This window comes from Achromobacter sp. HNDS-1 (assembly GCF_040084795.1).
Classification (GTDB): Bacteria; Pseudomonadota; Gammaproteobacteria; order Burkholderiales; family Burkholderiaceae_B; genus Achromobacter; species Achromobacter ruhlandii.
Genome location: NZ_CP157584.1, coordinates 5,917,699 through 6,146,070 on the forward strand (window position 1 = coordinate 5,917,699; position 228,372 = coordinate 6,146,070).

At 69.4% G+C, this 228,372-nt stretch carries 196 protein-coding genes (1 of these 196 only partly in view); 100 read left to right on the top strand and 96 right to left on the bottom strand.

All coding sequences use genetic code 11. The annotated features are described in order from the left end of the window. The 15 genes from ABFG95_RS27330 to ABFG95_RS27400 form a co-directional block, all read left to right on the top strand. Positions 1–1,003, top strand: the 3' portion of a protein-coding gene (locus ABFG95_RS27330) for a nitrate/nitrite transporter (protein WP_054416918.1). The gene continues 257 nt to the left of window position 1, outside the view; the window shows 1,003 of its 1,260 coding nt (coding positions 258–1,260); its start codon lies beyond the left edge, outside the window; the stop codon is at positions 1,001–1,003. Between the two features lie 19 nt (positions 1,004–1,022). Next, entirely contained in the window at positions 1,023–2,408 is a 1,386-nt protein-coding gene (locus tag ABFG95_RS27335) for a NarK family nitrate/nitrite MFS transporter (RefSeq protein ID WP_348995140.1), read from the top strand. A gap of 149 nt (positions 2,409–2,557) precedes the next feature. Next, a complete protein-coding gene (locus tag ABFG95_RS27340; protein ID WP_348995141.1) occupies positions 2,558–6,313 on the top strand; it encodes a nitrate reductase subunit alpha in 3,756 nt (1,251 codons plus the stop codon). Further along, positions 6,310–7,872, top strand: coding sequence for a nitrate reductase subunit beta (gene narH, locus ABFG95_RS27345; RefSeq protein ID WP_348995142.1), 1,563 nt, complete (start codon positions 6,310–6,312; stop codon positions 7,870–7,872). The genes ABFG95_RS27340 and narH overlap by 4 nt, the downstream gene beginning before the upstream one ends. A 14-nt stretch (positions 7,873–7,886) precedes the next feature. Further along, positions 7,887–8,534, top strand: a complete 648-nt coding sequence (gene narJ, locus ABFG95_RS27350) for a nitrate reductase molybdenum cofactor assembly chaperone (protein WP_068959025.1) — start codon at positions 7,887–7,889, stop codon at positions 8,532–8,534. A 17-nt stretch (positions 8,535–8,551) separates the two neighbouring features. Continuing rightward, a complete protein-coding gene (gene narI / locus ABFG95_RS27355) occupies positions 8,552–9,235 on the top strand; it encodes a respiratory nitrate reductase subunit gamma (protein WP_049074034.1) in 684 nt (227 codons plus the stop codon). 15 nt (positions 9,236–9,250) lie between these two features. Continuing rightward, the gene (locus ABFG95_RS27360) at positions 9,251–10,009 is read left to right on the top strand and encodes a peptidylprolyl isomerase (RefSeq protein ID WP_336729285.1); all 759 of its coding nucleotides are present in this window, start codon (positions 9,251–9,253) and stop codon (positions 10,007–10,009) included. Next, positions 10,006–11,052 carry a GTP 3',8-cyclase MoaA gene (gene moaA, locus ABFG95_RS27365; protein WP_278992762.1) on the top strand — a complete coding sequence of 349 codons (1,047 nt, stop codon included), beginning with the start codon at positions 10,006–10,008 and terminating at the stop codon, positions 11,050–11,052. Before ABFG95_RS27360 ends, moaA begins: the two co-directional genes overlap by 4 nt. 3 nt (positions 11,053–11,055) lie before the next feature. Beyond that, a complete protein-coding gene (locus tag ABFG95_RS27370; RefSeq protein WP_348995143.1) occupies positions 11,056–11,715 on the top strand; it encodes a carbonic anhydrase in 660 nt (219 codons plus the stop codon). Further along, positions 11,712–12,236, top strand: a complete 525-nt coding sequence (mobB, locus tag ABFG95_RS27375; protein ID WP_175146927.1) for a molybdopterin-guanine dinucleotide biosynthesis protein B — start codon at positions 11,712–11,714, stop codon at positions 12,234–12,236. Before ABFG95_RS27370 ends, mobB begins: the two co-directional genes overlap by 4 nt. 93 nt (positions 12,237–12,329) lie before the next feature. Then, positions 12,330–14,267 carry a type IV pili methyl-accepting chemotaxis transducer N-terminal domain-containing protein gene (locus tag ABFG95_RS27380; protein ID WP_348995144.1) on the top strand — a complete coding sequence of 646 codons (1,938 nt, stop codon included), beginning with the start codon at positions 12,330–12,332 and terminating at the stop codon, positions 14,265–14,267. 12 nt (positions 14,268–14,279) lie between these two features. After that, entirely contained in the window at positions 14,280–14,951 is a 672-nt protein-coding gene (locus ABFG95_RS27385; RefSeq protein WP_049074026.1) for a response regulator transcription factor, read from the top strand. An 82-nt stretch (positions 14,952–15,033) separates the two neighbouring features. Beyond that, complete coding sequence (locus ABFG95_RS27390) at positions 15,034–16,050, top strand: peptidase U32 family protein (RefSeq protein ID WP_054416928.1); 1,017 nt, start codon at positions 15,034–15,036, stop codon at positions 16,048–16,050. Continuing rightward, complete coding sequence (locus ABFG95_RS27395) at positions 16,047–16,937, top strand: U32 family peptidase (protein WP_348996065.1); 891 nt, start codon at positions 16,047–16,049, stop codon at positions 16,935–16,937. The genes ABFG95_RS27390 and ABFG95_RS27395 overlap by 4 nt, the downstream gene beginning before the upstream one ends. Then, positions 16,934–17,368 (top strand): SCP2 sterol-binding domain-containing protein, encoded by a 435-nt coding sequence (locus ABFG95_RS27400; protein ID WP_348995145.1) that lies wholly within the window; start codon positions 16,934–16,936, stop codon positions 17,366–17,368. Before ABFG95_RS27395 ends, ABFG95_RS27400 begins: the two co-directional genes overlap by 4 nt. A gap of 38 nt (positions 17,369–17,406) precedes the next feature. On the opposite strand, the gene ABFG95_RS27405 is transcribed toward ABFG95_RS27400, so the two are convergent. Next, positions 17,407–19,566, bottom strand: coding sequence for an ABC transporter permease subunit (locus ABFG95_RS27405; RefSeq protein ID WP_348995146.1), 2,160 nt, complete (start codon positions 19,564–19,566; stop codon positions 17,407–17,409). Positions 19,567–19,659: 93 nt separating this feature from the next. Beyond that, positions 19,660–20,700: an amino acid ABC transporter substrate-binding protein gene (locus ABFG95_RS27410; RefSeq protein WP_064525386.1), complete on the bottom strand. Its 1,041-nt coding sequence runs from the start codon at positions 20,698–20,700 to the stop codon at positions 19,660–19,662. Positions 20,701–20,869: 169 nt separating this feature from the next. Between ABFG95_RS27410 and ABFG95_RS27415 the strand changes: the two genes are divergently transcribed. The 3 genes from ABFG95_RS27415 to ABFG95_RS27425 are packed head-to-tail and all read left to right on the top strand — an operon-like array spanning position 20,870 to position 24,168. After that, entirely contained in the window at positions 20,870–22,009 is a 1,140-nt protein-coding gene (locus ABFG95_RS27415) for an aminotransferase class V-fold PLP-dependent enzyme (RefSeq protein WP_348995147.1), read from the top strand. A 39-nt stretch (positions 22,010–22,048) separates the two neighbouring features. Continuing rightward, entirely contained in the window at positions 22,049–23,344 is a 1,296-nt protein-coding gene (locus tag ABFG95_RS27420; RefSeq protein ID WP_054416933.1) for an aminotransferase class I/II-fold pyridoxal phosphate-dependent enzyme, read from the top strand. Positions 23,345–23,349: 5 nt separating this feature from the next. Beyond that, a complete protein-coding gene (locus tag ABFG95_RS27425; protein WP_348995148.1) occupies positions 23,350–24,168 on the top strand; it encodes an alpha/beta hydrolase in 819 nt (272 codons plus the stop codon). Between the two features lie 82 nt (positions 24,169–24,250). On the opposite strand, the gene ABFG95_RS27430 is transcribed toward ABFG95_RS27425, so the two are convergent. After that, entirely contained in the window at positions 24,251–25,174 is a 924-nt protein-coding gene (locus ABFG95_RS27430) for an AraC family transcriptional regulator (protein WP_348995149.1), read from the bottom strand. A gap of 211 nt (positions 25,175–25,385) precedes the next feature. Here ABFG95_RS27430 and ABFG95_RS27435 point away from each other — a divergent pair, with 211 nt between their 5' ends. The 5 genes from ABFG95_RS27435 to ABFG95_RS27455 are packed head-to-tail and all read left to right on the top strand — an operon-like array spanning position 25,386 to position 29,868. Beyond that, a complete protein-coding gene (locus ABFG95_RS27435) occupies positions 25,386–25,943 on the top strand; it encodes a carboxymuconolactone decarboxylase family protein (protein WP_059270307.1) in 558 nt (185 codons plus the stop codon). Beyond that, a complete protein-coding gene (locus ABFG95_RS27440; RefSeq protein ID WP_054416936.1) occupies positions 25,940–27,052 on the top strand; it encodes an acyl-CoA dehydrogenase family protein in 1,113 nt (370 codons plus the stop codon). The genes ABFG95_RS27435 and ABFG95_RS27440 overlap by 4 nt, the downstream gene beginning before the upstream one ends. Continuing rightward, entirely contained in the window at positions 27,049–27,861 is an 813-nt protein-coding gene (locus tag ABFG95_RS27445; RefSeq protein WP_348995150.1) for an ABC transporter ATP-binding protein, read from the top strand. Before ABFG95_RS27440 ends, ABFG95_RS27445 begins: the two co-directional genes overlap by 4 nt. Further along, on the top strand, positions 27,851–29,041 hold the full coding sequence (locus ABFG95_RS27450) for an ABC transporter substrate-binding protein (protein WP_348995151.1): 1,191 nt from the start codon (positions 27,851–27,853) through the stop codon (positions 29,039–29,041). The genes ABFG95_RS27445 and ABFG95_RS27450 overlap by 11 nt, the downstream gene beginning before the upstream one ends. Before the next feature lie 44 nt (positions 29,042–29,085). Then, positions 29,086–29,868, top strand: a complete 783-nt coding sequence (locus tag ABFG95_RS27455; protein WP_348996066.1) for an ABC transporter permease — start codon at positions 29,086–29,088, stop codon at positions 29,866–29,868. On the opposite strand, the gene ABFG95_RS27460 is transcribed toward ABFG95_RS27455, so the two are convergent. Next, complete coding sequence (locus ABFG95_RS27460) at positions 29,865–30,455, bottom strand: surface-adhesin E family protein (protein ID WP_348995152.1); 591 nt, start codon at positions 30,453–30,455, stop codon at positions 29,865–29,867. The genes ABFG95_RS27455 and ABFG95_RS27460 overlap by 4 nt on opposite strands. 149 nt (positions 30,456–30,604) lie before the next feature. Between ABFG95_RS27460 and ABFG95_RS27465 the strand changes: the two genes are divergently transcribed. Next, positions 30,605–31,978 carry a hypothetical protein gene (locus ABFG95_RS27465; RefSeq protein ID WP_336729307.1) on the top strand — a complete coding sequence of 458 codons (1,374 nt, stop codon included), beginning with the start codon at positions 30,605–30,607 and terminating at the stop codon, positions 31,976–31,978. A 35-nt stretch (positions 31,979–32,013) separates the two neighbouring features. Here ABFG95_RS27465 and ABFG95_RS27470 read toward each other — a convergent pair whose 3' ends face one another. Further along, complete coding sequence (locus tag ABFG95_RS27470; protein WP_054416941.1) at positions 32,014–32,703, bottom strand: GntR family transcriptional regulator; 690 nt, start codon at positions 32,701–32,703, stop codon at positions 32,014–32,016. A gap of 160 nt (positions 32,704–32,863) precedes the next feature. On the opposite strand from ABFG95_RS27470, the gene araD reads away from it, so the two are divergent. The 3 genes from araD to ABFG95_RS27485 all read left to right on the top strand — a co-directional run bounded on the left by araD (position 32,864) and on the right by ABFG95_RS27485 (position 36,406). Continuing rightward, positions 32,864–34,594, top strand: coding sequence for an L-arabinonate dehydratase (araD, locus tag ABFG95_RS27475; RefSeq protein ID WP_049073998.1), 1,731 nt, complete (start codon positions 32,864–32,866; stop codon positions 34,592–34,594). Between the two features lie 47 nt (positions 34,595–34,641). Next, a complete protein-coding gene (locus tag ABFG95_RS27480) occupies positions 34,642–35,352 on the top strand; it encodes a ribonuclease activity regulator RraA (protein WP_049073996.1) in 711 nt (236 codons plus the stop codon). A gap of 64 nt (positions 35,353–35,416) precedes the next feature. Continuing rightward, positions 35,417–36,406 carry a tripartite tricarboxylate transporter substrate binding protein gene (locus ABFG95_RS27485; RefSeq protein WP_006395211.1) on the top strand — a complete coding sequence of 330 codons (990 nt, stop codon included), beginning with the start codon at positions 35,417–35,419 and terminating at the stop codon, positions 36,404–36,406. 72 nt (positions 36,407–36,478) lie between these two features. On the opposite strand, the gene ABFG95_RS27490 is transcribed toward ABFG95_RS27485, so the two are convergent. Further along, positions 36,479–37,453 carry a tripartite tricarboxylate transporter substrate binding protein gene (locus ABFG95_RS27490; protein ID WP_348995153.1) on the bottom strand — a complete coding sequence of 325 codons (975 nt, stop codon included), beginning with the start codon at positions 37,451–37,453 and terminating at the stop codon, positions 36,479–36,481. Positions 37,454–37,466: 13 nt separating this feature from the next. Next, the gene (locus tag ABFG95_RS27495) at positions 37,467–38,369 is read right to left on the bottom strand and encodes a dihydrodipicolinate synthase family protein (RefSeq protein ID WP_348995154.1); all 903 of its coding nucleotides are present in this window, start codon (positions 38,367–38,369) and stop codon (positions 37,467–37,469) included. Between the two features lie 281 nt (positions 38,370–38,650). On the opposite strand from ABFG95_RS27495, the gene ABFG95_RS27500 reads away from it, so the two are divergent. Further along, positions 38,651–39,364 (top strand): GntR family transcriptional regulator, encoded by a 714-nt coding sequence (locus tag ABFG95_RS27500; RefSeq protein WP_348995155.1) that lies wholly within the window; start codon positions 38,651–38,653, stop codon positions 39,362–39,364. Between the two features lie 212 nt (positions 39,365–39,576). Here the strand turns inward: ABFG95_RS27500 and ABFG95_RS27505 are convergent, their stop codons facing one another. Continuing rightward, a complete protein-coding gene (locus ABFG95_RS27505) occupies positions 39,577–40,563 on the bottom strand; it encodes a tripartite tricarboxylate transporter substrate binding protein (RefSeq protein ID WP_049073987.1) in 987 nt (328 codons plus the stop codon). Positions 40,564–40,645: 82 nt separating this feature from the next. Continuing rightward, entirely contained in the window at positions 40,646–41,770 is a 1,125-nt protein-coding gene (locus ABFG95_RS27510) for a muconate/chloromuconate family cycloisomerase (protein ID WP_348995156.1), read from the bottom strand. A 107-nt stretch (positions 41,771–41,877) separates the two neighbouring features. On the opposite strand from ABFG95_RS27510, the gene ABFG95_RS27515 reads away from it, so the two are divergent. Further along, positions 41,878–42,762, top strand: coding sequence for a LysR family transcriptional regulator (locus ABFG95_RS27515; protein ID WP_049073985.1), 885 nt, complete (start codon positions 41,878–41,880; stop codon positions 42,760–42,762). An 82-nt stretch (positions 42,763–42,844) separates the two neighbouring features. Here the strand turns inward: ABFG95_RS27515 and ABFG95_RS27520 are convergent, their stop codons facing one another. From ABFG95_RS27520 to ABFG95_RS27530, 3 genes are all read right to left on the bottom strand, one after another. Continuing rightward, positions 42,845–45,982: a CheR family methyltransferase gene (locus ABFG95_RS27520; RefSeq protein WP_175147011.1), complete on the bottom strand. Its 3,138-nt coding sequence runs from the start codon at positions 45,980–45,982 to the stop codon at positions 42,845–42,847. Between the two features lie 148 nt (positions 45,983–46,130). After that, positions 46,131–46,799 (bottom strand): class I SAM-dependent methyltransferase, encoded by a 669-nt coding sequence (locus tag ABFG95_RS27525; protein WP_054475074.1) that lies wholly within the window; start codon positions 46,797–46,799, stop codon positions 46,131–46,133. A gap of 179 nt (positions 46,800–46,978) precedes the next feature. Beyond that, on the bottom strand, positions 46,979–48,136 hold the full coding sequence (locus tag ABFG95_RS27530; protein ID WP_348995157.1) for a hypothetical protein: 1,158 nt from the start codon (positions 48,134–48,136) through the stop codon (positions 46,979–46,981). A 295-nt stretch (positions 48,137–48,431) separates the two neighbouring features. Here ABFG95_RS27530 and ABFG95_RS27535 point away from each other — a divergent pair, with 295 nt between their 5' ends. Beyond that, positions 48,432–49,040, top strand: a complete 609-nt coding sequence (locus tag ABFG95_RS27535; protein ID WP_059270327.1) for a class I SAM-dependent methyltransferase — start codon at positions 48,432–48,434, stop codon at positions 49,038–49,040. A 26-nt stretch (positions 49,041–49,066) separates the two neighbouring features. Here the strand turns inward: ABFG95_RS27535 and ABFG95_RS27540 are convergent, their stop codons facing one another. Beyond that, complete coding sequence (locus ABFG95_RS27540; RefSeq protein WP_054430562.1) at positions 49,067–49,642, bottom strand: hypothetical protein; 576 nt, start codon at positions 49,640–49,642, stop codon at positions 49,067–49,069. A gap of 57 nt (positions 49,643–49,699) precedes the next feature. Then, positions 49,700–50,659 (bottom strand): LysR family transcriptional regulator, encoded by a 960-nt coding sequence (locus ABFG95_RS27545; RefSeq protein ID WP_348995158.1) that lies wholly within the window; start codon positions 50,657–50,659, stop codon positions 49,700–49,702. A gap of 139 nt (positions 50,660–50,798) precedes the next feature. On the opposite strand from ABFG95_RS27545, the gene ABFG95_RS27550 reads away from it, so the two are divergent. Further along, positions 50,799–51,197 (top strand): RidA family protein, encoded by a 399-nt coding sequence (locus tag ABFG95_RS27550; RefSeq protein WP_054416951.1) that lies wholly within the window; start codon positions 50,799–50,801, stop codon positions 51,195–51,197. A gap of 84 nt (positions 51,198–51,281) precedes the next feature. Here ABFG95_RS27550 and ABFG95_RS27555 read toward each other — a convergent pair whose 3' ends face one another. After that, a complete protein-coding gene (locus ABFG95_RS27555; RefSeq protein ID WP_175183481.1) occupies positions 51,282–52,823 on the bottom strand; it encodes a hypothetical protein in 1,542 nt (513 codons plus the stop codon). Positions 52,824–53,072: 249 nt separating this feature from the next. Next, complete coding sequence (locus tag ABFG95_RS27560) at positions 53,073–53,639, bottom strand: hypothetical protein (RefSeq protein WP_049073977.1); 567 nt, start codon at positions 53,637–53,639, stop codon at positions 53,073–53,075. Positions 53,640–53,944: 305 nt separating this feature from the next. Here ABFG95_RS27560 and ABFG95_RS27565 point away from each other — a divergent pair, with 305 nt between their 5' ends. After that, positions 53,945–54,778 carry a DUF4189 domain-containing protein gene (locus tag ABFG95_RS27565; RefSeq protein WP_064525336.1) on the top strand — a complete coding sequence of 278 codons (834 nt, stop codon included), beginning with the start codon at positions 53,945–53,947 and terminating at the stop codon, positions 54,776–54,778. Positions 54,779–54,861: 83 nt separating this feature from the next. Here ABFG95_RS27565 and ABFG95_RS27570 read toward each other — a convergent pair whose 3' ends face one another. Further along, on the bottom strand, positions 54,862–55,788 hold the full coding sequence (locus ABFG95_RS27570; RefSeq protein ID WP_054515183.1) for a LysR family transcriptional regulator: 927 nt from the start codon (positions 55,786–55,788) through the stop codon (positions 54,862–54,864). A gap of 93 nt (positions 55,789–55,881) precedes the next feature. Between ABFG95_RS27570 and pcp the strand changes: the two genes are divergently transcribed. The 18 genes from pcp (at position 55,882) to ABFG95_RS27660 (ending at position 74,364) form a co-directional block, all read left to right on the top strand. Further along, positions 55,882–56,529, top strand: a complete 648-nt coding sequence (pcp, locus tag ABFG95_RS27575) for a pyroglutamyl-peptidase I (RefSeq protein WP_024068945.1) — start codon at positions 55,882–55,884, stop codon at positions 56,527–56,529. A 13-nt stretch (positions 56,530–56,542) separates the two neighbouring features. Beyond that, positions 56,543–57,430, top strand: coding sequence for an alpha/beta fold hydrolase (locus ABFG95_RS27580; RefSeq protein ID WP_278993081.1), 888 nt, complete (start codon positions 56,543–56,545; stop codon positions 57,428–57,430). 216 nt (positions 57,431–57,646) lie between these two features. Next, entirely contained in the window at positions 57,647–58,669 is a 1,023-nt protein-coding gene (locus tag ABFG95_RS27585; protein ID WP_100504868.1) for a tripartite tricarboxylate transporter substrate binding protein, read from the top strand. Between the two features lie 105 nt (positions 58,670–58,774). Further along, on the top strand, positions 58,775–59,614 hold the full coding sequence (locus tag ABFG95_RS27590; protein ID WP_054416957.1) for a transporter substrate-binding domain-containing protein: 840 nt from the start codon (positions 58,775–58,777) through the stop codon (positions 59,612–59,614). A gap of 34 nt (positions 59,615–59,648) precedes the next feature. Next, positions 59,649–60,509, top strand: a complete 861-nt coding sequence (locus ABFG95_RS27595; protein WP_049073966.1) for a transporter substrate-binding domain-containing protein — start codon at positions 59,649–59,651, stop codon at positions 60,507–60,509. A gap of 61 nt (positions 60,510–60,570) precedes the next feature. After that, positions 60,571–61,815: an aminotransferase class I/II-fold pyridoxal phosphate-dependent enzyme gene (locus ABFG95_RS27600; protein WP_278992880.1), complete on the top strand. Its 1,245-nt coding sequence runs from the start codon at positions 60,571–60,573 to the stop codon at positions 61,813–61,815. After that, a complete protein-coding gene (locus ABFG95_RS27605; protein ID WP_054416961.1) occupies positions 61,812–62,549 on the top strand; it encodes an amino acid ABC transporter permease in 738 nt (245 codons plus the stop codon). The genes ABFG95_RS27600 and ABFG95_RS27605 overlap by 4 nt, the downstream gene beginning before the upstream one ends. After that, on the top strand, positions 62,539–63,357 hold the full coding sequence (locus tag ABFG95_RS27610) for an amino acid ABC transporter permease (protein WP_054504219.1): 819 nt from the start codon (positions 62,539–62,541) through the stop codon (positions 63,355–63,357). Before ABFG95_RS27605 ends, ABFG95_RS27610 begins: the two co-directional genes overlap by 11 nt. After that, entirely contained in the window at positions 63,344–64,195 is an 852-nt protein-coding gene (locus tag ABFG95_RS27615; protein WP_278992879.1) for an amino acid ABC transporter ATP-binding protein, read from the top strand. The genes ABFG95_RS27610 and ABFG95_RS27615 overlap by 14 nt, the downstream gene beginning before the upstream one ends. A gap of 25 nt (positions 64,196–64,220) precedes the next feature. Further along, complete coding sequence (locus ABFG95_RS27620; RefSeq protein WP_047990843.1) at positions 64,221–64,847, top strand: cysteine dioxygenase family protein; 627 nt, start codon at positions 64,221–64,223, stop codon at positions 64,845–64,847. Further along, positions 64,844–66,049, top strand: coding sequence for a cystathionine beta-lyase (gene metC, locus ABFG95_RS27625; RefSeq protein ID WP_238909294.1), 1,206 nt, complete (start codon positions 64,844–64,846; stop codon positions 66,047–66,049). The genes ABFG95_RS27620 and metC (ABFG95_RS27625) overlap by 4 nt, the downstream gene beginning before the upstream one ends. 122 nt (positions 66,050–66,171) lie before the next feature. Then, positions 66,172–66,519, top strand: coding sequence for a VOC family protein (locus ABFG95_RS27630; RefSeq protein ID WP_054417062.1), 348 nt, complete (start codon positions 66,172–66,174; stop codon positions 66,517–66,519). A gap of 40 nt (positions 66,520–66,559) precedes the next feature. Continuing rightward, positions 66,560–67,489 carry a CysB family HTH-type transcriptional regulator gene (locus ABFG95_RS27635; RefSeq protein WP_054504216.1) on the top strand — a complete coding sequence of 310 codons (930 nt, stop codon included), beginning with the start codon at positions 66,560–66,562 and terminating at the stop codon, positions 67,487–67,489. A gap of 178 nt (positions 67,490–67,667) precedes the next feature. Then, positions 67,668–69,875: a rhodanese-like domain-containing protein gene (locus tag ABFG95_RS27640; RefSeq protein ID WP_175189624.1), complete on the top strand. Its 2,208-nt coding sequence runs from the start codon at positions 67,668–67,670 to the stop codon at positions 69,873–69,875. Between the two features lie 256 nt (positions 69,876–70,131). Continuing rightward, a complete protein-coding gene (locus tag ABFG95_RS27645) occupies positions 70,132–71,007 on the top strand; it encodes a sulfurtransferase (protein WP_223308532.1) in 876 nt (291 codons plus the stop codon). Continuing rightward, positions 71,008–72,315 carry a YeeE/YedE family protein gene (locus tag ABFG95_RS27650; RefSeq protein ID WP_348995159.1) on the top strand — a complete coding sequence of 436 codons (1,308 nt, stop codon included), beginning with the start codon at positions 71,008–71,010 and terminating at the stop codon, positions 72,313–72,315. Positions 72,316–72,589: 274 nt separating this feature from the next. Then, complete coding sequence (locus tag ABFG95_RS27655; protein WP_348995160.1) at positions 72,590–73,792, top strand: hypothetical protein; 1,203 nt, start codon at positions 72,590–72,592, stop codon at positions 73,790–73,792. 137 nt (positions 73,793–73,929) lie between these two features. Beyond that, a complete protein-coding gene (locus ABFG95_RS27660; protein WP_348995161.1) occupies positions 73,930–74,364 on the top strand; it encodes a hypothetical protein in 435 nt (144 codons plus the stop codon). Here the strand turns inward: ABFG95_RS27660 and ABFG95_RS27665 are convergent. From ABFG95_RS27665 to ABFG95_RS27730, 14 genes are all read right to left on the bottom strand, one after another. Continuing rightward, a protein-coding gene (locus tag ABFG95_RS27665) for an IS3 family transposase (RefSeq protein ID WP_348995162.1) occupies positions 74,361–75,481 on the bottom strand; the annotation gives its coding sequence in 2 pieces (ribosomal slippage) (positions 74,361–75,223 and positions 75,223–75,481; 1,122 coding nt in all). The two genes, ABFG95_RS27660 and ABFG95_RS27665, sit on opposite strands and share 4 nt — an antisense overlap. 748 nt (positions 75,482–76,229) lie before the next feature. Continuing rightward, positions 76,230–76,886, bottom strand: coding sequence for a PepSY-associated TM helix domain-containing protein (locus ABFG95_RS27670; RefSeq protein WP_336729351.1), 657 nt, complete (start codon positions 76,884–76,886; stop codon positions 76,230–76,232). Beyond that, positions 76,883–78,001: a hypothetical protein gene (locus tag ABFG95_RS27675; RefSeq protein ID WP_278992875.1), complete on the bottom strand. Its 1,119-nt coding sequence runs from the start codon at positions 77,999–78,001 to the stop codon at positions 76,883–76,885. Before ABFG95_RS27675 ends, ABFG95_RS27670 begins: the two co-directional genes overlap by 4 nt. A 2-nt stretch (positions 78,002–78,003) precedes the next feature. After that, the gene (locus ABFG95_RS27680; protein WP_068979829.1) at positions 78,004–80,409 is read right to left on the bottom strand and encodes a TonB-dependent receptor; all 2,406 of its coding nucleotides are present in this window, start codon (positions 80,407–80,409) and stop codon (positions 78,004–78,006) included. A gap of 126 nt (positions 80,410–80,535) precedes the next feature. Then, positions 80,536–81,525, bottom strand: a complete 990-nt coding sequence (locus tag ABFG95_RS27685) for a FecR domain-containing protein (RefSeq protein WP_348995163.1) — start codon at positions 81,523–81,525, stop codon at positions 80,536–80,538. Beyond that, positions 81,495–82,010, bottom strand: a complete 516-nt coding sequence (locus ABFG95_RS27690; RefSeq protein WP_049073943.1) for a sigma-70 family RNA polymerase sigma factor — start codon at positions 82,008–82,010, stop codon at positions 81,495–81,497. Before ABFG95_RS27690 ends, ABFG95_RS27685 begins: the two co-directional genes overlap by 31 nt. 248 nt (positions 82,011–82,258) lie before the next feature. After that, the gene (locus ABFG95_RS27695; protein ID WP_348995164.1) at positions 82,259–83,413 is read right to left on the bottom strand and encodes a hypothetical protein; all 1,155 of its coding nucleotides are present in this window, start codon (positions 83,411–83,413) and stop codon (positions 82,259–82,261) included. Positions 83,414–83,438: 25 nt separating this feature from the next. Continuing rightward, positions 83,439–84,629, bottom strand: a complete 1,191-nt coding sequence (locus tag ABFG95_RS27700; RefSeq protein WP_348995165.1) for a hypothetical protein — start codon at positions 84,627–84,629, stop codon at positions 83,439–83,441. A 254-nt stretch (positions 84,630–84,883) separates the two neighbouring features. Beyond that, positions 84,884–85,372 (bottom strand): heme-binding protein, encoded by a 489-nt coding sequence (locus tag ABFG95_RS27705; RefSeq protein ID WP_049073940.1) that lies wholly within the window; start codon positions 85,370–85,372, stop codon positions 84,884–84,886. Positions 85,373–85,515: 143 nt separating this feature from the next. After that, positions 85,516–86,130, bottom strand: a complete 615-nt coding sequence (locus tag ABFG95_RS27710; RefSeq protein ID WP_049073939.1) for a response regulator — start codon at positions 86,128–86,130, stop codon at positions 85,516–85,518. Further along, positions 86,127–87,566 carry an ATP-binding protein gene (locus tag ABFG95_RS27715; RefSeq protein ID WP_348995166.1) on the bottom strand — a complete coding sequence of 480 codons (1,440 nt, stop codon included), beginning with the start codon at positions 87,564–87,566 and terminating at the stop codon, positions 86,127–86,129. Before ABFG95_RS27715 ends, ABFG95_RS27710 begins: the two co-directional genes overlap by 4 nt. 64 nt (positions 87,567–87,630) lie before the next feature. Further along, a complete protein-coding gene (locus tag ABFG95_RS27720; protein ID WP_348995167.1) occupies positions 87,631–88,815 on the bottom strand; it encodes an HPP family protein in 1,185 nt (394 codons plus the stop codon). An 89-nt stretch (positions 88,816–88,904) separates the two neighbouring features. Then, the gene (locus ABFG95_RS27725) at positions 88,905–89,357 is read right to left on the bottom strand and encodes a MarR family transcriptional regulator (protein ID WP_049073934.1); all 453 of its coding nucleotides are present in this window, start codon (positions 89,355–89,357) and stop codon (positions 88,905–88,907) included. Beyond that, positions 89,354–90,265: a LysR family transcriptional regulator gene (locus ABFG95_RS27730; protein ID WP_049073932.1), complete on the bottom strand. Its 912-nt coding sequence runs from the start codon at positions 90,263–90,265 to the stop codon at positions 89,354–89,356. Before ABFG95_RS27730 ends, ABFG95_RS27725 begins: the two co-directional genes overlap by 4 nt. A 135-nt stretch (positions 90,266–90,400) precedes the next feature. Here ABFG95_RS27730 and argC point away from each other — a divergent pair, with 135 nt between their 5' ends. Next, the gene (gene argC, locus ABFG95_RS27735; RefSeq protein ID WP_312486682.1) at positions 90,401–91,345 is read left to right on the top strand and encodes an N-acetyl-gamma-glutamyl-phosphate reductase; all 945 of its coding nucleotides are present in this window, start codon (positions 90,401–90,403) and stop codon (positions 91,343–91,345) included. Between the two features lie 107 nt (positions 91,346–91,452). Beyond that, positions 91,453–91,974, top strand: a complete 522-nt coding sequence (locus ABFG95_RS27740) for a DUF6622 family protein (RefSeq protein ID WP_238909306.1) — start codon at positions 91,453–91,455, stop codon at positions 91,972–91,974. Positions 91,975–92,003: 29 nt separating this feature from the next. Here the strand turns inward: ABFG95_RS27740 and ABFG95_RS27745 are convergent, their stop codons facing one another. Next, positions 92,004–92,885, bottom strand: coding sequence for an MBL fold metallo-hydrolase (locus tag ABFG95_RS27745; protein WP_348995168.1), 882 nt, complete (start codon positions 92,883–92,885; stop codon positions 92,004–92,006). Between the two features lie 96 nt (positions 92,886–92,981). After that, on the bottom strand, positions 92,982–93,914 hold the full coding sequence (locus tag ABFG95_RS27750; protein WP_348995169.1) for a LysR family transcriptional regulator: 933 nt from the start codon (positions 93,912–93,914) through the stop codon (positions 92,982–92,984). 139 nt (positions 93,915–94,053) lie between these two features. Between ABFG95_RS27750 and ABFG95_RS27755 the strand changes: the two genes are divergently transcribed. From ABFG95_RS27755 to ABFG95_RS27770, 4 genes are read left to right on the top strand one after another with little or no spacing between them, the layout of a single operon-like run. Beyond that, positions 94,054–95,637, top strand: coding sequence for an ATP-dependent acyl-CoA ligase (locus tag ABFG95_RS27755; RefSeq protein ID WP_263900877.1), 1,584 nt, complete (start codon positions 94,054–94,056; stop codon positions 95,635–95,637). A gap of 33 nt (positions 95,638–95,670) precedes the next feature. Beyond that, positions 95,671–96,984 carry an MFS transporter gene (locus tag ABFG95_RS27760; RefSeq protein WP_348995170.1) on the top strand — a complete coding sequence of 438 codons (1,314 nt, stop codon included), beginning with the start codon at positions 95,671–95,673 and terminating at the stop codon, positions 96,982–96,984. Further along, positions 96,981–98,123, top strand: a complete 1,143-nt coding sequence (locus ABFG95_RS27765; RefSeq protein WP_348995171.1) for a thiolase family protein — start codon at positions 96,981–96,983, stop codon at positions 98,121–98,123. The genes ABFG95_RS27760 and ABFG95_RS27765 overlap by 4 nt, the downstream gene beginning before the upstream one ends. A gap of 11 nt (positions 98,124–98,134) precedes the next feature. Next, positions 98,135–98,458, top strand: a complete 324-nt coding sequence (locus ABFG95_RS27770) for a hypothetical protein (RefSeq protein ID WP_238909325.1) — start codon at positions 98,135–98,137, stop codon at positions 98,456–98,458. 34 nt (positions 98,459–98,492) lie between these two features. On the opposite strand, the gene ABFG95_RS27775 is transcribed toward ABFG95_RS27770, so the two are convergent. Next, positions 98,493–99,317 carry a TlpA disulfide reductase family protein gene (locus ABFG95_RS27775; protein WP_348995172.1) on the bottom strand — a complete coding sequence of 275 codons (825 nt, stop codon included), beginning with the start codon at positions 99,315–99,317 and terminating at the stop codon, positions 98,493–98,495. 142 nt (positions 99,318–99,459) lie between these two features. Between ABFG95_RS27775 and ABFG95_RS27780 the strand changes: the two genes are divergently transcribed. The 4 genes from ABFG95_RS27780 to ABFG95_RS27795 all read left to right on the top strand — a co-directional run bounded on the left by ABFG95_RS27780 (position 99,460) and on the right by ABFG95_RS27795 (position 103,106). Continuing rightward, complete coding sequence (locus tag ABFG95_RS27780; RefSeq protein ID WP_336729376.1) at positions 99,460–100,533, top strand: nitronate monooxygenase; 1,074 nt, start codon at positions 99,460–99,462, stop codon at positions 100,531–100,533. A 233-nt stretch (positions 100,534–100,766) separates the two neighbouring features. Further along, complete coding sequence (locus ABFG95_RS27785) at positions 100,767–101,558, top strand: amino acid ABC transporter substrate-binding protein (RefSeq protein WP_049073911.1); 792 nt, start codon at positions 100,767–100,769, stop codon at positions 101,556–101,558. A 116-nt stretch (positions 101,559–101,674) separates the two neighbouring features. Then, positions 101,675–102,328, top strand: coding sequence for an amino acid ABC transporter permease (locus ABFG95_RS27790; RefSeq protein WP_006384524.1), 654 nt, complete (start codon positions 101,675–101,677; stop codon positions 102,326–102,328). A 25-nt stretch (positions 102,329–102,353) separates the two neighbouring features. Beyond that, the gene (locus ABFG95_RS27795; RefSeq protein ID WP_026383076.1) at positions 102,354–103,106 is read left to right on the top strand and encodes an amino acid ABC transporter ATP-binding protein; all 753 of its coding nucleotides are present in this window, start codon (positions 102,354–102,356) and stop codon (positions 103,104–103,106) included. Between the two features lie 57 nt (positions 103,107–103,163). Here the strand turns inward: ABFG95_RS27795 and ABFG95_RS27800 are convergent, their stop codons facing one another. The 12 genes from ABFG95_RS27800 to ABFG95_RS27855 form a co-directional block, all read right to left on the bottom strand. Continuing rightward, entirely contained in the window at positions 103,164–103,988 is an 825-nt protein-coding gene (locus tag ABFG95_RS27800; RefSeq protein WP_063583522.1) for an ABC transporter ATP-binding protein, read from the bottom strand. Further along, positions 103,967–105,025, bottom strand: a complete 1,059-nt coding sequence (locus ABFG95_RS27805; RefSeq protein WP_348995173.1) for an iron chelate uptake ABC transporter family permease subunit — start codon at positions 105,023–105,025, stop codon at positions 103,967–103,969. Before ABFG95_RS27805 ends, ABFG95_RS27800 begins: the two co-directional genes overlap by 22 nt. After that, positions 105,022–106,059 carry an iron ABC transporter permease gene (locus tag ABFG95_RS27810; protein ID WP_348995174.1) on the bottom strand — a complete coding sequence of 346 codons (1,038 nt, stop codon included), beginning with the start codon at positions 106,057–106,059 and terminating at the stop codon, positions 105,022–105,024. The genes ABFG95_RS27805 and ABFG95_RS27810 overlap by 4 nt, the downstream gene beginning before the upstream one ends. Next, complete coding sequence (locus tag ABFG95_RS27815; protein WP_348995175.1) at positions 106,059–107,174, bottom strand: ABC transporter substrate-binding protein; 1,116 nt, start codon at positions 107,172–107,174, stop codon at positions 106,059–106,061. Before ABFG95_RS27815 ends, ABFG95_RS27810 begins: the two co-directional genes overlap by 1 nt. Before the next feature lie 39 nt (positions 107,175–107,213). Next, entirely contained in the window at positions 107,214–109,430 is a 2,217-nt protein-coding gene (locus tag ABFG95_RS27820) for a TonB-dependent siderophore receptor (protein ID WP_348995176.1), read from the bottom strand. Positions 109,431–109,585: 155 nt separating this feature from the next. Further along, positions 109,586–110,815 carry a multidrug effflux MFS transporter gene (locus ABFG95_RS27825; protein ID WP_054504313.1) on the bottom strand — a complete coding sequence of 410 codons (1,230 nt, stop codon included), beginning with the start codon at positions 110,813–110,815 and terminating at the stop codon, positions 109,586–109,588. Between the two features lie 131 nt (positions 110,816–110,946). Next, positions 110,947–111,861 (bottom strand): helix-turn-helix transcriptional regulator, encoded by a 915-nt coding sequence (locus ABFG95_RS27830; RefSeq protein WP_348996067.1) that lies wholly within the window; start codon positions 111,859–111,861, stop codon positions 110,947–110,949. A gap of 207 nt (positions 111,862–112,068) precedes the next feature. Then, on the bottom strand, positions 112,069–113,235 hold the full coding sequence (locus ABFG95_RS27835) for an aromatic ring-hydroxylating dioxygenase subunit alpha (RefSeq protein ID WP_054416988.1): 1,167 nt from the start codon (positions 113,233–113,235) through the stop codon (positions 112,069–112,071). A 39-nt stretch (positions 113,236–113,274) separates the two neighbouring features. Next, a complete protein-coding gene (locus ABFG95_RS27840) occupies positions 113,275–114,066 on the bottom strand; it encodes a siderophore ferric iron reductase (RefSeq protein WP_348995177.1) in 792 nt (263 codons plus the stop codon). Further along, entirely contained in the window at positions 114,021–115,874 is a 1,854-nt protein-coding gene (locus ABFG95_RS27845; protein ID WP_175146013.1) for an IucA/IucC family siderophore biosynthesis protein, read from the bottom strand. Before ABFG95_RS27845 ends, ABFG95_RS27840 begins: the two co-directional genes overlap by 46 nt. After that, on the bottom strand, positions 115,871–116,476 hold the full coding sequence (locus ABFG95_RS27850; protein WP_348995178.1) for a GNAT family N-acetyltransferase: 606 nt from the start codon (positions 116,474–116,476) through the stop codon (positions 115,871–115,873). Before ABFG95_RS27850 ends, ABFG95_RS27845 begins: the two co-directional genes overlap by 4 nt. A gap of 17 nt (positions 116,477–116,493) precedes the next feature. Next, positions 116,494–117,891: a SidA/IucD/PvdA family monooxygenase gene (locus tag ABFG95_RS27855; protein ID WP_063588504.1), complete on the bottom strand. Its 1,398-nt coding sequence runs from the start codon at positions 117,889–117,891 to the stop codon at positions 116,494–116,496. A gap of 375 nt (positions 117,892–118,266) precedes the next feature. Here ABFG95_RS27855 and ABFG95_RS27860 point away from each other — a divergent pair, with 375 nt between their 5' ends. The 3 genes from ABFG95_RS27860 to ABFG95_RS27870 all read left to right on the top strand — a co-directional run bounded on the left by ABFG95_RS27860 (position 118,267) and on the right by ABFG95_RS27870 (position 120,459). Next, positions 118,267–118,881: an ATP-binding cassette domain-containing protein gene (locus ABFG95_RS27860; RefSeq protein ID WP_231132945.1), complete on the top strand. Its 615-nt coding sequence runs from the start codon at positions 118,267–118,269 to the stop codon at positions 118,879–118,881. Further along, the gene (gene fetB / locus ABFG95_RS27865; protein ID WP_348995179.1) at positions 118,872–119,672 is read left to right on the top strand and encodes an iron export ABC transporter permease subunit FetB; all 801 of its coding nucleotides are present in this window, start codon (positions 118,872–118,874) and stop codon (positions 119,670–119,672) included. The genes ABFG95_RS27860 and fetB overlap by 10 nt, the downstream gene beginning before the upstream one ends. A 160-nt stretch (positions 119,673–119,832) precedes the next feature. Next, positions 119,833–120,459 (top strand): VTT domain-containing protein, encoded by a 627-nt coding sequence (locus tag ABFG95_RS27870; protein WP_278992528.1) that lies wholly within the window; start codon positions 119,833–119,835, stop codon positions 120,457–120,459. Between the two features lie 134 nt (positions 120,460–120,593). Here ABFG95_RS27870 and ABFG95_RS27875 read toward each other — a convergent pair whose 3' ends face one another. Further along, positions 120,594–122,822, bottom strand: a complete 2,229-nt coding sequence (locus ABFG95_RS27875) for an NADP-dependent isocitrate dehydrogenase (protein WP_054416996.1) — start codon at positions 122,820–122,822, stop codon at positions 120,594–120,596. A gap of 442 nt (positions 122,823–123,264) precedes the next feature. On the opposite strand from ABFG95_RS27875, the gene ABFG95_RS27880 reads away from it, so the two are divergent. Further along, a complete protein-coding gene (locus ABFG95_RS27880) occupies positions 123,265–124,791 on the top strand; it encodes a helix-turn-helix domain-containing protein (RefSeq protein WP_068980817.1) in 1,527 nt (508 codons plus the stop codon). A gap of 351 nt (positions 124,792–125,142) precedes the next feature. Further along, entirely contained in the window at positions 125,143–126,657 is a 1,515-nt protein-coding gene (gene ilvA, locus ABFG95_RS27885; protein ID WP_049077846.1) for a threonine ammonia-lyase, biosynthetic, read from the top strand. On the opposite strand, the gene ABFG95_RS27890 is transcribed toward ilvA, so the two are convergent. The 4 genes from ABFG95_RS27890 to ABFG95_RS27905 are packed head-to-tail and all read right to left on the bottom strand — an operon-like array spanning position 126,654 to position 130,173. After that, positions 126,654–127,463: an ABC transporter ATP-binding protein gene (locus ABFG95_RS27890; protein ID WP_348995180.1), complete on the bottom strand. Its 810-nt coding sequence runs from the start codon at positions 127,461–127,463 to the stop codon at positions 126,654–126,656. The genes ilvA and ABFG95_RS27890 overlap by 4 nt on opposite strands. A gap of 4 nt (positions 127,464–127,467) precedes the next feature. Continuing rightward, positions 127,468–127,923 carry an azurin gene (azu, locus tag ABFG95_RS27895; protein ID WP_278993324.1) on the bottom strand — a complete coding sequence of 152 codons (456 nt, stop codon included), beginning with the start codon at positions 127,921–127,923 and terminating at the stop codon, positions 127,468–127,470. A gap of 31 nt (positions 127,924–127,954) precedes the next feature. Next, on the bottom strand, positions 127,955–129,031 hold the full coding sequence (locus ABFG95_RS27900) for an iron ABC transporter permease (protein WP_278993322.1): 1,077 nt from the start codon (positions 129,029–129,031) through the stop codon (positions 127,955–127,957). Positions 129,032–129,051: 20 nt separating this feature from the next. After that, positions 129,052–130,173, bottom strand: coding sequence for an ABC transporter substrate-binding protein (locus tag ABFG95_RS27905; RefSeq protein ID WP_278993320.1), 1,122 nt, complete (start codon positions 130,171–130,173; stop codon positions 129,052–129,054). A 213-nt stretch (positions 130,174–130,386) separates the two neighbouring features. Here ABFG95_RS27905 and ABFG95_RS27910 point away from each other — a divergent pair, with 213 nt between their 5' ends. Together ABFG95_RS27910 and ABFG95_RS27915 are read left to right on the top strand one after the other, a co-directional pair. Beyond that, complete coding sequence (locus tag ABFG95_RS27910) at positions 130,387–131,070, top strand: response regulator transcription factor (RefSeq protein WP_278993318.1); 684 nt, start codon at positions 130,387–130,389, stop codon at positions 131,068–131,070. Continuing rightward, positions 131,030–132,382: a HAMP domain-containing sensor histidine kinase gene (locus tag ABFG95_RS27915; RefSeq protein ID WP_278993316.1), complete on the top strand. Its 1,353-nt coding sequence runs from the start codon at positions 131,030–131,032 to the stop codon at positions 132,380–132,382. The genes ABFG95_RS27910 and ABFG95_RS27915 overlap by 41 nt, the downstream gene beginning before the upstream one ends. Here the strand turns inward: ABFG95_RS27915 and ABFG95_RS27920 are convergent. From ABFG95_RS27920 to kdgD (ABFG95_RS27965), 10 genes are all read right to left on the bottom strand, one after another. Further along, positions 132,360–134,693 carry a TonB-dependent siderophore receptor gene (locus ABFG95_RS27920; RefSeq protein ID WP_278993315.1) on the bottom strand — a complete coding sequence of 778 codons (2,334 nt, stop codon included), beginning with the start codon at positions 134,691–134,693 and terminating at the stop codon, positions 132,360–132,362. The two genes, ABFG95_RS27915 and ABFG95_RS27920, sit on opposite strands and share 23 nt — an antisense overlap. Before the next feature lie 223 nt (positions 134,694–134,916). Beyond that, the gene (locus tag ABFG95_RS27925; protein ID WP_049070976.1) at positions 134,917–135,657 is read right to left on the bottom strand and encodes an amino acid ABC transporter ATP-binding protein; all 741 of its coding nucleotides are present in this window, start codon (positions 135,655–135,657) and stop codon (positions 134,917–134,919) included. Positions 135,658–135,717: 60 nt separating this feature from the next. Continuing rightward, a complete protein-coding gene (locus ABFG95_RS27930; protein ID WP_059269209.1) occupies positions 135,718–136,821 on the bottom strand; it encodes an amino acid ABC transporter permease in 1,104 nt (367 codons plus the stop codon). A gap of 1 nt (position 136,822) precedes the next feature. Next, entirely contained in the window at positions 136,823–138,010 is a 1,188-nt protein-coding gene (locus ABFG95_RS27935) for an amino acid ABC transporter permease (protein WP_348995181.1), read from the bottom strand. Positions 138,011–138,013: 3 nt separating this feature from the next. Further along, positions 138,014–139,222: an aminotransferase class I/II-fold pyridoxal phosphate-dependent enzyme gene (locus ABFG95_RS27940; protein ID WP_054504563.1), complete on the bottom strand. Its 1,209-nt coding sequence runs from the start codon at positions 139,220–139,222 to the stop codon at positions 138,014–138,016. A 106-nt stretch (positions 139,223–139,328) separates the two neighbouring features. Then, positions 139,329–140,345: an amino acid ABC transporter substrate-binding protein gene (locus tag ABFG95_RS27945; RefSeq protein WP_278992045.1), complete on the bottom strand. Its 1,017-nt coding sequence runs from the start codon at positions 140,343–140,345 to the stop codon at positions 139,329–139,331. A gap of 455 nt (positions 140,346–140,800) precedes the next feature. Then, complete coding sequence (locus tag ABFG95_RS27950; protein WP_049073862.1) at positions 140,801–141,523, bottom strand: FadR/GntR family transcriptional regulator; 723 nt, start codon at positions 141,521–141,523, stop codon at positions 140,801–140,803. 230 nt (positions 141,524–141,753) lie between these two features. Further along, positions 141,754–142,668 carry a 5-dehydro-4-deoxyglucarate dehydratase gene (gene kdgD, locus ABFG95_RS27955; RefSeq protein ID WP_059270414.1) on the bottom strand — a complete coding sequence of 305 codons (915 nt, stop codon included), beginning with the start codon at positions 142,666–142,668 and terminating at the stop codon, positions 141,754–141,756. Positions 142,669–142,848: 180 nt separating this feature from the next. Further along, the gene (locus tag ABFG95_RS27960) at positions 142,849–144,429 is read right to left on the bottom strand and encodes an aldehyde dehydrogenase (NADP(+)) (protein WP_348995182.1); all 1,581 of its coding nucleotides are present in this window, start codon (positions 144,427–144,429) and stop codon (positions 142,849–142,851) included. Between the two features lie 61 nt (positions 144,430–144,490). Continuing rightward, positions 144,491–145,405, bottom strand: a complete 915-nt coding sequence (gene kdgD, locus ABFG95_RS27965; RefSeq protein WP_348995183.1) for a 5-dehydro-4-deoxyglucarate dehydratase — start codon at positions 145,403–145,405, stop codon at positions 144,491–144,493. Between the two features lie 246 nt (positions 145,406–145,651). Between kdgD (ABFG95_RS27965) and garD the strand changes: the two genes are divergently transcribed. Then, a complete protein-coding gene (gene garD / locus ABFG95_RS27970; RefSeq protein ID WP_278992047.1) occupies positions 145,652–147,226 on the top strand; it encodes a galactarate dehydratase in 1,575 nt (524 codons plus the stop codon). 130 nt (positions 147,227–147,356) lie between these two features. After that, complete coding sequence (locus tag ABFG95_RS27975) at positions 147,357–148,334, top strand: tripartite tricarboxylate transporter substrate binding protein (protein WP_175146000.1); 978 nt, start codon at positions 147,357–147,359, stop codon at positions 148,332–148,334. Between the two features lie 90 nt (positions 148,335–148,424). Here ABFG95_RS27975 and ABFG95_RS27980 read toward each other — a convergent pair whose 3' ends face one another. Continuing rightward, positions 148,425–149,090 carry a ProQ/FinO family protein gene (locus tag ABFG95_RS27980; protein WP_081330439.1) on the bottom strand — a complete coding sequence of 222 codons (666 nt, stop codon included), beginning with the start codon at positions 149,088–149,090 and terminating at the stop codon, positions 148,425–148,427. Positions 149,091–149,259: 169 nt separating this feature from the next. On the opposite strand from ABFG95_RS27980, the gene ABFG95_RS27985 reads away from it, so the two are divergent. The 3 genes from ABFG95_RS27985 to copD all read left to right on the top strand — a co-directional run bounded on the left by ABFG95_RS27985 (position 149,260) and on the right by copD (position 151,094). Next, positions 149,260–149,688 carry a hypothetical protein gene (locus tag ABFG95_RS27985; protein WP_348995184.1) on the top strand — a complete coding sequence of 143 codons (429 nt, stop codon included), beginning with the start codon at positions 149,260–149,262 and terminating at the stop codon, positions 149,686–149,688. A gap of 160 nt (positions 149,689–149,848) precedes the next feature. Next, positions 149,849–150,205, top strand: coding sequence for a copper homeostasis periplasmic binding protein CopC (gene copC / locus ABFG95_RS27990; RefSeq protein WP_049073851.1), 357 nt, complete (start codon positions 149,849–149,851; stop codon positions 150,203–150,205). A gap of 1 nt (position 150,206) precedes the next feature. Continuing rightward, a complete protein-coding gene (gene copD / locus ABFG95_RS27995; RefSeq protein WP_348995185.1) occupies positions 150,207–151,094 on the top strand; it encodes a copper homeostasis membrane protein CopD in 888 nt (295 codons plus the stop codon). Positions 151,095–151,137: 43 nt separating this feature from the next. Here copD and ABFG95_RS28000 read toward each other — a convergent pair whose 3' ends face one another. The 9 genes from ABFG95_RS28000 to ABFG95_RS28040 all read right to left on the bottom strand — a co-directional run bounded on the left by ABFG95_RS28000 (position 151,138) and on the right by ABFG95_RS28040 (position 162,582). Continuing rightward, positions 151,138–152,625, bottom strand: a complete 1,488-nt coding sequence (locus ABFG95_RS28000; RefSeq protein ID WP_336729422.1) for a hypothetical protein — start codon at positions 152,623–152,625, stop codon at positions 151,138–151,140. A 68-nt stretch (positions 152,626–152,693) separates the two neighbouring features. Continuing rightward, positions 152,694–153,407 (bottom strand): glutamine amidotransferase, encoded by a 714-nt coding sequence (locus ABFG95_RS28005; protein WP_175145998.1) that lies wholly within the window; start codon positions 153,405–153,407, stop codon positions 152,694–152,696. Between the two features lie 164 nt (positions 153,408–153,571). Then, positions 153,572–154,948 carry an LLM class flavin-dependent oxidoreductase gene (locus tag ABFG95_RS28010; protein ID WP_348995186.1) on the bottom strand — a complete coding sequence of 459 codons (1,377 nt, stop codon included), beginning with the start codon at positions 154,946–154,948 and terminating at the stop codon, positions 153,572–153,574. A gap of 104 nt (positions 154,949–155,052) precedes the next feature. Next, positions 155,053–155,919 carry an ABC transporter ATP-binding protein gene (locus tag ABFG95_RS28015; protein WP_059270433.1) on the bottom strand — a complete coding sequence of 289 codons (867 nt, stop codon included), beginning with the start codon at positions 155,917–155,919 and terminating at the stop codon, positions 155,053–155,055. Positions 155,920–155,937: 18 nt separating this feature from the next. After that, positions 155,938–156,762, bottom strand: coding sequence for an ABC transporter permease (locus ABFG95_RS28020; RefSeq protein ID WP_348995187.1), 825 nt, complete (start codon positions 156,760–156,762; stop codon positions 155,938–155,940). Continuing rightward, complete coding sequence (locus ABFG95_RS28025; RefSeq protein ID WP_231132942.1) at positions 156,759–157,592, bottom strand: ABC transporter permease; 834 nt, start codon at positions 157,590–157,592, stop codon at positions 156,759–156,761. Before ABFG95_RS28025 ends, ABFG95_RS28020 begins: the two co-directional genes overlap by 4 nt. Positions 157,593–157,604: 12 nt before the next feature. Next, positions 157,605–158,696, bottom strand: coding sequence for an ABC transporter substrate-binding protein (locus tag ABFG95_RS28030; RefSeq protein ID WP_059270435.1), 1,092 nt, complete (start codon positions 158,694–158,696; stop codon positions 157,605–157,607). An 81-nt stretch (positions 158,697–158,777) separates the two neighbouring features. Further along, positions 158,778–160,304, bottom strand: a complete 1,527-nt coding sequence (locus ABFG95_RS28035) for an amidohydrolase family protein (protein ID WP_068952034.1) — start codon at positions 160,302–160,304, stop codon at positions 158,778–158,780. A gap of 142 nt (positions 160,305–160,446) precedes the next feature. Further along, positions 160,447–162,582 carry a LamG-like jellyroll fold domain-containing protein gene (locus ABFG95_RS28040; protein ID WP_348995188.1) on the bottom strand — a complete coding sequence of 712 codons (2,136 nt, stop codon included), beginning with the start codon at positions 162,580–162,582 and terminating at the stop codon, positions 160,447–160,449. 189 nt (positions 162,583–162,771) lie between these two features. Here ABFG95_RS28040 and ABFG95_RS28045 point away from each other — a divergent pair, with 189 nt between their 5' ends. Next, positions 162,772–164,100 carry an LLM class flavin-dependent oxidoreductase gene (locus tag ABFG95_RS28045; protein ID WP_059270441.1) on the top strand — a complete coding sequence of 443 codons (1,329 nt, stop codon included), beginning with the start codon at positions 162,772–162,774 and terminating at the stop codon, positions 164,098–164,100. A 12-nt stretch (positions 164,101–164,112) separates the two neighbouring features. Here the strand turns inward: ABFG95_RS28045 and cysW are convergent, their stop codons facing one another. The 3 genes from cysW to cysP form a co-directional block, all read right to left on the bottom strand. Beyond that, complete coding sequence (cysW, locus tag ABFG95_RS28050; protein ID WP_054502459.1) at positions 164,113–164,940, bottom strand: sulfate ABC transporter permease subunit CysW; 828 nt, start codon at positions 164,938–164,940, stop codon at positions 164,113–164,115. A gap of 3 nt (positions 164,941–164,943) precedes the next feature. After that, positions 164,944–165,786: a sulfate ABC transporter permease subunit CysT gene (cysT, locus tag ABFG95_RS28055; RefSeq protein ID WP_054430478.1), complete on the bottom strand. Its 843-nt coding sequence runs from the start codon at positions 165,784–165,786 to the stop codon at positions 164,944–164,946. An 80-nt stretch (positions 165,787–165,866) separates the two neighbouring features. Then, the gene (cysP, locus tag ABFG95_RS28060) at positions 165,867–166,883 is read right to left on the bottom strand and encodes a thiosulfate ABC transporter substrate-binding protein CysP (protein WP_063583907.1); all 1,017 of its coding nucleotides are present in this window, start codon (positions 166,881–166,883) and stop codon (positions 165,867–165,869) included. A gap of 231 nt (positions 166,884–167,114) precedes the next feature. Here cysP and ABFG95_RS28065 point away from each other — a divergent pair, with 231 nt between their 5' ends. Next, positions 167,115–167,780 carry a DUF2946 family protein gene (locus tag ABFG95_RS28065; protein ID WP_348995189.1) on the top strand — a complete coding sequence of 222 codons (666 nt, stop codon included), beginning with the start codon at positions 167,115–167,117 and terminating at the stop codon, positions 167,778–167,780. 88 nt (positions 167,781–167,868) lie between these two features. After that, complete coding sequence (locus tag ABFG95_RS28070) at positions 167,869–169,986, top strand: TonB-dependent copper receptor (protein ID WP_348995190.1); 2,118 nt, start codon at positions 167,869–167,871, stop codon at positions 169,984–169,986. Here the strand turns inward: ABFG95_RS28070 and ABFG95_RS28075 are convergent. Further along, positions 169,976–170,890, bottom strand: a complete 915-nt coding sequence (locus ABFG95_RS28075; protein WP_278992069.1) for a LysR substrate-binding domain-containing protein — start codon at positions 170,888–170,890, stop codon at positions 169,976–169,978. The two genes, ABFG95_RS28070 and ABFG95_RS28075, sit on opposite strands and share 11 nt — an antisense overlap. A gap of 108 nt (positions 170,891–170,998) precedes the next feature. Between ABFG95_RS28075 and metC (ABFG95_RS28080) the strand changes: the two genes are divergently transcribed. The 9 genes from metC (ABFG95_RS28080) (at position 170,999) to ABFG95_RS28120 (ending at position 182,329) form a co-directional block, all read left to right on the top strand. Next, positions 170,999–172,147 (top strand): cystathionine beta-lyase, encoded by a 1,149-nt coding sequence (gene metC / locus ABFG95_RS28080; protein ID WP_348995191.1) that lies wholly within the window; start codon positions 170,999–171,001, stop codon positions 172,145–172,147. Between the two features lie 131 nt (positions 172,148–172,278). Further along, on the top strand, positions 172,279–173,442 hold the full coding sequence (locus ABFG95_RS28085; protein WP_175145988.1) for an amino acid ABC transporter substrate-binding protein: 1,164 nt from the start codon (positions 172,279–172,281) through the stop codon (positions 173,440–173,442). A gap of 19 nt (positions 173,443–173,461) precedes the next feature. Then, positions 173,462–174,610: an ABC transporter permease subunit gene (locus ABFG95_RS28090; RefSeq protein WP_063580863.1), complete on the top strand. Its 1,149-nt coding sequence runs from the start codon at positions 173,462–173,464 to the stop codon at positions 174,608–174,610. Beyond that, positions 174,607–175,701, top strand: a complete 1,095-nt coding sequence (locus ABFG95_RS28095; RefSeq protein WP_348995192.1) for an amino acid ABC transporter permease — start codon at positions 174,607–174,609, stop codon at positions 175,699–175,701. Before ABFG95_RS28090 ends, ABFG95_RS28095 begins: the two co-directional genes overlap by 4 nt. Next, entirely contained in the window at positions 175,698–176,453 is a 756-nt protein-coding gene (locus ABFG95_RS28100; RefSeq protein WP_348995193.1) for an amino acid ABC transporter ATP-binding protein, read from the top strand. Before ABFG95_RS28095 ends, ABFG95_RS28100 begins: the two co-directional genes overlap by 4 nt. 91 nt (positions 176,454–176,544) lie before the next feature. Continuing rightward, the gene (locus ABFG95_RS28105) at positions 176,545–177,048 is read left to right on the top strand and encodes a sigma-70 family RNA polymerase sigma factor (RefSeq protein ID WP_144657361.1); all 504 of its coding nucleotides are present in this window, start codon (positions 176,545–176,547) and stop codon (positions 177,046–177,048) included. Continuing rightward, positions 177,035–178,021 carry a FecR domain-containing protein gene (locus tag ABFG95_RS28110; RefSeq protein ID WP_348995194.1) on the top strand — a complete coding sequence of 329 codons (987 nt, stop codon included), beginning with the start codon at positions 177,035–177,037 and terminating at the stop codon, positions 178,019–178,021. The genes ABFG95_RS28105 and ABFG95_RS28110 overlap by 14 nt, the downstream gene beginning before the upstream one ends. A gap of 162 nt (positions 178,022–178,183) precedes the next feature. Then, positions 178,184–180,565, top strand: a complete 2,382-nt coding sequence (locus ABFG95_RS28115) for a TonB-dependent receptor (RefSeq protein ID WP_348996068.1) — start codon at positions 178,184–178,186, stop codon at positions 180,563–180,565. 90 nt (positions 180,566–180,655) lie between these two features. Then, positions 180,656–182,329: an NAD(P)/FAD-dependent oxidoreductase gene (locus ABFG95_RS28120; protein ID WP_348995195.1), complete on the top strand. Its 1,674-nt coding sequence runs from the start codon at positions 180,656–180,658 to the stop codon at positions 182,327–182,329. 61 nt (positions 182,330–182,390) lie between these two features. On the opposite strand, the gene treY is transcribed toward ABFG95_RS28120, so the two are convergent. The 12 genes from treY to ABFG95_RS28180 all read right to left on the bottom strand — a co-directional run bounded on the left by treY (position 182,391) and on the right by ABFG95_RS28180 (position 205,619). Next, the gene (treY, locus tag ABFG95_RS28125) at positions 182,391–185,099 is read right to left on the bottom strand and encodes a malto-oligosyltrehalose synthase (RefSeq protein WP_348995196.1); all 2,709 of its coding nucleotides are present in this window, start codon (positions 185,097–185,099) and stop codon (positions 182,391–182,393) included. Next, positions 185,096–187,213: a 4-alpha-glucanotransferase gene (gene malQ, locus ABFG95_RS28130; protein ID WP_348995197.1), complete on the bottom strand. Its 2,118-nt coding sequence runs from the start codon at positions 187,211–187,213 to the stop codon at positions 185,096–185,098. The genes treY and malQ overlap by 4 nt, the downstream gene beginning before the upstream one ends. Then, on the bottom strand, positions 187,210–188,997 hold the full coding sequence (treZ, locus tag ABFG95_RS28135) for a malto-oligosyltrehalose trehalohydrolase (RefSeq protein WP_348995198.1): 1,788 nt from the start codon (positions 188,995–188,997) through the stop codon (positions 187,210–187,212). Before treZ ends, malQ begins: the two co-directional genes overlap by 4 nt. Continuing rightward, positions 188,994–191,105: a glycogen debranching protein GlgX gene (glgX, locus tag ABFG95_RS28140; protein ID WP_059270456.1), complete on the bottom strand. Its 2,112-nt coding sequence runs from the start codon at positions 191,103–191,105 to the stop codon at positions 188,994–188,996. The genes treZ and glgX overlap by 4 nt, the downstream gene beginning before the upstream one ends. 2 nt (positions 191,106–191,107) lie before the next feature. Further along, positions 191,108–193,285, bottom strand: a complete 2,178-nt coding sequence (gene glgB / locus ABFG95_RS28145; protein ID WP_348995199.1) for a 1,4-alpha-glucan branching protein GlgB — start codon at positions 193,283–193,285, stop codon at positions 191,108–191,110. Continuing rightward, positions 193,282–196,623 (bottom strand): maltose alpha-D-glucosyltransferase, encoded by a 3,342-nt coding sequence (treS, locus tag ABFG95_RS28150; RefSeq protein ID WP_348995200.1) that lies wholly within the window; start codon positions 196,621–196,623, stop codon positions 193,282–193,284. The genes glgB and treS overlap by 4 nt, the downstream gene beginning before the upstream one ends. 22 nt (positions 196,624–196,645) lie before the next feature. Then, complete coding sequence (locus ABFG95_RS28155; RefSeq protein WP_348995201.1) at positions 196,646–199,810, bottom strand: alpha-1,4-glucan--maltose-1-phosphate maltosyltransferase; 3,165 nt, start codon at positions 199,808–199,810, stop codon at positions 196,646–196,648. A 9-nt stretch (positions 199,811–199,819) separates the two neighbouring features. Next, entirely contained in the window at positions 199,820–201,382 is a 1,563-nt protein-coding gene (glgA, locus tag ABFG95_RS28160) for a glycogen synthase GlgA (protein ID WP_059270463.1), read from the bottom strand. Between the two features lie 155 nt (positions 201,383–201,537). Further along, positions 201,538–202,518, bottom strand: coding sequence for a lysylphosphatidylglycerol synthase domain-containing protein (locus tag ABFG95_RS28165; RefSeq protein WP_348995202.1), 981 nt, complete (start codon positions 202,516–202,518; stop codon positions 201,538–201,540). After that, complete coding sequence (clsB, locus tag ABFG95_RS28170) at positions 202,515–203,720, bottom strand: cardiolipin synthase ClsB (RefSeq protein ID WP_238908961.1); 1,206 nt, start codon at positions 203,718–203,720, stop codon at positions 202,515–202,517. Before clsB ends, ABFG95_RS28165 begins: the two co-directional genes overlap by 4 nt. After that, on the bottom strand, positions 203,717–204,472 hold the full coding sequence (locus tag ABFG95_RS28175) for an endonuclease/exonuclease/phosphatase family protein (RefSeq protein ID WP_049073797.1): 756 nt from the start codon (positions 204,470–204,472) through the stop codon (positions 203,717–203,719). Before ABFG95_RS28175 ends, clsB begins: the two co-directional genes overlap by 4 nt. 61 nt (positions 204,473–204,533) lie before the next feature. Then, positions 204,534–205,619, bottom strand: a complete 1,086-nt coding sequence (locus tag ABFG95_RS28180; RefSeq protein WP_238908962.1) for a calcium:proton antiporter — start codon at positions 205,617–205,619, stop codon at positions 204,534–204,536. 116 nt (positions 205,620–205,735) lie between these two features. Here ABFG95_RS28180 and ABFG95_RS28185 point away from each other — a divergent pair, with 116 nt between their 5' ends. The 6 genes from ABFG95_RS28185 (at position 205,736) to ABFG95_RS28210 (ending at position 209,622) form a co-directional block, all read left to right on the top strand. Next, positions 205,736–206,206 (top strand): low affinity iron permease family protein, encoded by a 471-nt coding sequence (locus ABFG95_RS28185; protein WP_238908963.1) that lies wholly within the window; start codon positions 205,736–205,738, stop codon positions 206,204–206,206. Then, positions 206,203–206,358, top strand: a complete 156-nt coding sequence (locus tag ABFG95_RS28190) for a hypothetical protein (RefSeq protein WP_348995203.1) — start codon at positions 206,203–206,205, stop codon at positions 206,356–206,358. Before ABFG95_RS28185 ends, ABFG95_RS28190 begins: the two co-directional genes overlap by 4 nt. Before the next feature lie 127 nt (positions 206,359–206,485). Next, positions 206,486–206,992: a ferritin-like domain-containing protein gene (locus ABFG95_RS28195; RefSeq protein ID WP_054418177.1), complete on the top strand. Its 507-nt coding sequence runs from the start codon at positions 206,486–206,488 to the stop codon at positions 206,990–206,992. 27 nt (positions 206,993–207,019) lie between these two features. Next, the gene (locus ABFG95_RS28200; RefSeq protein WP_278990814.1) at positions 207,020–207,274 is read left to right on the top strand and encodes a hypothetical protein; all 255 of its coding nucleotides are present in this window, start codon (positions 207,020–207,022) and stop codon (positions 207,272–207,274) included. A gap of 117 nt (positions 207,275–207,391) precedes the next feature. After that, entirely contained in the window at positions 207,392–209,095 is a 1,704-nt protein-coding gene (locus ABFG95_RS28205) for a hypothetical protein (protein WP_348995204.1), read from the top strand. Between the two features lie 119 nt (positions 209,096–209,214). Beyond that, the gene (locus tag ABFG95_RS28210) at positions 209,215–209,622 is read left to right on the top strand and encodes a hypothetical protein (RefSeq protein WP_348995205.1); all 408 of its coding nucleotides are present in this window, start codon (positions 209,215–209,217) and stop codon (positions 209,620–209,622) included. A 26-nt stretch (positions 209,623–209,648) separates the two neighbouring features. Here the strand turns inward: ABFG95_RS28210 and ABFG95_RS28215 are convergent, their stop codons facing one another. The 5 genes from ABFG95_RS28215 to galU all read right to left on the bottom strand — a co-directional run bounded on the left by ABFG95_RS28215 (position 209,649) and on the right by galU (position 213,137). Then, the gene (locus ABFG95_RS28215; protein ID WP_348995206.1) at positions 209,649–210,728 is read right to left on the bottom strand and encodes a mechanosensitive ion channel family protein; all 1,080 of its coding nucleotides are present in this window, start codon (positions 210,726–210,728) and stop codon (positions 209,649–209,651) included. 279 nt (positions 210,729–211,007) lie between these two features. Beyond that, on the bottom strand, positions 211,008–211,277 hold the full coding sequence (locus ABFG95_RS28220) for a hypothetical protein (protein ID WP_100504669.1): 270 nt from the start codon (positions 211,275–211,277) through the stop codon (positions 211,008–211,010). Positions 211,278–211,303: 26 nt separating this feature from the next. Next, positions 211,304–211,537 carry a DNA-3-methyladenine glycosylase gene (locus tag ABFG95_RS28225; protein ID WP_232734920.1) on the bottom strand — a complete coding sequence of 78 codons (234 nt, stop codon included), beginning with the start codon at positions 211,535–211,537 and terminating at the stop codon, positions 211,304–211,306. Positions 211,538–211,601: 64 nt separating this feature from the next. Then, positions 211,602–212,138: a DUF4142 domain-containing protein gene (locus ABFG95_RS28230; RefSeq protein ID WP_175145968.1), complete on the bottom strand. Its 537-nt coding sequence runs from the start codon at positions 212,136–212,138 to the stop codon at positions 211,602–211,604. A gap of 153 nt (positions 212,139–212,291) precedes the next feature. Beyond that, entirely contained in the window at positions 212,292–213,137 is an 846-nt protein-coding gene (gene galU / locus ABFG95_RS28235; RefSeq protein WP_336729491.1) for a UTP--glucose-1-phosphate uridylyltransferase GalU, read from the bottom strand. A gap of 163 nt (positions 213,138–213,300) precedes the next feature. Here galU and ABFG95_RS28240 point away from each other — a divergent pair, with 163 nt between their 5' ends. Then, a complete protein-coding gene (locus tag ABFG95_RS28240; RefSeq protein WP_348995207.1) occupies positions 213,301–215,682 on the top strand; it encodes a catalase in 2,382 nt (793 codons plus the stop codon). Positions 215,683–215,833: 151 nt separating this feature from the next. On the opposite strand, the gene ABFG95_RS28245 is transcribed toward ABFG95_RS28240, so the two are convergent. Continuing rightward, a complete protein-coding gene (locus tag ABFG95_RS28245) occupies positions 215,834–216,292 on the bottom strand; it encodes a universal stress protein (RefSeq protein ID WP_068952729.1) in 459 nt (152 codons plus the stop codon). A 27-nt stretch (positions 216,293–216,319) separates the two neighbouring features. Beyond that, complete coding sequence (locus tag ABFG95_RS28250; protein WP_059270481.1) at positions 216,320–217,153, bottom strand: universal stress protein; 834 nt, start codon at positions 217,151–217,153, stop codon at positions 216,320–216,322. A 259-nt stretch (positions 217,154–217,412) separates the two neighbouring features. Here ABFG95_RS28250 and ABFG95_RS28255 point away from each other — a divergent pair, with 259 nt between their 5' ends. The 3 genes from ABFG95_RS28255 to ABFG95_RS28265 all read left to right on the top strand — a co-directional run bounded on the left by ABFG95_RS28255 (position 217,413) and on the right by ABFG95_RS28265 (position 221,120). Continuing rightward, the gene (locus ABFG95_RS28255) at positions 217,413–217,838 is read left to right on the top strand and encodes a universal stress protein (RefSeq protein ID WP_348995208.1); all 426 of its coding nucleotides are present in this window, start codon (positions 217,413–217,415) and stop codon (positions 217,836–217,838) included. Positions 217,839–217,941: 103 nt separating this feature from the next. Further along, a complete protein-coding gene (locus ABFG95_RS28260) occupies positions 217,942–218,742 on the top strand; it encodes a L,D-transpeptidase (RefSeq protein ID WP_278990826.1) in 801 nt (266 codons plus the stop codon). After that, positions 218,739–221,120: a phosphoketolase family protein gene (locus ABFG95_RS28265; protein WP_348995209.1), complete on the top strand. Its 2,382-nt coding sequence runs from the start codon at positions 218,739–218,741 to the stop codon at positions 221,118–221,120. Before ABFG95_RS28260 ends, ABFG95_RS28265 begins: the two co-directional genes overlap by 4 nt. Positions 221,121–221,126: 6 nt before the next feature. On the opposite strand, the gene ABFG95_RS28270 is transcribed toward ABFG95_RS28265, so the two are convergent. After that, positions 221,127–222,485: an MBL fold metallo-hydrolase gene (locus ABFG95_RS28270; RefSeq protein ID WP_348996069.1), complete on the bottom strand. Its 1,359-nt coding sequence runs from the start codon at positions 222,483–222,485 to the stop codon at positions 221,127–221,129. Between the two features lie 182 nt (positions 222,486–222,667). Here ABFG95_RS28270 and ABFG95_RS28275 point away from each other — a divergent pair, with 182 nt between their 5' ends. The 6 genes from ABFG95_RS28275 (at position 222,668) to ABFG95_RS28300 (ending at position 227,018) form a co-directional block, all read left to right on the top strand. Then, complete coding sequence (locus ABFG95_RS28275) at positions 222,668–223,153, top strand: CBS domain-containing protein (RefSeq protein WP_049073744.1); 486 nt, start codon at positions 222,668–222,670, stop codon at positions 223,151–223,153. Next, positions 223,150–223,671: a flavodoxin family protein gene (locus tag ABFG95_RS28280; RefSeq protein WP_068952719.1), complete on the top strand. Its 522-nt coding sequence runs from the start codon at positions 223,150–223,152 to the stop codon at positions 223,669–223,671. Before ABFG95_RS28275 ends, ABFG95_RS28280 begins: the two co-directional genes overlap by 4 nt. 142 nt (positions 223,672–223,813) lie before the next feature. Next, a complete protein-coding gene (locus ABFG95_RS28285) occupies positions 223,814–224,902 on the top strand; it encodes a PAS domain-containing sensor histidine kinase (RefSeq protein ID WP_238922602.1) in 1,089 nt (362 codons plus the stop codon). Then, entirely contained in the window at positions 224,899–225,552 is a 654-nt protein-coding gene (locus tag ABFG95_RS28290) for a response regulator transcription factor (RefSeq protein WP_049073740.1), read from the top strand. Before ABFG95_RS28285 ends, ABFG95_RS28290 begins: the two co-directional genes overlap by 4 nt. Positions 225,553–225,732: 180 nt before the next feature. Beyond that, positions 225,733–226,461: a helix-turn-helix domain-containing protein gene (locus ABFG95_RS28295; RefSeq protein WP_175145960.1), complete on the top strand. Its 729-nt coding sequence runs from the start codon at positions 225,733–225,735 to the stop codon at positions 226,459–226,461. A 110-nt stretch (positions 226,462–226,571) separates the two neighbouring features. Beyond that, positions 226,572–227,018, top strand: coding sequence for a hypothetical protein (locus ABFG95_RS28300; RefSeq protein WP_348995210.1), 447 nt, complete (start codon positions 226,572–226,574; stop codon positions 227,016–227,018). Here the strand turns inward: ABFG95_RS28300 and ABFG95_RS28305 are convergent. Continuing rightward, positions 227,003–228,235 carry an MgtC/SapB family protein gene (locus ABFG95_RS28305; protein ID WP_278990834.1) on the bottom strand — a complete coding sequence of 411 codons (1,233 nt, stop codon included), beginning with the start codon at positions 228,233–228,235 and terminating at the stop codon, positions 227,003–227,005. The two genes, ABFG95_RS28300 and ABFG95_RS28305, sit on opposite strands and share 16 nt — an antisense overlap. Positions 228,236–228,372 lie beyond the last annotated feature (137 nt).

Consider the following 228,372-nt stretch of genomic DNA (forward strand, 5'->3'; position numbering starts at 1 on the left):
GCTGGCGGTGGTGCCGATCTGGCTGCTGTCCTACGCCACCGAGTACTGGCAATTCCTGGTGCTGGCGCTGTTCGTGGGCCTGACCGGCGGCTCGTTCTCGGTCGGCACGCCCTACGTGGCGCGCTGGTTTCCGCGCAACAAGCAGGGCCTGGCCATGGGCGTGTTCGGCGCCGGCAATTCGGGCTCGGCCATCACCAAGTTCGTGGCGCCGGCGCTGATCGCCGCCGCCGGCGGCGCCTGGGTGATCGTGCCGCAGGTGTACGCGGTGGCCCTGCTGGTGACGGCGATCCTGTTCTGGCTGTTCTCGGCCTCGGATCCGTCGCACCGGGTGGCCGGCGGCGCCAGCCTGAAGGCGCAATTCGCGATGCTGAAGGACCCGCGCGTGTGGCGCTATTGCCAGTACTACTCGGTGGTGTTCGGCGGCTACGTGGCGCTGGCGCTCTGGATGACCAAGTACTACATCGGCGAATACGGTTTCGACATGAAGCTGGCGGCGCTGCTGGCCGCGTGCTTCTCGCTGCCGGGCGGCGTGCTGCGCGCCGTGGGCGGCTGGATCTCGGACCGCTACGGCGCCTACAAGACCACCTGGTGGGTGATGTGGGTTTGCTGGGTGGCGTTCTTCATCCTGAGCTATCCGCAGACGCACTTTACCGTGCTGACCACCGGCGGCCCGCGCCAGTTCGACATCGCCCTGGGGCCGACCAGCTTCACCATCCTGCTGTTCATCGTCGGCATCGCCATGGCGATTGGCAAGGCCTCGGTCTTCAAGTTCATCTCGGATGAGTTCGGCCAGAACATCGGCGCGGTCTCGGGCATCGTCGGCCTGGCCGGCGGCCTGGGCGGCTTCATCCTGCCGATCCTGTTCGGCGTGCTGCTGGACCTGACCGGCGTGCGCTCCAGCGCCTTCATGCTGCTGTACGGCACGGTCTGCGTCTCGCTCATCTTCATGCATTTCAGCTTCCGGCCCGAAAGCGCCGCCACCGCGCGGCGCCAAGCCGCCTGATCCTCACCGGAGAAAACCTATGTCTTCCCATGTCCTGGCGCGCTGGGAGCCGGAAAACCCCGGCTTCTGGAAACAGACCGGCGCCCGCATCGCCAACCGCAACCTGTGGATTTCCATTCCCGCGCTGATGCTGGCGTTCAGCATCTGGATGCTGTGGAGCGTGGTGGTGGTCAACCTCGACCACGCCGGCTTCATGCTGTCCAAGAACCAGCTGTTCTGGCTGACCGCGCTGCCGGCGCTGTCGGGCGCCACGCTGCGCATCTTCTATTCGTTCCTGGTGCCGGTGTTCGGCGGCCGCAAGTGGACCGCGATCTCGACCGCCTCGCTGCTGATCCCGGCGCTGGGCATGGGCTTCGCGCTGCGCGACCCGACCACCTCGTTCCCGACGCTGCTGATCCTGGCGCTGCTGTGCGGCCTGGGGGGCGGCAACTTCAGCTCCAGCATGGCCAACATCAGCTTCTTCTTTCCCAAGGACAAGAAGGGCCTGGCCACGGGCCTTAACGCCGGCATCGGCAACCTGGGCGTGTCACTGGTGCAGTTCGTGGTGCCGGTGGTGATCTCGATGGGCGTGTTCGGCGTGCTGGGCGGCGAGCCGCAGACGATTACCGCCGGCGGCGTCCAGCGCAGCCTGTGGCTGCAGAACGCCGGCTTCATCTGGGTCATTCCCATCGCGCTGGCCTCGCTGGCGGCATGGTTCGGCATGAACGACATCGCCGACGCGCGCGCCTCGTTCGCCGACCAGGCGGTGATCTTCAAGCGCAAGCACAACTGGCTGATGTGCTGGCTGTACGTGGGCACCTTCGGTTCGTTCATCGGTTTCTCGGCGGGCTTTGCCATGCTGACCAAGACGCTGTTCCCGCAGGTCGACCCGACCACCTATGCCTTCCTGGGCCCGCTGGTCGGCTCGCTGACCCGTCCCGTGGGCGGCTGGGTCTCGGACAAGCTGGGCGGGGCGCGGGTCACGCTGTTCACCTTCATCGGCATGATCGCCGCGGTGCTGGGCGTGGTGATGTTCCTGCCGCTGAACGGGCAGGGCGGCGACTTCAACGGCTTCCTGGCTATGTTCATCGTGCTGTTCGCGCTGACCGGCGTGGGCAACGGCTCGACCTTCCGCATGATCCCGGTGATCTTCCTGCGCGAACGCACCCAGGCCGCGCAAGGCAAGGGCGCGGCCGCGCAGAAGCAGGCGCTGACCGACGCGGCCCGCGAATCGGCGGCGGTGCTGGGCTTTTCCGGCGCGATCGGCGCCTATGGCGGCTTTTTCATCCCGCGCAGCTTCGGCACCTCGCTGGAGCTGACCGGCAGCGCCCAGGCGGCCCTGTATTGCTTCATCGGCTTCTACGCCACCTGCGTGCTGATCACCTGGTGGTACTACGCGCGCCGCAACGCGCCGGTGCCCTGCTGACGGCAGGGTTGGCCGGGGTGACTAGTCACTCTGCCGCGCCCGCCCTGTGCCACCGGCGAATGGTCGGCCGGGCGGGCGAACACTAAAGTGATTTTGACAGCACAGATTGCAGTACGCGCCGGCCGGGCCGGCGCTCTTGGAGAAACGCAATGAGTCATTTTCTTGACCGGTTGAAGTTCATGTCGCGGGTGAAATCCACCTACGCGGACGGTCACGGGGCAGTGGTCAATGAAGACCGCAAGTGGGAAAACGCCTATCGCGCCCGCTGGCAGCACGACAAGGTGGTGCGCTCGACCCATGGGGTCAACTGCACCGGCTCGTGCTCGTGGAAGGTCTACGTCAAGAACGGCCTGATCACCTGGGAGACCCAGCAGACCGACTACCCGCGCACGCGGCCGGACCTGCCCAACCACGAGCCGCGCGGCTGTCCGCGTGGCGCGTCCTACAGCTGGTACGTCTATTCGGCGCAGCGCGTGAAGTACCCGATGATGCGCGGCCGCCTGATGGAAATGTGGCGCGAGGCGCGCAAGACCATGGACCCGATCGCGGCCTGGGAATGGATCAGCCAGGACCCGGTGCGCGCCAGGCGCTACAAGTCGGTGCGCGGGCTGGGCGGCTTCGTGCGCACGGACTGGGACACCGCGACCGAGATGATCGCCGCCGCCAACGCCTACACCATCAAGAAGTTCGGCCCCGACCGCGTCATCGGCTTTTCGCCGATTCCCGCCATGTCGATGGTCAGCTATGCCGCCGGCGCCCGCTACCTGAGCCTGCTGGGCGGCGCCTGCCTGAGCTTCTATGACTGGTATTGCGACTTGCCGCCGGCCAGCCCGCAGATCTGGGGCGAGCAGACCGACGTGCCGGAATCGGCCGACTGGTACAACTCGACCTACCTGATGGTGTGGGGCTCGAACGTGCCGCAGACCCGCACCCCCGACGCCCACTTCTACACCGAGGTCCGCTACAAGGGCACCAAGACGGTGGCGGTGTCCAGCGACTTCGGCGAAATGGTCAAGTTCGGCGACATCTGGCTGGCGCCCAAGCAGGGCACCGACGCCGCGCTGGCGATGGCCATGGGCCACGTCATCCTCAAGGAATTCCACCTGTCGGGCGCCTCGGCCTATTTCCGCGACTACGTGCGCCGCTACACCGACATGCCGATGCTGGTGCTGCTCAAGCAGCGCGACGGCTTTTACGCGCCCGACCACTTCCTGCGCGCCTCGCAGCTGGACGGCGCGCTGGGCGAGCAGAACAACCCCGACTGGAAGACGCTGGTGTTCGACGACACCAGCGGCGACCTGGTGGCGCCCAATGGCAGCATCGGCTTTCGCTGGGGCGAGGGCGCGGTCAACGGCGGCGAGAAGGTCGGCCGCTGGAACCTGGAAGCGCGCGACGGCGGCAGCGGCCGCGCCATCGAGCCGCGCCTGAGCCTGCTGGACGGCGCCGATGCCGTGGTCGGCGTGGGCTTCCCGTACTTCGGCGCCGAGCACGACGAAGTGCTGGTGCGCAATGTGCCGGCGCGCCGCATCCGCCTGGCCGACGGCAGCGAGGCTCTGGCGGCCACGGTGTACGACCTGCAGATGGCCAACTACGGCCTGGATCGCGGCCTGGGCGGCGGCAACGTGGCCGCGTCCTATGACGACGACGTGCCCTACACCCCGGCCTGGCAGGAAAAGCACACCGGCGTGCCGCGCGCGCAGGTGATCCAGGTGGCGCGCGAGTTCGCCCAGAACGCCCACGATACCGAAGGCAAGTCGATGGTCATCGTCGGCGCCGGTCTGAACCACTGGTACCACATGGACATGATCTACCGCGGCATCATCAACATGCTGATGATGTGCGGCTGCGTCGGCAAGAGCGGCGGCGGCTGGGCCCACTACGTAGGCCAGGAAAAGCTGCGGCCGCAGTTCGGCTGGGCGCCGCTGGCGTTCGCGTCCGACTGGGTGCGCCCGCCGCGCCAGATGAACGGCACCTCGTTCTTCTACGCGCATACCAGCCAGTGGCGCCATGAAAAGCTGAACGTGCAGGAAGTGCTGGGGCCGACCGCCGACCGCGGCCGCTATGGCGACCTCAGCATGATCGACCTGAACGCCCGCGCCGAGCGCATGGGCTGGCTGCCGTCGGCGCCGCAGCTGCGCACCAATCCGCTGGACCTGACCGCGCAGGCCGAAGCCGCCGGCAAGGACCCGGTGGCGCACGCCGTCGAGCAGCTCAAGTCCGGCGAACTGCGCATGTCCTGCGAAGACCCGGACGATCCCGCCAACTTCCCGCGCAACATGTTCGTGTGGCGCTCCAACATCCTGGGCTCCAGCGGCAAGGGCCACGAGTACTTCCTGAAGTACCTGCTGGGCACGCAGAACGCGGTGTTCGGCGACGAGGCCGACGCCATCAAGCCGGTCGAGGTCACCTACCAGGAAGACGCGGCCGAGGGCAAGCTCGACCTGCTGACGGTGCTGGACTTCCGCATGAGCACCACCTGCCTGTACGGCGACATCGTGCTGCCGACGGCCACCTGGTACGAGAAGGACGACCTCAACACGTCCGACATGCACCCCTTCATCCACCCGCTGAGCGAAGCCGTGCAGCCGCTCTGGGAAAGCAAGACCGACTGGGAGATCTACAAGCTGCTGGCTAGGAAGTTCAGCGAGATCGGCGGCCCCTACCTGGGCAAGCGCCGCGACCTGGTGCTGACGCCGCTGATGCACGACACCCCGGGGGAACTGGGGCAGGCCTTCGAACCCAGGGACTGGAAGCTGGGCGAATGCGACCTGGTGCCGGGCAAGACCGCGCCCAACATGACCGTGGTCGAGCGCGACTACAACGACATCTACCGCAAGTTCACCTCGGTCGGTCCGCTGCTGGACAAGCTGGGCAACGGCGGCAAGGGCATCAACTGGAACACCGAGCACGAAGTGGGCGAACTGGCCGGCATCAACGAGCGCGTCGACGAACCCGGCGTGAGCCAGGGCCGGCCGCGCCTGGACAGCGCCATCGACGCCGCCGAAATGATCCTGACCTTCGCGCCCGAGACCAATGGCCACGTGTCGGTCAAGGCCTGGGAAGCGCTGGGCAAGATCACCGGCCGCGACCACACCCACCTGGCGCTGGGCCGCGAGCACGACAAGATCCGCTTCCGCGACATCCAGGCGCAGCCGCGCAAGATCATCTCGGCGCCGACCTGGTCGGGCCTGGAAAGCGAAGAGGTCAGCTACAACGCCGGCTACACCAACGTGCACGAGCTGATCCCGTGGCGCACCCTGACCGGCCGCCAGCAGTTCTACCAGGACCACCGCTGGATGCTGGACTTCGGCGAGGGCTCGTGCGTCTACAAGCCGGCGATCGACACCAAGACCGTGGCGCCGATGCTGGGCCGCTATCCCAACGGTGAAAAGGAACTGGTGTTGAACTGGCTGACGCCGCACCAGAAGTGGGGCATCCACAGCACCTATTCCGACAACCTGCGCATGCTGACGCTGAGCCGCGGCGGTCCCCACGTGTGGATCTCCGAGGCCGAGGCCAAGCAGGCCGGGCTGGTCGACAACGACTGGGTCGAGGTGTTCAACGTCAACGGCACGCTGACCGCGCGGGTGGTGGTGAGCCAGCGCGTGCCGGTCGGCATGTGCCTGATGTACCACGCCCAGGAAAAGATCGTGAACGTGCCGGGCGCGGAGACCAGCGGCAAGCGCGGCGGCATCCACAACTCGGTGACGCGCACCGTGCTCAAGCCGACCCACATGATCGGCGGCTACGCGCAGCAGGCCTACGGCTTCAACTATTACGGCACCGTGGGCGCCAATCGCGACGAATTCGTGGTGCTGCGCAAGATGAAGAAGGTGGACTGGCTGGAAGGCCCGCTGGTCGAGGATCCCGCCGCCCAAACGCAACAGGAAGAGAAGCAATCATGAGGATACGCGCCCAAATCGGCATGGTGCTGAATCTGGACAAGTGCATCGGCTGCCACACTTGCTCGGTCACCTGCAAGAACGTCTGGACCAGCCGCGACGGCGTCGAGTACGCCTGGTTCAACAACGTCGAGACCAAGCCCGGCATCGGCTATCCCAAGGAATGGGAGAACCAGGAGAAATGGCAGGGCGGCTGGCGCCGCACGGCGGCGGGCAAGCTGGAACCGCGCCAGGGCGGCAAGCTGCGCATCCTGGCCAACCTGTTCGCCAACCCGAACCTGCCGCAGATCGACGACTACTACGAGCCGTTCACCTTCGACTACGAGCACCTGAAGAACGCGCCGCTGTCGCAGACACCGCCGACGGCGCGCCCGGTGTCGGTGCTGACCGGCAAGAAGATGGACAAGATCGTCTGGGGGCCGAACTGGGAGGACGACCTGGGCGGTGAATTCGCCGCGCGCAGCCGCGACGCCCTGTTCGAGGGCGTGCAGAAGGAGATGTACTCGACCTTCGAGAACACCTTCATGATGTACCTGCCGCGCCTGTGCGAACACTGCCTGAACCCGGCCTGTGTCGCCAGTTGCCCGTCGGGCTCGATCTACAAGCGCGAGGACGACGGCATCGTGCTGGTCGACCAGGACAAGTGCCGCGGCTGGCGCATGTGCATCTCGGGCTGCCCGTACAAGAAGATCTACTACAACTGGCACAGCGGCAAGGCCGAGAAGTGCACCTTCTGCTATCCGCGCATCGAGGCCGGCCAGCCGACCGTGTGCTCGGAGACCTGCGTCGGCCGCATCCGCTACCTGGGCGTGATGCTGTACGACGCCGACCAGATCGAGCGCGCCGCCGCCGTCGGCAACGAGCAGGACCTGTACGAGTCGCAGCTGGACCTGTTCCTGGATCCGCACTCGCCCGAGGTGATCGCCGCCGCGCGCGAGCAGGGCATCCCGGAATCCTGGCTGGAAGCCGCGCGCCAGTCGCCGGTCTACAAGATGGCGGTGCAATGGCGCGTCGCCTTCCCGCTGCATCCGGAATACCGCACGCTGCCGATGGTCTGGTACATCCCGCCGCTGTCGCCGATCCAGACCGCGGCCGAGGCCGGCAAGATGCCGCAGCGCACGCTCGGCACCAGCGCCATGATCCCGGACGTGGCCAGCCTGCGCATTCCGGTGCGCTACCTGGCCAACCTGCTGACGGCGGGCAAGGAAGCCCCCGTGTTGCAGGCGCTCGAACGGATGCTGGCGATGCGCGCCTACAAGCGCGCCGAGACCGTGCATGGCGAGCGCGATACGGCCCTGCTGGAGCAGGTCGGCCTGTCGGAAGAAACCGTGCAGGACATGTACCGCATCATGGCGATTGCCGACTACGAGGACCGCTTCGTGGTGCCCAGCAGCCACAAGGAGATCGTCGAGGACAGCTTCAACGAGAAGGGCAGCTGCGGCTTCACCTTCGGCAACGGCTGCTCGGGCGGCGTCTCGGAAGGCACGCTGTTCGGCCGCAAGCCGCAGGGCAGCGAGATCTTCATCGACATGCCGAAGTCGCGCAAGAAGGCCGCGGCCTGAGACGGGAGAACATCATGAGCCTTTATCGACTGCTTTCCGCGCTGCTCTGCTACCCCGAACAGGAACTGCTCGACGCCCTGACCGAGGTCGAGGGCGCGTTGGCCGCCCATCCCGACGCCGAGGAAGCCCTGCAACCGCTGATCGGCCACCTCGCCAGCCAGGACCTGATCGCGCTGCAGGAGACCTACGTGGCCACCTTCGACCGCAACCGCGCCCATTCGCTGCACCTGTTCGAGCACGTGCACGGCGAAAGCCGCGACCGTGGCCAGGCCATGGTCGACCTGCTGGAGACCTACCGCCAGCACGGCTTCGAACCGGTGGTGTCGGAACTGCCGGACCACGTGCCGCTGTTCCTGGAGTTCCTGGGCGTGATCGACCCGGCCGTGGCGCAGGACCTGCTGGACGACGCCATCCATGTGCTGGCCGCCATCGGCGCGCGCCTGGCGCGCAACGAGAGCCCGTACGCCAGCGTCTTCGTCGTGCTGCGCGGCCTGTCGCGGGTCACGCCGCGCGAGCAGACCGCGCCGCCGGTGCGCGACATGGACGAAGCCATGGAGACCTTCGGCGCCGGCGCCGACGGCGTCGAACCGCTGCTGCGTCCGTTCTCGGGCGACGGCGCGCAGGCCGTGCGCTTCTATCCCCGGGCGCCGGTCACCCGCTAATTTCCAGGACACGCATCATGAATTCCCTGAACCAGTTCTTCTTCGGCATCTATCCCTACATTGCCCTGACGGTGTTCCTGCTGGGCAGCCTGGCGCGTTTCGAGCGCGAGCAGTACACCTGGAAGACCGACAGCTCGCAGCTGCTGCATCGCGGCCAGCTGCGGCTGGGCAACATCCTGTTCCACGTCGGCATCCTTGGGCTGTTCTTCGGCCACCTGGTCGGCCTGTTGACCCCGGTGGTGGTGTGGGACACGCTGGGCGTGTCGCACACGCTCAAGCAGACGGTGGCCATGGTGGCCGGCGGCGTCATGGGCGGGCTGTGCCTGATCGGCCTCTTGATCCTGATCCACCGCCGCCTGAGCGACCCGCGCATCCGCAAGGCCACCCGGCCCGGCGACAAGCTGTTGCTGGCGTGGATCCTGGCGACGCTGCTGCTGGGCCTGTCGACCATCGCGCTGTCGGCCGGCCACATGGACGGCGAGATGATGGTGCGCCTGATGCACTGGGCGCAGCACATCGTCACCTTCCGCAGTGGCGCCGCCGACTTCGTGGCCGAGGTGCCGCCGCTGTTCAAGGCGCACCTGTTCATGGGCCTGACGCTGTTCGTGATCTTCCCGTTCACGCGCCTGGTGCACGTCTGGAGCGGCTTCGCCTCGGTCGGCTACCTGGGCCGCGCCTGGCAACTGGTGCGTCCGCGCTGACCCGAGGAGGCCGACATGCCTGTGACGATCAATGGCGTCGAACTGACCGACGCCGACATGGAGCAAGAACTGCCGCTGCACGCGGACGCGCCCAACCCGATGCGCGCCGCCACCACCGCGCTGGTGCTGCGCCGGGTGCTGCGGGACGAGGCCGCGCGGCAGGGGTTGGACCTCGCCTCGGAAGACGACGCCATCGGCGTGCTGCTGGAACGCCACGCGCCGGCGCCCGAGGCCGACGAGGCGGCCTGCCGGCGCTATTACCAGGCCAATCCGCAGCGCTTCATCGTGGGCGAGCTGATCGAGGCCGATCACATCCTGTTCCAGGTCACCCCCGGGGTGAATCTGGACCTGCTGCGGGCCCACGCCGGCGCGGTGCTGGCCGACCTGCTGGCCGATCCGTCCGGTTTCGCCGAGGTCGCGCGGCGGCAGTCGAACTGCCCGTCGGCGGCGGTGGGCGGCAACCTGGGGCAACTGGGGCGCGGCGACACCGTGCCCGAATTCGAAAAGGCCGTGTTCGCCCTGCCGGCCGGCGGCCTGCTGCCGCAGGTGCTGGAGACCCGTCACGGGCTGCACATCGTGCGCGTGACGCGGCGCATCGAAGGGCGCCTGCTGCCGTTCGAGCAGGTGCGCGAATCGATCGCGTCGGCCCTGGTCGCCGCCAGCCGCGACACCGCCTGGCGCCAGTACGCCAGGCTGCTGGTGGAGCGCGCCGACGTGCGCGGCATCGACCTGGGCGCGGCCGAGGACGACCGGGTGTTCGGGAGCCCATCATGACACCCGCGCCCGCCCTGGCGGCGGCCCCGGCGGCCTCGGTCGCCACCCTGGCGCCGACCGCGCCGCGGGGGCTGATTGACGGCTTCGGCCGCCGTATCGACTACCTGCGACTCTCGGTCACCGACCGCTGCGACCTGCGCTGCGGCTATTGCATGCCCAAGGGCTTCAAGGGCTTCGAAGAGCCGTCCAACTGGCTGCGCCACGACGAGATGGCGCGACTGGCGGGCCTGTTCGCCGGCCTGGGCGTGCGCCGCGTGCGGCTGACGGGCGGCGAGCCGCTGCTGCGCCGCGGCGTGGCCGGCCTGGCCGCCGCCATCGCGGCGCTGCCGGGGGTGGACGACCTGTCGCTGTCGACCAACGGCACCCAGCTGGCGCGCCATGCCGCCGCGTTGCGCGCGGCCGGCGTGGACCGTCTCAACATCAGCCTGGACACGCTGGACGCGGCCGCATTCGGCCGCATCACCGGCCGCGATTGCCTCGACGCGGTGCTGGCCGGCCTGCGCGCCGCGCGCGACGCCGGTTTCGCGCCGATCAAGCTCAACAGCGTGGTGCACGCCGCCACGCCCGAGGCCGACGTGCGCCGGCTGCTGGACTACGCCGTGGCGCAGGGCTTCATCCTGCGCCTGATCGAACCGATGCCGGTGGGCGACTGCGGCCGCCGCTATGCCCATGCCGACCTGGGCGCGCTGGGCGCGCGGCTGGCGGCCGACGCCGGCCTGGTGCCGGCGCTGGCGGGGCAGGGCGCGGGCCCGGCGCGCTACTGGGGCACGGGCAGCGGCGCGGCGGCGCTGGGCGTCATCACCCCCATGTCGCGCCATTTCTGCGCCGCTTGCAACCGCGTGCGGCTGGGCGTGGACGGCACCCTGTACCTGTGCCTGGGCCAGGAAGACCAGGTGCCGCTGGGCCGGCTGCTGCGCGACGGCGCCAGCGACGCCGAACTGGAACAGGCGATCCGCGCCGGCATCGCCGCCAAGCCGGAACGCCACGAATTCACCACCCGGCCCGAGCGCATCGTGCGCTTCATGTCGCAGACCGGAGGCTGACCCATGCGCGATCTAGAACGGCTGGTGGACGGCTTCCAGCGCTTCCAGCACCAATACTACGAAGCGGCGCCGTCGCTGTACCGCAACCTGCGCGACGGCCAGCACCCCAGCACGCTGCTGGTGGGCTGCTGCGATTCGCGGGTCGATCCGGCCATGCTGCTGGGCTGCGACCCGGGCGACATCTTCACCGTGCGCAACGTCGCCAACCTGGTGCCGCCGCCGGACCGCGACCAGGGCCACCACGGGGTGCTGGCGGCGATCCAGTTCGCGGTCGAGCAGTTGAAGGTCAGCCGCATCATCGTGCTGGGCCATGCCCAGTGCGGCGGCATCCGCGCGCTGATGGAGCGGCCGGCGCACGGCGATGGCGAACCGGATTACCTGAACCGCTGGATGGATATCGCCGAACCGGCGCGCCAGCGGGTACTGAACCAGATGCCGGCGGCGTCCGCGGCCGAGCGTCGGCGGGCCTGCGAGCAGGCGTCGATCCTGATCTCGCTGCGCAACCTGGAGGCGCTGCCGTGCGTGCAGCGGCGCCTGCAGGCCGGTGACCTCACTTTGCACGGCTGGTATTTCGACCTGGTGGCTGGCGCTTTGCTGGCATACTCGGCGCGGGCGGATGCGTTCCTGCCCATTGTCTGTCCTTTGTTCACGGAGTCCGCATGACCCCTGTTTTCGGTATCGCTGGCCGCTCAGGCAGCGGCAAGACCACCCTGATCGAGGCTATGCTGCCGCTGCTGGGCGCGCGCGGCCTGAAGGTCAGCGTCATCAAGCACAGCCATCACGACTTCGAGATGGAGCCGCCCGGCAAGGACAGCGCGCGCTTTCGCCAGGCCGGGGCGCAGGAGGTGATGGTGGCGTCGCCGTTCCGCTACGCCATCGTGCGCGAGCTGCGCGGCGCGCCCGAGCCGTCGCTGGCCGAGCAGGTGGCCCGCCTGGCGCCGGCCGACCTGGTGCTGGTGGAGGGCTTCAAGCAGGTCGCCATTCCCCGTATCGAGGTCTACCGTCTGGCGCTGGGCAAGCCGCCGCTGCATGCCGAGGACGCCAGTTTCCTGGCGATCGTCAGCGATGCCATGCTGGACACGGACTTACCCTGCCTGCCGCTGAACAACCCGGCGGCGGTGGCGGATTTCATCGTCCACGCGGTGGTGCGGGGCTGGGCGAAGGGACTACACTCAACCCGTTAAGCCGCGCGGCGCGCGGCAATCCCGGCCCAAGCCGCGCCGCGCACGGCAATCCCCGACCCGCCCGCACGCCTGTCCTACCGCAAACCTTTGCTGATGACGCCGCCCGATCCCTGCTCCGCTGCCCAGGCGCTGCCCTCGCCACGCCACCGGCTGTCCACGCGCATCGTCGCCAGTTCGCTGGTGGCGTTGATCGTGGTGCTGGGCATGATCGGCCTGACGCTGTGGCTGTCGTGGCAACTGGAAGGGGCGGGCGCGGCCATCAACGACACCGGCAGCCTGCGCATGCGCGCCAACCGCGTGGCGGTCGAGCTGATGCGGCCCGAGGCCGGCCGCCAGGCGCGCACCGAGGAACAGGTGCGGCTGATGGACGACACCATTGCCCGCCTGGCGCGCGGCAACCCGGCGCGGCCGCTGTTCATTCCCAACGACCCGCTCATCCGCCGGCACTGGGCGGGCGTGGCCGACTACTGGCGCGACATCATGCGGCCGGCGGCGATGCGCGCCATCGCCCGCGACGACGCGGCCGAGTACCTGCGGACGCTGCCCGATTTCGTCGCCCGCGCCGACGAACTGGTGCGCATGATCGAACAGGACAACGCCGGCAAGACCACCTCGCTGCGCCTGTCGCAGGGCGTGCTGGCGGCCATCGCCAGCGCCGGCACCCTGGCCATGATCTACCTGCTGTACCTGTGGATCATCGCGCCGGTGCTGCGCCTGCGCGACGGCCTGCAGCGCATGGCCGCGCGTGAATTCAGCACCCGCCTGCCGGTCGAGAGCCAGGACGAATTCGGCGTGCTGGCGCGCGGCTTCAACCGCATGGCCGATGAGTTGCAGAGCCTGTATGCGGGGCTGGAGCAGCGCGTGGGCGAAAAGACCGCCCAGCTCGCGGCGCAGAACCGCGACATCGGCGCGCTGTACGACATGGCGGCATTCCTGAACCAGCCCAACGACATCGAGGCGATGTGCCAGGGGTTCCTGCGCCGCGTCATGCTGCAGTTCGACGCCGAGGGCGGCAGCATCCGCGCGCTCGACCCCGACAACGAAAAGCTCAACCTGGTGGTGTCGGTGGGGCTGTCGGAGGAATTGGTCGAGTCCGAACACTGCATGCAGGTCGATGACTGCTATTGCGGCGTGGCCACGCGCCAGGCCGGCGTCATTGTGATTCAGGACTTGCGCCAGGCGCCGGCGCAGGCCGACCTGAACTGCCAGCGCGACGGCTTCGCCAGCGTGGCGGTATTCCGCATCGTCACGCGCGACGAGGTGCAGGGCTCGTATTCGCTGCATTTCCGCGAGCCGCGCAAGCTGACCGCGTCCGAATCGCAGCTGCTGGAAACCCTGGGGCAGCACCTGGGCGTGGCGCTGGACAACCGCCGCCTGGGTGCCCAGGCGCGCCAGCTGGCGGTGGTGCAGGAGCGCGGCCTGGTGGCGCAGGGTCTGCACGACAGCCTGGCGCAAGGCCTGAACTTCCTCAACCTGCAATTGCAGCTGCTGGACGCCGCCGTCAAGCGCGGCGACCAGGACGAGGTCGAGGAAATCCTGCCGCTGCTGCGCACCGGCGTGGACGAAAGCTACAAGGACGTGCGCGAACTGCTGACCAATTTCCGCGACAAGCTGGGCCAGGGCGACCTGAAGACGGCCATCGAGGACACGGTCGAGCGCTTCCGCCGCCAGACCGGCGTGCGCACCGAGCTGGCCTTCAGCCAGGGCGTGGGCGCGCCGCTGGCGCCGGAGCAGCAATTGCAGGTGCTGTTCATCCTGCAGGAAGCGTTGTCCAACGTGCGCAAGCATTCCGAGGCCGACCGGGTCGACGTGGTGGTGCGCAACGACCGCGACTTTAACCTGCTGATCGCCGACAACGGCCAGGGCTACGATCCGGACGAAGTGGCGCGGCGTGGCGAGGCTCACATCGGCCTGCACATCATGCGCGAACGCGCCGCCCGGATGCATGCCTTGATTACAATGAAGTCCCGGCCCGGCGGCGGCACGCGCATCGCGTTGACCCTGCCCGACGCCGAACGCCAGGCCGCCTGACCCTTCAAGACCATGCCCATCCGTATCCTGCTCGTTGACGACCACACCCTGTTCCGCTCGGGGATGCGCCTGCTGTTGCAGCGCCAGCCCGATTTCGAGGTCGTGGCCGAGGCCGGCGACGGCGTCGAGGGCCTCAAGCGCGCCAAGGAACTCAAGCCCGACGTGGTGCTGCTGGACCTGAACATGCCGGGCCTGTCGGGGCTGGAGACGCTGCAACTGCTGACGCAGGACCTGCCGTCCTGTGCGGTGATCATCCTGACGGTCTCGGAAGAGGCCGACGAACTCGGCCAGGCGCTGCGCGACGGCGCGCGCGGCTACCTGCTCAAGAACATCGACGCCGAGGCGCTCACCACCGCCATCCGCCGCGCCGCCGGTGGCGAGCCGGTCATCGCCGAAAGCATGACGGCCAAGCTGGTCGAGCAGTTCCGAGGCCAGGCCAGCCTGGCCGCGCAGGCGCCGGCGGGGCAGGCCGAGCGCCATCGCCTGACGGCGCGCGAACGCCAGATCGTGCAATGCCTGGCGCGCGGCGCCAGCAACAAGGTCATCGCGCGCGAACTCGACGTCAGCGAAAGCACGGTCAAGATCCATGTGCAGAACGTGCTGAAGAAGCTCAACCTGACCAGCCGCGTGCAGGTCGCGGTCTACGCCGTCGAACACGGGCTGCACGGCGACGATCCGGTCTGACGCCGCCGCGCCGGCTCGCGCTGGCCGCGCGGTTTGATCTGCGACAAGGCCACGGGCCGCGCCGGCCCCTAGACTGGCCGGCATGCAAATCCGAACCACTCCCCTGGAACTGGTGGCCCCGGCCGGCAGCCTGGCCGCGCTGAAGGCGGCGGTCGAGGCCGGCGCAGACACGGTCTACCTGGGCCTGAAGAACGCCACCAACGCCCGCAACTTCGCCGGGCTCAATTTCACCGAAAGCGACATCCGCGCCGGCGTCGAGCTGGCGCACAGCCGCCAGCGCAAGGTGCTGTTCGCCATCAACACCTTCGTGCAGGCGGGCCGCGGCCAGGAATGGCGCGAGGCGGTCGACGCCGCGCATGGGCTGGGCGCGGACGCGGTCATCATGGCCGACGCCGGCCTGCTGGCCTACGCCCGCGACCGCTATCCCGACCTGCGCCTGCACCTGTCGGTGCAGGGTTCGGCCACCCACACCGACGCCATCGAACTGATGAAGGAGCAATTCGGCATCCAGCGGGTGGTGCTGCCGCGCGTGCTGACGCTGGCCGAGATCGCCCGCATCTGCGCCAACGTCAGCGTCGAGGTCGAGGTGTTCGGCTTCGGCAGCCTGTGCGTCATGGCCGAAGGGCGCTGCCTGCTGTCGTCGTACGCCACCGGCGCCTCGCCCAACAACAAGGGCGTCTGTTCGCCCGCCGGCGCGGTGCGCTGGGTCGAGCAGGACGGCCGCCTGGACGCGCGCCTGAACGGCATCCTGATCGACCGCTACGGCCCGGGCGAGGCCGCGGCCTATCCGACGCTGTGCAAGGGCCGCTTCGAGGTCGAGGGCCACGCCGACCACGCGCTGGAAGAACCCACCAGCCTGAACGCCATCGGCCTGTTGCCCAAGCTGGCCGAGATGGGCGTGGCGGCGATCAAGATAGAAGGGCGCCAGCGCAGCCCGGCCTACGTCACGCAGGTGGTGTCCACGCTGCGCGCCGCGCTCGACAGCGCCCACGGCGATCCCAACCGTTATTCCCCCCGTCCCGAATGGAACGCCATGCTGGCGCGCCATGCCGAGGGTTCCCAAGTCACGCAAGGCGCATTCGAACGTCCATGGAAATGAATCCCAAGGTTTTCCGCATCTCGGTCGGCCCGTTGCTGTACTACTGGCCGCGCCAGCGCACGCTGGCGTTCTACGCTGAACTGGCCGACAGTCCGGCCGATATCCTCTACGTCGGCGAAACCGTCTGTAGCCGGCGCCACGAATTGCGCGCCGACGACTGGCTCGACCTGGCGCGCGACCTCGCCGCGACCGGCAAGGAAGTGGTGTTGTCCGGCCGCACCCTGATCGAGACCGGCGCCGAGGCCTCGGCCCTGCGGCGCCTGTGCGAGCAGCAGGATTTTATGGTCGAGGCCGGCGAGGCCGGCGCCATGCGCCACCTGGGCGGCCGGCCGTTCGTGGCCGGTCCGCACATGAACGCCTACCATGGCGGCACGCTGGAATGGCTGGCCGCGCGCGGCGCGACCCGCTTCGTCGCGCCGCTGGAAATGCACGTCAATGCGCTGGCGCGGCTGCTGGCCGAGCGGCCGGCCGGGTTGCAGGCCGAGATCATGGTGTGGGGCCGCATGGCGCTGGCGTTCTCGGCGCGCTGTTTCACCGCGCGCCACTTCCGGCTGAAAAAGGACGAGTGCGGCTTCCGCTGCATCGAGCATCCCGATGGCCTGGACATGCGCACGCGTGAATCGCGCGAGTTCCTGGCGATCAATGGCATCCAGGTGCAGTCGGCCGCCTGTCTCGACCTGCTGGACCAGGCCGCATACCTGGCCGACATGGGCGCCGACGTGCTGCGCGTCAGCCCGCAGTCGGCCGGCACGCTCGAAGCCATCGCGGCGCTGGACGCCGCGCGCGGCGGCCGCGCGCCGCAGGCGGTGCAGCCGCCGGCCGGCATCGGCCGTTGCAATGGCTATTTCCATGGCAAGTCGGGGATTGCCTGGCAGGAGGGGCTATGAGCGACAGCCGATTCGCCGTGCCGGGCCTGGTCGCGCGCCTGGGGCGGCGGCTGCCCGCGCCGCTGGTGTCGCTGCACTTCGTCGCCGGGCTGGAGTTGGCGCGGCGCCTGAACTGGCTCAGCCCGCCGCCGGAACTGGAGGGCCGCAGCTTCGCCATCACCATCGAGGACCTGGGCCTGTGCAGCCGCTTCACCGTGCGCGGCGGCGTTTTTCGGCCGATGTGGCATCGCGAGGCCTGCGAGCTGGCGCTGGGCGCGGGCGTGGCGGAACTGCTGGCGCTGATGCGCGGCGAGACTGACGCGGACACCTTGTTCTTCCAGCGGCGGCTGCGCATTTCCGGCGACACCGAACTGGGGTTGATCGTTAAGAACTGGCTGGACGCGGCGCCGCGTCCGGCCTGGCTGCGGCGGCTGGGCGCAGGCGTCCAATAGGCGTGGCCGCGAAGGCGGCATGCGCGCGGGCGCGGGTCTCAGGACGCCGCCGGTCCTTCCATGCGCCGCGCCACCCGCGACAGCGCCAGGCTGGCGCCGAAGTACAGCAGCGCCACCGCCAGGTAGACCTCGACATGGTAGGGTCGCCAGTCGGTGCCCGCCACCACCGCCTTGGCCGCGCCCAGCACGTCGAATACGCCGATGATGCTGACCAGCGAGGTGTCCTTGACCGCGCCGACGAACACGCCCAGCGCGGCCGGCGCCGCGATGCGGCGGGCCTGCGGCCAGATCACCGTCCAGTAGGCCACTGCCGGGCGCATGCCGAGCGCGCGCGCCGCCATCATCTGGCCCGGCGGAATCGCCTGCAGCGCGCCGCGCAGCACCTCGGCCAGCAGGCAGGCGGTATGCAGCGTCAGCGCGGCCAGCGCCATGCCGAACTTGGACACGCCGCCGCCCAGCAGCAGCGGCAGCACGAAGGATGCGAACAGCAATTGCGTCACCAGCGGCACGCCGCGCACGGCCTCGATCAACGCCGCGGCGGCGAGCGACCCGACCGGGCTGCCGCCGCGCCGTAGCAGCGCCAGGCCGAAGGCCAGCGGCAACGCGGCCAGCAACGCCGCGATCGCCAGGATCAACGTCACCAGCAGGCCGCCCCAGCGCAGCGGGCCGATGGCGCTGCCGCCCCACGGCCAGCCGCCCAGCGCGGCCGCCGTGACGGCGACCATCAGCGCGATCCACGCCAGGCGCGGGCGGGCCGCGAGCCGACCCACCCCCAGCGCGACCGCCACGCCGGCGAGCAGGGCGGCGCAGGCGACCAGCGCCTGCGCGCGGTCGGCCGGCGCCATGGCGCCGAACAGCAGCAACGGCAGGTTCTCGCCCACGGCGGCCCAGCAGGCGCCCGCGGCGGCGGCGCAGGTGGCCGGGCTGCCGCTCCAGACGGCGCGCAGCAGCGCCCAATCGAGCAACGCCCAGCCGGCGGCGGCCAGCAGCAAGACTGTCAGCGCCGCGCCCAGCCAGCCGCTGATGCCGCGTCCCTCGCGCGCCAGCAGGCGCAACGCGGGCCGCTCGCCCAGGCGGGCGCCGTGGCTGTCGCCGGGGCCGTGGCGGGCGTGGCGCGCGTTCCAGGCCGACAGCGCGCCGCCCAGCGCCAGGGCCAGGCCCAGGTAGACGGCCACGGCCAGCGTGATGCCTTCCAGCGCCAGCCCGGTCTGGGTGATGGCGGTGTTGATCACGGCCATCAGCTCCTGGTAGCCGATGGCGATGGCCAGGGTGCTGTTCTTGACCAGCGCCAGGCACTGGTTGGCGTAGGGGGGCAGGGCCACGCGCGCGGCATAGGGCGCGACAACGTGGCGCAGCACGCCCCAGGGCGTCAGCGCCATGGCCTGGCCGGCTTCCACCAGGCCGACCGGCACCGCCCGCACGGCGGCGCGCACGATGTCGGCGATGTAGGCCGCATGGAACACCACCAGGCCGATCACCAGGGCGGCGAATTCGATGCTGGGCTGCCAGCCGCCTTGCAGGCCCAGGCCGCGCTTGACGGGCAGATCGATGGTGACGCCGGGCAATAACGCCCAGGCCAGCGCCGTCGCCGCCAGCGCGGCCCAGGGCGCGGCGCGGCCGAGGCGATGACGCAGGCGCCAGCCGAGCAGCACGGCGCCCGCCGCCGCCAGCGCGTACGGCAGCCAGCCATGCAGCGCCGGCAATGCCAGCCCGCGGTTCGACAGCAGCACGGACGGCAGCGGCGTCCACGCCTGGCGCGCGTCCGGCAGGCGCAGCAAGAGGCCATACCAGACGAACAATTGCAGCAGTACCGGGGTGTTTCGCAATGGCGCGATGACGAGCGCGGCAGTGCGCGATGCCAGCGGCTGCGACGACAGCCGCAGCAGGCCCAGGCCGACGCCCAGCAGGGTGGCGAGCGGAACCGCCACCAGCGCGACCGTCAGCGTGTTCGCCAGCCCGGCGGCGATCGACATCCAGTAGGGATCGTCGGGCGTCACCGGCAGCAGGCTTTCCGAAATGCGGAAGCCCGCCGGCTGGAACAGGAAGCCGAAGCCGCCGCGGATGCCGCGCGCCGCCTGCGTGGCCTCGATGTGCAGCAGCAGTAACGCCGCCAGGGCGGCAAGCCCCAGGGTCCAGGCGGCGGCTGGCCACCAGCGCCGCAGCGCGGCGTTCCAGGGCGAGGGGTGAAGGGCAATCATGTCTGTCCTGGCCTGCGCCGGAAGGCCCGGCGGCTTCTCAAAAGCGCGCAGGCGAGCCGTCGGCCCGCCTGGCGGCAGCGCGTGCGTGAAGGCTTATTGGAACGGCGGCGAATACAGCAGGCCGCCCTGGTTCCATTGCCGGTTCAGGCCGCGATCGAGCTTGAGCGGCGTGGCCGCGCCCAGGTTGCGGTCCCACACCTCGCCATAGTTGCCGACGGCCTTGATCACGTTGCGGGCCCAGCCTTCGTCCAGCCCGAAGCTCTTGCCGATGCCGGGGTCCAGACCCAATAGGCGGCGCACCTGGGCGTCGCTGCTTTGCGCCTGGCTGTCGACGTTCCGGGAGGTGATGCCCAGTTCCTCGGCGGCCACCAGCGCGTTGACGGTCCAGCGCACGATGGCGGTCCAGTTGGGATCGTCCTGGCGCACGAAGGGGCCGAGCGGCGACTTGTTGATGCGTTCGGGCAGGATGACGAAGTCGTCCGGATTGGCGGCGCGCGCGGCGCGGCTGGCGGCCAGCGTCGAGGCATCCGACAGGTAGACGTCGCAGCGGCCGGCGTAGAAGGCCTGTTCCAGCTCGACCAGGTTCTCGATCACCACCGGCCGATAGTTGAGCTTGTGCTTCTTGAAGTAATCGACCAGGTTCTGTTCGTTGACGGTGCCGGGCTGCACGCAGACCTGCGCGCCGTCCAGTTCGGTGGCGCTTTTCACGCCCAGCTTCTTCGGCACCAGGAAGCCCTGGCCGTCGTAGAACACGATGCCGGCCGAGACGATGCCCAGGCCCGCGTCGCGGCCGGAGGTGATGGTGGTGTTGCGGTTGAGCACGTCGATCTCGCCGCCTTGTAGCGCGGGGAAGCGTTGCTGCGAGCTGAGCGGCACGAAGCGCGTTTTTTCCGGGTCGCCCAGCACCGCCGCGGCCAGCGCGCGGCACAGGTCGGCGTCCAGGCCGGTCCAGCGGCCCTGCTTGTCGGCGATCGACAGGCCGGCCGAGCCCTGGCTCACGCCGCAGACCAGTTCGCCGCGTTTTTTGATGGCGTCGACCGTGGCGCCCGCCGTGGCGGCGTTGGCCGTGGACATCGTCATATGCGCCAGCGCCGCCGCCACCCCGGCGGCTTTGAGTAGAGAGATCAACCGCATGCCGTTCCCGTATTCGAAGTATGCAAGAAAGGTATGAATTCTAGGGCTGCGTATCGCCATTGTGAGCGACTGTATCGTCATATGGTTATGAGAACTTAGCCTTATCCAAATTCGCGTCATATACCTAGAATCCGTCCATACCAAGTTGCAGGATTGAAGAAGGTTGCGCATGAGCTGGCAGGACGAATTCCGGGAATGGTTTCCCATCACTCGCGACAAGGCCTACGCCAACATCGCCTACACCAGCCCGCTCGCGCCCAAGGTGGCCGAGGGCGTGGCCGCCTTCTTCGACGGCATCACCCATGCCCGCAGCGACAAGCCGCAATGGCTGCGCGATGCCGGCGCGCTGCGCGCGCGGCTGGCGCGGCTGATCGGCGGCGACGCGCGCCGGCTGGCCTTCACCAAGAACACCACCGAGGGCCTGAATACCGTGGCGCAGGGCCTGTCCTGGCGGGAGGGCGACAACCTGGTGGTCGACGACCAGGAACATCCCACCAATGCCTTGCCCTGGCTCAACCTGCGCCGTCGCGGCGTGCAGGTGCGGGTGCCGCCGTCGCGCGCGCACCGCTATACGGTCGATGACCTGTGGCAGCATGTCGACGCGCGCACGCGGCTGATCGCGGTGTCGTGGGTGCAGTACGGCACGGGCCTGCGCACCGACATCGCCGAACTGGGCCGGCGCTGCGCCGAGCGCGGCATCTGGCTGGTGGTCGATGGCATCCAGGGCGCGGGCCTGTTGCGCGCCGAGGTCGACGCCTGGGGCGTGGACGCGTTCGCCAGCGGCGCCCACAAGGGCTTCCTGGGACCGCTGGGCGTGGGCCTGCTGCACGTGTCGCCGCGGCTGCTCGACGCGCTCGATCCGCTGTATGTCGGCCCGTCGGAAGTCACCACGCTCGACAAGGCCGGCCTGCAATGGCGCGTGGGCGTGTCCGACGCGGGCGACGCCCGCCGCCTGGAGACCGGCAATCTCAACTATCCCGGCATCGCCGGCTGGGCCGCGGCGCTGGACCTGATCGAGTGGGCGCGGCCCGAGCGCATCGAGCCGTGGGTGCTGGAGCTATCCGCCGCATTGAGCGATGGTTTGCGCGCCCAGGGCCTGCAGGTGGTATCGCCGGCCGACCCGGCGCTGCGCAGCACCACCACCGCCGTGCGCGTGCCCGATCCCGCCGCGGCGCTGGCGCACCTGGCCCGCGAGGGCGTGGTGGCCAGCATTGTGGAGTATGGTTACCTGCGCCTGTCCGTGGGCGCCTATAACAATCACGGGGACATCGACCGCATCCTGCGCGCCGCGCGCGGGTTCGCCGCCTGATCCCATCACCGATAACGCATTTTCGAGGAGCACTACATCATGACCGAAGCGAAGAAGCCCGACTGGCGGCTGGAAACCATCGCCGTGCACGGCGGCTACAAGCCGGACCCGACCACGCGCGCCGTGGCCGTGCCGATCTACCAGACCGTGGCCTACGCCTTTGACGACACCCAGCATGGCGCCGACCTGTTCGACCTGAAGGTGGCGGGCAACATCTACACCCGCATCATGAACCCGACCACCGACGTGCTGGAGCAGCGCGTCGCGGCCCTGGAAGGCGGCATCGCCGCGCTGGCGCTGGCCTCGGGCCAGGCCGCCGTGACCTACGCGATCCTGACCATTGCCGAGGCGGGCGACAACATCGTCTCGTCCAGCACGCTGTACGGCGGCACCTACAACCTGTTCGCCCACACGCTGCCGCAGTACGGCATCACCACGCGCTTCGCCAACCCCAGCGACCTGGCGGCCTTCGAGGCGCAGATCGATGAGCGCACCAAGGCCATCTTCGCCGAATCGGTCGGCAACCCGCTGGGCAACATCACCGACATCGCCGCGCTGGCCGAGCTGGCCCACCGCCACGGCCTGCCGCTGATCGTCGACAACACCGTGCCGTCGCCGTACCTGCTGCGTCCGATCGAGCACGGCGCCGACATCGTGGTGCAGTCGCTGACCAAGTACCTGGGCGGCCACGGCACCAGCCTGGGCGGCGCCATCATCGACTCGGGCAAGTTCCCCTGGGCCGAGCACAAGGCCCGCTTCAAGCGCCTGAACGAACCCGATGTCAGCTACCACGGCGTGGTCTACACCGAAGCCTTCGGCCCGGCCGCCTACATCGGCCGCGCCCGCGTGGTGCCGCTGCGCAACACCGGCGCGGCGATCTCGCCGTTCAATGCGTTCCAGATCCTGCAGGGCATCGAGACGCTGGCGCTGCGCGTGGACCGCATCGTCGAGAACGCGGTCAAGGTGGCCGGCTATCTGCGCGAGCATCCCAAGGTCGAGTGGGTCAACTACGCCGGCCTGCCGGATCACCCGGATCACGCCCTGGTGCGCAAGTACCTGGGCGGCAAGGCGCCCGGCCTGTTCACCTTCGGCGTGAAGGGCGGCCGCGAAGCCGGCGCGCGCTTCCAGGACGCGCTGCAGTTGTTCACGCGCCTGGTCAACATCGGCGACGCCAAGTCGCTGGCCACGCACCCGGCGTCCACCACCCACCGCCAGCTCAATCCCGAAGAGCTGCAGAAGGCGGGCGTGCGCGAGGAAACCGTGCGCCTGTCGATCGGCATCGAGCACATCGACGATCTGCTGGCCGACCTGGACCAGGCGCTGGCAAAGGTGTGAGCGGCATGAGCATGATTTCCCGCAGGACCCTGTTGCAACTGGCCGCCGGGCTGCCCGCCCTGGCGGCGGCCCCGGCCATCGCGGCCAAGCCGGCCGCCGGCCGCGCCAAGACCTACGTGCTGGCGCACGGCTCCTGGCATGGCGGCTGGTGCTGGCGGCCGGTGGCCGACCGGTTGCGGGCCGCCGGCCATCGCGTCCACGCGCCCAGCTTCACCGGCATGGGCGACCGCGCCCACCTGCTGCACCAGGGCATCACCATCGACACCTTCGTCGAGGACCTGGTCCAGGTGATCCAGAGCGAAGAACTGAACGACGTGATCCTGGTGGGCCACAGCTTCGGCGGCATTCCGATCTCGGGCGTGGCCGACCGCATTCCGGAGCGGCTGGCGCACCTGGTGTACTTCGATTCCATCGTGCTGCAAAGCGGCCAGGATGCGTTCTCGGTGTACCCCAAGGCCGACGCCGACGCGCGCATCGCGGCCGCCTCCAAGGCCACCAACGGCCTGGCCGTGCCGATTCCCGACCCGCTGCCGGCGGCGTGGGGTTTCAAGCCGGGCAGCGCCGACGAGGCCTGGGTCAAGCGCCGCCTGACGCCGCATCCGCTGGCCAGCTACACCACGCCGCTGACGCTCAAGCATCCCATCGGCAACGGCCGGCCGCGCACCTACATCCATTGCACCCAGCCCGAGCTGCCGGTGCTGGAGCAGTCGCGCCAATTGGTGAAGTCGCAGCCGGGCTGGAACTGGGTCGACATCGCCGCCCCGCACGAGGCCCATATCACGCACCCGCAGGTGCTGGCCGACCTGCTGCTGGGCCTGTCCTGACGCGCGGGCAAGTGGGGGCCTCGGCGCGCCCGATAGCGGGTGTGCCAGGGTGCGCGGGCCGCGGACGGCACCGGCGTTCAGTTCAGGCGCCGCCGCGACGCCAGGCCGAGGGCGCCACGCCCTCGGTGCGCTGGAACACGCGGCTGAAGGCCGCCTGCGAGCGATAGCCGACCCGTTCCGCGGCGTCCGCGATGGCCACGCCCTGCGCCAGCAGGCGCCGCGCCACGCGCATGCGCAGCAGTTGCAGCAGTTGCGCCGGCGTGGTGCCGCTTTGCAGCGTGAAGCGGCGGTGGAAGGTGGCCTTGGACATGTGCACGTGGCGCGCCATGTCGTCCATGCTCCAGGGATCCGCCGGCCGCGCCAGGATCGCCTGCAGCAGACTCGCCATGGCCGGGTCGCGCGCCAGCACGAACAGGCCGTGGGCCTGGCGGTCGTGGATCGCCAGGTGGCGCAGCATGAAGAACACCAGCATGTCGGTGAGCCGTTCCAGCACCACGGTCGAGGCGCCGCCTTCACGCAGGGTTTCGCCCAGGATCAGGTCGAACACGCCACGCGCGCTGGCGTAGCGGGCATCGTCGGCGCGCAGCACCAGCAGGTCGGGCAGCGTATCGGCCAGCAGATCCGCCAGGCCCGGGCGGAATTGGAAGAAGCCGCAGGCCAGGCCGGTGCCGTCGGGCTGGCGCGGCAGCAGCGGCTGCATCTCGCGGCACGCGGGCGCCGCCGCGTCGGCCGCGTCCAGCGGCGTCAGCGTGTGCGGCAGGTCGCGCAGGAAAAACACGCCGTCGCCCGCCGCCAGGGTCAGCGGCGCCTGGCCCGTTCCCAGCTCGACGCGGCAGCGGCCGTGCAGGATCAGGTGGAAGCTGGCGCGGGCCCGGCCGCTGGTGCTGGCCGACCAATTGCCGCAGTACTGGCCCAGGTGATACAAGCTGGACTGGACCTCCAGGCTCGACAACAGCAGGGCGTCGACGGCGGCTTGATCGGCGTTCGGGGCGGGCGAGGGCGGCATGGCGAAGTCGGCAAGGCGTGGGGCGGCCGCTCTGGTATGGCGGCATGACCGGATCAGTTTGGCGCGATCATACGCGGGGCGCCTGGCTGGTTATAAGCGCATAGCTGAAAGTCGATAAGATCGAGCATCAGCTTGCGATCCGCGTGCATTGTCGCGCGGGGCGGGGCGCCCGCACAATCGAGTTTTCGTTGATCCCATTCCGGAGACCTTCATGGCCCGTTTGCCCGTCCATACCGCGCAGAGCGCGCCCGAACCCACCCGCGCCGCCCTGGCCGCCGCCGAGCAAGGCGCCGGCTACCTGTCCAACCTGCTAGGCGTGCTGGCCAATGCGCCGGTGGCGCTGGAGGCCTACCAGACGCTGTCGCAGATCAACGCCCGCGCCGGGCTGACGCTGCAGGAGCGCGAGGTGGTCCAACTGGTGGCCGGCACCCGCCATGGCTGCACCTTCTGCGTCGCCGGCCACACGGCGCTGGCGCGCAACAAGGCCAAGCTGTCGCCCGAGGTGGTCGACGCGCTGCGCGCCCAGGGCACGCTGCCGGACGAACGCCTGCAGGCGCTGGCCGCCTTCACCGAAGCCGTGATCCGCACCCGTGGCCGCGTCAGCGACGCCGAACTGCAGGCGCTGCGCGCGGCCGGCTACAGCGACGGCAACGCGCTGGAAGTGATCGTCGGCGTGGGACTGGCGACGATCTGCAATTTCGGCAACAACCTGGCGCAGACGCCGCTGAACGAACAGCTCGGCGCCTACGCCTGGAGCGGCGCGCAATGACGGCGCGGCAGCCGGATCCGCGACTGTCGCCCGGACTGACCGCCTGGCTCGACACCCACGCCGGCGCGCTGGATGATGGCAGCCACGACGCCGCCGAGGTCCTGCCGCAATTGGCCGCGGCGGGTGTATTCCGCCTGGGCGTGCCAGCCGCGCAGGGCGGCGCGCCGGGCACCGACATCGGCGACGCCATCGAGGCCGTGTCGCAGGTGGCCGAGCATTCCGTGGCCGCGGCCTTCGTGGCCTGGGGCCAGCGGGTTTTCATCGAGTACCTGCTGCGCAGCCCCAATGCCGCCTTGTCGCAGGCCTGGCTGGCGCCCTTGCTGGCGGGCGAGGTGGCCGGCGCCACCGCGCTGTCGAACGCCATGAAGTTCCTCAGCGGCATCGAGTCGCTGCAGATCGAGGCGCGCCAGGAAGGCGCGCACTGGGTGCTGGATGGCCGCATGCCGTGGGTCACCAACCTGCGCAAGCAGGGCTTCCTGGTGGCGGCGGCCGTCTCGGCCCCCGACGGCACGCCGGCCGTGGTGGCCTTGCCGCATGACATCGCGGGCCTGACGCGCAGCGCCGACCTGGATCTGTTGGCGCTGCAGTCCAGCAACACCGCGGCGCTGGAGGTGCGCGGCGTGCGCATCGATCCGCAATGGCTGATCCATCCCGATGCGCGCCAGTACCTGCCGCGGGCGCGGCCGGCCTTTGCCGGGCTGCAATGCGGCCTGTCCATCGGCCTGGCGCGGCGCGCCTTGCGCGCCGCCGGCGAGGCGGGTCAGGGCCAGGCGTCGCGCGGCATCCTCGGCGAACCCTTGCAGGCGCTGGCGCGCCAGCTCGACGAGGCGACCGCGCGCCTGGTCGACGGCGTGCGCAGCGAACGTTTCGTGGCCGAACCCTGGCTACTGTTCGAAAGCCGCATCGCGCTGGCCGAGATCGCCAGCCAGGCGGTGCAGCTGGAATTGCAGGCCAGCGGCGGCGCGGCCTACCTGAAGCCGGCCGGCGACGGCTTTGCGCGCCGCTGGCGCGAGGCGGCCTTCCTGCCCATCGTCACCCCCAGCCTGGTGCAGCTCAAGACCGAGCTGGCCAGGCGCCGCGCGCGGCTGGCCGCCGAGGGCGCCGCATGAGCGCGCCGCAGCGCCCCGTGTTGCAGGCCCGTGGCCTGGCGCTGCGCTACGCCGGCGCGCCGCAAGAGGTGTTCCGGGACGTTGACCTGGCGCTGGACCGCGGCGAGGTGGTGGCGGTGCTGGGCGCCAGCGGCGCCGGCAAGTCCAGCCTGCTGCGGGTGCTGGCGGGGTTGCAGCCGGCCAGCGCCGGCACGCTGCTGATGGAAGGCGCGCCGTTGACCGGCGTGCATCCGCGCGTGGCGGTGGCATTCCAGGATCCGAGCCTGCTGCCGTGGTTGTCGCTGGAACGCAATGTCGCGTTCGGCCTGGACTTCGCGCACCAGCCCGCGCTGGACGCGGCCGAGCGACGCCTGCGCATCGACCAGGCGATCGACGAAGTCGGCCTGTCGCACGCGCGGCACCTGCGGCCGGCGCAGCTGTCCGGCGGGATGGCGCAGCGCACCGCGCTGGCGCGTTGCCTGGCGCGGCAGCCGGCGGTGCTGCTGCTGGACGAGCCGTTCGGCGCGCTCGATGAAGTCACGCGCGGCGAGATGCAGGCGCTGCTGCGCAAGGTGGTGGCCGACTTCCATGCCGCCGCCGTCCTCATCACCCACGATATCGACGAAGCGCTGCTGCTGGCCGACCGCATCGTGCTGCTGGGCGGCGCGCCCGGCGGCATCCTGGGCGTGTGGGCGGTGGACCTGCCGCAGCCGCGCGCCGACCTGTTGCCAGAAATGGGCGCGTTGCGCCTGGAAATCCTGACCCGCCTGCGCGATGCGCTGCGGGTCGCTCGCGGCCAAGCGGCCAAGGAGTCTATCGATGTGCCTTGAACACATGTCGCGTCGCGACTGGTTGAAACTGTCGGCCCTGCTGACGGTGGGCGGCGCCGCGCCGCTGCTGTCGGCCTTCAACGCGCGGGCGCAGAGCGAGCCGGACGCGCCGGTGCGCATCGGCTATCTGCCGATCACCGACGCGGCGCCATTGCTGGTGGCGCACAACAACGGCTTGTTCGACAAGGCCGGCGTCAAGGCCGAGAAGCCGACGCTGCTGCGCAGTTGGGCCCAGGTGATCGAGGCATTCATTTCAGGACAGGTCAACGTGGTGCACCTGCTGTCGCCCATGACGGTGTGGGCGCGCTTCGGCAGCCAGGTGCCCGCCAAGGTGGTGGCCTGGAACCACGTGGGCGGCTCGGGCCTGACGGTGGCGCCGGCCATCAACGACGTCAAGGAACTGGGCGGCAAGACCGTGGCGATCCCGTTCTGGTATTCGATCCACAACGTGATGCTGCAGTACCTGCTGCGCGAAAACGGCCTGGCGCCGGTGTCGCGCAAGGACGGCGCGCCGGCCGCCAACGAGGTCAACCTGGTGGTGATGGCGCCGGCCGACATGCCGCCGGCGCTGGCGCAGAACCGCATTGCCGGCTACATCGTGGCCGAGCCTTTCAACGCCGTGGCCGAAACGCTGGGCGTGGGCAAGGTGCTGCGCTTTACCGGCGACATCTGGCGCAACCACGCCTGCTGCGTGGTGTTCATGCACGAGCGCGACCTGCAGCAGCGGCCCGAGTGGTCGCAGAAGGTGGTCGACGCCATCGTCCAGGCGCAGCTGTGGATCCGCGATAACCGCGAAGAGACCGCCAGGCTGCTGTCCAAGGAAGGCATCAACCGCTATACCCCGCACGGCCTGCCAGCCTTGAGCAAGGTGCTGGCGCCGCCGCCGTCCGACCGCGAGCAATACCTGGCCAGCGGCGCGATCCGCCATGCCGACTGGGATGAACGCCGCATCGACTTCCAGCCGTATCCGTTCCCCAGCTACACCGAGGAACTGGTGCGGCGCCTGCGCGATACGCTGATCGAGGCCGACCGCGGCTTCCTGGCCAACCTGGACCCGGCGCGCGCGGCCGCCGAACTGGTCGACGACCGCTACGTCAAGCGCGCCATCGAGGCCGCCGGCGGGTTGGGGCGCTTCGGCTTTCCCGATTCGTACAACCGGGCCGAGATGGTGCGGGCGTGACGGCGCGCGAGTCGCTTGCCGCGGGCGCCCGCCAGCCCGCCAGCGTGGCCGCGCCGTCCCCGCCACGCGCGCGGCGCGACGGCGCGGCCGCGCGCGCCGTGCTGGGCCTGGGCGGCCTGGCGGCGCTGTTGGGGCTGTGGTGGGTGGGCACCGAGGTGCTGGCGCCGGCCGGCGGCATGGCGCGGCGCTTTGCGCCTGGCGCCACGTTCGCGAGCCTGTGGCAGTTGCTGACCGGCTCCGACCTGCCGCTGCACGTGCTGGTCAGCCTGCGCCGCGTGGCCGTGGGACTGGGGCTGGCGCTGGCCATCGGCGTGCCGCTGGGCCTGGCCATCGGCAGCTACCGGCGCCTGGAGGCGGCGTTGTCGCCGGCCATGCAGTTCCTGCGCATGATCTCGCCGCTGTCATGGATGCCGATCGCGGTGATGGTGTTCGGCGTGGGCGACGACCCGGTGTATTTCCTGCTGGCGTTTGCCGCGGTCTGGCCCATCGTGCTGAACACCGCCGCCGGCGTGCAGCAACTGGACGCGCGCTGGCTGCAACTGGCGCAGAGCATGGCCGCGACCCGCTGGGAGACGCTGCGCCATGTGATCCTGCCGGGGGTGCTGGGCCATATCCTGACCGGGGTGCGGCTGGCCATCGGCATCCTGTGGATCGTGCTGGTGCCCTGTGAAATGCTGGGCGTGTCGGCGGGGATGGGCTACTTCATCCTGGATACGCGCGACCGGCTGGCCTATTCGGAGCTGATGGCCATGGTCTTGCTGATCGGCGCGCTCGGCTTCGCGCTGGACGCCGCGGCGCGGGCGCTCTACCGCTATTGGCGCGGCTAGGGGGGGGCATCCCGGCTCGCCGACGTGCCCTGGGGCCGGGCGCGGCGGCCGTCGGCCGGGCAGATCACGGTGCGCAGCGAGCGCTGCACGGGATCGCGCACCACCGGCGCGTTCGTCATGCCGGCCACGGGCAGCGATTCCACCAGGCTGCCGGTGGCATTGGGACCGGCAAAATGCTGGGTCTCGGTGACGGTGTAGGTATTGTTGCTGCAATTCATGATCACGGCCTGCGTCACCGAGCCGTAGGGCTGGCCGTTAGTCTCCGAAACCCGGGGTTGCGCATAGAACCAGGCCACCGTCGCCAGCATCACCACCGGCCGTTCGGACAATTGCGTGATCGAGGCGCCGTCGTAGAACACGCCCGGCATGCTCTGCGGCGCCAGCGGCTGCCAGTCCGAGCCGTTGGCGGACGCGGGCGCGGCGTCTTCGGCCTGGTGTGGCGGGCCGCCGACGTCGCACGGCCGCGCGTTGCCGTCGCGCTCCGTCAGCGGCGCGCAGCCGCCGGCCGCCGTGACGGCCGGCTGGGCCCAGGCCGATCCCGCCAGCATGGCCAGGATCAGGGTGTGTAGCGCGTGCCTTGCTGTCATGAGGGCGTTTCCCGAGCGGCTTCCGTGTCAGTGTGGCCCCAGTATAGAGAAAGATCCGGTCATGGCCGGCGCGCGGGTATAGTCTCGTCCGTCCGGACGCCAACGTCGCCACACGCCGCGGCAGTCCGGTTCCAGGAGAAACGAGCACGATGAATATCAGGGGGTTCGCCGGCGTGGCCGCGATTGCCGCGACCGGCCTGCTGGCCTACGGCCTGCACCAACTGGTGCCCGAAGGCCAGCCATTGACGCGCAGCGAGGTCATCGGCGAACTCGACGGCCCGCCGCTGGCCGGCTATTCCCGCACGCGCCTGTACCGCTATGGCGATCACCAGTACCTGACCGGACAGTTGATCTCGGGTGACCGCGAGCTGGCCGGGCTGGGTCGGGCGCCGGTGCTGGATGCGCTGGTGCCGGCCGCGGCCGGCGGCGACCGTCCGCCCGCGCCGGGGGCGCCGACGCCAGAGGGCGCGCCGGCCAGCGGCCGGGCGCAAGCGCTGCTGCGCAGCGGGGCGGCCGCGCGCGAGGTCCGCAACCTGATCTATGGCGGCCGCGACAACGGCCGCTACGCGCTGCTGGGTTCCATCGGCGGCGATGCTGGCGTGACGCTGATCGGCACGCCTGGCCAGGCCCTGTACCTGGTCACCGGCACCTTGCGCCGGCCGGCCGAGGGCGAGCAGCCGCCGGCCCGGGAGGTCTTGCGTTCCGACGACCAGGGCGCCAGCTGGCGCCGGGACCCCGAGGTGGCGCTGGGCGCGCCGCAGCGCCACACCATGTTCCTGAGCGACGCGCGCGCCCTGGCGCTGGCGGACGGCGCCGATGGCGAACGTTTGCTGGTGAGCGAAGACGGCGCCCGGCGCTGGTCGACGCTGCGGCTGCGCGAGCAGGTCTGGCCCGACAGCGACAGCTATGGCAAGGCCTTTTCCGAACACGCGGACAGGGCCGGCGCCGGCGAACGACTGGCCTACGGCTGGTCGCTGTATCCGGTGGCGGCCGATCGCGCGGTCGGCTGGAGCTGGCGCGACCGCGTCGCGCCCGGTGGCGGCGCGCGGCGCATCGAGACCCGGCGCTTCGAGGTGCGGTTGCAGGACGGCGCGCCGCCGGCGTTCCGCATCACCCCCGACGTGGCCCCGGTGCCGGCGCAGGACCCGCTATCGTGGCCGGTGCTGGGCCAGCCGGTGTACGCCACGCACGGCAACCGCATCTTCCGCCTGGAGCCGGACCAGGGCAACTGGCACGAACTGGCCGCCACGCCAGACGTGCGGGGCCGGCCCACGTGGATCGGCCAGGCCTGGTTCGGCCGCCAGGGCTGGGTGGTCCAGACCTACGCGGATCATCTTTTCTCATTCGGCGATTACACCCGCACGTACTTCTACACCCGCGACCAGGGTCGCAACTGGCGGCCGTTCCAGCTCTCGCCCGACCAGGAACGCGGCCTGCTCGGCCTGGACGCGGCCGGCGAGGGCGTGCTGGTGCATGCCGTTCGGGACGGCCGCACGCTGATCGTGCGCTATGCGCTGGAGTAAGGCGGCGCGGTGACTCCACGCGCCGGCCATCCGCTTCAATCGGCCAGCACGTAGTCCGGATAGCGCTTGCAGATCTCGGCCACCTGGCTGAGCGTGCCCGACAGGTGCTCGCGCAGCGCCTGCTGCGCGCGCGGCGCGTCGCCCGCGGCGATGGCGTCCAGCACGCGCTGGTGGTCGTCCATGATGCGTTCGGCCTTGCCGGCTTCCGGCAGGTGCAGGCGGCGCAGGCGGTCGACGTGGCCACTGTAGCGCTGCTCCATGTCCCACAACGCGGTAACGCCGGCGGCCATGTGCATGTCGCGGTGGAAGGCCTGGTCGGCTTCCATGAATTGCGGGTACTGGCCGGCGGCGTGGCAGGCGCGCTGGCGCTCGATGCTGGCCTGTAGCTGCTGAATCAGCAGGGGATCGGGCTTCTGCGCCAGCAGATGCACGATTTCGAGTTCGATCGACCGCCGCAGGAAGTGCGCCTGGCGCGCCGCGGCGATGTCGATGCGGCTGACCACGGTGGTGTGCTGCGGATAGATCTCGACCAAGGCTTCCTCGGCCAGTTTCATGAGGGCGTCGCGGATCGGCGTCTGGCTCAGGCCGTAGGCCTCGGCCAGCATCACGCGCGACAGCGGCGCGCCCGGCGCCAGCTCCAGGGAAATGATCTGTTCGCGCAGATGTTCGAAGACCTGCGGCGCGGCATGCCGCGAGCGGTCCAGTCTGAGCTTGTGGCTAGGCATCGGGCGAAATTCGGTAAAGGTCGATCGTGGACGGGCAGTGGTGGAACCGGAGTGTAGCGGGTTTTCACCTAGCTGACGCACTAATGTATTAGTGTTTAAATGGCCTCGTCAACGATTTTGTCTCCTTCATTTCCTCGCACCCCAGGACCCGCACCCGCCTATGAAACGCACCTACGAAAGCCTGCGCAGCGCCGCCTGGATGGCCAAGGACGACCTGCGCTCGTTCGGCCATCGTTCCCGCATGATGCAGATGGGCTACGGCCCCGACGACTGGGCCGGTCGCCCGATCATCGCCATCATCAACACCTGGTCCGACCTGAACCCCTGCCACAGCCACTTCAAGCAGCGCGTCGAGGACGTCAAGCGCGGCGTGTTCCAGGCCGGCGGCTTTCCGGTGGAGCTGCCGGCGATCTCGGTGTCGGAATCGTTCGTCAAGCCCACCACCATGCTGTACCGGAACATGCTGGCGATGGAGGCCGAGGAACTGTTGCGCAGCCACCCGGTGGACGGTGCGGTGCTGCTGGGCGGTTGCGACAAGACCACGCCGGGCCTCTTGATGGGCGCCATCAGCGCCGGGCTGCCCTGTGTCTACGTGCCCGCCGGCCCGATGCTGCGCGGCAACTGGAAGGGCAAGATCCTCGGTTCCGGCTCGGATGCCTGGAAGCTGTGGGACGAGCGCCGCGCCGGCAAGATCACGCAGGAACAATGGACCGAGGTCGAAGGCGGCATCGCCCGCAGCTACGGCACCTGCATGACCATGGGCACGGCCAGCACCATGACCGCCATCGCCGAGGCCATCGGCATGACCCTGCCGGGCGCCTCGTCGATCCCGGCGGCCGACGTCAACCACATGCGCATGTCCGCCGAATGCGGCCGCCGCGTGGTCGAGATGGTGTGGGACGACCTGACGCCGCAGCGCATCCTGACGCTGGCCTCGTTCAAGAACGCCATCAACGTGGCCATGGCCATGGGCTGCTCCACCAACGCCATCATCCACCTGGTGGCCATGTCGCGCCGCGCCGGCCATCCGGTGGGCCTGGACGACTTCGACGCCGCCAGCCGCAAGGTGCCGGTCATCGCCAACATCCGGCCCAGCGGCGACAAGTATCTGATGGAAGACTTCTTCTATGCCGGCGGCCTGCCGGCGCTGATGTCGCGCCTGGAAGGCCACCTGGACCTGTCGGCCATGACCGTCACCGGCAAGACGCTGGGCGAGAACATCGCCGGCGCCGAGGTCTACAACGACGATGTCATCCGCAAGCTCGACACCGCCATCTACGATGAGGGCGCGCTGGCGGTCCTGCGCGGCAACATCGCGCCGGACGGCTGCGTCATCAAGCCCAGCGCCTGCGCGCCGCAATACCTGCAACACACCGGCCCGGCGCTGGTGTTCGACGACTATCCCAGCATGAAGGCCGCGGTCGACGACGAGAACCTGGACGTCACCGCCGACCACATCATGATCCTGCGCAACGCCGGCCCGCAGGGCGGCCCCGGCATGCCGGAATGGGGCATGCTGCCGATCCCCACCAAGCTGGTCAAGCAGGGCGTGCGCGACATGCTGCGCCTGTCCGACGCCCGCATGAGCGGCACCAGCTATGGCGCCTGCATCCTGCACGCCGCGCCCGAGGCCTACATCGGCGGCCCGCTGGCGCTGGTCAAGACCGGCGACCTGATCACCGTCGACGTGCCGGCCCGCCGCATCCACCTGAACGTCAGCGACGAGGAACTGGCCGCGCGCCGCGCCGCCTGGACGCCGCCGCCCAAGCGCTACGAGCGCGGCTACGGCTGGATGTACTCGCAACACATCCTGCAGGCCGACGAGGGCTGCGACTTCGACTTCCTCGAAACCAGCTTCGGCGCGCCCGTGCCGGAACCGGAAATCTTCTGAACCCGCCATCCCCTGAATCGATTTCCCTGGAGTTTTCCGTGTCAGACATGAATCCCGCCACCCGCGCCAAGCTGGCCGGCATCAGCACCGCTACGCTGTGCACCGCCTTGTTCAAGCGCGGCCTGCGCAACCAGTTCATCCAGGACGTGCGGCCGCTGAACGCGACGCTGCCCAACATGGTCGGCCCGGCCTTCACGCTGCGCTACATCCCGGCGCGCGAGGACCTGAACACCATCAAGGTGTTCGAGGACCGCGCTCATCCGCAGCGCGCCGCGGTCGAGACCTGCCCGCCCGGCGCGGTGCTGGTGATGGACAGCCGCAAGGACCCGCGCGCCGCCTCGGCCGGTTCGATCCTGGTGACCCGCCTGATGAAGCGCGGCGTGGCCGGCGTGGTCACCGACGGCGGTTTTCGCGACTCGCCCGAGATCGCCGAGCTCGGCTATCCCGCGTACCACAACCGGCCGTCCGCGCCGACCAACCTGACGCTGCACCAGGCGCTGGACATCAACGCGCCCATCGGCTGCGGCGACGTGGCCGTGTTTCCCGGCGACATCGTGGTGGGCGACCGCGAGGGCGTGGTGGTGATCCCCGCGCACCTGGCCGACGAGATCGCGGACGAAGCGGTGGAGATGACCGCGTTCGAGGACTTCGTCACCAGCCAGGTGCAGGCCGGCGCGTCGATCCTGGGCCTGTATCCGCCCACCGACCCGGCCACCAAGGACAAGTTCGCCGCCTGGCGCAAAGAACAGGGCCGTTGAGCCCTGGCGCCGGCCGACCGGCCGGCGACCCATGCCTATAAAACACAGAGGGCAGGAGACAAACATGAACAAGCAACGTCGCAGCGCGCTGGCCGCGCTGCTGGCAGGACCGCTGCTGGGCGCGTGGGCGCTGCCGGCCGCAGCCGCCGAGTGGCCGGCGCAGAAGCCGATTTCCTACGTGGTGCCGTTCACCGTGGGCGGCTCCACCGATGTGGTCGGCCGCGTGCTGGCGCAGAAGCTGGGCGACCGGCTGCACCAGAACGTCATCGTCGAGAACAAGCCCGGCGCGGCCGGCGGCATCGGCGCTACCTACGTGGCCAAGGCCGCGCCCGATGGCTACACGCTGTTCGGCGGCACCATCAGCACCCATGCCATCAACGCCAGCCTCTACAAGAACCTGAAGTACGACCCGGTCAAGGACTTCGAGCCGGTCTCGCTGATCGCCTATCTGCCGAACGTGCTGCTGGTCGATCCGAACCTGGGCGTGAACTCGGTGGCCGACCTGATCGCGCTGCTCAAGAAGGATCCGTCCAAGCGCACCTTCGCCTCGTCCGGCGCCGGCACTTCCACCCACCTGGCCGGCGAATTGTTCTCCAGCATGATCGGCGTGCCGCTGACGCACGTGCCGTACAAGGGCACGCCGCCCGCCATGGTCGACGTGTCCTCGGGCGCGGTGACGTTCATGTTCGACCAGATGACCGCCGCCTTGCCGCTCTTGCAGACCGGCAAGCTCAAGCTGCTGGCCGTCACCACCAAGGACCGCATTTCGCTGGCCCCCGACGTGCCCACCATGCAGGAGGCCGGCGTGCCCGGCTTCCAGATGGCCTCGTGGCAGGCGGTGTATGCGCCCAAGGGCACGCCCAAGCCCATCCTCGACAAGCTGGCCGCCGAGATCGCCGTGATCGTGAAGGAACCCGACGTGCAGGAAAAGCTCGGCAAGACCATGGGCATGGAACTGGTCGGCAGCACGCCCGACGAACTGCGCGCCCTGATGGCCACGGAGATTCCGCGCTGGGCGGAGGTGGTGAAGAAGTCGGGGGCGACGGTGGAGTGATGGCTCGTCAAGACCTGATTCCCACCCCGGCCTGGAGCCGGGGTTTTTGTTTTCCGCGTCCGGATTCCCGCGTCAGGGTTTCAGGTTCAGCTTCGGCACCAACGTATTGAAGGCCTGTTCCTGCCGCGCCACGTCGGCCGCGAATTGCGGTTGGTCGGCGTATGACGGCGTCAGGTTCTGCTTGCGCATCAGGGCCTGGAAGTCCTGCGACTGCGCCACCTGGCGCGCGGCGGCGCGCCATTTTTCGATGGCGTCGGCCGGGGCCGACTTGGGCAGGCCGATGCCGCGCCAGACGCTGAACTGCAGGTCGGCGCCGCGTTCCTTCATGGTCGGCACATCCGGCAGGGTATCGAGCCGCTTGGGCGCCATCACGGCCAGGGTGCGCAGCTTGCCGGTGTCCACGTGCTGCTGCAGTTCGGCATAGGCCACCGTGGTGGCCTGCACGTCGCCGGACAGCAGGCCCATGATGGCCGGGGCCGAGCCCTGGTAGGGCACGTGCACGAACTTCACGCCGGTCTGCTCGCCCAGCGCCGCGGCCGCCATGTGCGGCACGGTGCCGATGCCGGCGTTGGATACCGCCACCCGTTCCGGATTCTTCCGCGCGTAGTCGAGGAATTCCTCCACCGTCTTCCACGGCGCGTCGGCGCGCACCGTGACCGACGACGGATCGTCGGTGAAGCGGGCGATCGGCTGGAAGTCATTGACGGTGGTCTTGCCGATGCCCATGAGCGGCACCACCAGCATTTCCGGCGTCATCAGCACCAGCTTGTAGCCGTCGGGCTGGGCGTTGGCCACGTACGACCAGCCGATCGAGCCGCTGGCGCCGGGCTTGTTGATCACCACGGTCGGTTGCGCCAGCAGTGGCGGCCGCACCGCCTCGGCGATGGCGCGGGCGGTGTTGTCACTGCCGCCGCCGGGCTGGTAGGCGACCACCAGCTCCATCGAGCGGCTGGGGTAGTCGGCCGCCATCGCGGCGGGGGCGGCCGCGACGCAGGCCAGGAAGGAAAGGGCGCTGAAGGCCAGCGCGGGCAGGCGGGTGCGGGTCATGGCGGCTCCGGTGTCAGTAGCCCAGGGCTGAAAGATCCGCCAGTGTCTGGCGGGTGATGGCAAGGGTGCGTTCGCGTTCGGCGCCGGCCAGGTCCAGGCGCGGCGGCTTGACGGTTTCCGCGCTGCCGGTGATCAGGTGCTCGGCCAGCTTGATGTGCTGCACCAGCTTGACCACGGTGTCCAGGTGGAACAGCGGCGTCAGCGCGGCGTACAGCTTGCGGGCGCGCTTGAAGTCGCCTTCGACCGCCAGCCGCAGCAGGTCCACCGAGGCCTTGGGCAAGGCGTTGGCCATGCCCGAGACCCAGGCGGTGACGCCCAGCGCGGCGCTTTCCAGCACCAGGTCGTCGACGCCGCAGACCACCGCCAGGCGGTCGCCGAAGCGCGTGATCAGGTCGGTCACGCGAGTGGTGTCGTAGGATTCCTCCTTGATGGCGACGATGGTCGGCTCCTGCAGCAGTTGCGCCACCAGGTCGGGCGTCAGGTCGACGCCGTAGCCGCGCGGGTTGTTGTACAGCAGGATCGGCAGGGGGCTGGCCTGTGCCACGCTGCGATAGAACGCCACCGTTTCGCGCTCGTCCGACTTGTACGTCAGGCCGGGGAATACCATCAGCCCATCGACGCCGATCTGCGCCGCCTGGCGCGCGAAGGCCGCGGCGCGCGCGGTGCCGGTCTCGGCCACGCCCGACACCACCGGCACGCGGCCGCGCACGGTCTCGACCGCGATGCGCAGCACCTCCAGCTTTTCGTCGGGCGCGAGCTGGGCGTTCTCGCCCACCATGCCCATCATCACCACGCCGCCCACGCCGTTGGCGATCAGGCGCTCCAGGCCCTGGCGGATGGCGTCCGCGTCCAGCGAGAAATCGGGCTTCAGTTTGGTGGTGACCGCGGGAAATACGCCTTGCCATTGAATGCTCATGCTGCCGCTCCTGTTGCGTGATCCGTCCGGGATCATCCCGTCTGGGTATTAATTGGATATTGGATCCAAAATAGAAAGACCTAAAAAAACGAGGCAAGAAGCCTCGAGTCGTCGCCTGGGAAGGGCGCCGATTTTTGCTGGATCATGGATCCAATATACTCACATTAAACGGGCTGTGGATACCGGCTGTCTCTCGGGGTTTTCCTGGGCGTGGCGTCGGGTCGATCGCAGGCCCGCCGCCGGCCGGCGTCCGCCGGGCGGCATTCTTCACCGGATGTGACGTGTCCCAGAATTCCTCTCCCGCCAGCGCCACCCAAACCCGGCCCGCCGCCGGCCGCCTGGTGCGCAAGACCGCCGTCGACCTGGTGGTCGACGAATTGCGCGACCGCATCCTGTCCGGCGCGATCGCGCCGGGCTCCGCCCTGCGCCAGGAACTGCTGGCCGAGGAACTGGGGGTGAGCCGGCTGCCGGTGCGCGAGGCGATCCGCCAGCTCAGCGCCGAAGGCCTGGTGGACATGATCGCGCACCGCGGCGCCTACGTCTCGATGCTGTCGCGCGCCGAAGTGCAGGAGTTTTTCGACATCCGCCTGCGGCTGGAACCCTGGCTGCTGCGGCTGGCGGTCTCGCAACACACGCCCGAGGAACTGGACGAGGCGGCGCGCATCGTGGCGCGGATGGACAGCGCCGAACCGCAGCAGTGGGGCCGCTTGAATTGGCAACTGCACGAGCTGCTGTACCGCGCGGCGCAGCGGCCGGCGGCGCTGGCCATGGTGCGCGCGCTGCATGAAAAATCCGAACGCTATTTCCGCTTCCAGATCGTCAACGCGCCGATCCGCCAGCAGGCCCACGACGAGCACAGCGCCCTGATCGCATTCTGTCGCCAGGGCCGCGCCGGCGAGGCCGAGGCGGCCCTGGAACACCACATCGCCGAAGCCGCCGAGCAGATCCTGACCATTGTCGATCATCTGCTGGATACGACGGCCGCGCCGGCCTGAGCGCCGATCGCCTGCCTCCCGTGATTGCGATGGCGGGGCGGCAATCGCGATGACAGGGGCGGGCGCCAGCAGGTCCGAAGATCGCCAGGCCATAGCGCGCCACGCGCCGGATTTCCGGCCTCGCCAAAAAAAACGCCGGCCCGGAATGACTTCCAGCCGACGTTCGTGAAGTTGCGGGTGTGCGCGACGCCCGGTTCGAGTCCGCGCGGGACTCAGTTGATCTTGATATTGCGTTCCTTCACCAGCACCTTCCACTGCGCGGTTTCCTTGGCCAGGTAGTCACGCAGTTCGTCGGGCGTGCCGCCGATCGGTTCGGCGCCGATCGAGTCCAGCGTCGCCTTGACCTTGGGTTCGTTCAGGGCCTGGCGCATGGCCGCGTTCAGCTTGGCCACGACCTCGGGCGGCGTGCCGGCCGGCGCGAAGGCGGCGAACCACGGCATCAGTTCGTAGCCGGGCAGGCCGCTTTCGGCCACGGTGGGCACGTTGGGCAGCGCGGCCGAGCGCTTGGCGGTGGTCACCGCCAATGCGCGCAGCTTGCCGGCCTCGATGTGCGGCTTGGCCGACGTCACGCTGTCGAACATGTAGTCCACCTGGCCGCCCAGCAGGTCGGCGATGGCCGGGCCGCTGCCCTTGTAGGGCACGTGCAGCATGTCGATCTTGGCCATGGACACGAACAGCTCGCCCGCCAGGTGGATCGAGGTGCCGACGCCGGCCGAGGCGTAGGTGTAGTGGTTGGGCTGCGCCTTGGCCTTGGATATCACTTCGTCCACGCTCTTCACATCGTTGCGCGCGGGGTTGGTGACCAGCACGTTCGGCACCACCGCCAGCAGCGAGATCGGCGCGAAGTCCTTGATCGGGTCGTAGTTCAGGTCGGCGTACAGCGCCGGGTTCACGGCCATGCCGTTGGCCACGATCAGGATGGTGTAGCCGTCCGGTTTGGAACGCGCCACGCTGGCCGCGCCAATGTTGCCCCCGGCGCCGGCGCGGTTCTCGACGATGAACGAGGTGTTCAGTTGCTTGCCCATCGACTCGCCCAGGGTGCGGGCGATGCTGTCCATGGCGCCGCCCGGCGGGAACGGCACGATCCACTTGACCGGCCGGTCGGGATAGCCGTCGGCCATCGCGCCGCTGGCGGCGCCGAGCAGGGCCAGGCCCATGCAGGCCCGGGCGAGGTGTTTGAAAGCGTGGCGCAAAACCATGTCGTGTCTCCGTGTGCTTGAATTATTTTTCCGCGCGCCGATGCGTGGCCGGCGCGCGGGAACAACCGTGGGGCAGGGCGCGTCAGCGGTCCCTGCGGTAGAAAGCCAGTTTGTCTTCGTCCAGTTCCAGGCCCAGGCCCGGGCCGGTGGGGATCTCCATCTCGAAATCGGCGTAGCGCGGCGGGTTGGCGACGATGTCGTCCTTGAGCAGCAGCGGGCCGAACAGCTCGGTGCCCCACGACAGCCGCGGCAGGCAGGCAAAGCCATGCGCCGAGGCAATCGAGCCGACCGAGCCTTCCAGCATGGTGCCGCCGTACAGCGACATGCCGGCGGCGTCGCCGACGGCGGCGGTGCGCAGCATTTCGTGGATGCCTCCCGACTTGGCGATCTTCAGCGCCAGCACGTCGGCCGCGCCCAGGCGCGCGATGGCCAGCGCGTCCTCGGGGCCGTTGAGGGCTTCGTCGGCCATGATGGGCACCACGAAGCGCGCCGCCAGCCGCGCCATGCCGGCCAGGTTGGCGCGCGGGATGGGTTGTTCGATCAGGTCGACGCCGGCCGTTTCCAGACGCGCGATGGCGCCGGCCGCGTCGGCCTCGTTCCAGGCCTGGTTCACGTCCACCGTGACGCGGGCGCGCTCGCCCAGCGCCTGCTTGATGCGCGACACGTGGGCCACGTCGTCGGCCACGGCGCGGCGGCCGACCTTGAGCTTGAAGGTGTTATGGCGGCGGCTGGCGAGCAGCGATTCGGCTTCCTCGATGTCGCGCGCGGTGTCGCCGCTGGCCAGGGTCCACAGCACCGGCAGGCTGGCGCGCACGGCGCCGCCCAGCAGGGTCGAGACCGACACGCCCAGGCGCTTGCCCTGGGCATCGAGCAGCGCGCTTTCCAGCGCCGACTTGGCGAAGCGGTTGCCGCGCGCCACGGTTTCCAGGCGCCGCATGGCGGCGTGGATGTTGGCCGCGTCCAGCCCGACCAGCGCCGGCGCCAGGTAGGTGTCGATGGCCAGCTTGATGCCTTCCGGGCTTTCCTCGCCATACGACAGGCCGCCGATGGTGGTGGCCTCGCCGATGCCCTCGATGCCGTCGCTGCAGCGCAGGCGCACGATCACCAGCGTCTGGCGCTGCATCACGGCCATGGCCAACTGGTGGGCGCGGATGGTCGGCAGATCCACCAGGATCGCCTCGACCGAATTTATCGTTACCGGATTCATACTTTCCAAAGCAGGTTCTTCAGGGCAAGCGCAGTATCGCTTGCGTTAAGCCGCCAAGTCCAAGACTATATGGGTCTCCATTTATACCTTCAGGGTTTGGATAAACCATGGAACTCAGGCACCTGCGGTATTTCCAGGCGGTGGCGCGCGAGGGCAGCTTCACCCGCGCCGCCGAAGCGCTGCACATGGCGCAGCCGCCGCTCAGCCGCCAGATCCGCCAGATGGAAGAGGAACTGGGCGTCGCGCTGTTCGAACGCACCACCCGCGCCCTGCGCCTGACCGAGGCTGGGCGCTTCCTGCTGGAGCAGTCGCGCCTGCTGACCGCAAGGCTGGATGAAGTGCTGGAGGGCACGCGCCGGCTGGGCCAGGCGCGGCGGCGCTGGTTCGGCATCGGCTTCGTGCCCTCGACGCTGTACGGCTTCGTGCCCGAGCTGATCCGGCAATTGCGCGGCGCCGACGCGCAGGTCGAGGTCGGCTTGATGGAGATGACCACGCTGCCGCAGCTGGAGGCGCTCAAGGCCGGCCGCATCGACCTGGGCATCGGCCGCATCCTGCTGGACGATCCGGCGATCGAGCGCCGCGTCCTGATGACCGAGCCGCTGATGGCCGCCGTGCCGCTGCGCCATCCGCTGGCCGGCTGCGACAGCGTCTCGGTCGACCGGCTGGCGCAGGAGCCGTTCGTGCTGTATCCGGCCCGGCCGCGGCCCAACTTCGCCGATCATGTGCTGGATCTGTTCCGCGCCGCGGGCCACGCGCCGCAGGTCGCGCAGGAGGCCAACGAGCTGCAGACCGCCATCGGCCTGGTGGCGGCCGGCCTGGGGGTGACGGTGGTGCCGGCCTCGGTGCAGCGCCTGCAACGGCGCGACGTGGCTCACGTGCGCATCGACGCCGAGGCCTTCGTGTCGCCGGTGATCGCCAGCTACCGCAAGGACGACGCCTCGCCGTTCCTGGCGCAGGCGCTGGCCCTGGCGGCGCAGCTGGCGAAGGGGTAACCAGCGGAGGCGGGCCGGTCGCGGCGGGTCGGCAAGGCGATCGGGCTGTCCGGGCTGAGGGATTTCGGCGGGCGCTGCCGCTTCAGGCCGGACCTGGCGGCTCGGCCGCGCCAGTGTCGTTTTCCAGGGGCACTTCGATGTGGCAGGCAATGCCGTCCTGCCGGAATGCCAGCGTGGTCTTGGCGGCCAGGGTGAACCCCAGCGCGTGCTCGATCAACTCGCGGCCATAACCGCGGCGGCTGGCGTCGGGCGCCACCGGCAGGCCGGTTTCGACCCAGTCGAGCACCAGCACTTCCCGGCTGTCCTGGCGGGCCAGGCGCCATTGGATGTCCAGGCGCCCGGTGTCGTAGTTCAGGGCGCCATACTTGACCGCGTTGGTGGCCAGTTCATGGATGGCCAGCGCCAGCGTCTGGATCCGGTCCGCGCGTAGCGGCACGGGCGGACCGGCAAGCGAAATCTGGTGGCCGTTGCCGACGGCCTCCAGTTCACGGCGCATCATGTCGTGGAATTCGATGCGCTCGCCGCCGGTTTCTCCCAGCAGGCCCTGAACGCGATCCAGGGCGGCGAGCCGGGTGTCGAAGCGCTTGAAGGGTTCACCTTCGCCCAGCGTGCGCCGGGCCACGTTCTTGACCAGCGCCAGCAGGTTGCGGGTGCGGTGCTGCAATTCGGAGATCAGGATGCGATGGCGCCGTTCGACGCGGGTGATCTGGGTGATGTCGATGAAGGTCACGACCACGCCGTCCACCCGGCTGTCGCTGCCGCGGTAGGGCACCAGCCGCAACAGATAGTGCTTGCCGTCCAGCGTTCCGGCGATGCGCCGTTCGATCGGCTGATAGCGGTCGTAGACGTGCTGGATGTCACTGGCGAACGAGGGCAGGTCGAAACGGCTGGCCAGATCGGTGATCGGCCGGCCGCAGTCGCTGGGCAGGATGTTGAACACGTCGCCGACCGCGGGGGTGAAGCTGCGGATGATCAGATCGTGGTCCAGGAACAGCGTGGCGATGGCGGTGCTTTCGAACAGGTTGTGCAGGTCGCTGTTGCTGCGGTCCAGCTCGTCGACCTTGCCATGCAATTCGCCATTGACCGTATGCAGCTCTTCATTGAGCGATACCAGTTCTTCCTTGGAGGCTTCCAGTTCCTCGTTGGTCGATTGCAGTTCCTCGTTGACGGACAGCAGTTCCTCGTTCGAGGATTTCAGCTCTTCCAGGGCGGTTTCATATTCCTCGATCATCGATTGCAGGCGCTCGCGCGTGTCGCGCAGCTCGGTTTCCATGTGCTGGGCGGCGCCTTGCCGCAACGCATGCGCATGGACCTGGGCTTCTTCGCGCGTCAGGACCGGCCCCTGGTCGGTGAACAGCACCAGGTACAGCGGTTCCGTGTCGTGGCGGGCGGCCAGCGGCTCGACGGTCAGCGACACGCGCTGCACGCGGCCCTCGTCGTCCTCCACCGCGACGTCGCGGCGCACCGCTGGCATGCCGTTCTCGACCGCGGCGTGCAGCAGGGTGCGCAGATCCAGCCGCAGGCCCTTGCGCGCCAGCGTCAGGATCTGGCGTGTGGGCGCGCCGGCGGCCGCCTCCAGGTATTTGCCGGTGCGGCCCGAGTAATAGACGATGTCGCCGTCCCGATTGACCAGCACGTGGGCGGGCGCATGCTGCGCCAGCACCTGGGCATCGACCGCCTGGCGCAGCGCGGCGGCGCCGGGTTGCGGGCGCGGAGGGCCCGCGCTGGGCTGGCCGCGGGACTGCAGGGATGCCAGCGGCAGCGCGGGCCGGGGCGGCGGGGCAATGTCGGCGCGGCGCTGGAAGATGCGGTGCCGTTTCTCGACCGGACTGAACAGTTCGCTGAACTGGCTGACGTTCTCGGACATGCCCAGGAACAGGTAGCCGCCGGGCCGCAGCGAATAATGGAAGGTGGGAATGACCTGCTTCTGGATCTCGCCGCCGAAGTAGATCAGCAGGTTGCGGCAGGAAATCAGGTCGATGCGCGAGAACGGCGGGTCGCGCAGCACGTTGTGCGGCGAGAAGATGCACAGTTCGCGCACCTGTTTGTTGACCACGTAGCCGTCGCCGTCGGCGACGAAATGGCGGTCGCGCCGCTCCTGCGGCATGCTGTCGAGCAACTGGCCGGGATAGCGCGCGGCCCGGGCCACGGCCAGCGCGCGGTCGTCGATGTCGGTGGCGAACAGCTGGATCTGCGGCGTGGCCGCCATGCTGTCCATGTGTTCACGCAGCAGGATGGCCAGGGAATAAACTTCTTCGCCGGTGGCGCAGCCCGGCACCCAGATGCGCACCGATTCGGACGTGCCACGGTTTTCCAGCAGCTTCGGGATGATCTGGCGCTGCAGCGACTCGAACGCCTGGGCATCGCGAAAGAAATTGGTCACGCTGATCAGCAGGTCCCGGAACAGCGCGCTGGCCTCCTGCGGGGAGACTTTCAGGAACTCGACATAGGCCTCGAGGCTGCCGATCTGGTTCACGTGCATGCGCCGCTGCACGCGGCGCATGAAGGTCCTGTTCTTGTAGCCGCTGAAGTCATGGCCGACCCGCGCGCGCAGCAGATTGCTTATTTCGAGTCCGGCCGCATCCAGCCGCACCGCGCCGCTGGCCTGCGTCCCGGTCGTCGCGTCCGGCAGCGTGGGCAGGCCCTGGGCGAACTCCACCAGGCGTTTTCCCATCTCTTCGGCCGGCAAGGCGAAGTCGACCAGGCCGCTGGCGATGGCGCTGTCCGGCATTTCCGGATTGCGCGGTCCATAGCCGTCGGCGGCCTGCGCCAACGTCAGGCCGCCGTGTTCCTTGATGGCCTTGATGCCCAGCGTGCCGTCGGAATTGCCGCCGGACAGGATCACGCCGGCGGCAAAATCGCCGCAATCACGCGCCAGCGCGGAAAAGAACAGGTCGATGGGCCTGCGTCCGGGCAGATCCGCGGGACGCTTGAGCACCCGCAGGCGGCGATGGCTCACGGACATGAGCGCATCGCGCGGCAGCACGTAGACGCTGTTGATCTCGATCTGCTGGTTGTCGACGGCGGTCAGCACCGGCAGCGAGGTGTAGCGCGAGACCACCTCGGACAGATGGCTTTCGCGCGAGGGGCTCAGATGCGTGACCACCACGAACGCCACGCCGGGCGCGGGCGGGATACCGCGGAAAAAGCCTTCCAGCGCCTCGACGCCGCCCGCGGACGCGCCTACCCCGACGATGGGGAATTCCGGTGTGAGGGTCATGGTTGTGCGCGCCGGCCGTACCGGGCGGATGAGAGAGGTGGCAGCATCATGCCGACAGTAACACGGGCGTGCGCCTTTTGTGCTTCCCCCAATCCGCGCCGTTGTGTTCCCGGTTTCCTGTCCATGGCCCTGGACCCAAGGGGGCGGCTCACGTTTTGCGGCAGAGCCAGCCCTGGAATGTCAGCGCGGCGTAGAACCGCTCGATATCGGTGAAGCCGGCCTCGCGCAGGATGGCTTCGTCTGCCTGCGGCGCCAGCACCGGCAACTTGTCGCGCATTGCCCGCATGCCGTTTTGGGCCTGTTCGGCGGGCACGCCCGCGGCGGTCACGAAGGCGGCATTGCGGGCCAGCCAGGCATCGCGCCGTTCGGGTGGAAAACTGTGGTGCACCGCGATGAAGGGCGCGCCGGGCTTGAGCCGGCGGCTGATTTCGCGAACGGTCCGAAGGCGTTCGGGCGCTGCCAGGAAATGCAGCGTCAGCAGGCAGGTGGCGCCGTCGAAGGGGCCTTCGGGCGCGTCGTCGATATAGCCCTGGTGCAGCGCCGCGCGCGGGGCCAGATCGCCCAATGTGGCGATGGCCTGGCGCAGCATGTCAGCCGACGGATCGACGCCGTCCAGGCGCCAGCCTGGCCGCGTCTCGGCCAGGGCCTTCAACTCCAGTCCGCCGCCGGCGCCGAGCACCAGGAGGCGGCCGTCGTCCGGCGTCAGCTCGGCCATCAGCAGGCCGATCATGCGGTGCAGGTCGCGCAGGCCGGGGACGTGGCGCGCGACCCGTTCGGCGTAGTCGTCCGAGGCGCCGGGCGTATTGGTGAAGGACATCGATGACTCCGGGCGGGACGGCGGCCAGGGCGGCGCGCCGTCATCATGAAACATATGATGTTGCATGATAGCGTCGGCGTCAAGCGGCGACGACCGCGATTGGCCTGGTGGCGGCCGGCCAGGGGGTGGCTCAGGGGCTGCCGCCCGCAGAGGAATTCAAACCGAGCGGCTTGGGGGAATCAGGCCGCGATGGAGAGCGCCCGCGCCGCGCCGGGAAAGTCCGGCAGCACGATGTCGCAATGGCCGGGGCGCACCCAGCGCACCCGCTCGCGGGTGGCGTCGATGCAGCCGCCTTCGGCGTACACGCCCTGCGGGTCGCGGATCCGCATCATGCGTTCAAGGATGACGGCGGTGGCCTCGGGGTCGGCCAGGGTTTCGTGCACGCGTTCCTTGACGATCTGCTCGTCGATATGGCGCTTGCCAGCGGCGTTGGTGCGCAGGCCGTGGCGCCAGTGGTAGATCTCGACGCACTTGGACGTCAGCGTGTATGGCGCGCCGCGTTCCCAGAAATTGTTGAACAGGCCGCCGCCCAGGTAGAACACCCAGGACCCTTCGTAGCCTTCGACGTCCGACGATTCGGCGTCGGGGTTGCGGAACCAGAGCCGGTCGCCCGGCACGTAGAAGCGCTGCGGCAAGGGCGCGTCGAGCGCGCCGTATTCGTGCAGGAAGGTGTCGTGGAAACTGCCGGACATGACCGCGCGCGTTTCCCATTGGCGCTGCAGCCGGCGGCCGAGCTCGGGGTTGGCGGTCTGCAGTTCCTGCGCGATGCCGAGCACGGTGACGTATTCGGTGGCGCGGTAGCACGAGAACGAATACAACTGGCCCGAGGCCTCGGGCTGGGTGGCCTTGCGCAGTCCGTCGATCAGCGAGCGGCCCGGCAGCACCGTGAACCCGCGCGCCTCGTCGTAAGTCCAGTAGTCCTCGGGCCGCTCGGCGTGTTCGGTGTCGAAGGCCAGCGCGGTCTTGCCGGCGGCCTGCACGATGTAGCGGCGGATGCGCACGGCCGAGGCCAATTCCGCCACGCTGGGGAAGTCGAAGGCGACCGGGCTGGCCAGCATCGCCAGCACGATCTCGCGGTCCAGGTCGGCTTCGTTGGCGTCGGTGCGCAGGCTCAGCGCCCGCGCCACGCCGGTGGTGTCGTGGTCGGGCAGGTAGCTGGCGGCGAAACCGGGCGTGAGCGCGGCGTGCACGCCGGTGGCGCTGGCTCGCGCCTGGCAATTGGCGGCGGCGCGCAGCCCAAGGTTGGACAGGAAGTGTTGCGTCATTTCCAACGCGTCGGCGGCGTGGATGACAATTCCGCCCGGATCGGGACAGGGCTGCTGCGGGGATGACGGCATGGAATACGAACCGGAAGGCAACGGACAGGATATGGATAAGCGCACACGGGGCCGAGTTCCCGTCAAGCTGCAAAGGCGCGTGAATATCTGTTTCAGGTCGTGCGCGCCCGTGGAAGCCGTCCCGTGGGGTCTGATTGATTGTAGGGGTGATGCCTTAATATCAGCTGTATGAATATGGCTCGCCAGCCGCATGATTGTCACGGCGCTGTCATGCGCGAGGGCATCCGGCGCCTGGCATGACGGGCCGGCACGGTGCCGGTCCGAGACTGGATTGACGTCGGGAGGCGACGCGCAGATGACCCATCCCTTGTCCGCCGGCGTGATGGCCTTGTATCAGACGCATGCGGCGGCGTTCGAGCGCGACCGCGGCGCCGCGTTGATCGAGCGCGCCTGGCTGGCCGACTTCCTGGCGGCGTTGCCGACGGCCACGCCGCGGGTGCTGGACATCGGCTGCGGCACCGGCGTGCCGATCGCCGGCCACCTGATCGAGCACGGCTGCCGGATTACCGGTGTCGATAGTTCGACCGCATTGCTGGCGCGCGCCGCCGCGCGCTTTCCCGAACAGGCATGGATCGCCGCCGACATGCGCCAGCTGCCTTGCGCCGGGCCGTTCGACGGCCTGATCGCGTGGCACAGTTTCTTCCATCTGTCGCCCGAGGACCAGCGGCCCATGTTCGCGCAGTTCCGGCGCCTGGCCGCGCCGGGCGCGGCGCTGATGTTCACCAGCGGCACGACCCTGGGTGAGGCCATCGGCCGGCTCGACGGCCAGCCGCTTTATCACGGCAGCCTGGACAGCGCCGAATACCGCGAGCTGCTCGCGGCCAACGGCTTCGAGGTATTGCGCCACGTCGAATGGGACGCCGCTTGCGGCAACGCGACGGTGTGGCTGGCCAGGCGGACCTGAGCCGGGCGGGGCGACGGGCCGCCAGGTCATAGATGCGGATCGCGCAGGATCGCCCGGATCCTGAGGAAGGCGTAGGCGGCGCAGCCCAGCGCGATCAGCACCACGAGCCAGGCATACGCCTTCTTGCGCTGCTTGGTGGACCAGGCTCTATCGTAGGTGGCCACCGGATCCCACAACACCTTGCCGTCCATCTGGCGCAGCCCATAAACCCTGATGGGCACGTGCACGCTGAACATCTGGCCCTCGTAGACGTTCTTCAGGTCGTCCGGCTCGCGGTCGGTCAGCAGTTCCAGGGTCCGTGGCAGGACGAGGCCGGTCACAACGGCGCCCGCCTCGAACGCCACGTCGGGATAGTCGTTCGAGAAATAGCAAAGAGGCCTGTAGCCGCTGTTCTGCCGGGAGCTGGCGGTCCGCGAGTAGGGGCATACGGCCAACTTGTCCACGCGCACGGCGATGGCGTGCAGCGTGGCGGGATCGGGCGGCAGGTACGCCTTGTTCGCGGCGTCGAAGAGATCGCGGGACAAAATCAGTAGCATCAGGCAGAGGAACAGCGCACTTAGCGGGCGCTTGAAGCGCGCCTTGATCTCGCTCCATTCGCTCATCGGTGTGGCCTCGTAGCGCGGGGGGTTGCGATAGTCATGCACATCCTTGGTTCAGGCTCAAGGCCTCTTCGATTGCCGTATTGTGGTGGGCGGGGGGAGGCGAGCGAATTCGAGCGGCGCATGCTCCGCCATCAGTTCCGCCACCCAGTCGATGAACACCCGCAGCTTGGCGCTGACGTGGCGGTTGGGCGGGAAGGCGATGTAGAGCGGCATCGGGTCCAGTTGCCAGTCCTCGAATAGCGGCATGAGCTCGCCGCGCGCGGCATGTTCGCGCGCCATGTAGTCGGGCAGCCACAGCACGCCCATGCCCGCCAGGCCCGCCGCCAGATAGGCGTTGCCGTCGTCCACCGCGACCACGTAGCGGCCGTGCGCATGGACGCGCTCGTCGCCGCGCCGCATGGCGTAGGGCAGGGGTTTGCCGCTGCGCGACCAGAGGAAGCCGACGATGCGGTGGTGGCTGTCCTCGAGATCGCGCGGATGGCCGGGCGCGCCGGCCCGTTGCAGGTAGGCGGGCGCGGCATACACGCGCAATTGCAGGTCGCCGACGCGCCGCGCCGTCAGTGACTGGTCGGTCAGTTCGCCGCCGCGCACCACGCAGTCGACGTTCTCGCCGATCACGTCGACGATGCGGTCGCTCACGCCCATGTCGAGCTGGATATCCGGATAGCGCGCGTGGAAGGCGGGCAGGGCGGGCACCAGGATCATGCGCGCCAGCGGGCTGGGCACGTCGACCCGCAGGCGCCCGCGCGGCACGGACGCGGCCACGGACAGGCTGGTTTCGGCGTCGTCCATGTCGGCCAGCAGCCGCAGCACGCGCTCGTAGTAGACCGCGCCGTCGGCGGTGACGTTGACCTTGCGGGTGGTGCGGTTGAGCAGGCGCACGCGCAGCCGCGCCTCCAGTTGTTGCACCAGTTGCGTGACGCTGGTCTTGCTCATGTGCAGCGTCTCGGCCGCTTTGGTGAAGCTGCCGGTTTCCACCACGCGGGCGAAGGCCTGCATTGCGTCGAAACGGTCCATCGCCACTCCATGGGATCAGGGGATTGTTTGCATTTTACAAACAGTGATGGACAAGCTTGCCCGTTTATCGGCGGCGGCGCCGTCCGTACAGTGCCTGCATCATCAATACGGGCTTAAGGCCCGGGACAGGAGAATGAGTATGGCAACGCGTGATGTGGTTTTTCCGGCCGGGCGCCAGGCGCTGTATGAACGCAACCGCTATTCGCCCGCGGTGCGGTCGAATGGCTTTCTGTTCGTGTCGGGCCAGGTGGGCAGCCGCGAGGACGGCTCGCCCGAACCCGACCTGCAGGCGCAGGTGCGGCAGGCGTTCGACAACCTGAACGCGATCCTGAAGGCGGCGGGCGCCAGCTTCGAGGACGTGATCGACGTGACGGTGTTCATGGTGGATCCGGCGTCCCGCTTCGAGACCATCTGGCAGGTGGTGCCGGAATACTGGGGCCCGGCGCCGCATCCGACGCTGACGGCGGTGGGCGTGACCTGGCTGTACGGCTTCGATTTCGAGATCAAGGTGATCGCGAAACTGCCGCGGGACGCCTAGCCGGCCCTGGCGGCGGGGCAAGAAAAGCGACGGGGCAGGCCGGCGGGATCGCCGGGCCTGCCCCGTTTTGCGTGCCTCGTCGTATCAGCCGCGCAGGCGGGCCACGGCTTGCGCCAGGTCTTCCTGCTTGCGGATCAGGGCGGCCTCGACCTGATCGCGCGGGGTGCGGGTGTCGTCGCGGTGGCCGGTCAGATCGGCCGCGCGCAGCAGGCCCATCAGGTCCTCGGTGCGGGTCTGGGTCGTGGGCGTGATGCGGCTCTGGTCGACCAGCTTGCCCTTGACGAACTTGCTCACCAGGGTGGACATCGTGCTGGATTCGGTGAACGAGGCCTTGGCCAGTTCGCCGTCTTCGTAGGCGATGTCGGTGCGGTTGCTGTAATCGTCGCGGATCTGGTGGAACGCGTAGTTCTGCGACTCGGGATCCGTGGTCAGGTTCAGCTTCTGATCGGGCGTGAGCGCGCGGTGGAAGCTGGCGTTCAGCGACGATTGCTGCTGTTGCGTGATCGCCAGGTCCAGTTGCGGGCGGCCGCTGGAAGTGGTGTTTTGCGAGGTCTCGTACGAGAAGGTGTCGAATTCGCGCGGCTGCAACGGATTGGACGCGACCGGCGCCTGGTTGATCGAGGCGGAGAAGTCGGCCAGGCCGGACAGCATGGTGCGATGCACTTCGGCCGGCATGCCCAGGCGCGTCGTGGTGGTGCCTTGCGGCGCCCAGTCGCCGTAGCTCTTGTGCAGGTCCGAGAAGCCGGACTTGAACAGGGCCATCAGCGTGGCGTCGCCTTCGCCGCGCTTCTGGGCGCTGTCGAACTTGCTCAGGTAGCTGTTGATCGCGGCCGTCTGCTGCTGGGCGCTGCCGAACTGGCTGGGCTTGCTGGCGTCGACGTTGATCTGGGCCGAGCCGGCCACGGTCTTGACCGTCAGCGAGCGTTGACCCGCATCGGCCTGGAAATTGAAGCTGACGCGGTCGGGGCCCTCGGCGCCGACCGTGGCTTCCAGCGACACCGACGACAGCACGCTGGTATTGAACTTGGCCAATGCGCCCAGCGCCAGCTTGGGCGGCACCGAGGCCAGGCCGTCGACGGCGTCCTGGAACGATTTGGACAGGCCGGCGATGGCGCTGCGTTCTTCTTCGGTGAGCTTCGCATCGCCCACGTCGATCTGCACGCCCAGGCCCTTTTCATTGCTTTCCAGGGTCACCGTGACCTTGGCGCCGCTGGCGGTGGTGATGCGCAGCGCGACCGAGTTGTCGGCCACGGCCGCGCCCTGGGGCGCGGCGATGCCGTCCACCGGGGCGGCGGCGCGGGACGACGGGATCGACAGCGAGAAATTACCGCCATCGTTCTGCATGCGGCCCAGCAGGGCCGCGGCCAGGCCCTTGAACTGGCCGGTCAGCGACGAGGCGCGGACGTTGTCGGACATTAACGAGGACAGGGCATCCGGGGCCTGGACCTGGCCGGCGGCGACGGATTCGGGCGAATAGGTCAGCACGTTGGCCGGCTGGCCCAGCGTCACCGAGGTGGACGCGGGAATGTCGGGGCTGCGGTTGACGGTGGTGACGCGGGACACCCCGGTCGCCGGCGCCTGCGGGGCGATGACGAGCGGCGGGGTGTAGCTGGAGATCGTGGTCATGTCAGTGGTATTCCTGGCGGGCAACAACTGCCCAATGAGGCTTGCCGGGGAGTATCACCATGACTAACGGCGGGCGCGACGGAAAATTAATCGGCTGGCGTTATTTATTTTTGCTTTTTTGGGGTTATTTATATTCAGTTAAATGACAGTTTCTGGGAATGATTTCCAAAATAATGTCGACAAAATAAATGCCGTGCGCCGCGATTATCCGCTCGTGCGGGCGGCGCATGTCTCGCGCCGCCTCGCGCCTTATTTCACGACATAGTTCTTCGCTTCATTTTCACCGGCCCATTTACGCAGCGCGGCGATGAATTCCGGGCAGACATTGCCGTCGACGGTGGAATCGATGATGACGCTGTCCTTCATGCGCATCAGCACCTTGCATTCATAAATGCGGGTGCGGCCCTGGTAGTAACCGCTGCTGCTTTGCTGGAATACCGGCGTCGCGGCGCTCGTGTTGGTGGCCGGGATCATGCCGACGACCTGCTGGCTGGTGCCGGTCGTGACCCATTCCTGGTAGGGCGCGGCCTGGTAGTCGGACCACTCCAGCTCCATGGTGTTGCCCACCGCCCGTTTCCTGGACGGCTCGCCCAGCGCCGCGATGGCGTCGTTGATCGAGCGGCCCTGCATGTTGCGGGCGACGTTGACGCTGGGAGAAAACGACAGGCCCTCGGAGAAGACCCGGCTGAGCGAGGGCAACGACGAACTGCCGCCGCTGGGCATCGGCGCGCATCCGGCCAGGCTGGCGGCGGCGATCAGGCTGGCGGCCAGGCGCAGCGTCGGACGGCGGGCGGAAAGGGGCAGGGGGAAGATCATGGCTTGTGGTCGGCGCTCCGTGTCGGTCGGGCGCGGCGGCTGCGATTGCGAGCCGGGCGCCAGGCGTTTTGTTTCTCTTCGTGACAGGCCGGGGTGGCCAGCCCTGCGACGGGAGAATGATTGCAGACTGACAGCCTGCTTACGAAATGTCCGCCATTTTTACCGATAAACGGGGCCAGCTTCCTTGCGCCAATGGTGAAATTTGTTACTCAATATGCCCGCGTCGTATTGGCAAAGGGGACGGACCGGCCGAGCCGCTTTGCTAAGATCGTGGCCGCTGAATCCACCCGATCCGGACACCGACCATGCTATTTGCCCGCTTTTCCCCGACTATCCGCGCGGCGCTCGGCGCGCTGGCGTTGATGGCCGGCCTGTTCGCGCCGCAGGCGCATGCCGACAAACTCTATGGCGGCATTGCGACGGATGGCAAACACGCCAAGATCTATTGGGCGCTGCCCGAGGATTCGGAAAAGGCGGCCGAAGCGGCGGCGTTGGCGGCCTGCCGCAAGGGCGGCGGCAAGGACTGCAAATCGCTGAGCTGGTTTTCGGACAGTTGCATGACGTATGCCCGCAATACCTCGAACGACTTGTTCCCCGGCAACAGCGTGTCGCCGGAAATGGCGGCCAAGAAGGCGATCCGACGCTGCACCGCCGGCAGCCCCAACGGCAAATGCTGGTTGACCACGATGCCGCTGTGCGTCGGGCCGGGCTACAGCGCGCAGGACATGGAAGCGGCCAGAAGGGCCACGCCCGCCGAGCTGGAAGCCCTGTCCGCCAAGCTCAACGACCGCGAATACTGGGGCGCCGTCGCCGAGAAGGACTCGGGCGACCTGACGTACTCGGACGGCTACCCCAATGAGAAGGACGCCCTCAACCAACTGCTGGAATGGGATGAATGCACCGGCTGCACCAAGGTGCTGACCTACCGCGACACCTGCGTCGGCATGGCCTGGGCCAAGGGCGTGAAGGGGCGCGGCACCAGCTACACCGCGCTCGATCCCGACCCGAAGGCGGCGCGCGATGCGGCGCGCAACACCTGCAGCGCCAAGAGCGGCCTGCCCAATTGCGTGGCGATGGTGCGCTGCTCGGGCCGTCCCTACATCAGCGGCTATGCCGGCGAGGACGAAAAAGCCAATTGAGATCGCCATGAGGCGGCAGCGCGCCGCCCGGCACGGCAAGCCGGCTCCCGTACAGGGGGCCGGCTTTTTTCATGGGCGCCCGGTCAATCCGCCAGCCGCGCGGCGGCGTCGCGCACCACCTGTTGCAGCCACGCCAGCGCCGCGTCCCCGGGCGCGCGCCGGCTGCACACCATGTCGATATCGAAAGGGCCCGGGTCGACCTCGGGCGGCAGCGGCCGCAGCGTCAGTCCGGGGCCGGCCAGCCGCAAGGCGGCGCGCCGCGCCAGCGTGGCCACCAGGTCGGTGCCTTGCACCGCGTGCGGCAGCGCGACGATGTGGGCGAAGGTGCAGGCCACCCGGCGCCGCTGGCCCAGCCGCGCCAGGCTGGCGTCCACCACCCCGCGCGCCGAGCCGTCGTCGCTGGGCGTGAACAGCGCGTGCGGCAGCGCCACGTAGCGCGCCAGGTCCAGCTTGCGGCCGCGCAGCGCCGGATGCTGCCTGTCGGCGATGCAGACGAAGTGTTCCTGGTATAGCCGTTCGCGCAGCATGCGCTTGGGCGGCGCCAGGTGGCCGCCGATGGCCAGGTCGACGCTGCCGTTGTCCAGTTGCTCGTAGAGGGCGGCGCGGTCGAGCCGCGCGATGCGCAGGTCGATGCCGGGCGCGTCGCGCCGCAGCGCCGCGACGATGTGCGGCACGATCACCACGTCGGCGTAGTCGCTGGCCGCCACGGTGAAGCGGCGGCCGGCGGCGGCCTGGGGATCGAAGCCGGCGCCTTGCGTCAGCGCCTGGCGGATCTGGTCCAGCGCCGCGCTCACGGCCGGCATCAGCGCGGCGGCCTTGGGCGTGGGCTGCATGCCGTCCGCGGTGCGCAGGAACAGCTCGTCCTGGAACAGCAGGCGCAGGCGGCCCAGCGCGCTGCTGACCGAGGGCTGGGCGCGGTTGATGCGCTGGCCGGCCAGGGTCACGTTGCGGGTGTCGTAGAGCGCCTCGAAGGCGACCAGCAGGTTCAGGTCGACGGCGGAAAGATTCATGCCATCAATAATACGAATAGCGATTATGGATTTCAACAATTCCAGGGCGCGGTCCTACCATGGCTGGCAGCAATGGAATCGAAGGACTGCGCAATGACGACCGTACTGATTACCGGCATCGAACCGTTCGATGGCGAAACCCTGAATCCCTCCTGGGAAGCCGCGCGGCGCCTGGATGGCGCGCAAGTGGCCGGCGCCACCCTGGTGGCGCGCCAGCTGCCGTGCGTGATCGGCAAGGTGGTGGGCGTGCTGCGCCAGGCCATCGAGGACACGCAACCGGACCTGGTGATCTGCCTGGGCCAGGCGGGCGGCCGCAGCGACGTGTCGATCGAACGCGTCGCGATCAACGTGGTGGACGCGCGCATCCCCGACAACGAAGGCCGCCAGCCGATCGACGAACCGGTGGTGGCGGGCGGCCCGGCGGCCTATTTCTCGACCCTGCCGATCAAGGCCATCGTGCGCGACCTGCGGCGCGCGGGCGTGCCGGCGTCGGTGTCGTCGACGGCGGGCACCTACAACTGCAACACCATCTTCTACGGCCTGTCGCACTATATCGCCACCGAGCGTCCGGCGTTGCGCGGCGGCTTTGTGCACGTGCCGTACCTGCCGGAGATGGCGGCCCATCATCCCGGCCAGCCCAGCCTGGCGCTGGAGACGCTGATCGAAGGCGTGAAGGTGATGGTGGCGACTTCGCTGGCCGTCACGGCGGACGTCAAGGAAGGCGGCGGCGCGCTGCATTGAACGGAGACGGACGATGGATACCTTCAACGACGCCGACGCCTTCGCGCTGGACGGCGTGCCGTTCCGCCACCGGCAGGTGCGGGTGGACGGCCTGGGCTATCACGTGGTGGAAGGCGGCGCCGGGCCGGCGCTGATCCTGCTGGCAGGGTTTCCTCAGAGCTGGTACGCGTGGCGCCGGGTCATGCCCCTGCTGGCGCCGCACTTCCGCCTCTATGCGGTGGACCTGCCCGGGCAGGGCGACTCGGATAAGCCGCTGGACGGCTACGACACCCGCACGGCGGGCGAGCGCCTGCGGGCGCTGTTCCACACGCTGGGGCTGACGCGCTACGCGCTGGCCGGGCACGACATCGGCGCCTGGATCGCCTATCCCTACGCGGCGCGCCACGCCGACGAGGTGGAGCGCCTGGTGCTGCTGGACGCGAACATCCCCGGCGTGACGCTGCCCGCCAGCTTCGAGCTGGGACCGGACAACTGGAAGCGCTGGCATTTCCTCTTCAACACCGTGCCGGACCTGCCCGAAGCGCTGTTGCAGGGACGCGAGCGGGTGCTGATCGAGTGGTTCTTCAGCCGCAAGACCGCCAACAAGCCGGGCGTGTTCAGCCGCGCCGACCTGGATGAGTACGAGCGCGTCTACCAGACGCTGGGGGGCTTGCGCGGCATGCTGGGCTATTACCGCGCGGCGCACCAGTCGGCCGAGCAGAACCGGGCGCTGCGCGAGACGCCGTTGACGCAGCCGGTGCTGGCGCTGGGCGGCGAACACGGCAGCGCGCCCGATCTGTACGAGGCGCTGGGGCCGCTGGCGCGCGACCTGCGCGGCGGGGTGCTGGCCGATTGCGGCCACTATCTGCCGGAAGAGCAGCCGCGCGAACTGGCGCGGCGCATGCTGGCGTTCCTGGCGTAGCCGGGCGCGACCGCCGCGGCAGACGGCCGCCCCGGAAAACGGCGGCGCGGCAAACGACGGACACGGCGAGGGGCCGCCCCGGGCGAACGGCCACCCCGGCGAAGGGCCGCCCCGGCAAGGGCCGCCCCGGCATTTCCACATTGCGCATCGGTATTTGTCCGGCGCGCGGCGCGCTCCTATCCTGGCCTGCTTGGAATTTCCGCAGGGAGCAGGATGATGGGCAATCGACGCAGATCCGTACTGAAGGCCGCGCTCGGCCTGGCCGGCGGCGTGGTGGTGGGCGCGGGCTTGTTGAGCAACATGACCGGCGCCGCGCCGGCCGCCACCGACGACGCCACGCGCTATCCGAGCCGGCCGGTCAAGCTGATCGTGCCGATCGCGGCCGGCGGCAGCGCCGACAAGCTGGCGCGCACCGTGGCGCAGAAGCTGAGCGAGAAGTGGGGGCAGAGCGTGGTGGTGGAGAACCAGCCCGGCGCCAGCAGCGCTATCGGCAATGCCGCGGTGGCGCATGCGCGCGGCGACGGCTACACGCTGCTGCTGGGCGGCGACGCCTTGTCGCTGAACGCGCTGCAACCCGGCAAGCCGCTGTACGACCCGTTGCGCGATCTGCGCGGCGTGACCAAGGCGGTGGTCAATCCGCAGTTGCTGGTCGTGCGCCCGGGCCTGGGCGTGAAGACCTTCCAGGAATTCGTGGCGCTGGTGCGCAGCCGGCCCGGCGAGATCTCGCTGGCGCTGCCTGGCGGCAATGGCAGCCTGCAGCACCTGGCGGTGGAACTGCTCAACGAGCGCATCGGCGCCAAGACCAACCAGATTCCCTATCCGGGCGGCGGGCCGGCCACGCTGGATGTGCTGGGCGGCCACGTGGACGCCATGCTGATCACGCTGGCCGCCGCCACCGAGAACGTGCGCTCGGGCAAGCTGGTGGCGCTGGCGGTGACCACGCCGTACCGCTCCAAGGCGCTGCCCGAGGTGCCGACCATGCAGGAGGCGGGGCTGGCCGACTACGCGGTCGAGAGCTGGCAGGGCTTCGTGGTGCCGGCTTCGACGCCGAGCGCGCTGGTCGAGCGCATCCATCGCGACGTGGTGGCCGTGCTGCGCGAGCCGGAGACCGCCACGCTGCTGGAGAACCTGGGTTTCGCCATCGCCGCCTCGACGCCCGAAGCGGTCGACCAGACCGTGCGCGACGACATCGCCACCTATCGCCGCGTGATTGCCACGGCCGACGTCAAGCTCCAGTAGACGCGCCGCAACAGCGGTTTCATATTCATATCTGAAAGTCTTCTTTGTGTTGTGCGGCGCCGGACCGCAGCATAGAACTTCGTTCAATGCCTACGACACAACAACATGAAGACTCGCAATATCTCCGGCCGTATCCTGCAGGCGGCCGTCGCGCTGGCCCTGGCGGCCGGCGCCACCGGCGCCCACGCCGATGCCACGCTGGACAAGATCAAGGAACGCGGCACTGTCACCATCGGCGTGCTGGCCAACGGCGGCGTGTTCGGCTCGATCGACCCGGCCACGCAGCAGCTGGTCGGCTGGAATCCCGACCTGGCGCGTGAACTGGCCAAGGGCCTGGGCGTGAAGGCCGAGCTGGTGCAGGTGCAGACCGCCACCCGCACCCAGTTCCTGATCTCGGGCAAGGTCGATCTGCTGATCGCGTCGATGGAGCTGAATCCGGAGCGCGCCGAGATCCTGGGCTACGCGCCGACGCCGTTCTTCCGCGTGGGCGGCGCGGCCGCCACCCGCAAGGACAGCGGCATCGCCAAGTGGGAAGACCTGCGCGGCAAGCCGGTCTGCGTGTCGCAGGGCAGCAGCTTCGCGCGTCCCTTGCAGGCCGACTACGGCGCGGTGGTCAAGGGCTACAAGAGTTCTTCGGACTCGCTGCTGGCGCTGCGCGGCGGCCAGTGCGTGGCGGCGGTGCACGATTCGACCCTGATCCATCCGCTGTTGCGCACCAATCCCGAATGGGCCGACTACCACGCGCCCATCGCCACGGAAGTGCTGCCGGCCAATTCGGTGGTGTGGACCCGCAAGGGCGAGGCCGACACCATCGCCGCCGTCGACAAGGTGATCCAGGGCTGGCACCGCAGCGGCTGGCTGATCGCCACCGAGAAGCGCCTGGACATCCAGCCGCCGCAGCCGCTGCTGCAGGAACTGCACGACAAGTACAAGCAGGGCAGCTGAGCCTCGCGCCGCCCGCCCGTGTTGGAAAAGACCGATGAATAGACAAGCAATCAAGTGGGCCGCCGCGCTGGCGCTGGCGGCCCTGGCGACGGCGGCGCACGCCGACGCCACTCTGGACCGCGTCAAGCAGCGCGGCAAACTGGTGGTGGGCGTGGACGGGGCCAGCCCGCCGTTCGGCCTGCTCGATCCGGCTACTGGCAAGGTGGGCGGCTTCCAGACGGAGCTGGGCGGCGATATCGCCCGGCGCCTCGGCGTCACGCTGGAGACGGTGCCGGTGACGGCCGCGACCCGGGTGCAGTTCCTGCAGGCGGGCAAGGTCGATCTGCTGATCGCCAACATCCAGTGGACCCAGGAACGCAGCGAGATCCTGAGCTATGCGCCGACCCCGTACAACCTCGTGGGCGGAGCGGCCATGGTGTCCAAGCGCAGCGGCATCAAGCGCTGGGAGGACCTGAAGGGCAAGGTGGCCTGCGTGTCGCAGGGCAGCAATTTCGCCAAGCCGCTGCAGGAGACTTACGGCGCGGTGGTCAAGGGCCTGCGCAACATCCCTGAATCGCTGCTGGCGCTCAAGGGCGGCAGTTGCGATGCGTCGGTGCACATCCAGCCGGCGCTGTACGAGACGCTGCACGGCCCCAACGGCAAGGAATGGGACGGCTTCGAACTGGCCACGCCGGACCAGTTGATCCCGTCGCCCACGGTAATCTGGACCCGCCGCAACGAGGCCGATACCCGCGCCTTCGTCGATGGCGTGATCCGCGACTGGCACAAATCCGGCCTGCTGGTGAAAGAGGCCGACAGGTTCGGCGTGCCGGCCGATTACCTCAAGCAGGCCAACGCCGACGCGCAGGCCGGCAAGTTCGACAGCGCGCCGCCCGAGGCCCAGGCCAAGCCATGACGACGGCCGCCAGGGACACGCTCGATCCCCTGAACCTGATGAATCCCGGAAAGGTCCTGTCATGACTGAATCCCTGTTTCCCGGCGTGTTCGCGCGCCGCGTCCGCGGCGTCGAACTGTCGCCCATCGCCGCGGCCGGCGCGCGCGCCGCGCGGCTGGCGGCCGAGGGCCGCTCGATCGTGGTGCTGACCTCGGGCGAGCCCGACTTCGACACGCCCCAGGCCATCAAGGACGCCGCCGCGCTGGCGCTAGCGCAAGGCCAGACCAAGTACACGCCGACCGCCGGCACCGCCGCGCTGCGGCGCGCCGTGGCCGATGGCTATCGCCAGCGCCACGGCCTGCCCACCGAGGCGGCCAACGTCATCATCTCCAACGGCGGCAAGCAGGTGATCTACCTGGCCCTGGCCGCCACGCTGGACGAGGGCGACGAGGTGATCGTGCCGACGCCGTACTGGCCCACCTTCCTCGACTCGGTGCGGGTCAACGGCGGCACGCCGGTGCTGGCGCCGACGGCCGAGGCCGATGGCTTCAAGCTCACGCCGCAGGGCCTGCGCCAGGCGCTGACGCCGCGCACCAAGTGGCTGATCCTGAATTCCCCCGGCAATCCGTCGGGCGCGGTCTACAGCGAGGCCGAGCTGGCGGCGCTGGCGGCGGTGCTGCGCGAGCACCCGTCGGTGCTGGTGCTGTGGGACGAGATGTACGAGCAGATCTGGTTCGACGAGCCGCCCGCGCACCTGCTGCGCGTCGCGCCGGACCTGGCCGGACGCACGCTGGCGGTCAACGGCGTGTCCAAGGCCTATGCCATGACCGGCTGGCGCATCGGCTGGGGCGTGGGCCCGGCGGCGCTGATCGGCGTGCTGGAGGCGGTGCAGTCGCAGGTGTCGTCGGGCCCCAGTTCGTTGGGCCAGGCCGCCGCGCTGGTGGCGCTGCAGGGCGTGGCCGACGACTTCGTCGAGAACGCGCGGCTGGCCTATGCGCGCCGGGCGCGGCTGATGGTCGACGGCCTGGGCGCGGTGCCGGGCCTGCGCGTGGCGGCGCCGCGCGGCTCGTTCTTCGCCTGGATCGGGGTGGCCGGCCTGATCGGCCAAGTCCGACCCGACGGCGGCGTCATCGCCGACGATGGCGACGTGGTCGACTGGCTGCTCGAAGCCGAAGGGGTGGCGGTGGTGCGCGGCGCGGCCTACGGCCTGTCGCCGTACCTGCGGCTGTCGTTCGCCGCGTCGGACGCCAAGCTGGCCGAAGCCGTGACGCGCATCGGCCGCGCCGTGGCGGCGCTGCGGCCGGCGGCGCTGGAGGCGGCCGCATGATCGAACAGGCATTGCAGGCCTGGGTCCATTTCTTCAAGCCCCTGGGCCTGAATTACGGCTTCGTGCTGGATCCGGGCGAGCTGTCCGCCTTCGGCCACGGCCTGCTGGTGACGCTGCAACTGTGCGCCTGGACCATCCCCGTCAGCCTGCTGTTCGGCGTGCTGATCGCGGCCGGGCTCACCAGCGGCCGGCCCTGGCTGGCGCGGCCGCTGCAGGCCTTCGTCGAGCTGACCCGCAACACGCCAACGCTGGTGCAGCTCTATTGCGCCTTCCTGGTACTGAACATGCTGATCACGCAGAAGCTGGGCGGCGGCAGCCCGATCACGCCGTTCATGTGGGTGGTGATCGTGGTGGCGCTGCACAAGGGCGTGTTCCATGCCGAGGCGCTGCGCGCCGGCATCGAGGCGGTGCCGTCGGTGACGCTGGAGGCGGCGCGCTCGCTGGCCTTCTCGCGCCGCCAGATCCTGACGCAGGTGCAGCTGCCGCTGGCGCTGCGCTTCGCGCTGCCGGCGCTGGTCAACAACCTGGTGGACCTGGTGAAGATGACCGCGATCGCCTCGGCCATCGCGGTGGGGGATGTGACCTACGAGTCCATCATGATCTGGTCGCACCGCGACAACGTGCTGGAACTGCTGCTGCTGATCCTGCTGTATTTCGGCCTGCTGACCTGGCTGGTGAGCGTGGGCGGACGCTGGCTGGAAGCGCGCTTGAGGATGCCCGGCTATGGCCAATGAACTGGTATTGAATGGCGCTGCCGCGCATCGCGCGGGCGGGGGCTGGCGGGCGCTGCTGCGTGATCCGTGGGTGGTGCTGCTGCTGGCGCTGGTCGCGCTGGGCGTCGCCTGGGCGCTGACCGACAGCGCGCCGGCCGCGGTGCGGCACCTGTGGCACTGGTCGCCGGCGCTGCTGCGCGGCCTGGGCATGAACGTGCAGATCAGCGTGCTGGCCATGGCGCTGGGCACGGCTGCCGGGCTGGTGGTGGGCGCGCTGTCGCTGTCGCCGTCGGCGCTGCTGCGGCGTCTGACGCGGATCTACGTGCTGGCATTCCGCAACGCGCCGATCCTGGTGCTGGTGTACTTCACCACCTACGTGTTCCCGTTCGAACTGAACCTGGGCGGCTGGAACCTGCCGTTCCCCGACTGGATCAAGGTGGTGATCGGGCTGGGCCTGCCGGCCAGCGCCAACGTCGCCGAGATCTTCCGCGGGGCGATCCAGTCGATCCCCGAGGCGCAATGGGAAGCGGCGCAGTCGCTGGCGTTCCGGCGCGCGCAGATCTTCCGCATGATCGTGCTGCCGCAGTGCGTGCGGCGCATGCTGCCGTCGTGGATGAATCTGTACGCCAGCATCACCATGAGCACCTCGCTGGCCTCGCTGGTCGGCGTGCACGACCTGGTCGACACCGCCACGGTGGCCAGCAACACGGTGGCGCGCAGCGACTTCACCATCCTGGTCTATTTCACGCTATTGGCGCTGTTCTTCGCCTATTGCTATCCCATCGCGCGCTGGACGCGCCATCTGGAACGACGTTATGCGCATCACTGACAGCGGCGGCCACGCCGCGACCGACACCCCGCTGGTGAGCCTGCGGGACGTGCACCTGGCATTCGGCCAGACCGAGGTGCTCAAGGGCATCGACGTCGAGGTCCGGCCTGGCAACGCGGTGTCCATCATCGGCCCGTCGGGCTCGGGCAAGTCCACCATCCTGCGCTGCATCACCGGCCTGCTGCGGCCGCAGCGCGGCGAGATCGAGGTCGGCGGCGTGCGGGTCGATGCGCTCAAGGCCGAATCCGAACTGATCGCCCTGCGCAAGCGGGTGGGCTTCGTGTTCCAGCAATACAACCTGTTCCCGCACCTGAGCGTGCTGGATAACCTGGTGATTTCGCCCATCAAGGTCAACGGCCAGCCGCGAGCCCAGGCCCAGGCGCTGGCGCGCGAGCTGCTGGCCAAGGTGCGCATGGACCACAAGGAAAACGCCTACCCGGGCGAGCTGTCGGGCGGCCAGCAGCAGCGCGTGGCCATTGCCCGCGCGCTGGCCCTGCGGCCCGAACTGATCCTGTTCGACGAAGTGACCTCGGCGCTCGATCCGGAAATGGTGGGCGAAGTGCTGACGGTAATACGCGACCTGGTGCATGACGGCCTGACCTGCGTGCTGGTGACGCACGAAATGCGCTTCGCCCAGGAGGTGAGCGACACGGTGTACTTCACCGAAGCCGGCCGCATCGTCGAGCACGGTCCGCCGGCGCGCATCTTCGGCCGGCCGGACAGCGAGCGCACCCGCGCCTTCCTGCAACGCGCCTCGGCCGAGCCGCCCGCGCGGCGCGCGCAGGCCGATCCGATCGACGCCTACCTGACCTTTGACCCGCTGCGCCTCGCAGTGTGATGCCTTTCCGCAACCCGGAGCCGACATGACCACCGAATCTTCCGTTACTCTCGAACGCCGCCAGCAGGTGCAGGACGCGCTGGCCGACATCCGCGGCCTGCTGGCCGCCGCGCCGCTGACGCGCGACCTGCTGGCGCGGATTACCACGCGCCTGGAGCAGCTGGCGCAACAGCGCGCGCTGTTTCCCGCCACCGAATTCGCGCCGCCCGCGCCGGGGCAGGGCGTGGGGGCCTCGACCCGCTACCGCCTCAATCCCGACGACGCCGCCGGCGAACCGGCGCTCTACCTGAACTCGATCAACCCGGGCAAGACCACCTTGCCGCACAACCACACCACCTGGGCGGTGATCGTGGCGCTGTCGGGCCAGGAGCTGAACCGCGTCTACCGCCGCAGCGACGACGGCTCGCAGGCTGGCCGCGCCACGCTGGAACAGGTGCGCGAAGTGGTGGTGCAGCCGGGGCAGTCGGTGTCGTTCCTGCCGGACGACATCCACAGCATCCACGTCACCGGCGATGCGCCGACCCTGCATTTCCACCTGTATGGGCAGCCGCTGGAGACGCTGTCGGGCCGCATCGGCATCGACCTGGCCACCGGCGAGATCGTCAACTACAACGCCACCCAGATGAAGCCGGGCCAGGAGCAGCGCGCATGAGCCTCGATCACGCCCACGTGCAGACCCGGCTGGTGCATGCCGGCAGTCCCGACCTGAAGCAGGGCGCCGGCCCGGTCAACGTGCCGGTGGTGCGCACCAGCACCGTGCGCTTCGCCGATACCGCCACCCATGCCGCGCTGAACGCGCAGCGTGCCGCCGGCGAACGCATCGCCACCTACGGCCGCCACGGCCTGGACACGCACCAGGCGCTGGAAGCGGCGGTCGCGTCGCTGGAAGGCGGCCATCGCAGCATCCTGGCGCCATCCGGCCTGTCGGCCATCGTGCTGGTGCTGCTGGCCACGTTGGCGCCGGGCGAGCACGCGCTGGTGTCGGACAGCGTCTATTCGCCGGTGCGGCGCGTCGACAAGGCGCTGCTGCAGCGCTACGGCATCGAGGTCGAATACTTCTCGCCCGGCCGCGACGATCTGGCCGAACGCTTCCGCCCCAACACGCGGCTGCTGTACCTGGAGTCTCCCAGTTCGCTGCTGTTCGAGGTGCTGGACCTGCCGGCGCTGGCGGCCCAGGCGCGCAGCCGCGGCGTGCTGGTGGCCACCGACAATACCTGGAGCGGCGGGCTCTACTACCAGCCGCTGGCGCTGGGCGCCAACATCTCGATCCAGGCCGCCACCAAGTACCTGGCCGGCCATTCCGACGTGATGATGGGCGTGGTCACGGTCGACAGCCCCGAGCTGGCGCGGCAGGTCGGCGCCACCTACGATGCGCTCGGCCTGGCGGTGGGCGCGGACGATGCCTACCTGACGCTGCGCGGCCTGCGCACGCTGGACGTGCGGCTGGCCCGCCACCACCAGAACGCGCTGAGCGTGGCCGAATACCTGTCGCGCCATGGCGATGTGGAACGGGTCTTTTACCCGGCGTTGCCGCAGGATCCGGGCCATGCGCTGTGGCGGCGTGATTTCAGCGGCGCCAGCGGCCTGGTGTCGTTCGCGTTCAAGGCCGGTCAGCCGGGCGCCGCGGCGCGCTTCATCGACGCGCTGCGCTATTTCTCCATTGGCGCGTCCTGGGGCGGCTACGAGAGCCTGGCGCTGGAGGCGGCGCCGGAACGGCTGGCCGAGCACAGCGTGTGGCAGGGCGGCCATGAAGTGGTGCGCCTGCACATCGGCCTGGAGCATCCGCTGGACCTGGTCGAGGACCTCGACCGGGCCTTCGGCGCGGTCCGCGACGGCCTGCGCCGCAGCGCCTGACGCATATGCAAATGACTGCGTTTCCTTAGGGATTCTGATTATGTAGAAGCAATTACAACCTCTTTGTCCGGTTGTACCCCCGGGGTCTAGAATTTGCCTTGTTCCACGGTTGGCGGCAGGGCATGTCTTCTATTTCTTCGATCGGATCGGTACAGCTTTCCTTCGCGGCGCGGCAACTGGATGCCGTGCGCGAGTTCTACCGCGGCACCCTCGGGCTGGATGAGATGCCGGTCCCGGACGGGCGCCTGCTGTTCGCCCTGGGCGACGCGACCCTGTCGCTGTCGCCAGTGGCCGAGGTCAACCGCGAGGTGCGGGCCGACTATCTGGCGATCCGCACCCACGCCTACGACGACATTCTGCTGCGCCTGCGCGACGCCGGCTTTCATCCGGTCTGTTCGCTGCCCGACGCCTCGCCGCGCGTCATGTACGTCAAAGATCCCAGCGGCAATCAACTGGCATTTCTCGGCTAGGCCTCGTGCTCGGCTCCCTCACACAGGCCTCGGCGATTCCATGAACTTCCAGCAACTGCGTTCCGTGCGCGAGACCGTGCGCCGCGATTTCAACCTGACCGACGTATCCGAAAGCCTGCACACTTCACAGCCTGGCGTCAGCCGCCAGATCCGCGAACTGGAGGAAGAGGTCGGCGTCGACATCTTCGTGCGCTCCGGCAAGCGGCTGATCGGCCTGACGCCGCCGGGCGAGCAGATCCTGCCGCTGGTCGAGCAGATCCTGCAATGCGCCGACAACATCCGCCACGCCGGCGCCGAATACGCCGACAGCCGCAAGGGCGTGCTGTCGATCGCGGCCACGCATTCGCAGGCGCGCTACGCCTTGCCGCCGGTGGTCAAGGAATTCCGCCAGCGCTATCCCGAGGTGGTGCTGCACCTGCACCAGGGATCGCCCAAGCAGGTCTCGGAGATGCTGCTGGAGGGCGAGGCCGACATCGGCGTGGCGACCGAGGCGGTGGCCGACTATCCCGGCCTGCTGAACCTGCCGTGCTACCGCTGGAGCCACAGCGTCATCGTGCCCAAGGGGCATCCGCTCGCCGCGGTGGACGGCGGCATCAGCCTGTCGCAGCTGTCGCGCTATCCCATCATCACCTACGGTCGCGGCTACACCGGCCGGGCCCATATCGACGAGGCCTTCGCCCGCGCCGGCATCACGCCGGACATCGTCATGACGGCGATGGACGCCGACGTCATCAAGACCTATGTCGAGCTCGAACTGGGCGTGGGCATCGTGGCCGCCGTCGCCTGGGACGCCGAGCGCGACACGCGGCTTTGCGCCATCGACGCCCGCCACCTGTTCGAGATCAACCTGACGCGCCTGGCGATCCGCCGCGGGGCGTGGCTGCGTGGCTATGCCTTCCACTTCATCGAGATGTTCGTGCCGACGTTGACGCGCGCGGTGGTGGACCAGGCGCTCAAGGGCGAAGCCTGAGACCGGGCGAGGGCGCGCGGCTGCGTGGCCTGCGCGCGTGGCGCGGTGCCGCGCCGTGCCGTCCGGCCGGCGGGCGCGCATCGCCGGCCGCATAACCATAGACGCATTTCTACGTTGTCCGCGCCCGGTCGCGGACGTAGGCTGATCCGGTTCTTCAACCCCAGGAATTCCGGATCCCATGAGCACCCATCCCGACGCGGCCGCCGCCGCTTTCCGCCACGATACCGAACGCGCCCGCGCCGTGCGCGACTTCATCGCGCAGGTCAAGGCGCTGGCGCCAGACCCCGCGCGCGCCACGCCCGAACAACTGGCCCCGGTGGCCCGTCTGCTCGAAGCGCTCGGACGCCGCGCGGAATTGTTTCCGGCCGAGGCCTTTGCGGTGGTGCCCGGACGGCCCACCTCGATCTACCGCCTGGCCGAAGACGCCGACGGCGGCTACGCGTTGTACCTGTCGCTGGGCGAGCCCGGCAAGGCGCAGCCGCCGCACGACCACACCACCTGGGCCATCATCGCCGGCGTCTCCGGCAACGAGCGCAACGAGGTCTATGCGCGCAGCGCCGGCAATGAGCCCGGGCGCGACGTGCTGACCCACGTGCGACGGGTGGACGTGGCGGCGGGCAATTCCATCGTGCTGGGACCGGCCGACGTGCACACCATCGAACTGGTGGGCGACGCGCCCGGCGCGCACCTGCATTTCTACGGCCTGGCGCTTGACCGCCTGCACGGCCGCGTGGTGTTCGAGAGCACCGCCGGCGGCGCCTACCGCACCTTTTCGCCGCCGGCCGCGATCTACCATGCGCGCCTGTCGCCCGCCGGGTTGCAGGAAGCGCTGCGCGGCGAGGCGGAGATCGCCGTGCTCGACGTGCGCGAAGCCGGCCGCTACGCCCGCCGCCACCTGCTGTACGCAGTGCCGGCGCCGCTGTGGCGCCTGGAAGTGCTGGCCGACCGCCTGGTGCCGCGCCGCGACACGCGCATCGTGCTGGTGGACGACGACGAGACCCTGGCGCATCAGGCCGCCGCCAAGCTGACGCGCCTGGGCTGGACCGACATCTCGGTGCTGGCCGGCGGCACCGACGGCTGGGAGCGGGAAGGGCGCGAACTGTTTTCGGGCACCAACGTGCCCAGCAAGGCCTTTGGCGAAGTCATCGAACACGAAAAGCACACGCCGTGGATCGACGTCGACGAACTGCACGAGCGGGTCGCGCGCGGCGACGACATCGTGGTGGTCGACAGTCGCACGCCGGAGGAATTCCACAACTTCACGCTGCCGTTCTCGCACAGCCTGCCGGGCGCCGAGCTGGTGTACCGCATCCGCGAGCTGGCGCCGGATCCCAAGACCTTCGTGGTGGTGAACTGCGCCGGCCGCACGCGCAGCATTGTCGGCGCGCAGACGCTGATCGACGCCGGCATCCCGAACCGCGTCGCGTCGCTGCGCAACGGCACCATGGAATGGCTGCTGTCCGGCCGCGAGCTGGCCTATGGCCGTCAGGCGGCGCTGCCCGAACCGTCGGCCGACAGCGCCGCCGCCGCGCGCGAGCAGGCGCGCGGCGTGGCGCAGCGTGCCGGCATCGGCCATATCGACGCGGCCACGTTGCGCGCCTTCGAGGCCGAGCAGGGCACGCGCACGCTGTACAAGTTCGACGTGCGCACCCGCGAGGAATACGAAACCGGTCACCTGCCGGGCTGGCGCTGGGCGCCCGGCGGCCAACTGGTGCAGGCCACCGACGAGTACCTGGCCACCCGGCGCGCGCGCGTGGTGCTGGCCGACTGGGACGGCGTGCGCGCCCAGACCACCGGCGCCTGGCTGGCGCAACTGGGCGCGGTCGAGGTCTACCTGTACCAGCCGCCGGCGCTGGCGGCGCTCGAACGCGGCGCCGAGCCGCGCCGCGTGCTGCGGCACCGGCCCGACGTGCCGGCGTTGCGGCCGCAGGCCTTGCAGGCGGCTATCGACGCCGGTTCGGCGGAGGTCTTCGACATTGAATCGCGGTTGGCCTACGAGCGCGGCCACGTGCCGGGCGCGCGCTATGCCGCGCCGGATCGCCTGCAGGAGTTCCTGCCGGCCGACACGCAGCGGACGATCGTGTTGACGTCGCCCGACGGCGTGCTGGCCGCCGTGGCGGCGGCCGAGCTGGCCTGGCGCACCGGCCGCCCGGTGCGCTACCTGCTGGGCGGCACCCGCGCCTGGCAGGCGCAGGGCCTGCCGCTGGCGCAGGGCGCCGACGGCGTGCTGACGGGCGACGACGACCAGAGTATCAGTCCGTACCTGTTCGACGATCTCTCGGCGCGCGACCAGGGTTTTCGTGACTACCTCGATTGGGAACTGGGGTTGGTGGCGCAACTGGAGCGCGACGGCAGCGCGGATATCCGGCTGATCGCGGCGGCATAGGCGCGGCGGCGCGCGAGCGATGGGCGGCCGGCATGGTGCCGCCGGCCGCCCATCGCCTGCCTGCGCGGCCGCGCCATTTGCGCCTGGCGCCGCAATCTGCGCGTCGCGGTAATCAGGTTATGACCACTTAATTGTTCCTGACTGTAAGCTGAACAAATATGCTCCGGTTTCCCAGGCCCGATCGTGCCTGCTTCCGGAGAACGTGATGTCCCTTTCCAAATTGCTGGCGGGCGCCTTCGCCGCGCTGGCCGCGCTGATGGCCTTTCCCGCCACGGCGCAACATGCCAAGTACCTGGTCACCACCGAGTGGCTGGAGAAGAACCTGAACGACCCCAAGGTGCGCGTCATCGAGGTGAGCGTCAACCCCGGCCTGTTCGAGCGCGGCCACATTCCGGGCGCCAGCAACGTCAACTGGCACACCGACCTGGTCGACACCGTCAACCGCGACATCGCGCCGCCCGCGCAGTTCCAGGCCCTGTTGCAACGCACCGGGGTCAACAGCGACAGCACCACGGTGCTGTATGGCGACAACAACAACTGGTTCGCCGCGTGGGGCGCCTGGATTTTCGACATCTATGGCATCGAGAACGTCAAGATCCTGGACGGCGGCCGCAAGAAATGGGAAGCCGAGGGCCGGCCGCTGTCCAACAGCGTGAAGATCCCCGCCGCGGGCAACGCCCGCCCGAAGGACGCCAACACCGCGTTGCGCGCCCACCTGCAGGACGTACTGGCCGTGGCGCGCAAGGACAAGGCGGGCGTGCTGGTCGACATCCGCTCGGCCGATGAATACAACGGCAAGATCTTCGCGCCCAACGGCGTGCCGGAACTGGCCGTGCGCGCCGGTCACGTGCCGGGCGCGGTCAACGTCACCTGGAGCAAGCTGGTGGCGGAAGACGGCACCTTCAAGTCGGCCGACGAACTGCGCGCCATCTACCAGGCGGCGGGCGTGGACGGCAGCAAGCCCATCATCACCTATTGCCGCATCGGCGAACGCTCCAGCCATTCGTGGTTCGCGCTGCGCAAGCTGCTGGGCTACGACGTGCGCAACTACGACGGTTCGTGGACCGAGTATGGCAACAGCGTCGGTTCGCCGATCAGCAATCCGTCCGGCACCGTGTGGGGCAAGACCTGAGTGAGCGCCCAGGCAACCCCCGCGTCGCCGGCTCCGCCGCCGACGGCGTTGACGGCGGGCGCGGTCCCGCCGGACGTCCCGGCGATCGCCAATGCGGCGGCCGTGGCGCTGCTGGCCGCCATCGGCGCGGCCGCCTGGTGGCTGGCGTCGCAGCCCGAGGGCGGCCGCGGTTTGTCCCTGTCGCTGCTGCTCGGCGCCGCCTTCGGCGTCGTGCTGCAGCGTTCGCGATTCTGCTTCTACTGCATCGCGCGTGACGCGATCGAACGGCGCGACCCGGCCGGCGCCTATGCCGTGCTGGTGGCGCTGGCGGTCGGCACGCTCGGCTACCACGCGGTGTTCGGCGCGTTCCTGCCCATCCCCGGGGCCGAGCGCCTGCCGCCCGGCGCGCACATCGGGCCGGTCAGCCTGGCCCTGGTGGCCGGAGCGTTCGTGTTCGGGGTCGGCATGCGCATTTCGGGCTCCTGCATCAGCGCGCACTTCTACCGCCTCGGAGAAGGCGCGCTGGCGTCGCCGTTCGCCTTGCTGGGCGCCGGGCTCGGCTTCGTGCTGGGCTTCGCGTCGTGGAACACCTTGTACCTGGCCATGATCCAGCAGGCGCCGGTGGTGTGGCTGCCGCACCACCTCGGCTACGGTGGCACCGTGCTGCTGCAAGTCGCGTTGCTGGCGTTGCTGGCGCTGGGCCTGAGCCGGCTCGGCCGGCGCGTGCCGGCCGCGCGCCAGGCCGATGGCGCGCCTGACGGCGCCGCCATCCGGCCAGCGAATGCCTCCCAGCACGCGGCGAACGACCCGGCCACGCCGCCGTCCTCGCCATGGCAAGCCGTGCTGCGGGACCGCTGGCCGCCCGCCGTCGGCGGCCTGCTGGTGGCCTTCATCGGCGTCATCGCCTACCTGCGCATCGCGCCGCTGGGCGTGACCGCCGAACTGGGCAGCGTGGCCCGCACCGCCGCGTCCGCGGCCGGCGCGCTGCCTCCACGCCTGGAGGGGCTGGACACCTTCGCCGGCTGCGCCACCGTGGTCAAGCAGGCGCTGTTGTCCAACAACGGCGCCTTCGTGCTGGCGTTGGTGGCAGGCGCCTGGGCCGCCGCGCTGGCCGCCGGCGCGTTCCGGCCGCGGTGGCCGACGGCGCGTGAGATCCTGCGCAGCTTCACCGGCGGGGTGCTGATGGGATGGGGCGGCATGACCGCGCTGGGCTGCACCGTCGGCACCTTGTTGTCCGGCGTGATGGCGGGCGCCGCCTCGGGCTGGATCTTTGGACTGGCTTGCGTGGCGGGGATCTGGGTGGCGCTGAAACTGCGCCCGACGCGCTGAGCATCCGTCCGCTTTCCACCGGCAACCGCTTCCGCTCGACCGTTCCCGCCGATACGTTATTGCGGAAGGATCGGCAATAACGGCTCCATGGGCGGGCCGGTCGAGGCGGCCCGCGCGCCTTAGCAGGCGCCACGGAGGTCCGGTTGTCGGGTAGCGGCGTGGAGGCGGCGGTGGCGCGGTGTCGGAAGTATGGGGCGGGGGTGTGCGGCGTTGCCGCTGAAACCCGGCTATTGCATCGGCAGATCAGGTTCGGCGCCGAGCTGAGGCGCCGGCGATGAAACGACATCACGCGTACCTGCTCGTGATCATGTCGGTACTGGCGATGCTTCTGCTGGTGCCATTATCCTGGTTGCTGCCGTTCCCGCACGGGTTCGCCAAGGCGCACGCCAAGTCGGACGAGCGGGCGCAGGCTACGCCAACGATGCAGACGCCGTTCTCCCCGCCCAACGGCGGCCGGGAGATCCGTTCGCTCAGCGTGCATCCCGATGGCAATGACTGGCTGTTCGTGGAATGCGTCCGCACCGGCGACAACCGGTGCGACGTCATGCGCTATCAATGGAAGACGGGAAAGCTGTACCGCTACGGTCTGCCCGCTGGCTACACCTATCCGTACGCCCACTATTCACCGCAGGGCAACTACATCGTGATGTCGCGGCGGCGGATCGCCGGCGATTCCGACGATGAACAGCGCCGTTCGCTCGACGCCATGCAGATCCTGCTGATGCGCAGCGATGGCGAGGGCCTCCAGATCCTTCCCTTGGCGCGGGGCAACAAGCTCTCGCCTTTCATGTCGCTGGATGAAAGCCGGATCGCATTCTGGAGGACGGGACGCATCCTGCCGCCCGGACAACGCCTGGGCCTGCTCGATTTCGATATCTGGGAGTTTGATCGGGCCGACGCGACGGAACGGCCTTTTGCCGGCATCTTCAAATTCGTTTCCGGCGGCCAGGCGCAGTATCTCTCGGATGACGAGATCCTGTTCCGAACCTTCGGGCCGACGCGACATCTCTCGAGCTACGAGTCCCTGTATGGCAGAAGCAGCGTCCATCGCATGCGGCGCGGGGATACGCGGCTGCCCGAGCCACAGGTCTTCAGCGGCATCAAGTACGCCGAGATGCCGACGATGGATCGCGCAGGGAACCTGTATCTCTGGGGGCAGACGCCGCGCTACGGCCTGACCGTGATCCGTATTGAACCGGGAGGCCAGCGCAGGGCCTGGCAGCCGGGCCTGGGATTCATTCCGCAGGAGTTGATCTGCGATCCGGCTGGCACCTATCTCGCGATGATCTATTGGGACCAGCCGATGGATGTCACGAACCGTCCGGGCGGCTTGGCCATGCTGGATATCGCGACGGATACCTGGACCGCGATTTCCCTGCCGTCGTGGCGGGATGCGGAAATCATTCCGGTGAACACAAGTGCGAGCGGCGTGGATAACGGCGCACGGGGCGGTTCGATCAATTCGAGGAGCTACTGATGGCTATGGAGCGTGACGCAATAAGATTGGCGGATCTGGATCCTTGGAGTCCAACAAGCTACATCCCCGTGTACGGGTTTTGGTGCGGGCCAAATTGGTCCGCAGGGGAGAGAGGGGGGGAGAAAACCAGGGCGCAGTTGATCGAGAGCCCGGTATTGACGCGTATCGGAATTGACGGCGTGACACCTGGAATCAGCCCCGTCGATTCGTTCTGCAAGGACCATGACATCGCCTATTTCGACGCGCAGGGGCAGCCGGATGAAGCCATGAAAAAGCTGGAAGCAGATCTCGTCTTGATGGCTAGGCTCGACCAGCTTGATTTCGACCAACTTCCGGCGGTTGAGCGCTTATATGCCCGCCTGATGTCGTTTGTATTCTTCGAGAAAATTATATGCGTTGATCTGCCCAACGCTTCGAGCGAGTGGATGGGGAGCCGCATTCTCGAACTCGCCAAGTCCTTCGAAAGACTCTTCCAGAAAATCGATGGCCTGACCTACATCGACCAGTTCGGTACCAAGATGACGGGCGTGGCCCTAGATGGCAAAGTTGGAGTGACCTGCCCCCAGACTTAGTACGGCATCGAAATAGAGTCCAGGGTTAAAAACCTTTGTTGCCGATGCGCCTGAGCAAACTGCTCCGGTGTTAAGTATCCCAGCGCGCTATGCGGGCGTTCGGTGTTGTACTCGACGCGCCAGTCTTCGATCAAGGATTTGGCGTGGCGCAGCGACATGAACCAATGCTCATTCAGGCATTCATCGCGGAATTTTCCGTTGAAGCTCTCGATGTATGCATTCTCCACGGGCTTGCCTGGTCTGATGAACGACAGCTTCACGCCAACCTGATAGGCCCAAGCGTCCAAGGTCCTGCCGGCAAACTCCGGGCCGTTGTCCACGGTGATGGATTTGGGCAGCCCACGCAGTTCCGCAAGCCGCTGCAGCACCTGTGCCACCCGCAATCCCGGCAGTGATGTATCGACCTCGATGGCAAGACACTCGCGCGTGTAGTCATCGACGATATTCAAGCACCGGAACCTGCGGCCATAGGCCAGACCGTCGGACACGAAGTCCATTGACCAGCTCTGATTCGGCGCCGTCGCAACGGGACGAACTACCCGTTCTGCGGGAGCGATGCGCTTGCGGCGACGCTTTCGAACGCTCAAGCCGGCTTGGCTGTAAAGCCGCCAGACCCGCTTGTGATTCGTCTGCCAGCCTTCACGGCGCAGCAGAATATGGATGCGCCGATAGCCGTAGCGTCGTTTGAGCGCTGCCATCTCCTTCATGCGCTCGGTCAATGCCACATCGCCCGTACGCTTACTTTCATAAGCGAATAGCGACCGGGAAATGCCTACCAGCCCGCAGGCCCGGGTGATACCCATGCCGCGCTCGGTCATCAACGTTCTGACCGCTTCGCGTTTGGCCTGCGGGCTTGCTACTTTCGGCTCAGGAGGTCCTGAAGCGCAGCCTTGTCCAGCATCGATTCAGCCAACAGCTTCTTGAGCTTGTTGTTCTCTTGCTCCAGCTCCTTCAGTCGCTGGGCGTCCGAGACAGTCATACCGCCGAACTTCGCCTTCCAGTTGTAGTAGGTGGCCTCCGAGATCCCGTGCTTGCGGCACAGTTCGGCCACCTTGGCCCCTGCCTCGGCCTCCTTCAGCACCCCGATGATCTGTTCTTCCGTAAATCGTTTCTTCATTGCCGTTCCTTTGTGAACGGACTCTACATCGATTTCGTACTAACCACGGGGAGCAGGTCACATTACCCTGATTACGCCTGGCTACCATCCTGCCCCGGAGTTGGGCGCGGCGTCAAATAACCCGTTGGCGTCGTACGAATCCGGGCAACTTTTCTCGGGGTGGGGACTCGGGACGCCACAAGCTGGTTTGGGTGGGGGAGCATACGATCCCTATTTGCCCTTCTCGACGACTGTGCCGCCGGGAGGGCAGGATGCGGATGCTCCGGTGCTTACCGAGAGCCCAGCGTTATCCACGCCAGCTGGTTCCGGGACAAGGTATTTCGCCGAGGTCGTCGATACGCCGGGCCCCGGGGATCTGATGGGCCAGCCATCTCCGCCGATTCAGGTGGTAGGCGATGCCCCCATGGATGCTTGGATGCCATCTCCTTGGGATCCGGACCCCTTGGGGTGCTTTTCATGGGAAGGCTCGCCCGAGTTTGATGATTGCTGGGGGTTGTATTCCTTAAGCTTCTTTTCGGTATCTGAGCCGGGCCCAACAACCGAGTTAGAGTTTGTCGAGGCTCAAAGCGGCGAGCCCGGAAGTATCGCGGACTCTATATATCGCCACGATCTCCACAATGAGCAAGAGGCGGACGATCTTGTCTATGCGCCGGTCTTGGGATTGTTTTCATCGCCCCACCCCCCCGACCTACCAGTTGGACAAGACATATATTGAACTTATCCGCACCGCAGCCCGTCTGAGGACCGATCAGGCCCACGATTGCGCCACGGCCGCCAGGCACGCGATCACCGAAGCGAACGCAATGGCCAGCCCGATCAGCTTGCGCTTTTCCAGCTCGGTCCAGAGCAGCACGCCGGTCAGGCACAGCGCGATCAGCGCGCCGCCGATGGTGTCCGACAGCAGCACCCAGGCCACACCGGTGCCATTGGCGCGATGGAAGTTCTGGACCACTCCCCACCAGCTGGCGCTGCTGCGGCGGGCGCTGGCGGCGCCGCTTTGCGGCCAGAATTCCACCTGCACCTGATAGCCCGGCGCGCGGAACAGCGCCTGCCAGCGCTCGGGCTGGCGCGCGGTGACATCGCCCCAGCGCACATCCTGCGCCGCTTCCTTGCGGATGCGTTCGACCGGCTTGTCCAGCTTCAGGGCCTGCTGCAACCAGCGGCCCACCGCGGCGTCGGTTCGGGGCAGATCCGCGGGCGCCTGCAATTGCAGGGTCTCGACCACGGGCCCGGGCAGGTCGATCTTGAGCACGGCCCGATGGTTCTGCAGGATGCCGCTGGCGCCGAACAGCAGGCCCAGCAGCGCGCCCCACAGGCCGAGCCAGCCGTGGGCCTTGCGCAGCGCCTTCAGGTATTGGCCGCGGCGCGCGGGCGGACGCGGGCGGGCGGAGGCGGCGGCGGTCATGGTTGGGCGTCGCGCAGGCGCAGCGCGGTGATGGTGAAGCTGTCGGCGACGAAATGGCGTTGGGCCTCGCCCCCGTGCGCCGGATACACCTCGGTGTCGTCCATGCTGAACAGGTAGGCGATGCCGTGGGCGGCGTCATAGGCCATGTTGTGGGCCCAGGGACGGGTGCCGACCGAGGCGAGGCGCCGCAGTTGCCCGGCGGGGCGGGCGTCGTGGATCCACAGTCGAGCGTCGGCGCCGCTCGGGGCCAGCAGCCAGCCGCGCGCGGCGTCATAGGCCAGGGCGTTGATGTCGCGACCGGACTTGGCGCTGGCCAGGAGCGCGCCGCTGTCCGCGTCCAGGCTCAGTACGCGCGGTTCGGCGCCGCGGCAGGCGACGAACAGACGCTTGCCGGCCGGGTCCGCCGCCAGGGCGCTGGGGCGCGGGCACTGGGCCGGCTGCCATGAACGTATCAGCGTCATGCGGCGCAGGTCGATGACGGCGATGCGGCCTTCGTCGCGCAGCGGCAGCGCCACCAGGCCCGCGCCCAGCAGGACCGGCGCATCGAGCTTGGCGGCCGGCAGGTCGAGGCTGGCGCGTATACAGTCGCAGGCCGGATCGAGCCGATAGATGCGCGAGATGTTTTCGCGGCGGCCGCTGGTCACCAGCACCTGGCCGCTGTCGGGGTCATGCAGGAGATTGTTGAGGTTGCCGATCTCGACCGGCACGTGCCGCAGCACGCGGCTGTCGGAGGCCCGCAGCACGAGCACGCTGCCGTCCATGCCGGCCACGTAGAGCCGGTCGGCGGCGGGCACGGCGACGACGGCATTGGCGCCCTCGGTGCCGGGGATCGGGGCGCGCGCCTGGCGGCGGGCGGTGTCGTAGACGGTCAGGCCGTTCTCGCGCCGTGCCAGGAGCAGTTCAAAGCCGTCTTGCGCCAGCGTGGCGAAGCCCCAGCTGTGACCGCTGCCGGGCAGCGTGGTCGCGCTGCGCTCGGCGATGATGGGATCGCCCGGCGCGGCGCGGGCGGCGCCGGCCGCGGTCATGGCGATCAGGGCGGCGGCCAGGAGGTTCGGCAGCGTCGCGGCGCGCCGGCGCGCCTGCGACGCCGCCCGCACGCAAGCGGATTGCTTCATGTTCAGAACTCCACCCGGGTCGACAGCACAAACTGGCGCGCGTCGCCCATGGAAATGAAATATTGGTTGGCGCTCGACGTGTAGTAGGTGCGGTCGAACAGGTTGTTGACGTTGAGCTGGAACTGCACATTGCGGCCGGCGATGCGGGTGTCGTAGGTGGCGAAGGCGTTGACCACGGTGTAGGCCGGCAGCTCGAAGGAATTGGCCGAATCGCCGGGACGGGTCCCGACGTAGCGCGCCGCGGTGCCCAGGCGCAGACGGCCCGCGCCCACCTGGCCGGCGTTATAGACCAGCGCCACCGAGCCGGTGTGGCGCGCCACGTTCCAGAGCCGGTTGCCCTGGTACTGCGGATCGTCGGTGGTGCGGGCGTCGAGATAGGCATAGCTGGCCATGAAGTCCCAGCGCGCCGACAGCGAGCCGCTCACGTCCAGCTCGACGCCGCGCGAGCGCGCCGCGCCACTGGTGCGCCAGTCGGTCAGCTTGGTGACATCGTTGTATTGCGACACCAGCACGTTGCGCTTGCGGATGTCGAACAGCGCCAGGGTGCCGGTGGTCTGGCCCGGCATGTCCCATTTCAGGCCCAGCTCCCACGACTTGGCCTGTTCCGGCGCCACGCCGGAGTCGATCACCGTGCCGCTGGTCAGCGGGGCGATGGTCGAGGTGGGCTTGAGCGATTCGGTGTAGCTGCCATACAGCGACACCTCGGGCGTCCATTTGTAGACCAGGCCGGCGCGCGGCAGCCACTTGCCGCCCTCGATGTCGGTGTTGGTCTTGAACGGCCGGCCGCGCCCGGCCAATTGCTCATAGTGCTGGTAGCGCAGCCCGCCCACCAGGATCCAGCGCTCGCCCAGGTGCAGCGAGTCCTGCAGGAAGAACGAGGTGGCGCGCAGCTTGTCGGTCTGGTCGCTGTCGCTGGCGACCACGGTGCTGCCGGGATCCTGCTGGTCGTAGACCGGGTTGACGTAGCTGAAGGGCTTGGACAGGTTCTGCCGGATCAGGTCGGAACGGAAGATCTTGCGGCGCTCGTAGTCGGCGCCGACCTGCAGGTCGTTGCGCAGCCCGCCGATATCGATGCGGCCATCGACGTAGCCGATCACGTAGTGATCGGTGGAGAGCGCGCCGCGGGTGCCGTCGTTGCTGCGCTTGATGGTGCCGGCCACCGGATCGATCGCGGTGGTGCGCACCTGGTTGGCATCGTAGCGTTCCTGGTTCCAGCTATAGCCCAGGTGCGCCTTCCAGTGGTCGGTGACGCGCTGGTCGACGGTGACCTGGGCCAGTTCGGTGCTGCCCCACATGTTGTTGTACGGCTCGTCCAGGCGGCGGCGCGAGGGAATGTCCAGCGGTTTGCCGGTGGTGGGGTCGAGCGCGGTGCCGCGGTCGAATGGGTAGCGGTAGTCGCGATGCTCGTACGACGCCACGATCTGCGTGTCTTCGCCGTACCAGGCGAGCGATGGCGCCACCAGCGTGTCGCGGCGGCGGCCGAAGTCGCGCCAGTAGTCCTCGTTCATGGTGTCGACCACCAGGCGGTAGGCCAGGCGCGAGTCGCCGATCGGCCCGGTGCTGTCGAGCGTGGCGCCGGCGCCATCGCGGCCGTGCGCGTAGGTGGAACCGGTCAGCGTGATGGCGTGATACGGCGTCAGCTGCGGCCGCTTGCTGACGATGTTGATGACGCCGCCCGGGTCCATGATGCCGTACAGCAGCGAGGCTGGCCCCTTCAGCACTTCGACCGTGTCGGCGGCGGCGTTCAGGCCGCGGCCCTGTACCAGCGGCATGCCGTTGTGCATGATCGAACCGTCGCGGTTGGCGCCGAAGCCGCGTTTCATCAGCGTGTCCTGCGTGCCCGCGAGGGTGTTGCCCTGGGTGATGCCGCTGACGTTGGCCAGCGCATCGTCCAGGTTGCGCGGGCGCTGGTCGCGCAGCACCTGCGCGGGCACCACGTTGATGGCTTGCGGCTGGTCCAGCACCGCCAGCGGCGAGCGCGTCACCGAGGCCACCGGTTCCGGCTGGTAGGCGCCTTCGGCGGTGGTCGCGCCCAGCACGGTCACCGGTTCCAGCTGGGCGGCATTGTCGCCACTGGCCGCCGGCCGCACCGTGTAGACGTTGTCCGGGCGCCGCTCGGCGCGCAGGCCGGTGCCGTCCAGCAGCCGGCCGAAGCCCTGGTCCACGCTGTAGGCGCCGGACAGCCCGGCGCTCTGCTTGCCGGCGACCAGGCGCCCATCCAGCGATAGCGTCACGCCGGCCTGGCTGGCGAACTGGCTCAAGGCCTGCGACAAGGGGCCGGGCGAAACCTGAAAGCCGGCTGGCGCCTGCGCCTGGACCGGGGTGGCGGCCAGCATGGCGAGCGGGGCGGCCAGCGCGGCGGCGAGGGCGCGGGCCAGGAGCGGGGAGCGGAAGGGAGGGACGTGCATGGGATTCCTTGGCGGCGGACGCGCGAAACGCGTCGTACATCCGGCATGCCAAGCGAAAAGAAAAAAGGGGAACTGGAAATCCGCCGCTGTTACAAAAAAGGCCCGTCGCGCCGGGGCGATGTCCGGTCAGGCGGCTTCCAGCCTGACCCAACCGGGCAGCACGCGGCGGGCGCGCACCGGCAGGGTGGTCTCCAGCGCGCGCAGGATGCGGTCGGTGTCGGCCAGCGGGAACACGCCCACCAACGGCAGCTGCGCGACCTCCGGCGTACAGGTGACGAAGCCGCGCCGGTAACGCGCCAGTTCGGCCGCAAAGCGCGCCAGCGGCAGGCCGTCGGCCACCAGCTCGCCCCGGGTCCAGGCGTCGCGGGCGCGGTCGAGCGTTTCGGCCGGGTCGATGGCGCGGCGGCTGAAGCCGGTGCGCGTGCCGGCCTGCGCGATGTGGACGGGGGCATCGTCGGGCCGGATCTCGACCGCGCCGGCGTAGACATCGAGCCAGGCGCGGCCGCCATCGCGCAGTACGGCAAAGCGGGTGCCCAGCGCTCGCAGTTGCGCATAACCCACATCCAACAGGAACGGCCGGGCCGGCGCGCGCGGATCGGGATGGGTGTCGATCAGGGTTTCGCCGTCAACCAGCACCACGCGGCGCGCCTGCGCGTCAAAGCGCAGATTGACCGCGCTGGCGGTGTTCAGCCACAGCCGCGAGCCGTCCTCCAGCGTGGCCTGGCGGGTCTGGCCGACATCGGTGCGCAGGTCAGCCAACTGACGGCGGGTGGCGGGCTGATTCCAGGCGGCGGCGCCCAGGCCGCCGACGCCGGCCAGCAGCATCAGCGTGCGCAGCGCGCGGCGGCGGCCGCGTCCGGCGCCGGTGAGGGCCTGCAGCGCCGGCTCGCCGGCCACGGATTCGAAGCGCGCGCTGATCGCCGCCACGGCGTCCCAGGCGCGGCGGTGTTCCGGCCGGGCATCGAGCCAGGCCTGCCATTGGCGGGTGTCGTCGGCGCTGGCGCGCTCGTCGCCCAGGCGCGCGAACCAGTCGGCCGCGGCTTCGAGCACGCGGCGGTCGGGCAGGGCGGATAGCGCGGCCGGCCTCACCAGACGCCGTCCGCGATCAGCAGGCATTGCAGCATCACCTGCGCCATGTATTTCTTCACCATGCGCTCGGACACGTCCAGGCGCTGGCCGATCTCGGCATAGGTGTAGCCGCCCAGTTGCGCCAGCAGGAAAGCCTCGCGGGCGCGGGCCGGCAGGCGCTGCAGCATGGCGTCGATCTCGACCAGCGCCTCCAGCACCAGCGCGCGCCGCTCGGGCGAGGGCGCGCAGGCCTCGGGGCGCTGGGCCAGGGCTTGCAGATAGGCGTGTTCGAGATCGCGGCGGCGCCACAGGTTGACCATCAGGCCGTGGGCGATGCGGGCGAGGAAGGCGCGCGGTTCGCGCAGGCCGGGCGTGTCGCGGGCGGCGATCAGGCGCACGAAGGTGTCCTGGGCCAGATCGGCGGCGTCGTGGTCGTCGCGCAGGCGACGCCGCAGCCACGCCGTCAGCCAGGCGTGGTGCGAGCGATAGAGCGTGTCGACGGCGTGGGGAGCCGGGAGGTCGCCGGGCGGCACGGATGCTCCAAACCGGAAAAATAATGGGAATGGTTCCTATTATAACTATTTGGGACTGGAATTGCAGCGCGGCCGTCCAACGTGGAGGGCGCGAATCGGGTCACCAGCCAGCGTCGTAGATGCCATCCACAAGTGTGGCGTAGTCAGGATCCATGATCGAATTGTCCACGAGCATCGCCGTATTGCATGCTTCGGCCGCCAAGTCCTGTCCGTGCGCGTCAAGACTTTTGATCGCATGAGGATGTGCGTCAGAGAAGACTATCGCAAAAATAGCTCATATATTTATCTAAGTCCGGCCTGTCACAATCGAACGAGTCCCATTTTGGGTTGATCCACTCGTCCGCAGGATTCCCTTCGACCACGATAGACGGCGATGGCAATCCCATCAGGTCGCCTGGACCTTCGGGTTCCACTACCTCGGCGAAATAGCGGGGAGTGGAGGCGTCCCCCGATGGTTCCATCCTCTCTGTCGGAAAATCAGGGCCATCCACCAGACCGAAATCCCCCGGAAATATTGGCCATTCGTCTCCGAACCACGTCGCGATACTACCAGCCGAAGCGGGGGGCATTTTTTCCGTAAACTCGGGCGGCGGCAGAGCGCCAGCAGACCAGGGGGGAATCGTAACTGGCGCGGATGCTCCAACTTGCACGAACACTGAACCATCGTCGAGGGTTGTAGTTATCGTTTCGCTTCCGGCAATAACCGCGCCGTCATGCAGAGAAGTGATGCTGTGGATCGCTGGATAGGCATCCTTGTAGTAAGTTATGGATGCGCCCTGCCGGTTGCTTCCGGCGATGGTCAAAGTGAACAGCACGTACGACATGGATTCGACATGCCCCTCACGATCAAGGCCCATCACGTTCCCGTGATAACTTGAACCGCTCATGGTCGTCCCGAACTGGTCTGTGTAGATAAGGCTGTCGATACCGCCGAATCCCATTTCGACGGATGCCATCAGGTCGCCAAAGGCACGCTTCACCAATTGGTAGCCGAGGGCGGGAAGATCGAAATTCCAGATTTTCTCGGCAAAGGCGAAGGCCATCAGTTTGCTATAGGTCTGCTCAACTTCCGGCAGGCTTTGCTGATCCAGTTGAGAGAGCCTCGCCATCAGGGCTATGTCGGCCTTGAGCTTTTGCATGGCTTCGTCCGGCTGACCTTTGGCATCAAAATAGGCCAGATCGTGATCCTTGCACATCGCATCCAGCGGACTCTCCCGCGTGGTTCCATCGACTCCCGGGCGTTTGAACACCGCTCCTCGAACAAGCTCGTCCCGACTCAGTTCTCCACCGCGCTGCCCCGCGGACCAATCGGGCCCGCACCAATTGCCGTATATGGGAACAAGACTGGCCAGTTCATCCCAATGGGGGTTGAGGAGCCTGATATCGCCGTATTCGGAAGCCATCTTCGTTCACGCTAATCGTCAAGCACTACGGTTTCACTTCGTTATTGCCCAGTCTGGATGAGACTGTCACAGGGATGATCTCTGCATCTGCCCACGAAGGCAGTTGGATCGCAGACCACGTGGTAGTAGCGATATCCAGCATGGCCATTCCTCCAAGCCTGTTGCCCCGAGTGGAGGGCTGATCCATGTAGATCGTCGCGATATAGCCGCCGCCGGGCGCACATAGCAATTCGCGAGGCTCAAATATCGACCCCGAATCCGCAGGCATTAACTGCCACCCTTGCCGCACGCCTTGCGAGGACAGGCGGATCACACTCAAGCCATGGCGACGCGTTTGTCCCTGGAGGCAAAGACGGCCAGCCCGGTCCTGGGACGGCAGTTCAGCATGCGAGATTCCATCAAAGGCACATGGGACTGGCACCTTGTCGTCTCCACGTCTCATTCGATAAATCTCGCTACCCCCATAGCGATCGTGGTAACCGGCGAAGAGCCCGGACGGACCGTAGGATTGGAGGAGAATTTCGTCGTCCGAAACGTACTGCGCCTGCCCCCCTTCGACAAACTTGAACAAACCCGAGAAAGGCCGTTCCGAGCCGCTTGAAAGGTCAAATTCCCAGAGATCGAACTCTAGAAGCCGCACACGCCGACCGGGTGGCACCAAGCGCGCACTGCGCCAGAATGCGATTCTCGTCTCGTCCAGAGACATGAAAGGGGATAACTTGTTTCCTTGCGCCGCCGGAATGATCGTCAGCACACCGCCTTCGCTGGGCATCAGCGCAATTTCAGATTCATTCAGCGAACGGCGCTCCTCGTCTTCGGAGTCACCCGGAATCTTCCGACGTGACATTACGATGTAGCGCCCTTGAGGCGAATAGTGTGCGTAAGTGTAGCGAAAGCCTTCAGGCAATCCGTAACGATACAAGCGGCCTGTCGTCAACTGATAGCGCATTACGTCACAACGCTGATGAATCCGCTCAACGCACTCGACGAACAACCAGTCGCTGCCATTCGGATGAATGCTGAGTGAACGGATCTCACGGCCACCATTGGGAGGCGAGAAGCGCGTCTGCGTGGTGGGCGTCGCCACCTCGGCCGCGGCCCTCGCCTTCACTTCGGTAGTCGGGGGCGGTGAGGTGAGAAAAGACCACCACAATGGCAAGACGCAAGCCACCGTCAATGCCGCGGCGAAAATCCATCCTCGATTTCGTTTAGTCATTGCGGCCGCATGCTTCAGAAGCCCGCAGGACTAGCGGGACAATGCCCAATACCGTATAGCGATGGTCAGGGTGACGAAAGCGCCAATTCGGCTAAAGCGGACGAACCCTCATCAAGTGGCCGTCTCGATGCCTGCCCGCTACCTATGTGAGGTGGCACTCCTTGCGCATGGCATCACCGCTTTGCGACGAAACGCGAAACTGCCCCCGAATGTCTGCAATTCGGCGGCAGTCAGAGGCCAGTTTCGCTCCCGCCTTACTTGAACAACGCCGCGTTCTCTTCCAGCACCGCATCCGCGCACTGCGCGTCCAGGTTGCCGCCGGGCGCGCCGGCCACGCCGATGGCGCCGATGACGTTGTTGCCGGCCTTGATCGGCACGCCGCCGCCCAGCAGCAGGTAGCCGGGGATGTCGGTCAGGTTGGCGGCGCCGGGGTTCTTCTGCGCGTTCTCCATGATGGCCAGCGTCGGCGCCTTGGCGGAGGCCGAGGTGAAGGCCTTGGCGCGGCTGGCCTCGATGGTGTGGGGGCCGGCGTTGTCGGCGCGCACGAAGGCCTTGAGCAGGCCGGCGCGGTCGACCACCGAGGCGCTGACGTTGTAGCCCTTGGCCTGGCAGGCGGCGACGGCGGCGCTGGCCAGCTTCTGGGCGTCGGCGGTGGAGATATTGCTTTCGGTGAGCACGGCGGCGTGGGCGGCGCCGCTGACGGCGAGCGTGGCAACCAGGGCGGCGAGCGGGTGGCGGGTCATGGTCTGCGTCCTTTTTTCGTGTGGGGATCGGGAGCAGTCAGTGTGGCCAAAAGGCGCGTGGCGCGGTATACGCCCGATTACCCACGCGCCTCCGTAGCGCTACGGAGGCGGCGCGCGTAACGGGGCTCGCGGTGGCGCCGGCGTCACTCCAGCAGCGTGGCGTACTGGCGGATCAACTGCGCCAGCGAATCGGCCTCGAGCTTGGCGAACACGTTGGCGCGGTAGGTTTCGACGGTGCGCGGCGACAGGTCGAATTCGCGCGCGATTTCCTTGTTGCTCATGCCCTGCACGATGCGTTCCAGCACCTCGTGCTCGCGCGTGGACAGGCGCGCCAGGCGGTCGGCGGCGGCCTGGGTCACGGCCAGCCGCTCGCGGCGGGCGATGTGGCCGCGCACGGCGGACTGCACCGCGTCCAGGAAGATGTCGTCGTCCACCGGCTTCTGCAGGAACTCCATGGCGCCGCCCTTGAAGGCGCGGCGGCACAGGTCGACGTTGGCGTGGCCGGTCAGCATCACCACCGGCAGGTCGGAGGCCTCGGCCAGGCGCGCCAGCACGTCGAGCCCGCTGATGCCGGGCATGCGGATGTCGAGCACCACGCAGCCGATGGCTTGCGGCGACAGTTGCGCCAGGAACTGCTGGGGATCGGCATGGCCCTCGCTGCGCAGGCCGACGGTGCGCAGCAGCAGCGCCAGCGCGTCGCGCACCGCGTCGTCGTCGTCGACCAGGTAGACCAGCGGGGATTGATCGGGCGCGTTCATGCGGTTTCTCCGGCCAGGGGCAGGACCAGGGTGAAGCAGGCGCCCGAGGGTTGCAGGTTGCGCGCGGCCAGGCGGCCGTCCATCGCGCCCGCCAGCGTCTCGCAGAGGGCGAGGCCCAGGCCCATGCCCTGGGCGCGGGTGGTGTGGAACGGCGTGAACAGCCGGGGCATGGCGTCGGCGGCGATGCCGGGGCCATTGTCGCTGACGCTGAACACATAGGTGGCGCCCTCGGCGCGGCCTTCGAGGGTGATCTGGCGCGGGCCGGCGGTGCCGGCCAGCGCGTCGGCGGCGTTCTGCACCAGGTTGTGCAGGATCTGTTCCAGGGCCACGCGGTCGCCCAGCGGCCGGGCCTGCGGGCTGGCGTTGTGCCAGCCCAACTGGATGCCCTGGCGCGCCAGCTCGGGTTCGCGCAGGAAGCGCAGCGAGGCCACCAGCGCGTCCGGGGCCAGCGCTTCGCGCCGGCCGGGGGCGCTGGGCTGCACCAGTGCGCGCATGCGGCTGATGATGTCGGCGGCGCGCTTGGCCTGTTCTGCGCTGGCCAGCAGCGCGCGACGCACCGTGGGGCGTTCTTCGTCGTCGTCCAGCAGGCGTTGCGCGGCGCGCGTCTGCGCCAGGATCGCGGTCAGCGGCTGGTTCAGTTCGTGGGCGATGCCGGCCGCCATTTCGCCGAGCGTGCCGAGCCGCGCCATCGCCGCCAGGCGCGCCTGTTCCTGCTGGCGCCGGGCTTCGGCGCGCGAGCGCCGGGTGGCCGTCACGCCCGCCACCAGCAGCGCGCTGGTCAGGGCCCACAGCAGCCAGGGCAGCCAGGGCCAGGTGGCCGGCGTGAGCGTGCGGCGGCTGTGCAGCAGGAAGGGCTGGCTGGTCGCGCCCAGCGGCTTGTCCAGCGCCAGCGGCCAGCCGAACGGCGCGGGATCGGGCTGGCGTTGCAGCAGCGGCAGCGGCTGTGCGCCGATGGCCAGGCTGACGTTGGACAGGCCGGCGGGAAAGTCGGCGGCGGCGAGCAGGTCGCGCGCGTCCACCAGCAGGCTCCAGCTCGACGGCGACACCAGCCAGTAGCGGCCGGCGTCCAGCGGCAGCGTGACAGCGCGGCCCAGACCGCCGGCCTGGGCCACGGCGGCGCGCAGGCCGGGCGGCTCCGCGCTGCTGCCGGACCAGGCGCCGTCCGCCAGATAGCCGAGCGCCTGCAGTTGCGGCATGGCCGGGCGCAGGCTGGGAAACAGCCGTTCCGGCGCGGGGGGATGCGACAGCGCGGCCAGCGTCGCCAGCACCGCTTCGTGCTGCACGGTTTTCTGGCTCAGCATGCGCTGCGCCACGCTGGTGTCCTGGAAAAAGCGGTCGTACTGGTCGACGTAGTGCTGGCGGCCGATCCAGAGGGCGCCGAGGCAGAACAGGACCAGCCAGTAGAGGAAAGCGCGGTGGCGCAAGGGGGGATTCACGTTGGAATTATGCCCTGCGCGCCGTCCGGCCCGGAATCCGTAGGGCTACGGAGGCGGCGCCGCCTCAAGCGGCGCGACGGCCGGCGTCGTGGGCGTCGTGGGCGGCGGGGGCGGCGGGGACGGCGGGGGCGGACGGGGCGGCGGCCGACAATGCCATCTGATGCAGCGCGGCGACCAGGTCGGATTGGGTCACCAGGCCGACCAGCACGCGGTCATCGCCCAGCACCGGCACGCAGTGCAGGCGGTCGGACATGGGGCGCGCCAGTTCGATCGCCGGCAGGTCGGGATGGGCGAACGGCACCTCCGAGCGCATGCAATCGGCCACCAGCAGATCGGCGGGCGCGCCGCCGGCGGCGGCCGCGGCCGGCCGGCTCTTGCGCGCCAGCACGTCGCCCTGCGCCAGCATGCCGGCGTAGCGGCCGGCGGAATCGAGCACGGGCAGCCATTGCAGGCGGTGCTTGTCGAACAGGCGCACGGCGTAGTCCAGCGGGTCCTGCTGCCGCACCGAGACCACGTCGCGCGACATGATGTCGGCGCAGCGCACGTCGCCGAAACGGCGGCGGCTGGCGCGCAGCTCGGCCGCCAGCACGATCTCCTCGAGGTCTTCCTTGCTGATGTCGAGCAGCTCGCCGCGTTGCGCCAGGGCCTGGTCGAGATCGGCGCGCGAGAAGCCGAGGCGGGCGCTGGGCGCCGGGTCGCGGGTCTGGTGGCTGGCGGCCGGTTCGGCGTGGCGGCGCGGATAGTTGCGCTTGAGCAGGCCGTTGAAGACCACGGCGATGCAGAGCAGGATGGCGGAATTCAGCGCCACGGGCCAGAGCGCGAAGCCATAGCCCAGCGCCGCCACCTGGGGGCCGCCCAGCACCGCGGTGAGCGCCACGGCGCCGCTGGGCGGGTGCAGGCAGCGCAGCGAGAACATGGCGCCGATGGCCAGCGCCGCCGCGGCCGCCGCCGCTACGCCGGGATCGCCGATCGCTTGGGCGCAGAACACGCCGATCAAGGCCGAGACGATGTTGCCGGCCATGATCGGCCAGGGCTGTGCCAGCGGGCTGGCGGGCGCGGCGAACAGCAGCACGGCGCAGGCCCCCATGGGCGCGATGAACCACGGATTGGCGTTGCCCAGCGCATGGTGGCCGACCCATTCGGTGCAAAACAGCCCGAGCAGCGCGCCGATCGCGCCATAGAGTTTTTCGCGCGTGTTGACGCCGACCGGCGCCGGCGCGAACGCACCCAGCCAGCGCCTGATTGCCACTCCCAAGGTCTTCTCCGTTGCAGATATATCGGGGGGCGATAATTTATCACGCGGCGTGCGCGCCCGCGCGCCGACGGGGCGCGGGGCGATCAGCGCTCGGCGGATTCGCCGCCGATGCGGGCCAGCAGGCGCGTCAGCAGCGGGCGCATGGCGCGCAACTCTTCCAAGTGCGAGGCCGACAGGCTGGCGAGAAGGCGTTCGGCCTTGTCCGTCAGCACCACTTCGACGCGGCGGCCGTCTTCGGCATCGGACTCGCGGCTGACGAGATCGAGCCGTTCCAGCCGAGTGACCAGTTCCGCGGCGGTATGGGGGCGCACCAGCAGGCGTTCGGCGATCTCGCCCACGTACAGGCCGCGACGTCCGGGCGCGGCGGGGCGGCTGCCTTTGATGGCCAGCAGTGCCTGGTGCTGCTGCGGCATCAGGTCGACGCCGGCGGCGGCGTTTTCGCTGAAGGCCGCGAACTTGCGCAGCGCATAGCGGAAGTCCGCCAGCAGTTCGTAGTCAGTGGCCGTGGGCAGGGTGGGGCGGGGGGAGGATTTCACGCGGACGATTCTAATCCGCGTTCGCCGGCCGCGCGCAACCGCCACAGCGCATCCAGCACGTGCTGGGTGGCGCGTTCGACCTGGCCGTCGCGATGCGCGATGCCCAACGGCCGCCAGAGCGCCGGCCGCAACGGCCGCATCACGATGCGTGGATCGGGTTGCGGCGCCGTGGCTTCGTGCGGCAGCAGCGTGGCGCCGTAGCCGGCCGCCACCAGGCTCTTGATGGCATCGTTGTAGTTCAGCTGGATGCGTGGGCGCGGGTTGAGGCCGGCGCCGGCGAACCATTCGCCGGTCTGGCGCGACAGCCGGGTGCTGGCGTCGTTCAGGATCAGCGGCCGATCGCCGAGCCAGGCCGGGGCGATGCGCGCGGGGGCATTCCAGCTGGCAGGCAGGAACGCCATGATGGGGTCGCGCCGCCATGGCCGCAGCACCAGCCCCGCCACCGCAGGCTGCGGCAGCGCCACCAGGCCGACGTCGAGCGCGCCGTCGCGCAGCTGCTGCAGGGTTTCCTGCGAGGTCAGCACCGCCACCTGCACGTCAATGCCCGGATGCTCGCGCCCCAGGGTTTCCAGCGCCTGGGGCAACAGGTGGGCGATGGCGCCGGTGGAGGCCCCCAGCCGCACCCGGCCGCCCAGCCCCTGCACCTGCCGCTGCACGTCGTCGAGCGCCTGGTCGGCTTCGGCCAGCAGGCGGCGCGCGCGTTCGAGCAGCGTCTCGCCGATGGGCGTGGGACGCACCTGGCCGCGTTTGCGCGTCAGCAACGGCGCGCCGATGCGCGCTTCCAGGTCGGTGATGTGCAGGCTGACGGTGGGCGGCGCCAGGTGCAGCGCGCGGGCCGCCTCGGCGAACGACCCCAGGTCGGCGATGGCGACCAGGGTGCGCAGGCGGTCGAGATTGATTTCACGCATGGCGGTTTTGTTCAGAAAGTCTGAATCTGAACGTCATGATATTCGACTTTTCCTATTGAGTGGGTTGCGCAATGATGGCATCCCGACTTCTTCATTCCGCCGGCGCCGGGCCGGCCATTCCGCAAGGCCACGCACATGACGCAACCTCTCGTATTCATCGACGGCGACCAGGGCACCACCGGTCTGCAGATCCACGAACGCCTGCGCGGCCGCGCCGACCTGCGCCTGTTGACGCTGGCCGAAGCCGACCGCAAGGATCCCCGGCGCCGCGCCGACGCCATCAACGCCAGTGACATCGCGATTCTTTGCCTGCCCGACGAGCCGGCGCGCCAGGCAGTGGCGTCCATCGTCAATCCGCAGGTCCGGGTGATCGACGCCAGCTCGGCGCACCGCACCACCGCCGGCTGGGTGTACGGCTTCCCGGAAATGGAGGCGGAGCAGGCGCAGCGCATTGCCCAGGCCAAGCGCGTCACCAACCCCGGCTGCTATCCCACCGGCGCGATCGCCTTGTTGCGGCCGCTGGTGCGGGCGGGCCTGGTGCCGGCCGATTACCCGCTGACGGTGCATGCCGTGTCTGGCTATTCGGGCGGGGGACGCGCCAGCGTCGACGCCTATGAGGGCCCGGGCGCCAGCGGCGGATTGGCATTTCAGGTCTACGGGCTGGGGCTGGCGCACAAGCACACGCCGGAAATCGAGCGCCACGCCGGGTTGTCGCAGCGGCCGGTGTTCGTGCCGTCGTATGGCGCATTCCGCCAGGGCATCGTGCTGACGGTGCCGCTGCAACTGCGCCTGTTGCCGGACGGCGTCACGATCGCGCAGTTGCAGCAATGCCTGGCGCGGCATTACGCCGGCAGTCGCCATGTACAGGTGTTAACGCCGCAGGACGCGGCGGCGCAGACGCATCTGGATCCTCAGGCGCTCAACGGCACCAACGACCTGCGGCTGGCGCTGCATGGCAACGAACAGCATGGCCAGGTGCTGCTGACCGCGGTGTTCGACAACCTGGGCAAGGGCGCTTCGGGCGCGGCGGTGCAGAATCTGGACCTGATGCTGGAGGCGCTGGCGCTGGCCGAAGCCTGAAGCTCGCGGCCGCCGGGTTGGCGGGGCGGCCGCAAGCGGTTTGTCAGGGGTTTTCTGCTCAACTTGAGCGCCGATACCGTCGTCGGTCCGGTCCCCGGGGGACACTCATGAGCTTCGAAATCCTGCGGCGTACGCCGCTCTGGGTATGGGCGTTGTTCGCGTTCCTGCTGTATCGCGGCATCCGCGCGCTGCGTCCGCGGCAGGTGTCGGTGACGCGCACCTTCCTGCTGCCGGTGCTGTTCCTGGTGTGGGCGCTGGTGTCGATCCATGGCGAGGTCACGGATCTGCGAGCGGCTTATGAAGCGTTCTGCGCGGGTGTCGCGGCCGGCGGCGCGATCGGCTGGAACCTGTGGTCGCGCGTCGGCCGCGCCGCCTACCATCCCGAAACGCGGATGATCGAGCGGCCGGGTTCGCCCATTACCCTGGTGCTGCTGGTGCTGGCCTTCGTGTCCAAGTTCGTGCTGATGGCGATGCTGGCGCGGGACCACGGCCTGGCCGCCGACGCCGCCTTCTCGGCGGCCTTCGGCGGCGTGTCCGGATTGGTGGACGGCATGTTCTGGGGCGGCACGCTGTCGCAGATCTGGCACCTGCGGCACCTGGCGCTACGCCCGCCGCTGGCCCGGCGCTGACCCGGCCGCCGCCTCATTCCTTCACCCGCTCACCATTTCATTTCGCCCTTGGCCACCTTGGCGCTGATCTCCAGCGAGGCAGCGGCCCCGGCTTGCGGGTAGCGCGCGCGCATCGCCTGGATCAGCGCGGCGCTGTCCCTGGCCTGGGCGGCTTCGGCCTCGAAGGCGCGCAGGTAACCCTGGGTGTAATGCACCGATTCCAGCGTCAGCGGGGCGCCGGGAGCGTAATGGCCCGGCACCACGGTCGTGGGTTTGAGGCTGTCGATACGGGCCAGGGTTGCGAGCCAGTCGGCGCGCGATTGCGGCGTCTGCGTGTCGGCGGTCCACACATGCAGGTTGCCGAACACCACCACGCCGCCCACCACCGCCTTGCGCGAGGGGATCCAGACGAAGCTGCGATCGGGCTGCGGACCGTCCAGGCCGGTGATCCGCAAGGTTTCGCCTTCCAGGGTCAGGGTGTCGCCTTGCAACACTTGCGGAATGACCGCCTTGCGCGGCGCGTCGGCGCCCAGCTTGGGGCCCCAGAACGTCAGCTTGGCGTCCACGGTGTCGCGGATGTGGCGCACGGTGGGGGCGGTGGCCACGACCTTGGCCTGGGGGAAGGCTTCCAGAAGGGTGTCAAGCCCGAAATAGAAATCCGGGTCGCCATGGCTGATGTAGATGGTGGTGAGCGTCTTGCCGCTGGCGCGCACCAGCGCCACCAGTTGTTCGGCTTGTGACTTGCCGAACTGGGCGTCGATCAGGATCGCCTCGCGTTCGCCGCTGACCAGGACGGACGAGACCTGGAAGATGGCGTCGTTGCCCGGGTTGTAAGGGGTGATTGTCAGTTCGCCGGCGGCGGCCAGGCCGGGCATGGACAGCACGAGTGCCAGGCGGGGCAGCAGGCGGCGCAGGGAGGGCAGGGTGGACATGGCGGTTTCCTGGAAAAAGAGGGAATGACGGCAGTCTAGTTGCGCCATCCGGTCAGATAAACCGCAATTTATGGGTAAAACTGTTGCGTATAACGGTCATGTGGGTGGCGCCAGCGGCGTTTTTTCGCCGTCGGCGGGATCCGCCAGCGCGTCCACCACCAGCGTGCGCAGCCAGCGCGTGCCGGGATCGCTCTCGAAGCGCGCGTGCCAGTGCACGGTGACGCTCAGCGGCGGCAGCGTCAGCGGCAGCGGCCGGATCTCGAAAGCGTTGTCGCGGTTGAACCAGACCGCCGCGCGGTGCGGCAGGGTGACGGTCAGGTCGGTGCGCCGCACGATCTCGGCGGCGGCCGAGAAATGCGGCAGCGTCAGGTAGGGCTGGCGGTGCAGCCCGGCCTCGCCGAGCACATCGTCGAGCAGGCGGTGCGCGCTGGCGCGCGACGCCACCAGGATGTGGTCCAGGCGCTTGAACTGGCCGCGCGTCAATCCCGCCGACAGCACCGGATGGCCGCGCCGGCCCATGCAGGCGTAGCGCTCGCTGAACAGGTCGGCGTGGCGGGTGTGGCGGCCCAGGCCGGCCAGGTTGCCGATCGCCAGGTCGATCTCGCCGTCCTTGAGCGCCTGCGGCAGTTGTTCCAGTGGCACCTCGACCACCTCGACCCGCAGGCGCGGCGCCAGCGCGTGCACGCGCTCCATCAGGCTGGGCAGGAAAACCATTTCGCCGATGTCCGACATCGACAGGCGGAAGCGCCGCGCGCTGCTGGCGGGATCGAAATGCTGCCGCAGGCTGACGGCTTCGGCAAAGCTGTTCATGCCGCGCTCGATCGGGTCGGCCAGCGCGAAGGCCACCGGCGTGGGCCGCATGCCGGCGGGCGTGCGCACGAACAGCGGATCGTCGAATTTCTCGCGCAGCCTTGCCAGCGCATAGCTCACGGCGGGCTGCGTCAATTGCAGCCGCTGGGCCGCGCGGGTGACGCTGCGTTCGTGCAGCACAGTCAGGAAAACCCGCATGAGATTCAAGTCGAAGTCCACGCCTGCCCTTGTTATCAGTCTGGTTTATGCAATGAATAATACCCATAAATTTGACACATAAATAGTTGATTCCTAGACTAATTTTCACGAGCCGCGGCAGTGACCGTGCGGCCGCCGACAACAAGGGGAAGAGCACGTCATGCATGCATTGACTTTGCCGTCGCTGTTGCGCGACCAGGCGGCACGCCAGGGAACGCGGCCGTGGATCCAGGCGCCGGGCGGCGCGCTGCGTTACGCCGAGGCGCCCGAGCACGCGGCCCGCTGGGCGGCGCTGCTGGCCCAGGCCGGCGTGGGCCGTGGCGACCGCGTCGGCCTGATGGCCGGCAACCGCATCGAGTTCATGTCGCTGGTGCTGGGCTGCGGCTGGCTGGGCGCGGTGGCGGTGCCGATCAACACCGCGTCGCGCGGCATGCAGCTGCAGCACATCCTGGCCAACAGCGGCTGCGTGCTGCTGGTGGCCGACCGGGCCTCCTGTCCGGCACTGGCCGGCCTTGACGCCGCCGGCCTGGCGCTGCGCCAGATCTGGCTGCTGGACGATGGCGCGAACGACTCGGCCGCGATCACGCCCGGCCTGCCGGCGCCGGCCACCGCGCTGCCGGCCTTGCCGGACGCGCTCGCGCCCGAAGCCGACCTCGGCCCGGGCGACACCCTGGCGATCCTCTACACCTCCGGCACCTCGGGTCTGTCCAAGGGCGTGTGCTGCCCGCATGCGCAGTTCCACTGGTGGGGCGTCATCGCGGCCCGCAACCTGGAGATTGGCGCCGACGACGTGCTCTACACCAGCCTGCCGCTGTTCCATACCAACGCGCTGAACGCCTGTTTCCAGGCGCTGGCGACCGGCGCCTCGATCGTCTGCGACGAGCGCTTTTCGGTCAGCCGCTATTTCGAGCGGCTGGCGGCCACGGGCGCCACCGTCACCTATCTGCTGGGCGCGATGGTGCCGATGTTGCTGGCGCGTGAAACGTCGGCGGCCGAACGCGGCCACCGCACCCGCATCGCGCTGGCGCCGGGCGTGCCCGAACGCTTCCATGCCGTCTTCACCGAGCGCACCGGCATCGCGCTGCTGGAAGGCTACGGCTCCACCGAGACCAATTTCGCGCTGGGCGGCACGCTGGCTGAGCAGCGGCCGGGCGCCATGGGCCGGGTCGCGCCCGAGTTCGACGCCATTGTCGCGGACGAGCACGACGCGCCGCTGCCGGACGGCCAGGCCGGCGAACTGCTGCTGCGGGCGCGGCCGCCGTTCGCCATCGCCACCGGCTACTTCGGCATGGCCGACAAGACGGTCGAGGCCTGGCGCAACCTGTGGTTCCACACCGGCGACCGCGTGGTGCGCGACGCCGACGGCTACTTCCGCTTCCTGGACCGCATGAAGGACGCGATCCGCCGGCGCGGCGAAAACATTTCGTCGTACGAGGTCGAGCAGGTGCTGCTGGCGCATCCGTCGGTGGCGGTGGCGGCGGTCTACGCGGTGCGCTCGGAGCTGGCCGAGGACGAGGTCATGGCGGCGCTGGTCTGCAAGCCGGGCTGCGCGCTCACGCCCGAGGCGCTGCTGGATTTCTGCCAGCCGCGCATGCCGTATTTCGCCGTGCCGCGCTACCTGCGCATGCTGGATGACCTGCCGCGCACCGAGAACGGCAAGGTCCGCAAGTTCCGGTTGCGCGATGAGGGCGTGACGGGTGACACCTGGGATCGCGACGCCGCCGGCTACCGCGTGGCGCGCTGAATCCCGTCCATAGATAAAACAAGGGGCAAGAGCATGACGATGGCATACCAGGGCGCGGCGCAGAGCGCCGACGAGCAGGCCCGCAGGAAGCGCACGCGGCGGGTGGTGATGGCGTCCGTCGCCGGCAACGCGATGGAGTGGTACGACTTTTTCATCTACGGCACGGCGGCGGCGCTGGTGTTCGGCGAACTGTTCTTTCCCAAGGGCACCGATCCGCTGCTGGGCACCATGGGCGCCTTCGCCGGCTTTGCGGTGGGCTTTCTGGCGCGGCCGCTGGGCGGCGTGGTGTTCGGCCACATCGGCGACCGCTATGGCCGCAAGCTGGCGCTGGAATGGACGCTGGGCATCATGGGCGCGGCCACCTTCCTGATCGGGCTGTTGCCCACCTATGAGCAGATCGGCATCTGGGCGCCGGTGGCGATGGTGGTGCTGCGCGTGCTGCAAGGCGCGGCCGCCGGCGGCGAATGGGGCGGCGGCGTGCTGCTCATCAGCGAGGCGGTGGGCGGCAAGCGCCGCGGCTACTTTTCGTCGTTCAGCCAGTTGGGCGTGGCGGGCGGCTTTGTGTTGTCTTCCGGCGTTTTCATGCTGGCGCAGCAACTGCCGCAGGAGGCCTTCATGAGCTGGGGCTGGCGCCTGCCGTTCCTCCTGAGCGTGCTGATCTTCGGCATCGGCCTGTACATCCGCAAGCACATCCCGGAAAGCGACGAATTCGTGCAGGCCAGGAAGACCGCCAAGCGCGGCATGCCGGCGGTGGAAGTGTTCCGCCGCTATCCGCGCCAGGTGTTCACGGCCATGGGGCTGCGCGTGGCGGAGAACGGCGGCTCGTACATCTTCCTGGCGTTCGCGCTGGCCTACGGCAAGTTCCTGGGCATTCCCAATGACGTGATGCTGGGCGGGGTGCTGGCGTCCATGTTCATCGAGCTGGGCACGCTGGTGTGGTTCGGCCACCTGTCGGACCGCATCGGCCGGCGCGCCGTCTACCTGATCGGCTCGGCCGGGTTGATGCTGGCGGCGTTTCCGTTCTTCTGGCTGGTGCAGACCAAGGAGCCGGTGTGGATCTTCCTGGCGTTCTTTCTGGGCAATACGGTCTGTCACGCGGCCATGATCGGCACCCAGCCGGCGTACTTCGCCGAGCTGTTCCCGGCCGAGGTGCGCTACACCGGCCTGGCGCTGGGCCACGAGCTGGCCTCGGTGTTCGCCGGCGGCCTGTCGCCGCTGATCGCCATGGCGCTGCTGCGCAAGTATGAATCGGCCACGCCGGTGGCGTGGTTCCTGGTGGGGATGGCCGCCATTACGGTCATCACCTTGCTGCTGACGCGCGAACCGCCGCGCCAGGAATCGGCATGAGCGCCGGTCCCGGCATCGTCGGCGTGGGCGAGACGCCCGCGCTGCGCCATCCCGAGCCTGGCTGCGACACGGCCACGCTGATCGCGCGGGCGGTGCGGCTGGCGCTGGACGACGCCGGGTTGCGGCCGGCGGACGTCGACGGCCTGGGGCTGGCCTCGTTCACGCTGCGCCCCGACCGCGCCATCGACATGGCGTGGTGGCTCGGGCTGACGCTGGACTGGTGCATGCAGGACGAGATGGGCGGCGCCAGCGCCATCAATATGCTGCGCCACGCCTGGCTGGCGCTGCGGGCCGGGCAGGCGCGCACCATCGTGCTGGTGGCGGGCGACCATTTCAGCGGCGCCGACTTTGCCGCGCTGGTGGGGCGCTACAACCGCAGCGCGCAGGATTACCTGAGCCCGCTGGGCTGCGCCGGGCCGAACCCGCTGTTCGCCATGCTGACGCAGCGCCAGATGGCGCAAACCGGCCTGCGGCGCGAGGATTATGGCGCGCTGTGCGTGGCGCAGCGCGCCTGGGCGGCGGGCAATCCCAACGCTGCGTATCGCCAGCCGCTGACGCTGGGGCAGTACCTGGAGGCGCCGATGGTGGCCGAGCCGCTGGGCCGGCTCGATTGCGTGCCGGTGGTCAGCGGCGCCTGCGCGCTGGTGCTGCAGGCGCGGCCGCAAGGCGTGCACGTCGCGCTGCGGGCCAGCGGCGCGCGCTACAACGCCGACCAGCAGGAAGGCGACGGGCTGGTGACCGGCATCGCCGGGTTCGCGCCCGTGCTGTGGGCCGAGGCTGGCCTCGGGCCGCAAGACATGGACGTGGTCGGCGTGTACGACGATTACCCGGCCATGGCCGTGGCGCAGTTGTGCGACCTGGGCCTGGCGCCGGCGGACGACCTGCCGGGGTTCATTGCGCGCCGCATCGCCACGCGCGAGTTGCCGGTCAATACGGCGGGCGGCCAGTTGTCGGCGGGACAGGCCGGCACGGCCGGCGGCATGCATGGGCTGGCGGAAGTGGCGCGCCAATTGCTGGGCCGCGCCGGCGCGCGGCAGGTGGCGGGCGCGCGCCACGGCGTGGCGACCGGCTACGGCATGGTGCAGCTGCGCTACGGCATGTGCGCCAACGCGGCGGTATTGGCCAGGGAGGACGCATGAGTTTCAGCGTGATGGAATGCGCACAGTGCGGGCACCGGGTCTACCCGGCGCGGCTGTGGTGCCCGGCGTGCGGACACGAGCGGGCGCGCGAGGTGGCGGTGGAGCAAGCTGAACTGCTGGCGTGGACCCGGGTGCCGGGCAAGGGCGGCGACGCCGACGGCGTCTTCGCTACCGTCAATGCGCTGCCGCGCGGGCCGCTGCTGGTGGTGCGCCTGGCGGATATGCCGCAAGGGGTGGGGCAGCGGCTGCGCTTGTCGACAAGGACGGCGCACGGAGCGGCGCTGCCCTGGGCGCAAGCGTTGCCCCAAGGCGACGCGGTGCCGGGCGAGGGCTGACAGCCCGGAATCGGCCTTGGCGTGAGCGCGCCGATCAGCGCTGCCCGTCGACCGCGCGGATCGATTGCAGCCGTTGCGCCAGCGCGGCGGTCGACAGTTCGCCGACGCGCACGTCCATCAGCCGGCCTTCGGCATCGAGGAACAGGGTCGCGGGCAGACCGCGGTTGCTCATCTGGCGCGAGGCGTCGCCGGCGGGATCGAGCAAGGCGTTGGCAAGCGATGGCGCGTGCTCATCCAGGTATTGGCGGACGGTGGCCGCCGCTTCACCCTGGTTCAGAAAGACGAAATGGATGTCGGGGTTGGCCGCCTGCGCCTGCTCGAAGGCCGGCATCTCGCGGCGGCACGGCGGGCACCAGCTGGCCCACAGGTTCACAACCATCGGCTTGCCGTGAAAGGCGGCCAGGGAGGCGGGCGCGCCATCCAGCTGGTGCAGCGACAGGGCCGCCAGCTCTGGCTGGGGCTGCGCCGATGGCGTCAGCAGGCGGCCGCCGCCGAGCCAGACCGCCGTGCCCAGCGCCATCGCGACCAACACGGCGCGGCGTGGAGCGAGTTGGCGCAGCACGGCGTAGGCGCCGTAAGCCAGCGCCGCGGCCAGTCCGGCGGAACCGGCCCAGCCGCCGTCGCGCAGGTCGAGAATCCTGAGCGGGGCCTGCAGGAAGTGATCGCGGTATTGCCAGACGAAGGCCAGCCGCGCCGCCAGCAGGCCCAGCAGCAGGCAGCGCCACAAGACGCGGCTGGCGTCCTCGGCGCGCGCGCCGGCCAGCAGGCGGCTGGCGAGCAGGCCGACGGCGACGGCGGCCGCCAGCAGCGCGAGCTCGATCGGAAACACCAGGGGGCCAAGACGGAGGGCGGGACTCATGCGGCGCGCTCCCGACGCGCGGCCGCGCCGGGGCGGCCGTTGCTGCGAAATTCCATGGCGTGATGCGAGTAGGGACAAGCTCCAAGCCTAGCACGCCGTTGCGATATGCTTGGACATCCTTCCTCGCCGTCGTGTGCCCTCGATGAAATCGCTGCCTTCGCTGTTGCCCCTGATCCAAGCGCCGATGGTCGGCTCTTTCAGCCCGCTGACCATCGCCGCATGCCGCGCCGGGGCCCTCGGCTCGCTGGCCTGCGCGGCGCTCGGCGCGGACGCGCTGCGCGAGCAGATCGCCGCGATCCGCGCGCAGACCGATGCGCCGTTCAACCTGAATTTCTTCAGCCACACTCCGCCCGCGCCCGACGAGGCGGCCCAGGCCCGCTGGCGCGAGACGCTGGCGCCGTACTACCGCGAGGCCGGGCTGGACCTGTCGGCCGCCGGCAGCGGCCCGGGCCGCGCGCCGTTCGACGACGCCATGTGCCAGGTGGTCGAGGAATCGCGCCCGGCGGTGGTGAGCTTTCATTTCGGCCTGCCGGACGACGCGCTGCTGGAGCGGGTGCGGCGCGCCGGCGCCATGGTGCTGTCCTCCGCCACCACCGTCGAGGAGGCGCGCTGGCTCGACGCCCGCGGCGTGGACGCCATCATCGCCCAGGGCGTGGAGGCGGGCGGCCATCGCGGCATGTTCCTGACCGATGACATCGGCGCGCAGCCGGGCCTGTACGCCTTGCTGCCGCAGGTAGTGGACGCGGTGGGCGTGCCGGTGATCGCGGCCGGCGGCATCGCCGACGGGCGTGGCATCGCCGCGGCCTTCGCGCTGGGCGCGGCGGCCGCGCAACTGGGCACCGCCTATCTGCTGACGCCGCAGGCCGGCCGTTCGGCCATCCATCGCCAGGCGGTGCTGGCCGCGCGCGACGATGCCACGCGCCTGACCAATCTGTACACCGGCCGCCCGGCGCGCGGGCTGCTGACGCGCTTCATGCGCGAACAGGGGCCGATGAGCGCGGCGGCGCCGGCGTTTCCGCTGGCGACCGGGGCGGTCGATCCGCTGCGGGCGGCGGTGGAAAAGACCGGCAGCGGGGATTTCTCGCTGCTGTGGTCGGGCGAGGCGGCCGCGCTGGCGCGCGAGACCGACGCCGAGGCGCTGACCCGCCAGTTGTGGGACGATGCGCTCGACTGCGCGGCCGGCCTGCGCGGGGGCATGGCGGCGCGGGCCGGCTAGGGCCTCGCGGCCTGTCCGGGTTGGCGAATGTGCCGGCGGGCGGCGGCCTGGGCGTTGACGCCGTTGGGGGCGGGCAACCCGTCCCCTGGCAGGATCTTGTCCGGCGCTATCGCTTGGCCCTATATATGGCCACGATGAAACACATATTTCCAGGGACGCTAAAATAACCGGCTCGCGGCTTTCGTCGAGCCCTCCGGCCTTCTTCATTCCTGCGCCTCGCGCCCTCGATAAATATGAAAAAACTGACTGCTGTTCTTCTCGTGTCCGCCACCACGATGCTGACCGCCTGCGGCCCGTCCGACAACGCGCCGGCCGCCAGCGCGCAGGCCCCGGCCGCCGCCCGCAAGGTCGTCGTCGGTTTGGACGACAATTTCCCGCCCATGGGTTTCCGCGACGCCAACAACCAGATCGTCGGTTTCGACGTCGACATGGCCAAGGAAGCCAGCAAGCGCCTGGGCCTGGAAGTCGAATTCAAGCCGATCGACTGGAGCGCCAAGGAAGCCGAGCTGAACGGCAAGCGCGTCGACGTGCTCTGGAACGGCCTGACCATCACCGAAGAACGCAAGAAGAACATCAGCTTCACGGCCCCCTACATGGCCAACCACCAGATCATCATCGTCGGCAATGCCTCGCCGGTGAAGGCCAAGGCCGATCTGGCCGGCAAGGTGGTCGGCGCCCAGGACGGCAGCAGCGCCACCGACGCCATCGCCAAGGACCCGGTCGCCGGCAGCATCAAGGAAGTCAAGAAGTTCGGCGACAACGTCACCGCGCTGATGGACCTGGCCGCCGGCCGCCTGGACGCCATCGTGGTCGACGAAGTGGTGGGCCGCTACCTGATCAGCAAGCGCGCCGGTGAATACCGCGTGCTGGACGACAACTTCGGCACCGAAGACTACGGCGTCGGCGTGCGCAAGGACGACACCGAGCTGCTGGCCAAGCTCGACAAGACCCTGGACTCGATGAAGCAGGACGGCACCGCCGGCCGCATCGCCACCCAGTGGTTCGGCGCCAACATCGTCAAGTAAGCTTCAGGGAAACGCCCGGACCGCGCCGCGGTCCGGGCGTTTTTCAGTCCGGCGATTGCCCGCGCCGCCCATCCCGCTCCTGATTTCTCCCGCCGGCAAGGCGCCCACCCATCCGCATGGACTACGTACTCTCCCTCCTGGGACCCCTGGCGCAAGGCGCGAAAGTGACCTTGACGCTGTTCTTCATCACGCTGGCGCTGGCCGTGCCGCTGGGCCTGGTGCTGGCGCTGCTGCGGATCTCCAAGTGGGGCTTCGTCAGCCAGCTGGTCAACGGCTACATCTGGCTGATGCGCGGCACGCCGCTGATGCTGCAGATGCTGTTCATCTACTTCGCGCTGCCGTTCGTGCCGGTGGTGGGGGTGCGCCTGCCCGACTTCCCGGCGGCGGTGGTGGCGTTCGCGCTGAACTACGCGGCCTATTTCGCCGAGATCTTCCGCGCCGGCATCCAGTCGGTGGACCGCGGCCAGTACGAGGGCAGCAAGGTGCTGGGCATGACCTACCTGCAGACGCTGCGCCGCATCGTGCTGCCGCAGATGGTGCAGCGGGTGCTGCCGCCCATGAGCAACGAGACCATCACGCTGGTCAAGGACACCTCCCTGATCTACGTACTGGCGCTCAACGATATCCTGCGCACCGCGCGCGGCATCGTGCAGCGCGACTTCACGACCACGCCGTTCCTGGTCGCGGCCGCCTTCTATCTCATCATGACGCTGGTGTTGACGTGGTTCTTCCAGCGTATGGAAAAGCGCTATGCCAAATACGACCAGTAATCCGTCCGCCGGCGGTCGCGGCGCCATGATCTCGGCGCGCGGCATCGTCAAGTCGTTCGGCGCCAACCGGGTGCTGGACCAGGTCTCGCTGGAACTGGGCAAGGGCGAGGTGGTGGCGGTGATCGGGCCGTCGGGCTCGGGCAAGAGCACCTTCCTGCGCTGCCTGAACCACCTGGAAACCATCGACGACGGCACCATCGAGATCGAGGGCGAAGCCCTGGCCACGGCGGTGCCGGGCGGCCAGAGCCGCTACGCCAGCGACGGCGACGTGCGCCGCATCTGCCGCAAGATGGGCATGGTGTTCCAGTCGTTCAACCTGTTCCCGCACATGACGGTGCTGCAGAACATCATCGAAGCGCCCATGATCGTCAAGGGCATGCCGCGCGCCGCCATCGTGCCCAAGGCCGAGGAATTGCTGCGCAAGGTCGGCCTGCTGAACAAGCGCGACAACTATCCCACGCGCCTGTCCGGCGGCCAGAAGCAGCGCGTGGCCATCGCCCGCGCGCTGGCGATGGAGCCGGACATCATGCTGTTCGACGAGCCGACCTCGGCGCTCGACCCCGAGCTGACCGGCGAAGTGCTGCGCACCATGCGCCAGCTGGCCGACGAGCACATGACCATGCTGGTCGTGACCCACGAAATGGGTTTCGCCCGCGAAGTGGCGCACCGCGTCATCTTCATGGACGAGGGCCGCATCGTCGAAGAGGCGCCTTCCGCCGACTTCTTCCGCGCGCCCCAGCATCCGCGCAGCCGCGAGTTCCTGGCGCACATGCTGTAAGGGCGGTATCGGCGTCGGGCGGCTTGCCGCCGTCCTGGCGCCGCCAGCGCGCCGGTCTCAGCCCTGGCCGCCGCGCCGGGGCACGACCATGGGGCTGCCGGTCTCCGGATCCGGCAGCACCCGGCATTCCAGATCGAACACCTGCCGCATGGCGTCCTCCGTGACCACCTGGCGCACCTCGCCCTGCGCCGCGATGGCGCCGGCCCGCATCATGACGACGCGATCGGCATAGCGGAACGCCAGGTTCAGGTCGTGCAGCACCACCACCAGCGTGCGCCCGGCGCGGTGCAGGCGGGCGCACAGCTCCAGCAGGTCGATCTGGTGGCGGATGTCCAGAAACGTGGTGGGCTCGTCCAGCAACATGATGCCGGCGTCCTGCGCCAGCACCAGCGCCAGCCAGGCGCGTTGGCGCTGGCCGCCGGACAGCGTGTGCACGGGATGATCGGCCAGGTCCGCCAGGTCGGTATCGGCCAGCGCCGCGTCGACCGCCCGGGCGTCGGCGGGCGACCACTGCCGCAACAGGGTCTGGTGCGGATAGCGGCCGCGCGCCACCAGGTCGCGCACCGTGATCATTTCCGGGGCCAGCGGGTTCTGCGGCAGATAGGCCAGGCGCCGCGCCACGGCCTTGCGCCGCAGGCTGGCCAGGTCGGCGCCGTCCAGCAGCGCCTGGCCCTGGCTGGGCGCCAGCGCGCCGCCGAGCACGCGCAGCAGCGTGGACTTGCCGCAGCCATTGGGGCCGACCACCGCCGTGAACGCGCCCGGCGCGACCGCCAGCGACAGGTCGCGCAGCACGGCCGTGTCGCCGTAGGACAGGCTGACCTGCCGCAGTTGCAGCGCCGACGGCGCGTCGGCCGGATCGTTCAGGTGGAGGTCTTGCGCCATTCGAGCACCAGCAGAAATGCGAGATAGACACCGCCGATGCCGGCGGTCAGGACACCCACGGGCAGGCCGTTGGGGCCGGCCAGGCGGGTCAACAGGTCGGCGCCGGCCAGCAGCACCGCGCCGGTCAGGGCCGCCAGCAGGGGTTGCGGCCCGCTGGCCGGCACGCAGCGCCGCGCGATCTGCGGCGCCGCCAGCGCGACGAAGGCCACCGGACCGGCCACCGTGACCGCCGCCGCGGCCGCCAGCACCGCCACCAGCGTGGCGGCCAGCCGGCTGCGCGATGGCGTGGCGCCGAGGGCCTGGGCCAGATCGTCGCCCATCTCCAGCAGCCGCAGGCGGGCGCACAGCGCCAGCCCGAGCGGCAGCAACAGGGCGCCGGCCGCCCCGATCAGGGCGACGTCGGTCCAGGTCTTGCCGGCCAGGCTGCCATTGAGCCAGGCCGCGGCCAGGTAGGCCTGTTCGCGCCGCAGGTTGGACAGGCCGTATTGCACGAAGGCGAAGGCGATCGCGCCGACGGCGATGCCGGCGATGACCATGCGCTGGGGCGCGGCGAAGCCGGCGCCGGAGCCGAACCAGACGCCGGCCGTGGCCAGCAGCGCGCCCGCCGCCGCGCCCCAGGCCACCGGCATCAGCCCGGGCCAGACCATGGCCACGGCCACCGCGCCCGCGGACGCGCCGGCCGTCAGGCCGATGACGTCGGGACTGCCCAGGGGGTTGCGGGTGAGGCTCTGGAACAGCGCGCCGGACAGGCCCAGCGCGGCGCCGGCGCCCAACGCCGAGAGGGCGCGCGGCAGGCGTACGGTATGCACCAGCCATTGCTCCATGGCGCCGCCGGCGCCTTGCAGCGCTTGCCACAACGCGCTCCAGGACAGCCCGGGATCGCCGGCCCGCACCGTCGTGGCGAGCACGGCGCCGGCCAGCGCCAGCAGCAGCACAGCATAGGCCGGCGCGCGCGGCGCGACGGGCCAGGCGAGCCAGTTGCCGGCGCGCAGCAGGCGCGCTGGTTGCGCGATCAGGCGCGGCGTTGCGCGGGTCATGCCAGGCTCCGCGGCCGGCTGCGCAGGGCCGCCAACAGGAAGGGCGCGCCGATGAACGCCACGACCACGCCCGTCAGCAGTTCGGCGGGCGCGCGCAGCAGCCGCGCCAGGATGTCCGCGATCAGCATCAGCAGCGGACCCAGCACCGCGCAGTAGGCCAGCAGCCAGCGCAGGTCCGGTCCGGCCACGCGCCGGGCCATGTGCGGCACCGCCAGGCCGACGAAGGCGATGGGGCCGGCGGCGGCGGTGGCGGCCGCGGCCAGCATCGCCACGCACAGCAGGCCCAGCAGGCGGCACAGGCTGGTCCGCAGCCCGAGCGCCTGCGCCAGCGCGTGGCCCAGCGCCAGCAGGTTGAGCGGCCGCGCCAGCGCGGCGGCCAGCAGCAGGCCGATGCCGATGTAGGGCGCGGCGCGCCATGCCGCATCGAGCGATTGGCCCGCCAGCGATCCCACGGCCCAGAAGCGGTAGGCATCGAAGATGTCGTCGCGCAACAGCGCCACCGCCTGCACATAGGCGAACAGCACCGCGTTGACGGCGGCGCCGGCCAGGATCAGCCGCACCGGTTGCAGTCCGCGGCCGCCGGCCCCGATCAGGTACACCGCCGCCGCGGCACCCAGCGCGCCGGGCAGCGCGGCCCAGAACGGATGCGCCGGCAGGCCGCCCAGGGCCAGCGCCGTGGTGACGATGGAGGCGGCCGCGCCGGCATTGACACCCAGCAGGCCCGGCTCGGCCAGCGGATTGCGGGTCAGCGCCTGGATCAGCGCGCCGGCAACCGCCAGGGCCGCGCCGGTCAGCACGGCCAGCAGGGTGCGCGGAATGCGCGAGGCCACCACCAGCGCCGCGTGGCTGTCGTCGGGCTGCAGCAGCGCGCGCCAGACCGTGGCCGCCGACAGGCCGCGCGAGCCGAGCCACAGGCTTGCCAGCGCGGCGGCGGCCAACAGCATACAGGCGCCCAGCAGCAGTGGCGCGCGCAGGCGTGGGCTGTGGGAGGGCGGGCTATCGACGCGCGCCGCGCGGGGCTGGCGCGGCGGCATCAGGGCGCGGCTCCGCCGGCCTGGGCACGACGCGCGGCCTGCGCCAGTTGCGGCGCCAGCCGGTCCAGCATCCAGGCCACCGCCAGCGGCGTGCCGGAGGACGAGGCCATGACCAGCGCCGGGTCGCTCAGCGCCACGTAGGCGCCGCGCCGCACCGCGGCAATCGAGGCATACAGGGGCAGGGCCGCGGCGCGGTCGCGCTCTTCCGGGGTGTAGAACCAGGACACCAGGATGTCGGCGTCGCCGAGCGCATCGGCGTGCTCGAAGCCCAGGTAGTGGGCGAAATGCCCGGCGCTGGCATGCAGGCCGCGCACCGACGGCGCCAGGGTCAGGCCCATGGCCGTGAGCGTATCGACGCGCGGATCGCCGGCGACGTAGGCGGCGAAGTTGCCCGAGCCCAGGTCGGCGCGCACATAGGCGAAGGTCTTGCCGGCCAGTTCGGGGTAGCGGCGCGCGGCCTGCGCCAGCGCGTCGTGGATGCGCGCCTTGAGCGGCCCGGCGGCCTCGCGCCTGCCGAGCGCCCTGGCGATCAGGTCGATCTGCGTGTCCACCGGGGTCAGGAACGGCTGGCCGGGATAGGCCACCACCGGCACCAGCCGCGACAGTTGCGCGTAGGCCTCGGGCGTGACGCCGGAGAACGGCGCCAGCACCACGTCCGGGCGCAAGGCGATGATCTTTTCGATATCCAGTTCGGGGTAAACCGTGATGCGCTCGGGCAGGGGCTGGCCGGTGGCCTCGATGGCGGCGCGCACCCAGGGCCAGTAATGGTCGGCGTCGCCGCCCCAGTCGGCGCGGCCCACGCCCACCGGCACCACGCCCAGCGCCAGCGCCAGGTCGTCGGCGCCCAGGCCCAGGGTGACGACGCGCCGGGGCGGAGTGGTGATGACCGCCTTGCCGAGCGCGCTGTCGAGCGTCACCGGAAAACCGCCAGCCGGCGCATCGGCGCCGTCGCGCGGCGCGGGGCCGGCCGCGTTCGCGGCGGGGGTGGGCGCCGCCGTGGCGGCGGGCGGCGCGGTCCGGTCGCAGGCCGACAGGGTGCAGGCCATGGCCAACGCCGCCGCGCACAGGGCGGCGCGGCGGCGCCAGGGCACCGCGGTGAATCGATGCAAACGCATTGTGCCGGGAAGCTCCTTGGTGGGTCGTCAGCCGCCGCTTCAGTACTGCGCGCGCAGCGTCAGCATGACGTTGCGCGGCGCGCCATACCAGCCCTGGCTGTAGAAGCCGATCTGGTCGTAGTACTTGCGGTCGAACACGTTGTTCAGGTTGAGGGTGGCCGAGACCTGCTTGCTGAAGTCGAAGCGGGCCATCAGGTTGACCAGCGCGTAGCTGCCTTGCTCCACGTCCACATTGCCGCGCGGGCTGGCGGCCGAGCGGTAGATGCGGCTTTGCCAGTCGACGCCGCCGCCCACGGTCAGGCGGTGCAGATCGCCCGGCAGGCGGTAGGTGGTGTAGACCTTGAACAGGCTGCGCGGATGGCTGGTGTTGATCGGCTTGCCGTCGGCGTCCTTGGCGGTGAAGTGGGTGTAGCTGGCGCCGAGGTTCCAGCCGGGCATGAGCTGGCCGCTGGTCTCCAGTTCGAAGCCTTCGACCTTGGCGCCGGAGACGGCGCGGTAGGCCTGGGTGCCGGGCATGCCGATGACCGACTCGCCCGGGATGGCCTGTGCCAGGTTGTTCTGGCGCGTCTGGTACAGCGACGCGGAGGCGTTCAGCAAGCCGTCCAGGTAGGCCGCCTTCAGGCCGACCTCGTAGCTCTTGCCGTCGATCGGCGGCAGGATCGAGCCGCTGGGCGAACGGGCGTTCTGCGGCTGGAAGATCTCCGTGTAGCTGGCGTAGGCCGTGTAGGTGCTGTTGATGTCGTACAGCAGGCCGGCGTAGGGCGTGAACTGGTCGTTGATCTTGTACTGGCGCTTGCTGCCGAAGTAGGTCTGGTTGGTTTCCCAGTTGCTCCAGCGTCCGCCCAGGATCAGGTGCAGCGGATCGGCCAGCGAGAAGCGGCCCACCGCGTAGGCGCCGGTCTGCTTGACGCGAAGGTCGTCCGCCGGCGTCTTGTTGGCGGCCCAGGTGGGCTCGACGACGTGATCCTGGCGCCAGTCGAAGAAGCTGCCCAGCGCGGGCTTGGCGCCGGTCTGCAGGTACTGGCCGATATTGCTGTGGTCGTTGACGCTCATCCAGCCCAGCGCCAGTTCGTGCTTGCGCCCGAACAACTGGAACGGGCCCGACACCGTCAGGTGGATGTCATCGCGCGAGCGGTCGCCATCATAGTTGTTGTACGCGCTGGTCATGCCGGCGCCCGTGACGCGGTCGGGGTAGCCGCCGCGGAACAGCTGCTTCATGCGGTAGTCGCCGTCGTTGTGGCTGTAGGCCGCGCGCACCTTCCAGTCATTGGCGAAGCGATGCGTCAGGTCGACGAAGGTGGTGGTGGATTCGGTGTCGATGCGGGCCCAGCGGGTGTTGTTGGCCACCGAGCGGTTGAAGTCGGTGCGCGAGCCGTCGCTGTAGAACAGCGGAAAGCCGCTGCCGAAACCGTTGCTCTGGTTGCGGGAATACTCGATGCCGGCGGTCAGCACCGTGTCCGGCGTGAGGTCGGCGCTGATGACCCCGTAGAAGGTGCGCTTGCGCGAATCCAGGAAGGTCACGTAGCTGTCGCCCTGGTCATAGGCGGCGACGAAGCGCGAGCGGATGCGGCCGCCTTCGGTGACCGGCACCGACAGGTCCAGGTTGCCGCCGACCTGGTTCCAACTGCCGGCGCTGGCGCTGCCGGACAAGGCGAACTCGCGCAACGGCTTCTTGCGGATGAAGTTGACGGCGGCCGACGGATTGCCTGAACCGGTCATCAGGCCGGTGGCGCCGCGCACGATCTCGACGCGGTCGTAGATGGCCGAGTCGATGTCGGTGGCGCCGTAGTTCCACAGGCTGAGGATGGGCGAGTTCAGGCCGTCGAACTGGAAGTTGTCGATATCGAAGCCGCGCGACGAGAACGCAAAGCGGTTGCTGTCGTTGCGCGAGACCGAGATGCCCGGCGCGCTGGCCAGGATCGCGCCGGTGTCGCGCAGTCCCTGGTCCTCGATCTGCTGGCGCGTCACCACGCTGACGGACTGCGGCGTCTCGCGCGGCGACAGCGTCAGGCCGGTGGCCGTGCTCATGGCATCGGTGGTGTAGGAATGGCTGCCTTCGGTGGTGCCCGGGATGCCGGCGCCGCTGACGGTGACGGCGGGCAGTTGCGCCACATCGCCGCTATCGGCGCTGGCGGCGCTCTGGGCGGTGGCTTGCTGGTGGGTAAGGGCGGAGCAGAACAGGGCCGTCTGAATCGCGTAGACAAGGGGGCGCACCCGGCGCGGACGCGCGGCGGGCAGGGGCGGTACGAACGGCATGAGGACAAGCTCCAGCGGAAAAATTTGGTAATGAGAATTATTGATTTTTACCGTTGTGCTGATGTATGCCGAACGACGTGATGCATATGGAGAATGCCATGGGCCCGGTGCGCCGCCGCGCGAATAGGCCCGCTCGAAACCCGCGAGCCGGCAGGCTAGCCCAGGCCGGCCTCGGTCTTGGCCACGGGGGCGGCGCGGCGGTGCAGCCAGGCCCAGCCGATGGCGCTGGCCGCCACGCAGGCCAGCATGGCCGCCGCCAGCCGCAGCGGCTGGCCATAGACCAGCGGCACGCCCCAGCCGCTGGCCACGGAGAACGTCAGCATCTGCATGAAGCCGAGGACGGACGCGGCGGTGCCCGACAGGTCCGGCACATGCCCCAGGATGCGCAATGTCATGGCCGGCACGCCCATGGCCAGGCCGCAGGTGTACAGGCCGGGCAGCAGCACCGCCCAGGGCAGGCGCGGCGGCTCGGCGGCGGCCATATACAGCACATAGGCCAGGCAACTGCCCCCCATCAGCAGATAGGCCAGCAGCGTGATGCGTCCATCCGACCAGTGCCCCGCCTTGCGCGCGGCCAGCAGCGCGCCGGCCATGGCGCCGGCCACCAGCGGCACGAACAGATAGGCGAAATCGGTTTCCGGCAAACCCAGGACGTTGACGATGAAATCGGGCGCCGCCCCGATCAGGAACCCCTGGGCGGCGAACAGCAGGCTGAACGCCGCGCCCAGCGCGGCGTAGCGCCGGTTGCCCAGCACGCGCGCATAGTTGCCGCCCAGCGTGCGCCAGGCCAGCGGCTGGCGCCGCTCGGGCGGCAGCGTTTCGGGCAGGCGCCGCGCGCACAGCAGCCAGGCGGCGCCGGCCAGCGCGGTCAGCAGCAGGAACACGGATCGCCAGCCCTGGTGCGCGGCCAGGTAGCCGCCCAGGATCGGGGCCAGCGCCGGCGACAGGTTGAACACCAGGATCAGGTAGGACATGGCGCGGCGCGCCACCGCGCCGTCGTAGCAGTCGCGGATGATGGCCTGTCCGACCACGATGCCGGCGCCGGCCGACAGGCCCTGCACCGCGCGCCCGGCCAGCAGCCAGCCGAAGCTCGGCGCCAGCGCCGCCATCAGCGCGCCGGCGACGTACACCCCCAGCGCCGTGAGCACGACGCGGCGCCGCCCCAGCGAGTCGGACAGCGTGCCATGCAGCAGCAGCATGGAGGCATAGCACGCCATGTACACGCCCAGCGTCAGTTGTACGGTTTCCTGCGGAACCGCGAATTCCCGGCCCAGCGCCCCGAATGCGGGCAGGTAGGCGTCGATGGTGGCGGGGGCGACACAGGACAGCAGGCCCAGCATCAGCACCATGACGGGAAAGGAAGGCAGGGGTTCGCGGCGTGACACGACGGCATCCATGGCAGGGGCTTCCCGGGCTGGGAAGCGCTGTCGCATGGTCGCCTGTCATGGCGGGTTGCAGGAATGGAGAACGCCGCGAGAGCAATGGGCGCCGCCGTAAGCCGTGCACGAACCGGCGCTCAGTTCAGTTCGCTGGGCGCGATGCCGTAGCGTTCGCGGAACGCCGTGGCGAAGTTGGTGGCGTGGCGGTAGCCGACGAAGTGCGCGGCCTGCTGCACGCTGCATCCCTGGGCCAGCTGTTCGCGCGCCACCTCCAGGCGGCGCTCGCGCAGCCAGCTGAAGACCGAGCGCTGGTAGGTGGCCTGGAACTTGGCGCGCAGCGTGCTGGGGCTCATGCAGGCCAGCCGCGCCAGGTCGTCCAGCGTATGTTCCTCGCCGGGCGCGTTGTACAGGCGTTCGCGCACCCGTTCCAGCAACTGGCGATCGCGCTCGGAAACGGCGCTGTCGGCCGGCGCGCGCTGTTCCAGCGTGGCCAGGGCGTGCGCCAGCAGCTGCGTGGCCACGCCTTCGCGCAGCATGGCCTGCAGCGGGCCGTCCCAGCCGCAATCGAGCAGGTGTTCGATGGCCTGCAGCAGATGGCCCTGCACCTGCCAGCGGCGCAGCCGCAGCGACGGCGAACGCAGCGCCTTCCAGATCAGCTCGCTGGTCGGGTCGTCGCCCGCGCCATCCGGGTCGGACAGCGACAGGTTGACGCTGCGCAGGCGCTGGCCGGGCGCGTGGATGCCGGTCATGGCGACGGTGTCGCCGTACAGCGCGCTGACGCCGCTGTGCGCGGCCAGCCTGACGTCGTCATGGCGATCGATGCGGGTCTGGGCGTTGCCCTGCAGCATGACGATGGCCGAAAAACGCGGCGACATCATCGAGGTGGCTTCGTAGTGCTGGTGCACGCGCACATCGGACAGCACCAGCGTCAGGCCGGGGCGGATCGCGTGGGTCTCGACCCGGCCTTCGGCGATGCAGAGGGTTTCCGGATCGCCCCGCAGCGCGCCATTCAACTGCGGCAGGCGGTAGCGGAAACCGCTCTGGCTGCCCATGCGGTTGAAGTCGGCGACGGTGAATTGGGCGGGGGAGGGTGATGGGTTCAAGATCGTCACTCGCGTTACGGGATGAGCCCCTAAGATGGCCGTTCACAAGCCATTGGATGTGAGAATGAGAATAACATATGTTCGCATTGTTGCAGCTATTCTCACCCATGCGGCACCGTTTTTTGGCGCCATGCCCATTTCCCCCCGGCACCCGCCTCAAGGCGCCGCGCAATCGCCCAGCTCGTCTCCCATGATGTCGCGATACCACTCGTGGAAATGCTGCATGCCGTCTTCCATCGGCGACTGGTAGGGGCCGCTTTCGGAAGTGCCGCGGCGCAGCAGCGCCAGCCGGCCGGCGTCCATGCGTTCGCCGATCTCGTCATCCTCGACCGCCGTCTCCATGTAGGCCGCGCGCTGCGCCTCGACGAACTCGCGTTCGAACAGCGCGATCTCCTCCGGGTAGTAGAACTCGGCGATGTTGATGGTTTCCTGCGGACTCTTGGGGTACAGCGTGGAAAGCACCAGCACGTGCGGGTACAGCTCGATCATGTGGGTGGGGAAGTAGGTCACCCAGATCGCGCCGAACTCGGGCGCCGAGCCATCGCGATAGCGCATCAGCGTGTCGTGCCAGTCGCGGTAGACGTCGGAGCCGGGCTTTTCCAGCGAATCGTGCACGCCCACGCGCTGCAGGCTGTGCCGGCGGCCGAATTCCCAGCTCAGGTCGTCGCAGGTGACGAAGCGCCCCAGCCCGGGATGGAACGGCCCGACGTGATAGTCCTCGAGGTAGACCTCGATGAAGGTCTTCCAGTTGTAGTTGCACTGGTGCACCTCGACGTGATCCAGCACGTAGTCGGAGAAATCGAATTCGGGCCGCTCGAACAGGTGGCCCAGGTCGGCGCGCGGGTCGCGCGGGCCTTCGAACAGCAGGCCATGGCAGTTCTTCAAGGGGAAGCGCGGCAGGTTCAGGCACGGCGTGCTGGGGAACTGCGGCGCGCCCAGGATCTGGCCGCGGTTGTCATAGGTCCAGCGATGCAGCGGGCAGACGATGTTGCCGCCGCTGGCCGACAGGTTGCCGGCGGGGTTGCCGGGGCCGGTGACCGCGCCGGTCTCGCCGCCCAGGATCAGCGCCTGCCGGTGGCGGCAGACGTTCGAGACCAGCTCGACGCCCTGGGCGTTGCGCACCAGCACGCGGCCGCCGTCCTCGTGCGGCAGGCGGCGCCAGTCGCCCGGCTCGGGCACGCCTTTCTCGTGGCCCACGTACAGGGCCGATTGCTTGAATATCCGTTCCTGTTCGCGGGCGAACAGGGCTTCGTCGAAATAGGCCCGAACGTGCAGCGGGCTCAACGCCTCGCGCACATGCTCAAGGCGGCCAATGTCCGTCATTTCCGACTCCTTGTGCCATCCCGCAAGGCCCGGCCGCCCTCAGGCGGGCACGGCGCTCTCGGCGTCGATCCGGGTCATGCGTTCGGCAAGATCCAATTTGGGGCAGGTGCTGCAGTAGTCGCTGTCGCGCCTGCGGAAGTAGTGGCAGCAGACCTGCCGGTCCACGGCAATGACCGGCAGGTCCGCGCGCCGCCAGGTCAGGTAGCCGCTGCGTCCCGGGACGCCGAGCAGGTCCATCCAGGCGCCGGCCTGCCGCTGGGCCCAGGCATTGGCGGCGTCGCCGTCGTCATGGCGCGCCGCGAGCAGCGCGTAGAGCACGCAATCGGCCTGCATGCACTCGGCGGCGCGCGGGCTGACCCGCAGCACCTGGGTCAATTCGCGGTAGAAGGTGGCGAAGATATTGCGCAGTTGCGCGGCGGCGGCCTGCATGCGTTCGCGCAGGCCGGCGCGCAAGGGGGCATGGCGCTCCAGGGTGTAGCCGATGATGAAGCCGTCGTCCGGCACCGGCTGGGTCATGCGCGACAGGTCCGGCACGATCTCGCTGCGGTGCGCGGCGATCACGCTCAGGTAGACGGGCTGCCAGATCAGCAGCCCCCAGCAGCGCAAAGCCAGGTAGTGCGGCCCGGCCTCCGGATAACGCTGCCCCCAGACATCGCGCAGCCGCGCGATGGCCTGGGTGTTGTCGGCGCCCGGGCGGATGCCCGGCCCGGGCGCCGCCGCGACCTGGCCCGACAGTCCGGGCACCAGGCGGCCGGTCAGCGCCAGCAGGTCGTCCAGGTCGTGGTTCACGCAAGCGCTCGCACGGTGTCGGCCTGGCCCTGGCCCAGCCATTGCGGCCGATAGCGGGCGATCGGGTTGGCCAGGTTGGGCGCCATCTGGAAGCTGCCGATGGGGTCCGCCAGGTTGACCATCTGCAGGTTGTTGGCCAGTTGCAGGCGGTTCAGGCACGAATGGATCATCTCGGGGGCGAACAGATCGTACTGGCGATACTTTTCCAGCCGCTCGGGATGGGCCTCCTGGTAGGCGGTGATGCGGCCGGCCACCAGTTTCCAGAAGGCGTCCTCGTGCATCACGCCGTGGTCGGCCAGCACTTGCGCCAGGTGGCGGAAGTAGCCCTCGAACACATCGACGAAGATGGTCAGCAGCTTGTATTCCTCGGGCACGTCGGCGGCCAGGCGGCGGGCGTTCTCGGGAAGGGCGGCGTTCGGGTTGAGGATCGACGACTCCTCGGCGATGTCCTTCATGAAGGCGCGCACCGGCACGTGGTCCTCGATCACCAGGATGACGTTCTCGCCGTGCGGCATGAACACCAGGTCATGGGCGTAGAAGCAATGCACCAGCGGCGTGAGGTAGGCATCGACGTAGCGCTCCAGCCACGCGGCCGCGTCCAGACCCGAGGCGCGGATCAGCTCGGGCAGCAAGGCGCCGCCCCGCGGATCGACGTGCAGCAGCGCCGCCATGGTCATCAGGCGCTGGTTGGCGCCGATCAGCGCGGTCGGGTTCTCGCGCCACAGCGCCGAGAACATCTTCTTGTAGGGCGTGTCGACCGAGATGGCCGCTTCGTAGTAATAGTTGCGGAATCCCAGCGAGGCCGCTTCGCGCAGGATGGCGAAGCCGTTGCGGCGCAGCCACGGGTCCGACGAGATCAGCCCGTGCAGGTACTCGTTGATGGCTGGCGTGCCGGACATGTAGTACGGCGACAGGCCGCGCATGAAGCCCATGTTCAGGATCGACAGCGAGGTCTTGACGTAGTGCTTGCCGGGCTGGCTGATGTTGTAGAAGGTGCGGATCGACTGCTGCGCCAGGTAATCGTCGTCGCCATAGCCCAGGCACACGATCTTGCGCGTGGCCACGTAGGGGGCGAACGCCAGCGACAGCTTGTTGAACCACTGCCACGGATGCGAGGGCATGAAGTAGTAGTCGGCCGGGTCCAGCCCCTGATCGCGCAGGGTCTGGGTGTGGCGGGCGACGGTGTCCGCGCCCAGTTCGTCGCGCAGCAGGCTGTCGTAGTCCATGGTCGACAGGCAGGCGAAGTGGGCATTGTCCTTGTGCACCGCCAGCCACATCACGCGGATCGGGCTGGCGCATTCCGGGGCGTAGACGTGGTAGTCCTCGGCGTCGAAACCCAGGCGGCCATTGTTGGCGACGAAGCTGGGATGGCCTTCGATCATCGAGGTCTCGATGGTCTGGTAATCGGCCACCGCCAATTCGGCGGCCGTGGGCGCGGCGCGGGTGTGCTTGTAGGCGCTGCCGTGCAGCGTGCTGGTGATCTCGTCCAGGTAGATCGGCAGGCGGTCCTCGGGCATGCCGAGCTTGTCGCGGATCTCGATGACGAACTGCAGCGCGTCCAGCGGCGCGGGCGTGCCGGCCATGGTCTTGCTGATGGATTCGGGCGGGATGCGCCAGTGGCGCATGGCCATCAACTGCGCATCGAACTGGTACTCGGCATGGCCGTCGGCCAGCACCAGGCGGTAGCGGTCAAAGCCGGGCGCCTCGGCGGGGCCGAGCCGTTCGGGCTCCAGCAGCCATTCGTGGGCATATTCCGAGATGGCCTTCTTCACCAACAGGCGGTTCACTTTGTCCCAGACCTCGGGCGCGAGGTGGCTGGCGATCTGGGCGGGATGGGGCTGGGTGCTCATAGGGAAGACTCCTGGAGTTGGGCCTGTTCAAACTGCTGCCGGGTGCAGAAGGCGATGCTGGCGGTCTTCTCGCGAAAACGCGCCTGGCCGGCATAGACAAAACCCATGGCCAGGTTGAGCGCATGGATCTTGCTGTTGTTGCTGTCGGGTTCCACCACCACGCGACGGGCCTGGAGGCGGTCGAACATGAAGCGCATCACGAAGGCCAGCACGTTGCGGCTGAAATTCGGGATGCGCACGCGCGGCGGGCCGATGAAGATGTGCATGCCGAGGTCGCCGGGGCGCACCGGGTAGTGCTCGCCGACCTGGTCATGGGCGGGGTCGTAGCATTCCACCAGGAAGGCCGGGCGGCCGTCGTGGCTGCCGAGCCAGGCGCCGGCATGGCCGCTGTCGACCAGGGTTTCGTAGAAGTCGCGCACCTGCGCTTCGGTGAACGTCTGCATCGACCAGAAGCGGGCGTAGTCCATCGCGAACCACTGGCGCAGCAGGGCGGCGTCGCCGGCGGGATCGAGCGGGCGCAGCGCCAGGCCCGCGCCCTCGTCGTAGTGGCTGCGCGCCTGGCGGTCGATCTCGCCCAGGAAGGCGGCGGTCATGGTGATCATGGCGGGCTCCCGGGGCATCAGACGGTGGCGGCGCGATGGCCGTCCAGCATGGGCATCAGTTCCGGCGCGACGGCGCCGCGGCACGCCGGCGCCGGCTGGGCCGCGCGATGCGCCAACACGCCGCTGGCCGGCGGACGGAAGTCCTGCAGCGCGGTGCGCGGCTCGATGGCGTAGTGCTCGTGGCCGGTCAGTTCGCGCAGGATCTGCGAATTGCGGTAGCAGCAGAAGCCCAGGTCGGGATTGGTGACGCCATGGCTGAGCAGGCCGCTGTTCTGCACGAAGATCTCGTTGCCGCCGTGGTCGATGGTGTAGTTGCGGGCGATCTGGTAGTTGCCGTCCTCGGCCCAGGCGATGCGGTCGTGGATCGGATTGACGCACGCGGGGATGCTGCGGGCATAACCGGTGGCCAGCACCAGGCCGTCGGCCGCGTGCGAGAACACCTGCCCGGTGTCGACGTGGCGGAACTCCAGGTGGTAGCGGGCGGCGTGGCGGTCGTAACGGCTGGCGCACAACTCGGCATTGGTCAGCAGCGTATAGCGGCGGTCGCCGTTGTGGATCTTCTCGTCCAGCAGGTCGTAGATCTGGTTGATGAGCGAGGCGTTGATGCCCTTGTACAGACTGCTCTGCTCGGCCAGGATCTGGCGGCGGCGGTCTTCGGGCAGGTCGTAGAAGTAGTTGGTGTAGTCCGGCGAGATCAGCTCCAGCGTGAGCTTGGTGTTCTCCATCTGGAAAAAGCGCGGCGAACGGGTGATCCAGGCCAGGCTGTAGTCGTGTTCGTCGCTGTCGCGCAGCAGGTCGTGGAACACCTCGGCCGCGCTCTGGCCGCTGCCGACGATGGTGATCGAGGCGCGCCGCTGCAGTTGCTCCTTGTGCCGCAGGTACTCGGCGCTGTGGATGTAGGGCGCCTCGCGCCGGTCGCAGCAGGGCGGCAGCACCGGCTGCGACCCCAGGCCCAGCACCAGCTTGCGGCAGCGGACCATGAAGCGTTCGCCATTGACGCTGTGCTGGCCGGTGACCAGGTAGGTGTCGGTCTCGGGGTCGTGCAGCACGCTCTGCACGTCGCTGTTGAAGCGCAGGTTGGGCAGGCGCGCGGCCACCCACTTGCAGTAGCGGTTGTACTCGGCGCGGGTGAGATAGTGGTTCTCGCGCATGTAGTACGAATAGATGCGGCCGGTCTGCTTGCTGTAGTTCAGGTAGCTGTATTCGCTGCGCGGATCGGCCAGGCTGACCAGGTCCGCCAGGAATGGATTCTGCAGGGTGGAGGCCTCGATCAGCATGCCGGGGTGCCAGTCGAAGCCCGGCTTCTTGTCCAGGAAGAGGGCGCGCACGCCGGGCAGCGGGGCCGACAGGCAGGCCAGGCTGAGATTGAAAGGGCCTAGGCCGATCGCGACGAAGTCATAGATTTCACGGTTCATGATGGTTACGCCTTTTGCGGAGTCTCTCGTTGCACGGACGATGCCCGGGGCGGGCATACTCGGAACAGGGCCGGCTAGTCAGGCGGAACGGGACGCGAGCGGCTCGCCGGGCCGTCGGTCCACTGCGACAACAAAGAATTTCCATCGCCGGTATTGCATGAATTCAACATCTGTTTGGGTATGATTTTCATTTGCAATATTGGCACTCTAGCAAATGCGCGCCGGGCGCGACGCATCGCCCGCGCCATGCAGGCGGCGCTCATATGCAGGGTGGCAAAGCGCATAGGGACGCGATCGGCGGGCATATCCTCATGCGGCGCCAGCGCCGGCAACGCGCCGGTGCGGCGCGGACCCGCGCGGGTTATGCTTGCCGCCATGTCAGATAAACGTCCCGTGCTCAGGCTGCGCGGCGTCTACAGCGAGCGCTTGTCGCCCGTCAGCCTGGATCTCGCGGCGGGGGAATGCGCCGCCATCACCGGCCCTTCGGGGTCGGGCAAATCGCTGCTGTTGCGCCAGGTCGCCGACCTGGACCCCGGCCACGGTGAAATCGAACTCGACGGCGCGCCGCGTTCGGGCATGCGCGGTCACCAATGGCGCCGCCAGGTGATCTACTGCCAGGCCGAGGCCGGCTGGTGGGACGACCATGTCGCTCCGCACTTCGCCGATCGCGCGCGGGCCGCCGAGCTGATGCAGCGCATGGGCCTGCCGGCCGGGAAAATGGACGCGCTGGTGCAGGAGCTGTCCACCGGCGAACGCCAGCGGGCCGCCCTGGCGCGCGCACTGGCGCTGGCGCCGCGCGCGCTGTTGCTGGATGAACCCACCGCCGCGCTCGATCCCGCCGCCACCGAATTGGTGGAAGCCGAGCTGCGCCGCTACCTGGACGGCGGCGCGGCCATCCTGATGGTGACCCACAACCCCGACCAGGCCCGGCGCATGGCCCGCCGCGGCTGGCGCATGGCGCAGGGCAAGCTGGAGCCGCAATGGACGTGATCAAACTGCAGGCCACCGACCTGATCATCGCTTCGCTGCTGGTTGTGCTGTCGGCCGGCATTTCCTTCGCGCTGCGGCTCAACCTGCAAAAGCAGGTGCTGTGGGCGGCGCTGCGCACCGTGGTGCAGCTGCTGCTGGTCGGCCACATCCTGCGCATCGTGTTCGCGCACGCGGCGCCCTGGCTGACCGCGCTGGTGGTGGCCGTGATGATGGCGCTGGCGGCGCGCGAGGTCGCCGCCCGGCCCAAGGCGCGCCTGGCCGGCCACGGCAACGGTTATGTGGGCGCCATGGCCGTCGTCGCCACGACGGTCATTACCGCGCTGTTCATCCTGTCGACCGCGTTGCGGCCCGAGCCCTGGTACGACCCGCGCTACACGATCGCGCTGGTCGGCATCGTGCTGGGCAGCGTGCTCAACGCGGCCAGCCTGGCGCTGGACAGCGTGTTGTCCGGCGTGCGCCGCGAAAAGCTGGCCATCGAGGCGCGCCTGTCCCTGGGGGCCACGGCGCACCAGGCCTTCGCCGTGCTGCTGCGGGAATCCGTGCGCCGCGGCATCGTGCCCAGCATCAACCAGATGTCGGCGGCGGGCATCATCACGCTGCCCGGCATCATGACCGGCCAGATCATCGCCGGCATGGATCCCATCGATGCCGCCAAGTACCAGATCCTGTTGATGTTTCTGCTCTGCGGCGCCAGCGGCATGGCGGCCATGGGCGCGGCCTACGGCGCCATGCGCCGGCTGACGGACGAGCGTGGCCGGCTGCGGCTCGATCGGCTGATGGCTGAGCGCTAGCGCGAGCGGCGCGCAGGGCCGCCTCGCGTCCATCAGGGCGCGCGCCCCGACGAAATTTGATGAAATATCGACGGGATCTGCCGCATACTCCGTCCCTCCATAGAATGGCCGGCGTCCCCGGCCGCAAAAGAAGGGCGGGATCCGTATGAGCATTACCGAGATGTTTGCGTGGTTGACCAGCGAGCAGGGCCTGATGGCGCTGCTGGCGCAGAATTGGGTGCTGGGCACCTGCATCATCGCCGCCATCGTGTTTATCGAGACCGGCCTGGTGGTGATGCCGTTCCTGCCGGGCGATTCGCTGCTGTTCGCGGCCGGCGCTTTCCTGGGCCTGGCGGGCATCGATCCGCTGGTGTCGCTGGCGGCCATCACGGCCGCCGCCATTGCCGGCGACGCGCTCAACTATGCCATCGCCTCGTCCCGCTGGGGGCAGAAGCTCGCCCACAGCCGCTGGGTCAAGCCGGACCACCTGGAACGCGCGCGCGACTATTTCGCCCGCTATGGCGCCATGACCATCACGGTGGCGCGCTTCGTGCCGATCGTGCGCACGCTGGCGCCGTTCGTGGCCGGGCTGTCGCAGATGCCGCGCCGCACCTTCTTCGTCTACAACGTGGTCGGCGCCATCCTCTGGTGCGGCTCGATGCTGCTGGCCGGCTACTGGCTCGGCTCGATCGCCTGGGTGCGCGCCAACCTGCACTGGGTGTCGGTCATCATCATCGGGCTGTCGCTGATTCCGGTGGCGCTGCAATGGCTGCAGATCCGCCGGGCGCGGCGAGTCTCGCAAGCCTAGCGGCCGCGAGGGACGGCCGGTCGCCGGCGACAAGGGCCGGCCACGACGATAAAGCAAGAAAAAAGCCGGCGGCTCCGTGAGGAACCGCCGGCCTTGGCGCGACCGGGCCGGCTGGCCCGGGGGCGTGACGGGGCTTAGCCGATGCTGGCCAGCACCTGGTTCAGCGTGGCGCTGGGGCGCATGGCGCGGCTGGCCTTGTCTTCGTTGGGCTGGTAGTAGCCGCCGATGTCGACCGGCTTGCCCTGGGCGGCCTTGAGCTCTTCCAGGATCTTGGCTTCGCCTTGCGCGAACGCGGCCGCGGCCGGGGCGAACAGCGCGGCCAGCGCGCGGTCGTCGGTCTGCTCGGCCAGGGCCTGGGCCCAGTACATCGCCAGATAGAAGTGGCTGCCGCGGTTGTCCAGGCCGCCGACCTTGCGGTCGGGCGACTTGTTCTCGTCCAGGAACTTGGCGGTGGCCAGGTCCAGCGTCTTGCCCAGCACCAGGGCGCGGGCGTTGTCGTAGGCGCGGCCGAGGTGATCCAGCGACGCGGCCAGGGCCATGAACTCGCCCAGCGAATCCCAGCGCAGGAAGCCTTCTTCCAGGAACTGCTGCACGTGCTTGGGCGCCGAACCGCCGGCGCCGGTTTCGAACAGGCCGCCGCCGGCGACCAGCGGCACGATCGACAGCATCTTGGCGCTGGTGCCCAGTTCCATGATGGGGAACAGGTCGGTCAGGTAGTCGCGCAGCACGTTGCCGGTGACGGAGATGGTGTCCAGGCCTTCGCGGATGCGCTTGAGCGAGAACTTGGTGGCCTCGACCGGGGGCAGGATGCGCAGATCCAGGCCGCTGGTGTCGTGGTCGTTCAGGTACTGCTTGACCTTGGCGATGACCTGGGCGTCGTGGGCGCGCTTTTCGTCCAGCCAGAACACGGCCGGCGTCTGGCTGACGCGGGCGCGGGTGACGGCCAGCTTGACCCAGTCCTGGATCGCGGCGTCCTTGGTCTGGCACATGCGCCAGAGGTCGCCGGCTTCGACGGCCTGCTCCAGCAGCACCTTGCCCGAGGCGTCGGTGACGCGCACGGTGCCGGTGGCGGGGACCACGAAGGTCTTGTTGTGCGAGCCGTATTCCTCGGCGGCCTGGGCCATCAGGCCGACGTTGGGCACGCTGCCCATCGTGACCGGATTGAAGGCGCCGTGCTGCTTGCAGTCGTCGATGACGGCCTGGTAGACGCCGGCGTAGCAGCGGTCGGGGATGACGGCCTTGGCGTCCTGCAGCTTGCCTTCGGCGTTCCACATCTTGCCCGAGTCGCGGATCATGGCGGGCATGGAGGCGTCGACGATGACGTCGCTGGGCACGTGCAGGTTGGTGATGCCCTTGTCGGAGTTCACCATGGCCAGCTGCGGCAGCGTCTTGTAGGCGGCGTCGATGTCGGCGGTAATCGCGGCCTGCTGGTCGGCGGGCAGCGATTGGATCTTGGCGTACAGGTCGCCGATGCCATTGTTGGGATCGAAGCCGGCCTGCTTGAGGACGGCGGCGTGCTTGGCCAGCACGTCCTTGTAGAACACCGACACCACGTGGCCGAAGATGACGGGGTCGGAGACCTTCATCATGGTGGCCTTCAGGTGCACCGAGAACAGCACGCCCTGGGCGCGCGCGTCGTCGATCTGGGCCTGCAGGAAGGTCTTGAGCTTGGCGGTCGACAGCACGGCGGCGTCGATGATCTCGCCGGCCTTGACCGGGGTCTTTTCCTTCAGCACGGTCTTGGTGCCGTCGGCGGCGGTCAGTTCGATCTTGACGTCGCCGGCTTCGGCGATCAGGGCCGACTTTTCGGTGCCGTAGAAGTCGCCGCTGTCCATGTGCGCCACGTGGGCCTTGGAGTCAGCCGTCCAGGCGCCCATCTTGTGCGGGTGCTTGCGGGCGTAGTTCTTCACCGACAGCGGGGCGCGGCGGTCGGAGTTGCCTTCGCGCAGCACGGGGTTGACGGCGCTGCCCTTGACCTTGTCGTAGCGCGCCTTGACGTCGCGCTCGGTGTCGTTGGCCGGGGCGTCCGGGTAGTCGGGCAGCTTGTAGCCCTGGTCCTGCAGTTCCTTGATGGCGGCCTTGAGCTGCGGCATCGAGGCGCTGATGTTCGGCAGCTTGATGATGTTGGCTTCGGGCTGGACCGCCAGGGCGCCCAGTTCGGACAGGGCGTCGCCCAGCTTCTGGCTGTCGTCGAGGTAGTCGGGGAACAGGGCGATGATGCGGCCCGCCAGGGAGATGTCGCGGGTCTCGACCGTGATGCCAGCGGACTTCGCGAAGGTCTGGACGATCGGCAGCAGGGAACGGGTTGCAAGCGCCGGAGCTTCGTCGGTGAGGGTGTAGATAATCTTCGGAGTAAGAGACATGATCCTTGAATCTGTTCGGCGGTGGCGCTAGGCGCAAACCCGAACATGCTATGCGGCGTCAGCCGGTAGATGTTGTCGAGAGTGGGTTCGTATGGGCAGACCCGGGCAGGCCCCGATCGGCTCAACATGGCGCCGCCCGTCCTTTATGTGCTGGTCCAATTGCCCGACCGCCTGGAAGGTACGACTGCCACGAATCGAACATTGTAATACCGCGCCCCGTCTGGCGCGCGCGGAAATGGGCGCCAATCGTCCGCGGGCCGTGCGGTCGGGGCGGAAAAGTGCCTTTTTGTTTCCAGGAATGGCGCCAAATGACCATAACTTGCTGGTATCGGCATGGAAGTTATGGCTAATATTCCGCATCCGTTCGCGCCAGTCCGCGGGCGGAAAAGAGCGGGGCGCCGGATGACGATGGGCGTTGTGCAGCCCGGCGCGTGGAGATGCAATGCGGTTTGGCAGTCTGTCGTTCGATCCGAAGTTCCACTACGCCAGCCGTCCCGATGGCCAGACGATCCACTTCACGCCGGTCGAGAGCGCGGCGCTGGCGCTGCTGGTCGGGCACATGGGCCAGATCCTGCCGCGCCAGCGCCTGCTGGACGCGACCCAGCGCGGCGAGGCCGACGCGCTCGAACGCAGCGTTGACCTGATGATCAACCGCCTGCGCGGCAAGCTGGGCGATTCGGCCCGCGCGCCGCGCTTCATCGCCACCAGCTATGGCGAAGGCTATAGCTGGATCGCCGCGCCCGAGCCGGAGCCGGGCGGCGATGTCTACGTCGCCATCGGCCCGGCCGCCGGCCCCGAGGCCCTGCGGACCGAACCGAGGGTCAAGGCCTTCCTGGTGGATCTGGCCGGCGCCCTGCGCGCCCGCCTGCCGAGCGAGCGCGGCGTCAGCCTGTTGTCGCTGGCGGCCGCCAACGAGGCCCAGGCGCCGTTTCGTGTCGAGGTCGGGCTGCGCCAGGACCAAGCCGGCGTGCACTGCGCCGTGGTGCTGCGCGAGGCCGCCAGCGGCGCCGCGCTGCGCGCCGAACGCTGGACCATCGCCCCGGCCGACGAGGCCGCGGTCGGCCGCAGCGCCGCTTCCACCTTCGCCGCCTCCATCAAGAGCGAGATCTGGCGCAGTCTGGCGCGGGCCCGTGGCGAACTGGCCGGCCCCACCGACGAGCCCATCGAGTTGCGCCTGCATCGCGCCGCGCAACTGCTGTCGCGCACGCCGCAAAGCTGGCTGGAGTCGGCGTCGGAACTGGAAAAGCTGCGCGCCGAAAGTCCGGACGATCCTCACACCGCGCTGATGTGGGCGTCGCACCTGTATGCGCGGCTGGTGCTGGACCTGTCCAGCGATCCGGCCGAACTGGAGCCGCGGATCGAGGCCCTGGTGTTCCAGGCGCTGCCGCGCGTGCGCGCCAATCCGCTGCTGGCGCTGGCGGCGGCCAAGCTGTTGTGCTTTGTCAGCCACGACCACCTGGAGCTGGCCGAGGCCTTGGCCGAGGACGCCTTCAGCCACGGCACCGCCTTCGCCTCGGCGTTTTCGGTGATGGGCCAGTTGCGCCTGAACCGTGGCCGTCTGCGCGAAGCCATCGACCACTTCGACCAGGGCATCGAACTGGCCGAGCCGGGGTCGGAATTCCAGGTGTTCCTGATGGTGCTCAAGTGCACCACGCTGCTGGCGCTGGACGACCGCCAGGCCTGCCAGGCGGCCTGCGAGACGCTGTACCGGACCAAGCCGCTGACGCGGACGCAGATGGGGCTGTTCCTGTCTTCGCCGGACGAGGTCCTGCCCGACGATCTGCGGCAGATCCTGCTGGCCCTGGACGCAGACCTGCTGCGGCGCCTGCTGGCGCACTTTGAATACCTGTTCGTGCGGCGGGTGCCGGACGCGGCCGGCAGGAAGAACATGTTCCGGGGCGTGCTGGCGCAGCTGGCCAGGCACCGGCCGATCGATGACCTGCCGTCGCGGGTGGGCGTCTATCTGTAGGCGCCCTGTTGTATTCGCCATGTACTCGCCATGTGCCCCGCCGCGTCGGCAAGGCGGGCGGCGCGGTTCGAGTTGATGCGCGATTTGACAAATGGCCCCGCTTGCGGGAAGCTACGGCCCATGACTTCCCGCGCCGTCCGCATTTCGCTGATTATTACCATCATTCCTGGAATGGTGGGTTAACGCGCGACCGCAGTCAGTCAAACAAACCCGCCCCACGAGGCGGGTTTTTTGTTGCCGCCTCTGCCGGGCCCAGCCCCCACGCCGCAGAGAGTCTTCATGCAACAACCGCAAGCCGCCACCGCCAAGACGTCCCACACCGACCCCTTCACGCCGGGCCATGCCGCGCCCATGGAATACCTGCGCCAGATCCTGACGGCGCGGGTCTACGATATCGCCCGCGAAACCGAACTGGACCTGGCCCAGGGCCTGTCGCGCCGGCTGGGCAACCGCGTGCATCTCAAGCGCGAGGACAACCAGCCGGTGTTCTCGTTCAAGGTGCGCGGCGCCTACAACAAGATGCGCAACACGCCGCAGGCGGCGCTTGAACGCGGCGTCATCACTGCCTCGGCCGGCAACCACGCCCAGGGCGTGGCAATCTCCGCCGCCCGGCTCGGCGTGCGCGCCACCATCGTGGTGCCGCAGACCGCGCCGCAGGTGAAGGTGGACGCGGTGCGCGCCTTCGGCGGCCCGACGGTGCAGGTGGTGCTGGCGGGCGATTCCTACAGCGACGCCTACGCCTACGCGCAGACGCTGGCCCGCGACCAGGACCTGACCTTCATCCCGGCGTTCGACGATCCCTACGTCATCGCTGGCCAGGGCACGGTCGGCATGGAGATCCTGCGCCAGCACCCGGGGCGCCTGGACGCGGTGTTCGTGCCGATCGGCGGCGGCAGCCTGGCGGCGGGGGTGTCGGTGTACATGAAGGCGGTGGACCCTTCGGTCAAGGTGATCGGGGTGCAGACGGTCGATTCCAGCGCCATGGCGCAGTCGATCCAGGTGGGCGAGCGGGTCAGCCTGGCCGAAGTGGGGCTGTTCTCCGATGGCACGGCGGTCAAGCTGGTGGGTGAAGAGACCTTCCGGCTGTGCCGCCAGTATCTGGACGAAGTCATCCTGGTGGATACCGACGCGGTCTGCGCGGCGATCAAGGACGTGTTCCTGGACACCCGCAGCGTGCTGGAACCGGCGGGCGCGCTGGCGCTGGCCGGGCTCAAGCAGTACGTCGAGCGCGAAGGCGCGCAGGGCCAGTCGCTGGTGGCGATCACCTCGGGCGCCAACATGAATTTCGACCGCATGCGCTTCGTGGCGGACCGGGCCGAGGTGGGCGAGGCGCGCGAAGCCGTGTTCGCCGTGACGCTGCCCGAGGAGCGCGGCAGCTTCCGCCGCTTCTGCGCGGTGATGGGGCAGCGCAGCGTGACCGAATTCAACTACCGTATCGCCGATGCCAACACCGCCCGCATCTTCGTCAGCGTGCAGATCGCGCGCCGCGGCGAGGCCGCGGACATCATGCGCGGCCTGGAGCAGGAAGGCTTCGCGGTCAGCGACCTGAGCCACAACGAAGTCTCCAAGCAGCACATCCGCTACATGGTGGGCGGACGCTCGCCGCTGGCGGGCGGCGAACGGCTGTTCCGCTTCGAGTTTCCGGAGCGTCCGGGCGCGCTGATGAAGTTCCTGTCGGCAATGGCGCCGAACTGGAACATCAGCCTATTCCACTACCGTAACCAGGGCGCGGACTTCAGCTCGGTGCTGGTGGGCATCCAGGCGCCGCTGGCGGACGACGCGGCGCTGGACCGCTTCCTGGCGCAACTGGGCTACGCGCATTGGGAAGAGACGGCGAACGAGGCGTACCGGCAGTTCCTGATCTAGGCGGCCAGCCCATGGTGGGCCAGCCCATGATGGGCCAACCCGTCCACATGCACCTGGGGCTGGCCTTGCGGGCAGCGCTCCACGCGCGCCAGCACGCCATAGGCGCGGCGCAGCGTATCGGGCGTGACCACGTGCCGCGGCGGGCCTTCGGCCAGCAGGATGCCACCGTGCAGCAACAGCGCATGGTCGGCGTGGCGCAGCGCGATGTTCAGGTCGTGCAGCACCACCAGCGTGATGAGCCGGTGGCGGACGGTCTGGCGCCGCAGCACGTCCATGACATGGAACTGGTAGTTCAGGTCCAGCGCCGACAGCGGTTCGTCCAGCAGCAGCAGGCGCGGCCGCCGCACCAGCGCCTGCGCCAGCGAGGCCAGCTGCTTCTGGCCGCCGGACAGCTCGTCGAGGTAGCGGCTGGCGAGATGGCCGATGCCCAGTTCGGTCAGCACCTGCATGGCCTCGCGCATCAAGGCGTCGCCGCCCTGGCGCGCGCGGCCCGAGCGGGCCGCCACCAGCACCGACTCCAGCACGGTCATGTGCACGCCCTTGGGCAGGGCCTGGGGCATGTACATGGCGTGCTCGGCGCGGCGGGCCGGAGAGAGGCCGGCGAAATCCGCGCCGTCCAGCCGCAGGTCGCCGTCCAGCATGGGATTGAGCCCCGCCAGCGTCTTGAGCAGGGTCGATTTGCCGCTGCCGTTCGGCCCCAGCAGGGCGGTCAGCGTGCCCTCGGGCAGCGGCGCCGCCCGCAGGCCGCGCAGCACCGGGCGGTTGCCGTAGCCGGCGGTCAGCGCGCGGATCTCCAGCGAGGTCATGGCGTCAGCGCTGCAGTGCCAGCGTGCCGCGCATGTGCTGGGCGTGGGCCGGGAACGAGCAATAGAAGGTGTAGGACTCACCCGCGGCCAGGCGGCTGACGGGGAAGGTGACGGTGGCGGTTTCACCGCCGCCGAGCATCGGCGTCCTGGCCAGGATGCGACCGTCGCCCGGCGCCAGGAAGTCGTGCGCCGCGCCCGCCTTGATGCCGTCGACCATGACCGCGTCGATGTCCTCGGTCTTGGTCAGCACCCAGTTGTGGCCGGCCTTTTCCTTGCTGTTCTTGCCGGTGTGGATGAGGCGCACCGTGAAGTCCTGGCAGGTCGCGGGCACCACGATGTGGTTGGGCGCGAACTTCTTGCCGGGCTGGCCTTCGATGTCGATGCCGCAGGCGGGCTCGGCGGCGTGGGCGGCGCCGGCGGCCAGCAGGGCGACGAGGGCGAGCGGGTAACGGGTTTGCATGGGGAGGCGTCTCCGGGGGCAGGGAAAGGCGTCAGCCGCGCTTGAGGGCGCGGATGACGATGGTGAGAAAGAAGGGAATGCCGACCAGCGAGGTCACGATGCCCACCGGCACCAGCGCGCCGGGCAGCACGGTCTTTGAGGCGACCGAGGCCAGCGACAGGATCAGCGCGCCGGCCAGCGCGCTGCCAGGCAGGTAGTAGCGATGGTCTTCGCCCAGCAGCAGGCGGGCGATGTGCGGCGCCACCAGGCCGACGAAGCCGATGGTGCCGACGAACGACACCGCCAGCGCCGCCAGCGCGCTGACCCGCAGCAGGCTCACCAGGCGCAGGCGCTTGACGTCGATGCCGAAGCTGGCGGCGCGTTCCTCGCCCAGGCGCACGGCGGTGAGTTTCCAGGCGTCGCGCAGCGAGAACGGCAACGCCAGCGCCAGCGCGGCCGCCATCACGCCCACGGTGGTCCAGGTGGCGCGCGCCAGGCTGCCCATGGTCCAGAACACGATGCCTTGCAGCGCTTCCTCGCTGGCGATGAACTGCAGCAGCATGACCAGCGCCTGGAACGAATACACCAGCGCGATGCCGAACAGCACCACGCCCAGCGTCGATCCGCCGCGCCAGCGCGCCACGCGTTCCAGGATCAGCACCGACACCAGGGTGCTGGCGAAGGCCGACAGCGACACCACCATGCCGGGCGGCAGCGCCGGCGCGTGCCAGTCCAGGGTGATGGCCAGCGAGGCGCCGAACGCGGCCGCGGCCGACACGCCCAGCGTATAGGGGCTGGCCAGCGGGTTGTCCAGCATGGTCTGCATCTCGGCGCCGCCCAGGCCCAGGGCCAGGCCCACCAGCAGCGCCATCAGGGCGTAGGGCAGGCGGAACTGCCAGACGATGACGCGGGTGCCGGCGTCGGCGGCGTCGGGGTGCAGCAGGGTGCGCAGCAGGTCGAGCGGCGCCAGGCCGGCCGGGCCGGTGGCGATGTCGGCCAGCAGGCTGATGGCGATGGCCACGGCCAGCGCCAGGGCCAGCGCCAGCCGCCGCCGGCGGGTGCGATGGTAGCGGGCGACGGGATCGTCCAGGACGCCGTCGGCGGCGAGGACGGTAGCGGAAGTCTGCATGATGGCGTGCCTGCCTGCCGTCAACGGGCGACGGGTGCGGTCCAGTAGGTGCCGGCGCCGTCCACGTCGAGGAAGTCGCGGTACAGCGTGGCCAGCGTGGCGTCCGGGTCCAGCGCGGCGGCGCGTTCGGGGTACAGCCACTTGGCCATCGCTTCGATTGCCGCGATGTTGTAGGGCGAGTTGTAGAACGCGTGCCAGATGCCGAAGGCGCGGCCGCGCTTGACCGCGTCCAGATCGCGGATGCCGTCGCGTCCCAGCAGGATGGACAGGCTGGCGGCGGAGACATCGGCCGCGGCGCCGGGGCCGACCAGCAGGCCGGGGCGACCGGGGTCGGAGCGGCTGCCGGTGGCGATGTAGACCTGCGGCTGGGCCTGGAGCAGGAACTCCATGCTGACGTCGCCGATCGCGCCCGGCAGCACCGGGGCGGCGACGTTGACGCCGCCGGCGGCTTCCAGCAGGTCGCCGAAACTGCCGTTGCCGGTGGTGTGGCAGCAGGCGGGCCACACGCCGGCCAGCATCTCGACGAATGCGCGCGGACGCTCGGCCTGCGGCACCGGCTGCACCAGCTCGCGGACCTTGGCCAGGTGCGATTCATAGAAGGCGATGTAGCGCTCGGCCTGTTCCCGGCGGTCGAGCGCCTGGCCCAGGATACGCAGGCTGGGCACGGTGTTCTTGACCGGATGCTGGCGGAAATCGATGAACACGACCGGGATGCCGGCCTGCTGCAGTGACGCGATCATCGGGTTGTTGCGGCCCGGGCCGTGGCCGCTCAGGCTGAAGATGGCCACGTCCGGCTTGAGCGAGACAATCTTCTCCGGGCTGACGCTGGCCTCCGAGGTGGTGCCGATCAGCGGCACCTCGGCCGCCTTGGGGAACCGCTTGATCAGCTGCAGCCAGGAATAGGGATCCTGTTGCTTGAGTTCGCCCTGCCAGCCGACCACGCGCGCCACCGGGTCGGCGCGGTCCAGCAGCGCCATGGCGAAGACGAAGCGGCCTTCGCCCAGCAGCACCCGCCGCGGATGATCGGGCACGGTGACGACGCGGCCGGCCAGGTCGGTCACCTGGCGCGCCTGGACGCCGGGCAGGGCGCAGAGCAGGGCGGTGGCGGCCAGCGCCGCGCGGAACATGATTTTCAAACGCATGGGAGATCCCGATCCAGTGGCCACGACACGCCCCGCGGGCTTGCGGGTAACGCGAACCATTCCTATCGGCAGGCAGTCTCCGCCATCGGGGTTCAAGAATTCGTTAAGACGCGCGCCAGGTTGTGGCGGCAGCGCCGCGAACCGATGGGCTTCCATGACCGGATCGCGGCCGCGCTTACAATCTGAGATTGATTTCCATTCCCCGCTCCGCCCATGCGTGTTCTTGTCATCGAAGACGACCCCGACATCCTCGCCAACATCACGCACCACCTGACGCGCCACGGCTACATCGTCGACTGCGCCGAGGACGGGCTGCGCGGCTACGCCATGGCGGCCGAGGGCGGCTTCGACCTGATCGTGCTGGACCTGATGCTGCCGCGGCTGGACGGCTATGACCTGTGCCGGCGGCTGCGCACCGAGGCCGGCTGCGATACGCCGGTGATCATGGTGACCGCGCGCGATACCCTGGACAACCGGTTGACGGGGTTCGACGCCGGCGCCGACGACTACCTGGTCAAGCCGTTCGCCCTGGCTGAACTGGCCGCGCGCGCCAAGGCGCTGCTGCACCGCGCCAGCGGCGCCGGCGCGGCGCGTGTGCTGCGGGTCGGCGACCTGACGCTGGATACCGGCACGCTGGCGCTGGCGCGCGGCGGGCAGGCGCTGCGGCTGCCGCCGTCGCCGCTGCAACTGCTGATGCTGCTGATGCGCGCCAGTCCGGCGGTGGTGCACCGCGGCCGGCTCGAAGAGGCGCTGTGGCGCGATTCGCCGCCGGACAGCGACAGCCTGCGAACGCACATCCACCAGATCCGCCAGGTGGTGGACAAGCCGTTCGCCACGCCGCTGCTGCACACGGTGCATGGCATCGGCTACCAACTGCGGGCCGTTGACGATGCGTAGCGCGCGGCGCGGGCTGGCGCGCTATCTGGTGCGCACCTACCTGCTGCTGGCGCTGCTGGTCGGCGGCGCGCTGACCTGGGTCTCGATCTGGAGCGTGAACACACTTGAAGTCCACCTGCAGCGCATCGACATGGGCATGGCGGTGGAACGGGTGCGCAACGATTTCCTGGCCGGCGTCGATCCCGGACGGCCGCACCGTTTCTTCCATGGCGCGCCGGGCAGCGAGGCGTTTCCGGCGGGGCTGCGCGGGCTGGCGCCGGGCTTTCACAAGATCGAGCGCGACGGCCGCGTCTGGCACGTGATGGTGGACGACAAGGACGGCCAGCGCTACATGCTGCTGCGCGACTACACCGAGTACGAACGCAACCAGTCCACTTCGCACTGGACCGTGGTCAGCGGCCTGGCCGGCGGCCTGGTGCTGGCGTTCGTGCTGGGCACGCTGGCGACGCGGCGCATGTTGCGGCCGCTGGCGCGGCTGGCGGCGCAGGTCACGGCGCGCGGCGCGCAGCCGCCCCAGACCCGCCTGGCGGCGGACTATCCGCCGGACGAGATCGGCCGGCTGGCGGACGCCTTCGACGCCACCTACAACCAGCTCGAACAGGCGCTGCGGCGCGAACAGTTGTTCACGGCGGACGTCGGCCATGAATTGCGCACGCCGCTGATGGTGATTTCCAGCTCCTGCGAGCTGCTGCTGGACGAACCCGGCCTGGACGCCGACGGCAGCGCTCGCGTGCGGCGCATCGCCGCGGCCGCGGCCGACATGGGCGAACGGCTCGATACCTACCTGATGCTGGCGCGCGGGCGCGACGCCAGTGACCAGTTCAAGCGCGAAAGCGCCGGCGGCGCGGCGCGTGAACAACTGGCGGCCTGGAGCGCGATGGCGCAGCGGCGCGGCATGTCGCTCGTACTCGAAGCGCCGGCGCAGGCGAGCGTGGCGGATCCAGACGATGCGCAGGCGGCGGCCGCGCAGGCCGACGCGCCGCGTTATCCCGCGCCCTTGCTGCGCGCGCTGCTGTCCAACCTGATCCGCAACTCGCTGCAGTACGCCGGCCCGGGCGCGCGCGTCACGATCAGCGCCGGCCCGGACTACCTGCAGGTGGCCGACGACGGCCCGGGCATCCCGCTGGAACGGCAGGAAGCCGTCTTCAGCCCGTTCGTGCGCGGCGCGCAGCCCGATGCCGGCAACCTGGGGCTGGGCCTGTCCCTGGTGCGGCGCATCTGCGAGCACCAGGGCTGGCGCGTGTCGCTGCGGTCGGCGCCCGGGCAGGGCAGCGTGTTCAGGGTGGACCTCAGAACGACAGCTCGGCCGTGAAGGTTACGGTGCGGCCGGCGCCGGGCACGCCATAGAGCTGGAATCCGTCGAGCGAGGCGCCGACGCGGCTGTAGTAGAACTTGTTGAACAGGTTCTCCACGTTCATGCCCAGGGTCAGCGACTTGTCGACGCGATAGCGCGCGGCGACCGAGTGCAGCCAGTAGGACGGCGCCTTCTCGTCGTCGCGTATCCAGATGGGATGAGTGCCGGACGGACCCGACACCGTGGAACTATTGTTGTTCTTTCCGCCTACGTACTTGTTATCGGTGTAGCGCCGCTTGCCCACATATTGCGCGCCATAGCTCAGCGAAAGCTTGTCGGTGGCCGCGTACGTGGTCCACAGGTTGAACGTCAGGTCGGGCACGTTCTTGGCTTGCTCGCCGCTGTTGGCGCCTTTGGTGATGCGGCTCTTCATGGCGCTGACGCCGGCGAAGGCCGACCAGCGCGGGGTGAGGTTGCCCGCCAGCCCCAGCTCGATGCCGTCGACCCGCTTGGCGGGCAGCGCGCGCACCACGTCGGTGGCGTCGTCGCCATACTCCCAGGAGTCGGACAGCTCGGTGCGGAACACCGCGCCGGTCAGCGACAGGTCGCCCTGGGCCAGGTCCCACTTGCCGCCCAGCTCGTAGGTCTTGGACACCGCCGGCTTGTAGCTTTCGCCGCCGGTGGCGCCGTAGATGTTGTTGTTGGTCGAGGCGCCCAGCGCGGACGGCTGCGCGGCCCGGCTGTAGGCGGCGTAGAGGCTGGCCTCGGGCACCGGCTTGTAGGTCACGCCGAGGCGGCCGCTCCAGGCGCCGTCCTCGACCCGGTTGGTGCCGTGCTGGCCGGCGGAGCCGGTGACCTGCGTGACGCGGAACCGGTCATAGCGCAGCGCGCCCTGCAGCAGCCATTGCGGCGTCAGCGTCAGCGTGTCGCCCACGTACAGGCCGGTGTTGAAGACCTCGGCGCGGTTGCCGTCGGCGCCCTTGACCTTATCGACCCCGCCCATGTCGACGCCGCCGTTGTTGCGCAGGTCGAAGGTCGGGTTGGTCGACGGCGCCTTGATGGTGCGTTCGTGGTCGCCGTAGGTTTCCTTGTAGAACTCCACGCCGGTCACCAGCTGGTGCTTGATGGCGCCGGTCTGGAAATCCAGGCTCAGGTTGGTCTGGTTGGCCAGGATGGTGTAGCGCTTGGAGGTGCCGAAGTCGTTGCCGCGCAGCTGGCCATAGGGGCTGGGGTTGTCCAGCGCCACATAGCCGCTGTACGACGGGACGCCGTCGGCGCTGTTGACCAGCGGCCCGGCGCCGGCGTAGCCGTAGGAGGTGCGTGAGGCGCTGTTCAGGCGCGCCGGCGACAGCACGCCGATGCGGTCGGTCTGCTCCCAGCGGCTGATGTTGGACAGGCGCACGCGGTCGTTGAAATCGTGTTCCGCCTTCAGGGTGGCCTGGTCGGTGCGGGTCTGTTCGGTGTACAGCGACGGATCGCCGTACCAGGCGTTGCGCGACACGTTCGGCATGCGCTGGCCACCGGTGCCGCGCTGGATCGGCACGCCGCCGTCGGGAATGTTGTTGTCTTCCTGGTGCAGGTAGTTCAGGGTGACGCGGGTGGGCGTGCCCAGCCCCATCGCCAGCGAGGCCGCCATGCCGGAGCGGTCGAACTCGGTCACGTCGCGCTCGGCCACGCCGTTGTGGTGACGCATCAGGTTGATGCGCAGCGCCGAGCTGTCGGTCAGTTCCTGGTTCAGATCGGCCGTGATGCGGCGGTAGTGGTCGGTGCCCAGGCCGCCGGACGCCTTGTAGAACGAGCCCAGCCGGGCTTCCTTGCTGACCAGGTTGACGCTGCCGCCGACCGCGGAGACGCCGGATTCGATCGAGCCGGTGCCCTTGAACACTTCGGCCCGCTCCAGGTTGAAGATGTCGGTGCGGCTGGACATGCCGGCGTCGCGGATGCCGTCGATGGTGATGCTCTGTTCCGCCGAGAAGCCGCGGATGGTGAACATGTCGCCCCAGCCCAGGTTGCCCTCGCCGGAGCTGAAGGTGATGCCCGGCACGTTGCGCAGCACGTCCTGCAAGCTCTGGGCCTGTTGCTCCTCCAGCACCTCGCGGGGCACCACGGTGATGCTTTGCGGCGTGTTCAGCAACGGTTCCGAGAATTTGCCGGATTGCACCCGGTCGGCCTTGTAGGGCGCGGGGCTGTCGGCCTGCACCGTGACCGGCGCCAGCACCGTGGCGTTGTCGCTGGCCGGCTGCGCCTGCGCGCTGGCGGCGGCGCCAAGCGCCACGCCCAGGGTCTTGAGCGCCATCGCGCCGGGATGAGAGGGTTTGTACTGCGCCATCGTCGGGTTCCAGGAAAGTGCCAATGAGAATCGTTAGCGATTCTAGGAAGGCCCATCTCAAGATCTCGTTAAGGCGTGTGGCGCCATCGTCATGACGACGGCGGTTCCGCTCGCGGCGATGGGGGCTGACGGCGGGGCGGCCATTCCCGCGGTCCGAAAAAAACGCCTTCCGGGGAAGGCGCTTTCACGGTGGGCGTGGTAGCGGGCCAGGGCCCGCCCGGCCTCAATGCAGGATCTGGCTCAGGAACAGCTTGGTGCGCTCGTTCTGCGGGTGGTCGAAGAACTCGTCCGGGCTGTTCTGCTCGATGATCTCGCCACGGTCCATGAAGATGACGCGGTTGGCGACCTTGCGCGCGAAGCCCATTTCGTGGGTCACGCACAGCATCGTCATGCCGCTTTCCTGGGCCAGGTTGACCATCACGTCCAGCACTTCCTTGACCATTTCCGGGTCCAGCGCCGAGGTCGGCTCATCGAACAGCATGATCTTGGGGCTCATGCACAGCGAACGGGCGATGGCCACGCGCTGCTGCTGGCCGCCCGAGAGCTGGCCGGGGAATTTCTTGGCCTGGTCCGGAATGCGCACGCGTTCCAGGTACTTCATGGCCGTGGCCTCGGCTTCGGCGCGCGGCTTCTTCAAGACCCACATCGGGCCCAGCGTCAGGTTCTCCAGCACCGTCAGGTGCGGGAACAGGTTGAAGTGCTGGAACACCATGCCGACGTCCTTGCGGATGGTCTCGATGTGCTTGAGGTCGTTGGTGAGCTCCGTGCCGTCCACGATGATGTGGCCTTTCTGGTGCTCTTCGAGCCGGTTGATGCAGCGGATCATGGTGGACTTGCCCGAGCCGGACGGCCCGCACACCACGATGCGCTCACCCGGCGCCACGTCCAGGTTGATGTTGCGCAGCACGTGGAACTGGCCGTACCACTTGTTCACGTCCTGCAGTCGAATGATGGCATCAGACATGCCTGTACTCCCGTAAATATCGCGTTGCGGGCCCGCCCGTGGCGGGCCCGCGGCAAGGTTCTATCGTGCGTGACCGGTGGCCAGGCGTTTTTCCAGCGCCTGGCTGTATTTGGACATGGAGAAGCAGAAGACGAAGTAGATCAGCGAGATGAACAGATACGCCTCCACCCCGAATCCGCGCCATGCCGCGTCGGACAGGGCCGCCTTGGCCGCCAGCGTCAGGTCGAAGATGCCGATGATCACCACCAGCGACGTGTCCTTGAACAGCGCGATGAAGATGCTGACCAGCGGCGGGATCACGATCTTGAGCGCCTGCGGCAGGATGATCTTGCGCATCTGCTGCCAGTAGTTCAGGCCGAGCGAGTCGGCGCCTTCGTACTGGCCCTTGGGGATCGCCTGCAACCCGCCGCGCACCGTTTCGGCGATGTACGCGGCCGCGAACATGATGATCGCGATCTGCGCGCGCAGCAGCTTGTCGATGGAGAAGCCTTCGGGCAGGAACAGCGGCAGCATCACCGACGACATGAACAGCAGGCTGATCAGCGGCACGCCGCGGATCAGCTCGATGTACACGACGCACAGCGCCTTGATGGCCGGCATCTTCGAGCGCCGGCCCAGGGCCAGCAGCACGCCGATCGGGAAGGCGAAGGCGATGCCGAACGTCGACAGGATCAGCGTCAGCGGCAGGCCGCCCCAGCGCGCGTTCTCGACGTAGGTCAGGCCCAGCACGCCGCCCCACATCAGGATCGCCACGGCGGTCAGGCCGACGGTCCAGATGATGGCGAGCTTCCAGTTCCAGAAACGACGGATGCCGCTGCACACGATCACGGCGACCAGGATGATGGTCGCGATCAGCGGCCGCCATTGCTCGTCGTACGGATAGGTGCCGAACAGGATCAGCCGGTGCTTCTCGATGATGAAGGCCCAGCAGGCCCCGCCCACCGAGGCGCGGCATTCCTGCGCGTTGGCGGCGGTGAAGTTGGCCTTGATGAAGGCCCACTCGACCAGCGCCGGCACCGACATCAACAGGAACCACGCCAGCAGCACCGTGATCAGGATGTTCAGCGGCGAGGAAAACAGGCGCGAGCGCAGCCACGCCCACGCGCCGACATGGGTCTTGGGCGGCGGCAGCCCTTCACTGGGGATATGCGTAGTGCTGCTCATATCAACGCTCCACCAGCGCGATGCGCTTGTTGTACCAGTTCATGAAGATCGAGATCGACAGGCTGACCGTGAGGTACGCGCCCATGATGATGAGAATGCCCTCGATGGCCTGCCCGGTCTGGTTCAGCGTGGTGTTGACCACCGACACGATGTCCGGATAGCCGATCGCCACGGCCAGCGAGCTGTTTTTCAACAGATTGAGATACTGGCTGGTCATGGGCGGAATGATGACCCGCAAAGCTTGCGGCAGCACCACCAGGCGCAGCGCCAGCGGCCGCCGCAATCCGAGGGCGCCGGCCGCTTCCCATTGGCCGTTGCCGACCGCCTGGATGCCCGAGCGCACCACCTCGGCGATGAACGCCGCGGTGTAGATCACCAGGCCCAGCAGCAGCGCCGCGAACTCCGGCGTCAGCGTCAGGCCGCCCGTGAAGTTGAAGCCCTTCAGTGCCGGCATGTCCAGCGTCAGCGAGGCACCGCTGGCGAGCCAGCCGATCACCGGCAGGCCGATCAAGAGGCCGATGGCGGCGCGGCCCAGCGGGAACGCCTGGCCGGTGGCTTCCTGGCGCTTCTTGCCCCAGTGGCCCAGGAACAGGATGGCCACTACCGCCAGGCCCAGCCCAGCCAGCACCCAGTCGAGCGAGGCGCCTTCCAGCCCCGGCACCTTGAGGCCGCGGTTGGAGATGAAGACGCCCGGCAGCGGGTTGTGCGCCTGGCGCGGACCCGGCATGTTCTCGGTGATGAGCGCATACCAGAAGAACAGCTGCAGCAGCAGCGGCACGTTGCGCATGACCTCGACGTAGATCGAGGCCAGCCGCGCGACCAGCCAGTTCCTGGACAGCCGGCCCACGCCGATCAGCACGCCCAGCACGGTGGCGGCCACCAGCGCCAGCAGGCCGACCCGCAGCGTGTTCAGGATGCCCACGACGATGGCGCGGCCGTAGGTGTCGGCCGGCCCGTAGGCGATGGGCGATTCGCCGATGGCGAAACCGGCTTCGCGCGTGAGAAAGCCGAAACCGGTGGCGATGTTGCGCAGCGCCAGGTTCTGCAGGGTGTTGTGGACCAGGAACCAGATCGCCGATCCCGCCAGCGCCAGCGCCAGGGCCTGGTAGGCCAGGGCGCGGGTGGCCGGATCGTTCCAGGACCAGCGGCGCGGCGCTCGCCGCGCGTTGGCATTGCTCTGCTTGCCCACGGTTCAGCCCGCCATCAGCGCGCCGACCGCGGCGGCCAGCCGGTCCATGCCCTGTTCGATCACTTCGGTGGCGGTGGCGAAGGAGAACCGCACATACGGCGACAGACCGTACGAACCGCCGTCGATCACCGCCACGCCGGCCTGGCGCAGGAAGAACAGGCTGACGTCCAGGTCGGTCTTGAGTTCGCCGTCCGGCCCCTTGCGGCCGATCAGGCCGGCGACGTTGGCGTAGACGTAGAAGGCGCCGTCGGGCGTGGCGCAGGAAATGCCGGGAATCGCATTCAGGCGCCGCACGATCAGGTCGCGGCGCGCCTTGAAGATGGCGACCATCTCGGTCACGCTGGACTGGTCGCCTTCGAGCGCGGCCTGGGCCGCGGCCTGCGAGATGGCGCTGGGGCAACTGGTGCTTTGCGACATGACCGTGCTCATGGCCTTGATGAGGTCGGCCGGGCCGGCGCCGTAGCCGATGCGCCAGCCGGTCATGGCGTAGGCCTTGGACATGCCGTTGACGATCAGCGTGCGCTCGGCCAGGCGCGGCTCGACCTGCACCGGCGAGACGTGCGCTTCGGCGCCGTAGCAGAACGGCGCATAGATTTCGTCGCTCAGGATCCAGACGCGCGGATGGCGCACCAGCACTTCTGTCAGGGCACGCATCTCGGCGCGGCTGTAGACCGCGCCGCTGGGGTTGCTGGGCGAATTCAGGATCAGCCAGCGGGTGCGCGGGGTGATGGCCGCCTCCAGGCTGGCGGCGTCGAGCTTGAAGCCCTGCGATTCGGGTCCGGTCACGACCACCGGCTTGCCCTCGTTGAGCAGCACCATGTCGGGATACGACACCCAGTACGGCGCGCACACGATCACTTCGTCGCCCGGTTCCAGGCTGGCGGTCAGGGCCGCGCCGATGATCTGCTTGGCGCCGGCGCCCACGGTGATCTGGTCCAGGCCGTACTTGGCGCCCAGGGTCTGCTCCAGGCTGCCGGCGATGGCGCGGCGCAGGCCCGGCGTGCCGTTGGGGCTGGTGTAGCGGATGTCGCCGCCGGCGATGGCGTCCTGGCCGGCGCGCGCGATGTGGGCGGGCGTGGCCATGTCGGGCTCGCCCAGGGTGAAGTCGGCGATCTCGCGCCCGGCGCGGCGCAATTCGTCGACCACGATCTTGGCGGCCATGCTGGGGGAGGGTTTGATCTGCTTGAGGCGGGCGTTGACGATGCTGTTCATGGTGACTGCTTCAAAGAATGCGAAGGCCGGCGCGAGGCGGTCGGTCCGCGGAAATCGGGAAAACGCGGCGCGGCCCGGAGTCATCGCCGGGCCGCGCGAGAGGCGCTCAGCGCACGGGCCAGCCGTACATCAGGCCGCCCTGGGTCCACAGCTTGTTCAGGCCGCGGTCCAGCTTCAGGGGGCTGTCCTTGCCCATGGCGCGGTCGTAGCTTTCGCCGTAGTTGCCGACCTGCTTGATGATGTTGTAGGCCCACTTGTCGTCCAGGCCCAGGTTCTTGCCCATGCCGGGCGTCACGCCCAGGATGCGCTGCACGTTGGGGTTGGTGCTCTTGAGCATCTCGTCGACGTTCTTGGAGGTGATGCCGTATTCCTCGGCTTCGAGCATGGCGTTGAGCGACCAGCGCACCACGTTGAACCACTGTTCGTCACCCTGGCGCACCATGGGGCCGAGCGGCTCCTTGGACAGGTTCTCCGGCAGGATCTCCCAGTCGTCCGGCTTGGCCAGGCGGGTGCGCATGTTGGCGGCGGTGTTGGACTTGTCGTTGGTGTAGGCGTCGCAGCGGCCCGACTCCAGCAGGCGGAAGTTCTCGTCGTAGTTCTCGACCAGCACCGGCTTGAAGGTGATGCCGCGGGCGCGGAAGTAGTCGGCCAGGTTCAGTTCGGTGGTGGTGCCGGGCTGCACGCAGACCGTGGCGCCGTCCAGCTCCTTGACCGTCTTGACGTTCATCGACTTCTTCACGATCAGGCCCTGGGCGTCGTAGAAGTTCACGCCCACGCCGATCAGGCCCAGGGTGGTGTCGCGCGTCAGGGTCTGGGTGGTGTTGCGCGACAGCATGTCGATCTCGCCCGATTGCAGGGCCGTGAACTTGGCCTGCGCGGTCAGCACGTTGCCCTTGACCTTCGAGGCGTCGCCGAACATCGCGGCGGCCACGGCGCGGCACATGTCCACGTCCAGGCCGGTCCATTCGCCCTTGCTGTCGAGCACCGAGAAACCGGGAATGCCGGCAAAGCCGCATTGCAGGAAGCCTTTTTTCTTGACGGCTTCGAAAGTGACGCCGGCCTGGGCGCCGGAGGCAACGCACACCAGGGTCGCCGCGACGGCGGTGGTCAGGAACTTGCGCATGAGAGTGTTCTCCAGGGGTACGGAAAAGGGCAGGGAATGGCTAGGAAACAGACCGGCGGCGCACCGTCGCATCCCCCGGGCGGGCGGGGATGGGACAGGCGCTTGGGACGGGGAGGGGAAAGGCGGGGCGTCGGCGACGATGGCCTTCCGGGCGGGCCTTACCGGTGGAGGCGGGCGGCGTAGCGTTGGAAGGTCGGGCGGGGGACAGGCAACAGGCTCATCGGCGGCACTTGGACGGCAGATCTTGCATAACTGATGAGACGTATGATGGCAGCCGTCATACAAGTGAGCAAGTCAGGGGATTCCCGTAATTTGCAATGTCGGCAGCGGTTATATGGCGCGCGCGGACGGGCGCCATGAGGCGCGGCGCGGGGCAGGCGACGGACCAAGGCGGCGGGTCGCCGCCCGGGAGGGTTCCGTGGGCCCGGGCGTACTGGGAAGGAGCGCGGCGCCGGTCAGGCCGGCGGATTGGACAGCAGCTTGCGGTAGCGGGCGATGCTGTCGCCCAGGTGGCGGGCCATGGCGGCGCGCGCGGCGCCGGGATCGCGGCGCATGATGGCGGTCAGGATGGCTTCGTGCTCCTGCACGTTGCGGGTCTCGTAGACCTCCAGCTCTTCGGGCGTCTTGCCGCCGTGCTTGATGTTCAGGTCCAGCATCACGTCGCGCACCGCCGCCTGCAGCAGGGCCGGGAAGTGCGGGTTGTTGGACGCGCGCGCGATCGACAGGTGGAACTCGTAGTCGGCCTTGACGGCGGCTTCCATGTCGCGGGTGGCGCGGTTGAAGGCGTCGAAGGCCTCGACGATGCCGCTCAGGTCGGCGGCGCTGCGGCGCTCGGCCGCCAGGCCACAGGCCTCGACCTCGAGGCCGGCGCGCAGTTCCATGATGTGCAGCGCCCACCGCGGATCGGCCGCCGGGGCGACGACGAAATCGATGGGCTTTTCGCGGTCTTCGGTGACGAACACGCCGATGCCGGCCTTGCTGACCAGCCGGCCGCTCAGGCGCATCGAGGCCACGGCCTCGCGGATCACGGTGCGGCTGACGTCGAATTCGGCGCACAGCGCATGCTCGGACGGCAGCTTGTCGCCGGGGCGGTACTGGCGGGCGTCCAGGCGCTTGGTCAGTTCGTCGATCACGACGTCGGTCAGGCGCGAGCGTGGGCGGGGCCGGGGAGTTTCCATTGTCTCTCTTGTAGGGTTGCGGCGCCGGGAGGGCCGTAATCCCTATGATAAACGCCCGATGCCGTATGACAGCATACAGGAGCGTTATCGGGCCATGGCTGGGGCGGGGTCCTGGCGCCGTGGCCGTGGCGCCCAAAGCAGGACGCCCTCCGGTGGGCGGAGGGCGTCCTGGCTGCGCGGAACCGCAAGAGGCAGTGGTCGGCGCGTGGCCGCCCGCCGCGGGCCGGCGTTTACTGCGGGCCGAGTTTGCGGATCAAGGCGTCGAGCATCTCCAGTTCCTCGGGATGCAGGTCGGTCAGCGGCGCGCGCACCGGGCCGGCATCGTGGCCGACCAGTTTGGCGCCAGCCTTGACGATGCTGACGGCGTAGCCGGCGCAGCGGTTGCGGATCTCCAGGTAGGGCAGGAAGAACTCGTCGAGTAGGCGGTTGGTGGTGTCGTGGTCGTTGGCGGCGATGGCGCGGTAGAACTGCATCGCGGTCTTGGGCACGAAGTTGAAGACGGCCGACGAGTAGACCGGCACGCCGAGCGCGCGGTAGGCGGCGGCATAGACCTCGGCGGTGGGCAGGCCGCCCAGGTAGGAGAAGCGGTCGCCCAGCTTGCGGCGGATGCGGACCATGGCTTCGATGTCGCCGACGCCGTCCTTGAAGCCGATCAGGTTGGGGCAACGCTCGGCCAGGCGGGCCAGGTGGTCGGCCGACAGGCGCGACTGGGCGCGGTTGTAGACGATGACGCCGATCTTGACGGACTTGCAGACCTGTTCGACGTGGTCGGCGATGCCTTGCTGGGAGGCTTCGGTCAGGTAGTGCGGCAGCAGCAGCACGCCCTTGGCGCCCAGGCGCTCGGCTTCCTGGGCGTAGGCGATGGCCAGGCGGGTGGGGCCGCCGGCGCCGGCCAGGATCGGCACCTTGCCGGCGCAGGTGGTGACGGCGGTGCGGATGACATCCGAATACTCGTCGGGGGCCAGCGAGAAGAACTCGCCGGTGCCGCCGGCGGCGAACAGGGCGGTGGCGCCGTAGGGGGCCAGCCATTCCAGGCGCTGGGCGTAGGTCTTGGCGTTGAAGTTGCCTTGCGCGTCGAAATCGGTCACGGGGAAGGAGAGCAGTCCTTCCGAGACGATGGCCTTGAGTTCCTGGGGTGTGGTCATGCCTGGGTCCATTGAAGCGAAGTGAAGGCCGCCGTGGCGTCATGCCCGCGACCGGGGATTGGGTAACTGATGATGTATGTCATCGTACAACATACAAGTTGAATCGACAATGCCTGCGCGCCGATCCAAAAGAAAACGGGCGGCCCATGGCCGCCCGTTCATGGCTTCGCTGGAAGCGGATCAGGCCGACAGCACGCCGTCGGTCATGCGCGGCAGGCCGAGCGGATTGGCGCGCTTGAGGCCGTCGGGCAGCAGCGCGTCGGGCAGGTCCTGGTAGCAGACCGGGCGCAGGAAACGGCGGATGGCGGTGGCGCCTACCGAGGTCGAGGCGGGGTTGGAGGTGGCCGGGAACGGGCCGCCGTGCACCATCGCATGGCTGACTTCGACGCCGGTGGGATAGCCGTTGGCCAGGATCCGGCCGGCCTTGCGTTCGAGCACCGGCAGCAGGCCGCGCGCCATGTCGGCGTCGGCGTCGTCCACGAACAGGGTCGCGGTCAGCTGGCCTTCCAGGTGCTCGGCCACCTCGCGCATCTGCGCGGCGTCGCGGCATGCCACCACCAGCGAGGCGGGGCCGAACACTTCGGCCTCCAGCTCGGGCGAGGCCAGGAAGCGGGTGGCGTCGGTGCCGAAGACGGCGGGGCCGGCGGCGTTGGCGGCGGGCCGCGAGGCTTCGCCGCGTCCCAGCGTGGCGACGCTGGCGTGGCCGGCCAGGGCCTGTTCGCCCTGTGTGTAGGCGGCGAAGATGCCGGGGGTCAGCATGGTGGCGGCGCCCTTGGCCTGCACCGCCTGCCCGGCGGCCTGGCGGAAGCGCTCCAGCGCCGGGCCTTCGATGCCGATCACCAGGCCGGGGTTGGTGCAGAACTGGCCCACGCCCATGACCAGCGATTCGACGAAGCCCTTGGCGATGGTTTCGGCGCGCGCTTCCAGGGCGGCGGGCAGCAGGAAGACGGGGTTGATGCTGGACATCTCGGCATACACCGGAATCGGCACCGGGCGCGCGTTGGCGGCAGCCACCAGGGCCAGGCCGCCGCGGCGCGAGCCGGTGAAGCCGACCGCGGTGATGGCCGGGTGCGTCGCCAGCGCGGTGCCGATCTCGTTGCCGGCGCCGAACAGCAGCGAAAACACGCCTTCGGGCAGGCCGTGCTTGGCCACCGCTTGCTGGATCACGCGGCCCACCATTTCGGAGGTGCCGGGATGGGCGTTGTGGGCCTTGACGATCACCGGGCAGCCGGCGGCCAGCGCCGACGCGGTGTCGCCGCCCGCCACCGAGAACGCCAGCGGAAAGTTGCTGGCGCCGAATACGGCCACCGGGCCTAGCGGCACGTTGGCCAGGCGCAGGTCGGCGCGCGGCAGCGGCTGGCGGTCGGGTTGGGCGGGGTCGACGGTGGCGTCCAGGAAGTAGCCGTCGCGCACCACGCGCGCGAACAGGCGCAACTGGCCGACCGTGCGGCCGCGCTCGCCCTGCAGGCGGGCCAGCGGCAGGCCGGTTTCCAGGTGAGTGCGCTCGATCAGCGCATCGCCCAGCGCCAGGATGCCTTCGGCGATGCTTTCGAGGAATTGCGCGCGGGTCTCGAGCGGCGCGGCGCGGTAGGGGTCGAACGCGGCGGCGGCCAGCTCCGCGGCGCGCGCCACGTCCTCGGCGGTGCCGGCGCAGAAACCGGGTTGCAGCGGTTCGCCGCGGGCCGGGTCGATGGCGTGCAGCGGGGCGCCGGCGCCTTTTACGGACTGGGCGCCGATCAACATATTGCCGGTCAAGGTCATGAATCTCTCCGAATGAAAACGCCCCCGGAACGGGGGCGAACAGGTGTGGCGCGTCGCGGGCCTATTGCGGGCCCAGCTTGCGGATCAGGGCGTCGAGCATCTCCAGTTCCTCGGGACGCAGGTCGGTCAGCGGGGCGCGCACCGGGCCGGCATCGTGGCCGACCAGCTTGGCGCCAGCCTTGACGATGCTGACGGCGTAGCCGGGGCAGCGGTTGCGGATCTCCAGGTAGGGCAGGAAGAACTCGTCGAGCAGGCGGTTGGTGGTGTCGTGGTCATTGGCGGCGATGGCGCGGTAGAACTGCATCGCGGTCTTGGGCACGAAGTTGAAGACGGCCGATGAATACACCGGCACGCCGAGCGCGCGGTAAGCGGCGGCATAGACCTCGGCGGTGGGCAGGCCGCCCAGGTAGGAGAAGCGGTCGCCCAGCTTGCGGCGGATGCGGACCATGGCTTCGATGTCGCCGACGCCGTCCTTGAAGCCGATCAGGTTGGGGCAGCGCTCGGCCAGGCGGGCCAGGTGGTCGGCCGACAGGCGCGACTGGGCGCGGTTGTAGACGATGACGCCGATCTTGACGGACTTGCAGACCTGTTCGACGTGGTCGGCGATGCCTTGCTGGGAGGCTTCGGTCAGGTAGTGCGGCAGCAGCAGCACGCCCTTGGCGCCCAGGCGCTCGGCTTCCTGGGCGTAGGCGATGGCCAGGCGGGTGGGGCCGCCGGCGCCGGCCAGGATCGGCACCTTGCCGGCGCAGGTGGTGACGGCGGTGCGGATGACATCCGAATACTCATCGGGGGCCAGCGAGAAGAACTCGCCGGTTCCGCCGGCGGCGAACAGGGCGGTGGCGCCGTAGGGGGCCAGCCATTCCAGGCGCTGGGCGTAGGTCTTGGCGTTGAAGTTGCCTTGCGCGTCGAAATCGGTCACGGGGAAGGAGAGCAGTCCTTCCGAGACGATGGCCTTGAGCTCCTGCGGCGTGGTCATGGGCGGGTTTCCGTAAGTGGCGGGTGACCGCAGGCAGGCGAGCCTGTTGTGCGGACCCGATTGAATAGGTACGTCATCGTACAACATGATTTTAGTCGATTCAACCGATTGGCCAGCGCTTGCAGGCGTAATGTTCGGGAAATCCGCAATGCTAGCCGGGCTTGGGGCAAAGCATAATTGCATTAGTTGTACGATAACTTATCGCGCGCCGCCTGCCGCGGCGCCCCATTCTCAAAGGACTCCCCCATGCTGCCCGCGGCTGGCCCAGCGCCCGTGCTGATCAAGATTCATCCCGAGGACAACGTCGCCATCGTCGCCAATGACGGCGGCCTGGCGGCCGGCGCCGCGCTGCCCGGCGGCCTGACGCTGGTCGAGGCCGTGCCGCAAGGCCACAAGGTGGCGCTGCGCGACCTGGCGCAGGGCGAGCCGGTGCGCCGCTACAACGTCATCGTGGGCTACGCCGCGCGCGACCTGCCGCGCGGCAGCTGGGTCAATGAGCGCGTCACCACCATGCCCGCCGCGCGCACGCTGCAGGACCTGCCGGTCGGCACGCGCAAGCGCGCGCCGCTGCCGCCGCTGGAAGGCTACACGTTCGAGGGTTACCGCAATGCCGACGGCACCGTCGGCACGCGCAATATCCTGGCGATCAGCACCACGGTGCAATGCGTGCAGGGCGTGGTCGAACACGCGGTCGAGCGCATCCGCCGCGAGCTGTTGCCGCGCTATCCCAATGTCGACGGGGTGGTGGGCATCGAGCACACCTATGGCTGCGGCGTCGCCATCGACGCGCCGGGCGCGGCGATTCCGGTGCGCACGCTGCACAACATCGCCCGCAATCCCAACTTTGGCGGCACCACGATGGTGGTGAGCCTGGGATGCGAGAAACTGCAGCCCGAGCGCCTGCTGGCGCCCGGCGCCATCCCGATCCGCGCTGGCGGGGGCATGGCGGCGGACGGCGGCGTCGATACCATCGTGCTGCAGGATGACGAACACGTGGGCTTCGAGTCCATGATCGCCAACATCATGCGCACCGCCGAGCGCCATCTGCGGATCCTGGACCAGCGCCGCCGCGAAACCTGTCCGGTGTCCGAGCTGGTGGTGGGCGTGCAGTGCGGCGGCAGCGACGCGTTCTCGGGGGTGACGGCCAATCCGGCGGTGGGCTTCGCGGCCGACCTGGTGGTGCGCGCCGGCGGCACCGTGATGTTCTCGGAAAACACCGAGGTGCGCGACGGCATCGACCAGTTGACCGCGCGCGCCGCCACGCCGGAAGTGGCGCAGGCGCTGGTGCGCGAAATGGCCTGGTACGACGAATACCTGCAACGCGGCAGCGCCGACCGCAGCGCCAACACCAGCCCGGGCAACAAGAAGGGCGGCCTGTCCAACATCGTCGAGAAGGCGATGGGGTCGATCATCAAGTCCGGCACGTCCAATATCGACGGCGTGCTGTCGCCGGGCGAACGGCTGACGCGCAAGGGCCTGATCTTCGCGGCCACGCCGGCCAGCGACTTCATCTGCGGCACCTTGCAATTGGCGGCGGGCATGAACCTGCACATCTTCACCACCGGGCGCGGCACCCCCTACGGGCTGGCGCAGGTGCCGGTGATCAAGGTCGCCACCCGCAGCGACCTGGCGCGGCGCTGGCACGACCTGATGGACGTGGACGCGGGCCGCATCGCCACCGGGCAGGCCTCCATCGAGGAGGTGGGCTGGGAGCTGTTCCGCCTGATGCTGGACGTGGCCAGCGGCCGGCGCCAGACCTGTGCCGAGACACTCAAACTGCACAACGCCCTGGCGCTGTTCAATCCGGGTCCGGTGACCTGAGGCTTTTCCCGTTGGCGGCGCCCGAGGGCGGCGCCAACGCCGGCGGCTTCCCGGCGCATGGCGGCGGGGGCCGGACCCGGCCTGCCGCGGCCGGCCTGGACACACCCCTTACAACGACAACGGAGACAACATGGATTCAAACAGAAGGCACCTGCTGGCCGGCGCCGCCGCGCTGGGACTGGCGCGCCTGACGCCGGCCTGGGCCCAGGCGGAGGCATGGCCGACGCGGCCGGTGCGCATCGTGGTGCCGTATCCGCCCGGCGGTTCGTCGGACATCATCGCGCGCGTGATCGCGCCGCGCCTGGCCGAAGCGCTCAAACAGACGGTGGTGGTCGAGAACAAACCCGGCGCCAACGGCAACCTGGGCGCCGGCATCGTGGCGCAGTCGGCGCAGGAGGGCCACTCGGTGCTGCTGTGCGATGTCGGCGCGCTGGCGATCAGCCCGTCGGTCTACACCAAGCTCAGCTTCGATCCGTCCAGGGATCTGCGCGCGGTCGGCATGCTGGCGTATTCGCCGCACGTGCTGGCGGTGCATCCTGATGTACCCGCCAGGACCGTGCCGGAGCTGGTGGCGCTGTCGAAGAAGCAACGCCTGAATTTCGCTGTCACCGCCATTGGCAGCGCGCCGCACCTGGCGGCCGTGGCGGTGCAGCAGGCCACCGGCGCGCAATGGGAATACGTGCCCTACAAGGGCGGTTCGCAGGCGGTGACGGACACCATCGGCGGCCAGACCCAGGTCATCATGAACGGCCTGCTGGCGACGCTGCCGCACATCAAGGGCGGCAAGCTGCGCGCGATCGCGATTTCCAAGAGGGAACGCATGCAACTGGTGGCCGACATCCCGACGATTTCGGAGCAGGGCGTGGCGGGCTTCGAGTCCGGCACCTGGCAGGGCGTGATGGCGCCGGCCACCACCACCGACAAGACCGCCAGCCTGCTGGCCACGCTGATGGGGCAGATCGTCAACCAGCCCGACGTGAAATCGCAGCTGAACGAGCAGGGCGCCGAGATCGTGGTGCGCGACCCGGCGCAGCTGGCGCAGTTCTTCAACAGCGAGCGGGCGCGCTGGGCCAAGGTAGTGCAGAGCGCGGATATCCGGCTGGATTGAAGCGGGCGGCCGGCACGCCCGACCCTCCAAAAGACCGCGGACCGTGGAGCGCCTGGCGCCGCACGGTCCGCTTTTTTTGGAATGCCGCGATCAGTCGGTGGCCTGCGTATCCGACGGCGCCTGGGCCGGCGTTGCCACCGAGGTATCGACAGACGTGTCGACCGGCGCGTCCACGGACGTATCGGCGGGCGCGGCGGCCTCGGCCTGCGCCGATTGCTTGGCGCCTTCCGCGGCCGGCTTGCCCTTGTTCGCATTGCCCTTGCCGCCACGGCCGCCGCCCGCCTTGGCGTGGCGACGCGAGGCCATGCGCTTGGCGTGCTGCGCCTCGTTGGCGGTGACGGCGCCGGCGGGTTCGCCGTTCAGGTCCACGCGCGCGGCGGACTCGACCATGCAATCCCAGTAGCGGCGGCCGTCACACCAGGTCTTGACGGCCTGCTTGATCTCATCGGGACTGAGCTGCAGGGTCTTGGCGTGCTGCACCAGATCTTCCAGCACCCCCAGCTTGAGCGGCACCTTGGGCGCCGGCTTCTTGGGGAAGGCTTTGGGGAATTGCCGCTGCAGTCGCGAAATGGCGATGAGCACCGGGTCGACCGCCGGCGCCTCGCGTCGTTCGCCGGCCGGCGAACGCGCAGGTTTCTTCCGGGCGGCAGCCGCATCGTCGGACGGACGCGCGGCCGGCTTGCGCGACCCCGCGTCGTTGCCGGCCGGACGGGCGGTTTTCTTTTTGGAAGCCGCCTCTTCGGGAGCCTGCTTCAACAGCAGTTCTCGGATTGCGGCGAGCTGTTCTAGACCCATGGTGTGCTGCGACTTCAAATGTTGAAAGCGTGCAGCATAACAGTTGTGGCGTGTCGGATTGAAGTTGCGGGCGTCCGGCGGCCGTCGTAAGCTCGTCGGCACCATGGGGATGCACACGCCGGTTACGTTTATGCGCACGTCCGCCGCCGCCCGCCGCGCGCTGGGGTGGCTGGCGGCGGGGCTGCTGGTTTTGCAGTCGCTGGTGGCCTCGACGGCGCTGGGCGCGCCCCTGCCGATGGACGCCGCAACAGGGGCTTCCGTCATCCTGTGCACGGCCAGCGGTCCCCGCGTCGTGACACTGGATGGCGCGGATGCCGCCGCCGACACGGCCCCGGCCGTTCCCCCCGTTCCCCACGGCGTGGGCGGCACCTTGCCGCATTGCTGCGCCGCCAGTTGCGCCATGTTGACCGGCGCCGGTCCGCCTGCGTTCGCGGGGCTGGCCTGGCGCCTGCCGCTGGCGGCCCCAGCCCTGCCGCGCGCCGCGCGGGCCACGCCATGCCCGCATGGCGCGCCGGCCTGGCTGCCGCAACAATCGCGCGCGCCGCCGCGCGCGGCCTGATCACTGCGCCCGTCCCGGCGCGCGCCACGTCCGTGGCGCGCGATGCCGGGGACGCGCCCGCCCCAGATCCCGAGTCTTCCGACTTCGCGTGCGCGCAACCTCGCGCACGCGCCATCCTTTTCCGCGCGGCCTGGCGCCGCCGAACCCTTGGAGTCCGATCATGTTCAAACCCGTATTCATCGCCGCCACGCTGGCGCTCGCCCCGCAATGGGCCTGGGCCCATGCCCACCTGCAACGCGCCACGCCGGCCGACAAGGCCGAGGTAGCCGCGCCGTCCTCGGTGACGGCCAGCTTCTCCGAAGGGCTGGAGCCCGCGTTTTCCTCGTTGACAGTGCTGGACGCGGCCGGCAAGCAGGCGGTGCAGGCCAAGGCGGCGCCCGCGCCCGGCGATGACAAGACGCTGGTGCTGCCCGTCGCCAACCCCTTGCCGGCGGGCGCCTATACCGTGAAATGGCAGGCCCTGTCCAAGGACGGCCACAAGACCAATGGGGCCTGGACATTCACGGTCAAGCCCTGAGATGGACACGTTGTGGGTCGTGTTTGCGCTGTGCCGCGCCGTGAGCGCCGGCGCGGCGGCCGTGCTGTTCGGCGCCAGCGCCATGCTGGCCGTGGGCGGCTCGCCGCGCCTGGGCGTGGCGGCGGAAGCGGCGCTGCGGCCGGCCCTGCTGCGCGTCGGCGCGGCGGGGCTGGTGGCGACGCTGTGCCTGCTGCCGTTGCAGGCCGCCACTATCGCCGGCGACTGGCGCGCGATACTGGACGGCGACTTGCTGGACACGGTGACCCAGCAGACCCGCTACGGCCAGGCCTGGACGGTGCGCGCGTTGTGCGCGGCCGCCGTGCTGGGCGTGGCGCTGGGGCTGCGGCCGGGCCGGCCGTCGTGGCTGGCCGGCCCGGCGGCGGTGGCGCTGGCGCCGCTGGCTTTCACGGGCCACGCGGCGATGCACGAAGGCGGCTGGGGCATGGCGCACGCGCTCAATGACTATCTGCACGTGCTGGCGGCCGCGTTCTGGCTCGGATCGCTGCCGGTGTTCCTGGCATGGCTGGCGGCCTGGCGCCAGCCGGGGGACCGTGCCGAGGCCACCGGCGCGCTGTTGCGGTTTTCCGCCTGCGGGCATGTCGCCGTCATGGTCCTGCTGCTGAGCGGCGTGGCCAATGCGGCGCTGATTCTGGGGCCGACGCTGCCGCATCCGGGGTGGGCCTATGTGGGGGTGTTGCTGCTCAAGGTCGCGCTGGCCCTGGCGATGACGGGCCTGGCGCTGGTCAACCGCTATCGTTGGATCCCGCGCATCCGGCGCGATCCGGTCCAGGCGCTGCATGCCATCCGGCGCAATACCTGCCGGGAACTGGCGGTGGGCGCCGCGGTGCTGATCATCGTGGGGGGATTGGGGTTGATGTCGCCATCGTAGCCGGCGGCGCGCTTGTCCGGCATGACGGCGGCACGAGGTGCCGTCATGCGGGCCGTCCTCCCGCCAGCACCAGCAGCAACGCCAGCGCCAGCAGCAGGCCGAAGGCGGCCAGCGCGAACGGCAACAAGCGCGCGTAGACCTGGCGTTCCTGGCCGTGGCCATGCGCCAGGCCGGCGGCGATGGACATGCGCACCGGCGAGAAAAATCCCATCGACGTGCCGGATACGTGCAGCAGCGCCGCGGCCGCGGGCAGGCTCAGGCCGGCGTGCTGCGCCAGTGACAGCTGCGACGGCATGAACAGGCTGTTGGGCGCGTTACCGCTGTTGGCCAGGATGCCGAAGGCGCCGGCCATCAGGGGCGTGATCAACAAGGTCCAATCATTCAGGGCGCGGAACAGGCCATCGGCGTAGGCCTGCGAAATGCCGGCGCCGGCCAGCACCTCGGCCATCATCGCGAACAGGAAGACGGACAGTACCGCATGCTTGCCGGTGCGCCAGGCGTGGCGCGCATTGCCGGCCAGCAGGCCGGGCTGGCGGCGCAGCGCCGCCATCAGCAGCGCGCCGCCGATCAGCCAGCTGCCGGCATGCAGGAAGGGCGCCCAGGCGGGCAGGTCGGGATAGGGGCTGAAACGCGCCAGGCCGGCCAGGCCCTGGTTCAGCGCCGGCACCAGGCGCGTGGCGACCAGGCAGGCGATCAGCACGATGTAGGGCAGCGCGCCGCTGGCCGCGGTCCGCAACTGCGCGCGACCGGGACGCCGGTCCAGCACGAAGCGCAGCACGATCAGCGGGCCATAGGCCGCCAGCAACGCGGTTTCCGGGCCCAGCAGCGCCGTCGCGGCGCTCAGCAGGACCAGGCTGGCCAGCATCCACGCTGCCTCGCGCCCGCGTTCGGCCGTCGTTGCCGGCAGGCCCGCGCGCCGCGCCGTCATCCAGAACAGCGCCATCCATGCCGCCATCAACAGGGCCACGGGCACCATGCCGTACAGGGCCAGTTGCGTCGGCGGCACGCGCGCGTAGGCCGATGCCAGCAGCGTGCCGCTGCCCATCGCGCCCCAGGGGATCAGGGTCTGGCTCAACAGCGCGAAGACCATCAGTTCGCGCGGCTTGAAACCGAGCGGGCGGATCAGCAGCACGGTGCCGAGCATGCCGACGCCGAAGCCGGTGGCCGATTCGGCGAACGGACCCACCAGGAAACAGGCGAAGAACAGCAGGCGGCGCCGCGCCAGGGGATCGAGCGGCGCTCCGGCCGCGTCCGCGCCCGCCGTGGCGGCCGCGGGCGGGGCGCCTCGCGCCGCCATCTGCCAGAACAGCAGTCCGCCCAGGATGTAGGGCGTGATGACGCCGCCGATCCAGAGGCCGCGCGTCAGGGCCCCGCCCAGCGCGCCGGCGCCGAAAGCAGCGGGGGCCGTGAACAGCGCCACCGGAATGGCCGCCAATAGCCCCAGCACCGCCGCCAGGGTGGTATTGAGCCGGCCGCTGGCGATGGCGCCAATGACCACCAGCGCCGGCACGGACCAGAGCAGATACATCATGGCGCGACACCCGCCCGCGGACAGGCGCGGCGGGCGCGGCGCGGGCCGGATGCGCGGACGCGCACGGCTCAGCAGGCCGCCGCGAAGGCGCGCAGGATGCCCAGCGCGTGGGGCGTGGGGCCCAACGCCGCGCGCAGCGCCGCCACGTCGTGGCCTTCGGCCGCCAGGAAATCCTGGCGGCGCGCCAGGCAGGCGTCCATCAGCCCCGGGGTGAACTCGGGATGGAACTGCACCGACAGCGCGTGCGGGCCGTAGCGCAGGATCTGGTGCGGATCGTGGGCGGTGCCGGCGAGCACGGTGGCGCCGGCCGGCGGTCGCAGTACGCTCTGCTCGTGCGTCAGGTGGGCGGCGAAATGATCGGGCAGGCCCGCCAGCAGCGGGTCGGCCTCGGCGGCGGGCAGGCGGGCGACGGCATGCAGGCCGATTTCGCGGCCGCGCGGATGGTAGTCGACCGTGCCGCCGAAGGCATGGGCCATCAGTTGGTGGCCATAGCAGATGCCGAGCAACGGCAACTGCGCGTCCATCGCCTCGCGCAGCCACTGCGCGGTGCGTTCGCTCCAGGGGTGCCGGTCGGTGACCATGGCCCAGGAGCCGGTCAGCACGGCGCCGCGCAGCGAGGCCGGATCGGGCAGGGCCTCCTCGGCGGCCGGGTGGACCACCGTCAGGGGCGAGTCGATGCCCGCCAGGGCGGCCGTGACCCAATCGGCCTGTTCGCCATGGGTGGCGCGCAGGTCTTCGGGCGGTCGGCCCATTTGCAGGATGGCTAGCGGTCGGTGAGGCATGGGGGATGGCGTAATCGGCGGGTCCCGGATCGGTCCCGCGCAATGATGAGGCCGCCGCGCGCATTCATCAATAGCCCTGTCCGGCTATCTGCTATGAGCGGGATTGATATCGGCCCGGCTCTGACGCCTTTGCACGAGCCTGGCCTGCCGCGACGCCCGCCGGCTCACAGCGTGGCGGGCTCGCGCGCGCGGGCGGCGTCCCGCGCCTTGGCGACCGCGCGGTGCGCGGGCCGCGCCAGGCCTAGGTGCTGGCGCAGGGTCGAACCGTCGTATTCCGTGCGGAACAGGCCGCGGCGGCGCAGTTCCGGCAGCGCCAGCTCGATAAAGTCATCCAGCCCGCCGGGCAGCCACGGCGACATGATGTTGAAGCCGTCGGCGCCGTCCTCCTCGAACCACTGCTGCAACTGGTCGGCCACGCTTTGCGGCGTGCCGACCACCTGCTGGTGGCCGCGGGCCCCGGCGATGCGCAGGTACAGCTGGCGGATCGTCAGGTTGTCGCGGCGCGCCAGATCGATCAGCAATTGCTGGCGGCTCTTGCCGCCGTTGGTTTCTGGAATGGCGGGCAGCGGTCCGTCGACCGGGTAGCCCGACAGGTCGAAGCCGCCGATCATGTTGGACAGCAACTGCACGCCGACCACCGGATGGATCAGGTCCTGCAGGCGCGCGAACTTGTCCTCGGCCTCGGCCTGGGTGCGGCCGATCACGGGAAAGATGCCGGGCATGATCTTGATGTCGTCGGGATCGCGGCCGTACGCCACGGCGCGGCCCTTGATGTCGCGGTAGAACGCCTGGGCTTCGTCGAAGGTCTGGTGCGCCACGAAGATGACCTCGGCGGTGCGCGCCGCCAGGTCGCGGCCGGCGGGCGAGGCGCCGGCCTGCACCACCACCGGCCGGCCCTGCGGCGAGCGCGACACGTTCAACGGCCCGCGCACCGAGAAATGCTCGCCGCGGTGGCGCAGCGGATGCAGCTTGGCGGGGTCGAAGTACTGGCCGCTGGCCTTGTCGCGCAGGAAGGCGTCGTCCTCCCAACTGTCCCACAACCCCAGCACCACGTCGTGGAATTCGGCGGCGCGGGCGTAGCGGCGGGCGTGTTCCACGTGTTCGTCCAGGTTGAAGTTCTGTGCCTCGCCCTGGCCGCTGGAGGTCACCAGGTTCCAGCCCGAGCGGCCGCCGCTGATGTGGTCGAGCGAGGCGAACTTGCGCGCCACGTGGTAGGGCTCGTTGTAGGTGGTGGAGACGGTGGCGATCAGGCCGATCTTCTCGGTCACGGCGGCCAGCGCCGACAGCAGCGTCAGCGGCTCGAAATGGTCGCTGCGCGCGGTGCGCGACAGCGACGGCAGGTCGGTGTTGCGCACGCCGACCGAGTCGGCCAGGAAGATCGCATCGAACTTGGCGGCCTCGGCGCGCCGCGCCAGTTCGACGTAGTGGCGGAAGTTGACCGGCGCGTCGGCCTGGGCCTCGGGATGGCGCCAGGCGGCGATGTGGTGGCCGGTCTGCATCAGGAAGGCGCCGAGTTTGATCTGGCGCGAGGGGCGGGTCATGGAATTCACTCCAGAAGGAATGGCGGCCTCGCTCGGGCGGCGGCCGTCGGTAAGTGAGGAAACAGGCGGTCAGGGCGTGGCAAGTGGCGTGGCCGTCGCTGGCATCACCACGCCATCCGCAGCGAGGCCAGCGACGGCAGCGCCGGCACGCCGCCGGCCGCCTCCGCGCCCAGCGGCGGGCTGTCGTCGGCGGGCGCGCCGTCCGGCTCCAGGAAGTCGGACAGCACGTCGTCGCGCAGGCGGATGAATCGTGGATCGCTGCGGTTGCGGGCATGCGCCAGCGGCACGTCGACGATGCGGCGGATGCGCCCCGGGCGCGGCTGCATGATCACCACCCGGTCGCCCAGGTAGACCGCTTCCTCGACATCGTGCGTCACCAGGATCATGGTGATGCGCTCCTTCTGCCAGATGCGCTGCAACTCGGTCTGCAGCCGCGCCCGGGTCAGCGCGTCGAGCGCCCCGAAGGGTTCGTCCAGCAGCAGCACGCGCGGCCGGTTGACCAGGCCGCGCGCGATCGCCACGCGCTGCGCCATGCCGCCCGAGATCTGGTGGGGATACGATTGCTCGAAGCCTTCCAGCCCCACCAGGGCGATGTGCTCGGCCACCCGGTCGCGCTTTTCGTTGTTGGAAATCGCCGCGTTGCGCAGGCCCACGGCGATGTTCTGCGCCACCGTCAGCCACGGGAACAGGCGGTGGTCCTGGAACACGATGCCGCGTTCCGGGCCGGTGCCGCGCACCGGCTCGCCGCCCAGGGTGATGGCGCCCTCATAGGTGTCGTCCAGCCCCAGGATCAGGCGCAGCAGGGTGGACTTGCCGCAGCCGCTGGCGCCGACGATGGAAACGAACTGGCCGGCGGGGATGTCCAGGTCCACGCCCGTGAGCACCTGCAGCACGCCGCCCTCGGCCTGGGCGCTGGGATAACGCTTGCCGACCGCCTGCAGCGACAGGTCCAGCGAAGTAGGTTGAGTCATGCCTGAGTTTTCCTGCGGTTATTGGTCCTGCCCGCGCAGGCGCGCGAGCCGCCGTTCGGCCACGCGGGCCAGGGCATTCATGAGCCAGCCGATCACCCCGACCACGAACATGCCGAAGATCACCAGGTCCATCTGGAAATGTTCGCTGCCCTCGATCAGCAGGTTGCCGATGCCGACGCCCGCCACCAGCAGGTATTCGGCGCCGATGGTGGCCAGCCAGGAATAGATCAGCGCCAGGTAGACGCCGGTGAAGATCGCCGGCGCGGCGGCCGGCAGCACCACCAGGGCGAAGGTCTGCCAGCGGCTGTAGCCGTAGACCCGCGCCACCTCCAGCAGCTTGGGCGGCGAGTTGCGCACGCCATCGCAGGTGTTGACCACCACCGGCACCAGCGCCGCCAGCGACAGGAACACCACCTTGGCGGTGTCGCCCAGCCCGAACCACACCGAGATCAGCGGAATCCAGGCGAACAGCGAGATCTGCTTGAAGGTGTTGAAGCTGGGCCCCACCAGCCGGTTGAACACGGGCGACAGGCCCAGCAGCACCCCCAGCAGCAGGCCGGACAGCGTGCCGATGGCGAACCCGGTCAGCTCGCGGCCCAGGCTGGCGCCCAGCGCGCGCCACAGCTTGCCGCCGACGATCTGGTCGGCGGCGGTGGCCAGCACTTTGCCGGGCGACACCAGCAGGGCCGAGTTCACCAGGTCGGCGCGGGCCAGCAGCCACCACAGCGCGATGGCGGCCACCGGCAGCACCAGGCCGCGCCAGCGGCCGCCGCCGCGCACGGCCAGCGGTTGCGCCAGCGCCAGTTCGGCCGCGTCGCGCGAGGAAGGCGTGGGCGCGTTCATGGCCGCACCTGCACGTTGGCGGCGCCGCGGCGGCCGTGGATCAGGCGTGTCTCGGTCCAGTCGAGCAGCCGGTCGATGGCGTAACCGATGGCGCCGACCACGATCACCGCGGCCATCACCAGGTCCAGCTGGAACAGTTGGCGGCCATAGACGATCAGGTAGCCCAGGCCCTCGCTGGAGGCCACCAGCTCGACCACCACCAGCGACAGCCAGGCCTTGGTGAAGCCCAGGCGCAGGCCGGTGAAGAGCGTCGGCAGGGCCAGCGGCACCACCACCTCCAGCACTTCCTGGCGCCGGCTGTAGCCATAGACCCGCGCCACTTCGCGCAGCGCCGGGCTGGCCTGGCGAAAGCCCTGCAGGGTGTTGAGCGTGACCGGCACCAGCGCCGCCTTGGCGATCAGGATGTACTTGAGCGGTTCGCCGATGCCGACGATCAGCAGCACGAACGGCAGCCAGGCCAGCACGGGAATCTGCACCAGCGCGTTGAAGGTCGGCAGCACGTAGGCCTCGAGCCGGCGAGACAGGCCCATCGCCGTGCCCAGCAGCAGCCCCAGCAGGCTGCCCAGCGCGAAGCCGACCAGCACCCGCTGCAGACTGGCGCGGGTGTTCAGCCACAGGTCGCCGCTGGTGGCCAGGTCGCGCAGGGTGTCCCAGACAAAGGCGGGCGGCGGCAGCACCTGCGGCGAGATCCAGCCCTGGCTGGCGCCGGTTTGCCACAGCGTCAGCAAGGCCAGCGGCAGCAGCCAGGGCGCGGCGGTCCAGGCCGCCTGGCGCGCCCAGGCCGGCGCCGGGGCCAGGCGCGGCAGGGCGTGATGGGAAAGAGAGGCCATGGCGCGGTCCCGTCAGCGCGCGGCCTGCGCCGGGCCCGATACCGGCTTGCCGGCGGCGTCGAACGCGGTCCAGTAGCGCTCCAGCCCCTGGGCCTTGAGCGCATTCTGCAGGTAGCGCGGATCGAACCAGCCGTCCAGCGAGACCTCGCGGCGGATCAGCTTGAGCTTGGCGGCGTCGGCCACCACCGCCTTGTAGCGGGCGATGATGAAGTCGTCGATCAGCGGCGAGTTGCGCGCGGCCAGGTCCTGCTTGTCGAACTCGGCCTGCCACGAGGCGTAGGGCACGCCGCTCTTTTCCCAGATCTTGAAGAGCGCGTCGCGGTTCTTCTCGTCGGACGACCACTGCGCGGCGCGCACGAACACGTCCACCACCTTCTGCACCTGGGCGGGATTCTCGCGCTCGAAGTCCTCGCGCACCAGCAGAGAGGCCTGGCGGGTGTAGGCGGGGTCCTGGCCCTGGGTGCTGTAGATGACCTTGGCCAGGCCCTGGTCGCGCACCTTGAACCATTCGTAGCCGCCGAAGGCCGCGTCCACGCCGTTGGACACCAGCGCCGCCTGGGCGCTGCCGGCATCCAGATTGACGCCCTTGATGTCGCGCTCGGCCAGGCCATGCGCGGCCAGCACGTTGATCGCCACCAGGTGGCCGTTGGTGCCCCGGAAGATCGACACCTTGCGGTCCTTCAGGTCCTCGATGGACTTGAGCGGGGAATTCGGCGGCGCCACCAGGTACAGGTTGTTGCGCGCGCCGCTGACCAGCAGCAGCTTGGTCTTCAGGCCGTTGGCGCGGCCCACCACCTGCGGCAGGTCGCCCTGGTAGGCGAAGTCGATCTGCTTGTTCGACAGCGCCTCGTTGACGGCCGGGCCGGCGCCCTTGAAGAACAGCCACTCGACCTTGACGCCGTCCGCGGCGAAGGCCTGTTCCAGCCACTGATTGACGCGCACTACGCCGCCCGGCGAGCCGCCCCAGGTGATCGGGTCGCCGCCGCCGGCCGTGGCCACGCCGACGCGGATCACGTCGGCGGCCCGGGCGCTGCCGCCCCACGCCGCCAGGGCCACCAGGCCCAGCGCGGCAACGCGTTTACTCAGGATCATCAATGACTTCATGGAAAGACTCATTCAGAAAAGGATCGGGCAACCGGCCGGCATCACGCCGCCCGGCGGTCAGGCAAACAGCGGCGGGCGGGATCAGGCGGCCGCGCGCGCGGGCGCGGCGGCGGCGAGCTTGCGCTCGATGGCGGTGCCCTGGAAGAAGGCCGGATTGGCCTCGGTATAGAAGCGGTAGGGGTTGCCGAACACCAGCGCCTTGAAGTCCTGCGCGCTGATCACGCCCTGTTCGACCAGGTCCCAGCTTTCGGCCAGCGGCGCGGTGAGGTCGGGCACGTCCCAATGGCCGATGTCCGAGGACCAGATGGCGTTGATCTTCACGCCGAGCGGGTTGACCTTGTCGTTGAAGGCCGCCGCCACGGTGCGGTCGTCGGATTCCGAGCCGAAGTAGAAGCTGTCGACCCAGCGCTTGCGGATGTCCTCGACCGACTCGATGCCGGCGGCGGCGAAGTCGTCCAGTTCGTCCGGATGCGGGTCGCGGCTGTGCGGCAGGGCCGAGATGCCCAGGCTGTCGCGCAGCAACTGCCGCGGGTCAATGTCGCGGCCCCGGATGAAATCGGCGCCGTAGCGCTGGAACAGCTCGTGCAGCAGCGCCACGTCGGCGTTGGCCGGGTTGTAGTTCTGCACCGCGGCGCGGTTGCGCTTTTCCCAGCGGTCCACCAGGTGGGTGTAGACGTGCGAACCCCAGTCGGCGCCGCCTTCCAGCAGCGCCACGCGCAGGTTCGGGAAGCGCCGCGTGACGCCGCCGAAGAACAGCGCCTTGGCGAAGGCCTGCGAGCCATCGGCGAAGTGGCCGATGTGGTTGAACATGTAGTTGCTGATGGAATGGCGGCCGGTCCAGCCCTGGCTGCCGTAGTGCGTGGTGACCGGCACGCCCAGCTCGACCACCTTGGCCCAGAACGGGTCATAGTCGTACTCGCTGTCGATGCCGTAGAAGTCGATGTAGCTGGCGTGTTTCGAGATCTCGGGATGGTCGGCGGCGGGATACTTGCGCGCGATCGCCTTGATCGGCCGCTTCACGCCGCCGGCGATGTTGATGACTTTCAGGCCCAGCGTCTTGACCGCGAACTCCAGTTCCTCGATGCCTTCCTGCGGCGTGTTCAGCGGAATGCCGGCCACCGGCGTCAGGCGGTCGCTGTACTTGCGGTACTGGTCGGCATGGAAGTGGTTGATGGCGCGGTGCAGCGGCTGGCGGAACTCGTCGCCCGCGGCCAGCGGCGCCAGCACGTCGTTGGGGAACAGCACGGAGTAGTCCGCGCCTTGCTCGGCCAGGCGCTCGTTGAGCAGCTCGGGCAGGGTGTAGGTGGCCAGGTCCAGCGTGTTGCGCGTGACCCGCGCCCACCAGGGCGAGCGCAGGGTGCGGTTGTCCTGGCGCTCGGCCGGCGTCTGCTGGTACCAGTCCTTGCCGCCGCTCTTGGTGGCGAAGCGCGAGCCCAGCGCCTTGCGCAGCGCATCCACCAGCTTGCCGCCGCCGTAGTGCTGGACATAGTCCTCCAGGACCGGCGCATAATCGTTGACGTGCACGTCAGTGTCGATCACCGGGAAATCCAGGGTCGCCTTGACGGCGGCGGACCGTGACGCGTGGCTCGGGTGCAAAGGCTGGTTCATGCTGGCGCTCTCCGTGGGTCATGTCGCGAGGCGCAGGGGAAGTCCCTGCTTGCCTGGCAAACATTACGGGAGCGCCGCGCGGCGCCCAACGAAGGATTGGTTGTTTAGTTGTGCGTCATGACCAAATAACCAATCCTGGCGTTCAACCGCCGCGGCGCGACGTCAGCCATTGCGCCGGCGGCAAGGCATGGTTGACGATGCGCACTTCGCCGATGCTGCCGAAGAAGCCGTCGGCGCGCGCCCCGTCCCACGAGCCGGCGCCGATGACCCACGGCATGTTGGCGGCCAGCGCCGCCAGGCCCGGGGCGTCGGCGACGTTGCGCAGCACTGGCGCGCCCTCGACGTACAGGATCGTCTCGTGGGTGGTGTTGTCGTTGACGATGGCCACGTGCATCCACTTGTCGGCGATGATCTCGCCGGACCAGTTGGCCTTGGCGTCGCGGGCGCCGGTGCGCTCGGGCACCACTTCCCACTGGATCTCGCGCAGGCTGGAGATGGCGAACAGCAGCGGCGGCGATTCGGGGTCGCCGCCATTGAAGCCGGGCAGGTCGCCGCGCTTGCCGTCGCGCGTCATGATATTCATCCATGCATGCTTCTGCGCGGTCCAGTCTCGGTCGATCTTGATGAAGGCCTCGACGGTATAGCCGTTGGGCACCGCCTCGGCGTTCAACACCGCCGTGGTGGCGGTGGTGAAGTAGCTCATGCGCGAGGTGTTTTTGTCGGTGTTCAGGAAGCGCACCGAACCGGGCGCGGCCGACAGGTAGTGATGGTCGTTGGACCAGACCACGTCGCCCAGCTGCGCGCCGACCACGCCGTCGATGTTCAGCGCCGCGCGGCTGACCGGGTTGTTGCCGGTGCGGTCCTGGATCACCTGGCCCACCGGCACCGGCTGGCCATCGGCGCCGCCGAAGAAGCGCCAGTGCGCCAGCGTGCCGGACACCTGCGGGTAGTCCTCGGTGTCGGCCGCGGGCTTCTGCGTGATGATGGCCGGGTCGGTGTAGTTGGCCAGGATCAGGGCGCGCGCCTGCTCGACCAGCGACGTGTGCGTGGGCGCGGCGGCCTTGAAGTCCTTGTTGAAGCGGGCAAAGCGCTTGGCGAAGTCCATCTTGATGGTGAACGCCTCGTTGGCGCCGGTCAGCACCGCCTGGTCGAAGGCATTGAGCGTGGCCTTGGGCTTTTGCGGCACCCACGGCGAGAACGACAGGACGCGGATCTCGTTGTCGCTCAGGTCGAACTCGTACAGGCGCATCAGGCCGTTGCCGCCCTGGTAGGCCATCTGGTAGTCCACCACCATTTCCTCGACCGGATTGCCGAAGGCGTTCATCTTGGTCAGGTGCGCCGCGCCGTGGTAGTGGCCGTTCAGCGTCATGAAGATCTGGTCGTTGTCGCGGATCAGCATGTCCCACAGCATCAGGCCATAGGGCACTTCCAGCGGGCTGATGCCGTCCTTGTCGATGTTGAGCAGTTGGTGGTTGACCAGGATCACCGGCAGCGTCGGGTTGGCGCGGATCACCTGGTTGGCCCAGGCCAGCCCAGCGTCGGAAATGCGCCACGACAGCGACAGCACCATGAACTTCTGGCCCTCGGCCTGGAAGATGTGGTACTCGTGGAAGCCGCTGGGATCGCGCCCGCCGAACGTGGCCTGCTTGCTGGCGCGGTCGGTGCCGAAAGTCTGCAGATAGGGTTCCGCGGCCAGGTTACGCTGCGCGTCGGTGGCGCTGCCCTGGCTGCCGGGGTCGACGTAGTCGCGGTCCAGGATGACGTCGTGGTTGCCCGCCAGGATCGAATACGGCACCTTGGCGTCTTCCAGGATCTTCATGGCCTTGCTCGCCACGGTCCACTGGTCGGGCTTGCCCTGCTGGTCGACCACGTCGCCCAGGTGGATCAGGAACGGAATGTCGAGCGACTTGGCGTGATCGGCGACCCATTGCGTCTGGGCCTGGTAGGGCTCGCTGCCGTACTTGCGCATGAACTGCTGGTTCTCGGCGTCGGTGGCGTAGCGCGAGTAGAACTGGGTGTCCGGCAGCACCGCCACGGCGAAGCTGGAGATTTTCCTGGGCGGCGGCGGCGCGGGCGTGCCGGGCGCGCCGGGCGTGGCGGCTTCATCGTCCTCGCTGTCGCTGGCGCAGGCAGACAGCAGCAGCGAGCCGCCCACGGGCATCAGCGTGGCGCCAAGCCCGGCCTTGAGCAGGCTGCGCCGGCGCGGGTCCGCCGCCACCGGCAGGTTGTTGGAAGTCTCGGCAAGGTCATGATTGCCGTCAGGTTTGTCGTGCGCCATCTATACCGCCCATCGGTCAAAAAAGGGGGAAGCTTAGAAACGCCGAATGACGGATTTGTTAACCCTGCGTGAAGATTCTGCGTCGCCTCGCACCGCGCGGGCGGCTTATAGCCATATAGCGCCAGGTTGGTTCGCCTGGCCGCCGGGGCGCGCTATCTTTTTCGTTTCGGCGAAAACAGGGCTCTTGTCATGCCAGCGCAACGTCAACTCAAGCTGGGCGCATTCATGCGCCCCGTCAGCATCCACACCGGCGCCTGGCGCTACCCCGGCGCGCAGCGCGACGCCAATTTCAACTTCGAGCACCTCAAGCGCTACGCCCAGGCGCTGGAACGGGCGCGCTTCGACGCGTTCTTCATGGCGGACCACCTGGCGCTGCTGAACATGCCGATCGAGGCGCTCAAGCGCAGCCATACCGCCACTTCGTTCGAGCCGTTCACGCTGCTGTCCGCGCTGAGCCAGGTGACCGAGCGGCTGGGGCTGGTGGCGACCGCGTCGACCACCTTCGATGAACCGTTCCACGTGGCGCGGCGCTTCGCCTCGCTCGACCACCTGAGCCAGGGGCGCGCCGGCTGGAACATCGTGACCACCTCCAATCCCGACGCCGCGCTCAATTTTGGCCGCGCAGAACAGCCCGACCATGCCCGGCGCTATGCCCGCGCCCGCGAGTTCTACGACGTGGTCACGGGCCTGTGGGACAGTTGGGCCGACGACGCCTTCATCCGCGACGCCGACAGCGGCATCTATTTCGACCCGGCGCGCCTGCGCACGCTGGATCACCACGGCGAACACCTGTCGGTGCGCGGACCGCTGCACATCGCGCGGCCGGTGCAGGGCTGGCCGGTGATCGTGCAGGCCGGCGCCTCCGAGCCCGGCCGGCAGCTGGCGGCGGAGACCGCCGAGGTGGTATTCGCCGCCTCTGCCACGCTGGAGGACGGGCGACGCTTCTATGCCGACGTCAAGGGCCGCATGGACGCGCTGGGGCGCGACCGCGACCATCTCAAGATCCTGCCCGGCGTGCTGGTGGTGGTGGGCGAGACCGATGACCAGGCGCGGGCCATCCGGGCGCGCCTGGACAGCCTGGTGCACTACGAAAGCGCGATCGCCTCGCTGTCGGTCGCGCTGGGATGCGACGCCTCGCGCTTCGATCCGGACGCGCCGTTGCCGCCGTTGCCCGAGACCAACGCCAGCAAGAGCAGCCAGGAACGCGTGCTGCGCCTGGCCGAGCGCGAATCGCTCACGGTGCGCCAGCTGGCGCAGCGCCTGGGCGGCTATGGCGGGCTGGCGATGGTCGGCACCGCCGCGCGCATCGCCGACCAGATGCAGGAATGGCTGGAGACCGAGGCATCCGACGGCTTTAACGTCATGTTCCCGTGGCTGCCCGGCGGCCTGGACGCTTTCGTCGGCCAGGTCGTGCCGGAACTGCAGCGCCGCGGCATCTTCCGGCGCGAGTACGAGGGCCGCACCCTGCGCGAGAACCTGGGGCTGCCGCGTCCGGCCAACCGCCATTTCACGCCGTGACGGGCGCCGCGATCAGTGCGTCGGCGCGGGGCGGGCCTCGCCCCGGCGCCGCTCCATATAGGTCTTGACCACCAGTGTCAGCAGCGCCATGCAGGCCAGCAGCGCCGCCGCCGTGAAGGCGGCCACGGTCTTGTAGTCGTCGTTGAGCTGTTCGATCAGCAGCGGCAGCGTCAGCGTCTTGCCCCGGATGGCGCCCGCCACCACCGACACCGCGCCGAACTCGCCGACCGCGCGCGCATTGGTGATGACCGCGCCGTACAGCAGGCCCCACTTGATGTTGGGTAGCGTCACGCGGCGGAAGATCTGCCAGCCGCTGGCGCCTAGCGTCAGCGCGGCCAGTTCCTCTTCCTGGCCTTGCGCCTGCATCAGCGGAATCAGCAGGCGCGCGACGAACGGCGAGGTCACGAACACCGTCACCATCAGGATGCCGGGCCAGGCGAACATCAGCTGCACGCCGTGGCCGCTGAGCCAGCGGCCGAAGATGCCTTCCAGGCCGTACACCACCAGGTAGCACAGCCCGGCCACCACCGGCGAGGTGGCATAGGGGATGTCGACCAGCGCCACCAGCAGGCGGCGGCCACGGAAGTCGTAGCGCGTCACGCACCAGGCCAACAGCACGCCGAACACCAGGTTGACGGGCACGCTGACCACCGCGGCCAGCAAGGTCAGGCCGATGGCCGCGCGCATGTCGCTGGCGCCCAGGTTCTGTAGCAGGGCGTCGAAGCCGCCGGCGATCACCCGGGCGAAGATCAGGGCCAGCGGCAAGGCCAGCAACAGCAGGGCGGCGAGCAGGCCGGCGCCGATCAGCAGGCGGCGCGGCCAGGGGGAAGGGCGCGTCATGGCTCAGATCCCCGGCACGCGCTGCCACGGCAGCAGGCGGCCCTGCAGCACCTGCAGGGCGAACAGCAGCAGCAGCGAGGCCGCCAGCACCACGGTGGCGATGGCGGCGGCGGCGGGGTAGTTGTATTCGGCCAGGCGGCTGAAGATCATCAACGACGTCACCTCGGTCTTGTAGGGAATGTTGCCAGCGATCATGACCACCGCGCCGAACTCGCCCAGGCTGCGGATGAAGGCCTGCGAGCCGCCGGTGAACAGGGCCGGCACCAGCGCCGGCAGCAGGATGCGCCAGGCGGTCTGGCCCGGGCTGGCGCCGAGCGTGCGGGCGGCTTCCTCGTATTCGGCCCCGATGTCGGCCAGCACCGGCTGCACCGAGCGCACCACGAACGGCAGGCTGGTGAAGATCATGGCGATCACCAGGCCCGGGAATGCATACGAAATCTTGATGCCCAGCGGCGCGAACCATTGGCCGACCCAGCCGCCCGGCGCCAGCAGCACCGACAGGGTCAGCCCGGCCACGGCCGTGGGCAGCGCGAACGGCAGGTCGATGGCGGCGTCCAGCAGGGCCCGCCCGGGGAAGCGGTAGCGCACCAGGATCCAGGCCAGCAACAGGCCGATGACCAGCACCACGGCGGTCGAATAGAACGCCGCCAGCAGCGTGACGCGGTAGCTGGCGAGCACGCGCGGGTCGGTGACGGCCTGCCAGTACTGGCCCCAGCTCATCTGGCTGCTGTAGAGCGGCAGGGCCGACAGCGGCAACAGGATCACGAGCGTGATGAACAGGCTACTGACGCCGAAACTGAGGCCGAAGCCGGGCAGGACGGGATGCTGCCGGAAGAACGTGGACATGCGGACCTGAACGTAAAAACGCCAGCCACCCTCGCGGGCGGCCGGCTGACGAGACGGAAGGCGGGGATCGACGCGGCGTGTCAGCGGCCGGCGCCCAGCAGTTGGTCGAGCACGCCGTTGGCGGCGAAGTGGGTCTTGGTGATCTGGTCCCACGAGCCCAGCACGTCCTGCGGATTGATCAGCCGGATCGACGGAAAGCGGCTGGCCGCGGCCTTGACCGCCTCCGGGTCATGCACCCGGTAGTTGAAATCGGTCAGCAGTTTCTGGATGGCGGGCGAGTACTGGAACTGCAGATAGGCCTCGGCGACCTTGCGCGTGCCTTTCTCGTCGGCGACCTTGTCGACCACCGCCACCGGGAACTCGGCCAGCACGCTGACCGGCGGCACCACCACCTCGAAGCCCTGCGCCTTGAACTCGTCGCCCTTGGCGATGTTGTTGACCTCGGATTCGAAGGTCAGCAGCGCGTCGCCCTGGTTGTTCTGGGCGAACGCCACGGTCGCGCCGCGGCCGCCCGTGGGAAAGCTCTCGACGTTCTTGAGCAGCTTGCCGACGAAGGCGCGGGTCTGCGCGTCGTCGCCCTTGAATTTCTCGTTGGCGTAGAGCCAGGCGCCCAGGTACGAGTAGCGCGCGTTGCCCGAGGTCTTGGGGTTCGGGAACACCAGCTTGACGTCGTCGCGCACCAGGTCGTCCCAGGTCTTGATGTTCTTGGGATTGCCCTTGCGCACCAGGAACGCGATGGTGCTGTAGTAGGGCGAGCTGTTGTTGGCGAACTTCTTCTGCCAGTCGGCGGCCAGCAGCTTGTTCTGCGCCAGGATGTCGACGTCGGGCACCTGGTTGAAGGTGACCACGTCGGCCTTCAGGCCCTGGATGATCGACTGCGCCTGGCGCGAGGTGCCGGCGAACGACTGTTCGATCGTGACGTCCTGCCCGGTCTTGGCCTTCCAGTCGGCCTGGAATTTCGGATTGATGGCGGCGAACAGTTCGCGCGCGATGTCATAGGACGTATTGAGCAGGGCCTGGGGCGCTTGCTGGGCTTGCGCGGCGCTGGCGGCCAGGGCCGTCAGCGTCAGGGCCGAGGCGAGCAGTCGTTTGAGCAAAGGGCTTCTCCGGATGAAAGGCGCTACGCGGGAAACCCGCGGCCGGGGCGGAAGGCCCCGATACCGCATGATGCTTATGCCGCCCGGTATTTGGAAATATTCAATTACCGTTAACTCATAGCCGGGCGTTGTAACCGGCGCGCCGCACCCGCGTTTTCCGGCATGTGGCGGTTTCTCGGACCGGAGGCGCTCACGATGCGTCCCGGGACGGGTAGGCTGCGCGGCAAGGACATGGCCACGGTCTTTCGGGGGCCGATGACCGCGCTCAAGCCGGGCCGCAGTGGCGGCGGCCAGATGGCCGAAGTCATGCGGATCCATGGCGCCATCAACGGCCAGCCCGCCTGCGCCAGGCGGCCTGACCCGATGCGCGGGCTTGATGCGGATCAAGCCCGCGCATCGGCCGCGGCCGTTGGCGCGTTTCCGAACGTCCTACAAGGCGCCGCGCACCTTTTTGGCCGGATCCTGCGTGCTACCATCGGCGCCTTCGAGGGGATGCGAATGCACACGGGCGCCAATACCGGGAGACGATGGACCGCGTTAGCCGCGGCGTTCCTGTTCGTGTTCCAGGCGCTGATCGCCTCAGCCGCCTTGCCCGGTCCCGGCGCCGCGCCGGGCGCCACCACCATCATCTGCACGGCCAGCGGTCCGCGCGTGGTCACGCTGGACGCCGAGGGCGGCGTCGCGCAGGACGCGCAACAACACAGTGGCGCCTTGCCGCATTGCTGCTTCGCTGGCTGCGCCATGCTCGGCGCCGCCGCGTTGTTAGGGCTGCCGCCGCTGGCCTGGCGCCTGCCCCCGGTGCGGCAGGCGCTGCCGGCGCCCACTGTCGACATCCACTTCTCCAGCGCGCAGGCGCGATTGCCACGGCAGTCGCGCGCGCCGCCCGTCCTGGCCTGAACCCCACCCGTTCCCGTTGTTGCTGGCGCGCCTTGCTTGCGGCCCGCGCGGTCGCGCGCGTCCAGCCCGTTCAGATCCAGAGACTCTCATGCACAAGAACAAGGACATCCTGCGGGCGACCTGCCTGGTCACCGCCCTGGCCGCGTCGTTTCCCGCCTGGTCGCAGGCCGCCGGCGCCGACGCCATCACCATCACCGATCCGGTGGTGATCACCGGCGTCGCCCCGAGCGCGCCGCTGACCTTCACCACCGACCCGAAGATCCCGCGCCAGCCCCTGCCGGCCAGCGACGGCACCGACTATCTCAAGACCATTCCCGGTTTTTCGGCCATCCGCAACGGCGGCACCAACGGCGATCCGGTGCTGCGCGGCATGTTCGGCTCGCGCCTGAACATCCTGACCAACGGCACCTCGATGCCCGGCGCCTGCCCGGCGCGCATGGACGCGCCCAGCTCGTACATCTCGCCCGAGAACTTCGACAAGCTGACCGTCATCAAGGGCCCGCAGACGGTGCTGTGGGGGCCGGGCGCCTCGGCCGGCACCATCCGCTTCGATCGCGACACGCCGCGTTTCGCCGAGCCCGGTGTGCGCTTCGACGGCAGCCTCGTGGGCGGATCGAACGGCCGTAACGACCAGGCCGCCGACCTGACCGTGGGCAACGACAAGGTCTACACCCGCATCACCGCCAACCATTCGCACGCCCAGGACTACAAGGACGGCGACGGCAACAAGGTGCCGTCGCGCTGGGACAAGTGGAACGCCGACCTGGCGCTGGGTTTCACGCCCGACGCCGACACCCTGTACGAGCTGACCGCCGGCACCGGCGATGGCAACGCCCGCTACGCCGGGCGCGGCATGGACGGCTCGCAGTTCAAGCGCGAAAGCTTCGGCCTGCGCTTCGAGAAGCGCAACCTGGGCGGCGTGCTGGACAAGCTGGAGGCGCAGCTCTACTACAACTACGCCGATCACGTGATGGACAACTACACGCTGCGCGCGCCGGATCCGCACGGCATGATGCCGATGGCGATGGCCTCGGACGTGGATCGCGCGACCTGGGGCGGCCGCATCGCCGGCACCTGGAACCTGGCGCCGGACCTGAGCCTGGTGACCGGCCTGGATTTCCAGCAGAGCCGGCACCGCTCGCGCAGCGGCACGGACACGGTCTCGTACCGCTCGCAGAGCTGGGTCAAGGACGCGAGCTTCGCCAACACCGGCCTGTTCGGCGAACTGACCTGGCACGCCACGCAGGACAGTCGGGTCATCGGCGGCGCGCGGGTGGACTGGGCCTCGGCCAAGGACTTCCGGCGCAGCAGCGGGTCCATGATGATGGCCAGGCCCAACCCCACGGCCGGCGAACGCCGCAATGAGACGCTGCCCAGCGGGTTCCTGCGCTACGAGCGGGACCTGGCGGACCTGCCGGCCACGGTGTACGTCGGCCTGGGCCACGCGGAACGCTTCCCGGACTACTGGGAGCTGTTCTCGCCGAAAAAGGGGCCCGACGGGTCGGTCAACGCGTTCCGCGGCGTCAAGCCCGAGAAGACGACGCAGATCGATTTCGGCGCGCAGTACAAGACCGAGACCGTGGATGCCTGGGTGTCCGGCTACGCCGGCTATGTCGACGACTTCATCCTGTTCGACTACGCCAAGAGCCGCATGGGGGGCATGGGCGGCATGGGGGGCATGGGTGGCATGCATGGGGGCCATGGCATGCACGGCGGCTCGACGCAGGCCGCCAACATCGACGCCCGCATCGCCGGCGGCGAACTGGGGCTGTCCTACCAGGCGGCGCCGCGCTGGAAGCTGGGCGCGACGCTGGCGTATGCCTGGGGCCAGAATCGCAGCGACGGCCGCGCCTTGCCGCAGATGCCGCCATTGGAAGCCAAGCTCAGCGCGGCCTACGACGACGGCACCTGGTCGGCCGGCGCGCTGTGGCGGCTGGTGGCGGCGCAGCGCCGCTATGCGCTCAACCAGGGCAACGTGGTGGGCAAGGACTTCGGCCCTAGCGCCGGCTTCGGCGTGTTCTCGCTGAACGGCGGCTACGCGGTCAGCAAGCAGGTCAAGCTGTCGCTGGGCGTGGACAACCTGTTCAACAAGACCTACGCCGAGCACCTGAACCTGGCGGGCGACGCCGGCTTCGGCTTTGCCGCCAACACGGCGTTCAACGAACCGGGGCGCACCGTCTGGGCGCGCCTGAGCTTCAAGTACTGAGCGCCGTCCGGATCCGCTTGAGGTCCCGTTCCAGCTCGATGCGCATCGCTTTCAGCAACGCCCGCGCGTTTTCCGAAAGCGGTGTGCCGGGCCGGAACACCAGCAGGCAGGTGAAACCGATGTCCAGTTCCAGCGGCTTGATGGCCAGCCCGCGCGCCAGGTAATCCAGCGCCATGACCGGATGCACCAGGCCGATGCCCACCCCGTGCAGGGCGAACTCGCAGACGGAATTGGAGTAGGGCGTCTCCAGCACCGGCCGCAGCGCCAGGCCCTGGTCGTGCAGCGCGGCTTCCAGCCGTCGACGGCTGGCGTCCTCGGGGTTGAGCGCGATGAAGGCGTGTTCGGTCAGGTCGCGCAGCGTGATGCGCGGCCGCGCCGCCAGCGGATGGCGGTTGTGCATGGCGATCACGCCCGGCAGCCGCAGGAACTCCGAGTGCTCCAGGCCGGCCACCGACAGCTCGTCGGCCATCAGGCCGAAATCGAGCTGGCCGGCCGCGACCTGCCGCAGCACCTCGCGCGAACTCATGATCTGGAACGACATCTGGATGCGGCGGTCCTGCAGGCCGAAGGCGGCAATGGCGCGCGGCATGAAACCGGTGCCCAGCGCCGGCAGCGAGCCGATCGCCAGGCGCCCGACGCCGAACGATTTCAGGCTGCGGATGCGGTGCTCGATCAGCTCGAAGCCGGCGAAGCAGCGGTCCACTTCCTCCATCAGCGCGCCGGCCTCCTGGGTCGGCACCAGCCGGCCGCGCACGCGCTCGAACAGGCGCAGTTCCGACGAGGTTTCCAGCTTGCGGATGGCCTGGCTCACCGCCGGCTGCGAAATGCCCAGCAGGGTGGCGGCCTTGCTGGTGGTGCCGGCCTGCATCACGGCCCGGAAGACCTGGATCTCGCGCATGTCCATCTATAAGTCCCGCTTATTGACTAAGTTTTTTCGATTGTTGAGGCAATGGCGGGAAAGACAGACACTGGCGCTGTTCCCGATCACTCCTAAGCCCAGCAAATAGAGTAGATGAAAGCTATCAATCAGACTAATAGAGATTTCGCCAGTCTCTCGCCCGCCGTCCAGCGGGCCTCCACCGTGGTGTTCGATTCGCTCGACGCCTTCGTCAACCGCAAGCACCGCCAGCCCGACGGCTTCAGCTACGGCGTCACCGGCACGCCCACGGCGCGCCTGCTGGAAGACCGCATCGCCGCGCTGGAAGGCGGCCGCCATTGCGTCATCACGCCGTCCGGCGCGGCGGCGCTGATGACGGTGGTGATGGGCTTCGTGCGCGGTGGCGACCACCTGCTGCTGTCGGCCGCCAGCTATGGCGCGCTCAAGACCTTCGGCGAGAAATGGCTGGCGCACATGGGCGTGGACGTGGAGCTGTACGACCCGTCCATCGGCGCCGGCATCGAGGCCTTGATCCGCCCGGCCACCCGCATGATCTGCATGGAGGCGCCCGGCACCGTCACCATGGAAATGGTCGACGTGCCCGCCATCGCCGCCGCCGCGCGCCGCCATGGCGTGCTGACCATGATGGACAACACCTGGGCCAGCCCGCTCGGCTTCCAGCCGCTGGCGCACGGTGTCGACTTCAGCGTCGAGGCCGCCACCAAGTTCTTCGGCGGCCACTCCGACGTGCTGATGGGCAGCATCAGCATGAACGACGTCGACCACTACGCCGTGATGCGCGAGACCCAGAGCATCCTGGGCCAACAGGTCAGCCCGGACGATTGCTTCCTGGTGCTGCGCGGCCTGGAGACGCTGGCGCTGCGGCTGCGCGCGCAGAGCGACGCGACGCTGCGCGTGGCCGAGTGGCTGCAAAGCCAGCCGCAGGTCGAGCGCCTGCTGTACCCGCCGCTGCCGTCGGACCCGGGCCATGGCCTGTGGAAGCGCGACTTCCGCACCAACGGCTGCCTGTTCTCGATGGTGCTGGCGCCGGCGCCCGAGGCGGCCTTCAACGGCTTCTTCGAGTCGCTGCGCCATTTCGCCATCGGCGCCAGCTGGGGCGGTGTGCACAGCCTGGCGGCCTATTACCCGGCCGACTTGCAGGCGGGCCGCGCCTACCCGGCGACCGACCGGCCGATCGTGCGGCTATCGATCGGGCTGGAGGATGTGGACACGCTCAAGGACGACCTGCGCGGCGCGCTGGCGGCGTACCAGGCGCGACGCTGAGCGCGCGGCTGGCGCCCGACCCGCCCGGACGGCGCTTTGCGCCGAATCCAGTTCAACACACCGGCCGGCCGCGCATGGCCGACCGGCACGAAGCGCCCCGAGGCGCTCACCACATAGCAAGGGGAATTGCCATGTTCAGCTTCAAGCAGACTTACCGTTGTCTCGCCCTGGCCATCGCGGCCTGCGTGCCGACCGTCGTGCCGGCCCAGGCCGCCGCCCAGTCCGCGGCGCAACCCGAGGCACAAACCGCGACACAAGCCACGACACAAACCGCGACACAAACCGCGACACAAGCGCCCGCCGCCGGCGCCTCGCCGGTGGCGGCGGCCGTCACCCAGGCCAACAGCCCCACCGTCGACCAGATCCGCGCCCGCGGCTACGTCATCTGCGGTTCCGGCCATGGCACCACCGGCTTCTCGGCGCCCGACAAGGACGGCAACTGGAAGGGCCTGGACGTCGACACCTGCCGCGCCATCGCCATCGCGGTGCTGGGCGACGCCAGCAAGACGCGCTTCGTGCCGCTGACCGGCCAGCAGCGCCTGACGGCCCTGCAGACCGGCCAGATCGACGTGCTGCCGCGCACCACCTCGTGGACCCTGCGGCGCGATGCCAACGGCATCAACTTCACCTACCCGAATTACTACGAGTACGACGCCTTCATGGTGCGCAAGGACCTGGGCATCACCCAGACCAAGGACATGAACGGCGCCACCATCTGCGTGCAGACCGGCTCGACCAACGAGGTCACGGTGGCCGACCTGTCGCGCAAGTTCAAGCTGGGCCTGAAGACCGTGCTGTTCGACAACGTCGCGGCCTCGCGCCAGGCGTTCTTCTCGGGCCGCTGCGACGGCCTCATCACCGACGCCTCGGCGCTGGCGGCGGTGCGCGCGACCCAGGCGCAGAACCCGGACGACTACGTGATCTTCCCGGCCAGCGGCCACAGCGAGGCGCTGACGCCGTCGGTGCGCCATGGCGACGACCGCTGGTTCGACATCGTCAAATGGGTCATCCAGGTGCCGATCGCCGCCGAGGACATGGGCATCACCCAGGCCAACGTCGACGACATGCTCAAGTCCGACGATCCGCGCATCGCCCGCTTCCTGGGCACGGAGCCGGGCAACGGCAAGGCGCTGGGCCTGGACGAGCGCTGGGCCTACAACATCGTCAAGCAGCTGGGCAACTACGGCGAGATCTTCGAGCGCAACGTCGGCAAGAACAGCCCGATGAAGCTCGAGCGCGGCATGAACCGCCTGTATCGCGACGGCGGCCTGATGTACCCGTACGTCTTCAACTGAGCGGCGCGCGGGGCTCATCATGTTCAAGCGACTCTGGTTCGACGGCCGCGCCCGGTCCGTCCTGGCGCAACTGCTGATCGCCGGCGCCTTCGTCGGCGCGGTGGGCTGGCTGGCCTGGAACGCCCACGCCAACCTGACCCAGCGCGGCATCGCCATGGGTTTTGACTACCTCGGCGAGGCGGCCCGTTTTCCCATCGCCGAAAGCCTGCTGGCGTACCAGCCGACCGACAGCTACGGCCGCGCCTTCCTGGTGGGGCTGGCCAACACGCTGTACATCTCGGCGCTGGTGATCGCGGCCTCGACGCTGCTGGGCTTCGGCCTGGCGCTGGCGCGCCGCAGCCGCCATCCGCTGGTGACGGGCGTGGCCACGGTCTACCTGGAAGCCGTGCGCAACACGCCGCTGGTGGTGCAACTGCTGTTCTGGTACAGCCTGGTGACGATCAACCTGCCGCCGGCGCGGCAGGCGCTGCAGCCGCTGCCGGGCGTGTTCCTGTCGGTGCGCGGGCTGTTCTTTCCCAGCCTGTCGTTGCAGGGCGATACGCAGCCGCTGTGGTGGGCGCTGGGCGCGGCGGCGCTGCTGCTGTGGGGCGCGTGGCGCCTGGCGCGCCGGTCGGTGGCGCCGCGCATGCCGTGGCGCAGCCTGGGCCTGGTCGCGGCGCTGGCATTGGTGGCCGCCGTGGCGCAGTGGGGCGGCGCCTCGCTGCACGCCGACGTGCCGGCGCTGCGCGGCCTGAATTTTGCCGGCGGCAGCGCCTTCACGCCGGAATTCACCGCCTTGCTGGTGGGGCTGACGATCTACTCGGCCGCGTTCTCCGGCGAGATCATTCGCGGCGGCATCGACGCGGTGCCCGCCGGCCAGTGGGAAGCGGCCCATTCGCTGGGCCTGAAACCCGGCGCCGCGTTGCGCTGGATCGTGGTGCCGCAGGCGCTGCGCGTGATCATCCCGCCGATGACCAGCCAGTACCTGTCCATCATCAAGAACACCACGCTGGCGCTGGCGGTGGGCTACCCGGACCTGTCCTTCGTCATCACCACCACCATCAACCAGACCGGCCAGGCCATCGAGGGCGTGGCGGTGCTGATGGCGGTGTACCTGAGCATCAGCCTGAGCGTGTCGCTCTTCATGAATCTGTACAACCGCCGCATCCTGAGGACGCAACGCGCATGAGCCTGTCCCATCCTTCCTCTCTGCCGCGGGTTCTGCCGCCGCCGGCGGACCGCCGCGACAGCGCCTGGCACCGCCTGTTCGGCAGCGCCGTCAGCGCGCTCGCCACCGTGGCCACGCTGGCGCTGGTGCTGGCCGCGGCCGGCAAGCTGCTGAACTGGGCGGTGCTGGATGCCGTCTGGCCGGGCGCCACGGGCGCCGTCTGCCGCCAGGCCAGCGGCGCCTGCTGGGCCTTCCTGGGCGAGAAGATGCGCCAGATCCTGTTCGGCATCTATCCGCCCGGCGAGCAATGGCGGCCCACCGTGGTCTGCCTGTTCATCCTGGCGATGACGGTGTTTTCGCTCAGCCCGCGCCAATGGCGCGCCCGCACGGCGGCGCTGTGGATCGTCGGCCTGGCGGCCGGCCTGCTGTTGATGCAGGGCGGCGTGTTCGGCCTGGCGCGGGTGCCGACCTCGTCGTGGGGCGGCCTGCCGATCACGCTGCTGCTGGCGGTATGCGCGCTGGGCGCTGGCCTGCCGCTGGGCGTGCTGCTGGCGCTGGGACGCCGCGGCAGCCTGCCGACGGCGCGCTTCATCAGCATCGGCGTGATCGAGTTGATCCGAGGCTTGCCGCTGGTCAGCCTGCTGTTCATGGCCTCGATCGTGCTGCCCATCATGCTGCCGGCCGGCATGACCATCGACAGCCTGCTGCGCGCCGGCATCGCGCTGACGGTGTTCTCGGCCGCGTATCTGGCCGAGGTGATCCGCGGCGGCCTGCAGGCGATCCCGCCCGGACAGGCCGAGGCCTCGCGCGCGCTGGGGCTGTCATGGTGGCAGATGACGCGTCTGGTGGTGCTGCCGCAGGCGCTGCGAAAGGTGATCGCGCCGCTCACCAATACCGCCATCGTGATGATCAAGAACACCAGCCTGGTGCTGATCGTGGGCCTGTTCGACCTGCTCAGCTCAGGGCGCGCGGCGCTGACCGACCCGGCCTGGCCCACGCCCTACGTCGAGACCTATCTCTTCATCGCATCGATCTATTTCTGCATCTGCTTCGGCCTGTCGCGCTATTCGATGTGGCTGGAGCATCGCTATAAAAAAGGGGAACTCCGATGACCACGCCTTGCGCCGCCACGCCGCCCGCCATCGCCATTGCCGGCATGCACAAGTGGTATGGCGACTTCCATGTGCTGCAGGACATCAACCTGCAGGTCCGGGCGGGCGAGCGCCTGGTGATCTGCGGGCCGTCCGGTTCCGGCAAATCCACCATGATCCGCTGCATCAACCGGCTCGAACGCCACCAGCAGGGCTCCATCGTGGTCAACGGGGTTGAGCTGAGCGACGACCTGCGCGCCGTGGACGGCGTGCGCACCGACGCCGGCATGGTGTTCCAGCACTTCAACCTGTTCCCGCACCTGACCGTACTGGAGAACTGCATCCTGGCGCCGACGCAGGTGCGGCGCATGCCGCGCGCGCAGGCGGTGGATGTGGCCATGCGCTACCTGGAGCGGGTGCGCATTCCCGACCAGGCCGGCAAGTACCCGGGCCAGTTGTCGGGCGGGCAGCAGCAGCGCGTGGCCATCGCCCGCTCGCTTTGCATGCAGCCGCGCATCATGCTGTTCGACGAGCCGACCTCGGCGCTGGATCCGGAGATGGTCAAGGAAGTGCTGGACACCATGACCTCGCTGGCCGAGGACGGCATGACCATGCTGTGCGTGACCCACGAGATGGGCTTTGCCCGCAACGTCGCCGACCGGGTGGTGTTCATGGACGGCGGCCGCATCATCGAGATTGGCGAGCCGGGCGATTTCTTCGACAACCCCCGGCATGAACGCACGCGCGCCTTCCTGGAGCGCATCCTGCATTGAGGCGGGCAGGGCGGCGGACGCAGCCATCACGCCCGGGTTTGTTTATGAAAATGGAAACCATTATCATGCATGCCTCTGTCGATTGTGCGTCATGTCCTTGCGTCCGTCCCGTCCCTCCGGCTTCCTGGCCTATTACGAAGAGCTGCTCGCGGTCTGGACCCGCAAGCTGGGCTGCCGCGACGCCGCGCGCGACCTGGCCCACGACGCGCTGGTGAAGTGCCTGGAAACCGACCCGGCGCAGGTGGCGCAGCCGCGCGCCTATCTGCACCAGGCCGCGCGCAACGCGGCCGTCGATCAGTTCCGCCGCGACGGCGGGCAGGAATGGGTGCCGCTTGATACCATTGCCGACCACGCCAGCCCCTTGGGCGACCCGATGGCCCAGGCGCGCACCGGCCAGCTGGGCCAGGCGCTGGAAGCGGCGCTGGCGGAACTGCCGCTCAAGTGCCGCCAGGTGTTCGTCTGGCAGCGGCTGGAAGGCCTGACGCAGGCCGAGATCGCCGAACGCATGGGATTGAGCAAGAACATGGTCGAGAAATACATGATCCGTACCGCGCTGCATCTGCGCGAGCGGCTGGGGGCGTATGCGCCCCACTGACGCCGCATCGCCCGGGCAGGCCGGCGGCGAGGCCGGCGTCGACGCCATCCGCGCCGAGGCGGCGCGCTGGTTCGCGCGCGCCCATTCCGGCGAGTGGGACGCCGCGCAAGAACAGGCGCGCGCCGACTGGCTGGCGGCCGATCCGCGCCACGCCTATGAGTACCGCCTGCTGCAATCGATCTGGCAGGCCGCGGACGCCGTCGCGCCCGAGCGCCTGCGCGCCCTGGCCGAAGCGCCGCGCCGTGCCGCGCGTTCCGGGCGGCGAGCCGCGCTGGCCCTGAGCCTGGGCGCCGCGATCCTCGCCGTGGGCGGCTGGGCGCTGTGGCCGCGCGGCGCGGGCTGGACCGAATACCAGACACGGATTGGCGAACTGCGCAGCGTGGCGCTGCCCGACGGTTCCCGCGCCGAATTGAATAGCAACAGCCATATCCGCGTGCGCTTTGACGATGCCGAGCGGCGCGTGCTGCTGGTGGCGGGCGAGGCGCTGTTCTCGGTCGAGAAGAACGCCGGCCGCCCGTTCGTGGTGGATGCCGGCCTGGGCACCGCGACCGTGACCGGCACGCGCTTCGACGTGCGCCGCGACGCGGACCAAGTGCGGGTGCTGGTGGAGTCGGGTTCGGTCAAGGTGGCCGGCGCGCACGACGCGGCGGCCTTGCCGGTCGCGGCCGGGCAGGGCGTGCGCATCGGCGCGGCCGGGCAGGCCGGAGGGGTCGAGCCCGCCGACGTGGCGGCGACGCTGGCCTGGCGCGGCGGCCAGATCCGCTTCAGCAATACCGACCTGGCCACGGCGGCGCGGGAAGTATCGCGGTACCGGCAGCACCCGATCGTGCTGGGAGCCGGGGTGGCGCATCTCACCGTGACCAGCGTGTTCCAGACCCGCGACACAGACGCCTTCCTGACGGCTTTGCCGCACATCCTGCCGGTGCAGGTGCGCCAGCTGGCCGACGGCCGCAGCGAGATTTCGGCGCGTTGATGCTGTTACAAAATAGTTCGGCCGGGCATTCAGGTTTTTTTGCCGTATTGCGTCTTCTTCTTGATTCCGTGGGGCATGGGGCCCATCGATGACGGATCAGGAGCAGAAGCTGTGGTTCACAAGAAAATGGGACAAGGCGCGCCGGTGGCCGCGCGCCTGACGATGGCCGCGATGGCGGCAGTGCTGGCGTTCGGTCCGGGGATGGCCGACGCGCAGGCGACGGCGCCCGTCGCTATCGACATGCCGGCGCAGTCGCTCGACCAGGCGCTCAAGCGGCTGGCCGAAACGCACGGCCTGCAGATTTTCTATGCGCCTCAGACCGTGGCCGGCATGCAGGCGCCGGCGCTGTCCGGGTCCATGACGCCGCAACAGGCGCTGGCCGCGCTGCTGCAGGGCAAACCATTGCGGCTGCGGCAGGAAGGCTCGGCCACCCTCATCGAACCCGAGGCGGCCAGCGGCGGCGCCACCGTGATGGCGCCGATCGAGGTCAGCGCCTCGCGCACGGCCAGCAACCTGGTCAGCCCCGTGCAGCAGACCATCGTGCTGGAGCGCGACGCCTTGCAGGAACTGCGCACCGGCTCGGACAGCCTGGCCAGCGTGCTGGCCAAGACCGTGCCGGGCATGGCCGATTCCAGCCGCACCATGACCGACTACGGCCAGACGCTGCGCGGACGCGGCGTGCTGGTGCTGGTGGACGGCATTCCGCTGAACACCAACCGCGATTCGTCGCGCAATCTGGCCAACATCGACCCGGCCACCATCGAGCGCGTCGAAGTGCTGCGCGGCAGCAGCTCGATCTACGGCGCCGGGGCCACCGGCGGCATCGTCTCGATCACCACCCGGCCCGCCGGCGGCGAACCGGTGGCCGAAACCACCGTGACCGCCGTCAGCCCGCTGAGCCGGCTGAATTCGGACGGGCTGGGCGGCCAACTGCAGCAGCATTTCGCCGGCAGCCAGGGCATGCTGGACTACGCGCTGGACCTGGGCGCGCGCCACAACGGCGCCTCCTACGACGCGCGCGGCCGCCGCATCGCGCCCGAACCCAGCCAGGGCGATCTGTTCGACTCCAACATCTACAGCCTGGGCGGCAAGCTGGGCCTGCGGCTGGACGACAAGCAGCGCCTGCAGCTGTCGGCCAGCTACTACAACGCCGACCAGCATTCCGATTACACCTCGGATCCCTCGGTCGGCCGCCTGCCGCCGGGCACGGCGCGCGCGCTGCCGCTCAGCGGCCTGGACCTGGCCGACCAGAACCAGATCCGCAACACGCTGGTGAACCTGGAATACCAGCACCTGGACCTGCTGGGCAGCAAGGTCACGGCGCAGATGTACTACCGCGACTACTACACGCGCTTCACGCCGTTCGACGCGCGCGCCGTGGTCACGCGCGGCGGCAACGTCGACCAGGTCATGCAGAACAGCAAGGTGTTCGGCAGCCGGCTGACGATCGACACGCCGCTGGGCGAGCAGTCGAAACTGCTGTGGGGCATGGACTTCAACCAGGAACGCAGCGACATGCCGATCGACGTGTTCGACGCGGCGGCCTACGACGCCAGCGGCGGCCGGGTGTTCCGCAAGACCGGCCGCCTGACCTACATGCCCGAGCTGACCTCGCGCAGCACCGGTATCTTCGGCCAGCTGGAGCACCGCTTCAACGAGCAATGGTCGGTGCAGGGCGGGGCGCGCTACGAGTACGCCACCGCCCGCTTTGGCGACTTCGTGCCGCTGTCGCAATCGCGCGTGGCGTCGCCAGCCTCGGTGCGGGGCGGTTCGGTCAGCTACGACGCCTTCCTGTTCAACGCCGGCCTGACCTACGCGCCGATCCGCGGCCAGGAGCTGTACGCCAACTTCAGCCAGGGCTTCCAGTTGCCGGACATCGGCGTGCAGATGCGCAACGCGCGGCCGGGCTTCGACATCGGCTCGTCGGACCTGCAGCCGGTCAAGACCAACAACTACGAGCTGGGCTGGCGCGGCGGGGTGGACAACACCACGGCGTCGCTGGCGCTGTTCTACACCACCTCCAAGCTGGGCGATGTGCAGAGCTTCAACAACGGCCTGATCCTGACCCGCACCGAGGAGCGCATCCACGGCATCGAGGCGACGGTGGACTACCTGACCGACGACGAGAAATGGGGCACGGGCGGCACGTTCACGTGGATGAAGGGACGCGAGCGGCCCGACAACGGCCAGTGGCGCGACATGACCGGCTACCGCATCCCGCCGCTCAAGCTCACCGCGTACCTGCAGTACCGGCCCAACGAGCGCTGGAGCAACCGCATCCAGGCCAATTACTTCGGGGCCAAGGACTACCGGCTGGATGGCGTCGAGAGTTTCGGCCGCCGCGACGTGGGCAGCTACTTCACGGTGGACCTGATGAGCCGCTACCAGGTCACGCCGAAGGACACGCTGATCGTTGGGATCGAGAACCTGTTCAACCGCGACTATTACCCGCTCTATAGCCAGTTGATGCGCACCAGCACCAATACCAGCCGCCTGCCGGCCCCAGGCACGGTGCTGACGCTGACGTACCAGCACCGCTGGTAGCGACCGGGAAGAGGCAAGGGTCAAGGGCCGTCGGCGTGTTTTAATACGCGTTTTACGAGCCCTTGAACCCTGACACGGTTCCCCTGCCTCATGTTGCGCCTGACCGAAATCATCCTGCCCCTGTCGACCTCCCAGGACGACATCGAAAACACCCTGCGCGCCGCGGCCTGTAGCCGCCTGGGGATCGCCCCCGAGGCCCTGCGCGCGCTGACCATCTTCCGCCGCAGCTATGACGCGCGCAAGCGCAGCGCCATCACGCTGACTTATTCCGTGGATGTCGAGGTGGCCGACGAGGCCGCCGTGCTCAAGCGCGTCGCCGGCCTGCGCACGGTGATGCCGACGCCGCCCATGGAATACCAGTACGTCGGCCACGCGCCGGCCGATCTGCCCGAGAGCCGTCGCCCCGTCGTGATCGGCTTCGGCCCCTGCGGCCTGTTCGCGGCGCTGATCCTGGCCCAGATGGGGTTCCGGCCGATCATCCTGGAGCGCGGCCGGGTGGTGCGCGAGCGCACCAAGGACACCTGGGGGCTGTGGCGCAAGAACATCCTGCAGCCGGAGTCGAACGTGCAGTTCGGCGAGGGCGGGGCGGGCACGTTCTCCGACGGCAAGCTCTCGACCCAGGTCAAGGACCCCAAGCACTACGGCCGCAAGGTGCTGCAGGAATTCGTCGCCGCCGATGCGCCGCCCGAGATCCTGTATGTCAGCAAGCCGCACATCGGCACTTTCCGCCTGGTCAAGATGATCGAGCAGATGCGCGCGCAGATCGCCGCGCTGGGCGGCGAGTTCCGCTTCGAGAGCCGCGTGGACGATATCGAGATCGAGGACGGCCGGGTGCGCGGCGTGCGCCTGGCGGGCGGGGAGTTCATTGCCGCCAGCCACGTGGTGCTGGCGGTGGGCCACAGCGCCCGCGACACCTTCCGCATGTTGCACAAGCGCGGGGTGTTCATGGAAGCCAAGCCGTTCTCGCTGGGGTTCCGCATCGAGCATCCGCAGTCGGTGATCGACCGCGCCCGCTTCGGTCCCAGCGCCGGCCATCCGGTGCTGGGCGCGGCCGACTACAAGCTGGTGCACCATGCCGGCAACGGCCGCGCGGTCTACAGCTTCTGCATGTGCCCGGGCGGCACCGTGGTGGCCGCCGCGTCGGAGCCCGGCGGCGTGGTCACCAACGGCATGAGCCAGTATTCGCGCAACGAGCGCAACGCCAATGCCGGCATCGTGGTCGGCATCGAGCCCAAGGACTTTCCCGGCATCGAGGACTCGCCGCTGGCGGGCATCGACTTCCAGCGCCATTGGGAAAAGCGCGCTTACGAACTGGGGGGCGGCGATTACAGCGCGCCGGCGCAGTTGGTGGGCGACTTCCTGGCGGGCCGGCCGTCGACCGCGCTGGGCAGCGTCACGCCGTCGTACAAGCCGGGCGTGACGCTCGCCGACCTGTCGTCCAGCCTGCCGGACTACGCCATCGCCGCCATCCGCGAAGCCCTTCCGGCGTTCGAACGCCAGATCAAGGGCTTTTCCATGCACGACGCGGTGCTGACCGGCGTCGAGACGCGCACCTCGTCGCCGCTGCGCATTACGCGCCGCGACGATTTCCAGAGCATGAACACCCTCGGGCTGTTCCCGGCGGGCGAGGGCGCGGGCTACGCCGGCGGCATCATGTCGGCCGCCATCGACGGCATGAAAGTGGCCGAGGCGGTGGCGCTGCATCTGCTGGGCCGAGACGACATCACCGGCGGCAATCGGCGCGGTCCCAGCGACGATTATTGAGCTGACCGGGATGGCCTGTCCGGGCGCGGCGGCGACGGGCAGGCGTCGCGGGCGCGCGCGGTTATCCGGTCCGGGGGGCCCCGCTCACGCACAGCGCCACGGGCAGATCATGCAGCAGCTGGTCCAGTTCCCATGTCGCGGAGGGATGCCGGCGCGATGACAGCGGGTCCAGGAAGACGCCCCCCGCATCGTCCGGCAACAGCAGGCGAGTGCCGGCCCAATGGTCGCGCGCGGTCGCCGCGTCGCCCCGCGCATAGCCGGCGATCGCCGTGGCGCACAGGCGCGGCACGACGACCAGCAGGGCCTGATCCTCGTGGCGCCGCAGGAATGCCAGGACGTGCGCGGCGCGCGGCCCTTGCGCCGCGACGGGTTGCAGCGTGCCCTCGCGCAGCAGCGCCGGATGGCGGGCGCGCACGGCCAACGCGCGCTGGATCAGGGCCTGCTTGACCGCGCCGCTGTGCCAGGCGGCCGCGCTGGCGTCGATGGCGCCGGCGGCAGGCGCGCCGTCCAGCAGCGCCGCGCGCCGGGCATAGTCCACCGGCCGGCGGTTGTCGGGATCGACCAGGCTGAAATCCCACAGGTCGGCGCCTTGGTACAGGTCCGGCACGCCGGGCAGCGTGTTGCGCAGCAGGGTCTGTGCGAGGCTGTTGACCAGTCCGGCCGGCGCCAGGCGCAGCGCGTAGCCGGCGATCTCGCGCAGCAGTGTCCTGCCGTCGGGCGTGGTCAGCAGCGCGTCGAGCGCCTGGCTGGCGGCGTCTTCGTAGCGCGGGTCGGGGGCGGTCCAGCGCGTGTGCAGCTTGGCTTCGCGCAGGGCCTTCAGTTGCCATTGCGCGACGCGCTCGATCCAGGCGGCGACGGCGTCCGGGCGGGCGTCGATGTCGTCGGGGGCCAGCTCCAGGGGCCAGGCGCCGACCAGCGTTTGCAGCAGCAGATAGCGGTCGGCGCGCGATGGCCGCTGCTCGGGGCCCGGCAGGCGTTCGATCCAGCCGCTGGCGGCGGCGATCCAGTCCTGCGGGATTTCGCTCAGCGCGGCGAGGCGGCAGCGGCTGTCTTCGCCGCGCTTGTGGTCATGGGTGGCGGTGGCCAGCAGCGCGTCGGGATGGCTGCGGCCGCGGGCGGCGCAAGCGGCCAGGAAGGCCGCGGGTTCCAGGCTGAAGCGCGCCGGGCTGGCGCCAACCTCGTTGCGCGACAACAGCGGGCCGTAACGGTAGAACAGCGTATCCTCGAGCGCCTTGGCGGCCAGCGGCGGGGTCAGTTGCTGGAAGTGGCGCAGCGCCCGGGCGCGCGCGTTGCGCAGGGCGTTGGCCGCGTCCGCCTCGCAAGGCTCGCCGGGCGAGCCATCCAGCCATTGGTCCAGCAGTGCCAGCAACTGGTCGTCGGGGCTGTCGGGCGCGGCCGCCAGCGCGGCGCGGGCGCCGGCCAGCGCGGTTTGCCAATGAATCCGGTCCGCCGCGCCGTGGCCGCCGTCTTCGGCATAGCTGCGATACACCGGAAACGCCGCCAGCAATGCTGTCAGCGCCCGGTCGATCGCCGGGGCCGCCCAGTCGCGCGTGCGCAGGTCCAGGCGCGCCACCCGGGTCAGCGCGCGCACCAGCACCAGCCGTTCCGAGGCGAAGTGGCGCGCCAGCATGAGTTCGCGCGCTGCGCGCAGTTGCGCCGCCGCGGGGCGGGGATCGCCGCTCAGGGTCTCCCAGAACCGTGTCAACGGGTCGCGCGCCGCTGGAGCATGCAGCAATGCGCCGACCTGGTCCATGAAGTCGTATCCGGTGGTGCCGTCCGCCTGCCAGCGCGGATCGAGGCTTTCGTCGTCGGCCAGTATCTTTTCCACGATCAGGTAGGGGTCGGCCGCCAGGCCGGCACGGGCGCGTTCCGGCGCCGCCCTTAGCAGGGCGCCGTGCAGCCGCTTCAGGTAGGCGCCCGGGCTGGCCAGGCCGTCGATGTGATCGATGCGCAGGCCGTCCAGCAGGCCCTCGCGATACAGGCGCAGCGGCAGGTCGTGCACGGCGTCGAACACCAGGTCGTCCTCGACCCGCACGCCGACCAGTTCATGGATCTCGAAGAAGCGGCGCCAGTTGATCTGGTCGGGCGCGGCGCGCCACCAGGCCAGGCGGTAGTGCTGGCGCTCCAGCAGCTGGTGCAGGCGCCGCCGGCCGGCGGCCGAGTCGGCGGCATGCGCCGCGCAGGTGTGCGCGGGGTTTTGCGCGGGCGGCGACGGCTCGGCCACCGGATAGCGTTGGCCGCCCACGTCGATGGCGTAGCCGCGCTGCGGGTCATGCGCCAGGACAATCATGCCGGCGTCGAGGCAGACGCCATAGGGTTCGGGCAGCACCGGCAGCAATACCTTGCCGCGCAGGGCGGGGTCGGGGGCGCGCCAGTCGATGTCGAAGCAGCGCGAATGCGTGCTGCGTTCGCCGCGCCGCAGCACGTCGGCCCACCAGGCGTTGGAGACATCGGCCGCCATGTGGTTGGGCACGATGTCGGCGATCAGGCCCAGTCGGTGGGCGCGGGCCGCTTGCGCCAGCCGCCGCAACGCCGCTTCGCCGCCCAGTTCCGGGCTGACCTGGCCGTGGTCGATGACGTCGTAGCCGTGGGTCGACCCGGCGCGGGCGCGCGTGATCGGAGACAGATACAGGTGGCTGACGCCGAGCGCGGCGAAGTAGCCGACCTGGGCGCGGGCATCGTCCAGGGTGAAGCCCGCGTGCAGTTGCAGGCGGGCGGTGGCGCGCGGCCGGGACGGCGCGGGCCCCGGGGGCGTGTCGATACCGTTCATGGCGTGCGTCCTCGCAGGGACCGCAGGAGCGCCAGCCGTTCGCGCACCTCGGGCGCGTCCAGGCAATCGGCGGCGGCCAGCGGCTGGCGTTGGCGCCAGTTGGGATGGCGGGCATCGCCGCCGGGCAGGTTGGGCTGATCGAGGGTGCCGGTGGCGTCTTCCAGCGGCACCAGGGTCAGGGGACATGGCGCCGCCGCCACGAAGGCCAGCAGCTTGGCCGCGGGCGCCTGCGCGGGGGCGGGCTCGGCGGGCTGGTGCGCATGCTCGCGCACCGCCTGCCACAGGCTGTCGCGATCGGCGTCGCGTTGCGCGCGCAGGTCGGACTCGCGCTGCGCCGGGCCCAGCAGATCCAGGCCGGCGCGCCAATCGATGTCGCGGCCCCGCCACCAGCCCTCGAGCGTGGGCAGGTCATGTGTCGTGGTCATGGCGGCGGCCTGGGCGGGCCAGTCGCCCGGCGGCATGAACGGGGCCGCCGGCTTTGCGCCGGGCGTCGCGCGCATGAACCACAGCACGTCCATGCCCAGCACGCCGTGGTCGCGCAGCGTGTCGTCAAAGCCGTCGGGCACCGTGCCCAGGTTTTCGCCGATCACCAGGGCCTGGTGGCGCCAGGCCTCCAGCGCCGTCAATCGCAGCAGCGTGCGCAACGGGTAGCGCAGATAGGTGCCATCGCCGGCCGCCGCGCCTTGCGGGATCAACCAAAGGCGCGCCATGCCGAGGATATGGTCGATGCGCAGGCCGCCGGTCTGGGCCAGGCTGGCGCGCAATAGCGCGATGAACGCGGCGTAGCCCGATTGATGCAGGGCTTGCGGCGACAGGGCGGTCAGGCCCCAGGCCTGGCCGCGCGGGTTGTGAATGTCGGGCGGCGCGCCCACGCCGGTGCGCCGCATCAGGTCGGCCTGGTGGCTCCAGGCGTGGCTGCCGGCGGGGCTGGCGCCGATCGCCAGGTCCGCCACCAGGCCCACCCGCATGCCGGCCCGCCGCGCCGCCTGTTGCGCCTGCGACAGGCTGACGGCGGCCAGCCACTGGCAGAACTGGTGGAACGCCAGCTCGCCAGCCTGCGCCTGGGCGAAGTCGCGGGCCTCGCGCGAGCGCGGGTCGCGCAGGCCGTCGGGCCAGGCGCTCCAGGCGCGCGGCGCGCCGGGCATGCGCGCCAGGTGTTCGTGCAAGGCCTCGAACAGCGCGTGGTCGTGAAGGTCCTGCCCGCCCGCCTCGCAGAAGCTCCGCAGCGCCTGGCGCTGGTCCGGCGTCGCGACCCGTTCGAAGTCGCGGTATAGCTCCCGCAGCAGCCGCTGGCGCGCATGGGCGGCTTGCGGCCAGTCGATCAGGTCGCGCGCGTCCAGCGTGCGCAACGCCTGCTGCGCCAGCGGCCCCATTCGCGCCAGCGCGGCCCGCACCTGGGCCTCGCCCAGCGCGGCGGCGGGATCGGCGTAGAGCACGTTCAGGAAGAGCCGGCTGGAAGGGGAATAGGGGCTGTACTGCTGGGGATCGGACGCGAACATGGCATGCACCGGGCTCATCGCCAGCACGTCGGCGCCGGCGGCACCGGCGCTGACGGCCAGGTCGCGCAGCGCGCCGAAGTCGCCGAAGCCCTGGGTCGCGTGGACCAGGTCGGCGGCCGGGCGCCGCAGGCTGTAGACCTGGGCAGCCAGGCCCCAGGCGCGCGGCTGGGGCTCGCCCAGCAGATGGGACAGACTGGGCGCGCTGCTCGGCGCCACAGCCAGGGTCACGGTGCCGGTGGCCAGGGTCAGCGTGTAGTAGCCGGGAACCGTCGGCGCTTCCAGTTGCGGCACGCCGGCGGCATCGGCCGTGGTGTGTCTGGCCAGGGGCTTCGCGTGGGCGGCGCCGATTTCGTAATGACCCGCGCAGGCGGGGGGCAGGCGCAGCATGCCGCCGGCGGTGGTCACCATCATGGCGGGCAGTTGCGCGTCGCCGCGTGCCCGCGCCAGGCGTTCCTGGCTGGCGCGGATGTCGGCGTCGCTGTCCGCCGGCAGGTCCATCGCGCCCAGCAGGGCGCGCAGTGTCTCCGGCGCCACGGTGCGCGGCTGGCGATAGGCATCGGTCCAATGCTCGGCCAGGCCGGCGGCCAGGGCGAGGGCCGAGAGCGTCCCGCTCATGGCGCGTCCTCCAGCAGAACCACCACGCTGTCGGCGCAGGCGCTGCCGGCGCGCAGCGAGGCAAGCGCGCCGGGCAGGGACTCGAACAGCAGATCGGCGAAGTCGCCCGGTGGCGACAGCGTTGCCGGCAGCGGCTCGCGGTCGGCGCCCAGGTTGGCGTACAGCGTCAGCACGGCGCCGTCGCCCAGCCGCCAGCGCGCCATGACCGTGGCCGTCCCGAGCGCCAGCGCGCCCAGGCTCTCGGCCCCGCGCAGGCGCGGGGCGAGCGCGTGCTGGCGCAGGTGCAGCAGGGCACGGTAATAGGTAAGCCAGTTCTTGGCGGCATCGCCGGTGTCGTCGTGCCAGGGCAGGCTGCGCGCATAGGTATCGGGGGCGTTGGGATCGGGCAGGGCCGTGGCCGCGTCGTGGGCGGCGTAGGCCGGGAATTCACGTTGCCGGCCCTCGCGGACCGCCTGCGCCAGGGCGGGGTCGGCATGGCTGGTGAAGTACAGGAACGGCGCCTCGCTGCCGCATTCCTCGCCCATGAAGATCAGCGGAATCTGCGGTATCAGCAACTGCAATGCCACCGCCGCGCGCAGGCGCTCGGGCGAGGCCGCCAGGCGCGTCAGGCGTTCGCCCAGGGCGCGGTTGCCGGTCTGGTCGTGGTTCTGCAGGAACAGCACGAAGGCGCTGGGCGGCAGGTGGGCGCTGGGCTCGCCGCGCGGACGCCCGCCGCGGTAGGCCGAAGGCTGGCCCTGGTAGAGCCAGCCCTGTTCCAGGCACTGCGCCAGGGCCTGCGCCGGATAGCGCGAGTAGTCGGCGTAGTAGCCCTGCGATTCGCCGGTCAGCAGATGGTGCAGCACGTGATGCGCGTCGTCGTTCCATTGCGCGTCGTAGCCGGCCTGCAGCAGCGAGGCGCGGTTGTCGTCGTTTTCCAGGACCAGGTGCACGTGGCGCCCAGGCAACTGGCCGCGCACGTGGCGCGCCAGTTCCTCCAGCCACTCGTGGCCGACGATGGCGTGGACGGCATCCAGCCGCAGGCCATCGAAGCGGTATTCGCTGAGCCAGTACAGCGCGTTCTCCTCGAAAAAGCGGCGCACGGCGGGCTGGCGGAAATCGATCGCCGCGCCCCACGGCGTGGGTACATCCTCGCGGAAGAATGGCGCGGCGTAGCGCGGCAGGAAGTTGCCATCGGGGCCGAAGTGGTTGTAGACCACGTCCAGCATCACGCCCATGCCCAGGCCATGGGCGGTGTCGATCAGCGCCTTGAGTTCCTCGGGCGTGCCGTAGGCGGTGTCGGGCGCGTACGGCAGCACGCCGTCATAGCCCCAGTTGCGCGCGCCCGGAAAGTCGGCCAATGGCATCAGTTCGAGCAGCGTGACCCCCAGTTCGGCCAGGGCCGGCAGGCGCTGGCGGACGCCGGCGTAGCCGCCCGCCAGGCCGACGTGGACTTCATACAGCACGCTGTCTTCCCACGGGCGTCCGCGCCAGCCGGCATGCTGCCAGGCGTAGGCGTCGGGCCCGGTCACGACGCTGGCGTCGTGCACGTCGCCGTCCTGCAGGCGCGAGGCCGGGTCCGGCACCATGGCGCCGTCGCCGAGGCGATAACGGTAGCGCGTGCCGGGACCGCAATCGACGTCAACCTGGGCGTAGCCCTGCGCGTCTGGATGCAGCGCGATGGCGTCGCGGCCTTCGATCAGCAGGGCCAGGCCCGGCGACGCGGACGGCGCCCACAGGCGGAAGCGCGTGCGGCCGTCGGGCAGCGGCAGCGCGCCGAAGGAAAAGGGTTCGGGCCAGGCCGTCATGCCGCCGGCTCCTGCATGGGGGCGGCGGCGAGCAGCACCAGGCTCTGCGCCGGCACCGTTACCTCGGCATCGTTGACGGGCGCCGCTGGCGTCGGGGCGGACGAATCCAGTTCGCGAATCCAGGCCAGGGCCGGCGCCGGCAGGGTGAACGCAAGCGCCTCGGCGCCGGGATTGAGCAGCAGCAGCGTGATGTCGGCGCTGCCGTCGTCGCGAAGGGCCGCGCGGCGCAGGGCCATGGCCCGCGCGCCGGCGTCCTCCCAGGAGGCGGGCTCGATGGGTTGGCCGTCGGGGTTGAACCAGCTGATGGCGGCGATGCCGGGGCGGACTTCGCGCGCCGCGTCGCCATACCGGGCGGCGCGCAGGGACGGGTGGCCGCGCCGCAGCGCCAGCGCCCGCGCCACCGCCTGGCTCAAGCCCCGGCCCTGGTCGCTCTGCGCCTCGGTCCAGTCCAGCCAGGACAGGGGCGAATCCTGGCAGTAGGCATTGTTGTTGCCGTCCTGGCTGTTGCCGAATTCGTCGCCCGCCAGCAGCATGGGCGTGCCATCCGACAGGCACAGCGTGGCGAGCAGGGCGCGCTGCACGCGGGCGCGCCGTTCCAGCACGGCTTCGTCCTCGGTCGGGCCTTCTTCGCCCCAATTGCTGCTGTAGTTCTCGGCGTGGCCGTCCTCGCCATTTTCGCCGTTGGCCTCGTTGTGGCGGCCGTTGTAGCTGACCACGTCGCGCACCGTGAAGCCGTCGTGCGAGGCGACGAAGTTGACGCTGGCCCACGGGCGGCGATGGCGCCGGTCGAACAGGTCGCGCGAGGCCGTCAGCCGCGCCGCCATGTCGCCCCGCTGGCCCTCGTCGCCGCGCCAGAAGCGGCGCACGGTGTCGCGATAGCGGTCGTTCCATTCGGCGAAGGCGGGCGGATGATTGCCCAGCTGGTAGCCGTCCGGGCCGATGTCCCAGGGTTCGGAAATGAGCTTGACCGCCGCCAGTTCCGGATCCTGCAGCACGGCATCGAAAAAACCGGAGCCGGGGTCGAAGCCGGTGCCTTCGCGCCCCAGCGTGACGCCCAGGTCGAAGCGGAAACCGTCCACGCCATAGGAGCGCACCCAGTGGCGCAGCGAATCGGTGACCATCTGCAGCACGCGCGGATGCGACAGGTTGACCGTATTGCCGCAGCCCGTGTCGTTGATGTAGTGCCGCTCCTCGCCAGGCACCAGGCGGTAGTAGCTGGCGTTGTCCAGGCCGCGCCAGGACAGCGTCGGTCCCAGTTCGTTGCCTTCGCAGGTGTGGTTGTAGACCACGTCCAGGATGACTTCCAGGCCCGCCGCGTGCAGCCGGCGGATGGCCTGGCGCAGTTCGTTCGGGCCGTGCTGCAGGTACGAGGGCTCGGGCGCGAAGAACGACAGCGTGTTGTAGCCCCAGTAGTTGCGCAGGCCGCGTTCCAGCAGGAAACGGTCCTGCAGGAAGGCGTGCACCGGCAGCAGCTCGACCGCGGTGACGCCCAGGCGCTGCAGGTGTTCGATGAAGCGCGGGTCGGCCAGCGCCGTGGCGGTGCCGCGCAAGGGCTGGCGCAGGTCCTCGCGCTGCATCGAGACGCCGCGCAGGTGAACCTCGTAGATGACGCTGTCGGCCCAGGCGGTGCGCGGCGGCTTGCTGTTGCCCCAGTTGAATGGCAGGTCCTCGACCACCACGGCCTTGGGCATGGCCGGCGCGCTGTCGCGCCGGTCCAGGGACAGGTCGGCGCGGGCGTGGTTCAGGCGGTAGCCGAACAGCGCATCGCTCCAGTTGACCGGACCGGTGAGCTGGCGGGCGTAAGGGTCCAGCAACAGTTTGTGCGGGTTGAAGCGGTGGCCGTTGCGCGGATCGTAGGGGCCATGCGCGCGCAGGCCGTAGACCAGGCCGGGCTGCGCATCGGGCAGGTAGCCATGCCAGATCTCGTCGGTGCACTCCGGCAGGTCGAAGCGGCGCAGTTCCTTGCGGCCGCGGGCGTCGAACAGGCAGACCTCGACGCGGGTGGCATTGGCCGAGAACACCGCGAAATTCACGCCCAGGCCGTCGCTGGTGGCGCCCAGGGGGTACGGCTGGCCTGCCGTCATGCGGGTCAACAAAGAAGGATCCATGGTCATTCGCCTTGGCGCAGGAAGTAAAGCGTGGACAGGGGCGGCAGCGTCAGCAGCAGCGATTGGGCGTGGCCGTGCGCGGCTTCGGGGCGGGTCCGCGCCTGGCCCAGGTTGCCGATGCCGGCGCCGCCGTAGACGCCGGCATCGGTGTTCAGGACTTCGTCCCAGCGTCCCGCCAGCGGCACGCCGATGCGGTAGCCGCCGCGCGCCACCGGGGTGAAGTTGCACACCGCCAGCAACTGGGTGGCGCCGTCGGTGCGCAGGAAGGCGACGACGCTGTTGTCGGCGTCGTCCAGCACCACCCAGGCAAAGCCGGCCGGGTCGGCATCGCGCGCGTGCAGGGCGGGCTGCGCGCGATACAGGTGGTTCAGGTCGCCGACCAGGCGCTGCACGCCCCGGTGGCGCGGATCGTCCAGCAGGTTCCAGTCCAGCGGCGCGTCGTGGTTCCATTCGCCGGGCTGCGCCAGTTCGCCGCCCATGAACAGCAGCTTCTTGCCGGGGTGCGCCCACATGTAGCCGAGGTAGGCGCGCAGGTTGGCGAAGCGGGCGCTGTCGTCGCCCGGCATCTTGCGCAGCAGCGAGCCCTTGCCATGCACCACCTCGTCGTGCGAGAGCGGCAGCACATAGCGCTCGGCGTAGGCGTAGACCATGCTGAAGGTCAGCTCGCCGTGGTGGTGCTTGCGGTGCACCGGGTCTTCGGCCAGGTAGCGCAGCGTGTCGTGCATCCAGCCCATGTTCCATTTGTAGTGAAAGCCCAGGCCGCCGTCGGCCACCGGCGCGGTCACGCCGGGCCAGGCGGTCGACTCCTCGGCGATCATCATGGCGTCGGGCACCTCGTCGCGCACCGCCTGGTTGAGCGTGCGCACGAAGTCGACCGCCTCCAGGTTCTCGCGGCCGCCGTGGCGGTTGGGGATCCACTCGCCGGGCCGGCGGCTGTAGTCGCGGTACAGCATCGAGGCCACCGCATCCACGCGCAGCCCGTCGATATGGAAGCGTTGCAGCCAGTGCAGGGCGCTGGCGATCATGAAGGCGCGCACCTCGGTGCGGCCCAGGTTGTAGACCAGGGTGTGCCAGTCCGGGTGGTAGCCTTCGCGCGGATCGTCGTATTCGTACAGCGCGGTGCCGTCCAGGCGCGCCAGGCCGTGGGGGTCGTCGGGGAAGTGGGCCGGCACCCAATCCAGGATCACGCCGAGGCCGGCGGCGTGGCAGCGGTCGACGAAATGCGCGAACGCGGCCGGCGGGCCGAAGCGCGCACTAGGCGCGAACAGCCCCAGCGGCTGGTAGCCCCAGGATCCGCCGAAGGGGTGTTCCATGATGGGCATCAGTTCGATATGGGTGAACCCCATCGAGGCGGCATAGGCTGGCAGCTTGTCGGCCAGCTGCCGCCAGGGGCAGGCGTCGCCGTCGGCGGCCAGCCAGGAGCCGGCATGGACTTCGTAGATGGCGATGGCGGCGCCGGGCGCGTGGCGCCGGCCGCGCGCGCGCATCCAGTCGTCGTCGGTCCAGGGATAGGGCGCGGTGTCGTCCACCACCGACGCGGTGGCGGGCGGCAGTTCGGCGCGGCGGGCGTGCGGGTCGGCCTTCAGGCGTACCGCGCCGGTGGCGTCGGTGACCGCGAACTTGTAGACCGCGCCCGCGTCCACGCCGGGGATGAACAGTTCCCAGACGCCGGCCAGGTGCCGCAGGCGCATGCCGTGGCGGCGCGGGTCCCAGCTGTTGAAATCGCCCACCACCGCCACGCGGCGCGCGTTGGGCGCCCACAGGGCGCAGCGCAGCCCGGCCACGCCATCGATCGTGTCCAGGCGCGCGCCCAGCCATTGCAGCGCCGCTTGCCAGTCGCCGGTGGCCAGTCGCCGCAGCGCGTCGTCGGGCAGCACCGGGCCAAAGGCGTAGGGGTCGGCGGTGGACTGCCGCGCCTGCGGCCATTCGATTTCCAGCCGATAGCTGTGCGGCGCGCCGGCGCGGGCGAAGGGCGCGGGGCCGCTGTACAGCCCGTCGCCGTCATCGGCCAGCGCGCGGCGCGCGTCGTCCGGACCGAGCACGGTGACCGCGCGCGCGCCGGGCGCCAGCACCCGCACGCCGCCCTGATGCGGGCCGAGCACGGCAAAGGGATCGCCATGCAGGCCGGCGATCAGGGCGGTGCGCTCGGCGGGGTCGAGCGGGACGGGATGGCGCGTCATGAGGTCGAATCCTCGGCATCGATGGCCGCGTTCCGCAGCCATTCATGGGCCAGGCCAGCCAGGGCGCACAGCGGAATGGAGATCCAGTCGGGGCGGTGGCCGGCCTCGTAGCCGATCTCGTAGGCGGCCTTTTCCAGTTGAGCCAGTTGCAGAAGGGTGCGCCAGGCGGGTGAAGCCAGCGCGGCGGTTTCCTCGTAGCCTTGCAGGAAGGCCTCGCTGGCGCGGGCGCGAAAGCGCGCCAGCAGCGCATCGCGCAACTGCGCCGGCGAATTCGCGGTGGCGGCGTTTTCCACCGGCGCCGCGTTGGCGTCGGCGGGCGCGCCGCCCAGCGGATCCTGGCGCGCGACGGCGGCGGCCGCGTAGTCGAAGGACCGCAGCATGCCGGCCACGTCCTTGGCGGGCGAGGCCAGTTGCCGTCGCTGCGCCAGCGGGTGATCCGGCTCGCCCTCGAAGTCGATCAGGTAGGCGTCGGTCTGCGCCACCAGCACCTGGCCCAGGTGCAGGTCGCCATGCACGCGGATCAGCGGACTGCCGGCCAGCGACTGCGCCATGCGTTCGATCCGCGCCGTCAGCCGGTCGTGGTGCTCGAACAGCCATTGGGCGCAGGCGCGCGAGGGTTCCTCCAGGGTATCGAGGCGATGGCGCAAGGCCTTGGCGGCGCGATCCAGTTGCGCGGTGACGCTGGCGGCGAGGGCGTCGGCATCCTCCCGCGAGGCCCGCGCCGGCGCGAACGCCGGGTCGTCGCTGGGGCGCGACAGCACCTGGTGCAATTGCGCCACGCGCCGGCCGATGGTGGCGGCGAAGGTCGCGTAGCCCTCCAGGCTGGCTTCGAATTCCTCGGGGCTGTCGCCGCCCAGCAGCGCGGTGGCCAGGGCACGCTTGAGGAAGTCCAGGGTCCAGCCCCAGGCGTCGCCCTCGTTGGCGATATAGGCATACAGCACCGCCAGGGTGCACGGCGTGTCGTCGGCGTCGATCCGCCTGACCTCGCCTAGCAGGGTGGGGATGTTGGCGTAGCCGGCGCGCGTCAGGTGGCGGCTCATTTCCACTTCGGCCGACAGCCCCGGTTCGGCGTTGCGCAGCAGTTTCAGGATGGCCTGCCCGCCGATCACCACCGAGCTGTTGGACTGCTCGCCGCTGATCCATTGCAGCGCCGGCTCGGCGCCCAGGTCCAGCGCCGCCAGGCCGGGCTCGGCCTGGCAGCGGATCACGCCGGGCCGCTCGCCCGGCTTGCCGCCCTGGCGCCCGTCCCACTCGCGGCCGGCGCGCAGGGCCTGGACCACGCCCAGCACGAAGCCGGGTTGCAGGAAGGCGTCGGCCAGGATGCCGACTTCCGGCCCGCGCCGCACCCGCGCGATCGGATACTGGACGTGCGCGGTTTCGTCCCACACCAGCGCGAAGGGCACCTGCACCCGCTGGCCCGCGCCGGCGTCGGCCGGTTCGGCCTCGGCCCAGTAGTACTCCGCGTCATCGGCGCCGAACGGCGTGGCGTAGGCCAGCCGCGCCCGCGCCGGCGGCGTAGCGCCCGGAAACCAGCGCTGGCGCGCCAGGTATTCCGGCAGCACTTCGGTTTCCAGCGCGACGCGCGAAGCGTCCGTGAGGACGGCATTGGCGTGGCCGCGCAACACCAGCGTGACCAGCTCCGGCATGCGTTCGGGCAGGCTGGCATGCCAGCCGGGCGGCGCCGCCTCGGCGCTCAGGTCCATCCAGTAAAAACCATACGGAGGCAGCGTCAGCAGATACGGCAGTTCGCCGATGGCGGGAAAGGGCGTGCCGCCCAGCATTTCCACCGGCACGCGGCCATTGAAGGCCTGCAGCGGCAGTTCGACCGGCTGGGCGGCGTTCGACAGGTTGGCCACGCACAGGATGGTGGTGTCGCGCCACTGCCGCAGGTAGGCCAGGATCTTGCGGTTGCCGGCCTGGATGAAGCGCAGCGTGCCGCGGCCGAAGGCGCGGGTCTGGCGGCGCTGCGCCAGCATGCGGCGGGTCCAGTTCAGCAGCGAATGCGGGTCGCGCTGCTGGGCCTCGACGTTGACGGCCTCGTAGCCATACAGCGGCCCCATCAGCACCGGCAGCGGCAGGCGCTCGGGGTCGGCGCGCGAGAAGCCGCCATTGCGGTCGGGCGACCACTGCATCGGCGTGCGCACGCCGTCGCGGTCGCCCAGGTGCACGTTGTCGCCCATGCCCAGTTCGTCGCCGTAGTACAGCACCGGCGTGCCGGGCATCGACAGCAGCAGGCTGTTCATCAGTTCGACCCGGCGCCGGTCGCGTTCCAGCAGCGGCGCCAGCCGCCGGCGGATGCCCAGGTTGATGCGGGCGCGCGGATCGGCGGCGTAGACGCTCCACAGGTAGTCGCGTTCGCGGCTGGTGACCATCTCCAGCGTCAGTTCGTCGTGGTTGCGCAGGAAGATGGCCCACTGGCAGGTGGCGGGAATGTCGGGCGTCTGGCGGATGATGTCGGTGATGGGAAAGCGGTCTTCCTGCGCGATCGCCATGTACATGCGCGGCATCAGCGGGAAGTGGAACGACATGTGGCATTCGTCGCCATCGCCGAAATATTCCTGCGCGTCCTCGGGCCACTGATTGGCCTCGGCCAGCAGCAGGCGTCCCGGGTACTCGGCATCGATCACCGCGCGGATGCGCTTGAGCACCTGGTGGGTCTCGGGCAGGTTCTCGTTGTTGGTGCCTTCGCGCTCGACCAGGTACGGCACGGCGTCCAGCCGCAGGCCGTCCACGCCCATGTCCAGCCAGTGCCGCATCACCGCCAGCACTTCCTTTAACACCTGCGGGTTGTCGTAGTTCAGGTCGGGCTGGTGCGAATAGAAGCGGTGCCAGAAGTAGGCATTGGCGACCGGGTCCCAGGTCCAGTTCGATTTTTCGGTGTCGCAGAAGATGACGCGGGTGCCGGCGTAGGCCTTGTCGTTATCTGACCATACATAGAAATTGCGCGCGGCCGAACCGGGCCGCGAACTGCGGGCGCGCTGGAACCACGGGTGCTGGTCGGAGGTGTGGTTGACCACCAATTCGGTGATGACGCGCAGCCCGCGCGCATGGGCGGCGCGAATCAGCCGGCGCACGTCGGCCACGGTGCCGTAGTCGGGATGCACGCCGCGGTAGTCGGCGATGTCGTAGCCGTCGTCGCGGCGGGGCGAGGGATAGAACGGCAGCAGCCAGATCGTGTCCACCCCGAGGTTGGCGATGTAATCCAGTTTGGAGATCAGCCCCGGCAGGTCGCCGACGCCATCGTCGTTGGAGTCGAAGAACGACTTCACGTGCAGTTGGTAGACGACCGCGTCCTTGTACCAGAGGCCGTCGTCCTGGGGCGGGGTGTCGCTGTTCATGGTGGCGGGCTCCCGGGCGGCGTCAACCATGACGCGACAGCCGCCAGATGCGGTAGGGTTGATCGGGGGACAGCGCCACGTCGCGGGCGCCGCCCTGCCAGGTTTCGCGCTGTCCGCCCAGCAGGTCCTCGGCCACCAGTTCGGCCGCCCAGGGCGGGCAGAACAGCGCGTAGGGCGGCTCGAGGCGGGCGGTCTGGGGATGGAACGGGTCCAGGCTGATCGCCGCCAGGATCACATTGCCCTGGCCGGGCGTGGCCTTGGCGAAGGCGATGACGCGGTCGTTGCCGCTGGCCGCGAGCGTCAGGCCGCGGTGGCTCTGCAAGGCGGGATTGGCGCGGCGCAGTTGATTCAGGCGCGCGATCTCGGCGCGGATGTTGCCGGCCTGGTGCCAGTCGCGCTGGCGCAGCTCGTACTTCTCGGAGTCCAGATATTCCTCCTTGCCCGGCACCGGCGCGGCCTCGCACAGTTCGAAGCCGCTGTACACGCCCCACAGGCCGGAACCCAGCGCGGCCAGCGCCGCCCGGATCAGGAAGCCGGGGCGGCCCGAGGTCTGCAAGAACAGCGGATTGATGTCGGGCGTGTTGACGAAGAAATGCGGCCGGAAGAAATCCGCGACGGGCGCCTGCGAGATCTCGCGCAGATAGGCTTCCAGCTCGGCCTTGTCGTTGCGCCAGGTGAAGTAGGTGTACGACTGGGTAAAACCAATCTTGGCCAGGCGGTACATCATCCTGGGCCGGGTGAAGGCTTCGGACAGGAACAGCACATCCGGATGGCGGGCGTGCACGTCGGCGATCAGCCATTGCCAGAAGGGCAGCGGCTTGGTGTGGGGGTTGTCGACGCGGAAGGTGCGCACGCCCTGTTCCACCCAGAACAGCACGATGTCGCGCAGGGCACGCCACAGGCCCAGCTTGCGCGCGCGCTTGGGCGCCGGGCCATAGAACGCCACGTTGACGATGTCTTCGTACTTCTTGGGCGGATTCTCGGCATAGCGCAGCGAACCGTCGGGCCGCCAGGAGAACCAGTCGGGATGGCGCGCCAGCCAGGGGTGGTCGGGCGAGCACTGGATGGCGAAGTCCAACGCCATCTCCAGGCCGTGCTCGCGGGCGGCGTCGACCAGCCGCAGGAAGTCGGCCAGGGTGCCCAGGCGCGGCTCGATGGCGTCGTGGCCGCCGGCCGGCGAACCGATGGCGTAGGGGCTGCCGACATCGTCGGGTCCGGCGCGCAGGCTGTTGTTGCGGCCCTTGCGGTTGGCCAGGCCGATGGGGTGGATCGGCGGCAGGTAAAGCACGTCGAAGCCCATCGCGCGGATGTCGGGCAGGCGCGCGATGACATCGTCGAAGGTGCCGTGGCGGCCGGGTTCGGCGGCCTGCGACCGGGGGAACAGTTCGTACCACGCGGCGTGGGTGGCGCGCGGCCGGTCGACCCAGAGCGGGTGGATGGCGGACAACGATTCGAACGGGCGGCTGTCGTGGCTGCGCATGGCCTGGGCCAAAGCGGGGTCGAGCAGCGTCTCGATCTGGGCGGCGTCGGGTTCGCTGTCCGGCGCCGGCGCGGCGCAGGCGCGCAGGGCGCGCTTGATCAGGCCGGCGCCGGCGCCGGGCGTGGCGGCCTGGCTGGCGCGCTGGTCGGCCGCGCGCAGCAGTTGCAGGCCTTCCTCGCGTTCCAGCCGCAGACTGGCGCCGGCGGCATGCTTGACTTCCAGTTCGTGCCGGAACGTCTCCCAGCCGTCGTGCCAGGCGGCCACCTGGAACGCGTGCGGGCCGATGCGGTCGGGCCGGAAGCTGGCGGACCAGCGGTCATTGCCGACCGGAACCAGTGGCACGGCGCGCCAGGCGGGTTCGTCGTCGGCGCGCCAGCGCAGCTCGGCCGCGAGCCGGTCATGGCCGTCCATGAAAATGTCGGCCTCGACTTGCACGGCATCATGCACGCCGCATTTGACGGGGAAGGCGCCGCCGTCGACCGCGGGCACGACCTGTTCGATGGCGATACGGGCCTGGCCGGCGCCGTCGCCGCGCGTCGCCGAGGTCGCGCGGGGCGACAGGCGCACGGGCGCGGCTGGCGCCAGCTCGTAGCGGGCGCAGGCGGCGGGCGGCAGCGGGGCGCCCAGCGCGGTATCGCCGCGGGCGACGATCGTGCCGGCGGGCAGCAGGCCCGCGGCCAGGTCCCAGTCCAGGCGGGCCGGGGAGCGGTCATCGGGGTTGAGCGCCAGCAACGCCGCGCCCTCGTCTGCCGTGTCCCGCAGCAGCAGGGTGGCGCCGCCGTCGCGCCCCACCACCAGGCGCGGCTGCGCGGGGCAGTGCGCGTCGCGCAACCAGGCGTTGACCTGTGCGGCGCCGGCCGCGCGATCGGCGTCGGCGGCCAGCCAGCCGGAGGCGCTCAACGCGGCGCTCCAGGCGCGTCGCGCATCGCTGGCGACGGACGTGTCCGGGCGGGCCTTGTCCAGCGCGCCGGTTGGGGCAATGACCGGCGCCACCTCGCGCAAGCGTTCCAGTTCCTCGGCCAGCCAGGGCGAGCGGTAGTCCCACCACGGCAGCGATGAAAACACGCCGTCAAAGCCCGCGTCGCGCAGGCGGGCCAGGGCCGCTGGCGGCAGGCCCGGCGTCCAGGCCAGGCAACGCAACGCGGGGTCGGCCTGACGCGCGGGCGCGAACAGCGACCGCCATGTCTGCGCATCGAGATGCGGCGGCGGCTGCACGACGTAGCCGCCGACCCCCGCGCGCGTCCAGCGCAGCAGGCGCGCGGCCCAGGCATCGACAAAGCCGGCCGGCGGATCCTCGCGCAGCTGCCTGACGCCGTGTTCGGCCAGCGACAGCCGCGGATCGCGCGCCGGGTCGTCGACCGGATCGTGATACCAGGCGGCGGGCGCTGTACTGTCCACCGCATCGCGGGCCACGCGCTGCAGTTCCAGCCGCAGCAGCAATGCCAGCCCGTGCTTGGCGGCCTCGCCGGCATCCCGCGCCAGGCGCGCCGGCAGCGGCCCGGTGCCGCCGTCCGGGGCCGGCGCGCGATCGGCGTCGACCGGCGCCAGCGAGCGCGCGTTGGCCGGGCATAGCCAGGGCACGGGGACCAGCACCGCGCTGAATCCGTCGCGGCCGACCCCGGCCAGCAGCCGCTCGCGCGTGGCGTCGTCGGCCGGCAGGCCGGACGGCGCGTAATAGATGCGCGGCGCGGAGGAAGGCAAGGCCATTGGCGGTTCCTACTGGAGCACGGGGGTGGTGAGGGAGGCGGCGCGGCGCGCCTGCCGCGCGCGTGGCGTGGCGCTTTCCGCCAGCGGCGACTCCGCCGGGGCGGCGCGATCGCCGCCGAGCGCCTGGAACAACGCCAGGTACTGCGCCACCGCGGGCCGCCAGCTGAAGTCCGCGGTCATGGCGTTGCGCTGCATGGCCCGCCACAGCGTCGCGTGGCCGTGCAGGTGCAGCGCGCGCGCGATGGCGGCGGCCATGTCGGCGGGCGCGTCGCCGTCGAACAGGACGCCGGTGGCGCGGGCCATGGCGGTCAGGGGTTGGTGCGGGCCGGGGTCCGCGATCGTGTCGGCCATGCCGCCGACCCGCGAGCCGATCGGCAGGGTGCCATAGCGCATGGCGTAAAGCGGCGTCAGGCCGAACGGCTCGAAGCGGCTGCCGTGCAGCAGCACGTCGCCGGCGGCGTGCAGCCGGTGCGCGCCGGCCTCGTCGTAGCCGATGCGCACGGCGCAGCGGCGCGGAAAGCGCCCGGCCAATTCGGCTAGGGCGGCCTCCAGATGGCGCTCGCCCTGGCCCAGCACCGCCACCTGCAGCGACGGGTGCGCCTCCAGCGCCTGGGGCAGCGCCTGCGCGGCCACATCGGCCATCTTCTGGCCGGTCAGGCGGCTGCACATGATCATCAGGACGGCCTGCGGATCTTCCCGCAGTCCGTACTCATGCTGCACGGCCGCCTTGCACAGGCGCTTGTTGGCGAGGTCGGCGGCGCTGTAGCGCAGCGGGCCCAGGTGCGGGTCGCGCGTCGGGTTCCACAGATGCGTGTCGATGCCGTTGGCGATGGCCAGCAGATCGGTCTCGCGTTCACGCAGGACGCCGTCCAGGCCGCAGCCGAACGCGGGGGTCAGGATCTCGCGCGCATACCGCTGGCTGACGGTGGTGACGCGATCGGCGTAGCGTATGCCGGCCTTCATGAAATTCAGCTGGCCCCAGGCCATCGCGCCGTCCTCGCCGCGGAAGGCGGGCCCGATCCCCAACGCGGCGGCGTCTTCGAGCGGGGCCTGGCCCTGGAAGGCAAGATTGTGAATCGTCAGGACGCTCTTGACGTCTTCGATGCCCGCGGCCCGCAACAACAGGGGCGCCAGCGCCGCGTGCCAGTCGTGCGCGTGCACCAGATCGGGGCGCGGCAGCCCCGGCAGGCCTTGCGCGATGCGGACGCTGGCATGCGCCAGCGCGGCGTAGCGCAGGGCGTTGTCCGGATAGGGCTGTCCGCCGCTATCCAGATAGAGGCCGTCGCGATCATAGAGCGCGTCGTTGTCCAATAGCAGGAAGGGCAGGCCCGATTGCGGGCAGATGCCGGACAGCAGCCGCGCGTCACCGCCCGGCAGCCCGGGCAGGTCGGCAACGGGGCACAGCGATTGCAGGCGCTGCGCCACGCCGCGATAGGCGGGCAGCAGCAGGGTTGGAAGCGCCTGGGCCTGGGCCAGCGCACGCGCCATGCCGGTGATGGCATCGCCCAGCCCGCCGGTTTTTGCCAGGGGGAAGGCTTCGGCCGCCACGATAAGGATTCTGGGTGTCGCCATGCTCGCTCCGGAGAGGGGGCGGAGGGCCGCCGGAATCGGGGCCGTGTCCGCAAGCCTGATCCCTACGCAAGTGCCATGCCCGGGCCTGGCGCCCTGTCGCGCCAGGGGGGAGACGGCGCGCGGGCGCCGTTGTTGCCGCATCTTGTAATCCTGGCTCAGCGCGCGCGGGCCAGGGTGTGGCGCTTGCGCCAGGCAAGGCGCAGCTCGACCAGCATGAACGCCAGCAGGGCCAGGCACAGCGGCGCCAGCGCGTACAGGGCGCGATAGCCCAGGGCCGCGCCCAGCACCTCGGCGGCAGGCAGCCGGGGCGACAGGGCCGCCACGAAGATCGCCTCGGTAGTGCCCAGTCCGCCCGGCACCCGCGTCACCACCGCCGCGAAACTCGTGCACAGCAGGATGCTCAGCACCACGGGATAGCTGACCCTGCCTTGCAGCAGCACATACATGATGGCGCCCATCAACAGCCACGACAGGGCCGCCGTCAGGCTCTGCAGCGCGGCCATGCGCGCGCCCGGCAGGCTCACGCGCTGGCCCAGCCAGTGCACCGAACGGCGCGTGGCGCGGGCGCAGATCCAGACGTAGAAGGCGGCCACGGCGATCAGTCCCACGCCCAGCAGGCGCAGCACGCCGCCGCCGATCTCCCAGCCGGCGGGCACCACGATCAGGCCGCTGGCGAACACCAGGCCCGCCACCCTGCCGTAGCCGAGCCAGTTGGAGACGGCGGAGAACACCGCCACCCGCGTGGCCACCGCCTTGCGGCACCCCAGCCGCGCATACAGGCGCAGGCGGGCCCCCAGGCCGCCCAGCAGCACGCCCAGGTTCAGGTTCAGCGCATAGCTCAGCATGGCCACCCCGAGCACCTTGGGCCAGGGCAGCGCGTGGCCGACATAGCGGCGGCCCAGCAGGTCCATCGAGGCATAGGCGAGATAGGCCGGCACCACCAACGCGGCCGCCAGCGCGATGGTGGCGCGCGGAATCCGGCGTACCGCCTGCCACACCTGGGGCCAGTCGACCGACGTGGCGAAATACGCCAGCAGGGCGGCCACCAGCGCCAGCACGATCCAGGGCAGCACGCGCTTGATCCGGGGCCAGCGGTGACGCGCGATCCGCGCCAGGCGGGAGCGATACAGGCTCATTGCGCCTCGCTTTCGCGCCGCGGACTGTTGTCGTCCAGGGTGCGCAGGCGCGGTTTGTGCGCCGGCAGGGCGCCGGCCCAGGCGGGAAAGCGCCGCAGGAAGTGGAACACCACCACGCCGACCCACAAGCGGCGCAGGCGCCGCCGGGAGCCGGGCCGCATCCGCACCGGCCGGCAGTCCTGGGCGATGAGGCGGTCCAGGCTGGCGCGCAGGGCGGCGTTCAAGGCGGTATCGCGCGCCACCACGTTGGCTTCCAGGTTCAATGCCAGGCTGAGCGGATCGAGGTTGCTGGAGCCCACGGTCGACCAGTCCTGGTCGACACAGGCCACCTTGGCGTGCAGCGGACGCTTGCAGTATTCGAAGATCTCCACGCCGGCGTCGATCAGGTAGTCGTAGAGCATGCTGGCGGCCAGCTGCGCCACCAGCATGTCGGGTTCGCCCTGCAGCAGCAGGCGCACGCGCACGCCGCGCCGGGCGGCCTTGGCCAGGTCGTGCAGCAGGCGATAGCCCGGGAAGAAATAGGCGTTGGCGATCAGCACATCGTGGCGGGCCGCGCGCAGGCCGGCGCGGTAGTAGCGTTCGATGTCGGTGGGGTGGTCGTGGTTGTCGCGCACCACCAGGCGGCCGCCGCCGTCGCCGGCGGGCATGGCGTCGACGGGCGCGGACCGCCGCCGGCGCCGCCGGCCCGCGCCGAGCGCGGCGCGGGCATAGTCGGCGATGTCCGCGGCCAGCGGGCCATCCACCCGCACCGCATAGTCCTGCTTGGCCTCCGGCCCATAGTCCCGCAGGTGGTCGGCCGAGAAATTCATGCCGCCGATGAAGGCGCAGGCGCCGTCCACCGCCACGGTCTTGCGGTGCATGCGCCGGAACAGGTTGGTGCGCACGCCCAGCAGGCGCGGGCGCGGATCGAACAGATGCACGCGCACGCCGGCGTCGGTCAGCGGCGCCAGGAACGCATCGGACAGCGCGTCCGACCCATAGCCGTCGACCAGTACATCCACGCTGACGCCGCGCCGCGCGGCGGCGATCAGGCCGCGTTGCAGATCGCGCCCGACCGGGTCGTCGAACAGGATGAAGGTCTCGACCAGGATTTCACGGCTGGCGGCGTCCACGGCGGCGCGCACCGCCGGAAAATAGGCCTCGCCGTTTTCCAGCAAGGTGTAGCGGTTGCCGTCGCGCCAGCCCAGCGGCGGGGGCGTCATAGCGCGATCTCCGCCGCGATCGGCACGTGGTCGGACAGGCGCGACCAGACCCGCGAGGCCAGCGGCACCGGCCGCCAATCCCGCACGTCGCGCACGTAGATGCGGTCCAGCCGCAGCAGCGGCCAGCGCGCGGGAAAGGTGCGGGCCGGCCGGCCCAGGCGCGAGGTGAAGACCTCGCGCACCCGGCAATCCCGCAGCAGGCCATCGGCATTCAGGCGCCAGTCGTTGAAATCGCCGGCGATCAGCAGCGCCTCGCCGGCGGGAACGTCGCGCGCCACCAGGCGGCACAGACTGGCGATCTGGCGCCGGCGATGGCCCTCGCGCAAGCCCAGGTGGACGCAGATCGCGTGCAGCGCGCGGGCGCTGCCAGGTATTTCCAGCACGCAATGCAGCAGGCCGCGGCTTTCATGGCGCCCGATGCTGACGTCATGGTTCTCGAAGCGCGTGATCGGATAGCGCGACAGCACCGCGTTGCCATGGTGGCCGGCCGGATAGACGGCGTTGCGGCCGTAGGCGAAATCGCGCCATAGCGTGTCGGCCAGGAATTCGTACTGCGAGGCGGCCGGCCAGCCCTGCGGACGGCGCGCCGCCATGCCCTGGTGTTCCCCCACCACCTCCTGCAGGAACACCAGGTCAGGCGCCGCCGACCGCAGCGCGTCGCGCAGGTCGGGCAGCATGAATCGGCGGTTGAAGCTGGTGTAGCCCTTGTGGGTATTGACGGTCAGCACCGTCAAGGTGGCGGGGGCAGGCATGGCGTCTCCAGGCGCGGGAATCCTCGCCCGGTAGCAAGTGCCGTGCCTGGCGCCAGTAGCGCTACAGTCCCAGCGCCAACAGCATCAGGAAGGCGCCGAACAGCACGAAATGGGTCATGCCCTCGATTGCGTTGGTCTGGCCGTCGTTCAGGTTGATGGCGGCCACCAGCAGGGTGACGAGCATCATCAGGGTCTGCAGCGGCGTCATTGCGATGTCGATGCGCTGCCCGGAAAACAGCGCCAGCGCCTCCATGGCGGGCACGGTCAGGATCACCGTGGACAGCGAAGCCCCCAGCGCGATATTGACGACCGACTGCATGCGATTGGCCAGGGCGGCGCGCAGGGCGGTCAGCATCTCCGGCGCGGCCGAGATGCCGGCCACGATCAGCGCCACCAGGCCGGCGGGCACCGCCATGCCCGCCAGGCCGCGATTGAGGGAATGCGACATCAGTTCGGCCAGCGCGCCTACCGCGGCAATGCCAACCGCCATCACGACGATCGACTGGCGCCGGCTCGGGTAGCCGGAGGGCGGCGACGGCTGGCGCGTCTTCTTGTCCGGATAGCTGTAGCTGAAGAAGTAGCTGTGCGGGCCGGTCTGCATGCGCAGGAACACGCCGTACAGCAACAGCATCGCCACGATGGTGAAGCCGCTGTAGGCGCGCCAGCCTGCCTGGGGCACGAATTCGGGGATGATCATCGACACCGTCACGGCGGTCAGGATCATGACGCTGTAGGTGCGCGCGGAATCGTCGTTGTAGGCCTGCTCGCCGTGCTTGAAGCCGCCGATCAGCGCGGCCACGCCCAGGATGCCATTGATGTCCAGCATGACGGCCGAATAGATGCTGTCGCGCACCAGCGTCGGCGAGCCCGCCTGGGACGAGACGATGGCCAGCACGATCACCTCGACCAGCACCGCCGACAGCGTCAGGATCATGCTGCCATAGGGGTCGCCCAGCCTGCGGGCGATGCGCTCGGCGTGGCGCGCCACGCTCAGCGACGCGGCCAGGATGGCGCCGATCAGCACCGCGCTTTCCAGCAGGCTGGACAGGCGGCCGTAACCGCCCAGGCGGGAATCGAGCGCGAATCCGGCGATCGCGACGGCGCAGGCCAGAAGCAGGAACTTCTCTGACTGCAGAATGGATTTCATCGGGACTGGGGCAGGCCGCAATAGTGCCAGCCTAGCACGGCCGGGCCGCGGGCGGCGCGCGCGGCGGGCACGCGGCTTGCTGGGTCAACGGTTTCGTCGGACCGGAAAAAGACCCCATGCCCATCACCCGCGTACCCAGGCGGCCATCATCGTCGAAGCGAGCGTCCTCCGGGCAGGGGGGCGGCCGTGGCAATCCCGTCTCCCGCTTCTTCGACCATTTCGCCGCGCATGTGACCCGAGGGGCGGGTTCGCCCGTCGCCTTCGGGCTGGCGTTGATCGCGGTCGTGGTGTGGGGACTTTCCGGCCCGGCGTTCGATTATTCCGAAACCTGGCAGTTGGTCATCAATACCGGCACGACCATCGTCACCTTCCTGATGGTGTTCGTGATCCAGCAGAGCCAGAACAAGGACAGCGAGGCCGTGCACCTGAAGCTGGACGAGTTGCTGATCGCGCTCCAGGGCGCCGACGAGCGGCTGGTCGACGCCGAACGCCTGGACGAAGACAAGTTGCTGGCGCTGGCGGCGGCCTGCACGGCGCGCGCCCGCACGCAGCGGCGCAAGCGTGCCCGGACCCGGAGGCGGCAATGAGCCATGCCACGCCGACCGTCCGCAAGGGTCAGTACGGCGGCCCGCTGGATCGCGACACCGTTCGCGATCGCTTCGTGCTGCGCTCCTTGCGAGCCATTTCTTCCAATGACCCGGCTGCCTGCTTGCCGCCGACGCGTCTGCCCCCTCCATGACGGCGTCTCCGCGCGGCGTGACGCGCGGCGCCTTCGGCACGGCGGTTGCTGGAGAGAGCCGGCGGCATCAGCCGCGACCCACCGATCACGCCGCGGCAACCCCGCCGGAAACACACAGGAGTCAACCATGACGCAAAAGACTTTGCAGGATCTGTTCATCCACGAACTGTCGGACATCTACAGCGCCGAGAAGCAACTTACCCGCGCCTTGCCCAAGATGGCGCGCGCGGCCAGCGAGGCCAAGCTCGCCGAGGCCTTCACCGCGCACCTGGAGGAAACCCGGGGCCAGGTGGAACGGATCGACAAGATCGTCGAGGCCACGGGCCTGCGGCTCAAGCGCGTCAAGTGCGCGGCGATGGAGGGTCTGGTGGAAGAGGGCCGCGACGTCATCGAGGAAGTCGAAAAAGGCCCCGTGCTGGATGCCGCGCTGATCGCGTCGGCGCAGAAGGTCGAGCACTACGAGATCGCCAGCTACGGCACGCTGTGCACCTTTGCCAAGCAGCTGGGACACGGCGACGCGCTGGCGCTGCTCAAGGAAACGTTGGCCGAGGAAAAAGCCGCCGATGAAAAGCTGAACACGCTGGCGCTGGAGCAGGCCAATGCCAAGGCGGCGCGGGCCGGCAAGGCCGCGTGATATCGACACGACGATCAGGAGACCGCCATGGGCAATGCCATCACGCATCCGGAGGCGCCAGACCCGGGCCGCAAGGCGCCGGCCCGGCCCGATCAATCGCCCGCCGAGTCGCCCGACCCGCCCGTGCGCGATGAAAAGGCGGACCGGCGCGGCCGCTGGCCGCCCGACAGCCTGCCCAATCCGATGCCGGAAGTCGATCCGCAACAGACGCCGGGCATCGATCGACTCGGCGATACCGGCCCCGAACAGCAAGTATGGGCGCGCAGTGGACGCGCACGCTAGGAAACCGCCATGGACATGTACGCACCGCCGACAGCCATACCCACCCCTTCCGCGCGCCGCGCGCCACACCCCGCGATGGCGGCCGGACGCCCGCCCGCGCGGCGGGCGACCCCGCGCGTGCCGTTGAACGGCTTCTCGCATGTCTTGCCCGCCGCCCTGGCGGCCAGCCTGGAGCGGCGTCTGGCCACGGCCACGCAAGAGGCGTGGGCGCAACGCCTGTGGGCCGGGGACGCCACGCTCTGGAGCGGTGGCGACGAAAGCGAATGGCTGGGCTGGCTGCGGCCTGGCGCCGCCCCGACGGACCTTGGCCGCCTCGCGGCCGCTTGCCGCCGGCTGTGCGTGGCGGGCTTTACCGATACGGTATGGCTGGGCATGGGCGGCGCCACACTGGGCGCCGAGGCGCTGGCGCACATCCTGGGCGTGGCCGGCGGCGGCTTGCGCCTGCACGTGCTCGATTCCACCGACGTGGCGCAGATCCTGGCGCTGCAGGCGCGGCTGGACTTGACCCGCACGCTCTTCGTGGTCGCCAGCAAATCGGGCACCACGCTGGAGTCCGGCATGCTGGCCGCCTACTTCCAGCAGTGCGTGGCGCGGCGGCTGGGCCGGCAGGAAGCCGCCCGCCGCTTCGTCGCCATCACCGACCCCGGCACGCCGCTGCATGCGCGCGCGCTGCAGGAGGGGTACGCGGCGATCTTCCTGGGCAATCCCGCCGTGGGCGGCCGCTATTCGGTGCTGTCCGCGTTCGGCCTGGCGGCGGCGGCGCTGCTGGGACATGATCCGGCCCGCCTGTTGCGCGCCACCCAGCCCATGCGCCGCGCCTGTTCCGCGCACCGCGACCCGAGGCGCAATCCCGGCCTGGTGCTGGGCGCGCTGCTGGGCGAGGCGGCGCTGGCCGGCCACGACAAGGTCACCTTGCTGGCCGACCCGGGTCTGGAAGCGCTGGCCTGCTGGCTGGAGCAACTGCTGGCCGAATCCACCGGCAAGGACGGCAAGGGCCTGATTCCGATCGCCCAGGAACCCCTGGCCGAGCCGGCGGACTATGGCCGCGACCGGCTCTTCGTCCACCTGTCCAACGGGCAATCCGCCGGGCTGGAGGCCAGGGTGCGGCAATTGGCCGCCGCAGGCCATCCCGTGGTGACCTGCCACAGCGGCGCGGCGTTATCGGTGGGGCAGGAATTCTTCCGCTGGCAGGCGGCCACCGCCATTGCCGCCGCCGTGCTGGGCGTCAATCCCTTTGACCAGCCCGACGTCGAGGCCAGCAAGGCGCGCGCGCGCAGCCTGGCGGCGGCGCCGGACGGCACGGCCGGCGCGCAAACGTGCGCATTGCTGCGGGTGCAAGGGCCGCTGGCCTTCCACGGCGCGCCCACGGCGGCGCCGGCGTCGTTCGCGCGGCTGGCGGCGCACCTGGACGCGGGCGGCTACGTGGCGCTGCTGGCGTATTTGCCGCGCGACGCAGACTGCGAACGCTGGTTGGCATCGGCGCGCGACTGCGTGCGTGGCGGCACCGGCGCGGCCACGGTGGGCGGCTTTGGTCCGCGTTACCTGCATTCCTGCGGGCAACTGCACAAGGGGGGAACCGCGGGCGGCGTGTTCCTGTTCATCACCGCCGATGCGCCGCAAGCGCTGGCCGCGCCGGGCCATGGCGCAAGCTTTGGCGCCACGCAGGTCGCCCAGGCGCGCGCCGACATGGAAGAACTGATGGCGCGAGGCCGGCAATGCCTGCGCATCCACATTTCGGGGGATCTCGACGCCGGCCTGGCGCGGCTTGCCGCGCTGCTGCGCCAGGACCTGGCTCCCGGCGCGGGCGTCCGCGCCGCCTGAGGCAATTTGCCCGAGGCGCTTTACCCGATGTTCCTCACACCCGATGCCCCCCACCTCAGGCCGTGCACCGCCCGGCCGCGTCCGGCCCGGACCTGGCCGTCCCTTATTGGAGATATCCCATGAAGCTTTCCCGACTCATCATCAGCGCCGCCGCGCTCGGCGCCCTGGCCACCGCCTCCGCATGGGCCCAGGGCACACAGCCGGACGGCAATGCGACGCCGCCCGCGACCACCGCGCCGGCCCCCAAGCCAATGCCCAAGGCGCAGCCCGGGCAGGCGGACCCGCAGCCGCAACCCAAGGCGCAACCGGGACAAGGCGATTCGCGCGCCGTGCCCAAGTCGCAGTCGCCGCAAGGCGAGCCGCGTCCGGCCAAGGATGACCGTCCGGCCCGGCGCCTGGAAGGCGAAGGCGGCACCGATAGCCGCGGCCCGGCGCGTGGCCAGGGCGGCACGGGCTCCACGGGGCAGGGCGGCATGCCGGGCTCCGGCGCGTCGGCCGGTTCCGGTGGCACCACCGACACGCGCTGACGCAGCGCCGGGCGGCGGCGCGGAACTCACGCCGCCGCTTCCTCCCCGTGCGCCGCGCGCCGTGCCAGGTGCAGGATGCTTTCGGGCAGCGCCAGCGCGATATCGGCGGCCTGCAGGTCGCGCATCACGCTCAGGTAGATGGCCTGTTGCAGATCCATGTAGCGGTTGTAGTCGGCGCTCATGACGTAATACACCGCCTCGAATTCCAGCGCGCTCTCGCCCAGCCGCGCCAGGTGGGCGCGGTCGTAGCGGGTGTCCGGCTGTTCCTCGATGCGCGCGCGGATGATGGCGGGGATGGCGGCCACCTGGTCGACCGGGGTGCGATACGCCACCCGGATCGAGAACACAATGCGCCGTTGCTGCATGCGCTTGTAGTTCTGGATTGTCTGCTTGAGCAGTTCGGTGTTCGAGCACACGATCTGTTCGCCGCCCAGGCTGCGGATGCGGGTGGTCTTGAGGCCGACGTGCTCGATGCTGCCGGCCACGGCGCCGAAGACGATGAAATCGCCGGCCTCGAATGGCTTGTCCAACCCGATCGAGATCGACGCGAACAGATCGCTCAGGATGGTCTGCACCGCCAACGCCACCGCCACGCCGCCGATGCCCAGGCTGGCGACCAGCGCGGTGATGTTCACCCCCACGTTGTCCAGCATGGCCAGCAGCACGATCACCCAGACCAGCGCCCGCAGCAGGAACGACAGCAGCGTGGCGGTGATGGAGCCGGTGCGCCCGCGCGCCGCCACGGCGTGGGCCAGGCCCACGTCGATGCCGCGATCCAGCCACAGCGCCAGTTGCAGCGCGATCAGGACGAACCACAGGTGGCCCGGGCCGGCGCGGCCGGGCAGCGGCGCGCCCACCAGGTCCGCCGCCAGCAGCAGCGAGGCCAGCGCCAGGATCACCCAGTTGGTGCGCAGCAGGATGCGCGACGCCGCGCCGGCGATCCCCTGGCCGGGGGGCTGCGCCAGGCGATCCAGGCGTGCCCGTGCCAGGCGCAGGACCAGCATCAGCAGGCCGCACAGCGCCGCGCCTGTCGCCAGCGCCGCGAGCCACAGCGCGACGGGATGATCGGCGAGCAGGGCGGAGAAGGAAAACCAGGGGGAGGGCATGTCGTCTCCGGGGGAAGGGGATGCCGCCACGCAGCAATCGCCGTGCCGTGCGTTCGCCGCCCGCCTGGCGCTCGGGCTTGGGGATCGCCGCTGCGGTGGTCAGTCAAAGGGCGGCACCGGAGTCGCATTGAAAGGCGCGCACGTATGGCAGACCAGCATCGGTCGGCATTGGAACAGCCAGCGCCATCGCGGCGCCGGGCGCGCGCGGCAAGCCCTGACTTGGCTGGTCCGGCCGTCCCACCCTGGCGCCGGGCTCGGCGGGTCTTTCGTCTGGAGGTGTCAGAAGGCGAGCAGGAGCGAGGCCAGGTTCAGCAGCGCCAGCAGCACCGCGCCCATCGCCCATAACAGCAGGGCCAGCCACAGGCCGATGGACAGCCTGCGCAGCCGGCGTGAGGGCGTCTGCGAGGACGCCGGCCGCGGCGATCGGTCTGTCTCCTGGAGGCGCTCGGCATTGGCGGCGGGACCGGGGATCGGCGCGGCGGGCGGGCTCAACGAAACCGCCGCGTTGCCGATCAGGGTGGTGGATGCAGCCGGCTCGGGAATGATCATGGCATTTCCAGTGTTCAGGACCGGGTTCAGCGCGAGGTGTTCCAGACGGACGCCTGCCGATACTGTTCCGCGCGCGCCAGCGTGCGATAGAAATCGGCGCCCGCGCAGATCAGCGTTTCCATTTCCCGCGCCGTCAACTTGTGGCGCAAGGCCGCCACGCATTGCGCATAGTCGGCCAGCACCTCCGGCCAGTCGGTGACCTGCCTGTCGGAAACCGAGGTGGCCAGCATGCGGGCCAGCAGTTCATCGCCGTCCATCATGGGCCTGCCGCGAAGGGCGGTACGGCCGGCTTCGGCGGTCTCAGCGGCGCATATCTGCCCATCATCATGGCTTGTCCATGCCTTGCTTGAGCGTCCCGGCCATCCGCAGGTGTTGCCGCAGCGTGGGCAAGGTCTGGATGGCGAACTGCCTGATGTCAGGATCCTTGACGTCGTTCGAGGCCTTCTCGAACAGGGCCACGGCATCTTCATGCGCGCCCACGGCGATTTCCTCGGCGTAGGCCTTGTCAAAACCCTCGTCGCGCAGGCCCAATGCCTTCAAGCGGGCCTTCTGCGTCAGCGAAGGTTCCGTGGGCACGTCATAGCCTTTGCCGTGCGCCAGCGCGGCCAATTGCTGCCCCGCCTTGCCGTGCTCATCGATCATCTTTTGCGCGAACGCTTTCAGGTCGGCGTTGCGGGTCTTTTCCAGCGCCAGCCGGCTTGCCTGGACTTCGAGGTGGCCCGCCTGCGCCGCGCTTTCAAGGAAGTCGCGGTCGCCACTGTCGAGTTTGGTGGGGGTCGGCGCGGCCTGCGCAATGCCGGCCTGGGGCCCTCCCAGCGCGAACAACAACAGGGACAAGGTGGTGAGATAGCGGATGGACATGGCGTGCTCCCAAGATGGGGTGAAGCGCGTGGCCTGGCGGATGCGGGCCTGGCGCCAATCCCGCAATCCCTGTTCCCGGGACGGGCGCGGGCGGCGGGGGCGACGGGGAAGGGACGCCGGCATCGCATGGCCGCGCGTCCCGGCGCGGTAGCCTCAGGCGTGACCGGTGCCGAGCTGGTGGTACTTTTTACCGATTTCCATCGTGGCCTGGTAAAAGCCCGCCTTGCTGCCGCAGTCGTAGCGGACGCCCTCATACTCGTGGCCGAACACGCGGCGTTCGCGCAGCAGGGCGGCGATGCCGTCGGTCAGCTGGATCTCGCCGCCCACGCCGGCGGCGGTTCGGCGCAGGCAGGCAAAGATCTCCGGCTCCAGCACATAGCGTCCCACCACCGCCAGGTTCGACGGGGCATCGGCGGGATCCGGCTTCTCGACCATGCCATTCAGGCGCAGCACGCCATCGGCGACCGGCTCGCCAGCAACGATGCCATATTGGCGGCAGTGCTCGCGGGGAATGCGCTGCAGCGCCAGGGTGCTGCCCTCGAATTCGCGCGCCACCTTGATCATCTCGCCGATGACGGGGAAGGGCGCATCGATCAGGTCATCGGCCAGCAGCACGACGAAGGGTTCGTTACCCACGATCGGTTCGGCGCACAGCACCGCGTGGCCAAGCCCCAGCGGCGTCGACTGGCGCGTGTAGACGCAGTTGACGTGGGCGGGCAGCACGTTGCGGATCGTCTCCAGCAGCGCGACCTTGTTCTTGGCTTCCAGATCGAGCTCCAGCTCGGGCACCCGGTCGAAGTGGTCCTCGATGGCACGCTTGTTGCGCCCGGTGACGAACACCAATTCAGTGATGCCGGCCGCGATCGCTTCTTCGACGGCATACTGGATCAAGGGCTTGTCCACCACGGGCAACATTTCCTTGGGCATGGCCTTGGTGGCGGGCAGAAAGCGGGTGCCGAGTCCGGCGACGGGGAAAACCGCGATTCGGATGGGTTGCATGACAGGTCTCGTTGAGGGCGGGACCCTCATGAAGCAAGGCGCGTGCCCAGGGGGGCTGGGACGCGCCGGCGGCGCGGGTACGGGACTTGCTTGCCGGATCCCACTCAGCGAATCCCGTCGCTGCCGGCCGGCTCCGGCCGGCCCGACGCACCAGGAGATATCCATGGCAAGCAAGAAACCCAGCAAGGCCAAGGCCCAAGGCCCTGTCGATACCGCGTTCAACAATACGGACAGCGGCCCCGGCGCGCCGCCCGCCGGCGCCGCCACGCCGGCCATGCGGCGCGCCGCCGCGGTGGCCGAGACCGTGCAGGCCTTGCCGCACCACGCCGACAAGGCCAACGAGTATGGGGAAGAGGGCGCGCGCTGCCCGTACCTGGGCGCCCAGGTCGATCCGCCCGACGCCGTCGTGGGCGCCAGCACCCTGTCCGAGCGCGAGGGAAACGCCAAGACGGGAGAGGGCGCCGCGCCGGGCGTGAACGCGGTCGATGGCCAGCTCGCGCGGGTGCGCGCCGATGCCCAGGGGCAGGCGTTGACCACGAACCAGGGCGTGCCCGTGAGCGACAACCAGCATTCGCTCAAGGCGGGCTTGCGCGGCCCGGCGTTGCTGAAGGATTTCATCCTGCGCGAAAAAATTACGCACTTCGACCATGAACGCATTCCGGAACGCATCGTGCACGCGCGCGGTTCGGCCGCGCATGGCTATTTCGAATGCTACGAGCCGCTGACGGACCTGACGCGCGCCTCGTTGTTCGCGGAAAAGGGCAAGCGCACGCCGGTCTTCGTGCGGTTTTCGACGGTGGCCGGCGAACGGGGCTCGAAGGACACGGCGCGCGACGTGCGCGGGTTTGCCGTCAAGTTCTATACCGACGAGGGCAATTGGGACCTGGTTGGCAACAATATGCCCGTCTTTTTCATTCAGGACGCCATGAAGTTTCCCGACCTGGTGCATGCCGTCAAGCCCGAGCCGCATCACGGCATGCCGCAGGCGGCCTCGGCGCACGACACCTTCTGGGACTTCGTGTCGCTGATGCCGGAATCGACCCACATGCTGATGTGGCTGATGTCTGACCGCGCCATTCCACGCAGCTACCGCATGATGCAGGGCTTTGGCGTGCACACCTTCCGTTTCGTCAACGAGCGCGGCGAGGCGCGGTTGGTGAAATTCCACTGGAACCCCGTGGCCGGCACGCACTCGCAGGTCTGGGACGAGGCCGTGAAAGTGTCGGGCGCCGATCCGGACTTTCACCGCCGCGACCTGTGGGAAGCCATCGATTCGGGCCATGGCCCGGAATGGGAGCTGGGCGTGCAGGTCTTCACCGAGGAAGAGGCGGAGCGCTTCAGTTTCGATGTGCTCGACGCCACCAAGATCGTGCCCGAGGAACTGGTGCCGGTGCGGCCCATCGGCCGCATGGTGCTGGACCGCAACCCGGACAATTTCTTCGCTGAAACCGAGCAGGTCGCGTTCTGCGCGGCCCACGTGGTGCCGGGCGTCGATTTCACCAACGATCCGTTGCTGGCGGGGCGCATCCATTCCTACGTGGATACGCAGATTTCGCGGCTGGGGGGACCGAATTTCCACGAAATACCGATCAACGCGCCGCTGGCGCCGGTGCACAACAATCAACGCGACGGCATGCATCGGCAGGCGGTGCATCGCGGGCGCGTGGCCTACGAGCCCAATTCGCTGGCGGGCGGCTGTCCTTTCCAGGCCGGGATGACCGGCTACGTGTCGTTCCCCGAGCCGGTGGCCGGCGATGAATTGCGCGGCCATCCAGAAAAATTCGCGGAGCACTACAACCAGGCGACCCTGTTCTACAACAGCCAGGCGGATTGGGAACAGCGGCACCTGGCGGATGCCTTCGCCTTCGAGCTGAGCAAGGTCACGGTCGCCGCCATCCGCCAGCGCATGGTGGCGTCGCTGCGCAACGTGTCGGATGACCTGGCGCGGACAGTGGCGGACAAGCTGGGCATGGCGCTGCCCGAGCCCATGCCACGGGCCTTGCGTCAGCCGCCCAGCCCGGAAGTCGAACAGTCGCCGTCCTTGTCGCTGACGGCGCGGCCGGGCGAACAAGGCGTCGCCACCCGCAAGGTCGCCATCCTGGTGGCCGAAGGCGTGGATGGCGCCGCCGTGACGACGCTGGCCCAAGCCTTGATCAAGGCCGGCGTCGTGGTGCGCCTGGTCGGCCAGCGCATCGGCCCCGTGGACACCGCCGATGGCGGTTCGCTGGATGCCGACGCATCGCTGGACAACCAGCCGTCCGGGCTGTTCGACGGCGCGGTGGTGCCGTCCGGTGGCGCGGCCAGCGAGCGCTGGCTCGGCGACGGCCGGGCATTGGAGTTCGTGCGCGACAGCTACCGCCATGGCAAAACCTTGCTGGCGCTGGGCGAAGGCGCCGACGTGCTGGAAGCGGCCGGCATCGCGTCGGCGGAAGACGACGGCGGATTGATCATCGGCGAAGCATCGCAGAAGGTCGCGGCGGGATTTCTGGAGGCGTTGGCACGTCATCGCCATCCTGAACGGGAGCGTACGCCGCCGGTCGTTTGAAAATACGCATAATGTATATTATGTAAAGTAAGAAATGGGCCGGTTTCCAGGACCGGCCTGCTTCTTCCCGATTGTTCCGCCGACGCCAGTAACCCTTTTCGACGCTTTTATCCCTTCGCCCCCTGGTTATCCTCCCCTCGGACCGCCGCGTTCAGGCCGCACGAACCAGCAACACCGGCACCGACGCGGCGCGCACCACGCCTTCCGCGCAACTGCCCAGCAAGGCGCGGTCGACACCGCGACGCCCGTGCGTGCCCATCACGATCAGGTCGGCTGGCCAGCTCCGGGCGATTTCCAGGATGCGCTCCCGCACCGGCAGGCCGAGATCGTCGTACAGCGCGGTCTGCACCACGGCGCCCGCGGCGCTGGCGCGCGCCGCTGCCCGCGCCAGCAACTGGGCGCCGTCCTGGCGCAGCTGGGTGATCAGTTCGCCGGTGTAATAGCCCGCATAGGGATTGAATGCCATTGAAATGGACAGATCGTCCAGGACGTGGATGACGCGCAGTTCGGCATGTGAAAGCCTGGCGAGGCCGATGGCCTCGTCCAGCGCGCGGTCCGACGCGTGGCTGCCGTCGATGGCCACGAGAATGCGCCGATGTTCGGTTGGCATGGCGGTCTCCCGGATCCTGGCGCCCGGCTAGTGCGAAAACAGCACCGGCACGGTCATCGCCGACAGCAAAGAACGCGTGGCGCCGCCCAGTATCCATTGGCGGGCGCGGCTATGTCCGTACGCGCCCATGACGATGAGATCGGCGCCGAAGTCGGCGGCGGCGTCCAGGATGGCATCGCCGATGCCCGCTTCGCGCGCGTCGCGCGTCTCGGATTCCAAGGGCGGAAAGCCGTGGCTGGCGCAGTACGCCGCCAGATCCTCGTAAGCGGCCTGCCGCTCGGGATCTTCCTCGGCGCCTTGCAGCGTCAGGACGCGCAGCGCGACGGCGCTGCGCAGCATGGGCGCGGCGTCGGCCAGCGCCCGCGCCGCCTCGCGGCCCCGGTTCCAGCAATACAGCGCCCGAATGCCGATGGTCTCGAACGTGCCCGCCGTCGGCAGGACGATGACGGGACGTCCGGCGGCAAGCAGGGTCTGCGGCACGAAATCGTCACCGGTGGCCGCTTCGATGTCATAGCCGTTTTCCTGGCTGACGATGACGACATCGGAATAGCGCGCATGGCGCGCCAGGCAGTCGGCCGGCGCGTCGTCGCCCTGCCGCCAGGAGATCGCCACGCCGGCCTGCGCGGCGGCCTGACTGAACGCCTGCTGCGTGGCCGCGCGCCCTTTCGTATTGATTTCCTTGATGATTTCCATTGAGCGGGCCCACAGGCCGCCCTCGTCGTAGAAATAGCCAGGCTGCATGTGGCTGGCGAAGATGCCGGTGAGATGGGCGTCATGCGCCTTGGCCATCCGCAGGGCGATATCGATACGGCGTCTGCAATCGACGCCATTGTCCAGGTGCACGGCGATACGGCGGAACATGGCGGAGCCTCCAGGATGATGCGGCGTTGTCCGGCCGGCGGGCGGCGTGCCCGCGGCGCGGGTCGGGATGTTCCGCCATCTTGCGCCGCCGACGGCGTGGGACGTTGACCTTTGTCAACCCCGCCAGCCGGCGAAGCCGATCGGTTGCCGCCGCCACAAGACCGGAAAGAAATCGCGCCGGCTTGACCCGCGTCAATGGCCGGCGGACGCGCGGCGCGATGATGACACCTGCCGCTCCCCTTCCCCGCCAGGAGGTTCCATGAAAAACGTGCTTATCCCGGTCGACGGATCCGCCAATTCGCTGCGCGCCGTGCGCTACATGATCGACCATGTCCGCGAACACGGCGCGTGCAACCTGCATCTGCTGAACGTACAGCCGCCTATCGTCTCCGGCGCGGTGCTGGCGTTCGTGTCCCATGACATGATCCAGCAATACTACGAGGACGAAGCCAGGACGGCGCTCGCCGATGCCAAGGCGGCGCTGGACAAGGCGGGCATCATGTATCAATCGAGCCTGCGCGTGGGCAATGTCGCCGAGTCCATCCAGGCATACGCGGCCGAACAACAGTGCGACCACATCGTGATGGGCTCGCGCGGGCTGGGCGCCGCCGGCAGCCTGATGCTGGGCTCGGTGGCCCTGAAACTGCTGCATGCCGTGCACCTGCCGGTGGTCATGGTGAACTAGCGGCGAGCCCATCATGACAAGCGCGCAGCCCGCACCGCGCCAGGCAGGCGCCCTGCCCGCGCCCGGCCGTCCGGCAAGCCGGCACCCGTCGCCGCGCGCCGTCATGGCCTGGCGCCTCGCGCTGGCCGCCCTGCTGCCGGCGGCCGGCGCGGCGGCGCAGCCTCTCCCGCCGGCCCCCGCCGCGCAAGTGGCCCGCGCCTTCGGCGAGCAGGTCACGCCGAGGCTGACGCCGCCCGCCGACGAACAGGCGCGCTACGGAGAATTGGCGGCGCAGGCCCTGCGGGCGGCCGGCATCACGCCGCTCGGTCCGCAGTTTGTCATCGTGGTGGATCGGGATATCCGGGTGCAGGCGGCGTTGCTGTACTGGCTGGCGCAGCCGCCGCTGTTCCTGGGGGCTACGCCTGTGTCCACCGGCCGGGTCGGCCAGTTCGACCATTTCGAGACGCCCACGGGCGTTTTCAGCCACACGCTCGCCAACCCCGATTTCCGCGCCGAAGGCACCCGCAACGCCAACGGCATCCTCGGCTATGGGGCCAAGGGCATGCGGGTCTACGACTTCGGCTGGCAGACCGCCAACAAAGGATGGGGCGACCGCGCGCCCGCGACCATGCGCCTGCAGATGCACGCGACCGACCCGTATGTACTGGAACAGCGCCTGGGGACGGCCCAATCGAAAGGCTGCATCCGCATCCCGGCGACATTCAATCGCCTGATCGACCGTCTCGGGCTGCTGGATGCCGACTACGAGCTGGCCGCCGCGCTGGTGACGCCTCCCTGGGTGCTGCTGCGTGACCGCGCGCCGGTGACCGGCGCCGGCCGCTACCTGATCATCGTCGACAGCGGCCGTTCGACGCGTCCGGCATGGGCGGTACCCGCCGCGCCCGCCAAAGGAAAACCGCCATGACCTCCCTGCCCTCCCATGCCGAGGTGCAGCGCCTGCACGCCTACTGGCAGGCCAGCAATTACCTGTGCGCCGGGATGCTGTACCTGCGCGCCAACGCCCTGCTGCGCCAGCCGCTGGCGCCGGCGCACATCAAGCGGCGAATCCTGGGGCACTGGGGCACCTGCCCCGGCCAGACCTTCACACTCACCCACCTGAATCGCCTGATCCGCGAGCACGACCTGGACCTGATGTATGTATGCGGTCCCGGCCACGGCGCCGCCGCGGTGCTGGCCCACGCCTATCTGGACGGCCATTATTCGGAACGCTACCCCGAATGCTCGCGGGACGAAGCCGGCATGACGCGCCTGTTCCAGCGGTTTTCGGCCCCGGGCGGCATCGGGTCGCACTGCTCGCCGCATGTGCCGGGCTCGATCCACGAGGGCGGCGAACTCGGTTACAGCCTCGCGCATGCCTTCGGCGCCGCGTTCGACAATCCTGCGTTGATCGTGGCCGCCATGGTCGGCGACGGCGAGGCCGAAACCGGGCCGCTGGCCGCGTCGTGGCAGTCGGCCCGCTTCCTGAACCCGGCGCGCGATGGCGCGGTGCTGCCCATCCTGCACCTGAACGGCTACAAGATCGCCAATCCGTCCCTGCTGGCCCGCATTTCCCACGCCGAACTGCTCGCGCTGTTCGAGGGCCATGGTTATCGCCCCTGTTTTGTCGAAGGCGACGACCCGCCCGCGATGCACCGGAAGATGGCGCGGGCGCTGGAGCAATGCCTGGCCGAGATCCGCGCGATCCAGGCGCGCGCGCGCGGCGGTGAACGGACCCCTATCCGCTGGCCCATGATCGTGCTGCGCACCCCGAAAGGCTGGACCGGGCCGCGCCAGATCGATGGTCACGCGGTGGAGAACTCGTGGCGTTCCCATCAGATCCCGCTGCCCGACCCCGCCGGCCGGCCGCAGGATCTGCGCGCGCTGGAGGCCTGGATGCGAGGCTATCGGCCAGAAGCGTGGTTCGATGCGGATGGCGCGCTGGCGGCCGAACTGCGCGCGCTCGCCCCGGTCGGGGACCGGCGCATCAGCGCCAACCCCCACGCCAATGGCGGCCTGCTGCGGCGCGCGCTGGACCTGCCAAGCCCCGAGGCCTATAGCCAGCCGGTGCGCGCGCCCGCCGCCGCCGATGCCTCGCCCACCCAACTGCTGGGCAATTACCTGCGCGACGTCATGCGGGCCAATGCCGACCGATTCCGCCTGTTCGGGCCGGACGAGACCGCCAGCAACCGCCTGGCGGCGGTCTTCGAGGCCAGCGGCAAGACCTGGATGGCCCGTCTGCTCGATAGCGATGCCGATGGCGGGCACCTGGCGGCCGACGGACGGGTCATGGAGGTCCTGAGCGAACACCTGCTGCAGGGATGGCTTGAGGGATATACGCTGACCGGCAGGCACGGCCTGTTGGCCACCTACGAGGCGTTCGCCCATGTGATCGATTCAATGTTCAACCAGCATGCCAAATGGCTGGACAAGGCGCGCCGGCAAGGCGCCTGGCGCGCGCCGGTGCCGTCGTTGAACCTGCTGCTGACCTCCGTGGTCTGGCGCCAGGACCACAACGGCTTCAGCCACCAGGACCCGGGGTTCCTGGATGTCGCGGCCAACAAGCGTCCCGAGGTGGTTCGCATCTACCTGCCGCCGGATGCCAATTGTCTGTTGAACGTGGCCGCGCACTGCCTGCGCTCGGTCGGCTACGTCAATGTGATCGTGGCGGACAAGCAGCCCCACCCCGTCTACCTGGATGCCAGCGAGGCCGCGCGGCATTGCCAGGCCGGCGCCAGCGCCTGGGACTGGGCCGGCACCCATGTGTCGCACGAGCCGGACGTGGTGCTCGCCTGCGCCGGCGATGTTCCCACGGGGGAAGCGCTGGCGGCGGTGGCGCTGTTGTCGTCGCGGTTCGGCGGCCTGAAGATCCGCTTTGTCAACGTGGTCGACCTGTTCGCCCTGGCGCCGCCGACGGTTCATCCGCACGGCCTGACCGACGAGGCGTTCGACGCCCTCTTCACGCGCGACAAGCCGGTGATCTTTAATTTCCATGGCTATCCGGCCCTGATCCACCGGCTGTGTTACCAGCGCCGCAACCATGTCAATTTCCACGTGCATGGCTACCGCGAACAGGGCGATGTCAATACGCCCTTCGAACTGGCCGTGCTCAATGGCATCGATCGCTACAGCCTGGCGATCGACGTGCTGGCCCGCGTGCCGCGCCTGCGCCACTGCGGCGCCGCCGTCCGCGACCAGTGGCTGGCAAGGCGCGAGCAGCAGGTGGCGCAGGCACGCGCCGAAGGCATCGACAGCGACGACATCCGCGACGGCAGATGGCCGACTTACGAGGCGCGGCGCGATTGATACCGGTCAGGCCAGTTCCACCCTGTCGTTCTGTTCCATGACCCGGCAGCGCCAGCCCAGTTCGTCCTTGATCCGCAGACGCAGCGCATCGGCGGCGTCGGGTTCGCCGTGCACGATGAAGGTCTCGCGGGGCGGCTGCGTAAAGCCGCCCAACCAGCGCAGGATCTCGTCGGCGTCGGCGTGCGCCGACAGCATCGACAGGTTGTCGATTTCCGCGCGCACGGGAATGTAGCCGCCGTGGATCTTGACCGTCGCCGCGCCATCCAGCATGGCGGCGCCCCGGGTGCCCATGGCCTGGAAACCGGCGAACAGGACCGTGTTGCGCGGATCGGGCAGATAGTGCTTGAGATGGTGGATCACACGGCCGCCGGTGGCCATGCCGCTTGCCGACACGATGATCTTCGGCATGGGCGAGGCGTCGAGCGCCTGGGACTGCTCCACGTCGGTGACGCAGGTCGCCATGCCGAAGGCCGCGCGCGCGTCGGCCAGCGTCAGCCGCTGGTCGGCCAGGTGCCGCAGGTACACGTCCACCGCGCCGCTGGCCATCGGGCTGTCCAGGAATACCGGCAGGTCGCGCGGCAGGCGCCCCGCCTGCCTGAGCTGCCACAGGTAATACAGCAACGCTTGCGCCCGGCCCACGGCGAACGACGGAATCACCACCGTGCCACCGCGCCTGACCGTGCGCAGGATGATGGCCTCCAGGGCGACCAGCACGCTTTCCTTGCTGTGGGCGCGGTTGCCGTAGGTGGATTCGAGCACCAGATAGTCGGCCTGCGGGATCGGCCGCGGCGCCGGCATGAGCGGATCGCCATGGCGTCCCAGGTCGCCGCTGAAGACCAGGCGGCCGCCCGGGTACTCGAGTTCGACGATGGAGGCCCCCAGGATATGGCCGGCCCGGTGCAGCCGGGCCCGACAGCCGCCGGGCAGTTCGACCGAGGTTTCGAAATCCTGGGGCCGCAACGCTGCGATCGCGCGTTGCGCGTCCGCCACCGTATAGAGCGGCAGCGCGGGCTTGTGGCTGGATAGATGGTGCCGGTTCAGGTAATCGGCATCGGCTTCCTGCAGGTGGGCGCTGTCGAGCAGCAGCAGCCGGCACAGGTCGAGCGTGGCGTGTGAACAGTGAACCGGCCCCTGAAAACCGTCTCGCACCAGGCGCGGCAGGTAGCCCGAATGGTCCAGGTGCGCATGCGACAGGACCACGGCGTCGATGTCGGCGGGCGGCACCTGGAACGGCGCCCAATTGCGCAGCCGCAAGGTCTTCACGCCCTGGAACAGGCCGCAATCGAGCAGGATCCGCTGGCCATCGATCTCCAGCAGGTGGCGCGAGCCGGTGACGGTGCCGGCGGCGCCCAGGAAACACAGCATCGGATGGTTCGACATGGTTCCTCCTTGCGGATGCGCTGCCAGCATCGCACGGCGCGCGCCCATGGGAAATGGCGCGCGGCGCGCGGCTTGACCTAGATCAAGACCGCGCCCGGCGGGCGGATCAAGATGAAGACAAGGCGCCCCGCCAGCCAGGGTACGCCCCTTTTCCCCTGGAGAACAGCATGCTCGCGAGCGAACTCATGACCCCGAATCCCTATTGCGTCAATGCCAGAACGCCCGTCTCCCAGATCATGCGCGCGATGGTCGAGCGGGAAATCAGCGCCGTCATGGTCGTCGGCGACGACGGCACCTTGATCGGCCTGATCAGCGAAGGCGACCTGGTGCGCCGGCAGGACAGCGCCCACCAGAAAAAACTCGACCACTGGCTGGCGCAACTGGCCGAAGGCGAACCCTTGAACCTGGAATTCCTGCACAGCCTGCAACTGGGCGAGCGCGCCGCCGCCAGCGTCATGAGCAGCCCGGTGATCACCGTCGATGAATCGGCGCCCCTGTCGCGGATCGCCGACCTGTTGCTCAAGCACGCCATCAAGCGCGTGCCGGTCACGCGCGACGGCAAGCTGGTGGGCGTGGTCAGCCGCCGCGATATCCTGCGCGCCCTGCTGGCCCAGGATGAGCGCGATTCTCCCGCCCGCAAGGAGGCATCATGACCCGCATCGGCATCGTGTTCTATTCGCGCAGCGGCACCGCGCGCGCGGTGGCCGAACGCCTGGCCGCCATGACCCACTGGCCGGTCCATGAGATCCGCGACCCACAGCCCCGGCTCGGCTTGCGCGGGGACCTGCGCTGCATCGTCGATGTGCTCTTCAAGCGCAGCCCGGCGTACCGCTACGACGGGCCGGCGCTCGACGCCTATGACCACGTGGTGCTGATCGCGCCGGTGTGGCTGCGATCGCTGGCCGCGCCCATGCGCGCATTCCTGCGCAATGCGCGCCAGGGAATCCGGGCCTATTCGGTGATCTGCGTGATGTCCGGATATGGCGGCTTTCGCGCGGTCGACGACATGGCCAGCGCGATCGGCGCCAAGCCGCGCTCGATCCTGCTGCTCAAGCAGTTCGACGTGCTGGCCGGCGAGAGCGACGCGGCGCTGTGCCGTTTCAAGGCGCAGTTGCAGGCCTTCGGCGGCGCGGGTGATTGGGACGACCCGGTGCTGCCCGCCGTCGACTGACCGTCGGGGGGAACAAAAAGGGGACGGCTCGTGCCCGGCCCTTCAGGCCCCGTGCATCGCGACTATGGCGCACGGCGGGGAACTGTGCTGCAATCAATCCAGACCCCCGTTCGGTCCTGGAACGCGCACATCTCACCCGCCCATGGAGCCCCCGGCCAACGCGCCACCGCTTCTCGATATCATCCAGTCCGCCACGGAACCCATCATCACGGTCGACGCGCAACAGCGCATCGTGATGTTCAACCCGGCGGCGGAGCGCGTTTTCCTGCGCGAGGCCGATCAGGCCATCGGCGCCAGTCTCGACATCCTGATACCCGTCCGTTTTCGCGCCGTGCATGCCCGGCATGTCGAGCGCTTTCGCCATACCGGCATTTCCGAACGCAAGATGGGGCTGGGCGCGCCGCTGTGGGGCCTGCGCGCCAATGGCGAGGAATTTCCCATGGAAGCCTCGATTTCGCAGACACAGGGCGAAGCCGGCGTGTTCCTGTCGATTTTCCTGCGCGACATCACCGAGCGGCAGCGGGTCGACCAGGCCCTGCTGGCCTCGCGCGACGAACTGACGCGGCTGTCCAATGCCCTGTTGCACGTACGCGAGCAGGAAAAAAAGCACATTGCGCGGGAATTGCACGATGACCTCGGCCAGAGCCTGACAGCGCTGACCATGGAACTGTCGCAACTGGCCGCGCGCCTGTCGCCGCACGACCAGGACCTGCATGACCGGGTCGAGGCCATGCGCCGCCTCATCAAACTGACTTTCACCTCATTGCGGCGCATCGCCGCCGACCTGCGGCCGGTCATGCTCGATGACCTCGGGCTGGCCGCGGCGATCGAATGGCTGGTGTCGAACTTCGTGTCGCGCTATGGCATCGCCACCGACGCGCATATCGACATCGGCGCCGGCGAACCCGCCAAGCAGGTAGCGACGACACTGTATCGCGTGGTCCAGGAGGCCCTGACCAATATCGCCCGGCATGCGCAGGCCAGCCAGGTGCAGGTGCGGTTGTCCTGCAACGCCACCGAGTGCTGCCTGGTAGTGCAGGACAACGGCGTGGGCGCGACACCGGAGAGCCTGACGCGCAAGCTGTCCTTTTCGCTCGGCCTGCAGGGCATTCGCGAACGGGTGCGCCTGCTCAATGGCGACGTCAGCATCACGACGCGCCGGCAAGGCGGCTTCCGCCTGAAGGCCACCCTGCCGGCCCAGCCGCCGCAGCCGCCTTGGGAGACGCCATGATCGCCGTCATGCTCGCCGACGACCATACCCTGGTGCGCGAGGGCCTGCGCCGCCTGCTGGAACCGACCGGCGACATCTCGGTGCAGGGCGAGGCCGGCAACGGCGCCGAAGCGCTGCGCTTGCTGGCCGAGCGGCCATGGGACCTGCTGGTGCTGGACCTGTCCATGCCGGGCCACGACGGCGTCGACCTGATCCGCCTGATCCGCCGCGACTACCCCGCCGTGCCGATCCTGGTATTGACGATGCACGGCGAGCCGCAATACGCGGTCCAGGCCATCAAGGCCGGCGCGGCGGGTTATCTCACCAAGGACAGCGCCGCCACGGAGTTGGTGCAGGCCGTGCGCCGGGTTGCCGCCGGTGGCCGCTACCTGAGCCCGTCGGTGGCCGAGAGCGTTGCCTTCGAGCGCCATGCCGACGGCGCCCTGCAACCGCATCTGTCGCTGTCCGATCGGGAGTCGGCGGTGTTCCACCACCTCGCCCGGGGCCTGAACAACGCCGACATCGGGCGGCTGCTTTTCCTGAGCGTCAAGACGGTCAGTACCTATAAGAGCCGGATCCTGGTGAAGATGCGCCTGCGCAACCAGGCCGACCTGGTCCGCTACGCGCTCAAGCACCGGTTGATCGATGACCAGGAAGGCCCCGCCGGCTGACCGGGTCGCGCGGCGGTGTAGGAATATTCCTACACCCGATCGGGGGCGATTCGTATGGGAACTGGCGGGTTGCGCCGATAGCGCCGTCGCCGGCCGCCGCGCATACTGCTTGCATGCGCGTGCCGGTCGCGCGCCCGCCTCGATTTCTGCCTGGATATCCTTACCCGATGAGGTGCAACCATGGACACGACCTCGCTCGCGCTGTCGACTCCCCCGCCGGTCAATCAGGGGCTACCGCGCGAATGCGCTTCCTGCGAGGTGGCGCGCCTGTGCCATCCACAGGACTGGGCGTCGCTGGCGCCGGCCGCGCGCGGGCGGCGCAGCGTGCGCCGGGGCGAAGCGCTGTATCGCGCCGGTGACGCATTGCACAACCTGTATCTGCTGCGCGCCGGGTCGATGAAGATCCGCGTCACCAATACGTCGGGTCTGGAGCAGATCACCGCGTTCCCGGGAGCGGGTTCGCTGCTGGGCCTGGATGCCATCGAAACCGGCATCCATACCTGCGATGCCATTGCGCTGGAGGACTCGGTGGCCTGCGCCCTGCCCTACCGCGAACTGGAGGCCAATTGCGAGCAGGATGCCGAGGCGGGACGCCAGCTCCATCGCCTGATCGCGCACGACATGAACCATTGCCAGCGCCTGCTGCTGACCCTGGGTCGCATGACGACGGACGAACGCATCGCCAGCTTCCTGGTCGAGACCTCCGAGCAGATGGCCGCCCATGGTTATTCGTCGCGCCAGTTCGTGCTGAAAATGACGCGCGAGGACATTGCCAACCACCTGGGCATGAAAATCGAAACCGTGTGCCGCGTTTTCGCGCGCCTGCAGGCGGCGTCGCTGCTCCTGGTGAGCAAGCGCCACCTGGAGATCCTCGACGTCGACGCCCTGCGCCGCTTGAGCTGCGGCTGACCCGGCCGCGTAGTTGAGTTTGGTCAATGTCGGCGGGGACGGCGGGCCTATGCTGGATCTTCCAGGCGGCGCGGGCGCATGCATACGCCGTCCCCGTGGAGAGACCCACCATGCAACTCGACTACGAACCCCATGCCGCGCTGTACAAGTACGGCTTCAACAGCCTGCTGGCCTCGGCCTCGGGCTATTTCGACACTTTGCGGCAGTTGCGCACGTTGCAGCTCAGGACCGACAAGGAAATGCTGGCGTTCGTCCAGCATGCCCGCGACCAGGTCGACGCCGCCGACACCGCTGGCGCCTTGCTCGCGGTGCAGCAGAGCTTCATGCTGGAGCTGTTCGGGCGAGAGCTGGCCTACCTGCGGGAGCTGGAAAAGATCGCGCGCGAAGCCTCCGCCTCGACGGCCGCCGCCATCCGCAGCAGCCAGAGTCCCTGGCAGGAACGCATGGCGCAGATCGCCGAAGGCGCGGCGCAGTTTCTGTCGCAGGGCAACGGGGCCGGCGGCGATCGCCAGGGCGATGCGGCCGCCGCCGACCGCCACGCTCAACCGACCGCGTAGCCGGCCCAGGCGGCCACGATCATCAGCAGCAGCCCGGGCACCACCTGGGCCGCGAAACGGCGTCCGCCGCTCGCGGCCGCGAACACCGCCTTGCTCAAGGCATTGGCCGACAACGCGGCCAGCACCGGCACCACGGTCTGCGCCGGCAGGACGCGGTCGGCGGCGGCCAGCGTCGCCACCGAGGCCGCCGCCGCATGGGTGTCGACGAAGCCGCCAAGCAATGCCGCCAGCGCGATGCCCCTTTGCCCCAGCCAGGCATTCAACGCGGCCGCCCCGACCAGCACGGCGGCGGCGATCAGCGCCAGCATCAGGGCCGCCTGCGGCTTGAAAGGCCGTCCGGGCTCCACTGGCGTGGCCGGCGGCTGGCGCATCGCGCGCAACAGAAACATCGCGCCATAGGCCAGCGCGGCCGCGCCGCTGCACGCCAGCGGCAGCAACAGGGCCTGCAGCGTGGCCGGACTGATCGCCAGCAGCACCGCCGCCATCAACACCAGGGTCGAGATCGAGGACAACACCGCGCCCGCCACGGCGGGCCCCATCAGCGATGGCTCGGCGGCCACCCGCTGGCCCATGGCGCCGATGGTCACCGTGCTGGAAATGAAGCCCGATGCGAAGCCGGCCAGCGGCAGCCCGATGCGCGGTCCGAACAGCCTCAAGGCGACGTGGCCGGCCGCGCTGACCGCCATCACTAGCACGGTGAACTTCCAGACGGTGCGCAGGTTCAAGGCCTGGAACGGCCCGAGGTAGGCATCCGGCAGCATGGGCAGCACCACCAGCGCGGCAGCCGCCAGGATCAGCCCGTCGACCATTTCCTCGCGGCTCAGGACCTTGCGCACGAACCGATGCAGACGCGTACGCGCCGCCAGCAGGATGGCGGCCGTCACGGCCAGGCCCGACGCCAGCACCGGGTCGCGCAGGCACAGGCCGCCCAGCAGCAGGTTCAACAGCAAGGCCGCCTGGGTGGCCATGCCCTGCCCCGTCCCGGCGGCCCGCGCGTGCGCCAGCAACAGCAGTCCCAACGCCGCCGCCGCCAGGCCCACCAGCAGCGCGCCGCCCTGGTACATGGCGACGGCGCCGAGCAATGACGTCAGGGCAAACGTGCGCACGCCGGCGGTTGGCCGGGCCAATGCGCCGCGTTTGCGCCGCTCGCGCTCCACGCCTATCAGCAAGCCGATGCCGAGCGCGATCGCGAACGGGAGTGGAGTCTGCGTGTCCATGATGTCACGTCAATGCGCCGAAGACGGCGCGGCCGCCCGAAGCCTCATTGTTGCGCCAAAACGGGCCCGGCGGGAATCGGCAATCCGGCCGATCCACGCCCTCCGGCCGATTTCCACGCCGGTTGACTCCCGTCAAC

Coding starts and splice junctions, on each gene's coding strand:
- ABFG95_RS27600 (WP_278992880.1), top strand. CDS start 60,571: ATGACTGAATCCCTGTTTCCCGGCGTGTTCGCGCGCCGCGTCCGCGGC.
- ABFG95_RS27850 (WP_348995178.1), bottom strand. CDS start 116,476: ATGATCACCATGACCGCCGCCTTCCTGGGCGAGATCGACCGCCAGGCG.
- pcp (WP_024068945.1), top strand. CDS start 55,882: ATGACGACCGTACTGATTACCGGCATCGAACCGTTCGATGGCGAAACC.
- ABFG95_RS27430 (WP_348995149.1), bottom strand. CDS start 25,174: ATGCCGCCCTCGCCCGCCCCGAACGCCGATCAAGCCGCCGTCGACGCC.
- ABFG95_RS27570 (WP_054515183.1), bottom strand. CDS start 55,788: ATGAATCTTTCCGCCGTCGACCTGAACCTGCTGGTCGCCTTCGAGGCG.
- narI (WP_049074034.1), top strand. CDS start 8,552: ATGAATTCCCTGAACCAGTTCTTCTTCGGCATCTATCCCTACATTGCC.
- clsB (WP_238908961.1), bottom strand. CDS start 203,720: ATGACGCCCCCGCCGCTGGGCTGGCGCGACGGCAACCGCTACACCTTG.
- treS (WP_348995200.1), bottom strand. CDS start 196,623: ATGAACAGCGACACCCCGCCCCAGGACGACGGCCTCTGGTACAAGGAC.
- ABFG95_RS27755 (WP_263900877.1), top strand. CDS start 94,054: ATGCATGCATTGACTTTGCCGTCGCTGTTGCGCGACCAGGCGGCACGC.
- ABFG95_RS27875 (WP_054416996.1), bottom strand. CDS start 122,822: ATGTCTCTTACTCCGAAGATTATCTACACCCTCACCGACGAAGCTCCG.
- mobB (WP_175146927.1), top strand. CDS start 11,712: ATGACCCCTGTTTTCGGTATCGCTGGCCGCTCAGGCAGCGGCAAGACC.
- ABFG95_RS27925 (WP_049070976.1), bottom strand. CDS start 135,657: ATGTCTGATGCCATCATTCGACTGCAGGACGTGAACAAGTGGTACGGC.
- ABFG95_RS27535 (WP_059270327.1), top strand. CDS start 48,432: ATGACCCATCCCTTGTCCGCCGGCGTGATGGCCTTGTATCAGACGCAT.
- ABFG95_RS27805 (WP_348995173.1), bottom strand. CDS start 105,025: ATGACCCGCGCAACGCCGCGCCTGATCGCGCAACCAGCGCGCCTGCTG.
- ABFG95_RS27480 (WP_049073996.1), top strand. CDS start 34,642: ATGAATCCCGCCACCCGCGCCAAGCTGGCCGGCATCAGCACCGCTACG.
- ABFG95_RS28115 (WP_348996068.1), top strand. CDS start 178,184: ATGGCCGCGATGGCGGCAGTGCTGGCGTTCGGTCCGGGGATGGCCGAC.
- ABFG95_RS27760 (WP_348995170.1), top strand. CDS start 95,671: ATGACGATGGCATACCAGGGCGCGGCGCAGAGCGCCGACGAGCAGGCC.
- narJ (WP_068959025.1), top strand. CDS start 7,887: ATGAGCCTTTATCGACTGCTTTCCGCGCTGCTCTGCTACCCCGAACAG.
- ABFG95_RS28270 (WP_348996069.1), bottom strand. CDS start 222,485: ATGCTGTGTTTCCTGGGCGCCGCCGGCACCGTCACCGGCTCGCGCCAC.
- ABFG95_RS27915 (WP_278993316.1), top strand. CDS start 131,030: ATGGCATCGGCTACCAACTGCGGGCCGTTGACGATGCGTAGCGCGCGG.
- metC (WP_348995191.1), top strand. CDS start 170,999: ATGAAAGCTATCAATCAGACTAATAGAGATTTCGCCAGTCTCTCGCCC.
- ABFG95_RS27765 (WP_348995171.1), top strand. CDS start 96,981: ATGAGCGCCGGTCCCGGCATCGTCGGCGTGGGCGAGACGCCCGCGCTG.
- ABFG95_RS27745 (WP_348995168.1), bottom strand. CDS start 92,885: ATGTCCACCCTGCCCTCCCTGCGCCGCCTGCTGCCCCGCCTGGCACTC.
- ABFG95_RS27510 (WP_348995156.1), bottom strand. CDS start 41,770: ATGAATCCGGTAACGATAAATTCGGTCGAGGCGATCCTGGTGGATCTG.
- ABFG95_RS27880 (WP_068980817.1), top strand. CDS start 123,265: ATGCGGTTTGGCAGTCTGTCGTTCGATCCGAAGTTCCACTACGCCAGC.
- ABFG95_RS28190 (WP_348995203.1), top strand. CDS start 206,203: ATGAGCCATGCCACGCCGACCGTCCGCAAGGGTCAGTACGGCGGCCCG.
- ABFG95_RS27705 (WP_049073940.1), bottom strand. CDS start 85,372: ATGACCCGCCACCCGCTCGCCGCCCTGGTTGCCACGCTCGCCGTCAGC.
- ABFG95_RS27685 (WP_348995163.1), bottom strand. CDS start 81,525: ATGCCTGCTGATCGCGGACGGCGTCTGGTGAGGCCGGCCGCGCTATCC.
- treY (WP_348995196.1), bottom strand. CDS start 185,099: ATGAACGGTATCGACACGCCCCCGGGGCCCGCGCCGTCCCGGCCGCGC.
- ABFG95_RS28280 (WP_068952719.1), top strand. CDS start 223,150: ATGACCCGCATCGGCATCGTGTTCTATTCGCGCAGCGGCACCGCGCGC.
- ABFG95_RS27655 (WP_348995160.1), top strand. CDS start 72,590: ATGAAACGACATCACGCGTACCTGCTCGTGATCATGTCGGTACTGGCG.
- araD (WP_049073998.1), top strand. CDS start 32,864: ATGAAACGCACCTACGAAAGCCTGCGCAGCGCCGCCTGGATGGCCAAG.
- ABFG95_RS27870 (WP_278992528.1), top strand. CDS start 119,833: ATGTTTGCGTGGTTGACCAGCGAGCAGGGCCTGATGGCGCTGCTGGCG.
- ABFG95_RS27950 (WP_049073862.1), bottom strand. CDS start 141,523: ATGGAAACTCCCCGGCCCCGCCCACGCTCGCGCCTGACCGACGTCGTG.
- ABFG95_RS28165 (WP_348995202.1), bottom strand. CDS start 202,518: ATGAGCCTGTATCGCTCCCGCCTGGCGCGGATCGCGCGTCACCGCTGG.
- ABFG95_RS27610 (WP_054504219.1), top strand. CDS start 62,539: ATGGCCAATGAACTGGTATTGAATGGCGCTGCCGCGCATCGCGCGGGC.
- moaA (WP_278992762.1), top strand. CDS start 10,006: ATGACACCCGCGCCCGCCCTGGCGGCGGCCCCGGCGGCCTCGGTCGCC.
- narH (WP_348995142.1), top strand. CDS start 6,310: ATGAGGATACGCGCCCAAATCGGCATGGTGCTGAATCTGGACAAGTGC.
- ABFG95_RS27830 (WP_348996067.1), bottom strand. CDS start 111,861: ATGGGCAGCCAGAGCGGTTTCCGCTACCGCCTGCCGCAGTTGAATGGC.
- ABFG95_RS27620 (WP_047990843.1), top strand. CDS start 64,221: ATGACCACCGAATCTTCCGTTACTCTCGAACGCCGCCAGCAGGTGCAG.
- cysW (WP_054502459.1), bottom strand. CDS start 164,940: ATGACGCGCCCTTCCCCCTGGCCGCGCCGCCTGCTGATCGGCGCCGGC.
- glgB (WP_348995199.1), bottom strand. CDS start 193,285: ATGACGCGCCATCCCGTCCCGCTCGACCCCGCCGAGCGCACCGCCCTG.
- ABFG95_RS27495 (WP_348995154.1), bottom strand. CDS start 38,369: ATGAGCATTCAATGGCAAGGCGTATTTCCCGCGGTCACCACCAAACTG.
- ABFG95_RS27400 (WP_348995145.1), top strand. CDS start 16,934: ATGAGCGACAGCCGATTCGCCGTGCCGGGCCTGGTCGCGCGCCTGGGG.
- ABFG95_RS27860 (WP_231132945.1), top strand. CDS start 118,267: ATGTCAGATAAACGTCCCGTGCTCAGGCTGCGCGGCGTCTACAGCGAG.
- ABFG95_RS27800 (WP_063583522.1), bottom strand. CDS start 103,988: ATGGCGCAAGACCTCCACCTGAACGATCCGGCCGACGCGCCGTCGGCG.
- ABFG95_RS27675 (WP_278992875.1), bottom strand. CDS start 78,001: ATGAAGCAATCCGCTTGCGTGCGGGCGGCGTCGCAGGCGCGCCGGCGC.
- ABFG95_RS27410 (WP_064525386.1), bottom strand. CDS start 20,700: ATGCGGTTGATCTCTCTACTCAAAGCCGCCGGGGTGGCGGCGGCGCTG.
- ABFG95_RS27425 (WP_348995148.1), top strand. CDS start 23,350: ATGAGCATGATTTCCCGCAGGACCCTGTTGCAACTGGCCGCCGGGCTG.
- ABFG95_RS28250 (WP_059270481.1), bottom strand. CDS start 217,153: ATGTTCCGCCGTATCGCCGTGCACCTGGACAATGGCGTCGATTGCAGA.
- ABFG95_RS28030 (WP_059270435.1), bottom strand. CDS start 158,696: ATGAAGTCATTGATGATCCTGAGTAAACGCGTTGCCGCGCTGGGCCTG.
- ABFG95_RS27930 (WP_059269209.1), bottom strand. CDS start 136,821: ATGAGCAGCACTACGCATATCCCCAGTGAAGGGCTGCCGCCGCCCAAG.
- ABFG95_RS27775 (WP_348995172.1), bottom strand. CDS start 99,317: ATGAGTCCCGCCCTCCGTCTTGGCCCCCTGGTGTTTCCGATCGAGCTC.
- ABFG95_RS28240 (WP_348995207.1), top strand. CDS start 213,301: ATGGCAAGCAAGAAACCCAGCAAGGCCAAGGCCCAAGGCCCTGTCGAT.
- ABFG95_RS27840 (WP_348995177.1), bottom strand. CDS start 114,066: ATGGCTGGGCCAGGGCCAGGCCGACACCGTGCGAGCGCTTGCGTGAAC.
- ABFG95_RS27960 (WP_348995182.1), bottom strand. CDS start 144,429: ATGACCTTGACCGGCAATATGTTGATCGGCGCCCAGTCCGTAAAAGGC.
- ABFG95_RS27585 (WP_100504868.1), top strand. CDS start 57,647: ATGGGCAATCGACGCAGATCCGTACTGAAGGCCGCGCTCGGCCTGGCC.
- ABFG95_RS27435 (WP_059270307.1), top strand. CDS start 25,386: ATGGCCCGTTTGCCCGTCCATACCGCGCAGAGCGCGCCCGAACCCACC.
- ABFG95_RS27595 (WP_049073966.1), top strand. CDS start 59,649: ATGAATAGACAAGCAATCAAGTGGGCCGCCGCGCTGGCGCTGGCGGCC.
- ABFG95_RS27900 (WP_278993322.1), bottom strand. CDS start 129,031: ATGCAGACTTCCGCTACCGTCCTCGCCGCCGACGGCGTCCTGGACGAT.
- ABFG95_RS28075 (WP_278992069.1), bottom strand. CDS start 170,890: ATGGACATGCGCGAGATCCAGGTCTTCCGGGCCGTGATGCAGGCCGGC.
- ABFG95_RS27920 (WP_278993315.1), bottom strand. CDS start 134,693: ATGGCGCAGTACAAACCCTCTCATCCCGGCGCGATGGCGCTCAAGACC.
- ABFG95_RS27505 (WP_049073987.1), bottom strand. CDS start 40,563: ATGGTTTTGCGCCACGCTTTCAAACACCTCGCCCGGGCCTGCATGGGC.
- ABFG95_RS28065 (WP_348995189.1), top strand. CDS start 167,115: ATGGCCACGGTCTTTCGGGGGCCGATGACCGCGCTCAAGCCGGGCCGC.
- ABFG95_RS28210 (WP_348995205.1), top strand. CDS start 209,215: ATGAAGCTTTCCCGACTCATCATCAGCGCCGCCGCGCTCGGCGCCCTG.
- ABFG95_RS28090 (WP_063580863.1), top strand. CDS start 173,462: ATGTTCAAGCGACTCTGGTTCGACGGCCGCGCCCGGTCCGTCCTGGCG.
- ABFG95_RS28020 (WP_348995187.1), bottom strand. CDS start 156,762: ATGAACGCGCCCACGCCTTCCTCGCGCGACGCGGCCGAACTGGCGCTG.
- ABFG95_RS28040 (WP_348995188.1), bottom strand. CDS start 162,582: ATGGCGCACGACAAACCTGACGGCAATCATGACCTTGCCGAGACTTCC.
- ABFG95_RS27680 (WP_068979829.1), bottom strand. CDS start 80,409: ATGCACGTCCCTCCCTTCCGCTCCCCGCTCCTGGCCCGCGCCCTCGCC.
- ABFG95_RS28045 (WP_059270441.1), top strand. CDS start 162,772: ATGCCAGCGCAACGTCAACTCAAGCTGGGCGCATTCATGCGCCCCGTC.
- ABFG95_RS28230 (WP_175145968.1), bottom strand. CDS start 212,138: ATGTCCATCCGCTATCTCACCACCTTGTCCCTGTTGTTGTTCGCGCTG.
- ABFG95_RS28035 (WP_068952034.1), bottom strand. CDS start 160,304: ATGAACCAGCCTTTGCACCCGAGCCACGCGTCACGGTCCGCCGCCGTC.
- ABFG95_RS28255 (WP_348995208.1), top strand. CDS start 217,413: ATGAAAAACGTGCTTATCCCGGTCGACGGATCCGCCAATTCGCTGCGC.
- ABFG95_RS27550 (WP_054416951.1), top strand. CDS start 50,799: ATGGCAACGCGTGATGTGGTTTTTCCGGCCGGGCGCCAGGCGCTGTAT.
- ABFG95_RS28155 (WP_348995201.1), bottom strand. CDS start 199,810: ATGGCCTTGCCTTCCTCCGCGCCGCGCATCTATTACGCGCCGTCCGGC.
- ABFG95_RS27645 (WP_223308532.1), top strand. CDS start 70,132: ATGGCCTTTCCCGCCACGGCGCAACATGCCAAGTACCTGGTCACCACC.
- ABFG95_RS27370 (WP_348995143.1), top strand. CDS start 11,056: ATGCGCGATCTAGAACGGCTGGTGGACGGCTTCCAGCGCTTCCAGCAC.
- ABFG95_RS28015 (WP_059270433.1), bottom strand. CDS start 155,919: ATGACTCAACCTACTTCGCTGGACCTGTCGCTGCAGGCGGTCGGCAAG.
- ABFG95_RS28290 (WP_049073740.1), top strand. CDS start 224,899: ATGATCGCCGTCATGCTCGCCGACGACCATACCCTGGTGCGCGAGGGC.
- ABFG95_RS27520 (WP_175147011.1), bottom strand. CDS start 45,982: ATGACCCTCACACCGGAATTCCCCATCGTCGGGGTAGGCGCGTCCGCG.
- ABFG95_RS27695 (WP_348995164.1), bottom strand. CDS start 83,413: ATGGCTTCCGAATACGGCGATATCAGGCTCCTCAACCCCCATTGGGAT.
- ABFG95_RS27835 (WP_054416988.1), bottom strand. CDS start 113,235: ATGACGGACATTGGCCGCCTTGAGCATGTGCGCGAGGCGTTGAGCCCG.
- argC (WP_312486682.1), top strand. CDS start 90,401: ATGACGCAACCTCTCGTATTCATCGACGGCGACCAGGGCACCACCGGT.
- ABFG95_RS28185 (WP_238908963.1), top strand. CDS start 205,736: ATGCCCATCACCCGCGTACCCAGGCGGCCATCATCGTCGAAGCGAGCG.
- ABFG95_RS28295 (WP_175145960.1), top strand. CDS start 225,733: ATGGACACGACCTCGCTCGCGCTGTCGACTCCCCCGCCGGTCAATCAG.
- ABFG95_RS27385 (WP_049074026.1), top strand. CDS start 14,280: ATGCCCATCCGTATCCTGCTCGTTGACGACCACACCCTGTTCCGCTCG.
- ABFG95_RS27890 (WP_348995180.1), bottom strand. CDS start 127,463: ATGACCTCGCTGGAGATCCGCGCGCTGACCGCCGGCTACGGCAACCGC.
- ABFG95_RS28215 (WP_348995206.1), bottom strand. CDS start 210,728: ATGCCCTCCCCCTGGTTTTCCTTCTCCGCCCTGCTCGCCGATCATCCC.
- ABFG95_RS27785 (WP_049073911.1), top strand. CDS start 100,767: ATGAAAAAACTGACTGCTGTTCTTCTCGTGTCCGCCACCACGATGCTG.
- ABFG95_RS27985 (WP_348995184.1), top strand. CDS start 149,260: ATGCGCACGTCCGCCGCCGCCCGCCGCGCGCTGGGGTGGCTGGCGGCG.
- ABFG95_RS27795 (WP_026383076.1), top strand. CDS start 102,354: ATGATCTCGGCGCGCGGCATCGTCAAGTCGTTCGGCGCCAACCGGGTG.
- metC (WP_238909294.1), top strand. CDS start 64,844: ATGAGCCTCGATCACGCCCACGTGCAGACCCGGCTGGTGCATGCCGGC.
- ABFG95_RS27845 (WP_175146013.1), bottom strand. CDS start 115,874: ATGAGCACCCAGCCCCATCCCGCCCAGATCGCCAGCCACCTCGCGCCC.
- ABFG95_RS27580 (WP_278993081.1), top strand. CDS start 56,543: ATGGATACCTTCAACGACGCCGACGCCTTCGCGCTGGACGGCGTGCCG.
- ABFG95_RS27460 (WP_348995152.1), bottom strand. CDS start 30,455: ATGACAGCAAGGCACGCGCTACACACCCTGATCCTGGCCATGCTGGCG.
- ABFG95_RS27815 (WP_348995175.1), bottom strand. CDS start 107,174: ATGCGTTTGCATCGATTCACCGCGGTGCCCTGGCGCCGCCGCGCCGCC.
- ABFG95_RS27340 (WP_348995141.1), top strand. CDS start 2,558: ATGAGTCATTTTCTTGACCGGTTGAAGTTCATGTCGCGGGTGAAATCC.
- copC (WP_049073851.1), top strand. CDS start 149,849: ATGTTCAAACCCGTATTCATCGCCGCCACGCTGGCGCTCGCCCCGCAA.
- fetB (WP_348995179.1), top strand. CDS start 118,872: ATGGACGTGATCAAACTGCAGGCCACCGACCTGATCATCGCTTCGCTG.
- ABFG95_RS27730 (WP_049073932.1), bottom strand. CDS start 90,265: ATGCGTGAAATCAATCTCGACCGCCTGCGCACCCTGGTCGCCATCGCC.
- ABFG95_RS28245 (WP_068952729.1), bottom strand. CDS start 216,292: ATGCCAACCGAACATCGGCGCATTCTCGTGGCCATCGACGGCAGCCAC.
- ABFG95_RS27820 (WP_348995176.1), bottom strand. CDS start 109,430: ATGCCGTTCGTACCGCCCCTGCCCGCCGCGCGTCCGCGCCGGGTGCGC.
- ABFG95_RS27515 (WP_049073985.1), top strand. CDS start 41,878: ATGGAACTCAGGCACCTGCGGTATTTCCAGGCGGTGGCGCGCGAGGGC.
- ABFG95_RS27380 (WP_348995144.1), top strand. CDS start 12,330: ATGACGCCGCCCGATCCCTGCTCCGCTGCCCAGGCGCTGCCCTCGCCA.
- ABFG95_RS27615 (WP_278992879.1), top strand. CDS start 63,344: ATGCGCATCACTGACAGCGGCGGCCACGCCGCGACCGACACCCCGCTG.
- ABFG95_RS27490 (WP_348995153.1), bottom strand. CDS start 37,453: ATGACCCGCACCCGCCTGCCCGCGCTGGCCTTCAGCGCCCTTTCCTTC.
- ABFG95_RS28275 (WP_049073744.1), top strand. CDS start 222,668: ATGCTCGCGAGCGAACTCATGACCCCGAATCCCTATTGCGTCAATGCC.
- ABFG95_RS27390 (WP_054416928.1), top strand. CDS start 15,034: ATGCAAATCCGAACCACTCCCCTGGAACTGGTGGCCCCGGCCGGCAGC.
- ABFG95_RS28070 (WP_348995190.1), top strand. CDS start 167,869: ATGCACAAGAACAAGGACATCCTGCGGGCGACCTGCCTGGTCACCGCC.
- ABFG95_RS27940 (WP_054504563.1), bottom strand. CDS start 139,222: ATGAACAGCATCGTCAACGCCCGCCTCAAGCAGATCAAACCCTCCCCC.
- glgA (WP_059270463.1), bottom strand. CDS start 201,382: ATGGCGACACCCAGAATCCTTATCGTGGCGGCCGAAGCCTTCCCCCTG.
- ABFG95_RS27440 (WP_054416936.1), top strand. CDS start 25,940: ATGACGGCGCGGCAGCCGGATCCGCGACTGTCGCCCGGACTGACCGCC.
- ABFG95_RS27740 (WP_238909306.1), top strand. CDS start 91,453: ATGAGCTTCGAAATCCTGCGGCGTACGCCGCTCTGGGTATGGGCGTTG.
- ABFG95_RS27780 (WP_336729376.1), top strand. CDS start 99,460: ATGAAATCGCTGCCTTCGCTGTTGCCCCTGATCCAAGCGCCGATGGTC.
- garD (WP_278992047.1), top strand. CDS start 145,652: ATGCTGCCCGCGGCTGGCCCAGCGCCCGTGCTGATCAAGATTCATCCC.
- ABFG95_RS27395 (WP_348996065.1), top strand. CDS start 16,047: ATGAATCCCAAGGTTTTCCGCATCTCGGTCGGCCCGTTGCTGTACTAC.
- ABFG95_RS27405 (WP_348995146.1), bottom strand. CDS start 19,566: ATGATTGCCCTTCACCCCTCGCCCTGGAACGCCGCGCTGCGGCGCTGG.
- ABFG95_RS27640 (WP_175189624.1), top strand. CDS start 67,668: ATGAGCACCCATCCCGACGCGGCCGCCGCCGCTTTCCGCCACGATACC.
- ABFG95_RS27770 (WP_238909325.1), top strand. CDS start 98,135: ATGGAATGCGCACAGTGCGGGCACCGGGTCTACCCGGCGCGGCTGTGG.
- ABFG95_RS27710 (WP_049073939.1), bottom strand. CDS start 86,130: ATGAACGCGCCCGATCAATCCCCGCTGGTCTACCTGGTCGACGACGAC.
- ABFG95_RS27555 (WP_175183481.1), bottom strand. CDS start 52,823: ATGACCACGATCTCCAGCTACACCCCGCCGCTCGTCATCGCCCCGCAG.
- ABFG95_RS27450 (WP_348995151.1), top strand. CDS start 27,851: ATGTGCCTTGAACACATGTCGCGTCGCGACTGGTTGAAACTGTCGGCC.
- ABFG95_RS27525 (WP_054475074.1), bottom strand. CDS start 46,799: ATGTCCTTCACCAATACGCCCGGCGCCTCGGACGACTACGCCGAACGG.
- ABFG95_RS28025 (WP_231132942.1), bottom strand. CDS start 157,592: ATGGCCTCTCTTTCCCATCACGCCCTGCCGCGCCTGGCCCCGGCGCCG.
- ABFG95_RS27910 (WP_278993318.1), top strand. CDS start 130,387: ATGCGTGTTCTTGTCATCGAAGACGACCCCGACATCCTCGCCAACATC.
- kdgD (WP_348995183.1), bottom strand. CDS start 145,405: ATGACCACGCCGCAGGAGCTCAAGGCCATCGTCTCGGAAGGACTGCTC.
- ABFG95_RS27605 (WP_054416961.1), top strand. CDS start 61,812: ATGATCGAACAGGCATTGCAGGCCTGGGTCCATTTCTTCAAGCCCCTG.
- malQ (WP_348995197.1), bottom strand. CDS start 187,213: ATGAGCGGGACGCTCTCGGCCCTCGCCCTGGCCGCCGGCCTGGCCGAG.
- ABFG95_RS27485 (WP_006395211.1), top strand. CDS start 35,417: ATGAACAAGCAACGTCGCAGCGCGCTGGCCGCGCTGCTGGCAGGACCG.
- ABFG95_RS27560 (WP_049073977.1), bottom strand. CDS start 53,639: ATGATCTTCCCCCTGCCCCTTTCCGCCCGCCGTCCGACGCTGCGCCTG.
- ABFG95_RS28000 (WP_336729422.1), bottom strand. CDS start 152,625: ATGATGTATCTGCTCTGGTCCGTGCCGGCGCTGGTGGTCATTGGCGCC.
- ABFG95_RS27590 (WP_054416957.1), top strand. CDS start 58,775: ATGAAGACTCGCAATATCTCCGGCCGTATCCTGCAGGCGGCCGTCGCG.
- ABFG95_RS27530 (WP_348995157.1), bottom strand. CDS start 48,136: ATGCCGTCATCCCCGCAGCAGCCCTGTCCCGATCCGGGCGGAATTGTC.
- ABFG95_RS27700 (WP_348995165.1), bottom strand. CDS start 84,629: ATGACTAAACGAAATCGAGGATGGATTTTCGCCGCGGCATTGACGGTG.
- ABFG95_RS28305 (WP_278990834.1), bottom strand. CDS start 228,235: ATGGACACGCAGACTCCACTCCCGTTCGCGATCGCGCTCGGCATCGGC.
- ABFG95_RS27635 (WP_054504216.1), top strand. CDS start 66,560: ATGAACTTCCAGCAACTGCGTTCCGTGCGCGAGACCGTGCGCCGCGAT.
- glgX (WP_059270456.1), bottom strand. CDS start 191,105: ATGGATCCTTCTTTGTTGACCCGCATGACGGCAGGCCAGCCGTACCCC.
- ABFG95_RS27945 (WP_278992045.1), bottom strand. CDS start 140,345: ATGCGCAAGTTCCTGACCACCGCCGTCGCGGCGACCCTGGTGTGCGTT.
- ABFG95_RS28175 (WP_049073797.1), bottom strand. CDS start 204,472: ATGCCTGCCCCCGCCACCTTGACGGTGCTGACCGTCAATACCCACAAG.
- azu (WP_278993324.1), bottom strand. CDS start 127,923: ATGCAAACCCGTTACCCGCTCGCCCTCGTCGCCCTGCTGGCCGCCGGC.
- ABFG95_RS27670 (WP_336729351.1), bottom strand. CDS start 76,886: ATGACCGCCGCCGCCTCCGCCCGCCCGCGTCCGCCCGCGCGCCGCGGC.
- ABFG95_RS27975 (WP_175146000.1), top strand. CDS start 147,357: ATGGATTCAAACAGAAGGCACCTGCTGGCCGGCGCCGCCGCGCTGGGA.
- ABFG95_RS28300 (WP_348995210.1), top strand. CDS start 226,572: ATGCAACTCGACTACGAACCCCATGCCGCGCTGTACAAGTACGGCTTC.
- ABFG95_RS28110 (WP_348995194.1), top strand. CDS start 177,035: ATGCGCCCCACTGACGCCGCATCGCCCGGGCAGGCCGGCGGCGAGGCC.
- ABFG95_RS28120 (WP_348995195.1), top strand. CDS start 180,656: ATGTTGCGCCTGACCGAAATCATCCTGCCCCTGTCGACCTCCCAGGAC.
- cysT (WP_054430478.1), bottom strand. CDS start 165,786: ATGTCCACGTTCTTCCGGCAGCATCCCGTCCTGCCCGGCTTCGGCCTC.
- ABFG95_RS27545 (WP_348995158.1), bottom strand. CDS start 50,659: ATGGACCGTTTCGACGCAATGCAGGCCTTCGCCCGCGTGGTGGAAACC.
- copD (WP_348995185.1), top strand. CDS start 150,207: ATGGACACGTTGTGGGTCGTGTTTGCGCTGTGCCGCGCCGTGAGCGCC.
- ABFG95_RS27465 (WP_336729307.1), top strand. CDS start 30,605: ATGAATATCAGGGGGTTCGCCGGCGTGGCCGCGATTGCCGCGACCGGC.
- ABFG95_RS28105 (WP_144657361.1), top strand. CDS start 176,545: ATGTCCTTGCGTCCGTCCCGTCCCTCCGGCTTCCTGGCCTATTACGAA.
- ABFG95_RS27790 (WP_006384524.1), top strand. CDS start 101,675: ATGGACTACGTACTCTCCCTCCTGGGACCCCTGGCGCAAGGCGCGAAA.
- ABFG95_RS27420 (WP_054416933.1), top strand. CDS start 22,049: ATGACCGAAGCGAAGAAGCCCGACTGGCGGCTGGAAACCATCGCCGTG.
- ABFG95_RS28220 (WP_100504669.1), bottom strand. CDS start 211,277: ATGATCATTCCCGAGCCGGCTGCATCCACCACCCTGATCGGCAACGCG.
- ABFG95_RS28265 (WP_348995209.1), top strand. CDS start 218,739: ATGACCTCCCTGCCCTCCCATGCCGAGGTGCAGCGCCTGCACGCCTAC.
- ABFG95_RS28005 (WP_175145998.1), bottom strand. CDS start 153,407: ATGCCTCACCGACCGCTAGCCATCCTGCAAATGGGCCGACCGCCCGAA.
- ABFG95_RS28180 (WP_238908962.1), bottom strand. CDS start 205,619: ATGAAATCCATTCTGCAGTCAGAGAAGTTCCTGCTTCTGGCCTGCGCC.
- ilvA (WP_049077846.1), top strand. CDS start 125,143: ATGGAATACCTGCGCCAGATCCTGACGGCGCGGGTCTACGATATCGCC.
- ABFG95_RS27540 (WP_054430562.1), bottom strand. CDS start 49,642: ATGAGCGAATGGAGCGAGATCAAGGCGCGCTTCAAGCGCCCGCTAAGT.
- ABFG95_RS27565 (WP_064525336.1), top strand. CDS start 53,945: ATGCTATTTGCCCGCTTTTCCCCGACTATCCGCGCGGCGCTCGGCGCG.
- kdgD (WP_059270414.1), bottom strand. CDS start 142,668: ATGACCACACCCCAGGAACTCAAGGCCATCGTCTCGGAAGGACTGCTC.
- ABFG95_RS27630 (WP_054417062.1), top strand. CDS start 66,172: ATGTCTTCTATTTCTTCGATCGGATCGGTACAGCTTTCCTTCGCGGCG.
- ABFG95_RS27855 (WP_063588504.1), bottom strand. CDS start 117,891: ATGAACCGTGAAATCTATGACTTCGTCGCGATCGGCCTAGGCCCTTTC.
- ABFG95_RS27415 (WP_348995147.1), top strand. CDS start 20,870: ATGAGCTGGCAGGACGAATTCCGGGAATGGTTTCCCATCACTCGCGAC.
- galU (WP_336729491.1), bottom strand. CDS start 213,137: ATGCAACCCATCCGAATCGCGGTTTTCCCCGTCGCCGGACTCGGCACC.
- ABFG95_RS28285 (WP_238922602.1), top strand. CDS start 223,814: ATGGAGCCCCCGGCCAACGCGCCACCGCTTCTCGATATCATCCAGTCC.
- ABFG95_RS28100 (WP_348995193.1), top strand. CDS start 175,698: ATGACCACGCCTTGCGCCGCCACGCCGCCCGCCATCGCCATTGCCGGC.
- ABFG95_RS28225 (WP_232734920.1), bottom strand. CDS start 211,537: ATGATGGACGGCGATGAACTGCTGGCCCGCATGCTGGCCACCTCGGTT.
- ABFG95_RS28085 (WP_175145988.1), top strand. CDS start 172,279: ATGTTCAGCTTCAAGCAGACTTACCGTTGTCTCGCCCTGGCCATCGCG.
- treZ (WP_348995198.1), bottom strand. CDS start 188,997: ATGACGGCCTGGCCCGAACCCTTTTCCTTCGGCGCGCTGCCGCTGCCC.
- ABFG95_RS28010 (WP_348995186.1), bottom strand. CDS start 154,948: ATGACCCGCCCCTCGCGCCAGATCAAACTCGGCGCCTTCCTGATGCAG.
- ABFG95_RS27905 (WP_278993320.1), bottom strand. CDS start 130,173: ATGCGTTTGAAAATCATGTTCCGCGCGGCGCTGGCCGCCACCGCCCTG.
- ABFG95_RS28195 (WP_054418177.1), top strand. CDS start 206,486: ATGACGCAAAAGACTTTGCAGGATCTGTTCATCCACGAACTGTCGGAC.
- ABFG95_RS28260 (WP_278990826.1), top strand. CDS start 217,942: ATGGCCTGGCGCCTCGCGCTGGCCGCCCTGCTGCCGGCGGCCGGCGCG.
- ABFG95_RS28095 (WP_348995192.1), top strand. CDS start 174,607: ATGAGCCTGTCCCATCCTTCCTCTCTGCCGCGGGTTCTGCCGCCGCCG.
- ABFG95_RS27810 (WP_348995174.1), bottom strand. CDS start 106,059: ATGCCGCCGCGCCAGCCCCGCGCGGCGCGCGTCGATAGCCCGCCCTCC.
- ABFG95_RS28200 (WP_278990814.1), top strand. CDS start 207,020: ATGGGCAATGCCATCACGCATCCGGAGGCGCCAGACCCGGGCCGCAAG.
- ABFG95_RS27360 (WP_336729285.1), top strand. CDS start 9,251: ATGCCTGTGACGATCAATGGCGTCGAACTGACCGACGCCGACATGGAG.
- ABFG95_RS27445 (WP_348995150.1), top strand. CDS start 27,049: ATGAGCGCGCCGCAGCGCCCCGTGTTGCAGGCCCGTGGCCTGGCGCTG.
- ABFG95_RS27335 (WP_348995140.1), top strand. CDS start 1,023: ATGTCTTCCCATGTCCTGGCGCGCTGGGAGCCGGAAAACCCCGGCTTC.
- ABFG95_RS27470 (WP_054416941.1), bottom strand. CDS start 32,703: ATGCCTAGCCACAAGCTCAGACTGGACCGCTCGCGGCATGCCGCGCCG.